At 53.8% G+C, this 230,686-nt stretch carries 209 protein-coding genes and 1 tRNA gene (2 of these 210 running past the window's edge); 41 read left to right on the top strand and 169 right to left on the bottom strand.

What is annotated here, in order from left to right; translation table 11 throughout:
• From FHS19_RS12595 to metH, 21 genes are all read right to left on the bottom strand, one after another.
• A protein-coding gene (locus FHS19_RS12595; protein ID WP_183582153.1) for a thiazole biosynthesis adenylyltransferase ThiF crosses the window boundary here: on the bottom strand, window positions 1-689 show its 5' portion. The gene continues 343 nt to the left of window position 1, outside the view; the window shows 689 of its 1,032 coding nt (coding positions 1-689); the start codon lies at window positions 687-689; its stop codon lies off the left edge, out of view.
• Between the two features lie 103 nt (window positions 690-792).
• Window positions 793-2,346 (bottom strand): ABC-F family ATP-binding cassette domain-containing protein, encoded by a 1,554-nt coding sequence (locus tag FHS19_RS12590; RefSeq protein ID WP_183582152.1) that lies wholly within the window; start codon window positions 2,344-2,346, stop codon window positions 793-795.
• 147 nt (window positions 2,347-2,493) lie between these two features.
• Complete coding sequence (locus tag FHS19_RS12585; protein WP_183582151.1) at window positions 2,494-3,486, bottom strand: hypothetical protein; 993 nt, start codon at window positions 3,484-3,486, stop codon at window positions 2,494-2,496.
• Window positions 3,473-4,027 carry a hypothetical protein gene (locus tag FHS19_RS12580; RefSeq protein WP_183582150.1) on the bottom strand — a complete coding sequence of 185 codons (555 nt, stop codon included), beginning with the start codon at window positions 4,025-4,027 and terminating at the stop codon, window positions 3,473-3,475. The genes FHS19_RS12585 and FHS19_RS12580 overlap by 14 nt, the downstream gene beginning before the upstream one ends.
• Complete coding sequence (locus FHS19_RS12575) at window positions 4,020-4,433, bottom strand: hypothetical protein (RefSeq protein ID WP_183582149.1); 414 nt, start codon at window positions 4,431-4,433, stop codon at window positions 4,020-4,022. The genes FHS19_RS12580 and FHS19_RS12575 overlap by 8 nt, the downstream gene beginning before the upstream one ends.
• Window positions 4,434-4,462: 29 nt before the next feature.
• Window positions 4,463-4,945: an ABC transporter permease gene (locus tag FHS19_RS12570; RefSeq protein ID WP_183582148.1), complete on the bottom strand. Its 483-nt coding sequence runs from the start codon at window positions 4,943-4,945 to the stop codon at window positions 4,463-4,465.
• Window positions 4,946-4,959: 14 nt separating this feature from the next.
• Window positions 4,960-7,041, bottom strand: a complete 2,082-nt coding sequence (locus FHS19_RS12565) for a hypothetical protein (RefSeq protein ID WP_183582147.1) — start codon at window positions 7,039-7,041, stop codon at window positions 4,960-4,962.
• Window positions 7,031-8,938: an ATPase, T2SS/T4P/T4SS family gene (locus tag FHS19_RS12560; RefSeq protein ID WP_183582146.1), complete on the bottom strand. Its 1,908-nt coding sequence runs from the start codon at window positions 8,936-8,938 to the stop codon at window positions 7,031-7,033. The genes FHS19_RS12565 and FHS19_RS12560 overlap by 11 nt, the downstream gene beginning before the upstream one ends.
• Window positions 8,939-9,784, bottom strand: a complete 846-nt coding sequence (locus FHS19_RS12555; RefSeq protein ID WP_183582145.1) for a P-loop NTPase family protein — start codon at window positions 9,782-9,784, stop codon at window positions 8,939-8,941.
• On the bottom strand, window positions 9,781-10,494 hold the full coding sequence (locus tag FHS19_RS12550) for a hypothetical protein (RefSeq protein ID WP_183582144.1): 714 nt from the start codon (window positions 10,492-10,494) through the stop codon (window positions 9,781-9,783). The genes FHS19_RS12555 and FHS19_RS12550 overlap by 4 nt, the downstream gene beginning before the upstream one ends.
• Before the next feature lie 84 nt (window positions 10,495-10,578).
• Complete coding sequence (locus FHS19_RS12545) at window positions 10,579-11,607, bottom strand: SAF domain-containing protein (RefSeq protein WP_183582143.1); 1,029 nt, start codon at window positions 11,605-11,607, stop codon at window positions 10,579-10,581.
• Between the two features lie 34 nt (window positions 11,608-11,641).
• Window positions 11,642-13,126: a serine/threonine-protein kinase gene (locus FHS19_RS12540; protein WP_183582935.1), complete on the bottom strand. Its 1,485-nt coding sequence runs from the start codon at window positions 13,124-13,126 to the stop codon at window positions 11,642-11,644.
• A gap of 215 nt (window positions 13,127-13,341) precedes the next feature.
• A complete protein-coding gene (locus FHS19_RS12535) occupies window positions 13,342-14,394 on the bottom strand; it encodes a 23S rRNA (cytidine(2498)-2'-O)-methyltransferase RlmM (protein ID WP_183582934.1) in 1,053 nt (350 codons plus the stop codon).
• A 24-nt stretch (window positions 14,395-14,418) separates the two neighbouring features.
• Window positions 14,419-15,192 carry an ABC transporter ATP-binding protein gene (locus FHS19_RS12530; RefSeq protein ID WP_183582142.1) on the bottom strand — a complete coding sequence of 258 codons (774 nt, stop codon included), beginning with the start codon at window positions 15,190-15,192 and terminating at the stop codon, window positions 14,419-14,421.
• A complete protein-coding gene (locus FHS19_RS12525) occupies window positions 15,189-15,509 on the bottom strand; it encodes a thioredoxin family protein (RefSeq protein ID WP_183582141.1) in 321 nt (106 codons plus the stop codon). The genes FHS19_RS12530 and FHS19_RS12525 overlap by 4 nt, the downstream gene beginning before the upstream one ends.
• Window positions 15,506-15,847 (bottom strand): cyclic-phosphate processing receiver domain-containing protein, encoded by a 342-nt coding sequence (locus FHS19_RS12520; RefSeq protein WP_183582140.1) that lies wholly within the window; start codon window positions 15,845-15,847, stop codon window positions 15,506-15,508. Before FHS19_RS12520 ends, FHS19_RS12525 begins: the two co-directional genes overlap by 4 nt.
• 38 nt (window positions 15,848-15,885) lie before the next feature.
• On the bottom strand, window positions 15,886-16,743 hold the full coding sequence (locus tag FHS19_RS12515; RefSeq protein WP_183582139.1) for a deoxyribonuclease IV: 858 nt from the start codon (window positions 16,741-16,743) through the stop codon (window positions 15,886-15,888).
• Window positions 16,733-17,548: an Fpg/Nei family DNA glycosylase gene (locus tag FHS19_RS12510; protein WP_183582138.1), complete on the bottom strand. Its 816-nt coding sequence runs from the start codon at window positions 17,546-17,548 to the stop codon at window positions 16,733-16,735. The genes FHS19_RS12515 and FHS19_RS12510 overlap by 11 nt, the downstream gene beginning before the upstream one ends.
• Window positions 17,549-17,619: 71 nt before the next feature.
• Window positions 17,620-18,417, bottom strand: a complete 798-nt coding sequence (locus FHS19_RS12505) for a TIGR01457 family HAD-type hydrolase (protein ID WP_376771866.1) — start codon at window positions 18,415-18,417, stop codon at window positions 17,620-17,622.
• Window positions 18,418-18,758: 341 nt separating this feature from the next.
• On the bottom strand, window positions 18,759-19,691 hold the full coding sequence (gene rnz / locus FHS19_RS12500) for a ribonuclease Z (RefSeq protein WP_183582137.1): 933 nt from the start codon (window positions 19,689-19,691) through the stop codon (window positions 18,759-18,761).
• A 103-nt stretch (window positions 19,692-19,794) separates the two neighbouring features.
• A complete protein-coding gene (metH, locus tag FHS19_RS12495; protein ID WP_221223967.1) occupies window positions 19,795-23,211 on the bottom strand; it encodes a methionine synthase in 3,417 nt (1,138 codons plus the stop codon).
• Between the two features lie 206 nt (window positions 23,212-23,417).
• Here metH and mtnD point away from each other — a divergent pair, with 206 nt between their 5' ends.
• The gene (gene mtnD, locus FHS19_RS12490; RefSeq protein ID WP_183582135.1) at window positions 23,418-23,957 is read left to right on the top strand and encodes an acireductone dioxygenase; all 540 of its coding nucleotides are present in this window, start codon (window positions 23,418-23,420) and stop codon (window positions 23,955-23,957) included.
• A gap of 116 nt (window positions 23,958-24,073) precedes the next feature.
• Here mtnD and FHS19_RS12485 read toward each other — a convergent pair whose 3' ends face one another.
• The 5 genes from FHS19_RS12485 to FHS19_RS12465 all read right to left on the bottom strand — a co-directional run bounded on the left by FHS19_RS12485 (window position 24,074) and on the right by FHS19_RS12465 (window position 26,901).
• Window positions 24,074-24,487, bottom strand: a complete 414-nt coding sequence (locus FHS19_RS12485; protein WP_183582134.1) for a FixH family protein — start codon at window positions 24,485-24,487, stop codon at window positions 24,074-24,076.
• A gap of 196 nt (window positions 24,488-24,683) precedes the next feature.
• The gene (locus FHS19_RS12480) at window positions 24,684-25,478 is read right to left on the bottom strand and encodes an HAD family hydrolase (RefSeq protein WP_183582133.1); all 795 of its coding nucleotides are present in this window, start codon (window positions 25,476-25,478) and stop codon (window positions 24,684-24,686) included.
• Between the two features lie 39 nt (window positions 25,479-25,517).
• On the bottom strand, window positions 25,518-26,033 hold the full coding sequence (locus FHS19_RS12475; protein WP_183582132.1) for a hypothetical protein: 516 nt from the start codon (window positions 26,031-26,033) through the stop codon (window positions 25,518-25,520).
• A gap of 204 nt (window positions 26,034-26,237) precedes the next feature.
• The gene (locus tag FHS19_RS12470; protein WP_183582131.1) at window positions 26,238-26,420 is read right to left on the bottom strand and encodes a DUF896 domain-containing protein; all 183 of its coding nucleotides are present in this window, start codon (window positions 26,418-26,420) and stop codon (window positions 26,238-26,240) included.
• Window positions 26,421-26,520: 100 nt separating this feature from the next.
• Window positions 26,521-26,901: a LysM peptidoglycan-binding domain-containing protein gene (locus FHS19_RS12465; protein ID WP_183582130.1), complete on the bottom strand. Its 381-nt coding sequence runs from the start codon at window positions 26,899-26,901 to the stop codon at window positions 26,521-26,523.
• A 239-nt stretch (window positions 26,902-27,140) separates the two neighbouring features.
• Here FHS19_RS12465 and lexA point away from each other — a divergent pair, with 239 nt between their 5' ends.
• Window positions 27,141-27,767: a transcriptional repressor LexA gene (lexA, locus tag FHS19_RS12460; protein WP_183582129.1), complete on the top strand. Its 627-nt coding sequence runs from the start codon at window positions 27,141-27,143 to the stop codon at window positions 27,765-27,767.
• Between the two features lie 218 nt (window positions 27,768-27,985).
• Here the strand turns inward: lexA and FHS19_RS12455 are convergent, their stop codons facing one another.
• The 6 genes from FHS19_RS12455 to catA form a co-directional block, all read right to left on the bottom strand.
• Window positions 27,986-29,176: a response regulator gene (locus FHS19_RS12455; RefSeq protein WP_183582128.1), complete on the bottom strand. Its 1,191-nt coding sequence runs from the start codon at window positions 29,174-29,176 to the stop codon at window positions 27,986-27,988.
• The gene (locus FHS19_RS12450; protein ID WP_183582127.1) at window positions 29,151-30,977 is read right to left on the bottom strand and encodes a sensor histidine kinase; all 1,827 of its coding nucleotides are present in this window, start codon (window positions 30,975-30,977) and stop codon (window positions 29,151-29,153) included. The genes FHS19_RS12455 and FHS19_RS12450 overlap by 26 nt, the downstream gene beginning before the upstream one ends.
• Before the next feature lie 67 nt (window positions 30,978-31,044).
• Window positions 31,045-31,923 (bottom strand): carbohydrate ABC transporter permease, encoded by an 879-nt coding sequence (locus tag FHS19_RS12445; RefSeq protein ID WP_183582126.1) that lies wholly within the window; start codon window positions 31,921-31,923, stop codon window positions 31,045-31,047.
• Between the two features lie 15 nt (window positions 31,924-31,938).
• Window positions 31,939-32,829 carry a carbohydrate ABC transporter permease gene (locus FHS19_RS12440; protein WP_183582125.1) on the bottom strand — a complete coding sequence of 297 codons (891 nt, stop codon included), beginning with the start codon at window positions 32,827-32,829 and terminating at the stop codon, window positions 31,939-31,941.
• A gap of 135 nt (window positions 32,830-32,964) precedes the next feature.
• The gene (locus tag FHS19_RS12435; RefSeq protein ID WP_183582124.1) at window positions 32,965-34,317 is read right to left on the bottom strand and encodes an extracellular solute-binding protein; all 1,353 of its coding nucleotides are present in this window, start codon (window positions 34,315-34,317) and stop codon (window positions 32,965-32,967) included.
• A gap of 227 nt (window positions 34,318-34,544) precedes the next feature.
• A complete protein-coding gene (gene catA, locus FHS19_RS12430) occupies window positions 34,545-35,195 on the bottom strand; it encodes a type A chloramphenicol O-acetyltransferase (protein WP_183582123.1) in 651 nt (216 codons plus the stop codon).
• A gap of 221 nt (window positions 35,196-35,416) precedes the next feature.
• On the opposite strand from catA, the gene FHS19_RS12425 reads away from it, so the two are divergent.
• Window positions 35,417-35,800 (top strand): DUF1259 domain-containing protein, encoded by a 384-nt coding sequence (locus FHS19_RS12425; RefSeq protein WP_183582122.1) that lies wholly within the window; start codon window positions 35,417-35,419, stop codon window positions 35,798-35,800.
• Between the two features lie 87 nt (window positions 35,801-35,887).
• Here the strand turns inward: FHS19_RS12425 and FHS19_RS12420 are convergent, their stop codons facing one another.
• From FHS19_RS12420 to FHS19_RS12320, 21 genes are all read right to left on the bottom strand, one after another.
• Window positions 35,888-36,013: a sporulation protein YjcZ gene (locus tag FHS19_RS12420; RefSeq protein WP_094596460.1), complete on the bottom strand. Its 126-nt coding sequence runs from the start codon at window positions 36,011-36,013 to the stop codon at window positions 35,888-35,890.
• Between the two features lie 153 nt (window positions 36,014-36,166).
• Complete coding sequence (gene glnA / locus FHS19_RS12415; RefSeq protein WP_183582121.1) at window positions 36,167-37,495, bottom strand: type I glutamate--ammonia ligase; 1,329 nt, start codon at window positions 37,493-37,495, stop codon at window positions 36,167-36,169.
• A 33-nt stretch (window positions 37,496-37,528) separates the two neighbouring features.
• A complete protein-coding gene (locus tag FHS19_RS12410; RefSeq protein WP_076171220.1) occupies window positions 37,529-37,942 on the bottom strand; it encodes a MerR family transcriptional regulator in 414 nt (137 codons plus the stop codon).
• Between the two features lie 87 nt (window positions 37,943-38,029).
• Complete coding sequence (locus FHS19_RS12405; protein ID WP_183582120.1) at window positions 38,030-39,283, bottom strand: methionine gamma-lyase family protein; 1,254 nt, start codon at window positions 39,281-39,283, stop codon at window positions 38,030-38,032.
• A 22-nt stretch (window positions 39,284-39,305) separates the two neighbouring features.
• Window positions 39,306-40,610 (bottom strand): GTPase HflX, encoded by a 1,305-nt coding sequence (gene hflX, locus FHS19_RS12400; RefSeq protein ID WP_183582119.1) that lies wholly within the window; start codon window positions 40,608-40,610, stop codon window positions 39,306-39,308.
• Between the two features lie 48 nt (window positions 40,611-40,658).
• Window positions 40,659-41,657, bottom strand: a complete 999-nt coding sequence (locus FHS19_RS12395; RefSeq protein ID WP_183582118.1) for an AAA family ATPase — start codon at window positions 41,655-41,657, stop codon at window positions 40,659-40,661.
• 84 nt (window positions 41,658-41,741) lie between these two features.
• Window positions 41,742-42,398, bottom strand: a complete 657-nt coding sequence (locus tag FHS19_RS12390) for a YdcF family protein (RefSeq protein WP_183582117.1) — start codon at window positions 42,396-42,398, stop codon at window positions 41,742-41,744.
• Entirely contained in the window at window positions 42,395-42,952 is a 558-nt protein-coding gene (locus FHS19_RS12385; RefSeq protein WP_183582116.1) for a ribonuclease FAU-1 family protein, read from the bottom strand. The genes FHS19_RS12390 and FHS19_RS12385 overlap by 4 nt, the downstream gene beginning before the upstream one ends.
• 134 nt (window positions 42,953-43,086) lie before the next feature.
• Window positions 43,087-45,783 (bottom strand): transglycosylase domain-containing protein, encoded by a 2,697-nt coding sequence (locus FHS19_RS12380; RefSeq protein WP_183582115.1) that lies wholly within the window; start codon window positions 45,781-45,783, stop codon window positions 43,087-43,089.
• Window positions 45,784-45,973: 190 nt separating this feature from the next.
• Window positions 45,974-46,213, bottom strand: coding sequence for an RNA chaperone Hfq (gene hfq, locus FHS19_RS12375; RefSeq protein WP_076171204.1), 240 nt, complete (start codon window positions 46,211-46,213; stop codon window positions 45,974-45,976).
• 19 nt (window positions 46,214-46,232) lie between these two features.
• Window positions 46,233-47,213 (bottom strand): tRNA (adenosine(37)-N6)-dimethylallyltransferase MiaA, encoded by a 981-nt coding sequence (gene miaA, locus FHS19_RS12370; RefSeq protein WP_183582932.1) that lies wholly within the window; start codon window positions 47,211-47,213, stop codon window positions 46,233-46,235.
• On the bottom strand, window positions 47,203-47,994 hold the full coding sequence (locus tag FHS19_RS12365) for a class I SAM-dependent methyltransferase (protein WP_183582114.1): 792 nt from the start codon (window positions 47,992-47,994) through the stop codon (window positions 47,203-47,205). The genes miaA and FHS19_RS12365 overlap by 11 nt, the downstream gene beginning before the upstream one ends.
• A gap of 138 nt (window positions 47,995-48,132) precedes the next feature.
• On the bottom strand, window positions 48,133-50,238 hold the full coding sequence (gene mutL, locus FHS19_RS12360; protein ID WP_183582113.1) for a DNA mismatch repair endonuclease MutL: 2,106 nt from the start codon (window positions 50,236-50,238) through the stop codon (window positions 48,133-48,135).
• Between the two features lie 57 nt (window positions 50,239-50,295).
• Complete coding sequence (mutS, locus tag FHS19_RS12355; RefSeq protein ID WP_183582112.1) at window positions 50,296-53,073, bottom strand: DNA mismatch repair protein MutS; 2,778 nt, start codon at window positions 53,071-53,073, stop codon at window positions 50,296-50,298.
• 63 nt (window positions 53,074-53,136) lie between these two features.
• Complete coding sequence (locus tag FHS19_RS35485) at window positions 53,137-54,396, bottom strand: putative amidoligase domain-containing protein (RefSeq protein WP_312887207.1); 1,260 nt, start codon at window positions 54,394-54,396, stop codon at window positions 53,137-53,139.
• Window positions 54,397-54,508: 112 nt separating this feature from the next.
• The gene (locus tag FHS19_RS12345) at window positions 54,509-55,069 is read right to left on the bottom strand and encodes an outer spore coat protein CotE (RefSeq protein ID WP_183582110.1); all 561 of its coding nucleotides are present in this window, start codon (window positions 55,067-55,069) and stop codon (window positions 54,509-54,511) included.
• A gap of 265 nt (window positions 55,070-55,334) precedes the next feature.
• Window positions 55,335-56,312, bottom strand: a complete 978-nt coding sequence (locus FHS19_RS12340; protein WP_183582109.1) for an aromatic acid exporter family protein — start codon at window positions 56,310-56,312, stop codon at window positions 55,335-55,337.
• Window positions 56,313-56,532: 220 nt separating this feature from the next.
• Window positions 56,533-57,378 (bottom strand): ABC transporter permease, encoded by an 846-nt coding sequence (locus tag FHS19_RS12335; protein WP_183582108.1) that lies wholly within the window; start codon window positions 57,376-57,378, stop codon window positions 56,533-56,535.
• A gap of 26 nt (window positions 57,379-57,404) precedes the next feature.
• Window positions 57,405-58,175, bottom strand: coding sequence for an ABC transporter ATP-binding protein (locus tag FHS19_RS12330; protein ID WP_183582107.1), 771 nt, complete (start codon window positions 58,173-58,175; stop codon window positions 57,405-57,407).
• 25 nt (window positions 58,176-58,200) lie between these two features.
• Window positions 58,201-59,211 carry an ABC transporter substrate-binding protein gene (locus FHS19_RS12325; protein ID WP_183582106.1) on the bottom strand — a complete coding sequence of 337 codons (1,011 nt, stop codon included), beginning with the start codon at window positions 59,209-59,211 and terminating at the stop codon, window positions 58,201-58,203.
• A gap of 208 nt (window positions 59,212-59,419) precedes the next feature.
• Window positions 59,420-60,937, bottom strand: a complete 1,518-nt coding sequence (locus tag FHS19_RS12320) for a carboxypeptidase M32 (protein ID WP_183582105.1) — start codon at window positions 60,935-60,937, stop codon at window positions 59,420-59,422.
• Between the two features lie 123 nt (window positions 60,938-61,060).
• On the opposite strand from FHS19_RS12320, the gene FHS19_RS12315 reads away from it, so the two are divergent.
• The 6 genes from FHS19_RS12315 (at window position 61,061) to FHS19_RS12290 (ending at window position 64,779) form a co-directional block, all read left to right on the top strand.
• On the top strand, window positions 61,061-61,384 hold the full coding sequence (locus tag FHS19_RS12315) for an iron-sulfur cluster biosynthesis family protein (RefSeq protein WP_183582104.1): 324 nt from the start codon (window positions 61,061-61,063) through the stop codon (window positions 61,382-61,384).
• A 48-nt stretch (window positions 61,385-61,432) separates the two neighbouring features.
• A complete protein-coding gene (locus FHS19_RS12310) occupies window positions 61,433-61,996 on the top strand; it encodes a beta-class carbonic anhydrase (RefSeq protein WP_163876217.1) in 564 nt (187 codons plus the stop codon).
• Window positions 61,997-62,234: 238 nt separating this feature from the next.
• Entirely contained in the window at window positions 62,235-62,795 is a 561-nt protein-coding gene (locus FHS19_RS12305) for a PadR family transcriptional regulator (protein WP_183582103.1), read from the top strand.
• A 138-nt stretch (window positions 62,796-62,933) separates the two neighbouring features.
• The gene (locus FHS19_RS12300) at window positions 62,934-63,371 is read left to right on the top strand and encodes a hypothetical protein (protein ID WP_183582102.1); all 438 of its coding nucleotides are present in this window, start codon (window positions 62,934-62,936) and stop codon (window positions 63,369-63,371) included.
• Window positions 63,372-63,376: 5 nt separating this feature from the next.
• The gene (locus FHS19_RS12295) at window positions 63,377-63,673 is read left to right on the top strand and encodes a YxcD family protein (RefSeq protein ID WP_183582931.1); all 297 of its coding nucleotides are present in this window, start codon (window positions 63,377-63,379) and stop codon (window positions 63,671-63,673) included.
• Window positions 63,674-63,834: 161 nt separating this feature from the next.
• Window positions 63,835-64,779, top strand: a complete 945-nt coding sequence (locus tag FHS19_RS12290) for a hypothetical protein (RefSeq protein WP_183582101.1) — start codon at window positions 63,835-63,837, stop codon at window positions 64,777-64,779.
• Window positions 64,780-64,897: 118 nt separating this feature from the next.
• On the opposite strand, the gene pdxK is transcribed toward FHS19_RS12290, so the two are convergent.
• Window positions 64,898-65,710 (bottom strand): pyridoxine/pyridoxal/pyridoxamine kinase, encoded by an 813-nt coding sequence (gene pdxK, locus FHS19_RS12285; protein WP_183582100.1) that lies wholly within the window; start codon window positions 65,708-65,710, stop codon window positions 64,898-64,900.
• A gap of 287 nt (window positions 65,711-65,997) precedes the next feature.
• Between pdxK and FHS19_RS12280 the strand changes: the two genes are divergently transcribed.
• Window positions 65,998-66,261, top strand: a complete 264-nt coding sequence (locus FHS19_RS12280; protein ID WP_183582099.1) for a hypothetical protein — start codon at window positions 65,998-66,000, stop codon at window positions 66,259-66,261.
• Between the two features lie 83 nt (window positions 66,262-66,344).
• Here FHS19_RS12280 and FHS19_RS12275 read toward each other — a convergent pair whose 3' ends face one another.
• From FHS19_RS12275 to FHS19_RS35480, 5 genes are all read right to left on the bottom strand, one after another.
• Complete coding sequence (locus FHS19_RS12275; protein WP_183582098.1) at window positions 66,345-67,313, bottom strand: aminoglycoside phosphotransferase family protein; 969 nt, start codon at window positions 67,311-67,313, stop codon at window positions 66,345-66,347.
• Between the two features lie 45 nt (window positions 67,314-67,358).
• Entirely contained in the window at window positions 67,359-67,763 is a 405-nt protein-coding gene (locus FHS19_RS12270) for a CBS domain-containing protein (protein WP_183582097.1), read from the bottom strand.
• A 307-nt stretch (window positions 67,764-68,070) separates the two neighbouring features.
• A complete protein-coding gene (locus FHS19_RS12265) occupies window positions 68,071-69,255 on the bottom strand; it encodes a hypothetical protein (protein ID WP_183582096.1) in 1,185 nt (394 codons plus the stop codon).
• A gap of 238 nt (window positions 69,256-69,493) precedes the next feature.
• Window positions 69,494-70,648: a serine hydrolase domain-containing protein gene (locus FHS19_RS12260; protein WP_183582095.1), complete on the bottom strand. Its 1,155-nt coding sequence runs from the start codon at window positions 70,646-70,648 to the stop codon at window positions 69,494-69,496.
• Window positions 70,649-70,801: 153 nt separating this feature from the next.
• Window positions 70,802-71,611 carry a helix-turn-helix domain-containing protein gene (locus FHS19_RS35480; RefSeq protein WP_312887206.1) on the bottom strand — a complete coding sequence of 270 codons (810 nt, stop codon included), beginning with the start codon at window positions 71,609-71,611 and terminating at the stop codon, window positions 70,802-70,804.
• 135 nt (window positions 71,612-71,746) lie between these two features.
• Here FHS19_RS35480 and FHS19_RS12250 point away from each other — a divergent pair, with 135 nt between their 5' ends.
• The gene (locus tag FHS19_RS12250; protein ID WP_183582094.1) at window positions 71,747-72,556 is read left to right on the top strand and encodes a phytanoyl-CoA dioxygenase family protein; all 810 of its coding nucleotides are present in this window, start codon (window positions 71,747-71,749) and stop codon (window positions 72,554-72,556) included.
• A gap of 216 nt (window positions 72,557-72,772) precedes the next feature.
• Here FHS19_RS12250 and FHS19_RS12245 read toward each other — a convergent pair whose 3' ends face one another.
• From FHS19_RS12245 to FHS19_RS12230, 4 genes are read right to left on the bottom strand one after another with little or no spacing between them, the layout of a single operon-like run.
• Window positions 72,773-74,278 carry an effector binding domain-containing protein gene (locus tag FHS19_RS12245; protein WP_183582093.1) on the bottom strand — a complete coding sequence of 502 codons (1,506 nt, stop codon included), beginning with the start codon at window positions 74,276-74,278 and terminating at the stop codon, window positions 72,773-72,775.
• Window positions 74,275-75,060 carry a VOC family protein gene (locus tag FHS19_RS12240; protein WP_183582092.1) on the bottom strand — a complete coding sequence of 262 codons (786 nt, stop codon included), beginning with the start codon at window positions 75,058-75,060 and terminating at the stop codon, window positions 74,275-74,277. Before FHS19_RS12240 ends, FHS19_RS12245 begins: the two co-directional genes overlap by 4 nt.
• A 4-nt stretch (window positions 75,061-75,064) precedes the next feature.
• Window positions 75,065-75,880, bottom strand: a complete 816-nt coding sequence (locus tag FHS19_RS12235) for a VOC family protein (protein ID WP_183582091.1) — start codon at window positions 75,878-75,880, stop codon at window positions 75,065-75,067.
• Window positions 75,867-76,373, bottom strand: a complete 507-nt coding sequence (locus tag FHS19_RS12230; RefSeq protein ID WP_183582090.1) for a VOC family protein — start codon at window positions 76,371-76,373, stop codon at window positions 75,867-75,869. Before FHS19_RS12230 ends, FHS19_RS12235 begins: the two co-directional genes overlap by 14 nt.
• A gap of 272 nt (window positions 76,374-76,645) precedes the next feature.
• Between FHS19_RS12230 and hmpA the strand changes: the two genes are divergently transcribed.
• Window positions 76,646-77,866 (top strand): NO-inducible flavohemoprotein, encoded by a 1,221-nt coding sequence (hmpA, locus tag FHS19_RS12225; protein WP_183582089.1) that lies wholly within the window; start codon window positions 76,646-76,648, stop codon window positions 77,864-77,866.
• 120 nt (window positions 77,867-77,986) lie between these two features.
• On the opposite strand, the gene FHS19_RS12220 is transcribed toward hmpA, so the two are convergent.
• The 3 genes from FHS19_RS12220 to FHS19_RS12210 form a co-directional block, all read right to left on the bottom strand.
• Window positions 77,987-78,997 (bottom strand): phytanoyl-CoA dioxygenase family protein, encoded by a 1,011-nt coding sequence (locus FHS19_RS12220; protein WP_183582088.1) that lies wholly within the window; start codon window positions 78,995-78,997, stop codon window positions 77,987-77,989.
• A 104-nt stretch (window positions 78,998-79,101) separates the two neighbouring features.
• Window positions 79,102-79,995 (bottom strand): AraC family transcriptional regulator, encoded by an 894-nt coding sequence (locus FHS19_RS12215; RefSeq protein WP_246426550.1) that lies wholly within the window; start codon window positions 79,993-79,995, stop codon window positions 79,102-79,104.
• A gap of 213 nt (window positions 79,996-80,208) precedes the next feature.
• Window positions 80,209-82,086, bottom strand: coding sequence for a beta-L-arabinofuranosidase domain-containing protein (locus FHS19_RS12210; protein ID WP_183582087.1), 1,878 nt, complete (start codon window positions 82,084-82,086; stop codon window positions 80,209-80,211).
• Between the two features lie 198 nt (window positions 82,087-82,284).
• On the opposite strand from FHS19_RS12210, the gene FHS19_RS12205 reads away from it, so the two are divergent.
• Window positions 82,285-83,139, top strand: coding sequence for a helix-turn-helix transcriptional regulator (locus tag FHS19_RS12205; protein ID WP_183582086.1), 855 nt, complete (start codon window positions 82,285-82,287; stop codon window positions 83,137-83,139).
• Between the two features lie 100 nt (window positions 83,140-83,239).
• On the opposite strand, the gene FHS19_RS12200 is transcribed toward FHS19_RS12205, so the two are convergent.
• The 8 genes from FHS19_RS12200 to FHS19_RS12165 all read right to left on the bottom strand — a co-directional run bounded on the left by FHS19_RS12200 (window position 83,240) and on the right by FHS19_RS12165 (window position 93,633).
• Complete coding sequence (locus FHS19_RS12200) at window positions 83,240-84,064, bottom strand: sugar phosphate isomerase/epimerase family protein (RefSeq protein ID WP_183582085.1); 825 nt, start codon at window positions 84,062-84,064, stop codon at window positions 83,240-83,242.
• Window positions 84,065-84,188: 124 nt separating this feature from the next.
• Window positions 84,189-86,330, bottom strand: a complete 2,142-nt coding sequence (locus FHS19_RS12195) for an ADP-ribosylglycohydrolase family protein (RefSeq protein WP_246426549.1) — start codon at window positions 86,328-86,330, stop codon at window positions 84,189-84,191.
• Between the two features lie 81 nt (window positions 86,331-86,411).
• Complete coding sequence (locus tag FHS19_RS12190; RefSeq protein WP_183582084.1) at window positions 86,412-87,269, bottom strand: carbohydrate ABC transporter permease; 858 nt, start codon at window positions 87,267-87,269, stop codon at window positions 86,412-86,414.
• A gap of 16 nt (window positions 87,270-87,285) precedes the next feature.
• Window positions 87,286-88,155, bottom strand: coding sequence for a carbohydrate ABC transporter permease (locus FHS19_RS12185; RefSeq protein WP_183582083.1), 870 nt, complete (start codon window positions 88,153-88,155; stop codon window positions 87,286-87,288).
• A gap of 93 nt (window positions 88,156-88,248) precedes the next feature.
• Window positions 88,249-89,523 (bottom strand): ABC transporter substrate-binding protein, encoded by a 1,275-nt coding sequence (locus FHS19_RS12180; RefSeq protein WP_183582082.1) that lies wholly within the window; start codon window positions 89,521-89,523, stop codon window positions 88,249-88,251.
• Between the two features lie 153 nt (window positions 89,524-89,676).
• Window positions 89,677-90,378, bottom strand: coding sequence for a response regulator transcription factor (locus tag FHS19_RS12175; RefSeq protein WP_183582081.1), 702 nt, complete (start codon window positions 90,376-90,378; stop codon window positions 89,677-89,679).
• The gene (locus FHS19_RS12170) at window positions 90,356-92,074 is read right to left on the bottom strand and encodes a sensor histidine kinase (protein WP_183582080.1); all 1,719 of its coding nucleotides are present in this window, start codon (window positions 92,072-92,074) and stop codon (window positions 90,356-90,358) included. Before FHS19_RS12170 ends, FHS19_RS12175 begins: the two co-directional genes overlap by 23 nt.
• 251 nt (window positions 92,075-92,325) lie before the next feature.
• Window positions 92,326-93,633 carry an ADP-ribosylglycohydrolase family protein gene (locus FHS19_RS12165; protein WP_183582079.1) on the bottom strand — a complete coding sequence of 436 codons (1,308 nt, stop codon included), beginning with the start codon at window positions 93,631-93,633 and terminating at the stop codon, window positions 92,326-92,328.
• A 56-nt stretch (window positions 93,634-93,689) separates the two neighbouring features.
• Between FHS19_RS12165 and FHS19_RS12160 the strand changes: the two genes are divergently transcribed.
• Window positions 93,690-94,622, top strand: coding sequence for an AraC family transcriptional regulator (locus FHS19_RS12160; RefSeq protein ID WP_221223910.1), 933 nt, complete (start codon window positions 93,690-93,692; stop codon window positions 94,620-94,622).
• A 179-nt stretch (window positions 94,623-94,801) separates the two neighbouring features.
• Here the strand turns inward: FHS19_RS12160 and FHS19_RS12155 are convergent, their stop codons facing one another.
• Entirely contained in the window at window positions 94,802-95,197 is a 396-nt protein-coding gene (locus FHS19_RS12155) for a MarR family winged helix-turn-helix transcriptional regulator (protein ID WP_183582078.1), read from the bottom strand.
• Window positions 95,198-95,301: 104 nt separating this feature from the next.
• On the opposite strand from FHS19_RS12155, the gene FHS19_RS12150 reads away from it, so the two are divergent.
• Window positions 95,302-95,520 (top strand): hypothetical protein, encoded by a 219-nt coding sequence (locus tag FHS19_RS12150; protein WP_183582077.1) that lies wholly within the window; start codon window positions 95,302-95,304, stop codon window positions 95,518-95,520.
• Window positions 95,521-95,605: 85 nt separating this feature from the next.
• Here FHS19_RS12150 and FHS19_RS12145 read toward each other — a convergent pair whose 3' ends face one another.
• Window positions 95,606-95,968 carry a DUF488 domain-containing protein gene (locus FHS19_RS12145; protein ID WP_312887205.1) on the bottom strand — a complete coding sequence of 121 codons (363 nt, stop codon included), beginning with the start codon at window positions 95,966-95,968 and terminating at the stop codon, window positions 95,606-95,608.
• 73 nt (window positions 95,969-96,041) lie between these two features.
• Between FHS19_RS12145 and FHS19_RS12140 the strand changes: the two genes are divergently transcribed.
• From FHS19_RS12140 to FHS19_RS12130, 3 genes are all read left to right on the top strand, one after another.
• The gene (locus FHS19_RS12140) at window positions 96,042-96,845 is read left to right on the top strand and encodes a lipase family protein (RefSeq protein ID WP_183582076.1); all 804 of its coding nucleotides are present in this window, start codon (window positions 96,042-96,044) and stop codon (window positions 96,843-96,845) included.
• A gap of 148 nt (window positions 96,846-96,993) precedes the next feature.
• Complete coding sequence (locus FHS19_RS12135; RefSeq protein WP_183582075.1) at window positions 96,994-97,581, top strand: YjgB family protein; 588 nt, start codon at window positions 96,994-96,996, stop codon at window positions 97,579-97,581.
• A gap of 215 nt (window positions 97,582-97,796) precedes the next feature.
• Window positions 97,797-98,759 carry a serine hydrolase domain-containing protein gene (locus tag FHS19_RS12130; RefSeq protein ID WP_183582074.1) on the top strand — a complete coding sequence of 321 codons (963 nt, stop codon included), beginning with the start codon at window positions 97,797-97,799 and terminating at the stop codon, window positions 98,757-98,759.
• A 114-nt stretch (window positions 98,760-98,873) separates the two neighbouring features.
• Here the strand turns inward: FHS19_RS12130 and FHS19_RS12125 are convergent, their stop codons facing one another.
• Window positions 98,874-100,340, bottom strand: coding sequence for a sulfatase family protein (locus FHS19_RS12125; RefSeq protein ID WP_183582073.1), 1,467 nt, complete (start codon window positions 100,338-100,340; stop codon window positions 98,874-98,876).
• Window positions 100,341-100,546: 206 nt separating this feature from the next.
• Between FHS19_RS12125 and FHS19_RS12120 the strand changes: the two genes are divergently transcribed.
• The 3 genes from FHS19_RS12120 to FHS19_RS12110 all read left to right on the top strand — a co-directional run bounded on the left by FHS19_RS12120 (window position 100,547) and on the right by FHS19_RS12110 (window position 102,825).
• Window positions 100,547-101,359 (top strand): helix-turn-helix domain-containing protein, encoded by an 813-nt coding sequence (locus tag FHS19_RS12120; protein ID WP_183582072.1) that lies wholly within the window; start codon window positions 100,547-100,549, stop codon window positions 101,357-101,359.
• Between the two features lie 119 nt (window positions 101,360-101,478).
• Entirely contained in the window at window positions 101,479-102,549 is a 1,071-nt protein-coding gene (locus FHS19_RS12115) for a YeeE/YedE family protein (protein ID WP_183582071.1), read from the top strand.
• A 48-nt stretch (window positions 102,550-102,597) separates the two neighbouring features.
• Window positions 102,598-102,825 carry a sulfurtransferase TusA family protein gene (locus tag FHS19_RS12110; protein ID WP_183582070.1) on the top strand — a complete coding sequence of 76 codons (228 nt, stop codon included), beginning with the start codon at window positions 102,598-102,600 and terminating at the stop codon, window positions 102,823-102,825.
• A gap of 120 nt (window positions 102,826-102,945) precedes the next feature.
• Here the strand turns inward: FHS19_RS12110 and FHS19_RS12105 are convergent, their stop codons facing one another.
• Window positions 102,946-104,073: a phosphotransferase gene (locus tag FHS19_RS12105; RefSeq protein WP_246426548.1), complete on the bottom strand. Its 1,128-nt coding sequence runs from the start codon at window positions 104,071-104,073 to the stop codon at window positions 102,946-102,948.
• A 293-nt stretch (window positions 104,074-104,366) separates the two neighbouring features.
• Here FHS19_RS12105 and FHS19_RS12100 point away from each other — a divergent pair, with 293 nt between their 5' ends.
• A complete protein-coding gene (locus tag FHS19_RS12100) occupies window positions 104,367-104,570 on the top strand; it encodes a hypothetical protein (protein WP_183582069.1) in 204 nt (67 codons plus the stop codon).
• Between the two features lie 112 nt (window positions 104,571-104,682).
• Here the strand turns inward: FHS19_RS12100 and FHS19_RS12095 are convergent, their stop codons facing one another.
• The gene (locus FHS19_RS12095) at window positions 104,683-105,216 is read right to left on the bottom strand and encodes a pyrophosphohydrolase domain-containing protein (protein ID WP_183582068.1); all 534 of its coding nucleotides are present in this window, start codon (window positions 105,214-105,216) and stop codon (window positions 104,683-104,685) included.
• Between the two features lie 156 nt (window positions 105,217-105,372).
• Here FHS19_RS12095 and FHS19_RS12090 point away from each other — a divergent pair, with 156 nt between their 5' ends.
• On the top strand, window positions 105,373-106,008 hold the full coding sequence (locus FHS19_RS12090; RefSeq protein WP_183582067.1) for a DUF1796 family putative cysteine peptidase: 636 nt from the start codon (window positions 105,373-105,375) through the stop codon (window positions 106,006-106,008).
• On the opposite strand, the gene FHS19_RS12085 is transcribed toward FHS19_RS12090, so the two are convergent.
• From FHS19_RS12085 to FHS19_RS12020, 14 genes are all read right to left on the bottom strand, one after another.
• Window positions 105,996-106,556 carry a DinB family protein gene (locus FHS19_RS12085; protein ID WP_246426547.1) on the bottom strand — a complete coding sequence of 187 codons (561 nt, stop codon included), beginning with the start codon at window positions 106,554-106,556 and terminating at the stop codon, window positions 105,996-105,998. The two genes, FHS19_RS12090 and FHS19_RS12085, sit on opposite strands and share 13 nt — an antisense overlap.
• Before the next feature lie 268 nt (window positions 106,557-106,824).
• Window positions 106,825-107,769, bottom strand: a complete 945-nt coding sequence (locus FHS19_RS12080) for an N-acetylglucosamine kinase (protein WP_183582066.1) — start codon at window positions 107,767-107,769, stop codon at window positions 106,825-106,827.
• A 33-nt stretch (window positions 107,770-107,802) separates the two neighbouring features.
• Window positions 107,803-108,942 (bottom strand): exo-beta-N-acetylmuramidase NamZ family protein, encoded by a 1,140-nt coding sequence (locus FHS19_RS12075; protein WP_183582065.1) that lies wholly within the window; start codon window positions 108,940-108,942, stop codon window positions 107,803-107,805.
• Between the two features lie 135 nt (window positions 108,943-109,077).
• Window positions 109,078-109,782, bottom strand: a complete 705-nt coding sequence (locus tag FHS19_RS12070; protein WP_183582064.1) for a PIG-L deacetylase family protein — start codon at window positions 109,780-109,782, stop codon at window positions 109,078-109,080.
• Between the two features lie 4 nt (window positions 109,783-109,786).
• Window positions 109,787-110,755 carry a GNAT family N-acetyltransferase gene (locus tag FHS19_RS12065; protein WP_312887203.1) on the bottom strand — a complete coding sequence of 323 codons (969 nt, stop codon included), beginning with the start codon at window positions 110,753-110,755 and terminating at the stop codon, window positions 109,787-109,789.
• A gap of 21 nt (window positions 110,756-110,776) precedes the next feature.
• The gene (locus FHS19_RS12060; protein WP_183582063.1) at window positions 110,777-111,979 is read right to left on the bottom strand and encodes an anhydro-N-acetylmuramic acid kinase; all 1,203 of its coding nucleotides are present in this window, start codon (window positions 111,977-111,979) and stop codon (window positions 110,777-110,779) included.
• A gap of 1 nt (window position 111,980) precedes the next feature.
• Window positions 111,981-112,841: a carbohydrate ABC transporter permease gene (locus FHS19_RS12055; protein WP_076171078.1), complete on the bottom strand. Its 861-nt coding sequence runs from the start codon at window positions 112,839-112,841 to the stop codon at window positions 111,981-111,983.
• A 131-nt stretch (window positions 112,842-112,972) separates the two neighbouring features.
• Entirely contained in the window at window positions 112,973-113,875 is a 903-nt protein-coding gene (locus tag FHS19_RS12050) for a carbohydrate ABC transporter permease (RefSeq protein WP_183582062.1), read from the bottom strand.
• A 90-nt stretch (window positions 113,876-113,965) separates the two neighbouring features.
• Window positions 113,966-115,390 (bottom strand): ABC transporter substrate-binding protein, encoded by a 1,425-nt coding sequence (locus FHS19_RS12045; protein WP_183582061.1) that lies wholly within the window; start codon window positions 115,388-115,390, stop codon window positions 113,966-113,968.
• Between the two features lie 34 nt (window positions 115,391-115,424).
• Entirely contained in the window at window positions 115,425-116,339 is a 915-nt protein-coding gene (gene murQ, locus FHS19_RS12040; protein ID WP_183582060.1) for an N-acetylmuramic acid 6-phosphate etherase, read from the bottom strand.
• Between the two features lie 705 nt (window positions 116,340-117,044).
• Window positions 117,045-118,214, bottom strand: a complete 1,170-nt coding sequence (locus FHS19_RS12035; protein ID WP_183582059.1) for a sn-glycerol-1-phosphate dehydrogenase — start codon at window positions 118,212-118,214, stop codon at window positions 117,045-117,047.
• The gene (locus FHS19_RS12030; protein WP_183582058.1) at window positions 118,211-119,017 is read right to left on the bottom strand and encodes an HAD-IIA family hydrolase; all 807 of its coding nucleotides are present in this window, start codon (window positions 119,015-119,017) and stop codon (window positions 118,211-118,213) included. The genes FHS19_RS12035 and FHS19_RS12030 overlap by 4 nt, the downstream gene beginning before the upstream one ends.
• A 178-nt stretch (window positions 119,018-119,195) precedes the next feature.
• Window positions 119,196-119,966: a DeoR/GlpR family DNA-binding transcription regulator gene (locus tag FHS19_RS12025; RefSeq protein ID WP_183582057.1), complete on the bottom strand. Its 771-nt coding sequence runs from the start codon at window positions 119,964-119,966 to the stop codon at window positions 119,196-119,198.
• Window positions 119,967-120,322: 356 nt separating this feature from the next.
• Window positions 120,323-121,177 (bottom strand): DNA-binding protein, encoded by an 855-nt coding sequence (locus tag FHS19_RS12020; protein WP_183582056.1) that lies wholly within the window; start codon window positions 121,175-121,177, stop codon window positions 120,323-120,325.
• A 69-nt stretch (window positions 121,178-121,246) separates the two neighbouring features.
• Here FHS19_RS12020 and FHS19_RS12015 point away from each other — a divergent pair, with 69 nt between their 5' ends.
• Complete coding sequence (locus tag FHS19_RS12015; protein WP_183582055.1) at window positions 121,247-121,423, top strand: hypothetical protein; 177 nt, start codon at window positions 121,247-121,249, stop codon at window positions 121,421-121,423.
• Here the strand turns inward: FHS19_RS12015 and FHS19_RS12010 are convergent.
• From FHS19_RS12010 to FHS19_RS11975, 8 genes are all read right to left on the bottom strand, one after another.
• Complete coding sequence (locus FHS19_RS12010) at window positions 121,414-122,421, bottom strand: zinc-dependent alcohol dehydrogenase family protein (RefSeq protein ID WP_183582054.1); 1,008 nt, start codon at window positions 122,419-122,421, stop codon at window positions 121,414-121,416. The two genes, FHS19_RS12015 and FHS19_RS12010, sit on opposite strands and share 10 nt — an antisense overlap.
• 18 nt (window positions 122,422-122,439) lie before the next feature.
• Window positions 122,440-125,037: a beta-mannosidase gene (locus FHS19_RS12005; protein WP_183582053.1), complete on the bottom strand. Its 2,598-nt coding sequence runs from the start codon at window positions 125,035-125,037 to the stop codon at window positions 122,440-122,442.
• 106 nt (window positions 125,038-125,143) lie between these two features.
• Entirely contained in the window at window positions 125,144-126,217 is a 1,074-nt protein-coding gene (locus FHS19_RS12000; protein WP_183582052.1) for a BtaManbiosPhlase, read from the bottom strand.
• Window positions 126,218-126,244: 27 nt separating this feature from the next.
• Window positions 126,245-127,198 (bottom strand): MTP-1 family protein, encoded by a 954-nt coding sequence (locus FHS19_RS11995; protein WP_376771899.1) that lies wholly within the window; start codon window positions 127,196-127,198, stop codon window positions 126,245-126,247.
• 60 nt (window positions 127,199-127,258) lie between these two features.
• Window positions 127,259-128,920: an alpha-glucosidase gene (locus FHS19_RS11990; RefSeq protein ID WP_246426546.1), complete on the bottom strand. Its 1,662-nt coding sequence runs from the start codon at window positions 128,918-128,920 to the stop codon at window positions 127,259-127,261.
• 33 nt (window positions 128,921-128,953) lie between these two features.
• Window positions 128,954-129,793 carry a carbohydrate ABC transporter permease gene (locus FHS19_RS11985; RefSeq protein ID WP_183582051.1) on the bottom strand — a complete coding sequence of 280 codons (840 nt, stop codon included), beginning with the start codon at window positions 129,791-129,793 and terminating at the stop codon, window positions 128,954-128,956.
• Window positions 129,780-130,655, bottom strand: coding sequence for a carbohydrate ABC transporter permease (locus tag FHS19_RS11980; protein ID WP_183582050.1), 876 nt, complete (start codon window positions 130,653-130,655; stop codon window positions 129,780-129,782). Before FHS19_RS11980 ends, FHS19_RS11985 begins: the two co-directional genes overlap by 14 nt.
• 14 nt (window positions 130,656-130,669) lie before the next feature.
• Window positions 130,670-131,983, bottom strand: a complete 1,314-nt coding sequence (locus FHS19_RS11975) for an ABC transporter substrate-binding protein (protein ID WP_183582049.1) — start codon at window positions 131,981-131,983, stop codon at window positions 130,670-130,672.
• Window positions 131,984-132,304: 321 nt separating this feature from the next.
• Between FHS19_RS11975 and FHS19_RS11970 the strand changes: the two genes are divergently transcribed.
• Entirely contained in the window at window positions 132,305-133,342 is a 1,038-nt protein-coding gene (locus FHS19_RS11970; protein WP_183582048.1) for a LacI family DNA-binding transcriptional regulator, read from the top strand.
• A 235-nt stretch (window positions 133,343-133,577) separates the two neighbouring features.
• On the opposite strand, the gene FHS19_RS11965 is transcribed toward FHS19_RS11970, so the two are convergent.
• The gene (locus FHS19_RS11965; RefSeq protein ID WP_183582047.1) at window positions 133,578-134,417 is read right to left on the bottom strand and encodes a helix-turn-helix transcriptional regulator; all 840 of its coding nucleotides are present in this window, start codon (window positions 134,415-134,417) and stop codon (window positions 133,578-133,580) included.
• 128 nt (window positions 134,418-134,545) lie between these two features.
• On the opposite strand from FHS19_RS11965, the gene FHS19_RS11960 reads away from it, so the two are divergent.
• Both FHS19_RS11960 and FHS19_RS11955 read left to right on the top strand, forming a co-directional pair.
• Complete coding sequence (locus FHS19_RS11960) at window positions 134,546-135,544, top strand: Gfo/Idh/MocA family protein (RefSeq protein WP_183582046.1); 999 nt, start codon at window positions 134,546-134,548, stop codon at window positions 135,542-135,544.
• Window positions 135,545-135,584: 40 nt separating this feature from the next.
• The gene (locus FHS19_RS11955) at window positions 135,585-136,523 is read left to right on the top strand and encodes an aldo/keto reductase (RefSeq protein WP_183582045.1); all 939 of its coding nucleotides are present in this window, start codon (window positions 135,585-135,587) and stop codon (window positions 136,521-136,523) included.
• Between the two features lie 85 nt (window positions 136,524-136,608).
• On the opposite strand, the gene FHS19_RS11950 is transcribed toward FHS19_RS11955, so the two are convergent.
• The 11 genes from FHS19_RS11950 to FHS19_RS11900 form a co-directional block, all read right to left on the bottom strand.
• A complete protein-coding gene (locus FHS19_RS11950) occupies window positions 136,609-136,923 on the bottom strand; it encodes a hypothetical protein (RefSeq protein ID WP_183582044.1) in 315 nt (104 codons plus the stop codon).
• Between the two features lie 245 nt (window positions 136,924-137,168).
• Window positions 137,169-138,920 (bottom strand): glycoside hydrolase family 2 protein, encoded by a 1,752-nt coding sequence (locus FHS19_RS11945; RefSeq protein WP_183582043.1) that lies wholly within the window; start codon window positions 138,918-138,920, stop codon window positions 137,169-137,171.
• 29 nt (window positions 138,921-138,949) lie between these two features.
• On the bottom strand, window positions 138,950-139,969 hold the full coding sequence (locus FHS19_RS11940; protein ID WP_183582042.1) for a hypothetical protein: 1,020 nt from the start codon (window positions 139,967-139,969) through the stop codon (window positions 138,950-138,952).
• Window positions 139,966-140,772 (bottom strand): carbohydrate ABC transporter permease, encoded by an 807-nt coding sequence (locus tag FHS19_RS11935; protein WP_183582041.1) that lies wholly within the window; start codon window positions 140,770-140,772, stop codon window positions 139,966-139,968. The genes FHS19_RS11940 and FHS19_RS11935 overlap by 4 nt, the downstream gene beginning before the upstream one ends.
• Window positions 140,773-140,775: 3 nt before the next feature.
• Complete coding sequence (locus FHS19_RS11930; RefSeq protein WP_076171002.1) at window positions 140,776-141,657, bottom strand: carbohydrate ABC transporter permease; 882 nt, start codon at window positions 141,655-141,657, stop codon at window positions 140,776-140,778.
• 83 nt (window positions 141,658-141,740) lie between these two features.
• Window positions 141,741-143,096, bottom strand: a complete 1,356-nt coding sequence (locus tag FHS19_RS11925; RefSeq protein ID WP_183582040.1) for an ABC transporter substrate-binding protein — start codon at window positions 143,094-143,096, stop codon at window positions 141,741-141,743.
• 296 nt (window positions 143,097-143,392) lie between these two features.
• Window positions 143,393-144,334 carry an ArsR/SmtB family transcription factor gene (locus tag FHS19_RS11920; RefSeq protein ID WP_183582039.1) on the bottom strand — a complete coding sequence of 314 codons (942 nt, stop codon included), beginning with the start codon at window positions 144,332-144,334 and terminating at the stop codon, window positions 143,393-143,395.
• Between the two features lie 434 nt (window positions 144,335-144,768).
• The gene (locus tag FHS19_RS11915; protein ID WP_183582038.1) at window positions 144,769-145,743 is read right to left on the bottom strand and encodes a Gfo/Idh/MocA family protein; all 975 of its coding nucleotides are present in this window, start codon (window positions 145,741-145,743) and stop codon (window positions 144,769-144,771) included.
• Between the two features lie 153 nt (window positions 145,744-145,896).
• Entirely contained in the window at window positions 145,897-147,276 is a 1,380-nt protein-coding gene (locus FHS19_RS11910) for an extracellular solute-binding protein (protein WP_183582037.1), read from the bottom strand.
• Between the two features lie 80 nt (window positions 147,277-147,356).
• Entirely contained in the window at window positions 147,357-148,223 is an 867-nt protein-coding gene (locus FHS19_RS11905) for a carbohydrate ABC transporter permease (protein WP_076170988.1), read from the bottom strand.
• Between the two features lie 64 nt (window positions 148,224-148,287).
• Window positions 148,288-149,217 (bottom strand): carbohydrate ABC transporter permease, encoded by a 930-nt coding sequence (locus tag FHS19_RS11900; protein ID WP_145024618.1) that lies wholly within the window; start codon window positions 149,215-149,217, stop codon window positions 148,288-148,290.
• A 222-nt stretch (window positions 149,218-149,439) separates the two neighbouring features.
• Between FHS19_RS11900 and FHS19_RS11895 the strand changes: the two genes are divergently transcribed.
• Entirely contained in the window at window positions 149,440-150,342 is a 903-nt protein-coding gene (locus tag FHS19_RS11895; RefSeq protein ID WP_183582036.1) for an SDR family oxidoreductase, read from the top strand.
• 346 nt (window positions 150,343-150,688) lie between these two features.
• Here the strand turns inward: FHS19_RS11895 and hpaB are convergent, their stop codons facing one another.
• Window positions 150,689-152,146 carry a 4-hydroxyphenylacetate 3-monooxygenase, oxygenase component gene (hpaB, locus tag FHS19_RS11890; protein WP_183582035.1) on the bottom strand — a complete coding sequence of 486 codons (1,458 nt, stop codon included), beginning with the start codon at window positions 152,144-152,146 and terminating at the stop codon, window positions 150,689-150,691.
• A gap of 284 nt (window positions 152,147-152,430) precedes the next feature.
• Here hpaB and FHS19_RS11885 point away from each other — a divergent pair, with 284 nt between their 5' ends.
• Complete coding sequence (locus FHS19_RS11885) at window positions 152,431-153,180, top strand: GNAT family N-acetyltransferase (RefSeq protein WP_183582034.1); 750 nt, start codon at window positions 152,431-152,433, stop codon at window positions 153,178-153,180.
• An 82-nt stretch (window positions 153,181-153,262) separates the two neighbouring features.
• On the opposite strand, the gene FHS19_RS11880 is transcribed toward FHS19_RS11885, so the two are convergent.
• Window positions 153,263-153,688, bottom strand: a complete 426-nt coding sequence (locus FHS19_RS11880; RefSeq protein WP_183582033.1) for a hypothetical protein — start codon at window positions 153,686-153,688, stop codon at window positions 153,263-153,265.
• 139 nt (window positions 153,689-153,827) lie between these two features.
• On the opposite strand from FHS19_RS11880, the gene FHS19_RS11875 reads away from it, so the two are divergent.
• The gene (locus tag FHS19_RS11875; RefSeq protein ID WP_183582032.1) at window positions 153,828-154,691 is read left to right on the top strand and encodes a class I SAM-dependent methyltransferase; all 864 of its coding nucleotides are present in this window, start codon (window positions 153,828-153,830) and stop codon (window positions 154,689-154,691) included.
• 3 nt (window positions 154,692-154,694) lie between these two features.
• Window positions 154,695-155,417: an RluA family pseudouridine synthase gene (locus FHS19_RS11870; protein WP_183582031.1), complete on the top strand. Its 723-nt coding sequence runs from the start codon at window positions 154,695-154,697 to the stop codon at window positions 155,415-155,417.
• A 179-nt stretch (window positions 155,418-155,596) separates the two neighbouring features.
• Here FHS19_RS11870 and FHS19_RS11865 read toward each other — a convergent pair whose 3' ends face one another.
• From FHS19_RS11865 to FHS19_RS11820, 10 genes are all read right to left on the bottom strand, one after another.
• Entirely contained in the window at window positions 155,597-156,409 is an 813-nt protein-coding gene (locus FHS19_RS11865) for a class I SAM-dependent methyltransferase (RefSeq protein ID WP_246426544.1), read from the bottom strand.
• 249 nt (window positions 156,410-156,658) lie between these two features.
• Window positions 156,659-157,309 (bottom strand): bacillithiol biosynthesis deacetylase BshB2, encoded by a 651-nt coding sequence (gene bshB2 / locus FHS19_RS11860; protein WP_183582030.1) that lies wholly within the window; start codon window positions 157,307-157,309, stop codon window positions 156,659-156,661.
• An 18-nt stretch (window positions 157,310-157,327) separates the two neighbouring features.
• Window positions 157,328-157,672, bottom strand: coding sequence for a YojF family protein (locus FHS19_RS11855; RefSeq protein WP_183582029.1), 345 nt, complete (start codon window positions 157,670-157,672; stop codon window positions 157,328-157,330).
• Between the two features lie 198 nt (window positions 157,673-157,870).
• Complete coding sequence (locus FHS19_RS11850) at window positions 157,871-159,091, bottom strand: niacin permease NiaP (RefSeq protein WP_183582028.1); 1,221 nt, start codon at window positions 159,089-159,091, stop codon at window positions 157,871-157,873.
• A 93-nt stretch (window positions 159,092-159,184) separates the two neighbouring features.
• Window positions 159,185-159,589 carry a MarR family winged helix-turn-helix transcriptional regulator gene (locus tag FHS19_RS11845; RefSeq protein ID WP_183582027.1) on the bottom strand — a complete coding sequence of 135 codons (405 nt, stop codon included), beginning with the start codon at window positions 159,587-159,589 and terminating at the stop codon, window positions 159,185-159,187.
• A 278-nt stretch (window positions 159,590-159,867) separates the two neighbouring features.
• A complete protein-coding gene (gene gyrA / locus FHS19_RS11840; protein WP_183582026.1) occupies window positions 159,868-162,333 on the bottom strand; it encodes a DNA gyrase subunit A in 2,466 nt (821 codons plus the stop codon).
• A gap of 11 nt (window positions 162,334-162,344) precedes the next feature.
• Entirely contained in the window at window positions 162,345-164,327 is a 1,983-nt protein-coding gene (gene parE, locus FHS19_RS11835) for a DNA topoisomerase IV subunit B (protein WP_183582025.1), read from the bottom strand.
• 81 nt (window positions 164,328-164,408) lie between these two features.
• Window positions 164,409-165,398 carry a DUF2705 family protein gene (locus FHS19_RS11830; protein ID WP_183582918.1) on the bottom strand — a complete coding sequence of 330 codons (990 nt, stop codon included), beginning with the start codon at window positions 165,396-165,398 and terminating at the stop codon, window positions 164,409-164,411.
• Window positions 165,391-166,374 carry an ABC transporter ATP-binding protein gene (locus FHS19_RS11825; RefSeq protein ID WP_183582024.1) on the bottom strand — a complete coding sequence of 328 codons (984 nt, stop codon included), beginning with the start codon at window positions 166,372-166,374 and terminating at the stop codon, window positions 165,391-165,393. Before FHS19_RS11825 ends, FHS19_RS11830 begins: the two co-directional genes overlap by 8 nt.
• Before the next feature lie 33 nt (window positions 166,375-166,407).
• Window positions 166,408-167,319, bottom strand: coding sequence for a GDSL-type esterase/lipase family protein (locus FHS19_RS11820; RefSeq protein ID WP_312887201.1), 912 nt, complete (start codon window positions 167,317-167,319; stop codon window positions 166,408-166,410).
• Window positions 167,320-167,450: 131 nt separating this feature from the next.
• On the opposite strand from FHS19_RS11820, the gene FHS19_RS11815 reads away from it, so the two are divergent.
• A tRNA-Lys gene (locus tag FHS19_RS11815) sits at window positions 167,451-167,523 on the top strand.
• 188 nt (window positions 167,524-167,711) lie between these two features.
• Here the strand turns inward: FHS19_RS11815 and FHS19_RS11810 are convergent.
• The 21 genes from FHS19_RS11810 to leuC all read right to left on the bottom strand — a co-directional run bounded on the left by FHS19_RS11810 (window position 167,712) and on the right by leuC (window position 198,681).
• Window positions 167,712-168,458, bottom strand: a complete 747-nt coding sequence (locus FHS19_RS11810; protein ID WP_183582023.1) for a CAP domain-containing protein — start codon at window positions 168,456-168,458, stop codon at window positions 167,712-167,714.
• A 253-nt stretch (window positions 168,459-168,711) separates the two neighbouring features.
• Window positions 168,712-169,740, bottom strand: a complete 1,029-nt coding sequence (gene mglC / locus FHS19_RS11805) for a galactose/methyl galactoside ABC transporter permease MglC (protein ID WP_183582022.1) — start codon at window positions 169,738-169,740, stop codon at window positions 168,712-168,714.
• Window positions 169,741-169,764: 24 nt separating this feature from the next.
• Window positions 169,765-171,276 carry a sugar ABC transporter ATP-binding protein gene (locus FHS19_RS11800; protein WP_183582021.1) on the bottom strand — a complete coding sequence of 504 codons (1,512 nt, stop codon included), beginning with the start codon at window positions 171,274-171,276 and terminating at the stop codon, window positions 169,765-169,767.
• 95 nt (window positions 171,277-171,371) lie between these two features.
• Window positions 171,372-172,421, bottom strand: a complete 1,050-nt coding sequence (locus FHS19_RS11795; protein WP_076170952.1) for a galactose ABC transporter substrate-binding protein — start codon at window positions 172,419-172,421, stop codon at window positions 171,372-171,374.
• 331 nt (window positions 172,422-172,752) lie between these two features.
• The gene (locus tag FHS19_RS11790) at window positions 172,753-173,736 is read right to left on the bottom strand and encodes a substrate-binding domain-containing protein (protein WP_183582020.1); all 984 of its coding nucleotides are present in this window, start codon (window positions 173,734-173,736) and stop codon (window positions 172,753-172,755) included.
• On the bottom strand, window positions 173,733-175,487 hold the full coding sequence (locus FHS19_RS11785) for a sensor histidine kinase (protein WP_183582917.1): 1,755 nt from the start codon (window positions 175,485-175,487) through the stop codon (window positions 173,733-173,735). Before FHS19_RS11785 ends, FHS19_RS11790 begins: the two co-directional genes overlap by 4 nt.
• A 44-nt stretch (window positions 175,488-175,531) precedes the next feature.
• Window positions 175,532-177,202 carry a response regulator gene (locus FHS19_RS11780; RefSeq protein ID WP_312887200.1) on the bottom strand — a complete coding sequence of 557 codons (1,671 nt, stop codon included), beginning with the start codon at window positions 177,200-177,202 and terminating at the stop codon, window positions 175,532-175,534.
• A 248-nt stretch (window positions 177,203-177,450) separates the two neighbouring features.
• On the bottom strand, window positions 177,451-177,912 hold the full coding sequence (locus FHS19_RS11775) for a GNAT family N-acetyltransferase (RefSeq protein ID WP_246426543.1): 462 nt from the start codon (window positions 177,910-177,912) through the stop codon (window positions 177,451-177,453).
• Window positions 177,902-179,092, bottom strand: a complete 1,191-nt coding sequence (gene purT, locus FHS19_RS11770; RefSeq protein WP_183582915.1) for a formate-dependent phosphoribosylglycinamide formyltransferase — start codon at window positions 179,090-179,092, stop codon at window positions 177,902-177,904. The genes FHS19_RS11775 and purT overlap by 11 nt, the downstream gene beginning before the upstream one ends.
• Before the next feature lie 515 nt (window positions 179,093-179,607).
• Entirely contained in the window at window positions 179,608-181,482 is a 1,875-nt protein-coding gene (locus FHS19_RS11765; RefSeq protein ID WP_183582018.1) for an ABC transporter ATP-binding protein, read from the bottom strand.
• A complete protein-coding gene (locus FHS19_RS11760; RefSeq protein WP_183582017.1) occupies window positions 181,479-183,251 on the bottom strand; it encodes an ABC transporter ATP-binding protein in 1,773 nt (590 codons plus the stop codon). Before FHS19_RS11760 ends, FHS19_RS11765 begins: the two co-directional genes overlap by 4 nt.
• A 559-nt stretch (window positions 183,252-183,810) precedes the next feature.
• Entirely contained in the window at window positions 183,811-187,482 is a 3,672-nt protein-coding gene (locus FHS19_RS11755; protein WP_183582016.1) for a dynamin family protein, read from the bottom strand.
• A gap of 189 nt (window positions 187,483-187,671) precedes the next feature.
• Window positions 187,672-187,944: an NAD/NADP transhydrogenase alpha subunit gene (locus tag FHS19_RS11750; protein ID WP_183582015.1), complete on the bottom strand. Its 273-nt coding sequence runs from the start codon at window positions 187,942-187,944 to the stop codon at window positions 187,672-187,674.
• Window positions 187,945-187,976: 32 nt separating this feature from the next.
• Window positions 187,977-188,651, bottom strand: a complete 675-nt coding sequence (nth, locus tag FHS19_RS11745) for an endonuclease III (RefSeq protein WP_183582014.1) — start codon at window positions 188,649-188,651, stop codon at window positions 187,977-187,979.
• A gap of 90 nt (window positions 188,652-188,741) precedes the next feature.
• The gene (locus tag FHS19_RS11740) at window positions 188,742-191,477 is read right to left on the bottom strand and encodes an S-layer homology domain-containing protein (protein WP_183582013.1); all 2,736 of its coding nucleotides are present in this window, start codon (window positions 191,475-191,477) and stop codon (window positions 188,742-188,744) included.
• Between the two features lie 191 nt (window positions 191,478-191,668).
• Window positions 191,669-192,370 carry a GerMN domain-containing protein gene (locus tag FHS19_RS11735; protein ID WP_183582012.1) on the bottom strand — a complete coding sequence of 234 codons (702 nt, stop codon included), beginning with the start codon at window positions 192,368-192,370 and terminating at the stop codon, window positions 191,669-191,671.
• 34 nt (window positions 192,371-192,404) lie between these two features.
• On the bottom strand, window positions 192,405-193,847 hold the full coding sequence (locus tag FHS19_RS11730; protein ID WP_183582011.1) for an N-acetylmuramoyl-L-alanine amidase family protein: 1,443 nt from the start codon (window positions 193,845-193,847) through the stop codon (window positions 192,405-192,407).
• 281 nt (window positions 193,848-194,128) lie between these two features.
• Window positions 194,129-194,809, bottom strand: coding sequence for a GerMN domain-containing protein (locus FHS19_RS11725; RefSeq protein WP_221223908.1), 681 nt, complete (start codon window positions 194,807-194,809; stop codon window positions 194,129-194,131).
• Between the two features lie 28 nt (window positions 194,810-194,837).
• Window positions 194,838-196,340, bottom strand: coding sequence for an N-acetylmuramoyl-L-alanine amidase family protein (locus FHS19_RS11720; protein ID WP_183582010.1), 1,503 nt, complete (start codon window positions 196,338-196,340; stop codon window positions 194,838-194,840).
• Window positions 196,341-196,639: 299 nt separating this feature from the next.
• Complete coding sequence (gene leuD, locus FHS19_RS11715; RefSeq protein ID WP_183582009.1) at window positions 196,640-197,242, bottom strand: 3-isopropylmalate dehydratase small subunit; 603 nt, start codon at window positions 197,240-197,242, stop codon at window positions 196,640-196,642.
• 14 nt (window positions 197,243-197,256) lie between these two features.
• Window positions 197,257-198,681, bottom strand: a complete 1,425-nt coding sequence (gene leuC, locus FHS19_RS11710) for a 3-isopropylmalate dehydratase large subunit (protein WP_183582008.1) — start codon at window positions 198,679-198,681, stop codon at window positions 197,257-197,259.
• Window positions 198,682-198,885: 204 nt separating this feature from the next.
• Between leuC and FHS19_RS11705 the strand changes: the two genes are divergently transcribed.
• Entirely contained in the window at window positions 198,886-199,797 is a 912-nt protein-coding gene (locus tag FHS19_RS11705; protein ID WP_183582007.1) for a LysR family transcriptional regulator, read from the top strand.
• Window positions 199,798-199,874: 77 nt separating this feature from the next.
• Here FHS19_RS11705 and FHS19_RS11700 read toward each other — a convergent pair whose 3' ends face one another.
• Window positions 199,875-200,693 (bottom strand): carbon-nitrogen family hydrolase, encoded by an 819-nt coding sequence (locus FHS19_RS11700; protein ID WP_183582006.1) that lies wholly within the window; start codon window positions 200,691-200,693, stop codon window positions 199,875-199,877.
• A 175-nt stretch (window positions 200,694-200,868) separates the two neighbouring features.
• On the opposite strand from FHS19_RS11700, the gene FHS19_RS11695 reads away from it, so the two are divergent.
• The 7 genes from FHS19_RS11695 (at window position 200,869) to mtnB (ending at window position 208,327) form a co-directional block, all read left to right on the top strand.
• On the top strand, window positions 200,869-202,080 hold the full coding sequence (locus tag FHS19_RS11695) for a pyridoxal phosphate-dependent aminotransferase (protein WP_183582005.1): 1,212 nt from the start codon (window positions 200,869-200,871) through the stop codon (window positions 202,078-202,080).
• Between the two features lie 381 nt (window positions 202,081-202,461).
• Window positions 202,462-203,565, top strand: coding sequence for a glutamate 5-kinase (proB, locus tag FHS19_RS11690; RefSeq protein ID WP_183582004.1), 1,104 nt, complete (start codon window positions 202,462-202,464; stop codon window positions 203,563-203,565).
• Between the two features lie 37 nt (window positions 203,566-203,602).
• Entirely contained in the window at window positions 203,603-204,850 is a 1,248-nt protein-coding gene (locus FHS19_RS11685) for a glutamate-5-semialdehyde dehydrogenase (protein ID WP_183582003.1), read from the top strand.
• Window positions 204,851-204,895: 45 nt separating this feature from the next.
• Window positions 204,896-205,756 carry a pyrroline-5-carboxylate reductase gene (gene proC / locus FHS19_RS11680; RefSeq protein WP_221223907.1) on the top strand — a complete coding sequence of 287 codons (861 nt, stop codon included), beginning with the start codon at window positions 204,896-204,898 and terminating at the stop codon, window positions 205,754-205,756.
• Complete coding sequence (locus FHS19_RS11675) at window positions 205,753-206,976, top strand: 2,3-diketo-5-methylthiopentyl-1-phosphate enolase (protein ID WP_183582002.1); 1,224 nt, start codon at window positions 205,753-205,755, stop codon at window positions 206,974-206,976. Before proC ends, FHS19_RS11675 begins: the two co-directional genes overlap by 4 nt.
• Window positions 206,973-207,647: a 2-hydroxy-3-keto-5-methylthiopentenyl-1-phosphate phosphatase gene (locus FHS19_RS11670; RefSeq protein WP_183582001.1), complete on the top strand. Its 675-nt coding sequence runs from the start codon at window positions 206,973-206,975 to the stop codon at window positions 207,645-207,647. Before FHS19_RS11675 ends, FHS19_RS11670 begins: the two co-directional genes overlap by 4 nt.
• Before the next feature lie 2 nt (window positions 207,648-207,649).
• On the top strand, window positions 207,650-208,327 hold the full coding sequence (gene mtnB / locus FHS19_RS11665; RefSeq protein ID WP_183582000.1) for a methylthioribulose 1-phosphate dehydratase: 678 nt from the start codon (window positions 207,650-207,652) through the stop codon (window positions 208,325-208,327).
• 325 nt (window positions 208,328-208,652) lie between these two features.
• Here mtnB and FHS19_RS11660 read toward each other — a convergent pair whose 3' ends face one another.
• Window positions 208,653-209,168, bottom strand: a complete 516-nt coding sequence (locus FHS19_RS11660) for a hypothetical protein (protein ID WP_183581999.1) — start codon at window positions 209,166-209,168, stop codon at window positions 208,653-208,655.
• A gap of 189 nt (window positions 209,169-209,357) precedes the next feature.
• On the opposite strand from FHS19_RS11660, the gene FHS19_RS11655 reads away from it, so the two are divergent.
• A complete protein-coding gene (locus FHS19_RS11655; protein WP_183581998.1) occupies window positions 209,358-209,738 on the top strand; it encodes a hypothetical protein in 381 nt (126 codons plus the stop codon).
• A gap of 63 nt (window positions 209,739-209,801) precedes the next feature.
• On the opposite strand, the gene FHS19_RS11650 is transcribed toward FHS19_RS11655, so the two are convergent.
• From FHS19_RS11650 to FHS19_RS11550, 21 genes are all read right to left on the bottom strand, one after another.
• The gene (locus tag FHS19_RS11650) at window positions 209,802-210,710 is read right to left on the bottom strand and encodes a phosphotransferase (RefSeq protein WP_183581997.1); all 909 of its coding nucleotides are present in this window, start codon (window positions 210,708-210,710) and stop codon (window positions 209,802-209,804) included.
• On the bottom strand, window positions 210,707-210,907 hold the full coding sequence (locus FHS19_RS11645) for a hypothetical protein (RefSeq protein WP_183581996.1): 201 nt from the start codon (window positions 210,905-210,907) through the stop codon (window positions 210,707-210,709). The genes FHS19_RS11650 and FHS19_RS11645 overlap by 4 nt, the downstream gene beginning before the upstream one ends.
• Window positions 210,908-211,077: 170 nt before the next feature.
• On the bottom strand, window positions 211,078-212,310 hold the full coding sequence (locus tag FHS19_RS11640; protein WP_183581995.1) for a hypothetical protein: 1,233 nt from the start codon (window positions 212,308-212,310) through the stop codon (window positions 211,078-211,080).
• Window positions 212,311-212,351: 41 nt separating this feature from the next.
• The gene (locus FHS19_RS11635; protein WP_183581994.1) at window positions 212,352-212,807 is read right to left on the bottom strand and encodes a hypothetical protein; all 456 of its coding nucleotides are present in this window, start codon (window positions 212,805-212,807) and stop codon (window positions 212,352-212,354) included.
• Complete coding sequence (locus FHS19_RS11630) at window positions 212,804-213,439, bottom strand: RNA polymerase sigma factor (protein ID WP_183581993.1); 636 nt, start codon at window positions 213,437-213,439, stop codon at window positions 212,804-212,806. The genes FHS19_RS11635 and FHS19_RS11630 overlap by 4 nt, the downstream gene beginning before the upstream one ends.
• A 108-nt stretch (window positions 213,440-213,547) precedes the next feature.
• A complete protein-coding gene (locus FHS19_RS11625; protein ID WP_183581992.1) occupies window positions 213,548-214,435 on the bottom strand; it encodes an NAD-dependent epimerase/dehydratase family protein in 888 nt (295 codons plus the stop codon).
• Window positions 214,436-214,722: 287 nt separating this feature from the next.
• Window positions 214,723-215,415 carry a DnaD domain-containing protein gene (locus FHS19_RS11620; protein WP_183581991.1) on the bottom strand — a complete coding sequence of 231 codons (693 nt, stop codon included), beginning with the start codon at window positions 215,413-215,415 and terminating at the stop codon, window positions 214,723-214,725.
• A gap of 20 nt (window positions 215,416-215,435) precedes the next feature.
• Window positions 215,436-216,731, bottom strand: a complete 1,296-nt coding sequence (gene asnS / locus FHS19_RS11615) for an asparagine--tRNA ligase (protein ID WP_183581990.1) — start codon at window positions 216,729-216,731, stop codon at window positions 215,436-215,438.
• Window positions 216,732-216,775: 44 nt separating this feature from the next.
• Window positions 216,776-217,984, bottom strand: a complete 1,209-nt coding sequence (locus tag FHS19_RS11610; RefSeq protein WP_183581989.1) for an acetate/propionate family kinase — start codon at window positions 217,982-217,984, stop codon at window positions 216,776-216,778.
• A complete protein-coding gene (locus tag FHS19_RS11605; protein ID WP_183581988.1) occupies window positions 217,981-218,853 on the bottom strand; it encodes a 3-hydroxyacyl-CoA dehydrogenase family protein in 873 nt (290 codons plus the stop codon). Before FHS19_RS11605 ends, FHS19_RS11610 begins: the two co-directional genes overlap by 4 nt.
• Window positions 218,854-218,976: 123 nt before the next feature.
• A complete protein-coding gene (locus tag FHS19_RS11600; RefSeq protein ID WP_183581987.1) occupies window positions 218,977-220,479 on the bottom strand; it encodes an AAA family ATPase in 1,503 nt (500 codons plus the stop codon).
• Window positions 220,479-221,003: a hypothetical protein gene (locus FHS19_RS11595; RefSeq protein ID WP_183581986.1), complete on the bottom strand. Its 525-nt coding sequence runs from the start codon at window positions 221,001-221,003 to the stop codon at window positions 220,479-220,481. The genes FHS19_RS11600 and FHS19_RS11595 overlap by 1 nt, the downstream gene beginning before the upstream one ends.
• 463 nt (window positions 221,004-221,466) lie before the next feature.
• Window positions 221,467-221,985, bottom strand: coding sequence for a cell wall elongation regulator TseB-like domain-containing protein (locus FHS19_RS11590; RefSeq protein ID WP_183581985.1), 519 nt, complete (start codon window positions 221,983-221,985; stop codon window positions 221,467-221,469).
• A gap of 41 nt (window positions 221,986-222,026) precedes the next feature.
• Entirely contained in the window at window positions 222,027-223,361 is a 1,335-nt protein-coding gene (locus FHS19_RS11585; protein ID WP_183581984.1) for an amidohydrolase, read from the bottom strand.
• Window positions 223,315-224,001: a redox-sensing transcriptional repressor Rex gene (locus FHS19_RS11580; protein ID WP_183581983.1), complete on the bottom strand. Its 687-nt coding sequence runs from the start codon at window positions 223,999-224,001 to the stop codon at window positions 223,315-223,317. Before FHS19_RS11580 ends, FHS19_RS11585 begins: the two co-directional genes overlap by 47 nt.
• Before the next feature lie 52 nt (window positions 224,002-224,053).
• Window positions 224,054-226,915, bottom strand: coding sequence for an ATP-dependent DNA helicase DinG, 3'-5' exoribonuclease type (locus tag FHS19_RS11575; protein WP_183581982.1), 2,862 nt, complete (start codon window positions 226,913-226,915; stop codon window positions 224,054-224,056).
• Between the two features lie 153 nt (window positions 226,916-227,068).
• Window positions 227,069-227,698 (bottom strand): tetratricopeptide repeat protein, encoded by a 630-nt coding sequence (locus FHS19_RS11570; protein ID WP_183581981.1) that lies wholly within the window; start codon window positions 227,696-227,698, stop codon window positions 227,069-227,071.
• A 135-nt stretch (window positions 227,699-227,833) separates the two neighbouring features.
• Window positions 227,834-228,217, bottom strand: coding sequence for an aspartate 1-decarboxylase (panD, locus tag FHS19_RS11565; RefSeq protein WP_183581980.1), 384 nt, complete (start codon window positions 228,215-228,217; stop codon window positions 227,834-227,836).
• Window positions 228,218-228,220: 3 nt separating this feature from the next.
• Complete coding sequence (gene panC, locus FHS19_RS11560; RefSeq protein ID WP_183581979.1) at window positions 228,221-229,108, bottom strand: pantoate--beta-alanine ligase; 888 nt, start codon at window positions 229,106-229,108, stop codon at window positions 228,221-228,223.
• Window positions 229,105-229,977, bottom strand: coding sequence for a 3-methyl-2-oxobutanoate hydroxymethyltransferase (gene panB, locus FHS19_RS11555; RefSeq protein WP_183581978.1), 873 nt, complete (start codon window positions 229,975-229,977; stop codon window positions 229,105-229,107). Before panB ends, panC begins: the two co-directional genes overlap by 4 nt.
• 270 nt (window positions 229,978-230,247) lie before the next feature.
• Window positions 230,248-230,686, bottom strand: the final stretch of a protein-coding gene (locus tag FHS19_RS11550) for a biotin--[acetyl-CoA-carboxylase] ligase (RefSeq protein ID WP_183581977.1). Its footprint extends 536 nt past the window's final position; only the last 439 of its 975 coding nucleotides appear in the window; the start codon falls outside the window, past its right edge; it ends in the stop codon at window positions 230,248-230,250.

Below are 230,686 nucleotides of genomic sequence, written 5' to 3'. Positions count from 1 at the left end.
CACTCATTGCGCCACAGGTCAAAGGAGACCAGTTTGTTCGACAGCGCCTCGGCATGCCCGCTTAATAGCTTCATGGCCTCCGTGGTCTGGTGGGCCGTAACCATCTGCACGGCCTGCGGAATAATGCCGGCTGTATCACAGGTGTCTCCACCGAGCGGAACCGTGCCCAGCAGGCAGTTTAGGCAGGGCGTCTTGCCGGGAACAATGGTGTAGGTGATCCCATAGCTGCCGACGCAGCCACCATATATCCAGGGAAGGTCATGCTTGTGGGCGAGATCGTTGATCAGAAGGCGGGTATCGAAATTATCGGTACCGTCCATGATCAGGTCGACTCCGCGGACCAGCTCCTCCAGCTCATCGACGCGCACGTCCACAATGTGGCTGTCGATGACAATTTCCGAATTAATCGCCTCCAAGCGCTGCTTGGCCGCTACCGCCTTCGGCAGCCGCTGCCGGGCGTCTTCCTCAGAAAACAGCTGCTGCCGCTGGAGATTGCTCCATTCCACATAGTCCCTATCGGCGATCGTGAGATGCCCCACTCCGGAACGTGCCAGCGTCTCGGCGATCGAAGTGCCGAGCGCCCCCGCGCCGATAATCAGGACGTGGCTGCCCGCCAGCCTCTGCTGGCCTTCCCTGCCCAGGGGGGCAAACCGCTCTTGCCGGGAGTAACGGTCTCCTGTATGTTGCATCGCTCATCGTTCCTTTCATAAAAAGCCGCAATCCCGAAGGAAAGCGGCTATCCTATGTTTTTGGTTATTGTTACGCTTCGAGTGCCCAATATTTACAAGGCGGTTACGCCCGCTGAGCGGACCACTCTTCCACGTTCCAAATTTTGGTGACCCAATCCTCGTAAAAATCCGGTTCGTGGGAAACGAGCAGCACCGTCCCTTTAAACTCCTGAAGGGCGCGCTTCAGCTCGGCTTTGGCCACGACATCGAGGTGGTTTGTCGGCTCGTCAAACAAGATCCAGTTCGCTTCGCGCATCATCAGCTTACACAGCCGCACCTTTGCTTGCTCACCACCACTGAGCATATTAAGCGGACGCGTAATGTGCTCGTTCTTCAGACCGCAGCGGGCCAAGTGCGCACGCACTTCGTGCTGGTTCAAAGACGAGAACTCATTCCATACGTCGTCAATCGGCGTGATATTGCCGGGGCGAACCTCCTGCTCAAAGTAGGCAGGATACAGGAAATCGCCGAGGTACGTTTTGCCGCTGATCGGCGGGATTTTACCCATAATGGTCTTCAGGAGCGTCGATTTGCCGACGCCGTTGCAGCCGACGATAGCGATCTTCTCCCCGCGTTCGATCGTCATGCTCATTTTGGGCAGCAGGGCGTGGCTATAACCGATCTCGAAGTCGATTCCTTCAAACACCGTCTTGCCGCTGGCCCGTGCTTCTTTAAAGTTAAACACCGGCTTGGCCGCTTCTTCCGGACGATCGATCCGCTCGATGCGCTCCAGCTGCTTTTCCCGGCTCTTCGCCCGGCCGGAGGTCGAATAACGCGCCTTATTCCGCTGGATAAAGTCTTCCTGCTTTTTGATAAACTCCTGCTGCTTCTCATAGGCGTCGATATGCTGATTCTTCGAAATATCCGCCATCTCCAAAAACTTCTCGTAATTGGCCGAATACCGGGTCAGTTTAGCGAATTCCAGATGGTAAATCACATCGACGACCGGGTTCATAAATTCCGTATCATGGGAGATCAAGATAAAGGCATGCGGATAATCTTTCAGATACTGGGTCAGCCACTCGATATGCTCCACGTCCAAATAGTTGGTAGGCTCGTCGAGAAGAAGAACGTTCGGCTTCTCAAGCAGGAGCTTGGCCAGCAGCACCTTGGTACGCTGACCACCGCTGAGGGCGGCCACGTCCCGGTCCAGCCCGATGGCATTGAGGCCAAGACCGTTGGCCATCTCTTCCACTTTGACGTCAAGCATGTAGAAATCGCCGATATCCAGCTGTTCCTGAATATCGCCCATCTGCTCGAGCAGCAGCTCCAGCTCCTCGGGAGACGCATCGGCCATCTTCTCGGTGATCTCCATCATCTCTTTTTCCAGTTCCAGCAGCGGCAGGAAGGCATCCTTAAGCACATCGCGGATCGTTTTGCCCGGCGTCAGCTTCGTGTGCTGGTCCAAATAGCCATAGCGGACCTTCGGCGTCCATTCCACCTTGCCGCTGTCCTTCAGCAGCTGTCCCGTCAAAATATTCATCAAGGTTGACTTTCCGACACCGTTGGCACCGACTAAACCTACATGCTCGCCGGCCAGGAGGCGGAAGGATACGTTTTTAAACAACGTGCGTTCCCCGAAATTGTGGGAGACGTTTTCGACTGTCAATAAGCTCATAGCTGCTTTTTGCGCTCCTATCTATGATAAAAATTCAATTTTAGTATCCAGTCATTGAAATGACATTCAAGTCATCATTTTATCATAAGAAGGAGCCGGCCGTAAAACAGAAATCCACGAAATCCACGTTTCTTATTGACGAAATCATTACGGCTCGATTGCACGCGAGCATGATTTCTCGAAGTAGCCGTTTGCAGCCGCTTCTTTGGCGCTCGTGAAAGTCTCCACAATGTCCAAATCATCGGTACAGTCACCCCTGGAATAATAACGGATACCTGTTCGACGGTCTACCCCCGCCTTGATAACGGTAGACTTGACCAATCTTCCGCTGCCCAAGGCGTAATTATTCAGAGCTTGCTCGCCGATAGGGATGCCTTGGATAAACGCGATAATGCCGATATCATCGATCGAGTTATTCCACTCCTCCCGCGAAATGAGCGGAAGCGTAAATACGTACGATACTCCGTTTCGGGCAGCTATTTCATTATGCCTATTAATGACGTTGGCGAGGTCGTCCTCAATCGCCTGTACGATGGTCGTTTTTCTTACCTGCTCATACTTTTCCCCATCTTGCATTAATGGAATGGTCGAAGTCGGTCCAATTTCCCTTTGGAGCCCCCTGACCCATGTTCCCGTGCCGGCATGATAAGCCTCCACGACATTATCGAGTGTAAAATGGATCAGATTGCCTGCCCGATCGCTGTAACTGTACGGCTTTTTCGGATGCCAGAGATGCTTGGCGAGCGCCACGCCGTCCGCCCCCTTATATTCCTCCTCCGAATACACCCAGTATCCGTCATAGTCGACCACAACAATGGCCGGAATGTAACTGTTCAGCGCCTGCTGAGCAGCTGCATCGTCTTCGATTCCCAAATTGGCGTACAGAGTACGGTATAACGTTTCGAGGGCCAGCTCCTTATCTGCTTTGAAAAATTTCGCCGAACCGTAGCCCGACTCAAACTCCTGCCGCTCATTGACGTTCAGCATGCTCCCCGCGTCTTGCACGGCTGTTCTCAAGGCTGCAGCGTACTTCAGCTCGGTAAAATGAACATTCCGCTGATCCTGAACATGGTAACCGACGATCAAAAAGACCGGAAAGAATATGACGACGAATACGAGGCAAAAATCAGTAATCTTCATTGATTACCATGCCTCCATACAGAAAAGCGATCACTGCGGTCTCTCCTGTCAAAGCCCCTGTAATGAAATCGAGCATAACCGTTCCCGGCGTCCTATTCACGTTTTTGACCGTTACTTTAAAAAAGTCGCCGGCCGTAAGCTTATAGATCCGGGATACGTCGTCATTAGGAAGAGCGTTTTCCGGAAATATACGATCCATAATATCAGAGGTATAACTCCCCTCATAAACAGTGCTGAACGTGTTTTGAAACGTACCCGGGTTCGCCGCATCGGTATATTCCGGATGATATTTCTTGTGAAGATGTTCCATCTGAACGTCGAACTCGTTTCCCGTCGCCTGCATTTCTTTAAGAAATTGCCGATACATCACCGGACTGATATAGCCCTTGTTCCTTACGGCATCCACGAACTGCGTCACCGCATTATAGACGACGATGCGGGACAGGTCGTCCTGCCGCTGCGAAGCTTCCGCCGCCGGATAAATATACATGACGACCACGGTCAGCAGTACGGCCGCAAACTTCGAGATCGCGTTACTCATGGCTGGTTTGCTCCTTACTATCCGATTTCGCGAAGTTGATGCCGATCAGTTCGCCCGAGACGCTCCACTCATATACGATGGAATACACCGCGCCGGTATCGATCATAGAGAAATCAAACCCATCTTCCCATGGACCTCCTGTTACATTTGCACCGTCTACCGAAATCCGGACATCCGGATCGTTAAGCCCCATCATGCTGAACACCACTTGAGAGCCGCTCACCCAATCCTGATGCGATGATTCCAAAGCGGGCTGTACGCTCCTCAGCTGTCCTTGGGCGACATGCCCTGCTTCCTTCACGGCTCGGTTTAGTTCTCCTGTCAGGCCAAGAGCGAAGATGCAAGCGCTGATGAACAAAATGAAGGCTATGCTGACGGAAATCATGCTTTCTGCATGCTGATTCATGATATAAGCTTCTCCTCCACCGGCCTTGCCTATTGTTCAAATATTAGTCCCCGTACCACATTGGAGCTGTCCTTCACGATGCTTGCCTTAAACTTTCCGCTCGGATTGACATACTCGTTGCTGGACTCGTTGGCGGTTTCCGTCAAGTTTCCTACACGCTGCGCCGTATTGATCACCGAACCGTAATTGTCACTCGCTATATCGGCGCTGATGTTGAGCTGATTACCGTACCACTGGCCCTGCCTGTTTTTGCCCGTTTTCACCAGAATGCCGAACTGGTCCTTATCCTTGAACTTTCGCAGTGCATTCGTCACCTGGGAACCGCTGATGCTCGTTCCGTCATAGACCGTAAACGAAGCCTGGGACAGCTCGGTCTGGATGTCCGAAAAATTGTTCTGCGCGGTTTTTGTGGCTTCCTGCGCCGATATAAACAGAATGACGACAATCGTAATGAGGGCGATCGTCAGAAAAATGCCTGCGGCTACTTTTAATGCACTGGACGCGTTGTTCATAGGTTTACATCTCCTTATATTTTTTGGATTTGCTCATAATAGATGTTCATCTGCATGAAGCTCATGGCAATCAGCGGGATGACCAAATAGATGAAAATTAAGGAGTACATAGGCGCAAAGCCGATCAGCCTGCCAAGACCCGCTTTGGTATCAATGATTCGTTCATAATCTTGTTTTCGCTGTTCAAAGTAAAAGGACATCTCACCTTCCAAGTCGTCGAAGGCCTGGCTGATCGGTATTTTCTCCACGGAAAGCAGCAGCTTGTCCACGATTCTTTGAAACTCGGCGAACCGCACTTCCTCCTTCAATTGCTGGAGAGCCATTTCCGCTCCGTGGTCATAATGGACGAGGCACTTTTGAATCGGAATTTTGAAGATGACGGCAAAACGGTCCATCCACTCCAAAATTTCCTCCACCGAGATCCGGTCCATCTCCCTTAGCATCGAAATGACGGTATGGTACTGATAGACTTCATGCCGCATGTCCATATAGCGGAGCTTCCTCTGGAACAGAAGCAGCAAGAAAGGCCATTCGTAACCAAACATGCCAGCGAAGAGGCACATCAGCAGCTCCCACCATTTAAAATATTCGTTGTGATAAGCCTGAAGCTTGCCCAGGATCCGGTTGGCCGAGTCCACCAGCTGGTCTTTGCCGAGACCTTTGCTTTCCGTCTGCTGCAGCTGTGCGGCAATCTCCGCATATGTCGCATCCGGTGACATGTTCACCCTTCTCATAACCTCCCGGTCGCGGCTGTTGAGACGTTTGCCTTCCTCCTGCTGGGCGATAGTTGTCTGCCCGAAGAAGCTGTCCTGAATCACCGGATCGTGAAGAATGTGATGCCTGGACATCTGATGCAGGTACAATGTCATCGTCAGCGTAACCGTAATCGCAATCAGACTGTAGACGACCCGCCGGATGTAAAACCATTCATAAGTCAGCTCCGTACCGGTTTCCTTCATCAAACGGACTACTTTGGAATAGGCAGCGGTTCCCGGGTGGGGGGCGGCCCATGCGGCCACCATCCGGAATAACGGAATACGGAAGATTACTTCCTCCCATGAACGGCTGTTTCTGCCCGCCCGGTATGTAGTTTCATCATTCTGCTGAAGCTTTTGCAGCAAAACAAACGACAGGATGATCACGATATAAATGAGAATTTTGGCCGCATACCCCAGCTTGCTCATATAAAACTCATCCATCGCCGGAAAGCTGCTTCTGGCCCAACGCTCGATCGGCTTCGTAAAAAACAGAGGAACAAGCGCGATCACGTTGAGGCCTTTTAATAAATAATCGAGCTTGCTTCGCCGCAAAATTTCCAGATGGATTTCCTTCGTCAGCCCGCTAAGTCCCTGCAAATAGATGGAGCCCTGCTCCTTTACCTTGTCGCCAAACTCCATGATCATGAATGAAATGCCGGCAAAAGCTTTTAGAAAACGATTAGGTGCAGCTTCATAGTACTTTTCCAATTCTTCGGAAGGGTTGTTGCTGATCAGCGCTTCGGCAATTTTCCGGGTATGAAGGCCTGCTACGTCATCTGCCGATTCCGCCGCCTCCTGAAGCGCTTCATCCACCATCCCATGCTGGTGATACCGATGGCGGATGTCCGATAACACATCGAGCATTTGGTCGAGCAGCCGCCTCTCCAACCGGTTAACCACCGTGTCGATCAACAGGCTGTTGATCACCACCGCAGTAAGCAGAACCAGCAGAAGGAAGCTTAAGCTGGGGTTCAGCAAAAACAGCACCGCAATCGAGATCCCCAGCGTTCCCAGTATGAAAAGCGCAACCTTCATAACCTCATGACGAAGATAAAATTCCTCATACGCGTGGACGCCGCTTATCCGTTTTCTTATTTTTCGGACATAAGCCGAGAGAAGCGGAACAGAACAACTTACGACATAAGCGGTTTGAAGAAACTGCTGCCATCGTTTGCGCAGCATAAATTCATCTTTTAGCCCCCCAGGCCCAGGTTCACTCAGCGGCTCCAGCCGGTTTCGCTGCGACCTGTTATTCAGCCACCTCATGACGGCATAGAACACCGCAAACAACGCCAGAGAGATAATCAGGATCAGGAACAGCAGCCGCTTAACCCCCATATCCAGTCCCCCAATTCGTCTGAGCAAATTCCTTGAACATGAGTGCATCCTCCACACTCATCTGCTCGGCCATTTCCTTGAAGTTCCTCTCCGAAATGGGCACTGCGGCCACGTATCCTCCATCGCGAAATTCGATGATGTTCCGGGAGGAAAAGGAGCTGTGGTCATGAACGCGGCGGTAATATTCCGCCTGCAGTTCCATGAACTGGCCAAGCATCCGCTTGACGCTCCCTTTGGTTCCACCATCAATCATGCCCAGCGGCTTCTCCTCCCTGGGAACGCATTCGGTAATCCGTTCAATGTACCGTTTGCCGGCAGCATCCCGTTTCAAATGAATGTCAAAGTTGATGACTTGAACCACCTGCTGTTCAGCAACAGCTTCATGGTGAAACACGCCGCTCTTCAGTAGGGAATTTCGCAGGGAGAAGATTAAATCGCGGAACGTCTTGGCGTGATGCGTAAATACGGTAAACAAGCTGGCGACCTGGGACATTTGGATCATCCAGGAGGAGACCCCGTCGCTGGCCACCTCGCCCAAAATATTGACCGTGCCGTCCGTCTTTTTTTGAAGGTCTAGTCCTTCCTGACCGGTTATGCGCTCCGTCTCCCGGAACGATAAAATGTTCCTGCGGCTGTAGATCTTCCGAAGGTGGAGCTCGAACGCCATTTCCTGCACCCGCAGCGTATACGTCGGATAGATATGTTCAATCATCGCCATCAGCAGCGTCGTCTTACCCGAGCCCTGGGCTCCGGTGATGGCCGTAATTCGGCTCCCCTTCATGAGATAGCGCAGCATTTGGATCGGAAGCTGTGCGTTGTCCCCGGTAACCAGCTGATCCAGCGTCGCACTGCGGATGTCAAACTTGCGGACGAAAAAGGCCCATGACTCCGAAAACGGCGGCCTAACCACCACGACGCGCGATCCGTCTTTCATTTCGTTTACTTTGTAGCCGTTTGCTTCCGACAGCTGGCCGGGGTGATTATATTTATATATGTTCTGGCAGACACGCTTCAGTTCAAGCTCTGTCCCGAAGGAAAGGCACGCCATATGAATCGATTTGCCCCTGAAAAATATCCATACGCTTTCGGTCATCTTGGCCTTACGATCCGGCTCATCCGAAGCTTGCAGCATCCAAAGCTGGTCCAGACCGTAGGAGGCCGCGAATGACTCGTCAGCTAAAATGCCGCTCACTCCGCCGCTGACGCCGTCAATCCGCTGATCCCTGAGCTCATCGATGACCGAAAACCCTTTAAACTGCTGGTAAATACGCTGCACGACAATCTCCAGTTTCTCCAAAAACGTCAGGCTTCGGGATTCGTTGGCATACATTTGTTCCACATCGCTGGCGGTTACAGCGTAAACCGGCTCATCTCCATAACCAGGAAGCACGCGCAGGTCGGCTAGACCATGCAGTTCGAGCATCATCGACAGGGCGTCCTGACCATACTGCAGCTTGTATAAATAAAAGATGATTTCGAATTGATCCTGTACGGTCAAAAGCCGCGGGTCCGCAAACGGAATCGCCTGGTCTATGTTGCCCTCCGTCAAGCCATAACTTTTGACCAGCAAATCGGCCATAAACTGCTTCACGTATTGCTTTTCATGAACGTCTCCGGATATGCAGTTCTTAAGCGCTTTGCGCAGCTCGCTGCGCTGATTCAGCCTGCGCTTGTATTCTTCTTCATGCAAGCCCAGGTCGGTTAGTTGATTGTGGGTCAGCTCATGAAGGGTCTGTTTGACGAAGGATGTCATTGCTTCGATCGTAAATTCAACACCGGCTGTCCCGGATACAGGGGGCTGTTTGCGCAGGTCAAGCCACCTTAAGTGAATGAAAAGAGCTGCAAATAATAGAATGATTGCCATGAACAAAATATTGAACAGCGGACCGGAAAACATTCAAGCTCCCCTTCCCACCATCTTCAAAGCGGGTATTTCGAGCATATTCATCAGGTCTTTGGCTAGCTGTCTTATGCTGCCGTAGAATTGCGCCGAGGGATGCCGCTCGTTTAGACTGCGGCTGCGCTGCATATAGTTCATCACGCCATGCATGTTCCATGCATCCATGAAATCCGTATTGTAAGGCACACCGTGAAGAATACCCTTATACCCGAATCTACGTTTGATGTTGTGAAGCGTGCAGTGGGATTCTTTATCGTAGCGCCCAAGGACAAGGATAACCGGCTTATCCTTTAACTGGTCGGGATAGTGTCTCCCGCTGAAAAAGTGTTCCAGTCCCTGAATGCTCTGCGTCAGGCTGACTACAATCAAATCCGCCTGCTCCAGCATCGTCCCATCCGCCGGATCCTCGGCCGCCCCTATCCCGCATCCGGCATCCAGCAGCACCAGATCATAGCATTGGTTGGCGATCGTTACGATGGACTGCACCGATTGCGCGCGATAACCCGGCAGCGTTCCTCCCCGCCGGTCGTTTCCCTGAACGAAGTCGAGACGCTCAGGCAGGACAGGGATTGTATAATCCCGGAAATTGTCCCTGATTAAACGCCGGTTAACCGCCAGCCTCTCCAGCGCGTCCATACCGTGATCGTGAAACGACACGAGGGAATGGTCGAGCACCAGCCTGCTGCTTCGGAACGCGCCTTCTACACGTTCCCCCGCCGTACCGCCGTGACCGAGAAGGACGCGCAGGCGATATTCCAAACCGAGGCAAGCCGCTGACGCCGCTGCGTGCGCCGAACTTCCGCTTCCTCCCTCTAACGGGCTCCAAAATGCTACTGTACTCATGCTTTGCTCCTTTCCGCGCTTCGTAAGGCGCGATGGATTGATTTCAGTTCCATATCTGTCAGATGTCTCATCAGCAGGCATAAATTTTTTTTATAGATTCGGCTTAAGGGTCTGATCCGCACCTTTCGGGTATGATCGTTCCGCAGCTTCAAGGCATAATCCGTCTCGACCCACGGGATGGCGACAGACGCTTCCTTCCATCGGACAGGCAGGCTGCCGAAATATCCTTCTGCGTACCCCTCGTCAAAAAATTCATCCGCTGCCCGAACATACACCTTATAGAACTCCAGCGTCTTACTCCCCAGGTGCTCACTTAGCAGGTCTTCCAACCAACCCCTTCCCCGCTCCAGAGTCCAAATCTCATAGTCGCTGACCCATACCAACGCGGCGGCGCTTTCCCAGGAATCACGGGGACAAAAGTCCGGCTGCTCCATATCAAACACGACCACGTCGTATTGCTCTATTGCTGTCCCGGCTATCGCTAGATGTTCCCGCAGTTCGAATTCATCCGCAAAACCCGAAGCGACATCAAAGCCGGAAAATTCCGTCACCGACAGCGGTTTGTCCAGCTGTCCGATATACAGCGGATATTTGCGCTTCTCGGTCGCATCCACCAGCAATACCTTTTGCCCTGCCGCACGAAGCAGCATGCACACATAGAGCAGAAGCTCACTCTTGTCGCATATTCCGGCAAAGATCCACGTCTTCACATCATCACCCCTCGACTGTCGATTTCTTCAAAAAAAGTTAACGTATCTATGGTTTGGCGTACATACAGCTGCGGATGCCCGTACCTACGGTTGCTCAGTTGAACCCCCACTCTCTTTCACCGCCTGTTCCAGCAGTTTATTCTGCTGCGGTTGATCCAACGTAAATGTATCCTCTGATTTCCCGGCCGGGGTTGAACCGTCCGGCTGGAACGTGCTTGGCGTGCTCGCGGAAGAACCAGCGGCCTCACCATACCCCGAAGAATATTCCGACGCCGAAAATAAGCCGTTCCCTGAAGCCTGTGCATCTGGGCTGGCGAGATCGCTCTCCAAAGCTGTTCGGACTGCCTCAGCCAGCGTCTGCTCCGCTTTGTTTACGATGTTAGGGTCGCTAGCAATCAGTTTCATCACGGCTTTATTAACCGGATAGGTCGGAACCGCCTTGCTCTGCATTTCCGGTTCTACGTAAGTGAGCGCATATAGTGCGGCATCATGTAAATAGGCATCCACCATGGCACTCGACAAAGACAAAATTTCCTGCTCGTTCATCTTGATCCACATCGTTGGCGAAGCGAGCTTATCAATCTTTTTCTTGGACAGCACGATATAGTCCTGACCGGAAGGAAACTGGATCCGTACGTCCACCGTATCCCCTTGCTTAAGATTCGAGGGCAGCGAGACCGCCTTCATCTCCCGGTTTCTTAAATCCGGTGCGGTCGGCTGTCCTTCATACAGCATCGCCTCGGTTAGAGGCGTGCCTTTGCCCAGTTCGATCTTGGCAGACCTTCCGGCAGCTTCGTCCTTGTTCGCGATCAGGTTGCCAGGAGCCGCCTCGAGCGGAAGCTTGATCTGAATCAGATCGCCCTGCTTGATCGTCTCTCCGGGAGCAACATCGCGGGAGAGGGTCCACCCGGAAGCCATCGACTTCTGCGACTGGAGCTGCGCCTGTTCCAAATCGGCGATTTGCCGCTGGTAGTGGCGCTTGATCGCCCCCTCCCGCTCGTTGTGCTCCATCGCGTTCCAGACCGCATAGCCTGCAAACAGCAGTCCCATCGCCGAAGCGCCTGTCAAGCCTGCATAAATCAAATGTTTCGTTCGCTGCCTTAACTTTGACATACTTCCCGATAACTCCCTCCTTCATGATCACGGTTCAGCTTAAGCCAAACCTGAACTTTCGTCTGCGCTCCGCGGCTGGCAGCAGCCCTTGGAATATCCGGACAAATGCCCGGTCCATCTCATCGCATTGGTCAAAAGGATCCACCTGAAGCGGGATGGAAAATACTTGGGACGTGCCCAGCGTACGCCGCAGCCGATGCACAGCGTCCTGCGGTGCAAGCGGAAGAAAGTACAACCATTTATGCTGCGGATGACTGGCCAATTGCTGGACCAGCCCGACTAAATCCTGGTGCTTCCACTCCGCTCCCGAACCGACAATAATGGGAATATCCGCACGCAGAAATTCCTCCAGCCGGTCATTGCCGAAATAAGCTCCCAGATCCATCACCACAAAGCTATAGCTTCCGCCAAGCAGGGTGATCACGTCCGCCCTCCCGGTTTGCCGCCAGTAATCCACGCCCTGCACCTCAAACTTGCGCTCACCCGTTTGCACGCTATCTGTCCTGCCGGCCGCGATTCTCTGAATCCGGCCGAACGCCGGCGATTGCAGATTCATCTCGACAAGGGCCACTTTGCCGTAGCTTCGGGCTAAATAATGCGCGACTGCAATCGCCGTATGGGTTGTCCCGGTGCCGCTCCCCGCCCCCATGACCGCGATCGCCAGCGTTCCCGGAAATCCCCGCTTCCTGCCCCCTTTCAGTTCCACCGGACCTGTACCCAGCATCCCGATGGAACCCAGGACCGAGCGTACCTCCTTGGCCGATTGGTACCTGTCTTCGGGTTCAAAGCTCAGCAGGCGGCGGATAATAGGGATCATGCCTTTCGGAACGTCGGGGCGGATCAGTTCCTGTACTCCTTCCTTCCATTCGCTGCATTTGCCGCCGGTGGACAAATACAGCAACAAGGCGCCTAAGCCGTACAAGTCCGACCTTGCGTCGCTTTGCCCCAATCCGTACTGCTCCGGTGCAGCGAACCCGACCGTACCGAGCTTAACGGTGTCCTGGTATTGATCCTGCTTGTAATTTCGGGCGATCCCAAAATCGATCAACCGGACTTCCAACTGGCGGGCAAGCATGATGTTGGATGGCTTCAGGTCGCGAAAAATGACTGCGGGTTCGTGCTCATGCAGATACTCCAGCACTTCCAGCAATTGATTTGCGATCCCCAAAATGGTTCCGGCCGGGAGCCGGTAATGGTTCTCCTTAAAATGCTTCTCGAGCGTGACCCCCTGAATGAAGTCCATCACCAAATAACCGAACCCTTCTTCATCCGATACGAAAAAATCGACAATCCGCGGGAGTCGGGGATGGCTCAATGAGATGAGAAGCTCAGCCTCATCCTGCAAGCCCTGAAGCAGCTCGGGCCTCGACGCCGTCTCCTTGACGGCCCATTGCTTGCCTGGCAGCTTCAAATCTGCCGCCAGGTATACCCGGCTCATGCCCCCTTCACCAATGTTCGCGATTACTTCATACCTCCCTCCAATCCTTTGTCCGGGACGCAGCCTGGAAGGATGACTCATCGTATACACGACCTTTCTGAACGACAAAAAGGGAAAGCACCCTCTGGATGACGACGTGGTCTCAACCACTGTCGTACTCCGGGATGCTTTCCCTATATTATCGTTTGGTTAATTTTGGTACTAGTATAAAATAAATTGTCGGATTGCGCAAGAAATATTTTCCAATCCAATACACGTCGACAATTCAGGTATTTGGGAACAACGTTTTAACAAGATTAATATTTAATCATATAAAGCGTGATCTCGTCCCGGTTGTGGAACAGCTGCTTGGCTCTCTGGACCTGCATCTCAGCCTGCTCAAACGAGGAGAGGACATCATCGATCAGCGCCATCGGTTTCTTATGCATCAGCTTCACCGTTACAACCGCCGTTCCTCCCGCAGCCAGGCTTGGCAGCAGCTCCTTCACGAGCTTCACCATCTGCTTCGGACTCCAGCTCATGTCACATACAAGAAGATCAAATTCCTCATCCTTGAATTGTACTTCTGAGGCATTTTTCCGGAGGATCCGCAGCGCGGGATGCCCCTGCAGCGACTCATGCATGACCGCAGGGTCCACGGCTGTAACCTGTAAACCGCGCTCCAGCAAAAAGGACGTCCAGCCTCCAGGCGCCGCACCGATATCAAGCGCCTTGTGAAAAGCGGCGAAATCGATGCCAAAGCTGTGCTCAGCTTCCAGCAGCTTGAATTTGGCCCTGGAAATCTGCCCTTCCTCACGCTGAAAACGGATTGCTCCGCCGCTCCAGTCCGACAAGTTGTCGGAGGGCCGCGAAACTCCGGCATACAGTATGCTTCCGGCAGCAAAAATGGAAATGATCCATTCCGGATCCTGCACGACAAAATCCGCCCCTAGATCGCTCAGGATCTCGGCCAGCGTTTCGCGCAGTTTGCCCGCGCTGTCCTGCCACAGACTGTCGTCTGCTTTCCGAACCTGAAGCGATACGGCTGCGCCATGAAGCTCCCTCCGGTTCCGAAGGAAAGCGCTGACCTCACGGACCGCTTGATCCATATCTTCAGCATTTTGCTCCAGCTGCACAGGCTGGATGTGACGCAAAAAGATAGGCGGGCTGCTGACAATCATGTCAACGGCCCGTCCGGCTTCTTCATTTAGCGTTAACAGGAACACTTCTCCCGACACGAGTACGCGGCTTTTCAGGCGGCCGAATTTGCGTCGCAGCTCTTCCTGGGCGTAAGGAGCGAAGCCATGGTTAGCGGTGCATATAAATCTTGAGACGGAACCTGCCGGTTCCTCGCTGTTTTCATTATTCAATAAGTTATGATCAGTCAAATGGGTTTACCCTCCAGAAATCACTTTAATCCATGGACGTCCTTCATCCCATTCCAGTTTGGCGGGAATGTCATAGGTCCGCTCGATCATTTCGTTAGTCAGCACTTCATGCTTTGGACCGGAACCGGCGATTTTGCCGTCACGGATCAGCGCCACATGGGTGAAAAGAGGCACGATCTCTTCCACATGATGGGTAACGTACACCACGGTCATGTTCCGCTGGCGGAGCCGGTCGACCTCGGCCAGCATCTTTTCCCGCTCATATAAGTCCAGGCCCGCGCACGGCTCGTCCATGATCAGCAGCTTTGGTTCGGCCATCAAGCAGCGTGCCAGCAGCACCTTTTTCCGTTCGCCTTGGGAGAGCGTACCGAAGGGATGCTCCGCATGTCCGCCCAAATGCATATCCTCCAGCAAGCGAAATGCCTTCTCTTTCACATCGGCCGGAATCTCCTGATAAAAACGCAAAAAAGCGTATGCTCCGGTCGCCACCACTTCCCATACCGGGTCGCTGAGTGACAGCCTTTCGATCAGGGAAGGGCTGATATAGCCGATGTCCTTGCGCACTTCCCGGACGTCGCACTCGCCGTATACATTGCCCAATACTTCAATTGTACCCGAGCTGGGAAAAAGATAACCCGTCATCATTTCCAGCATCGTTGTTTTACCCGAGCCGTTTCTGCCGAGAATCGCCCAGTGCTCGCCGGACTTAATCTCGAGCGACACGTTATCAAGAATGAGGTTGTCCTCTCTTCTCAGCGTCACGTCCTTCATCGAAATCATGATATCACTCCCCTAATTTCCCTCAGCAGGTCCTCCACGGAGCCCATGCTGTACCGGATGGACGGCTTGGCGCTGCGGTTTGCGTCGGTAACAAGCAGCGCAGGCACGCTGCGGATCTGATACTGCTGAACGACCTGCGGCAGCATGTTCACGTCCGCATCAGCCACGATGCCTTCCGGCAGCAGGTGCTCGGCTACTTCGAGCATCCGTCTGGCCGCTTTACATGTGCCGCAGAAAGGAGTATACAGAAAGACGGCCAGCGGCTGCCCCTTGGTCCAGAGCTCCTTCAGCAGCTCCTGCTCGCTTAGATGCCTCATCGTGCATCGCCTCCTGCAACCCGCTCAAGCACATCCGGAGGCATAGGACCGTTATGGAGCAGAACATGCTCCGGCTTATGATGGTAGAGCAGCTCATACATCTCCTTTTTCCCCCACATACTCGACGTATGCAAATAAATCTCCTGCGGGAATAAGGCGTCCGTAATCATATGCTTGACCACGTCCTTACCCGTCATTTCACCGGGCCCCAGATCAAAATCAAGCGATAATATGCCAACCTCGCACTCCTTCAGCATCAGAAGGCATTCCTCCGCATTGCGAGCGAGGGTAAAACCTTGTGGACAGCGGCGGTAGTCATCCAAAAACAGGTGGATCACGCTCAGGTCCCTCCTTCCCTAAAAACAAACCGAAACGCTTAAACGATGGGCCAGCCTTTAACCTTGGCGATATCGCCGCGGTGTGTGCCGTCTTCGCCTGCGTCCGTCTCCAGCACGAGCGCCTTGCCTTGGAATTCCGGATAAGACAGCAGCACCTGGAAGGCTTCCTCGCCAATATATCCCTGACCGATCCGCTCATGGCGGTCTTTCCCCGAACCGAGCGGGTATTTGGAATCGTTCAGGTGTACCGCGGCCAGATCCGTCCAATATCCGAGCTCTCTGCCCCGCTCAACGAGTACATCCGTCGTACGCGGATCCCACACGCCTGATGCGTATGCATGGCAAGTATCCAGGCAAAAGCCGATTTTCTCCGGGTAATCGCTCAGCCGCCTGATGTTCACCAGCTCATCAAGCGTGATGCCCATCGAGCCCGGGGTGCCGGCCTGATTTTCCAGCAAAATCTTCGCGCTGCCCTGCCAGCCTGACAGCGTCTCGTTTAAACATTGTATTATATTTTTGTAGCCTTGTAATGCATCGCTGCCTTTGAAATGTCCGAAGTGGACCACGATGCCGACCGTGCCGCAAGCTTCGGCGATGATCAGATCGTTTTGCAGCGACTTGACGGTCAGCTCGTACAAGTCCCGGCCCCGGCTTTCGCCGATCGCGATGTTGATCGGATACGGGGTGTGGGCGATGCTTGGCATACCATGCTCCCGGCAAAAGTTACGGCAGTCCGCCGCAGCAGACGCATCCAGCGTTTTGATCGACATGCTGCGGGGATTTTTCGGAAAATATTGAAAAGATCTCGCTCCGATCTCCCATGCCCGCCGGGCAGCTCTCCCGTAACCGCCGCGCGTGCTGACATGACAGCCGATAAGCAGCTGGTTACTGCTCATGCTGGCAGGACGGACAATAAAAGACCTTCCGCCCAATCAATTCGGATTTGTTGATCGTACCGCCGCAGCGGTAGCATGCTTCCCCTTCACGGTCATACACTTTGCACTGGTCGTCGTAGCCGCCGGTTAACTGGTCTCCCACCATAAACGGAGTATCCATATATCCCCCGCCTTCTAGGGCTTCCCGCAGCACTTTCTGCATGGCTTGATACAGCCTCGCAACCGACGCTTCCGTCAAGTCCTGAACCTTCGCCGAAGGCAGCAGACCAGCCTCATACGCGATTTCATCCGCATAGCAGTTCCCGATGCCGGCAATGACATGCTGGTTGACCAGCAGCGATTTTAACGATCCGCGACGCCCTTGCAATATTCCTGCAAACTTTTCCGGGCTCATCCGGCGGTCCAGCGGTTCCGGTCCGAGGGGTGCGAGCAGCTCATCGACTTCTTTCGCCGAATGCAGATGAAGATGTCCGAGCCGAAGGCCGATAAAATACAGCGTCCGGTCCCCAAACGTGATTTCGATCTGGGTAGAACGTTTCGGGCGATCCTCTTCGGTTCCGTAATACATCAAGCCGCCCAGCATCAGATGCAGCAGGAGCCTGCGGCCGTTGTTCAGGTGGAAAATGAGATGCTTGCCGCGCCGCTCCACAAAAATCGTTCTCGTGCCAAGCAGCTCATCCTTGAAACTTTCGACGGGAACATTGATGGATTTTTCCCGGTTCACAACCACATTCGTAATCGGAGCATTGATAATCAGTTCTGACAGCAATCTTCGGTAATTTTCCATTTCCGGCAGTTCCGGCATCTTGTTCATCTATCCTTTCAAAATCCATCACGGATGTTCGTGTAAATGTATATAAAACGGTCCCAAAGGTGTCAAGGACACAACAGCTGAGTCAGCTCGGTCAGATCACGGCAAATGATGTCCGGAGAGATGCCGGCTGCATCGACATGCATCTGCAAGTTGCTCTCCGTCGTCAGCCCCGTCAGGACCAAAATCGTCTGACAGCCTGCGGCAGCACCCGCCGCAATGTCCGTACGCATATTATCACCGATCACAGTGGCATCGGTCGGTGACAGCCGCAGTCGGTCCGTAGCATATTTCATCAAGTGGCTCGAAGGCTTCCCGATAACCACCGGTTTGACGCCGGAAGCCGCTTCAATCGCCGCTCCAAGCGAGCCGGCTCCCGGGACAAGCCCGTGATCGGAAGGAAGCAGAAGGTCCGGATTGGTCAGCACAGAGCGGGCACCTTCACGGATCCAGCGAACAGCTTGGGCGAGCTTATCGTAGGTAAAGGCGCGGTCGATGCCTTGCACAACAAATTCAGGCGCATCGTCGACGAGCTTAAGCCCTTCCTCAATCAAGGCCTGCCGAAGCCCATCTTCCCCTAGCATAGCCACTCTGGCCCCTGGAGATTCTTCAGCGATATACCGCGCGGCGGCCAGCGACGAGGTGCAAACCTTCTCTTTGTCGGCGGGAACCCCCATCTCATTCAATTGGGCAGCCACCATTTCCGGTGTTTTCGAAGAATTGTTCGTCACAAATAAATAAGGAATTTCCCGCAATTGCAGCGTTCGAATCAGAATGTCCGCCCCGGGTATCATATGTTTCCCATGATATAACGTTCCGTCCAGGTCAATCAGCAGACCGCGGGTAGTTCTCAGCGTGTTCAATGGACATACCTCGTTTCATCTAGTAAAACTTATGGCTGCGAAAAGCCTGGCTCCCGCCATAGGCGGTCGATTTCCAGGCTTCCTGTAACCCAGCTTGTTCCATTGTAAAAGAAAACGGAGGAATGTGGCAACCGGAAGCACGACGCCAAGGACGTTTATCTCCATTTTTTCGTCAATCGCTTCCCCTGAAACCTATCACGGGAAGTCCAATCTTGCAAAGTTGTGTCATTTCCTGCGCTTTCCCGGAAAATAATGATTTTCAGCGGCAATGAACCGCCGCAGCAAAGAAAAAAGGCTCGCACGGAGCCTTTTTTCCATAATCGGCCTGCCCGATGTCTTCGCTATTCTTCGTGGCGAGTCACGGGAAACAGCACCAATTCTTCGGCCAGCAGCGTTTTCGGAAATACAGACCTGGCTTCCGCCAAAAGCGGCTGCAGATGCTCGATATCCTTATACCGGGAGCTGAAATGCGTAATAATCAGTTCCTTGGCCCCTGCGTCGCGGGCAGCCTCTGCGGCCTGAACAGCCGTGCTGTGATGATAGTTGTGTGCGGTCTCATGAAGCTCATGCAGAAACGTGGCCTCATGAACGAGAAGATCCGCCTGTTCGGCCAGCGGCAGAACGTTGGCACAAGGGCGGGTATCGCCCAGGATCGTAACGACCCGCCCCTTCTTCGGCGCGCCGAGCACTTCTGCCGGCGTCAGCACCCGGCCGTCTCCCAGGTCGATGCTCTCCCCGCGCTTCAAACGGCCGTAAATCGGCCCAGGCTTTAAACCGTACTCGGCCATCCGTTTCAAGTCCAGACTGCCGGGCTTGTCTTTTTCCATGATCCGGTATCCGTAGCTGTCAATGCGGTGCTCCAGCAGAAGGGATTCCACCCGCACCTCCCCGTCTTCAAAAATAACTCCCCCCGTATGCTCAATCACCTCAAGCTCAAACTCGATTCGTGACTGGCTGAGGGAAAGCGACGTGTCTATGTATTGTTTGATCCCCGGCGGTCCGTACAGCTGCAATGGTGTGGTGCCCCCCTGGTTGGACCTGCTGGACAACAGCCCGGGAAGGCCGAATATATGATCACCGTGCAGGTGGGTAATGAAAATTTTCTCCAGCTTGCTCAGCTTCAATGAAGACCGCAGAATTTGATGCTGTGTGCCTTCGCCGCAATCGAACATCCAGAAGCTGCGCCGCTCCTCGTACATCCGGAGCGCCATCGATGTCACGTTCCGCTGCAGGGAAGGAACCCCTGCATTGGTACCCAAAAACTCCAGTTCCATAACGCCCATACCTTCTTTCCAAGAATGCGCCAGCAAAAAACCCCCGAACAATCGGAGGGTTTTGCTGACATTTGCTTCGATTCGGCTATGAACCGAAAATATATTATTTTACCTTGTCGACATTAAAATACCGTGCTTCCGGATGGGCAAACACCATCGCCGACACCGATGCCTCAGGCTCCATCATAAAGCCTTCGGTCAGATGTACGCCGATATCCTCCGGCTGCATTAGCTTGAAGAGCGGCTCCTGATCCTCCAGATCCGGGCATGCCGGGTATCCGAAGGAAACGCGGATGCCTTGATACCTTGCCCCGTGACGCTGCTTCATCGTCATATCGGCTGGGTCAGGGAAGCCCCACGTATCGCGCATCATATGGTGAACGCGCTCGGCCAGCGCTTCGGCGGTCTCAAGCGCCACCGATTGCAGGACATGGGACTTCAGATAGTCCCCTTTATCCTTCCACTCCGAAGATAGCTTCGAAATGCCTTGTCCTGCGGTGACGACCAGGAAGCCGACATAGTCCATCTTGCCGCTGTCGACCGATTTCAGGAAATCGGCGAGGCAGAGGAACGGTGCCACGTTCTGGCGCGGGAACGTAAACGTATGCAGCACCTTGGCATGATCTTCCGGATCGTAGATGACAATGTCGTTGCCCCTCGACTGCGCAGGGAAGAAGCGGTACATCGCATGCGCCTGGATGATGCCGTCCCGGTTTGCCTGTTCCAGTACTTCGTCGACCGTCGCTTTCAAATCCAGCGCTTTTTCGTCACCTTTCGCCAGCAGCTGCTCGACCTGTCCGCGCAATCCCAAATGATGACCAAGCAGCATCTGCATGTTCATATATGGGATGATATGGCTGATCGGATAGTTGCGGATGATGTGCCGCTCCAAATCGGGCGGGTTAAAGACCGGGGCATCCGTCGACACGTTGGACTTAGCCGCACGGGTCAGTTCCGGCAGCTCAACCGGCTTTTCAGCTTCCGCCAAAAGAGCTTCAAGCTCCGCGTCCATTTCAGCCTGCATCAGACTGCGTTGCTCGGGATCCATCAGCTTGTTCGCGAGGTCAAGCCCGTCCATGGCGTCCTTCGCGTACACGACCATCCCTTCGTACTCCGGCCGAATCCGCGTTTTGGTGAATCTGCGGGTCAATGCCGCTCCGCCAACCATAATCGGCACCTTTACGCCGGCATTTTTCAAGTCCTGCGCGGTCACGACCATTTGCTGTGCGGATTTCACCAGCAGACCGGATAGTCCGATCAAATCGGCCTGCTCCTTCCGGTATGCCTCGATGATCGTCTCCGGTGGTACTTTTATACCCAAATTGACGATTTGGTAACCATTGTTCGAGAGGATAATCTCAACCAGATTTTTACCGATATCATGCACGTCGCCTTTGACGGTCGCCAGCAGCATCTTCCCTTTGACGGACGATTCGTTCTTTTCCATAAAAGGCTCCAGATAGGACACGGACGCTTTCATGACCTCGGCGCTCTGCAGCACCTCCGCCACAATCAGCTCGTTGTTGTTGAACAAACGCCCGACCTCGGACATGCCGTCCATGAGCGGCCCGTTGATGATCTCCAAGGCGCCGTACTTCTGCAGCGCAGCATCCAAGTCGGGAATCAGCCCTTCTTTGGTACCTTCGACGATATAGGTAGCCAGCCGTTCTTCCAGCGACAGGTTCGATATTTTCTCTTTTTTCTCGACCTTTTTATTACGGAACGCCGCCACAAAAGCGGCCAGCGTCTCGTCGTTCGTGTTGTAAATCAGCTCTTCGGCCAGCTTCCGCTCCTCTTCAGGAATCGAGGCATAGCGCTCCAGCTTCTCGGTATTCACGATGGCATAATCCAGACCCGCCTTCGTACACTCGTACAGGAAGACGGAGTTCAATACTTCACGGCCCGCTTCCGGCAAACCGAACGAGACGTTGCTGATGCCGAGGATCGTATGGCACTCCGGCATCGTTTCCTTGATCAAACGGATCCCTTCAATCGTTTCCTTCGCGGAACCGATGTACTGCTCATCTCCGGTACCCACCGGGAACACAAGTGTGTCGAAAATCAGGTCCTCAGCGGGAATGCCGTATTTATGAACGAGCAGATCGTAGGATCGCTTGGCCACATTCAGCTTGTCGTTTCGGTCAATGGCCTGTCCGCTCTCATCGATAGTTCCCACCACGACGGCAGCCCCGTATTTGTGGATGAGCGGAGCCACATGTTCGAATTTTTCTTCACCGTCTTCAAGGTTAATGGAGTTAATAATCGCCTTGCCCTGGGAATATTTGAGCGCCAGGTCGATGACCTTCGGATCGGTGGTGTCGATCATGAGCGGTACTTTGACCTTTTTCACCACGAGTTCCAGGAACAGCTTAATATCTTCCGCTTCATCCCGGTCCGGATCCTGCACGCATACGTCGATGACATGCGCTCCGTTCTTGACCTGGGCACGGGCGATCTCCGATGCCTCCTCGTACTTCCCTTCCACGATCAGGCGCTTAAATTTCCGCGATCCGAGCACGTTGGTCCGCTCTCCCACCATATAAGGCCGGTTGTCGGACTCAATGTACACGGGATCGATCCCGGACAGCGCCGGCGGATGGCTCCCTTCCATTTGACGAGGCTGGTAGCCCTTCATGACCTCGTTCAGCGCCCGGATATGATCCGGGGTCGTGCCGCAGCAGCCGCCGGCCATATTGAGCCAGCCCTGCTCCGCAAAGGCTTCCATCTTCCGGGCCAGCGACTCCGGAGACTCATGGTAATGCCCGTTCTCATCCGGAAGGCCGGCATTCGGATAGCAGCTGACCGCCGTTTTGGCCATTGCGGCGAGCGAACGGATATGGTCGCGCATGAATTCCGGACCTGTCGCACAGTTAAGGCCGACCGAAATCGGGTTCAAGTGCTCAAGCGAAATATAGAACGCTTCAATGTTTTGCCCGGCCAACGTCGTTCCCATCGGTTCGATCGTACCGGAAATCATGATCGGCAGCGTGACGCCGGTGCTTGTAAAGGCATTCCGGATTCCGATGCTGCCCGCCTTGACATTCAGCGTATCCTGGCTCGTTTCGAGCAGAAGCGCGTCGACCTTGCCCTCAATCAGGGCAACCGCCTGCTCCTCATAGCTGCTCACAAGTTCTTCGAAAGTGACTCCTCCGGTAACCGACAGCGTCTTCGTCGTCGGACCGATCGCACCGATCACGTATCTAGGTTTATCCGGTGTGCTGAATTTATCCGCGGCTCTGCGGGCAATTTCCGCAGCAAGAAGATTAATCTCCCGCGCCTTCTCGGGAATGTCGTATTCGGACAACACGACCGAGGTAGCGCCGAACGTATTCGTCTCTATGAGATCCGCCCCGGCTTCCAGATACTTCTCGTGGATCTGTTCGATCACATCGGGACGGGTAATGACCAGCATTTCATTACAGCCTTCCAGCTCTTCTCCACCAAAATCCTCAGGGCCAAGGTCGACCTGCTGGATCATGGTACCCATGGCACCGTCCAATATCAATATTCGTTCTTTCATTAATTCCTTCAAGTCAGGTCTGTTCACTGTATGTCCCCCCTGCCAAACGTTAAATCTTAGTTTATCAGAATAGCCCTTATTAGAAAAGTACAAGAAAATGCCTTAAGGCAGGGTTATGCACCTGATTATCGTTTAATATATAATCGACAAGAAAAGTAGGGTTCGTTATAATATGAATTAATCCAAGTGGAAAAGAGGGTTTAGAGATGGCTGAAATCGTGATTCGCAATACGAACGAACGGATTACCGGTGACGATAATGTTCGTGAGTTCCTCAACAATCAAAACGTTCTTTATGAAAAATGGGATGCTTCCAAGCTGCCTCTGGAGCTTCAAACCAATTTTCAACTGAACGACGAGCAGAAAAAGCAAATCCTGGACACCTACGATGAGGAGATCCGTGATCTGGCTGCCCGCCGCGGTTACAAGATCTGGGACGTCATCACCTTGTCCGACGCTACACCGAACCTGGAAGACCTGCTGAATAAATTCGAAGAGGTTCATACCCACACCGAAGACGAAATCCGGGCGATCGTAGGCGGCAAAGGCATCTTCGTTATCAAGGGTGCAGGCGACATCGGCTACTTCAATGTAGAGCTCGAGGCCGGCGATGTCATCTCCGTTCCGGAAAATACAAACCACTTCTTTACGCTGATGGACAATCGTAAAATTATCGCCGTACGCCTCTTTATCGAGGAAAACGGTTGGGTCGCCAATCCGGTTCAGGACCCAAGCTTCCAGGCCTAGTCTTATGGCATAACGGTATAAGCAGCAACCCCCGCCTTCGCGACGGGGGTTGCTTGTCGTTATCGTCATTTGTCGTTCAATTAAATAACGACCTGCCAAACGAAAACGGATGCTGATCAATCCGTCACAGTCAGCTTTTTCGTCGGCATCGTATGCTGCGGTCCTACCGTAACATGTGAGGTGATGCTGTAAGTGCCCGCCTGCTCAAAGGTTTTATCGAGTGTATATTTCCCGCCGCCGGCATTCTGCGCGGCCACCTTTTCATGGCTGCTGCTGTCGCCTTCCTTCGAGATTTCGATCATAACCTCATCGGCCTTCTCGACCGGTTTATCCTTCTGCGTTACGTTCACCTCAATGGTCACTTGGTTCCCAACTTTGGCTTGCTCCGGCGTCCAAATCAGATCCACCTGCACCGGATCCATCATACTCTCGCTCATGTCCATGCCGGCATGACCGCCGCCTCCGTTGCCGCAGCCTGCTATACTCCATACCGCCAGCAGCAGCAGAGCAACAAAACCGTACTTTCTCAAGCGTAGTCACTCCCTATACATCTATCTATGTATGCTGTTTGTCCATATTCTTCACCATTATACATAATTATCGCCTCACCCAAACATGCCGTCTGTTAACAAAATGGAACAAATTGACCGGTATACGCACCAATTATGATAAAAGCCTGCCGGACGAAGGAATTCCCCTCTTGGCAGGCTAACGTATAAGACCGACTTAAGACCGTTCGGCAATGATGCGATGCAGCTCGGACAGATGCTTGATTTCGTAATCTGGCTCGATGGACGGATCTTTAACCTTTCCGTTCCGGTTGATCCATACCGTGGTCAGTCCGGCGCTGTTACCGCCCTTGATGTCGGTTGTCTGCTTGTCCCCCACCATGAGCGTCTGTTCCGGTGTTAGTCCAAGCAAAGAGAGCGCATGTTCGAAGAGGGTCGGGTCTGGCTTGCCTTTGCCGTATGTGCCGGAAATGACGATCTCGTCAAAATAGGGAGCAAGCTCAGGAACGCCGGCGATCTTCTCCTGCTGAAGCGCAGGACAGCCATTTGTCAGAAGAAGCAGCTTCTTGTTTCCTTTCAATTCGTCCAGCACCTGGAAAGTTTCTTCATATACATGTGGGCGGGAACGACGTTCGGCAGCAAACTGCTCGGCCAATTCTCCGGCCAGCTGTTCATCGTCAACCCCAAGCTTCAGCAGCCCGCGCCGCCATGACTCCTTGCGGTAGCCTGGAGCGAGCTCCTCAAGTCTGCGGAATTCAGGTTGTTCGCCTGCGCTGAAGTTGGCCCACAGTCCTTCAAACGGGTTGATTCCAATCATTTGGGTAAAGGCAAAGGTATCGTAGGATTGATATAACTCCCTTGCCTCATTGCGAACCGCTTCCTCCAGCTCCTTGGCGTCAATGCCCTTGGCTTTGGCGGCCGTCTCGCAAACCGCTTCAAAGGATTCCTTCACGCTGCGCTCATCCCACAACAGCGTATCGTCCAAATCGAAAAAAACAGCTTGTACCGGCATCCTCTTCCATCCTCTCCATCAGCTTTCTCTAATATTTGTTTATTTTTCCAAGGGGATATTGTGGGTCTGCGCAAAACGCTCCAGACGTTCCCCCATGGCATCGGTGTCATAGCGGTTGATCAGGCGCGTGAACACCCAATTGCCGCCTTTGCCCTTCGGCTCAATTACGACGGAGCCTTTGGCCAGCTTGATCTTGGCGATATTGTCTGCGGTCAGGCGCCGATCCCGGTTGAACTTGATCGTCGATACGGCATTTTTCTCCACGCGCAGGAATGGCCTGCGCAAAAAGATCATCAGGCCGAGGAACACGTACATGGCCATAATGATCCAGGTCATGCCGCTGTTTCCCGCCGTACCCTCCTGACCGATCATTCCGAGCAGCAAATAAACCGCGGCCAGAGCGACCATCGTAATGGGAAGCACATAGTTTCTTCCTTTATAAATGTCAGCTGAAGGACCTCCCTGGCTATAGATGGAAGGCTTTCCCTCTTTCTTTCTCTGCTTGTTCAGCTGCGCTGAATTTTTTCTTACCTGTCTTTCCCATGAACGGGCCATTCGCGAACCTCCTCAAAATGCTTTCGGCTGTATAGATTGAACGAAAGTATTGCATTGAACTTCCTATTAAAACGGCCCAATACTGCCTATATCATTTATTTCTTTAGTTCATTCTATATAATAGAACGAATCAAGGAAACCTGATGCGCTTACACGGAAGCTTTCTGTTAAATCGAATGTATGAGTCTAATACAGCCGCTGGGATTATTTCTTCTCTTCATCCACCCATTCAATCGAATCCAACTGCTGTCTGAAATTTCTGCGTACGTTCTGAAGGTACCTCTCACGAAGCTTGGCCCGTTCTTCGACCTCCGCTTCGGTTAAACCGGATTCCTTTTGCTTGCGCGCAAGCTCGTTGATTCTTTCTACAACGCTGTCGATATCCATATACTACTCCTCCATTATTCAAGTCATACCTAACTTTGCCATGATAAAAAGAGCTTGTCAAGGTTCACACCTTTCCAAGCTCTTGATCATTAACTTCCTATTAATATTGGGGAAGTGCCAGTACTTCTCCGGCCTGAATTTCGCTGCTGGTTAGATCGTTATACTTCTTCACCGCCATAATATACGCGCGGATATCCATGTCTTCCGGCTTATGAGCAGAAGCGATTCCCCACAACGTGTCACCTTGTTGAACGATGACATTCTTCTCTAAGCGAACATCATCCGAAGTACCCGCAAATACGCGAACAACGCCTGTGCATCCGACCAAAATAATCAGGGCTGCCAGGATCAGTTTGATCAAGGCAGGGCCGGGCACGATGGACTGGACTTTCTTCAACCAAGGGGATGCTATAGCTTCATTCACGGATGGGTTAACGGATGGGTTATTATAAATACTTTGGTATGTAGTGTGTTTCAGCATAAATATTACGCCTCCAAACGTTTGTTCTTGTTTTATGAGAACAATATAACACGAACATTTGTTTTGTTCAATACTTTTTTCGAACAATTGTTCTTATGTTTTTGAAGGCGGTATTCCTTCATTTAGAAACCGCAATAATCCCGGTACTCCAAGGCAAAATCATTTAGAACTTATGTTTGTACGAACGGTAGTTCTATGTTATAATTTTACCAAACGTTACTAAATGGGGTTGATGGGGAATGTCAAAGATATCTAGCCGGCAGCAAGCGATATTGGAATTTATCAGAAATGAAGTCCGCGCCAAGGGTTATCCTCCGTCCGTCAGAGAGATCGGCGAAGCGGTAGGGTTGGCTTCCAGCTCGACCGTACACGGCCATTTGGACCGACTGGAGAAGAAAGGCTTGATCCGCAGAGACCCTACGAAGCCTCGTGCCATTGAACTGTTGGGACAAGAAGAATCCGAGAGCAGCAACCTGTTCACGCATACGATAGCCAGAGTTCCCGTAGTAGGTAAGGTCACAGCGGGGGTGCCGATCACGGCAACGGAGAACATCGAGGATTACTTCCCTCTCCCGCAGCACTATGTCGGGGATGAGAAGGTGTTTATGCTTTCCGTCGTTGGGGACAGTATGATCGAGGCGGGTATTCATAACGGTGACTACGTCATCGTGAGACAGCAGCAGACAGCTGATAACGGGGACATCGTCGTTGCCATGACGGACGAGGATGAAGCGACCGTGAAGACGTTTTATAAGGAGAAGGACCATATCCGGCTTCAGCCGGAGAACCCTGCTTATGAGCCTTTGCGTCTGAACCATGTCAGTATTCTGGGCAAAGTCGTCGGGCTGTTCCGCGATATTCACTAGGCTGATGGTGCTGGACAAGCAGCAATAGAGCCCTTGCTCTTCCTAACGCAGGAAGGTCAAGGGCTCTTTTTTAGAGATCAGAAAGTATACGTTTCGGAGCTTCTGCTTCCTGATCTCGCAAGAAAAACTTCTTTTAGTCGCGGTCTGTCTTCTTTGAAGGTACGTCGATAGACGTTTTTCTTATGTCCATATACGGCGCCGCGATCAAGGCAGGATATTCAGGTGGGACACGCCTCACGGGAATCCGCCGTTTGCTCCTGGCGGTACTCCGTCGGGGTTTTTCCCGTTTTTTTGCGGAACACCTGGGTAAAATGCTTGACGTCCACATATCCGACCTTCTCCGAAATATCAGCCAGCTTCAAATGCGTTTGCAGCAGCAGCTTGCTGGCTTGTTCGATCCGCAGATTGGTGACGTATTCCTTGAAGCCGCTTCCCGTCTTCTGCTTAAACAGCTGGCTGAAGTAAACCGGATTCAGGAATACGACCGAAGCTACCTTTTCCAGGGACAAATCCGTGTGATAATGCGCTTTGATGTACTGAACGGCGACCTCGATCGCACGGTTACCGCCCGGGTTGTTGTATTCGTACTCCAGCGACGCCGATTCCTGGCGCATCCGCCGCACTTCCTCCGGTACCCGGTGAATGTCTGTGATGAGTCCCGTTGACTGAATCTGGAAAGGCACCTTCACGCACCGTTTCAAGTTTGCGCGCAGCTCATCCGTCAGACGTTTCATTCCTCCCTCTTCCTCCAGCGTGACGAGACCGATCAGGCTCGTTTCGTCCATACTTGTCACAAATCCGCAGCCATGCCCTTCAATCAGCTCACCAAGCACATTTTCGATAATAAAATGCTCCAGATGAACCGGCGCATCGCTCTCCATCTTAACCATCACCAGTTGGAATGTGGGGTAGCTTTCAATAATTGAAGCCACGTCCAGGCGCCCGGTATCGAGACCGCTCGCCCAGCGCTGAAATACAGCCTCACGCAAATACTTCAGGTTAGATCTCAGCAGTTCCGCTTCGCGTACGATTTCATTCTCCCGCTCCATCTCCTGAGCGATTCCGGATATCATGGAGAGCAGCAGATCTTTCCCGATCGGCTTGAGCATATAGTCCTTTGCCCCGAGCTTGACGGCTTCCTGGGCGTAGGTAAACTCGGAATAGGCCGAAATAATCACCCATTTGATATGCGGATAACTGCTTTGGCATAGCTGCATCAATTCAAGGCCTGTCATTCCCGGCATGAGGATATCGGTCAGCACCAGGTCAATCCGGTGTCTGCGCAGCTGCTGAACCGCTTCCTCCGGATTCGCCGCCAGGTGAACATAATGCTGCGGATAAGCGCGGTGGATGGTGCGCTTAATTCCGTCACGGATCACATGCTCATCGTCCACGACTAAAATGTTCATCTTCCATTCCTCCTTGGTGCCGGATCGGTAAACGGATGGTTACCGTCGTCCCTTCCCCTTCTTGACTGTCCAGGTATATACCGTACGGACTGCCGAACATCATTCGGATCCGCTCATGCACATTGCTCAAGCCGATGCCGCGGCGAAGCACGGGGCCGCCTCTGTCTTCCTTCGGCGAAGTGCGGTCCCCGCCCTCCAGCAAGCCTCTGACCCGCATTAACGTGTCTTCGTTCATTCCCTTCCCGTTATCCCGGACAACAACATGCAGATCGTCCATGACCTGCTCCGCCGTGACGAGCAGCATGCCCTGCCGATCCAGCGGCTCCAGACCGTATTTTACAGCGTTTTCAATAATTGGCTGAATCGTCATTTTCGGCAGCGTGACATCCATCCACTGCGGCTCCACCTCGATCTTCGGCACAAGCCTGTCCTCCAGCCGGTTCTCGATGATCGTCAGATAATGCCGGATCTGTTCCAGCTCCTGCCGCAGCGTCGTCCGGGAAGCTTCCTCCCAGTTGCTGCTGTAACGGAACATTTGCGACAACGACAGGATGACCCTGCTCAGACGTTCATTCCCTTTTTCATCCAGCATCCAGTAAATCATATCCAGCGTGTTGTACAAAAAATGCGGATTCACCTGGGACTGCAGCGCCTGCAGCTGCGCGTTCTTCTCGCTGACGGTCGTGACCTTGATCGTCTCGATCAGTTCATCCATCCGGTGCACCATCCGGTTAAAGGAAGACACCAGGCTGTTAATTTCGTCAAACGAATCGACATTAACCGAACCGCTGAAATTGCCCATCTCCACCTTCTTCATTTCACGGATCAGCAGCTTCAGCGGAGAAGCAATGTTGCGCGATACCAGCGTGGCCAGAACCGTCGAGACGATAATAAGCACGATCAGGACGATAACGAGGTATTCGGTCGTCTGGTTCACTTCCGCCTGAATGTCGTGCTTTGGGGTAAATCCGTAAATGGTCCAGCCCGCCATGGGCGTATTGGCAGCGACCACCAGCTGGCTGGAGCTGTCGTCCACCAGAATGCCGTCCTCGGTGCCTGGCTTCGGAATGCGGGCAAAGTCCGGCGCCTCCGTGCCTTTTTTACCGGTCGAAGCGATAATGTTGTTATTCTGGTCGATCAGGTACACACGGCTGCCCGGGCTGATCGTCACATTGGACAGCGCCTCCATGATGGCGGAAGGATTGGCTTCGATGACCATGATGCCAAGCTGCTTGTGCGTATTCAGATCGTACAGCTTCCGGCCGAACACGAATACGTTCTCTTTCTGCTGCAGCGTGTTAATCGGCGATCCCGGCATAATTCCGAGCCAGACCATGTTGCCTGACGACGCATTCAGCTCATTGTACCAGTCCGTCTGGGCGTAATTATTGTCAAAGACCCCAGCGAACTGGCGCTCATAGCTGTACACTTTGCCCTTGTCGGTCAAAATATGAATGCCTGTAATTTCGTTCCTTGAATAATACGCCGCTCCGATAATATTCGTAATCGTTCGTTCGTTTTCGATGGCGACGGTCTCTTTCACATGGGTTTCCTGCAGTAAACGAGTCAGCTCGTAGTTGCTGTTGAGCGACTTGGAGAGACTGTTGTAGCCTTGAAGCAGCGAGTTGAACAGCCCGGCAGTCTGCGAGATGTTCTTCTCCGCGATGTCATTGACCTTGGTATGAATAATCGAAATCGTGCGGTAATAATATACCACGCTGATCAATATCAATATGCCGGTCATGCAGCATAGAAACAGCAAGAAAAGACGGCTGTGAATCGAACGAAAATGTCGCCCCACAGATACATTCCCCTTTCGTATCCGGTCATCCATTTGTCATTCTATCACAGAAACCGTCTTTGCCCTACTAACCTTTTACTGCTCCCGCTACCATACCTTGGGTGATCTTGTCCGCCAGCAGGAAGTAGATGATGATGACCGGTAGCGCGCCCAGCACGAGAAATGCGCCGATGGCCCCATAGTTGACCGAGTATTGGCTGACAAAGCTGTTGACGCCAAACGGCAGTGTTTTCAGCTTTTCCGATGAGATAAACGTCGCAGCCAAAATATATTCGTTCCAAATGTTGATGAAAGTCAGGATACACACCGTCATCACCGGTGGAACCGATATCGGCAGGATGATGCTCGAGAATATGCGTCCGATCCCCGCTCCGTCCACCACCGCGGATTCTTCGATTTCATGCGGAATGGTTTTCATGAACCCGCTCAGGATAAAGATGGCGATCGGCATGGAAAATGCCACATACGGCAAAATGATCGACAGATGCGTATTCAGGATATGCATGTTTTTGAAAATAATCATGAGCGGCAGCAGCGTCGCCTGCATCGGAATCATCATTCCGATCAGGAATACGACCATGACCGCTCCGCCAAAGCGCCACCGGAACCGGCTGATTGCGTAGGCGCACAGGGAGCTGAGAATGATGACGGTAATCATCGTCACGGAAGTGACAAAGATGCTGTTCAATAGATAACGGAAATAGTTGCCCTCCAGCGCAGAGCTGTAATTGCCCCACTGCGGCGACTGCGGCAGGGCAAAGAAGCTGCCCGACAAAATTTCTTCATTGGATTTCAAGGAATACAGGAGCAGCCACAACAGCGGATACACCTGGGTTACAAACAGAATGCCCAGCACCAGAAACACGATGGCCTTCGTAACGGAAAACCGTTTGCGTCTGGTTGCGGCCACCTGCTTGTTCAAAGCGACGGCTGTGCTTGTGTTCATCGGCGGTTTCCTCCTTTACGAGTATCGTTTCTCCAGTTTGTTGAAAATGAAGTTGATGCAGAACGTGGCGGCCAGGCAGAGTACGACCAGGAACGCGGCGATTGAGCTGCCGTAACCGTATTTCATGGATGTAAACGACATATTGTACATGTGCGTGGAAATGACGTCCGTGGCATGCGCCGGTCCGCCTCCCGTCATGACCATGATCATGTCGAAAGCCTGCAGCGAGCCGATGAAGGCCAGCACAATGGAAATTTTGAAAATCGGGACAATCAATGGGAACGTAATGTGCCAATCCGCTTTAAAGCCTTCGGCACCGTCGATTCGAGCCGCTTCGTACACATCGTCCGGGACATTCGAAATGCCCGTAAATTGAATTAAGGTATGGTAACCCAGGTACTGCCACAGGGCGACGAAATACAGCGAGTACATGGCGACCGAAGGATCGGTGAGCCAGGCTCTGCCCCAGGAATGCAGTCCGACCGCATCCAGGATTTGGTTCAGCATACCGCCCATCGAAGCCGGGTTATAGATCGTTTTCCACAGCTGGCCGACGACAACGACGGACAAGATGACCGGTAAAAAGTAGCTGGACACTAAAAAGTTCGGTTTTCGAACGTAACGCTTCAGCAGTATGGCTACGAGCAGTGCGATCGGAATCTCGGCCATGGAGAAAACCGCAAACATCAGCGTTCTCCGTACTGACGGCCAAAATACCGAGTCGTGGAACAGCAGCTTTTTGAAATTGGCCAGACCCACGAACGTCGATTCGCCGATCCCGTTCCAGTCCAGCATGCCGCTGTACATGGATACGAGGATGGGAACAAACACAATACCGATATAGATGATTAAGCAAGGAAGCACAAACGCGGCAATCGTCCAGCGGGAGACCTTCAGCACGTTCACGACTTACCTCTCCTCCTTCTCCTTCTTGGCTGCAATATTCCTCATGGGAATTGAAGGGAACGGCATCTGAAATGCGTCCCCTTCATGTATAAATACTAGTTTCTCTCTATAAGAAGCTGGATTTGTATCCGTTGATTATTGATTGTTATCTTCGAATCCGGCTTGATGCTCTTTAGCCACGTCCGCGGAGTTTTTCTTCTGGGCGAACAGGTTTTGAATGCTGGAGAGGTGGGCCTGAGCCGTTCCCGGATTCATCGTGTTATCAAATGCCAGGTCTCCGCCTTTGACTTCCTTGAACATGTTCAGCACGTCCATCGCCATGTCGGAATATCCTGCTGCCTTGAAGTCGCCTTCCACTTTCTGGCCGATTCCGACCGCACCTTTGGCTTCAAACGCTTCTTTCGGGAAGCTCAGCATGAAGTAGTTGAGGAACTCCTTCGTTTCTGCAAGATGCTTGCTGTCTGCTGCAATCGCGAACGCACTGCCTGGTGCCAGCATGAATTCGTCCGGGTTCCCCTTTCCGTTAATCGTCGGGAATTTGAAGACGCCGACTTTGCCGTTGACGGAAGACGATTCAATGCCGCCCGTTGCCCAAGTTCCCATGTAATACATCGCTGCTTTACCGGTTTTGAACAGGTTCTCGCCGGCGTTGTAGTCGAAGGATGTCGCGCCTTCCTGGAAGGCTCCGGCTTGCACCAGGTTTTGGAACGCGTCTACCGCCTCAACGAAGGCCGGATCTTCAAACGTCTTTTTCTTGTCGAGGACATCTTTCAGAAATCCAGGGCCGTTGTTCGTGCGAAGCAGCATGTTCATGAACAGGAACGAACCGGTCCAAGTGTCTTTTTCGCCGATCGCCATCGGCTGAATGCCTTTGGATTTCAGCGTTTTGACGACATCGATCATTTCCTCAAACGTGCTTGGTACCTTCACGCCGCCCTTTTCGAACAGCTCTTTATTGTAGTAGACTACGCCGATGTTGTTGCCGTCCGGTACCGCATACGTGCTTCCGTCAAAGCTGTACCAATCAAGCAGCCCGTCCTGGAACGTGTCCTTCAGACCGTTCTCGGCCAGCATGTCGTCGAGCGGAGCCAGCAGCTTGGCATCGACAAACGGCTGCATTTGCGCCGCCGGGTTCACGACCGTGATATCCGGGATTTCCTTGGAGGCCGCCTGCGTTTTCAGCTTCAGCTTCTGCTGGTCGGTGTTGAGCGAATCCAGCTCGATTTTGATATTCGGATGATCCTTCTCGTACTGGTCCACGATCTTGTTCATGATCTTGTTCTTCGGATCCGTCGGGTCCGGATAAATGTTTTGGAAAGTAATCGTAATGTTCTTGTCCTTCGTTGTGTCGGATGTGCTGCTGCCGGATCCGGCCGCGCCTGAAGCGCCGCTGCCCGAATCTTCCTTGTTACCGCTTCCACAAGCCGTAAGACTAAGCGCCAAGGTGCCTGTAAGCACGATGCTTAATAATTTCGACATCTTTGCCATCTTGTTATCCCCTTTTTGTTTGGTATGGGTTCATTATGCCGCGATTCGACTCGAAAAGGGAGGTGAGAAATTCAGGAAGTAGGTTTGATTTCTATAGGTCCCTTTCAAACATCATCCCAGGGAGTACTGAATTTTAAACTGCTGCCTCGAAGTGCAGCCGGCAAAAAAGGGACCCTTTTAGGGTCCCCAAAAATTCCTTTCATCCCACATTTGTAGCGTGCGCAGTCTCAATCCAGCCAGTCGGTGCACGTGTCAGCGAGCTGCTGCAGCTCTTGCAGAAACATCCCGGCATGGTATCCGTCACAGACGGCATGATGCACCTGCAGCGATACCGGGAGCAGAACGCGCTTCCCTTCTCGAAAGTACTTGCCCCCTGTTATGATCGGCACCAAGTAGCTTCCGCCGTGATCCAAGTTCAGGTTAAAGCCGGTAAAGCTGACCCATGGAATCATGGAGACGGAGAAGGTATGAGGCGGCATGTCTTTTTTCGTAAACAGTCCCATGCTGTGTCCATAGCGGAGCTGATCCTCTCGGTAATGCTCAAGAAACTGCTCATAACTGCCGCAGTAATCGGTCCAGATCGCAGAAAAGGTGCGGTTTTCCGGGTGAAAAATCGTATAGCACGGACTCATCTGTTCCCAATAGCCAACCTGATCCTCCCGGATATCCATCCGAAACTCCACATGCGCATTTACGATTCTGGACAGCATGTACAAAAAAGCGGGATACAGCTTCATCTCCCTCTTCTTGAGCTCGCCCAGCAGCAGCGTGATTTCCATGTTGGCAGTCAAGCTGAAAGTACACCGGTTCTGATTGAAATAGTGATCAAAATAAGGCTGTCTGTCCCATTGTCCCGTGGGGATCGGAATAAATTTCATGTATAAACCCTCCTAAAATAGTTAATTCGCAATTTTAGGAGGGAAAATCAACGGATTTCACCACGACGCTCACTCCATGCACAGGGTTGGTTACTATGCCATTGTAACCAATATTTCGCTGGACAACAAAACATTTTATAGATTTATAGACTCCTGCTTTTCCTTTCGACTGCTATATTGCATAAGTTAGAGCAACGAGTTAGGAAAGGAGAAATCCCTTTATGAACATTTCCAAATCGCTGTGCGACCGTTTGGCCGCCATACTCGGAGGCAAAGTCACGTCGGACGGAAAAAGCTGCTCCATCACGATCGAGAGAAAGCTGAACGCCAAAATTCTCGGCAGAAACTATGAAACCGAGCACGAGATCACGATTCAATCTTTGAAGAACGGCACTACGCTCAACACAGGGGAAATCACCCTGCTTCAATCGGAAGTTCAGCGATTTACCAGTGCCGCCCGCAAGCAAGGATTTAAAGTGACCGCCATCCACAATCACTGGCTCTTTGAAAAGCCCCGGCTGATGTATCTTCATTTGGAATCGGTTGAGAACCCCATCACGTTTGCGAGAAAATTAAGATCGGCTTTAAATGTGCTGAAAAAGTGATCCGTGTACATGACTGAGAAGATGATGCAGATTTCGGCAAAAAAAGCCTGCCGGCATCTGCCGGCAGGCTTTTCAGAACCCTTTATTTTAGTAAATAAAGGCTCTCGTGATGATGACCAGCAGGATGAAGAGGACCAAGATTGCTCCTACGCCTCCGCCCCACAGACCACCATAACCGTATCCTACTCCAACGCCTCCAACGCCATCGCTCATGTGATAACCTCCTTGATTTATAAGGTACACCATATTCATATGGCGAAATGCGTAATAAGGTATAGGCTATTCGGCAAGAAAGGTGAGATTGGGTATCCGCCAGGCTGCGAAAAAAATCCCCTGCACCTTACCGGTGCAGGGGATTGTCCATCCTTAGTACAGCGTGATGTATTGATCACGTTCCCATTGATGAACTTGTGTTCTATACATATCCCATTCGATTTCCTTCAGCTCGTAGAAGTGAGCCAGGGCATGCTCGCCGAGCGCGTCAATGATGACTTCGTCGCGGATGAGTTCGCCGAGGGCTTCCTTCAGGTCGGCCGGCAGGCTTGGGATGCCTTCTTCAATGCGTTCTTCTTCGGACATCACGTAGATGTTGCGGTCGATCGGCGCCGGCAGCTTCAGCTCGCTGCTGATGCCGTCCAGGCCGGCTCTCAGCATAACGGCAAGTGCCAGGTACGGGTTGGCCGCCGGATCCGGGTTACGGACTTCGACGCGAGTGCTCAGGCCGCGGGAAGCAGGAATCCGGATCATTGGGCTCCGGTTGCTGCCGGACCAAGCCACGTAGCACGGAGCTTCATAGCCCGGAACGAGACGCTTGTAAGAGTTGACCGTCGGGTTCGTGATGGCTGCGATAGCACGCGCATGCTTCAGGACGCCTGCCATGTAGTGGCGTGCAGTTGAGCTCAGGCCCAACTCGTCGGACTCGTCGTAAAAGGCGTTTTCGTTGCCTTTGAACAGTGACTGGTGGCAGTGCATACCGGAACCGTTCACGCCGAACAGCGGCTTCGGCATAAAGGTCGCATGCAGACCATGCTGACGGGCAATCGTTTTAACGACCAGCTTGAATGTTTGGATCTGGTCCGCCGCCTTCACGGCGTTTTCGTATTTAAAGTCGATCTCGTGCTGTCCCGGTGCCACTTCGTGGTGGGAAGCCTCGATTTCAAATCCCATTTCTTCCAGCGTCAATACGATCTCGCGGCGGCAGTTCTCGCCGAGGTCTGTTGGAGCCAGGTCAAAATATCCGCCCTGGTCGTTCAGTTCCGTCGTCGGGTTGCCTTTCTCGTCGGTCTTGAAGAGGAAAAATTCCGGCTCCGGACCAACGTTCATGGACGTATAGCCCATCGCTTCCGCTTCTTTCAGGTTGCGTTTCAGAATACCGCGCGGGTCTCCGGCAAACGGAGTGCCGTCCGGCATATAGATATCACAGATGAGACGCGCAACGCGGTCTTCCGTCACCCAAGGGAAAATGACCCAAGTGTCCAAATCGGGATACAGGTACATATCGGATTCCTCGATACGCACATAACCTTCGATGGAAGATCCATCGAACATCATTTTATTGTCAAGCGCCTTCTTCAGCTGGCTGACGGGAATCTCCACATTCTTGATCGTTCCCAGCAAGTCCGTGAATTGAAGACGGATAAAACGGACGTTCTCTTCCTCCGCAATACGCAGAATATCCTCTTTAGTATAACTCACGATATCCTCTCCCTTTCTCACATGTGATTCCTATTATTTTTTATTAAAAAACCGGGACAGCTCGCCTTGAATCAATGAGACCTGGCCCGGTCTCTTACCAGATACCAGCTGCTGCTTCAGCAATCGGTGCAGCTGAGATTCCGACAGTTCTCTGCGCTTTACCTCGGTGTCGGCATTAAGGACAGTGGCTTCCTCAGACTCTTTGGATACAGGATTCATGACCTGCTTGATTCCCGCGATGTTGACGCCCTTCTCAATGAGCGCCTTGATCTCCAGCAATCTCTCCACGTCGTTAAACGAGAATAACCGCTGGTTGCCGGAGGTGCGCGCAGGCACGATCAAATTGTGCTGTTCGTAATACCGGATCTGCCGCGCGGACAAATCGGTCAGCTTCATGACGATACCTATCGGGAATAATGCCATGTTTCTGCGAATTTCATCACCCATGACTCATCTCAACCTTCCACATGAACTATTTCTCATGTTCCATTGTACATTTCATGATATCACACGTCAATAACGTGTCAGATAAACTTACAATAATTTTCGATCTTTCATCGTCTGTAACGCCATCATTACGCCATATTTGACGTGTGAAGAGGTGAGTCCGCCCTGCATGTATCCGATATAAGGCTCCCGAATCGGCGCGTCTGCAGACAACTCCAGGCTGCCACCCTGGATGAACGTCCCGGCCGCCATAATGACCGGGTGCTCGTATCCGGGCATGTCCCACGGTTCTGGAACGACATGGCTGTCGACCGCAGCTGCGCGCTGGATGCCTTGAACGAAGGCGATCAAATGATCGGGCCCGGTAAAGGCTATGGCCTGGATCAGGTCGGTGCGCCGCTCGTTCCATGCCGGCTTGGTCGCGAAACCGGCCAGCTCAAACATCGCAGCCGCAAAAATGCTGCCCTTGACCGCTTGTCCCACCAACGTTGGCGCCAGAAAGAGCCCCTGGTAAATGCCCCGGGTCGCCCCGAGCATCGCACCCACCTCGCCGCCAATGCCCGGGGCGGTCAACCGATAGGCGGCAAGATCGACGAGAGCTTGTCTGCCGCAAATATAGCCCCCGGTTTCGGCAATGCCGCCGCCAGGGTTTTTGATCAGAGAGCCGGCCATCAGATCCGCTCCGACCTGAGTCGGCTCCATTTCCTCCGTAAATTCGCCGTAGCAGTTGTCCACGAACACGATCACATCCGGCTTGATTTGCTTCACGCGCCGGACCATTTCACCGATCTGCTCCACCGTGAACGAGGAACGCCAGTCATATCCGCGCGACCGCTGGATGCCGATCACCTTCGTTGAACCGGAAATGCCCGCTTCTACGGCAGCCCAGTCTACGTCTCCTGACGCAGTCAAGGCAGCTTCGCGGTATGTAATCCCGAAATCGGCCAGGGAGCCCGTTCCGTCCCCCTTGCGGCCGATTACCTTATGTAATGTATCGTACGGCCGTCCGGTTATATAGAACAGCTCGTCCCCAGGCCGAAGCACACCGAACAAGGCCGTTGAAATCGTATGGGTCCCGGAAGCAAAATGCGGGCGTACCAGAGCGGCTTCGGCTCCGAATACGTCCGCATACACCAGGTCAAGCACTTCTCTTCCTCGGTCGTTATAGGCATAACCGGTTGAGCCGGCGAAATGAAAATCGCTCACCTGATGGCGCTGGAACGCTTCGATGACCTTCCACTGATTATGGTCCACGATTCCGTCTACCGTCCGGAGCTGATCTTCGATCCGCCGCTCGGCTGTATCTTTCCACTGTACAAGTTCGTCTGCAAATGTTACCATGTTCCCGGTTTCTCCTCACTTCTCATTGGTCAGAAGGTCTGACCTGTTCTTTATAGCTCTCTACGATGTAACCGTACTTCTCATAGTCAGGTTTGTGCACCTGTACCGTATAAATCATATCATCATTGTCGGTATCCTGGCCAATCACTTCACCGACCCGGTGCAGCTGGGATAATATATCACCACGTCCGGCAGGTACGCGGAAGGTTAATGTATCTCCCGTCAGCCTCGCCTGTATTGCTTCGCGAACGTCCAGCAGATCTCCTTCCGAAAATGCGCTGATTTTTAAATAACCCGTCCCGGACGGCAGCATCTCCAGTTGCTCCGGGGTGCAGGCGTCTTTCTTGTTAAAAAGGATCAGCTGCGGCTTGTCAGCCGCTCCCAGCTCTTCCAGAATGGAATCCACAACACGCATTTGTTCGTCGCGCATCTCTGACGATGCGTCAACGACGTGCAGCACGAGATCGGCCTCATTCACTTCTTCCAGCGTGGCGCGGAAAGCGGCCACGAGGTCATGCGGGAGGTTCTGAATGAAGCCGACCGTGTCGGTCAGGATGACTTCGCTGCCGCCGGGCAGCTTCATGATGCGTGAAGTCGGATCCAGTGTCGCAAACAGCTGGTTTTCGATATAGACGTCGGCATTGGTCAGCTGTTTGAGCAGCGTCGACTTGCCCGCGTTCGTGTAACCCACCAGCGCGACCTGGACCACCCCGCTCTTCTGCCTGCGACCGCGGTGCAGCTTCCGGTGCTTGGTAACTTCCTCAAGCTGGCGCTTCAGGTCACCGATCCGTCCGCGGATATGCCGGCGGTCGGTTTCCAGCTTGCTTTCCCCCGGTCCCCGCGTCCCGATCCCCCCGCCGAGACGGGAAAGATTTTTGCCGTGTCCGGACAGCCGTGGCAGCAGGTATGTCAGCTGAGCCAACTCCACCTGGATAATCCCCTCACGCGTTTTGGCGCGCTGGGCGAAGATATCCAGGATGAGCTGGGTGCGGTCGATGATTTTGGCATCGAGGGCCTCCTCCAGGTTCCGGACCTGAGCGCCGGAGAGCTCCTGATCAAAGATGGCCGTATTGCCGCCATGCATCTCCAGAATCTGCTTCAGCTCCTCCACCTTGCCCTTGCCGATAAACCATCTCGCATCCGGCACATCCCGGTTCTGCACAAGCACTTCAAGCACTTCCACACCGGCCGTCTCAGCCAGCCGGACGAGCTCTTGAAGCGAGTGCTCTGTGTTCATGCCGGACCTCTTCACCTCGTCGGTCACCAGGCTGACCAGTACGGCCCGGTCCGGAATTTCATGATTCGTGTCATACGTTTGGTTTGCCATGATGATCTGCTCCTTTTCGCTTCAGCGTCCATTGCTGCAAAATAAAGATCAGTTCAAACTGCCGGGTGCGCCTTTGGCTTCCAGCTTGAAATCCTCGGTCCGGAGCGTCATGAGCTCCAGCTTGCCCGGGTTGCTGTGCGCATAGTGATTCAGCAGCCGCACGGCTTGATTCCGTATCGACTTTTCGATCGTGTTCCGCACGTACCTCGCATTGCTGAAAGCGTGCTCGGTTTCGCCCTTTTCCTGAATCAGGTGCTGCCTCAATTTTAGTATCGCCTGCGGCATCAGGATGTAGTCCCGCTCCTTGGCCATCAGCTCAGAGATCTGTATCAGCTGATCGATCGTATAATCGGGGAAATCGACCTGAATCGGAAAACGCGACGGCAGCCCCGGATTCGTCTGCAGAAAAAAGTCAATTTCCTCGGAATATCCGGCAAGGATCAGAATGAACTGATTTTTGTGGTCCTCCATCGCCTTGACCAGCGTATCGATCGCCTCTTTGCCGAAATCCTTCTCGCCGCCTCTGGCCAGGCTGTAGGCTTCATCGATAAAAAGAATGCCGCCAAGCGCCTTCTTGACCAAGTCCCTGGTTTTCTGTGCGGTATGTCCAATATACTCACCGACAAGGTCGGCGCGTTCGACTTCGATCAGGTGGCCTTTGCTCAGCACACCCATTTTTTGAAACAGCTTGGCGATGATTCGTGCTACTGTGGTTTTACCCGTACCGGGGTTTCCTTTAAACACCATATGATATACATGTCCGCCGCTGGCCAGCCCCGCTTCCTGACGCATATGGGCGATTTGGAGCATGGCGTAAATTTCAAACACGAATTCCTTGATGCTGTCCAGCCCTACCAGCTGATCCAGCTCTTTTTGAATTTCCTGATACAGGCTGTGCTGAGCTGTATTCTTCTGGGCAGGGACCGGTTCCTTCTCCGGAACGGCGCTGCTGACGACAGGAGGCTCCTGGTTGCGCAAAATCACATTGATTTGTCTGGATGGCCTGCCTTCCGGCCGGCCGTTCGCGGCCGCTATACGCCCGTTCATGCATCCATCACCTCATTTATCTACAGAGATGTATTCTCTATTCAATGTATTCTACTTGCCCAGGCGTTATTAGCAGTTTCCCATCTATTTCAGGCCCGTCAGCAGCAGAAGCTCATCGAGCTTCCATTTAGTGTAGGCCAGCACTTCCCGCGGCTTGTGGTACTTCATCTGCAGTGTTCTGGACTCCGTTAAACCAAGGGCCGGACGGGTATAGTGCAGATATTCCGCAATGTCCAATGAGCGCATGCCATGGTATTGATGCGTAACGATGACGGCGCTTTGCCATCCCCGCTCTCTCATAATCTCCCGGCTGAACAGCAAATTTTCATAGGTGCTCGTCGCCTTGTTTTCCAGGATAATGGCCGATGCCGGCACGCCGTGGTCCACCAGGTAATTCCGCATGCCTTCGGCTTCGGTATACTTGTAATCCGCCCGGTCCAGACCGCCGGTGACGATAATATATGGAAACTTGCCTTCCTGATAGAGCCGGAGCCCTTCGTCCAATCGTTCCCGGAGCCCGGGGCTCGGCGAGTCCCCCCACATCGATGCGCCGAGGATAATGCCGACATCGCTCGCCGATGCGGGTACGGAGCTGTGAGCCGCGTTCATGAGCCGCCATGCGTACCCGACCCACAACAGTCCGAGCACGATCAGAACGGCGATGATCATCAGCAGCTTCCGGAAGACGGACATTTTCTTGCGCCTGGTTACGGCCACCGGCCCCCCGCTGCGGGCGTTCATGACTTCCTCCGGAATTCACCGTTGTCAAACAGACGCTTCCTGTCCTCAAGGGACATCAGGAAGTACGGAAACTGGTGCGCATCAATGGCTTTCATAACGCTCCGCGCCGTTGAAATCGCCAATTGGTAGTCTTCCTTGGTGATATCTCCCCGGGTCAGCGCATCATCCAATTCGTCCTCATCCAGCAGGAATACCTCTCCGTTTCGAAGGACGACCACATCCAGATACAAATCGTCAAACCAAGGCACGCCTTGTTCCGTGACCCCCTGCGTTTTGCAGGTATCAATATACCACTGGATGATTTCGCTCCGCTCATCGAACATGGCCGTCACGATATAATGGCTGTTGTGGGGAAAGTACTGCAGCCACGAGTATCCTTTATCCGCAATGCGGTAGGTGTGGTTTCCGTAATTTTTCCAGAGCGGCTCTTTCAGGTTATATATCGTGTACAGCGTAATATAGCCTGTGAATGCTTCGCTCTCGACATAACGGCAGGCGAAGCGGCGGCGGGAAATCCGGCGCCAGTTCGCTCGATCTCCAAATTTTCGTTTCATGGAAAATTCCCTCTCCAATATGGTGTCTTCAGCTTATCACATTTGGGAATCACACTCAAAATATTGCCTAATAGACGAACGGACAGCAAAAAAAGACCCCCAAATGAAGGGGGTCTAAAAGTCATTCTGAGCGGTTAAGGAGTGGTCACGGTTCCTGTACTGCCTCCACTGGAATCACCCGGGTTTTGGAAGGTTGTTCCGTCGGTGCTGCCGGTTCCGTCACTGCCGCCGTTGTCGGTCGTTCCGCCGTTCTCAGGCGGCGTTATGGTACCTGTGCCGCTATCGCCGGTTGTATCCCCGCTGGAGCCGCCGCTGCCGCTATTGGCGCCACCGCCTCCGTTGCCGTTGTTGCCATCGGAACCGCCATTGCCGTTGCCATTACCGTTGCCATTGTTGCCCGGGCCGCCGTCATTCCAATTTCCATTATTGCCGTTATTGTTCCCATTGCCGTTACCCATGTCGCCGTTATCACCGCCCTGGCCGTTGTCGGTATTGCCGTTATCCGGATTACCGTTGCCGTCCTGACCGTTATCTCCATTGTTCTGATCAGGCGGGGTTTGTTCGTCAGGCGGTGTATCGATCGTGATCTGCACCGTATTGGACGGATCCGACTCGGTACCCGAATCCGGGAAGTATGCCGTGACATAGTATTCGTACGTCATGCCCGGCAGCGCACCCATATCCTGGGCGGTCGTGCCGGCAACCCCATCGAGAATCAGTGAGTAGTTCGCCTCAGACGATTCTTTACGGTAAATACGATACTGGGCGTCACCGGCATCCACGCCGTTCCAGCCCAGCGTCACCGTCTGCGTGTCGATGTTGTAATCCGCGCTCAAGCCGCTTACGTGGCCCTGGTTCTGATCTTGTTCCGGCTCATCCTGCACCGGCTCCTGTTCCTTAACGTTATCCGGAACCGGGAATTCTTTCGCAGGGAAGTTCTTCTCGACCTGATCCATGACCTTACCCCAGAATGCTGCGGCCAGCGGACTGCTGTTATGCAGCAGATGCGTTTTGTCCGGCTTGTCGTAGCCCATCCAAACCGCAGCGGTCAGCTCCGGCGTATAGCCGACAAACCAGACGTCGCGGTTCGATTTGACGCCGGTATAGCCGCTCTGCGTCGTGCCCGTCTTACCCGCTACCGGGCGGTCGATACTTGCTTTCCGGCCCGTACCGTCTTCAACGACCTTTTTCATCATTTCGGTCATCTGGTATGCGGTATTTTCGCTCATGACTTGCTTGGCGCTGTCTTTATGCTCATAGACCGGTTTTTCGTCACTGTCGACGATCTTCTTGATCGAATACGCTTCGTTCATCTTGCCGCCGTTGGCAAAGGCGCTGTAGGCCTGGGCCATTTCCAACGTATTCGTACCCTTGCTGATGCCGCCGAGCGCCATCGCCAGGTTCTTGTCGTCTTCAGTCAGCTGAATGCCGAGGGATTCCGCGAATTTGAAGCCGGTATTCACCCCGATTTGGTTCAGCAGCCATACAGCCGGAATGTTCTCTGATTTCTGGATCGCCTCGGCCATGCCGATCGTATCCGAGTATCCGTGCAGGTTGCCTGGGCAGTAGCTGCCGAAGCACTGCTTCTTGTTGCTGAGCGACGAGTACATATCGAACTTGCCGCTTTCCAGCGCAGGCGCGTACGAGACGATCGGCTTAAAGGCCGAACCCGGCTGCCTGCGGCTGTTCGTGACCCGGCTGTAGCCGCCGCGCGTATAATCCCGTCCTCCGAGCAGGGCGACGAGCGAGCCCGACTCCTGGTTCATGATGACCATGGAGCCCTGCACCGGCTGGTCATCCGGGCTTTTCTCAAAGTTCGACTCGTCCGCAAACTCTTTCTCCAGCACTTTCTGGGCGTTCGCGTCCATCGTCGTATAAATTTTATAACCGCCAATGTTCAGATCGTCTTCGCTCAGGCCGGTGACTTCTTCCGCCTCATTCATGACGTAGTCCATAAAGTTTTGGTACTGCTGCTGTTTTTTCGGCGGTTTATACGTATATTCGACTTTTTTCGCGGCGTCGGCCTCTTCCTGCGTGATGTACCCTTCCTGGGCCATCAGATTCAGCACGACGGCGCGGCGCTGCATGGACAAGTCCGGATTGCGCACCGGGTTGTATTTGGAAGGCCCCTTCGGCATTGCAGCCAGGGTAGCCATTTCCCAAACTTTCAAATCATTCAAATTGCTTTTGCCGAAATAATACTTGGATGCTTCTTTAATGCCATAAAGCTGGCCGCCGAACGGAATACGGTTCAAATACATCGTAATGATTTCATCTTTGGTCCTGTTCCGTTCCAGCGCCATGGCGATGGACACCTCGGTCGCCTTCCGGAAGAACGTTTTGTCCCGGGTCAGGAAAATGTTCTTGGCGAGCTGCTGCGTAATGGTACTGCCGCCTTCGACCTTGGATCTGGCGATGATGTCTTTCACCGCCGCCCGGCCGATCGACCACAGGTCGACGCCGCTGTGCTCATAGAAGCGTTTGTCCTCTGTCGCTACAAAAGCGTCCTTCAGCAGCTTCGGAATATCCTCACTCTGGACCGGGTCGCTCTTCTGCAGGGACAGCTCGCCCATCAGATTGCCGTTGCGGTCGTAGACCTTGGATGTCTCGTGAACGGTCAGCTTATCCTTGTTCGCCTGCAGCAGGCGCTCCCCGTTGACCGTAATATACAAATATCCGGCAAGCGCACAAAAGATAGCAAATGCACAGGTGAAAAATAATGTCCAAAACACGCGCTTTCCGGATATTTTTTTCTTCTTCTTGGTTGTCTTTTTCATTGTCTTGGGCTGTTCTTTGTTTCTATCAGACCTCGACAGCTTGTTGTTATCCATGGTACCCTCCTGACTCCCTTTTGATTTCTAAGCTCGGAATGAAAAGAACAACCTTTGCAGGTTGCTCCGCTCCATTTCCTATGCTTACAGAATGAGCGTCTGAAACGGTTTTACCCGCATCCCCGCCATCCTATACTCTTTAACGAAAGTCATTTGAAAAAGTTTCAGCTATGAGGCTTGTCCTGTTAAATTATACCTCGTTTTGGGTTTCCTGCATCAGGGATACATTGCGTTGAGGCGTAACCGTTGATATCGCATGCTTGAACAGCATTTGCTGCTTGCCGTCGGTATCCACCACGACAGTAAAGTTGTCAAACGCCTTGATTAAGCCTCTGATTTGAAATCCGTTCACAAGAAAAATGGTGACAGGGATGTTTTCTTTGCGAAGCTGGTTTAAAAATGTATCTTGGATATTGATGGATTTGTTCATTAGCCGTACCCCCAACGATTCAATTAGATTGTTTTGAAGTATATTCAAGATTTAAGAGAAACTTTCCTGCTATTATATCACGGATTGCGGCGAAATTCGCGAGAAAATTTCCCGTGTCCGTGACGTCCACCCATTGGATTTCCTTCATGTGGCGGAACCAGGACAGCTGGCGTTTGGCAAACCTGCGCGTATCTCTCTTCAAAATTCCAACAGCCTCTTCCAGGGTAGCTTCACCCTGCAAATATGAGATGATCTGTTTGTAGCCCAGTCCCTGCATCGAGACCAGATCCGGTCCGTAGCCCTTATCCAGCAGAGAAGAAACCTCTTCTACCAAACCCTGCTCCAGCATCTCATCGATACGGGCTTCAATACGTTTATATAGCATTTGCCTATCCATTGTCAAACCAACCAGGCATAATTGATACGGCGACTCCCGGGTTTGACTCTTCAACTGGGCCGAAAGAGGGATACCCGTCAAATGATAGATCTCAAGCGCACGGATAATGCGCCTTTGGTCATGGGGATGCAGCCTCAGGGCGCTCTCCGGGTCGACTTCCGCCAACCTAGCATGAAGAGCCTCAGCACCGAAATGCTCCGCATAGTCGGCCTGTTCCTGCCTGAACGCCTTGTCCTCTCCCGCATCGGCAAACTGAAAACCGTAGCACACCGATTCCACGTAGAGACCGGTCCCCCCGACGATAAAAGGCAGCTTGCCCCTGCCATGGATATCCGCGATCAGCCGGGAGCATTCCTCCTGGAATTCAGCGACCGAATAGGCTTCGTCCGGCTCGTGAATGTCGATCAGATGATGCGGGATGCCCTGCATCTCTTCTTTGGTAATTTTGGCGGTCCCGATGTCCATCTGGCGGTAGACCTGCATGGAGTCCCCGGAGATGATCTCGCAGCCCAGCGCTTTGGCAATCTCGATGCTCATTTTGGTTTTGCCGACGGCGGTGGGACCAATCAGCACCAGCAGCCGCGGCTTCGTCTCAGTTGTCAAGCGGTCGGTCAACACATATCACTCCATACGAAATTTTTGAATGCGGCCGGTCGAACGGCACGAAGCCGAGACGGGCAAATTCGCCGCTGCCTCTCTTTTCCTTCAGCACAACGGTCTTGCGCGCGACCCGGACGGCTTCGCGGATGCTCTCCAGCTGCAGCGGGTCGCTGTTGGCAAACCCGCGCAGCGGGCTGATGGACGAAGAGTCCATCAGCGGCTCTCGGAACATGGGGTCGAAATAGACGATGTCCACGCTGTTGTCCGGCTGCTTCCGCAGCACGTCCAGATGATGCCCGCAGGCCACCCGGATCCGGCGCATGGCTTCATCCACTTCGGCGAGTCCGGAACGGTAGTGGGCCAGCCCTTCGGCAAGCATCGCCGCCAGGGCCGGCGAGCTTTCGACCGCGATAACATGCGAGCCGGCCCCCCCTTTGACCGCAAATACAAGCGAATCCGATCCGAGGCCGGCCGTACAGTCGAGCACGGTGTCCCCCGCAGTCATCGCCGCTGCGTCCAGCATCGGGTCGCTTTCGCCCTTAATGAGCCGTTTGGCGCGGACAAAGCCCATGCTGGGATGAAACTCCATCGGCGGGCTTCCCGGCCTCACAAGCCTTGCTCCGCCGTCCAGCACGACGATGATTTCGTCATCGCCGTGCATTTTGGCCATTCTTGTTAATGGGGTATGGCTTCTCGGGACATATTTGCCCCCCGTCTCGTTGGCCAGGGCGACCGCCCTGCTAACGATCGATTCACCCGCTTTATCCCCCGTCGTAATAATCATGACAATCTCCAATCCTGTATAAAATCGGGCGCCAGCCAAGTAGATGCGCTGTTGGTTTAGTTATACACCTTAATTCGTTTTATGAACCGTCCTTCTCCGGGACTTTCCGTTACCCATGGTGATGAGCCGCCTGCCGCGCTACATGACACGCTTAAACAGCTTTTCCAGGTCATAGGTCGAAAAGGAAACGACGATCGGCCGCCCGTGAGGGCAAGTATAAGGCTGCCGGCATGCCGCCAAACGGTCCAGCAGCGTCGTTGCTTCCTGCTCTGTCAGCTTCTGGTTCGCCTTGATTGAAGCCTTGCAGGAGCAGAGAATGGACGACGTCTCTCGGAGCTTGGCCAGATCGATGCTGCGCTCGCTGAGGACCCATTCGGCCATCTCTTCGATCAGCGCTTTCTCTTCGCCTTTAGGGAACCAATAAGGATGGGAGACAACACGGAAGGTCTGCCCGCCGAAATGCTCCAGATATACGCCGACTTGCTCAAACCAGTGCAGTTTCTGCGTCAGCTGCTCCGACTCCGACGGCGTAAACTCCAGCGTGATCGGCAGCAGCAGTTCCTGGGAAGCATCGGCCGGACGGCCGAATTTCTCGTAATAGAACTCATAATTGATCCGTTCATGCGCCGCATGCTGGTCGATCAGGAACAGCCCGTCGGCGTTTTGGGCGATCAGGTACGTCCCGTGATGCTGGCCGATCAGCGTCAGCTCCGGAAAAGGCGGAATTTCCGGCGGAGCCTCCGTGCTGGCCAGCAGCCTGCTGGCCAGCGCCGGGTTCGAGCTCTGCGATACCCGCCCGCTCTGCGACAAGTTCAGCCGGTAGCCGGGAACCGTATTTTCGCGAACCGTTTCACGCGCAGAATACGGAAGCTTTCGCTGTTCATAGGCGGCTTCACCGGGCTTGCGCGCGCTTCCCGTATCCGGGCTGTTCTGCCCGGAATACGCTTGCTGCACCGACGCCTGTGCACGCGAGTCAGAGAAGCCCGCACCGGATCCACCTTGTCCGGCAGTCAGCTGCGACTTTAACGGCTGGCTGCCGGGTGCGCTCACCGGCGTGAGTGAGCTGCTAGCGTCCGATACGGCAGTGTGACCGGCTGGGCCGGGATTCTGCGGCAGCGGGGCTTCCCCGCCGTCCACGAGTCCGTCCACCGGTCCGGCCTGCGGGGCCGGGCTTTTGGAGAAATGAAACTGCTCCTGAATAAACGATCCTTTATCCTTATCGCCGATGCTCTGTTTCACCGGCTGCGGAATGAGAACCTCCTGCCGGAGCACCTGGTGGATGCTGCTCTCCACGAACGGGAACAGCTCCTGCTCTTTGCTGAAGCGCACCTCCAGCTTGGCCGGATGGACGTTGACGTCCACCAGGGACGGATGCATCTTGACTTCCAGCACGGCGAGCGGGTAGCGGTTGATCGGCAGCAGCGTATGATATGCGCGCTGAATGGCCTGGTTCAGGCCATAGCTGCGGATGTAGCGGCCGTTGACGATGATCGAGATCCCGTTCCGGTTCGAACGGGTCCAATCCGGGCGGCTGACGTACCCGTCGATCGTAAAATCCAAGTTCTCCGCATGAATCGGCAGCAGCGCCTTGGCGGCCTGCCGGCCGTAAATCGCCGCGACCACCTGCAGCAGATCCCCGTTCCCGACGGTTTGCAGCAGCACGTTCCCGTTATGCCGCAGCGTGATCGCGATCTCCGGATGCGACAGGGCGATGCGGTACATATAATCGGAAATATGCCCCAGCTCCGTCTGGATCGTCTTCATATATTTCAACCGGGCCGGGGTGTTGTAGAAGAGCTCCCGGACCGTCAAGTCGGTTCCCTTCGGCGCAGCCGTGTCTTCTTCGGTCACGAGCCTGCCGCCTTCGATGACGATTCGCCGCCCGAGCCCGTTATCGGCGCTCGCCGTGACCAATTCCACTTTGGCCACGGCGGCGATGCTTGGCAGCGCCTCGCCGCGGAAACCGAGGCTCGTGATGTTGAACAGATCCCTGCTGTTCTCGATTTTGCTCGTCGCATGACGGTAAAAGGCGGTGTTAACGTCCTCCGGCTCGATCCCCGAGCCGTCGTCGGTCACGCGGATGCTTTCAAGCCCGCCTTCCTGAGCTGTGACTTCGATCCGAGAACTCCCGGCATCAATGGCGTTCTCCACCAGTTCTTTCACAACCGAGGCGGGACGTTCCACCACTTCACCAGCCGCGATCTGGTTGGCTATGTGCTCGTCCAAAACGTGAATTTTCGCCATACCGTTCCCCCATTTCAAAAAAAGATATGAACGGACAATCGGCTTTGTCCCACTTGTTTACAGATCCTTTGCCTTCATCTTTAATTCGTTCAGCAGCTGCATGGCCTGCAGCGGCGTCATGTTCATGACGTCGGCGCTTTTCACCGACTCCAAGATTTGCGTTACCGCAGGATGAACCGGCTGCGGTTCGGGTGCGGCAGCGCTCCGCTTCACCGGCTCCAAATCCTCGTCCCCGAATATCGAGAGCTGGACGACTTCCGCAGCGCCCGACACTCCTCGTCCTGCAGCTGGAGCCGGCTCTTGAACGGAAACTCCAGCAGCCGGTTCGGCGTGCCCTGCTTCCATATCCGTCAGCGGACGGGCCCAGACGCCAGCATCCACCCGCTCCCTGAGCTGTATCGGCGGTTCTGCCTTGGTCGCTTCTGCGGCCGCTGCCGTCTGGGCCGCACTTTCCTCCAGGCCCTGCAGCAGTGTGTACGCCCGTCCAATAATGGACGACGGCAGCCCGGCAAGCCGGGCGCAGTAAATGCCGTAGCTGCTGCCGGCTGGCCCGGCGATCAGCTTCCGCAGGAAGTGGACCTTGTCGCCGCTCTCCTGCACCGCCATGGAGTAATTGCGCAGGCTCTGCAGGCTGTCCTCCAAATGCGCCAGCTCGTGAAAATGGGTCGATACGAGTGCCTTGCAGCCGATCGTATCGTGAACATATTCGATCACCGCCTGGGCGATCGCCATGCCTTCGCTGGTAGACGTGCCTCGGCCCAGCTCGTCGATAATGATCAGGCTGCGCGGCGTCGCTTTTTCGGTCATGACCTGGATGTCGGCCATTTCCACCATGAACGTGCTCTGGCCGCCGATCAGGTCATCCGCCGCTCCGATCCGGGTGAAAATCCGGTCCACAAGCGGAATTTCCGCCGCCTTGGCCGGCACGAAACACCCGATCTGCGCCATGATCGAGATCAGCGCCATCTGCCTCATGTACGTGCTTTTTCCGGCCATGTTTGGACCGGTAATGAGCAGAATCGCCGCTTCCTCCCGGGTCAGCCGAGTCCCGTTGGCAATGAAGGAGGCGTCCTTCATCACCGCTTCGACCACCGGATGGCGGCCGCTTTCTACGACCAGGTCATACCCCTCGGTCAGCTTGGGCTTCACAAAGCCCTGCTCCGCGCTGACGGCTGCCAGCGACTGATAGACGTCGGTGACGGCCACTTTTTCGGCTAGTGCCTGCAGCCGCGGGATTTCCGCGCTCAATCTGTCCCTTAGCCCGCTGAAAAGGGAGTATTCGAGGTCCACCATTTTGTCTTGGGCTTCGAGAATGAGCCCCTCTTTTTCCTTCAATTCCGGGGTCACGAACCGCTCGGCATTGGCCAGCGTCTGCTTCCGTTCGTACCGGCCTTCCGGCAGGGTGCCCAGATTCGATTTGGTCACTTCAATGTAATATCCAAATACTTTGTTGAATCCGACCTTCAGCGAGCGGATCCCCGTCGCTTCACGCTCCTTGGCCTCAAGCTCGGCGATCCAGCGTTTGCCGTTCACGCTGGCTTCCCGGAGCTCGTCCAGGTGATCGTGATACCCCGGCTTGATCAAGCCGCCGTCCCGCACGGACACGGGCGGATCGTCAACGATCGCCGCGTCGATCGCTTCATAAAGATCTCGGCATTCGTCCATCTCCGCCGCCAGCTTCCGCAGCGTGGAAGAACCCGACGACGCGCACAGTTCCTTCAAGGAAGGAATTTGCGCCAGCGACAGCTTGAGGGCGTTCAGATCCCGCCCATTCGCGTTGCCGAAAGCAATTCTCGCGACCAGCCGCTCCAGGTCGTAAATATCTTTCAGCGCAGCCCGCAAGTCTTCCCGCAGAATAAACTGGTTGTACAAATGCTCCACGGCTTCCAGGCGGTCTTCAATCGGCCCGCGATGCAGAAGGGGCTTGTCGATCCAGCGGCGCAGCAGCCGGGCCCCCATTGACGTTTCGGTCCGGTCCAGCAGCCAGAGCAGCGAGCCTTTCTTGGATCGGTCGCGCACCGTCTCTACGAGCTCCAGGTTGCGCCGCGTGAACGGATCAAGAATCATGTAATGGCCGGGTTCATAAGGCGAAATTTGCGTTAGCTGGCCGAGCGAACGCCGCTGCGTCTCGCTAAGGTAAGAGATAAGCACGGCCACGCATGCCTGCCTCTCCGGATCGAGCCGGGCCCAGGCCGATTCGCCGAACTGCGAACGGACCGTCTGCTCCTCCCGCTTCTCCCATGGCGTGTAGACGACAGGCCGGCTCCACTGGAGCTGTTCGGCCTTGATCAAATCCAGCATCTTCGGATCACCAATCACTTCCGCCGGTTCGTAGATGCCGATTTCGTCGCGCAGCCACTCCACAGATGCGGGCATGGAAGTCACGTACAGCTCGCCTGTTGATAAATCGCAGGCCGCCAGCGACATCATGCGGTCAGTCTCGGTCACGCATACCAAATAGTTGTTGGACTTGTCGACGATGTTTTTGCCTTCCATAATCGTTCCTGGCGTCACGACGCGGACAATGCCGCGCTTGACCATACCTTTGGTCACCGCAGGGTCTTCCAGCTGCTCACATATGGCTACCTTGTAGCCCTTCTCGATTAGCCGCTGTATGTAACTCTCAGCCGAATGGTAGGGAACCCCGCACATCGGGATTTTTTCGTCCCCACCGCCTTCCCGGCCGGTTAACGTAATTTCCAGTTCCCGGGAGGCCTTTAAGGCGTCCTCGAAGAACATTTCGTAAAAATCGCCCAGGCGAAAAAACAAAAACGCATCCTGGGCTTGCTGCTTGATTTCCAAATATTGTTCAATCATTGGCGTATACTTGGCCATGAGGTACCTCCAGACTTCACTTGTGCTCACGCCCTATTATAACAGAAAGTAAGTGGGCGGGAATCAAGGTTCGACCGGAATGTTCCACAGCGGCCGGATATCCCTGCTCTCGTTCCACGTCGTGCCCCGCTCGATATGGGCCAGAAGCGGTTCGATTGAGCCGGCATAATTGCCGTAATCCGGCAGCTGCCTGATCTCCCCGAGCAGCGGCTGAACGGCCGGCTTCAGCACCTCACGGTCCCCCCGGTAATACGCCCGGTGGATCCGGTCACTCGCGTCCAGCGGCCGCATCCGCAGCTCCCTGTAATGGCTGACGATCAGATAGGAGAGGTACACCACCCCTTTGGCCAGCAGGGGGGACACGAGAAAGCTCGGCAGCGTCCGGTATTCGAAACCGCCGTGCGGCTGGCGGCGAAAGTCGCCCAAATAGCCGTATTTGGGCCGCCGCGCCCGGCTGTTCTCATCTTCGAGCAGCGAGACGGGCAGCGTCAGGTAGTTATCCAGCGCCCGCAGCAGCTCCGGGGTAAGCACGACGCCGCTGAAATGCAGATGCCCGCCGAGCGGCAAACCGGGTCTGGGCATACCCCCCGCCTGCCAGATGAGCGAACGGTCCCCGATCATCCGGCCGGCGGCCTGCATCGTGAACATCAGGCGTTTGAGCAGACCGGTCGGGTCACCGCTTGGATCCGGGCGAAGCTCGGCGATGGGGAAGGTCGTAAAGCCCTCGCCGTGAACAGCATCGCAACCGACCTCCCCCTCCCGGTCCAAAAACCGGGATGCGGGAACCATTTCGTTGCTGCCCGCGTCCACAAGCACAAACTCCGGATCCATGCCCATTACAAGGCGCATCCCTTCCTCTTCTTCCCGCCGCAGCCGGCGGGCAAGCTCCGCCTCTGCCCGGTCAAAGCGCGCTTTGATACGCGGATCTTTCATTCCGGAGGATGGGGTGACGCGCTCAACTCCATACTTTCGCTCGCCGCAGGACGCCAGCACCACTTCGCCCGCGTCCAGGCCAAGCGTATAAAGCGCCCGCACCGCCGCCTTCTCCAGGCGGGCATACAGCCCGATGAGCGGTACCTCACCTCGATAGGCCGAACCGACAGGTGCACGGAAGCCGTCTGCACTTCCCTCGACGCGCTTCAAATCGACGGCCTGCAGGCCAGTGACGTTAACGGCGTATCTCCGCCGGTAACGAGCGGATTCCCCGGCAGACGCACCCTCTTCCGTCAGCAGGAGGGAGCTGATGCCGGAGCGGACCAGACGGGCGTGCTTGACCCGGTCGGGCCAACCGGCATACCGGGCTTCTTTATCCTCCTCTGTCACCCTCATCCCCCCTCTTCACAGAAAATAAAATAAAAAAAGGAGGGCATCCGCCCTCTTCGCCGCCGCTCTCCCGGCATATAGTACATCATACCTCTTTTCCTTGCTCTACGAATTACAGCTCATCATCAAGGGAATCGGGATCGAGATCCTCATAGTCCCCATCGTCGCCGGCGAACTCGAACTCTTTGTCGTCATAGTCGCCATGGCCGCGGCTGCACACCAAAACACGCACCTTGGTCTCGGCTACGAGCTCGACCGCGAATTCCCGCTCCACGCGGATGATGACATTGCCGCCTCCCGAAGAGACACTGGCTTCAACGCAGCTCGGCTCCTGCGTGGCCTCCGCAGAGACTTCGACGGTTGAAGCCCGGTGTTTCGGATCCAGGTAAGACAGCGGAACGAATTCTACATAGGATACCGTTTCTTTGCCGACGTCGGTTTGGGAGTTTTTGTCATAGGAATACCAGATGTTGATATCGTAAGTACCAATAACTTCAATTCCGTCGCCTGCGGCAACCGCTTCGTACTGATGGTTTATAATCCATGCCCCCAAAATACTGGTAGGATTATGAGGCGGAGTCACGGTATGTGTTACGGTAGAGAACTTACGACCCTTGCCGCAGATCGCTTTCGTGATGATCTCTCTACATTGATGTTTATCGCTTAATGACATCTTTGAACCTCCTCCATACAATCATTCACTTAAGTGTATGCAGGACATAGGCATTTGTTGATTAAACGAGCATAAATGAATGAAATATTATTGTGATCGCCCGGCTAGAATAGGAATAATGCTATGACGCGTGCGCCGAAATACCTTGGCTGGCCTGGATTTTACGGCCCTTTTAATCTAGTCTGAAACTTTACGTCACTCTATTTTATGCGGCTTTCATTGTATAAAAACCCCTTGGCAGCTGCCAAGGGGTTACTTTGCGCTTTCAGGACGCGGCAGAGGGTTTACGTAACTTGCCCGATGCCGGCATCTTATTTTTTTTCGCAATTTTCAAATATTGTCCCAGCTCGCGGATCAGCTGCAAAATGGCCGATCTGACTTCAAACTCCTCCCGGGTCGCCGGAAGCTCCATTTCCTTAAACTCCTTCTCGAGGGCGACCAGCAGCTTCTCCGTGCGTCCCGTGTAGTTCTCCTCCGTGACGTCCCGGCTGAGCTGTTCGAACAGCTCGGCTACGTCATCGGCCTGCGGCAGCTTCTGATATACGTGGGAAATGAGCTGCAGCATATTTTGGATTGACTCCAGCTGCTCTTTTCTCATATAAAAATAGATGGTCCACGACTCGTCGGGGTGCAGCACCTGGTTTTCCAACTCCCGGCTCGCGGCTTCCTTGCCGCTCTGAATCGCTTTTCCCGCGGCGATGAGTTCATGCCCGTCCCATACGTAGGAAGGGTCGCGAAGGGTCAGCGCAATCTGTCTGAAGATTTTCGAAAACTGCTCATCCACCCGTCTCCGAATCGACGTCATCTGCTCGGATGCCCGGGGCATGTACACCATATTGACGAGCATGGCGGAGCCAAGCCCGATCACGAGCAGTTCAATTTGCGTCACGATGACATCCGTGCTGACTTCCGCACTGCCAAAGACCCGGAACACCACGACCGAGCTGGTGACGATGCCTTCTTTGAAGTTCGCGCGGGTGATGGCCGGAAAGGCGATCAGAATATATATCGCGAGCACCCAGTAATGGAAACCCAGAAGCTCAAATAATACGCAGGCAAAGAACAGTCCCAGCAGTGAGGCGAAAAAACGCGCGGACACCGTCTTCAGGCTTCTTTTTCGCGTAACATCGACCCCAAGCACGGCCAGAATGCCCGCCGACAGCGGTCCCGTCACGCCGCAGGCATCCGAGATAAGGATCGCCATCAGCGTCGCAATCGCCGTTTTAATAATACGAAAACCCATGAAACCGCCTCTCTCTATACATGTTGACGTATTTCATGGTACTTGATTTTGATGCTTCACACAACGTGACATGGGTGTGAAATTTTCAGAAATACATTCAATGTTAAACCGGTAATGCTGCGGTTCGGGAAAGGGCAAAGGCTCTTTGGCTTAGCGAAAAAAATCGGTTTCCTGCCTTCTCTTTCCCGTCTCCACAGTTCCGGCCTCTCAAGTCCGCTCTCTACTGCCGATGTGCAAGCAGCTTTCTTTCAATATAAACGACTAGCTGGTACATGGCCGTGGCGACGACCGCGATGATAATCAGGCTGGCAAGCACCAGTGTAAAGTTGAACACCTGGAACCCGTAAATGATCAAATAGCCGAGGCCAATTTTTGCAACAAGGAACTCGCCGACGATCACGCCGACCCAGGCCATCCCCACATTGACCTTCAGCGTGGAAATGATCGTCGGAAACGATGCCGGGAGAATGACCTGGTTGAATATCTGCCTCCGGGTGCCGCCAAACGTGCGGACGACCTTGACCAGATTCGGATCCACTTCCTTAAATGCGTTATAAACGACCAGCGTTGTCACAATGACGGTAATCGACAGCGTCGTAATGGTGATGGCCATAAAGCCTGCGCCGAACATCACGATGAAGATCGGTCCAAGCGCCACCTTCGGCATGCTGTTGAACACGACCATATACGGATCCAGCACTTTTGAAAGGAACGGCGACCACCAGATCAGGACAGCCAGCAGCGTCCCCACGATCGTTCCGAGCAAAAATCCGACGACCGTCTCGCCCACCGTCACACCCAAATGTCCCCACAGCTCGCCGCTAACCGCGTCCTTCCAAATCTGCGCGAACACCTTGCTCGGATAGCTGAACAGCAGCACGTCGATCCATTTCAAACGTCCGGCGACTTCCCACAAAGCGAAGAACAGCACCAGAATGGCCATCTGGACGGACAGAACCTGCGCCCGCAGCTTGCGCTGGCGGCGCAAATGAGCTTGATGCAGAGCATCGAGGCTGGAACTCCGGTCCCTCCGGATCACTTCATCCGATCTTAGCACGCTGTTCATACGCGCCGCCTCCCTTCATCCATTTGTCAGTCTTCCTCCGTCTCCATCTCGCGCCAGATTTCGTGAAACAATTCATTGAAACCTTCCTCCTTTCTGGCATAGAAAGGCTGTGTTTCCCGGATGTGCCCGGGTACTTCAAAGGTACGGCGGATTCGGCCGGGATTTTTACCCAGCAGAATGACCCGGTCGCTGACGGCCACGGCCTCGGATAAGTCATGCGTGACCAGAATCGCCGTTTTGTTCTTCTCCCGCAGCGTCCCGGCAATTAAGTCTTCAAGCTGCAGCTTGGTCTGGTAGTCCAGCGCTGAGAAGGGCTCGTCGAGCAGAAGCAGGCCGGGATCGGTCGACAGCGTCCGCACCAGCGCAACCCGCTGTCTCATCCCACCCGACAGCTGCTGCGGGTATAAGCCTCCCGTTCCTTCCAGTCCCATTTCGTCAAGCAGCTGCGTCAAATGATCCATCGATTCCCGCTGCAGGCGCCCCGTCACCTCAAGTCCGATCGCCGCGTTCTGGAGGATCGTGCGCCAAGGGAACAGATAGTCCTGCTGCAGCATATACCCGACATCAGGAGAAGGCCCCCCTACCTTCCGACCATAGACGAGCACCTCGCCGTTCGTCGGATGCAAGAGCCCGGCGATCATGGACAGAATCGTCGTTTTTCCGCATCCGCTCGGCCCAACCAGGCTGATAAACTCTCCGGGATATACCGTCAGATTCAGTCCTTCGACAGCGAGCGAAGCTTCTCTGTCATTGACATATACATGCGTCAAATTTTTAAGTTCGACTACCGGCTCCATGCGCACGATCTCCTCTCCGTAACTATTACTTAACAGACGATTTGGCCTTTTCGGCAAAACTGTTGTCTACGATGGCGGAGGCAGGCACCTTCTCCTTCAGTTCGCCCGCCTGATCCATAACGTCCAGCAGGTTGTTCCACTCCGTCTCATCCACGACGGGATCCGTCGCGTACGTTCCCTGATCCTTATACCGTTTGACCGCCGATACGACGATATCCTTGTCGGTGTCCTTAAAATAAGGAAGAATGACGTCGGCGATCTCCTCGGGAGTATGCTGCTGCACCCAATTTTGCGCTTTCTGGAGCGCGTTCGTAAATTTTTGGACGGTTTCCGCGTTTTTCTTGATATAGCTCTGCTTGCTCATAAACACCGTATAGGGCAGATGTCCGCTTTCCACCCCGAATGAAGCAACGACATGCCCTTTCCCTTCTTTTTCAAAAATCGAGGCCTGCGGCTCAAACAGCTGCACGTATTCTCCCGTTCCGGACAAAAACGCCGAAGCGATATTGGCAAAATCGATATTTTGGATCAGGTTCAGATCCTGATGCGGATCGATGCCATGCTTTCTCAGCGTAAACTCGCCGGCCATCTGCGGCATGCCGCCCTTGCGCTGTCCGAGGAAGGTTTTTCCTTTCAGCTGGTTCCAGTCCATCTCTCCCTCACCCTGCCTCGAGACAAGGAACGTGCCGTCCGTCTGCGTCACCTGACCGAAGTTGATCACCGGATCGTCCGAACCCTGCTGATATACGTATATCGACGTCTCGGATCCGACCAGGGCCACATCGATGGCACCCGAGAGCAGCGCGGTCATCGTCTTATCTCCGCCGGGAATCGTCTGCAGTTCCACATCCAGTCCTTCTTCCTTAAAAAAGCCTTTCCCAAGCGCCACATACTCCGGTGCGTAAAATACCGAGCGCGTCACTTCACCAATTTTGACCTTCACGTCGCCTTTGCTTCCGGAGCAACCGGACAGCACGGCTGCGCAAAAGAGAACCGCCGCGAGCACCAGGGCGAATCCACGTTTTCCCTTTCTCATTGTCATTGTCCTCCATCCTTCTTCGCGTTCCAGCCATACGCCATCTTATGCATGCGCCCAGCAAAGGGTTAAACATGGCCACGGACGAACAAAAAAATACCCCCGCCATTTCCTCAAGTAGCCTCGGGGCTCCTTTACGGAAGTGACAGGGGTGCTTCAACGCTCGCGTTTATAGGATTGGAGTTTCGTTAAATGCTCCTGCGGTGCATTACAATTGATAAATTTCCTTATATTTGGTTTCCAGGTAATCGGCCAAATAGTCCGGGTTCAGCTCTTCGCCGGTCACCTGCAGAATGATCTCGGACGGCTTGCGGCTCTTGCCGTAGCGGTAAATCTTCTCCGTGAGCCATTCGCGGATCGGTGCCAGATTGCCTTCCTTGATATGCTGATCCAGCTCGGGCATTTCCTTGCGCAGCGTGTTCATGATTTGCGCAGCATACATGTTGCCGAGAGAGTAGGAGGCGAAGTAACCGAAATCCCCGCCGGACCAGTGCACATCCTGAAGGACGCCCAGGCTGTCGCTTGGCGGCGTAATGCCGAGATACTGCTCGTACTTCTCGTTCCATACCTTAGGCAGGTCCTTGACCTCAAGCCCTTCATTAAACAGCATCTTCTCGATTTCATAGCGGATAATGATATGCAGGTTATATGTCAGCTCGTCGGATTCGATCCGGATGAGGGAATTTTCTACGCGGTTGACGGCCCGGTAAAAATCATCCAGCTGCACGTCTTTCAGCTGCTGCGGGAAATGCTGCTGCAGGTCGGCATAGTAGCGTTCCCAAAAAGCGTGGCTGCGTCCGATCATGTTTTCCCACAGGCGGGACTGCGATTCGTGAATGCCCATCGATGTTCCCTGGGCGAGGGGCGTTCCGGCCAGCTCCTTGCTCACGTTTTGCTCGTACAGAGCGTGGCCGCCTTCATGAAGGGAGCTGAACAGCGCGCTGGTTACGTCGTCCTGCAAATAATGGGTCGTAATCCGCACATCTCCCGGGTTCAAGCCGGTCGCAAACGGGTGAACGCTCTCATCGAGGCGCCCTGCCTCGAAATCGTACCCCATTTCGCCCAGAATGAAGCGGCTCATCTTTGCCTGCTGCTCCTGCTCGAACAGCTGGTCCAGGAAAGTGGTATCCGGTTTGTTCGGAGATGCCGCAATCGCCTCCACCAGCGGCACCAGCCGGTCACGAAGCTTGCTGAACACCTGGTCCAGCTTCTCAACCGTCATATCCGGCTCATAACGGTCCAGCAGCGTATCATATGGCGTTCCCTTGACGCCCCAATAACCGATGAAATCCTTCAGTATGCCCACCAGCTTCGTCAGGTTCGGCTCAAGCATGGCAAAATCGCTCTTCGCCTTCGCTTCCTCCCAAATCGTCTGGGAGTGGGACGACAGCACCATAAATTCCTGAAACTTTTCCGCCGGGATACTCTTGTTCTCGTCATATTCTTTTTTACACTCGTCAACGATCCTTCTGGAAATATCGTCCAGTTCCTCGTATGTATCAGGACGGGTCAACGCCTCCAGATACGAGCCCATTTCATCCGAAATTCGGAGTTTGAAGTCTTCCGCCGACAGCATGCCGATCACTTCGGAACGCTGCTCCGCTCCTTTACGAGGTGCACCTGTCCGCAAATCCCAATGCATCAAGCCGATGGCTTCGTCATAGCTTCTGATTTTGCGGACCAGTCCGAGAAATGAGTCCAATGTCGCTTTTGCTTCCTTTTCCATAATTAGGTTCACCTCACGCCGAATTTTTTCTTCCTTCTTGATGATACTTTTACTGGAAAGTATAATCAATATTTAATAGACGCTATTATCCTTTTTACATAGGGAAGGAGCCTGAAACCCGCCGTGGATATCCAAGTTACCGAAACCGCCAAAGAGCATATCGAGTCGCTAGCCGGAACGGAGCCGGCCATGATCCGGCTTGCCTACGATTCCGAAGGCTGTGGCTGCGGCGTTAACGGGCTGCCGGCACTCTGGATCGTTTCCGCCAAAGAAGCCGATGATGTGGAAATACAGACTAATCATCTGCATTTTATTATTCACCGCCTGCAGGCGGTTTTTTTCGAAGAGCATTTATACCTTGACTCCGAAAAAAATTATCCATCGTTCCGGCTTACCGGGGACGGCCAGCTGTACGGTCAAAATATCAGGCTAGTGGATAAGCGTTGACGCCTTACATCATGCATCATTACCCAACTATGGAAGGAGCAATTCATTATGACAACCGTTTCGCAAATTTTGGAGTTCAATCAGCAGTTTGTAGAAAGTAAAGAGTACGAAAAATATATTACCGGCAAGTTTCCCGAGAAAAAGCTCGTCATCGTTACCTGCATGGATACACGCCTCGTAGAGCTGCTGCCTAAAGCAATGAACGTCCGCAACGGCGACGTGAAGCTTATCAAAAACGCCGGAGCGATCATCTCGCATCCGTTCGGCAGCGTCATGCGGAGCGTCCTCGTCGCCCTGTATGAACTGAAAGCTGACGAAGTCATCGTCGTCGGGCATCTGGACTGCGGCATGGCGGCGCTCAATGCAGACGTCATGATCGAGCATATGAAGGAGCGCGGCATCACCGATGAGGTGCTGTCGACGCTGGAGAACTCCGGCATTAATCTGAATGAGTGGCTGCGCGGATTCGATAACGTTCAAGAAGGCGTAAAAGGAACCGTCGGCCTGATCAAGAATCACCCGCTTCTCCCGCCGGGCTGCAGCGTTCACGGCATGGTCATCGATCCGAAAACGGGCCACCTCGAGCTGGTTGTCGACGGATATGATAAATAGAATACGCTTGGATTGCAAAACACGGATGATCTTCATCCGTGTTTTTCTATTTTGTGAACAGAAGCAGAGCCCCAGCGCCGAACCCGCTGTTTAAAATTCGATTTACCTGTGTTAGCCGAATCTCATCTTCTTTGTTCGTGCCTTAACGCTTTTTCAGTCATGAGCTCAGGTTGAAAACCATACAGTTTAAGTGTACACTTTGGTTGATAAGATCATCTCACGTATAGGAGATATGCTAATGAATACTCTTTCCTATGGACTACTAGCTTTCCTTGCACGGGAACCCGGATCAGGATATGACGTGATGCTCAAGATTCAGCCGTTCTGGCAAGCCAAGCACAGCCAAATCTATCCGCTGCTGGCGCAAATGGAAGAGAATGAGCTGCTGAGCTCCCATTGGGTGAAACAATGCGACAAACCGGATAAAAAGGTATATTCCATAACGGACAGCGGCATCCGCAAGCTCAAGGAATGGATGTACAAACCGCTTCCCGATCCGGTGACCCGCGACGAATTATCGATGAAAACCTTCTGCATGTGGATGACCGACAGGGACAACGCCATCGACATCGTGGAATCACGCAAATCATACTTCGCCCGACGGCTCGAATCGTTCCAATCGATGCAGGGCAAAGTGACGGAGGATCATAAGAAATTCGGTACCCGGGCATTTTACGATCACCTGCTGATCCAGAAAGGCATCTTTAATGCCGCGGCCGGTTTGGAATGGTGCAACTGGGTTCTGGGCATATTGAAAGAATGCGATTATTCAGAGCCTCCGACATTCGTCCAACCGTAAATTTTATGCAGCTGACATTATTCATCTTTTATCGGCAAAAATTAATTTAATTAATTTTGAAACCTTAAGATATTTGGTACGTAATGTATTATCAGATAGACATGCTTTGACCATTCTCAGGGAGGTATATTTCAAACCATGAAAAAATTTTTACAGAAGTGGATGCTGATTGCATTGGCGTTTACGTTTTTCTTCGCCGTTACCGTACCGGATAACGCGGACGCCAGACGTGCAGGCGGTGGTTTTAAATCCGGCACAAGATCCTACACGAACACGCCGAGCAAGTCGACGCCGAACAGCAACGTTAACAAGTCGACCAACAACACCTCGGGCACGGCCGGCACGACGGCAAAACGCGGCTTTTTCAGCGGCGGCAGCTTCATGAAGGGACTTATGATCGGCGGATTGGCCGGACTTTTGTTCGGCGGCATGTTCAGCAACATGGGATTCCTGGGTGATTTCTTCGGATTGATCATCAACCTGCTGGCCATTTACGTTATCTTCTCGCTCATCCGGGCCGGGTACCGAGCGTTCCGCAACCGGAAACGACCGAATCCAAATGACGGACGGTATTAATCATGTTGATTCTCACCATGGATGAAATCGTGAACGCGATTTGTCTTCATACCGCCGAGCGTAAGCAGATCCGTCCGACGGATGTGCAGGTGGAGCTCAGCTGGGAAGAGGAAACCGGATATAGCGCAGAGGTTTGGGCGCAGGGACGGAGCCAATACTTGGTCGAGTCCAACATGATTGAAGCTATCCTCCGCTACCTCTACAGCGAATATAACATCCGGGCCTACCGTGAGCAGGTGACGCTGGATTTGGATGAAGAGATCACGGCGCACGTTGACGTTGAAGTCGAACAGGCGTATTAATTATACCGAAGGCTGGGTGTCCGTTTTGGATGCCCGGCCTTCTTTTTGATGTCACGATTCTATTCGCAGCTGCCTTGACACCAGTTCCAACTGCTGCTTATAATCCCACTAATTAGGGGCTGCTGTGTTCGGTACAGTTCGCTCACTGGGAGGGATAACGGGTGTCAGATGAAACCAAAAATAGGATTCAAGCGGAACATTCATCAGATCAAGGGCCGTTATGGGAAACGATAAGCAGGCGGCTGTCTGGTTCGGAGCTGAGCACGCTGCTGCTGCAAGTATTCAGGGAACAGACCAAGGCGGCGAATGCTTCCGATTTGTTGAAAAGGTACCGTGACAACCGGTTTGTCAAACCGGCCGAAGTGTCCGCGCTCGATTTAAAACGGCTGGAGCTGGACGTGCTCGAAATCGCCGATGCGCATGCTTTTGAGCCCATTCAGCTCTCTCCTGCCGCGCCGCTCGGGTCGTGCTCGGTCGTCGCCACCGTCGACCAGAACAAGGTCATATCCGCCTTAAGGGGAACCGAGCTTGTGGCGGATGCTACCAACATGCTCGCCCTGCATATCAGCGACGGGTTAAAGAGCGGTGAGCTGAATAACCGGAGCCGCCACATCCGGCTCAGTACGACACATCGTCACGTGCGTGCCCAGCAGTTTCATGCCCCCGGGATGGTCCCCCACTTTCATGTCTTTTGCATGGTTTCTTCCGGCATGGATCAAGGATCATACAGCTTTGAAATCCCTTCCTTTTGGGAGCATATCCGGGTATATCGGGACATTTTCGACCGGTTGTTCCACAGTCCCATTAGCGTTGAAATCCAGGTCCGTCAAGGTTATGCGGATCCCGAAGGACTGGTGCGCCGGGTAGCCGAGGCCGGCAAAGCGGAATCGGTCGACGTAACCGTTTCCCACCATGCCGCCAAACCAAATAACGCTTATTACCAAGGCCTCCAATTCACGTTAGTGACCGAAATTCAAGGAATCGCGTATGCCATCGGCGACGGTGGATTCGTCGACTGGACGCAGCAGCTGATCGGGAATAAAAAGCAGCGGATGCTGATCAGCGCGATCGGACTGGAGCGGCTCGCGCCTCACTATCGGCGGTGAGCGGTCTCTCCCACTACCCATATGTCAAATAAACAAATGAAAAAAGGATGCACATTCCTGGAATGTGCATCCTTTTTCTTCATTGGTTCAAATCAGCCTGCTTCTCATTGCTTCGAAATTAGCGGTTCAGACGATACCCGCCGTGGAACACCGGTCCCACGTATTCGTTGAACTGGTATCCGCTACGGATAGCCTCCGACACAAAATCTTTGGCTTTGGCTACCGCCTCTGCGACAGATAGTCCATTCGCCAGACCTCCCGTGATCGCCGCGGCGAAGGTGCAGCCCGCACCGTGGTTGTATGCCGGTTCAATCTTGTCCGTTTCCAAAACGGTAAAGTCCTTGCCATCGTAGAAGACGTCGATGGCACGGTCGCCACCGAGCGCCTTGCCGCCTTTGACAACGACGTTTTGGGCCCCGAGGCCGTGGATTTTGCGGGCCGCTTCCTTCATCTCCTCGATGCTGGTCAGCTTGCCCAGACCGGACAACACGCCAGCTTCAAACAGATTGGGCGTAACCACCGTGGCAAGTGGAAGAAGCAGGTCGCGAATCGCCTCCGCGCTTTCTGGATTCAGCACTTCGTCTTCGCCTTTGCAGACCATGACCGGGTCAATGACCACGTTTTTCTGCTGATTGCTCTTGATCGCCTGCTCCGCTACACGGACGATATCCACGCTGCCGAGCATGCCCGTCTTCATGGCGTCCACTGGTCCACCGGCAAAAACCGTCTTCAACTGCTCCGCAACCAATGTGGGATCCACCGGATATACGTTATGGTGCCAGCCGTTGTCCGGGTCCATGGTCACGATCGTGGTCAGCGCGCTGAAACCGTAGGTGCCGTACTCTTCGAAAGTTTTCAAATCCGCCTGAATGCCTGCGCCCCCGCTGGAGTCGCTGCCGGCAATGGTTAACGTCTTCATAATCTTCGGCATGTGAATTTCCCCTTTGTTCTGCGTGAATGCTTATTTTCTGAAACTGAGTTGATTATACCAGAAAATTGTCGAATGCGTTATGCCAGCGACCTCCATTTTATGATGTGCCCAAAGCATTCGAATGGCATACCCAACAACTGGCTGCATGCAGCCAAAGGATGGATGATCCTCCTTCTTCCCGCTAAAAGGTGATAGAAATACCGATGTCTTGTGAGGTTCATGTCTAGCACGTTTCCTATCTTCGCTGCATTGAATATAGCGACCTACTAGAAAAGAGGTGAGACGCTATGTCCCGTCGTGCGAAGGCTGTCCGTCAGCCGGACCTTGTACTGATCAGCTGGTCCAGAAACCCGCTGGTTCCCGGTTCTGCACGCAGAATCGTCGCTGCTCGTGTCATCGGCAGCGCCGCTCCCTGCAGACCTGACTTAAGACCTAATGCACTGCTCAGCACTGCGTTGGCTTGCTTACAGGATCATGATGTAGGATTTAAAGTGGTATTCCGTAAAAAGACTTCCGATATCAGCGGGTACCTTCTGCTGCAGCGCCATTAATCTTTAATAAAAGAGGAGGAAGCCAAACGGCTCCCTCCTCTTTTCAGCTAACATATGAGTATTATATACACCCAAGATCAATTTCAATAATCGTATGATGATTTTATTCCCAGCAATTCCTTCTCTAAGCTCTGATGGGTCGATGATCGTTCTGACGGCGATTGACGGTCAAATAACAGCTGTTCAATAAACTCCCATACATCCTCCAGCTTCCGTCTGATTTGGTAGAACAATAACGACTTGCCATTCAGCGTAAAATCGGGATGAAACTGCCGATAAATGTGCATAAATTGTTTGAAGTAGGGCTGGTCTACCACAAACATCAGGTCAGCTTCCACAGGAGCCAGCTTTAGGCCCTCCCAGTCAATCAGCATCAGTTGAGGGCGGCCTTGAGGCTGCATGAAATTCCAAGGATGGATATCCGTATGGCACAGCGCGAGCGGAAGGCTGCTCTGTTTTAGCATGGCTGATAATTCATCGGCTTTGAAGATCATCCGGTTTAACGCTTTATTGTATGGCCCCAGCAGATCCTTCATATCGCCTGGAAGATCGGTTCCCCTAGCCGTCAGGATATCCTTCAGGCTTAATGCAAACGGCAGCTCGAAATTTTCCACGATATTTCCGGATTGAACAGGGATCTCTTTACCGCAGCCATGCAGTTCGGCCACGATTGCCGAGAGCTGGCAAATTTGTTCCGGTGTTAGCGGTTTGTCCCCAATGGTCTCACCATCAATATAGTCATAGAGGAGATAGATGCCATAATCATCCTCACACCGATAATAGCCCTGGGTTGTCATGATCGGAACAGGCATTTTCCCTTGCAGCCCTGTAGATCGCTCAAGCCAACTCGTGACGGGTACATATTGATCGATCCGGGCGGTCCATTTGGGCGTGGATGCCCTGTCTTTTTCATATACCTTCAGGAAGTATGAGCGGCGGCTTTCCGTATCCGTCACCTTATAGGCGAGCGCGGCCCATCCGCCCTTCTGCGGGAAAACTTCTACCTGCTCCAAGCCGTAATACATGCTCAGGACGGTTGTGAATTTGTACATTCGATTCATCTCACCCGGTGTGTCAGTCTTGATCTGACCGTATGATCAATCACTAATATTGCTCGTGTAATACTCTATAATGACCTTCCGGCGGATGATGCCGATAAAGATCTGGTTTTCATCCACAACGGGAACAAAGTTTTGGTCGGCGGCCAATTCCAGCATATCTTCCAGATGCGCTTTGATTGAAACGCATTCATTTTTAATCCGACGCTTAATTTCATGGACCTGGACGGTATCCAAATTTTGAAAGCTCAGCCCGGGGGTACTCTTCATTTTCCATAATAGATCCCCTTCGGCCAGCGTGCCTGCGTACTTTCCCTCGTCATCGATGACGGGGATCGCCGAATACTGGCTTTGCTCCAGCTTGTCCATAGCCTCCTGCATCGTGGAAGAAGAATGGATGTAAGCCACCTTGTCTTTGGGGAACAGAAAATCGGATATTTCCATCGAACAAAAGCTCCCTTCTCATTCAATTTACGCCGCTAGTAGTGCGTCTGTAGTGGACAGGAGCGATTTGCCGCTCGCTCAGTGCCTTTGTTCAAGTGTAGCATACTCGAAAAAAAGAAAAAACTTTCGAGTCATGCGAAAGACACATGGATCCGCTGTCCGTGGACATCTGGATGGGAAGTGAGCGCTCCAACTAAGCAGATGGAGTCCGCATCAGCAAAAAGCCCATTAGGCGTCAATATCGCCTTGGATGGGCAGTTTGTTCGATCATTTTTTTCGTACAATCATCACACTTCAACGGACTTCATTAGTTCTGACCAACGGCGGCGCCAAGCTTTATTAGCTTGTAAGCTCCGTCCGCAGTGCCGATGAGCAGCGTTTGCCCGTTCTGTAAAGGCTGTACGAATTCACCGGCATTGTAGCTGGCACGGTTAATCACTTTCGTCCAAGTCGTATTCCCGTCAGGAGCGATTCCCCATACCGATTGGCGGGATACCGTCCCGTGCCAATCCTCATTTACTTTACCCGTCGCGATAAATCCGCCGTCTGATGCAGGCTGGATATCGTTCACCATGCTGCGGTCAAACGCCGCATCAAGGATGTTTGTCCACTGGAGCTTGCCGCTGCGATCCACCGACAGCGCATAGCCTGTGGTCAAATACCGGATCGGATCGTTCGGGTTCGGATGGTTATAATAGCCGGCGGTTACGATACTGCCGTCATGTGCTTCCGCGAGCGACAAAACGTCAACGTTCTGGGAATCTTCAGCCACTGCGATCGATTGCTTCCACTTGACTTGACCCGAAGGGGCGAATTTGGCCAGCACTACCTGCCCTTTTCCCCCGTCCTGATACTCAATGCCGGATACGACAAACCCTCCATCCGACGTGTGCTGCAAGGAATGAATCCGGTCGAAGGCCACTCCTTCCAGATCCCCTTCATGCAAGGCCTTCCCTGTTTCGGAAAATAGGATCCAATGGAGTACATGGCTATTAGAAGTGCTGCCAGGTGTATTTATTGCAGCCGCATACTTTCCGTTTTTCAGTTGATCCACCGAAACGATGTAACTGTCCGCCTTCGCTAGGGTATAACCCCACTCTTTTTGTCCTTTTTCGTCCACCTTCAAAATCTGTGATCCACCTCCAGCGATATACCCCTGATCCTGGGTGTGATGGAACTCAGCGACATACTCTAGCTCCTGTTTGGGAAAGCTGATCTCCTTCTTGATTTGGCCATAAACGCCGATAGAGTGGACGACAACTTGATCCCCTTGAATTCCGGCATACGATATCCGGTTCGCCCCGTGTTCAAATATGTCACCAGCACTAACATCTAAGTCTGAATAAGAAAGCATTTCCGGAGGTTTCAGGGCGGACGGCTCCGCAAAAACACTGTTGCCGGCGAACATGCCCCATAGGCCAACAGCTGCTCCAAACAGCCATTTTCGGACATTCGACGGTTTATTGGACCGTTTTGTTATCGTCATCATCATATCATCAGCTCCTTGTCAGAATTGGGACCCGTTTCCATTATGGGAGGCGATCTTCCCTCCAACAAGCGGCAAAAGGGCTGGATCGCCCCCTGCCAAACCGACCAATAGGCAAGTACATTTAGACTAATTTGGGGTACCTGCTATGCCATCCCCGGAATTAAAAACGGCTTGCGCCAAGTGGATGACGTAAGCCGTAAATAAAGATATAAAAAAGGCCGAAATCGTTTCTCTGTGTTGTTTAATCCAGCGCTCCGTAGACGACGTTACGGATCCGGTTCGCAATATAAGGCTCGCGGCTCGGCAGCATTTGCTGCATATACACGAGGGTCAGCTCTTCCTGCGGGTCGATCATGACCCAGGAACCGGCCATACCAGCCCAGCCGTATTCCCCGATCGAGCTTCCGGTGCCGCCCGCCGCCGGATCGATCATTACCCGAACGCCAAGCCCGTAACCGTATCCGTTTAAATGTCCCCAGTTGTAATCGTTCTTCTGATGCGGGGTTAAATGATCCCTCGCCATCAATTGAACGGTTTTTGGACTCAGCAGCCGATAGCCGTCCAATTCCCCGCCACGGACGAGAGCCTGGGCGAAACGGGCATAATCGCCGATCGTTGACAACAGCCCGCCCCCACCGCTCTCGTACCTGCATTCCGGTTGATAAGGGGTTTCGAGCGAGTTGTTAGGCGTTAGCGTTCCGTCTTCCGCGAGATTGTACATCACGGCAAGACGATCACGCTTGTCTTCCCCGATCCGGAAAGAGGTACCCTTCATACCCAGTGGGTCGAATATTTCCCGCTTCAAGTATTGCTCGAACGTCTGTCCGGACAGCACTTCAATCAGCGCTCCGAGCACATCATGGCTCAAACCGTACTGCCAGCGCGTCCCGGGATCAAAGGCGAGAGGAACTTCCGCCAACGCGCGCGTAAAGGCACGCACGTCCATCGACGTCGACGCTTTTTGGTATATCGGGCCTGTTAACCGCTCCGTTTCCGATCCGCTGCCGCCATAGGTGAGACCGGACGTCATCGTAAAGAGATCCCTGATGCGGATCGGACCCGCCGCAGGGCTCGCCACGATGTTACCGCTCTCATCTTGACGAAATACCGACGGGTTCCTGAACTCGGGCAAATATTCGTCCAGCGGATCATCAAGCAGGTACAGTCCGCGTTCATACAGCTGGAGAGCTGCTGCGCAGGTGATGACTTTCGTCATGGAATACATGCGGTAAATGGTATCCGATTGAATAAGCTGCTTCGTTTCCACATTCGCATATCCGAATTTTTCATCATAGACCGTTTCACCGCTGCGCATCACCAAACAAGCGCATCCGGCCGGTCCTCCCTGTTCCATATACCTTTTGAACAGCGGTGTCAATCGTTCGAAACTGCTCATAACCATTCCCCTCTCAACAGTTGTCGCGCCCAAATCGGTCATCATGCCGCCTCCCCTGCTGGGTCAAGAACACCGGCTTGCGGGCGCCTATCTCGTTCATATATACTACTATTTCGCTGCCCGGTTCAACCACAGTTCCTCTGCTTAAGGGCTCTATTCTGTAGTAGGAGACTGATTGCGGTACTCACGGGGCGTAACTCCGTAATATTTGCGAAATTGGTCGGCAAAGTGGTTGTAGTTGCCGAAGCCTACCTCCATGGCGGCTTCAGCGGCCAGCCTTCCGGAATGCTTCATCAGCAGAGCCGCTTGGCGGATGCGCATTTGATTAACATGCTGCAAAATGGTGCGGCCCGTCTCTGCCTTAAACAAATGAGCAAGACGGGAAGGGGACAGCCCTACCTCCCGGGCCAGCAGATCAACCCTGATCTCCTCCTTCATCCGGCTGGAGAGGATGCCCAGCGTCTGTTCGATTCTGGGATCAAACCTTTTCCTCGCCCGCTGCGCAAGCAGGAGCAATACTTCACGAATCGCGTTCTCACACAAAGGCTTCCATAAAACGGATCTGTCGCGCGAATCCTGAAGGACGTTGCGAAACGACCGCTCGATCCGGTCTTTGATGCGATCTTCGGACAGCGTTTCAATCAGGAGATCATCTTCGGGCAGATAAGCGTTTTCCGGGAGTCCGGGATAATGGACCCATAAAAAATTCCACCACGAGCCGCGAACCGTCCCGTATTCGTGCGGCACGCCTGAACGGAGCAGGCTAAGCTGCCCGGAGCCGCAACCGGTCTTTCCGCTGGGAGTCAGGAAGTAACCCTCGCCGCTGAGCGTATAGACCAGCAGCCAGTCCCGCATCCCGTTTGGCCGGTGAAGCCTATAGGTGTCATCTTTATCAAAATGATCACCAAATATCGCTGAACCCGTTCCTTCAAGGACGTCTGGTTGATGGACAAACCCTGACACACTAACACCCTCCCCTCATTTCGGACAATAGCAGGATTCCGTGACTTAATAGCAGGTTTCCGTCTTCTCCTTAACATAGAGTTGCCGTATGCTATTGTCAATCAGTATCCATAACGAATCAGGGAGGGACACCCCATGCAGGTGAATCCGCAAGTTTTGACGGAAGAACAGCTGCGAATGTTTGAAACGGAAGGTTATTTGATCGTTAAGGAGCTTTTTCAGCCGGAAGAATTGAAAGACATTGACGCTACCTTCGAAGAGATCGGCAACACCATCGTACCCGGACACTTCGAGCCGATGCTCGATCAGGAATCGGCTGATCCGCTGAAGCGATACCCTCGCGTCATGCATCCCCACCGGTTCAATCCTACCGCAAAAAAGTATATGCTTCATAAGCCCGTGATGGATGTGCTTGCCGATCTGTACGGCGAGGAGGCATTGGCGGCACAAAGCATGTTTTATTACAAACCGCCGGGCTCACGCGGGCAAGCGCTCCATCAGGACAATTTCTACTTGCAGGTCGAACCGGGCAACTGTATTGCGGCCTGGACGGCAATCGACCCGGCGGATGAAGAAAACGGCGGAATGCTCATCGTTCCCAAAACGAGCGATTATGCGCTGGTATGTCCGGAGGAAGCAGATTCCAGTGAGTCGTTTACGACTCATCTGGTCAAGCCGCCCAAAGACAGAAAAGCCGTGCCGGCTATCATGGACCGGGGGGACGTTCTATTCTTCAACGGTAATCTGATCCACGGGTCTTACCGCAACAAGTCGCAGAATCGTTTCCGGCGTGCTTTTATTTGCCATTATGCCAACGCATCCGCTACCCAGATCAGTTCATTTTATCGGCCGTTGTTCCGCAGGGACGGAAGTGAGGTCGATCTCGATATCAACCCCGACGGCGGTCCTTGCGGCATCGAATTCGGCACCGCCTACCCGCATTAATGAATGAATCGATGAAATCCGTGAGAGGCAATCAAATATCCAGGATGAATTACGGTAATCACCTGCCGTTCTGGGCAGGCTGACAGGAGCAGGAAAATTCACAGCGGCTCCCCCAAACAAACGCTTGGGGGAGTCCGCCCCCCTTCTTTTCCGCGAAATCACGATACTTGGTTAAAATAGAGTGACCAGTAATCCTGTCCATTCACCGGATTCGCGTTATACCTCTTCTTTTTGCGGAAGCTGTTGACTCTTGTGCTTTGCATAAGTCTCCAGGAGCAGCTTCACCGGAACACCATCGATGGTCATGCCATCGAGCTGGCAGTCTCTGATGTTCACACCGCATAAATTACAGCCCTCAAACCGGGCCGTGCTGAGGTCGCTATCCCGAAATGTCACCGGTTCCACGTTGATCCAGCCATCGGTTCCAGGTTCCCCTTCCAAGCGGCTTTCGGCCGCATCGGGACGCCGGATATGCTCAAAAATCGTGCCTCCCATTTGGATTTCGTCTACATGAACGTTCGAGAAATAGACATGCTGCCAGTCGGCCCCTACAAAATTCACATGCGTAAGTTTGGCATTGCGCGAATCGATGCCATGCAGCCGTGCATCTTGAAAGCTCACCATCCGGATGCTTTCTCCCCGAAGATCCTGCAGGACATGGCCGCCTTTCTCATCCACGACGATTTTGTCCGTCAAACGCCGATCGGCGAGACGTTTGCGAACGGGAAAGTGCATCTCGAATACGGAATTCGCATCATCCGCGCCAAGGAAGCGTTCATCATGACGCTCAAATTCATAATCATCGACCGCATCATATTCCTTTTGCTGCGGGGACCAAAAACCATGGAAATAATCCCACACCTGACCGAACCCGGCGGCATTCCCGCGATAGGTTATGACCAAGCAGTCATCCCCCGGAACCGTTACCTCTATCATCCCATCGGGAACAACGGCCTGCGATTCCGCTTCGATCTCCACTCCGGCAATATACCGGAAGTTTTGCTGCGGGCCAAACGGCGGCTCATATTGATACAGTCCGATCGTGGCAGACGGCGCCTTCATTTCGGCGATCTCACCGATCCTTGGCATGAAGCCGGCCCAAAACTTCGGAATGGCGTACGCTGCCTTACTCTTTTTCTGGTCTATAAACGTCTCCATCCCGATCACTCGCCGGGGTTGACCCCGTCGTACCTCAACATGGATGACACCGGGGAATCGGTCCGATGCCACAAATGCTGCTTCGTCCTTGATCGGCGCATAAATATCATAATCAAAGTCGTCGATGTCATCGGCTGGAATCTCAAAGGGATTTACCGGTTGAAGCCGGTTCATTTCATAGCCAATTGAGCCATCCCGGACATCCCTCTTATACGGCCCTTGCTCAAACCATCCGAACAACGCGCCGTACGCTTCTTCCATATGTGTCCGATTCCCACGGACGGTTAGCTTGGCAAAGCGTTTCGCCGGAATGCTGATTTGCTCCAGTTCCGCAGGCAGTCCGTCGAAATGGTCTACCACCATGCCAACCCATAACGTGGTCACTTCCGTTGACCACTGCCACTCCGGAATAAATACGTACCCATGCTCACGATCCGCAACCGCAGGGTGATGCTCAAGCCATAGAGCCACTTTGGCCCAGGCATTCCGAACGAGGCGTCCGTCCCTCGGAATTTGCAGCACGGCCGCTTTCATCTCCGGCCTTTCCACGATTTCTACGTTCATGACCCCACCCCTGTATGATCTTGGCAAATCATGATGGTGTTGCCGTCCACGTCCCTGATATTGAAGAAGGATACCTGCGGAAGCCGCTGGATGCCGTATACGATGTCGAATCCGATCTCCTGCGCTTCCTTTGCAGCTTGATCGATGTCATATGTACTCAGTTTAAAAAGAACAGGACCCTTATCGGGAACCGGGGCATCTTCCATACCGTTGGAATCCAGTATCATCTCCGAACCATTGTCGAGACGAAATACATGAAGATGATCGTAACGGTCCTGTCCCCGAACCTCAAGACCCAGCAGCTTCGCATAACGCTCCACCGCGCGGTTAAGGTCCCTCACCCATACAAAAACGGATCGGATATGAGGGTCGATGCTGCAGTGGGCACGGCTGCCGTCCACGCCGCCGAACGCCAGGTGATATCCGTCCGGATCCTCGACCACAAACTCCTTCCACGGGCCGCCATCCGCGTAAATCGTCGGCTCCATGGCGATGACCGCCCCTTTGGACCGGAACTCCTCGTACAGGCTGTCCAGCGCGGCCCAAGTGTCGACATAAGCCGAGACATCGATTCCGAGTTCGGAGCCGGGTTCCGGCGGATTGGGGAAAATCCGGCCCGGATCCGGTGATTGATGGAGCTTTAGCGCAAGCCCGGACAATCCGTCCCGCTGGGCCCACCAATCCGTCACGTCAAAGCCGAGAACGTCACGGTAATAGGCTCTGGATCTGGCCACATCCGATACGGATAGTACGGTTAGCGAACTGCTGATTTGTTTAGGCATGTCCTCATTGTCCTCCCTCGTTCATTTGCGCAATGACGATCCGGTTCCCATCCGGGTCCAGAAGCGCAAATTCGCTCAGGTCAGGGAAGATTTGCGGTTCACCGGCCAGCTCAAAGCCGTATGACCGCACAAATTGGAGTGCCCCGTCAAAATCCTCCGTTTCGAAAAAAAACAGCTCCGAAAACGACTCCCCGTTCAGATGACGGTTTTGGTCAAGCAGAAGCGCGGCCCCGGATGCCGTCGGAACGGAATAAATCCTCTGCTCGGCAGCCGCTTCATCATATTCCGCACCAAGCAGGCCCGAATACCACTTGGCAGCCGCCGGCATATGCTTCACGTCAACAAATACGCCGCCGATTCTCGGGGAAATCGGACTTCGGCTTAATCCTGCCAAAGACGGGTCTTCCTCACGGTTCTGGGTCCAGCACGCCATCTGTACGTTCCCTTCCGGGTCACGGAAGTTGAAGTATGCCATCGGCCCGTGTCTTTCCGGTTCAAAGAGGGGGGTGCCTTGTTCCCGAATCAAAAGATATGCCTCATCAATGTCCATAGCCGGGAACATCATGCGCGGCATCATGTCTTGATTCCAATCCGGATTTTGCCTGTTCACCGAATTGGAATCAAGGATCAGATGCGTTCCTTGAAAATCAAACCAGTACACTGGTCCGCCGTTCAACCGGTCTTCCCTGATCGGGAGACCCAGCAGGCGGCTGTACCACTCAGCGGACTCCCGGAGATTCGTGACATGCACAAACACGCTCGCAATCCGGTTCTCGAGCGGGTTCGCGGTTTTACGGATCATTTCTTCATATTGAGACAACTTGAATCAGCTCCCTTTCCGAAATACGAATGATGAAACCTTCCGGAGAACAAATGTGAAACCTGTTCACTCCATCCTGTTCCCGGCATGACTCGGCTGGGACACCTAATTGGGACAGCTGCCGGTAAGCTTCGTGAATGCTGGACGTTTGCAGCGAATAATATGCCTGGCCGTTCAGCCTCTGCAACGCTTGACGATGCGTCTCTTCGTCCATAACAATCATGGTGACAATCGTTTCTCCCTTGCCGATCTTGAGATCGGCCCCCTGCCCCCAGTGGTTTACCAGCTCAAAACCAAGCGTATTTGTGTACCACCGGATCGAGGATTCCAAATCCCTGACGGGAAGAAATACGGCAAGAATCCGGTGAAACATCGGGGAAACCGGTCCGGGAGCCGGCGTGTAGAAAAGCGAATTGCATTTTTCATGGCAGATCCCCGTCACATTGCCGTATGGATCGGTCATCTCGCAAACGTTCATGTAAGGCGTCTGCATCCGTCATATACCTCACCTCGCTTCCTGGTCCCAACGAGGCATCCGATCTGCCTTTTGGGGATTGTTAATAAAAAACATCACGCAAACAAATGTTCCTATCAAGGATATTCTACCTCAGTTTTGCTTTTTCCTCTTTTTCTCAAAAAAATATCCCGCTCTTGGCCAACTCCCTGTAACGCTGCTCCCATGGTTTGGAAAATTTTCGACTAATGCGAAATGAAATCGGTCAAGATAATGGTTGGTATTGAAATATGGATGGAGGTTCAACAAACATGCTTGACTCAAAAACGATCGAGATCATTCAATCGACAGCGCCGGTTCTTAAGCAGCACAGTGAGCAAATCGGAAAACAGTTCTACGAATTGTTGTTTGCCAAAGCTCCGGACCTTTACAACCTCTTCAACCAAACCAACCAGAAGCGCGGGCTGCAGCAGGAGGCATTGGGTTATGCGGTATACGCCGCAGGTGAACATATTACGAATTTGGATGCCATCATGCCGGTCATTACCAGGGTCACTCAAAAGCACCGGGCGATCGGCGTAAAACCGGAGCAGTACCCGTTGGTGGGAGAGACGCTTCTCGAGGCGGTCAGGGAGGTGCTCGGGAGTGCAGCGACAGATGAAATTATCGAGGCATGGGGGAAAGCATACGAATATATTGCTGATGCCTTTATTCAAATCGAACAGGACCTTTATAAAGAATCAAAGGAACAGACCGGAGGGTGGGAAGGTTTTCGCAGCTTTACGGTTAACCGGAAAGTAGCCGAAAGCGACGATATTACCTCTTTCTACCTCGAGCCTTCGGACAAACAGGCCCTTGCCGGCTTTGAACCCGGTCAATATCTAACGATCAAAGCGCAGGTTCCGGGCGAAAAGTATACGCACATTCGTCATTACAGCCTTTCGGACACCCCCGGCGAAAGCTATTACCGGATCAGCGTGAAGCGCGAGCGCTCAAACGAGGGAAAACCGGCCGGCATCGTATCGAATGATCTGCATGACCGTATTCAAGAAGGGGATTCCCTCCTCTTTTCTGCGCCGGCAGGTGACTTTACCCTGGACCATACCGATGACCACCTGGTCCTCATCGGAGGAGGAATCGGAGTTACTCCCCTGATGAGCATGATCAATACCGTTGCCGATCAATTTCCAGGCCGCGCAGTAACCTTTGTGCAGGCAGCCGCAAACGGAAACAACCATCCCTTCAGGGAGCATCTTGCCGAGCTGGCCAACAGCCGTCCGAATGTCCGCTGTTTCACGGCGTATTCCTCTCCAACCGAGCAAGACCTAGGTTCAGGAAACTTTTCACACAAGGGCTATGTCGATGCGCAGTGGCTGCGCTCCATTCTTCCGTCCGTGCCGGCAGTGTATTATTTCTGCGGATCCGTCTCTTTTATGAAAGCGATCAATCAAGCATTGAAAGAGCTGGAAATCCCCAAGGAGCGCATTCATTATGAAGCCTTCAGTCCGATCGCCATACTGGATGAAGAATAGCAGGTTTGGGGGCAAACGGCTCCAAAACAAAGAAGAGCGCGGCACAGTTGCCGGGCTCTTCTTTGTATGAAAGATGCTGCAGCCTTGATTCATGACTCCAAAAAATCCAGGTAACGGGATTCAGTCCTGTTCGTCCTTCTCCTGAACGACCGGCATCATCATGCCGTCATCCATCCCCATCATCGTCACGCTGGTGGACTCGGGAATCTCTTCATGCTGCGTAATATCAACCGGCGTGTCGAATAGCGGTTCGGCATAAGCCAGATGCGTCCGTCCGCGCGCCAAGATTTGGCGGTAATTCCCGCTGTCGCCCTCGTAGCCGTCATGGTCCCACGGAACGAACGAACGGGCATTGCAGTAGTGGCACACATACGAGCGGCGGTAACGGTCCTTCGTCCGGTTCGGATAGGAGCGGTGAAACAGGTGTGAATGGAAGAACAGTACGTCCCCAGGCTTCAACGGAACCGGAATCGGGTCCGGATAATGGGACACCACCTTGGACAGCGTGTTGACTTCGTCATCCAGGTGACTGACATGCTCGACGGAATGAAGATCGGAAAACGCCCCCCTGGCGTGAACGTTTCCTCCATTGTCTCCCGGCGGCGGATAAATCGGCTCATGGTTGGAGCCGGGAACCACCCACAGGCAGCCGTTCTCTTCATCGGCGTCCTCAAGCGCGATCCATGCTCCGATCAGCGTGTCGGGATGGGTTTTGATGTAGTATGCGTCCTGATGCCATCCCTGCCCCCCTTTTCCCGGAGGATTAAAAAAGATCATGGACTGCAGGGCATACACATCCGGGCCCGTAAGTGCCTCAAGCACATCGAGGATCCGGGGATGAAGCATCAGCTGCTCCCCTTCCGGATAGAGGCGGGAGATCATATGAACCCGCGTTTTCTCGGCGAACTCCGCTTTCAGCGGGTCCGTATCCTCCTCGGATGCCTGCCCCCGCTTTCCTTCATTCTCGATCCGCAGCCGTTCTGCCCACGCGGCGTACTGTTCGATTTCCTTCGGATCCAGCAGCCCCCGGACAATGACGAATCCATCCCTTTGATACTGCTTATACTCTTCCACCGTTACATAATAACGGTCCTCTCTTAATTTGGCTTTTGGCACATAGGTCTGCCCCATTGTTGATCCCCTCCACACACATTGATTACCTTAAGTGTGAAGGATTCCGTAAGCGTTCTCAATGGAGAGGAACCGGAAAACGGTGGACGGATTTGATATCCGCTTTACCGGGAATCCCCGTGATCCAATACGACAAAATGCCGGTTCAAAGGATACGCGGCCTCCTCCTCTTCGATCACAGCCAAATGACGGAACAAAGGATCTGCAAACCGGTCGCGAAACTCCAGGGCTGTCATCCCCCGGGTTCGCTTGAACATGCGGGAGAAGTAATGCTCATCGGTAAACCCGACATCGTAAGCGATCTGCTTGATGGTCCGCTCCGCCTGAATAAGGAGCTGTTCGGCTCTCCGGAGGCGGCGTTCCAGCAGCGCCTTCTGGGGCGGAATGCCCATCCAGCGGACGAACATACGGGTGAAATGCTCATGGGTCCAGCCCGAGCTGGCCGCGATTTCTTCAATGGTCACCTGGCGGTGAAGCTGCTGCTCCATATAATCGACGGCCCGCATGATGGGAGCGGGCAGCGAAGCGGACGACTTCGCCTCGTCTTCCTCGATCGCCTGCCATTCCTCAAGGACGCCCATCAGTAAAACGGACGCCCTTTGTTGCCAGCCGGCTGGCTTGTTATGCGCGATCTTCAGCATCTGCTTAAGCATTGAGGGAATCAGGCTCCCTCCCGCAATGACCGACCAGTCGCGGAAATTTTTCCGGTCATGGTCCGGACTGCAGAAAGCTTCCCGGAACGCCGCAAATTCGAAGTGAACGAATAAATGCCTTGTGGGAAGGCTTGGATCAAACCGGTACCGGTGAGGTTCTCCGGGGCAGGTGAACACGACTCCGGGACGATCCAGCGCAAACGGACCCCGTTCGATGTCGTAAACGGTTCGGGTCCCTGCCGGAAAATACACCAATTCGAAATCGTCGATCGTACGCATCCCGAGAACGGATCCCGGCTTCACGGCGATGTCCCCCATGGCATGGATGGCGGGTAATGTAAGCAACGATGCACAACCTCCCTAGTCTCTGGCCCTCTCGCTGCCGGATCGGAACCGCTCGTTTTAATAGCATGATACACCATTAAACCGCTCCCTGCAGCCAAAAAAAAGAGCGATGTCCGCATGCCCTGCAGCCTCTCTCTTTGGAACGAACCCTGGACGGATTCCACACGCCTTTCCAGGCAGGGATTCCCGCCCTGCCTGCCCCAGCTCATATTATTACTCTTTGAACCGCTTCCGGCTGCCGATGAGCGGAAACTCACCGATCCGCAGCCGCGCGCTTCCGTAAGGGATCAGCTCTAGCTCCGCCACAGGCTGACCGTTACAGTCGGGATGAATGGGCGGTGTGCCAGCATTGTTGCCTTCCATCTTCCAATCTTTGACCAGCTGCCCCGATGCTTTGATCCGAACGGGGGCTCCCTCCGCGGAGAATGGCTGGCTTGGAATATCCGCCTCGGTTATCTCAAAGCCGGTATCGGCCATCAAACCGTATTTCCAAGCCGATCCCGGGTACAGTTCCCAATCGTGGAACATTTCACGCTCCCTCACCATCTGCCATTGCTCCCGGATCGGCAGCACATAGACAAGCGGCCCCCTCTCTACGCTGACCGCATAAAGATTGCGCGACGTCGTGATGACGGTCATCGGCAGCTTCAGTTCGATCCCGTCTCCACTCGCCCACTCCCGGGTGATTTTGGCATAACCGTTCTCGGTCTGAACGTTCACCGGGGTACCATTGATCTTGATGACAGGCTGTGTACACCAGGACGGGATCCGCAAGGAAACACTAAAGGTTTCCGGGCGCTCCAAAGTCACCGAGATGCGGACTTGGTCCCGGAAGGGATATCCCCCGCTGACGGCCAGCTTGGCCAAGGAACCGTTACCAACCGGCGTCTCGACGGTACAAGGCGCATAGGAGACGGCCGCAAGCCCGCCATCAAGGTCCTTCATCCACAAATGCGAGGTCAGCTTGGGCCATCCTTGATGCATATTCGCGGTGCAGCATCCGAAGTGCGGCTCCAGGCCGAAAAGGTTTGCGTCTGGCCCGTTCACCCAGCTGCGGGGAGCGACGTTGCACAAAATCTGGTTCACCTGCTGATCGTACTGATGGGAAGTCCAATCCGGAGAGATTGCCGCAGGCAGCGCATTAAACGCTACTTTTTCAAGAATATCGCCGAACCTGCCGTCGCCGAATATCCGCGTCAGCTGCTCCATTGAAAACATGTATTCCACCACGGCGCACAGCTCGACGCCCTGGCTCGGATGCGTACCGGAGAGCCATTCGTCACCCGAGAACATGCCGTGTGCCTGACCGTGGTACGTCATCAACGAATTAATTCCGCGGTGCACGGCCTCCCTCAGGTCGGCGTCTCCGGTCAGCTCATACATTACGCCCGGCGTCTTGATTCCCATCGCGACATTCACCACATGCGTCGTCCAGTCCCACTCTTCCACCTTGCGCCAGAACGGGAAATCATAAAAAATATCGGACCAGTCCGTCGTCTGCTTGGCCACGATCTCCGCCACTTCCAACAGCAAAGGATCCCGTGTTCTTTTATACAGCCAAATCAGACAGAGCAGCATTTCAGCTCCCCGGGTTTTCGCCCAGCCGCGCAGCGGATTCTCTTCAATGGTACGGCGTACATAACCGAAAAATTTGGTCAGAAAGGGAACGATCCGCTCATCTTTCGTCGCTTCCTCATGCTGCATCATGACCTTCAGCATAATCATGTAATGCCACCAGTCATGCTCTTTGTCGACCTCATGGTTGACGGTTTCGATCCGTTTCGGCCCGAAGTGGCCATCGTCCTGCTGACTGGATAGCGACCATTCAACCCACCGGTTGGCCTTGGCGATCAACCTTTCATCATCCAGCAAATAGGCCAGCGGAAGGAGTCCGTCCAAGTAGTACGGTCCGCGCTCCCAGCTTTCTCCCTTGCCTCCGACCCACCCGTTTTCGGGTCCGACATCTGCCCAATGTTCATCCAAATGTCCGGTAAGACCTTTTGCTTGAATCATCAATTGATCCTTAAGCCAACCTGAAGGTTTAATCGCGCCGAGCGGCAGTTGTTCAAAAGCGGTTTTAACGAATTTCATAGCTCACCACTCCCTTTTCGTCATCGGTTTACAACGGCTAACGCTATGAAATATATCATGTCCCCCACGATTTACCGATACCTGATGACAACATGTTTTTGTCCGATCACAACCTCATCCTCGTGGCAAAAGATATGGCTTCGCCTTGATCAATGCTTTATGATAAAAGCAATTCTACTTAAAGGAAGAATGATCGTTATGTTCCAATTTGCAGCCCCGCCGCTGCCTCATTACGTCACCTGCGGAGAGGACACCTACCCGATTGGCGGAACTCATCCGGACCGCAGCAGCATCGGTGTTTTTGACCTGATCTTCGTCACGAGGGGATGCCTCTTTCTGGAGGAAGAGCTTACGATGCTAACCATCCCGGCGGGACATTACGCCATCCTTCGGCCGGACCGGTCCCACCGGACCGCCAAGCCTTGTCTGGATGAAACACATTTTTACTGGCTGCATTTTCAAACCTTGGGCAGCTGGAACGAGGCATCCGAGCAGGATTCCTCTTTTCCGGCATTTGAAGGTAATCCGCTCTTCCAGATCGAGAAATTCTCGATCTATATCTCTCAGCAGGGAGTCCCGCTTCTACCAAGTCAAGTGGAAGAGCTGCTCCGCAGGCTGATGCTGCTGCATTCGGAACAGACCGTATCCGCCCGCTGGAAGCAGCAGATCTGCTTTCAAGACTTGCTGTCCATGCTGCAGCAGACCGAAGGGGGAGAAATACAGAACCCTCATTTGAAAGTAGCGGAACTGGCGGGCGAATTTCTTCGCCGGCACTACCGGGAGTCCGTCAGCTACAAGCGGATGTCGGAAGCCCTGCACTTTCATTCCAATTACATCGCCATATGTATGAAAAAGACGTTCGGCTGTTCGCCGCTGGAATATTTAACGAGGTACAGGATCGAGCAGGCCAAGCAAACCCTGATCCATACCGACGATCCCATCGGACGTGTCGCCGAGCAGACGGGATTCGGATCCTTTCCTTATTTCATTCGGAGCTTTGCCCGATATACCGGTCATACCCCGAAGTCTTTCCGGCAGCTCTACCGAAAATAATCGCCCTCCCTACCTGCATATACGACAAAAGGCTGCCCGCATGCTGTGGAAGCAATGCGGCAGCCTTTTGTATTCTTTTACTTAAGTGCGGTCGTGTTTGTCAGGTTATTTTCACGGATTGGATTCGTTCGAAGTTTTCACGGTATTGTTCTACCGTCCACCGGCATACCTGCCACAAATCCGTAACCGGCTGATTGGTAAAAGGCAGCGTGTGCAAATAACCCGGCGGACCGTATTCCGGCGTGAAGGTCAGGTCGGAGGCACCGGCTTGCTGCCTCGCTTCGGCGATCCGGTTCCACCATTCAAAATGCCGCGCGACTTCATGAGCGTACTCAGGCGCCCGCGGATCCGGGACTTGAGGTCCCTGCGCATAACCGACACGCCCATGGATATGTACGGTGCGGGCGATAGCCAGGTCTAACTCGCTCTCCAAATGTTCCAGCGTCGATTCGGTAACGCAGCACCAATGGCTAAAGTCGGCCGTCAGCCCGAGCCCCGGGACGGCTTTCAGCACATTTCCCGTATCCCAAGGATTAAACAAAGCCCTGCCCCGGTGGGTTTCATGGCCCACTTTCACGCCGAGCTGCTGCTCAAGCTGTACGGCCTGCCGGAAATAATCGATCTGCTCTTCCAGTGGAACATAGTCCTTTAAGGAATGCGCAGTGACATGGATCGGTCCAAACGACTTGGCCCGTTCCAATTGGGCTTCGAAAGACGCAAAGTGGTCCGGCCCTTCGGTAAAAATCATCCCCACGTAATCAAGCCCATGGCTTGCAAGCAGCTCCTTAAACCGCTGTTCGTTCTCAGGTGCCGGCAGGGGCGCCTCAACGCCATCATAACCGGCGGAAGCGATACGCGCCACCTGCTCTTCCAATGTGCCCGTCCCCTCCATGCCCCACAACGCCTTGATCAATTTGAGTTTCATCCTTTTCCACCTCTCCCGGTTGATTGGACACCGTTTCCCCCATTGTTTCCGATCCTCCGCCGGTTGTCCATGGATCCAAGGGCATAATTCGTGGATGGATTTGATATCATTATGTTTGCGGGTTTTAAGGTTGAGATACCGCAAACCGCTTATAGTAGGTGCGGCTTCCCTTCATGTTGGCGAACCCGATCTGTCCATGAAGGTACGGATGGTCATCATCGGCATACTTGATACGTTTGATTCCGTCTAGCGTGACCGTCAGCTCATTGCCGGCAGCCCTTATTTCCAGTTCATACTCACAATCAAACTCCCACTCACACTCAACAACCGCGAGCTCACGGTATCCATTCTCATTTTTGTACAATACCAATTTACTCTCACCGGAAAAGCCGGCGGCATAGGAATGGATCCCACCCTGAACCCTAACCTGGATCAAATGATGGAGTCCGGTTTTCGGCTGAACGACGGCCTTCATAACATAATCCCGCCACTCCAGACTACCCGTATAACATTCCGCAGGTTCCCCGTTGTAGCTTCCGCTTAGTGCGCCGTTTTCCAGCGTCCAGTACCCTCTTAAGTAAGTGCACTGGCTTACCTCCATGTGAACCGGATTCCAATACTCCATACGTTCCCGGCCGAAATCAATCGAATATTCAGGAGTGCCACCGTAATCCACATCATCCACATAAATTACGAGCGGGGAATTGCGACCTGCCGACGGAACGAACTCTATTCCCGCTTGGCCGATACACGCATTTCCAAGCTTAGGAATATCGAACGCCAAATGCGTCCAGGTGTCTGGTTCTAATTCAACGGTAGGACCATAATGGCGGCGATCCTCGTTTACGTCTTTTACGAACATTCTCGCCTTTACCGGGATACTAATATAACTCGCCAGCTTTATCTGGGACTCAACCCGTTGCCCAGGGTACAGGAGCGGAGAAAATGCGGGATCATAACGGCTGTCGTTAAAATCCTCCGGCCGATAATAAGTCTGGTGAAAGACTCGGTAGCCGTAGCCTCCCTTGACCCGATCAAACGTTACCTTGAGGGAGCGTTCCCCGGAATAGGCTTCTTCTGTGCTGTTACCTACTGTGGCCGTTATATTTCTGGAAGGATCATCAGAATCGGTGCGGAAGGCATGCGTCGATCCGGGTAATTCAAAATGAAATCGGGCGGACGTGCCCTCCAGGATTGATTTCCATCTTTCCGGCGGCTCCAATTCGGCGATCGCATAACCGAACCGGGCGATGTACGCAGTACACCAAGGCAAATCCATCATATTCAACGTACCGATCACGCTAGAACAGCATAAAAAATCATGAAGCGGCTGCCTCCAGCTTTCGTCGATTCCCGATAATCCATTGAGAACGCCAGTAATGGTTCCTACGTTCGCCACATTGCAATCCGTATCCCAGCCGCACATATTGCAAATATTGATCGTTCGTGAAAAGTCGCCTTCTCCATACAATAGCGAGAGGATTATAACGGCCGAGTTCGGAATAATGTGGCAATTGCCAGGATACAGGTGATAACCGTAATTTTCTTTCACGAATTCGAACGCTTCTCTCCACGAGCCCTGATGCAGTTGGTGGAATTCCATGACATGCCTGATCATGCGGCTAAGCTCACAAAATTCGGGTATAACCTGCAAACCGTCGCGTATCACCTCGCCGATCGTCTTTCTGACAAATGCCGAAGCGATACAAGCTGCAATAAACATGCCACCGTATTTGCCGTTGCCGTCGTGGGACACGCTGGCGGCCTTTTCCGCATATTCCGCGGCCAACCGTGGATTACCGGGAGTAATTAATCCCCAGACGTCGATAAAAATTTGCCCTCCGATCTGCTCTGCCACCGCCGCTCCGTTCTGCTCGATCGAACCGGAACGCGGCGCCGTTATACCGCTTTTCAAATTCATATAGGCGGTATGTTCGGTCGAGACACCATACCCTCCCCACCAGTAAAAACCGTGCCCATCCGGGGCATAGTTGAGCCAGGTCAATCCGATCTGCTCCGGCGTAATCCCAGTGGTATGCGTGTAATCCTCCAATGCCCGTAGAAAAAACATCGGTCCATTCGTATCGTCGTCCGCGGCGAAATTAATGAATTGGTGAAGATAGGTCGAAATTTCGCCATATGTTCGCTCGATCTGCTCATAGGTCCATCCCTCGATGTTTCCGCCGTGCCGCACGCCGATGACTTTCCCCAGCCAACCGGCATATACTTTTTCCACATAATTTTCAGGCATCGAATGGTTGGTCATGCCGCATTCCTCCATTGGATCATATTTTCTGCAAAGCGCATGGAAGCGAAATGCATTCTGCATTTCCATTTCTAACCGTGCTTATTCCTTTAACCCGCTCATGACGATTCCCTGGACAAAATACCTTTGTGCAAACATATAGACGATGAGAATAGGGAGCGAGACAATTAGAGCCCCCGCCATCATGTAGTTCCACTGGTTGGTATACACACCCTGAAATGTAGCAAGACCCAGCGTTAAAGTCTTCAAATGATCCGAATTCAAATAAATGAGAGGTCCGAGAAAATCATTCCAGGTTCCCATGAACGTAAAGATCGCAAGCGTAGTCAGCGCCGGCTTCGCATTGGGCAGAATCACATTCAGGAATATCCGGGGATAGCCGCATCCGTCAATCATCGCTGCCTGTTCCAGCTCTCTGGGCAGCGTCATGAAAAATTGCCTTAGCAGGAACACGCCAAATGCAGCAGACAGCGCCGGAACGATCAATGCCTGATGGGTGTCAAGCCAACCCAGCCTCCGTAAAATTTGAAACGTAGGAATCATCGTCACATGATACGGAATCATCATCGTGCCTAACAGCATGAAAAACAGCGCGTCCCTGCCTGGAAACCGCAACCTCGAAAAAGCGAAAGCCGCCATGGAACAAACGACTAATTGCCCTACAACTACAAGTCCGGTGACCTTTACCGTGTTGAAGAAATAAAGGAGCCACGGCGCGGATTCGAACATATACCGATAATTGCTCCACATGACTTCTCGCGGAATCCAGATTGGCGGAATGGCATACATTTCGTTCATATTTTTCAGTGATGTAGACACCATCCATAGAAATGGCGTAATCATCAGGAATGAAAGGATGACCATCACGATATGCAGCAAGACCGCTTTCAGAATTTTTCTTCTCGGTTTCCCCGCACGATTCTCTTGTTTAATATCCATCTCCCTGGGTCTCCTTTCACCCGTCTACATCCTTGTTCTTGGCCAGCCGGGTCTGCAGCAGCGTCACGATAAAAATGATGGCAAAAAGTACATACGCCATGGCTGATGCATAGCCCTGCTGAAAAAATTGAAAAGCGTTCTGATAAATGTAATACACGACAACCGAAGTCGATTTGGCCGGACCGCCTTGTGTCATAACGTATACCTGGTCAAATACCTGAAACGAACTGATGATCGACATTATGACAACAAATACGGTAGTGTGACGAAGCAACGGGAACGTAATGTTCGTGAAGCGCCGGAAAGCTCCGGCTCCGTCGATCTTCGCGGATTCATACAGCGAAGGCGAAATCCCTTGGAGACCAGCTAGAAAGATGACCATATTAAAACCGATCCCTTTCCAAATGCTCATGATCATAATCGAGGGCAGTGCCCATTTTGCGCTGGCCAGCCACGGCGGTTCATATAATCCGAGGGCGGCAAAAATGCTGTTGATTAAGCCATAGTCGGTATTGTAGAGCCATTTCCAAACGGTGGCTATCGCGACCATGGATGTAATGACAGGTAGAAAAAAGGCGGTCCGGTACCAAGTGACGAAGCGCATTTTGATATTGAGCAGCATGGCTGCTAGCAGCGACAACGCCGCACCAACCGGCACCGTTACCAATGTAAAATAAAGCGTTACCCTGAGCGAACGAAGAAACGTTGTATCTTTGAGCAGCTTTGCATAGTTGTCAAAACCGATAAATTTCGGTGCGACAATCCCGTCCGAAGAAGTCAGACTCAGGTAAAAAGAATACACAAACGGATAGAGCATAAACACGGCAAAACCTATCATCATCGGGGCGATGAAAAAATAACCCCATGCCGTCTCTTTTCTCACCATACGATGACTCGCCTCCTGTTCAGGCCAAAAGGAAAGAACCCTTCATCCGATCGATATCGGTAATCGGCAGGATCTGCCCGGGCTCCCGCACAATCATGAAGATTTTTCATTAACTTTAGCGATCAGTTCCTGCCTGGCTTGCTCGGGCGTCAATTGTCCAAGCATCATGCGATCGACAATTTCCTTGACCGCGTCGCTGATTTCGGAGTAACGGCCATTCATAAATTCAGTCATCCGGACGTCAGGAGCACTGTCAACAAACGCTTTAACGTTTTCCGGGAAAGCTGAGTCCAGAATGAGTTGATTCGCCTCGGCGTTGGACGATGCAGGCAGAGCCATGTTATATTTAGCGACAATTTTCATGCCCTCTGCACCGACAAAGAACTTCAGAACTTCCCACGCGGCCTCCGGATGCTTGGTACTCTTTGAAATGGACCAGCTCAAGGCCCCCACCTTGGTCTGCTGATTTTGCTTGGCCGGCATCCTCACCACATCCCATTTAAAGGGCAACGGATCCTTCTTGAAGGTCGGTAGATACCACATTCCAGAAGATATCATGGCCACCTGCTGGTTTCTGAATTGCGCATCGCTACCTTGTCCGGCCGCCTGCTGCTCCGAGGGACTTGGCGATACATGGTCGTCAACCACCATTTTTTTGAGCATCGTCAACGTTTCTAACGCCTCAGGCGAATCCAGATGGGTATTTGCGGGATCAGCATACAACTCTACATTATTGCGGGTCAGAAACCCGTCGAGCGGAGCACCGAAATTTTCGTACAAATATCCGTACCTTTTGTTGGCCGGGTCCGTTAATTTGGACGCCGTTTCCAAAAACTGCTCCTCGGTCCAATTGTCCTTCGGGTATGGCAGGTTAGCCTTATCAAAAAGGTCTTTGTTGTAAAAAATGACATATGGTGAAATCTCCTGAGGTATGCCGTATAGCTTGCCGTCGACCTTATAAGCGTCGATGACGGATGGATAGAACTCACCCAGATTGAAGTCCGGGTCCTTGTTTATATAATCATCCAGCGGCAAAAGTACGTCTCGCTTGGCAAGAGGAACCGTCCATTCGTTGATGTACAATATATCCGGGGCGTTCCCGCCAGAGATTAAGGTCAGCGTTTTCTGATACCGTTCCGTGCCGATATCCACCCATTCGATTTTGATGTCAGGATGCTCCTTCATAAACAGGTTGGCCGTTTCATAACGAAGCTGCTTCTCCTGCTCACTGCCGCTAACGGCCATGCGGATGACGGTCTGTTTCCCGCCTGCGGTATCCGGATTACCGGTCACTTCACCCTTGCTGCACCCGCTCAAAAGCCCGGCCAGCAATACGATGACAGCCAGCCCCACACCAAACTTTTTCATTGTGCTACCCCTCCCGCGATCAACTTCCTCATCTTAAAAAATTCATGTTTAAAAGAAAGGTTTATCCTGCTGCAGCATATAAACTTAAGCGCTTACAAAAAGCTTAACAGACGGAAAACGAGGCCGACAGTATGAAAGATTTGCGATTTCGGTTTAATTTTTTGATTCGCGGAATTGAAGGGGCGTCATATCATAATGCTTTTTAAACAAATTGTAAAAGTAGTGGCAGTCTTGGTATCCGGCCTCACGGCCGACTTCGTAAATTTTGAGCGGAGTATGCTCCAGTAAAAATGCGGCCTGCTTCATGCGAAGGTCGGTTAAATACTGTATAAACGATACTCCTTGATCTTGCTTGAACATCCTGCTGAAGTGTGCCGCACTCAGATCTACTTGCTCCGCCACTTCGGTCAGCGTCAAACCGCTGTCCCGATAGTGCTCATGGATATAGTACACAGCCTTGTCCATTTTGCTTAGGTAGGGACTTCGTGTACATTTACGCTCTATTTCGTCCAAAAGCTCAAGGATGTTCTGGTACTCCAGCGGCTTAAGCAAATATTCAGTAACACCGGAGCGCAAGGCCCTTCTTGCGTAATCAAACTCCGCGTACCCCGTCAATATGATCGATTTCAAATCGGGATACCGCTCCGCGGTAATACTTGTCAGTTCAAGACCGTCCATGACAGGCATACGAATATCGGTCAGCATGATGTCCACTGCATGGTCGGACAAATAGTCGAGAGCCTCGCGGCCATTGCAAAAGATACCTTCCACTGCCCAGTTTGGCCGATATTTGCGTAGTTGCCGTGACAAGCCTTCCCGAACCAGCTCTTCATCATCCACCACAATGATCTTCATGATTCCTATTCTCGCCTCCGTTAATAAAAACGGGTTTGCTGGCTGGAAGCCTGATAATGATTGCAGTCCCGCTTTTAGGTGTACTATCGATGTCCATCGTGCCGGCATCCCCGTAATAGAGCCGGATTCGGCGGTAGATATTCTCAAGGGCAATACTTTCTGCAGGGCGCTTTATCCCCCGTTCAGGCTTTGTCAGCAAGTTTCTTAGCCCCTCAAGCAGATCCGCTTCCATACCTACTCCGTCATCCGTTACCGAAATGACAAGCTTCCCGTCAAAGTCAATATCCGCCCTGATTTCGACTTGTCCCCCCCGACCGGATGGCTCAAGTCCATGTTGAATTGCGTTTTCCACAAGGGGTTGGATCATCAATTTCAGGACGGATAAATCACGGGCTTCGGGAGCGATACAGCTTTTCAGGTGAATGCTTTTGAAACGGATCTGCTGTACACGCATATAATTGGCGATATGTTCGAATTCCTCGCTTATGGTGACCACATCCCTGTGCACTTCGGTGGAATAACGGAACAGGCGCGATAAAGCAACGATGAGCCCTGCAGCCTCCTCCTGGTCCTTCATAACGAGCAGCCAGTATACGGAATCGAGCGTATTGAATAAAAAGTGGGGATTAATTTGCGCTTGCAGTTCGCGAAGTTCTGAAGTCTGACGGGCAATTTCCACTTCGTAAACTTGATGGATCAACGTATCTATTCTTCTGGACATCCGGTTGAAAGAATAGCTCAGCTCATTGATTTCCTTGACCTTGGTTTCTTCAAGATCGAGATTAAACTCGCCGATCTCCACCTTCTTCATCGCTCGCTGCATTCTGCGGATTGGAAGCGTAATTCGGAGGGATAAAATCCAGGAGCATATGAAGATAACCAGCAGAACAATAATAGAGGCCCACAGCCAAGCCGTGTTCATATAGGAAATTTTTTCGGTCAGCGAAGACACAGGCTGGATGACGAGCGTGTGCCATGTGGATTGGTTCAGCGAATGGTGTGCAACGAGATTCTCGCCAAACGGCGAATGGTCCACGAGAGAACCTCCCGAAGGAAGATGCTTTGTCCGTTCAAAATAATATCTGGCGGCTCCCTCGTCCAAAGATCCTTTGCTCGCGATCACGTTACCCAGATCATCGTATAATAGAACATTTTCCTGCAAAGTGTTTTCCTGATATCCGAAATCCCTGAATAAATCTTGGGTTTTAACGAGCACCATCACAAAGCCCAACGGTTCTTGACCAATAAAATTAGTCATCCGTCTAATGCCGTAGATATAGGGACTGCGATTGCCGGATAAGTCGGCACGCTCAGCAAGCCATTGTACATTTTCAAATGGGACACTTCCTTCGTCTGTCAACTGATCAATAACCTTCCGGATCTCATATGGCTGTATCGGGCTATTGTTAAACCCCATATAACCGTATTTGGGCGCAAATATCTGGACCGCCGCCAGGCTGTCGTTTGAACTGGAAGCATCCTTGATAATCGATTGGATTTGCTGGATTTGGGAGTAATACAGAAACGGAGCGGGTTCATTCAATATCGATTGCAATGACCAGTTGCTGATGATCGTATTCACGCTGCTGGCCACCATATCCAGTTGTTTGTCGATCTGTCTGCTTAGCTGCCCGGATGTTCCCTGCATGTATTTGATGGTCGTATCCTGAAGCATGGATTTCGTCTTTTGAAACAAGATTCCCCCGGTAACACATAAACAAACAAGGAACAGAATCGAGAACTGAACGGCCATCTTAGACCGGATCGTGCTGAATATATTGATCCCCCCTTTGGTTGCCTTACCTAGCTGAAGGAGCTGGCCGAATACGCAAAACACCACAGATTCGGAGGACTCCGGATTGTGGTGTTTTGCTAAGCCGTCCTTTGTAAAAAATGGTGATTTACGCTGGATCATTCTAAAATGGACTACCGGCCGACGTCGCCAAGTTACGCCTCGTGATGCGTGCTGCCGGCAAGGATCGTATACCTGTCGACCAGGTCGCTGATCTTAAACTTCTCCGCGTTCGTCATGTACGTTGTAACCGTATCATGAAACGGCTTATACCAATGCTCCGGCACGCCGGATTTCCCGGCGATCGCGCCAACGATACTGCCGGCTGTCGCCGCCGTGCAGTCGTTGTCCAGTCCCATGGCAACCGTCTCGGAGATCACCTTGGACACATCGGTCCCCCCGATCATCAGGCCGAACACCGTCAAGCAGGCATTGTTGTTCGTATGCACGCCCGACATTCCCTTGAAGCGTTCATCAACCGCCGCTCTGGCTTCTTTGTAGTCGTGAATCCCGCTGCTTGCGTCAAGCGCCCATTCCACATCCTTGTAAAGGCTGCAGTCCTTCGGAATTTCGGTCAAGCCGATGCGGAGCGCCTGCTCGGGATGATCGACGGCGAATGCTGCGGATTGCGCTGCACTGAAAAACATCTCTCCGTAGATCCCGTTTCTGCGATGGCTCAAATAAGCGTCCCGATAAGCGTATTCCGCTGCTTTTGCCGGGTAGGCCGGTGCCATATAAGCCCACGGGTCCGAACGAATATCCGCACCGATCCATTGGCAGAACGGATTATTCACATCAGCGGCTTGCAGCGCAGGGATCCCAGCTTTCAGATTGTTGAGCGCAACCTCCTCCGCAGTGCAAGCGACCGGCAGGTACTTGAGCCAGCTTCTTCCTACATCCTCTGTCGTGAAATGGAGACCGTGCTCTTCGGCAATGAGCAGCCCGAGGATCGTATAAGTAATGTCGTCATCGACAGGGACTTGGGTCAAGCCCTCCAAAGTATATTCATAAAAGGTGCTTTTGCCGTAGCGGACGTCATTCGGATTTTTGATTTTGGACCAATAATGCCGCGGAGGAAAGGCATCCCCGATATATGCGGCCCATTTCTCCATGTCGCTCACTCCCCAGAATTCGACCGGCGCCCCCAGCGTGCATCCGGCAAAACGGGCGAGGAGGGCCCCTTCCAGCTTTTCCATGTAGACTTCTTTGTTGAACGATCCCCACAGCCTTCTTGGTCCTTCGGCACGCAGCGCTCGAATGGATGGCAGATCGTCCGGTTCCTGCTCCTTAAGCTTGGCGTCTATTGGTAAGCTCTGCAGCCTCTCCAACGTTTCTTTCATCTTCTCTTCCATGTCGATCCAGGCATCAGCCACGCCCCGTCCTCCGTATTCGTGCACAAGCCGCCCGTACTCGATGATTTTGCCTGCCAGTTCGTGGATCTTCGGTTCCTTAGGATAAGCCATATCAATAAACTCCTTTCCCAAAATCAATGCATTTCGTTCAAGGATAGTTTATTATAATGAAAACCATCACTTCCGCCGAAAAAGGACTGATATCTGTGCAGAATCGACCTTTTGATTATAAAGTCGTCTCCCAGCCTTATATGCTTCCTTCCGATTTCCCAATAGATTGGCTCAGCAATTATATCCAGGGAGACGATGAAATTACGTATTTGCATTTTCACAACTGCCTGGAGATCGGCTACTGCCTGGAAGGCTCCGGCGTCTTTTTCGTTGAAGACAAAATCCTGCCTTATACCCAGGGGGATGTGAGCATCATCCTTCCGAATCAGCTGCATCTCGCCCAAAGCTTAAAAGGAAAAGTAAGCAGGTGGCATTTCTGCTTTATTGATCCAGATGCCCTCTTTTCGTCTGATCAGGTGTCCTCCGGTTTCTGGGACAGGGTCGGACCGGATACGTATTCCCGGTTCAACAATATCGTCACCCCGGATGATCACGCTGAGGTCGTCTGGCTGACGGATCACGCGATGAGGGAGCTGGAGAAGCACAGTCCGGGGTTTGAATCGGCTGTGAAGGGATATATCTGGACGCTCCTGACGCTGATCGGCAGGCAATTGCTGCTTCAAGAGAGCAGCACAGCTGAAGCAGCAGCAGGCGGGACCGACCGGCGGGCGATGCAGCAAATTTCAAAAGCGCTCGAGTACATTTCCCAGCACTATATGGAATCGGTACCAATCCGCCGGTTAGCGGATCTATGCTGCCTCAGCGTCACTCATTTCCGGCGCGTTTTCCATAAGAGCATGGGCATGGCTCCGCTGGACTATATCAATAACGTGCGCATTCAGGTTGCGGCTGCCCTGCTGTGCCATAGCGACAGCAGCATTTTGGCCATTTCCGAGGAGGTTGGCTATGCGACATTATCCAGCTTCAACCGGCACTTCAAACGGCTGATGGGCGAAGCCCCGAGCCAATGGCGGTCCAAAAAAAGATGACAGATGCAGCACACATTTCGTGCTTCAGTGCATTCATTTGTGATTGGCAATGGATTGGAGGCTCGGCTTAACGAACTCAAAAAAAAGCGCCCCCAGCAGCCCTTGGGCTTGAGGAGGCGCCTTTCCGGTTAACCCGTTTCGATTCTTGGGATCGCCGGATGGTTGTTCCAAAAGGGAATTTACAGATTCGGAAACTTGAAATCAAGGCTTTCCAGCTGCATCAGATGCACGGCGGACAGCCTCCTGAGGCAATCCATCCCTTTCTCGGTCAGGGCGATATGGACGCTGCGGGCGTCTTCCGGGTTGGCCCGCCGAACGATAAGGCCTGCCCGGACACAGCGGGAGACGAGGCCGACGCAGGCATGATGGGTGATCTGCAGCTTTTCCGCCGTCTCGGCAATCGTTGCATAATCCCGGCCCGGGTACCCCTGTATCGCAAGCAGCAGTTGGTGCTGCTGTGGGGTCAGGCCGACGTCTCTTGCGGCATTTTCGCTGAAATGGATAAACTTCCGCAGCCGGTACCTGAATTCGGCCAACTGCTCGTACACAGCTTTCGGCAAATGTTCATCAGTCATGAAGAAGGTCTCCTTCACATATTTATATCGCAATACGATATGTTGCGGGATGGTCTTCCCCATATGCGGGCATCCCATTCATGATGAAAGCGAGGCGTTGTAAGTTGATCAAATCCGGATCGATCTGGCAATCCGTCACGTTTGGACTGCTGTTTGCCGTGTTGGCCCTCGGCCTGCTCCCCTTCGTCGTCATTTACAGCCTGACCGAGTTGTACGGAATGTCCGAGGCCTATGAATGGTTGGGAATCGCTCCGCTTCACATTTTCTCACGCCACAAAAAAAGTAGTGATGAAGAGCTCGGCCGCCATGGCGCGGAACCGTAACCGGCCGATAACCGTTCTTCCCCTTTTTTTAAAATATGGGGCATGTCTTCCATCTTAGAACCGAAAAATCCCGTCGCCCTGGTGCTTACGACGATTCGATGATTTCTTTGAGGACAACCGCCTGATTCATCTGGGTATCCTTCGCGGCATATAACAGCGTAACCGTAGAATCCTCTGCCCATTCCCTGATTTGACGCAAAAGTGGGAAAGGCTTGTCCTGCTGCAGTTCCTGCAGGTAGAGCTCTTTGAACCTGTCGTAATGCTCCAGCCGATGAGCGTACCATTTTCTCAGCTCATGACTGGGCGCGATCTCTTTCATCCATTCGTCAATGCCGGCCTGTTCTTTCGTGAGTCCCCTCGGCCAGAGACGGTCGACCAAGATCCGTTTGCCGTCTGATGCTTCAGGCTTTTCATAGACCCGTTTGATATGAATCGAAATCGTGGACACCTCCTTATTAGACTATTCATGCCCAAGCACCCGATCCTTATCCTCTTAATATAGTGTAGGAGGGAAAGGCGGGATGCGTATGAGCAAGGCAGACGATTTGCAGCAGCGTACCATTTTTCTGGCGGCCATCTGCGGTCAGACCTATGCTCAATTTGAGAATGCAGACGGGTCGTTTGTCGTCCCTTCCCCATATACACGGCTTGAGATGATTGAGGCCAGATCCATTACGAACGAGTGGGAACGCTTCGGTTTTATTCTCGATTCGGATCAAGAGGTCATCATCGCCTTCCGGGGAACCAGCACGACGACCAACTGGATCGCGGACCTGATCGCATCTCAGAAGAAATTCAAATACATTAAAGAAGACTGTATGACGCACCGGGGCTTCACGGACATTTATGCCTCCGCAAGGAGCCGCATCATCTCGACACTGGCTAAGGTATCCCGCGGGAAGACGCTGTTCATCACCGGCCACAGCCTGGGTGCGGCCCTCGCGACCTTATGCGCGGTCGATGTTGCTGCCAATAGCGGCTTCCGCTCCCCCTACCTGTTCACATTCGGTTCACCGCGGGTAGGCGATCCGGCCTTCGCCAAAGCATGTGCCAGCTATGTCCCCAACAGCTTTCGCGTTGCTAACCTGTTTGATGTCGTGACCCACGCGCCCCCCGCCGTGTACAAACTGCCGAAACGGTCCAAGAAATTTTATTACAGCCATGTAAAGAACTTGTCACCCCGGCATTTTCAGCTCGGTTCCTTCGGCGGGAACCACGTCATCTCCAGCTATTTCAACGAGTTATCCAAGCTCCAGCCGGAATATACCAAGATGCTGTCTTCCGCCAACCCTGGATTCTGTCCGTTCCCTGAACGTGGTCTTTAACGCCATCCGTGTCAAAATTGACATATTCTTTCACGGAATCGTAACCCAATCTCCTTCGGATTCTACTATGCTGTAGAAGAATTGAATCTTAAGCAGAATGGGTAATAAAAACATAGAGACCCCAGAAGTTACAAGGAGAGGATACAACATGAACATCACAAAACCGGCAAAGAAAGCAATCATGGCCATGACCGTGGCCGGCATGGTAGGCCTGGGAGCCGTAGGCGCAAGCACGTCTTATTCCGTACATCAAGCCAACGCAGCTGCGGCGGCCGATACGGGTTACGCATCCAAGCAGGCACTTCAAACGCTGAACAGTTTCTATAAACCGGCGCTGAAAGGCCAGTTCCCGGGGGCGGTTAGCGGCCTCACCGTTGGTAAGAGCTCCCGGCAGGATGTTGTGCACAAGATCGGGGATCCCGAAAATCCGATGAAGGATGCCGATGGGTTCGATGTATACAGCGCGAATATGGGCAATCCCGGCTACGCCATCAATTATAAGCTCGGCAAAATCCGCGAGTTGCGCTACTTCGGCACCAACGTCGAACGCCAGACCAATATCGGCGGCATTACGATGAAGATGCTGAAGCAGAACTGGTATGCGCCAAGCTCGGTGTCCACCTTCAAAACAGGGAACAAGACGCAGACCAAGCTGACATACAACCGCGGAAACTACAAACTTGAGTTTATTTTCAACAGCAGCACGGAGCTCGATCATATTAACCTAACCAAATAACAGCCTCCGCCAAAGACAGTGGTTCACCTAGAGCCGCTGTCTTTTTGCGTGTTAAGCCGAGGTTCAGGCGGTCATGTCATCATTATACCTGCTTGCCCTTGGAACGAAAATATCCTTAGAGCATCGCCCCTACCTTGTCCGGGAACCGTCAGTTTGCCATAATGGTAGGGCGGCATGTATGCCACAAAAGCCATTCTTAACAAAGGAAGATTCTCATGAATATATCTGAACTTGCTTCAACCATCGCGCCGGTCGACCTGAGGAGCTGCCTGGTCAGCCAAAACGGCAGGCTGGTGTTTGAGCACTACCGTCATCCCCGCATCCCTGACGAGAAGGCGAAGATCAATTCCTGCACCAAAAGCTTTCTGTCGGCCCTGATCTGCATCGCGATGGATCAAGGGATCGTGCCGGGAGCGGAGACGCCGATCACCGAATTTTTCCCGCAGCTTCGATCCGCTTCCGATCCACGCAAGCGGGAGATCACGCTGGAGCATCTGCTGACGATGTCAGCCGGCTTTGAATGGAGCGAATTCGGCGGGATCAAGTCGTTTCCGCGCATGACCAGAACCGGCCATTGGATCGAGTTTGTGCTCGAGCAGCCGATATCCGATACCCCGGGAACCCGGATGGAGTACAGCTCGGGATGCTCCCAGCTTCTGTCCGCGATCCTGGTACAAGCCGCAGGCAAGTCAACGGCTTTGTTTGCCGAGGAAAAACTGTTTGGACCGCTGGGCATCGAAGACTATCGCTGGGAGTCCGACCCCCAGGGCATCCACACCGGAGGCTACGGCTTATGGCTCCGTCCCGGGGATTTGCTGAGGTTCGGGCAGCTGTATTTGCAGCAGGGACGCTGCGGGCAGCGGCAGCTGATTTCCCGGGAGCTTGTGAACCGGTCTGTACAGCCGGCCATCCCCGCCAGTCCGCCAAACCGCGGCTTCTATGGCTGGCATTGGTGGACGGATACGTTTGGAGCCGCGGTTGATGGAAAGTCCGCTGCGGCATCCCCGCTTTCATTCGACTATTTTTACGCCCGCGGGTACGCGGGACAGTTCATCTATATCGTCCCCGTTCTGGAGACGGTAGTGGTTCTGACCGATGACAAGCGTAAAAAAGAGCGGCATCCGGCGAATGTGTTCCGCGACTTCATCGCACCGCTGCTGCTGGAAGATTTGAAATAAGCAGCGGCCGATGTATAAGTAACCGCTGTTGCCAGTATGTTCAACGCCGGGGACCATGAAGAAGGGGCTATCGCCAATCGATAGCCCCTTGTCTTTATTCTCGCCGCATACCGCTTATTTCCGCGCAAACTCTCGCGGATGGCGGCGCTTCAGCTCATCCACGGCGTGCCCTCTCCCGGTTTGCTCCAGCCGCTCGATATACATCGGCAGATGACCCTTCGCATGATACGGCCCGCCTTCCTGAATGACCGTCCACAGCGGATCGACGTCAAACTTCATCGTCATCATCATCTCGTCATGCCACTCGTTCAGCAAGTAGACCGCTTCCTTGCACAGGTCCCTCCGTTCCTGAGCCAGGTTGTTCTGCTCGTGGGCATCCTCTGTAATATTGAACAGCATCTCCTTGTCAAAAAGATGATATCCGTCATGGTACGTCCGGGTGTACAGCCAATCCCCGAACCGTACGCTGCGCTGGCATACATGGGCGCACTGCGAGACGACGAGGAATTCCCTTCCGTCGGCCTCTCCGCTGCGGAGTGTATCGGCGTAGCTGCGGCCGTCCCAGCTTTGCGCAGGCTGTACGCCCAGCAGTTCCGCGATGGTCGGCACCAGGTCGAGATGATAGTGCAGGGATGCATCGGAAATACCCTGCTGCATCCCCGGCCACCGGATGATCATCGGGATCCGGCAGGTGCCCTGGTCGGCGGTGCCGTGCTCGCCGTAGATGCCGAGCTCGCCCATGTTTTCGCCATGGTCAGCGGTTATGATGATCACCAGATCGTCCATAACCCCTTTTTCCGTCAAACGATCCAAAATCATCCCGATGTTATCGTCCATATGCCGGATGCCGCAGTCGTAACCGTCGATCATCCTCCGCAAACCGTCCATGTCTTGGATATCACCGGGGTGGCGCGGGTAATTCGGCGACGTGCTGCTGTTATACATAATGATTTCGTTCGCGCCGTGTGGGCCGATCTTTTGCTTATGACGCTCCAGCACTTCCTCCGTGATCCACTCGGGAAGCGGATCGTCCTGAAACGGATTGCCGAACGACGCCGGCGCCCGGTAAGGGGTGTGCGGATCCCAGTAATTTACGTACAGCAGCCAGTCGTCCAGATCTGCGTTCCGTTCGATCCAATCCAGCACAACGGGAGTAACCTCCTCGGCCGATTCCATGCCGCCCTTGCCCGTGTTGTAAATTTCGTTAAATCCCGCATAAAAGGTCCAGGCGGAGTGCCGCTCCCCAAACGGGCTGACCAATGCCGTCCGCATACCCGCACGGCGGAAGACCGCCGGAAAGCTCTCTGAGGCGAGCTTGTCGTGGAAATCGCGGTCAGGCCCTTCGTAACGGACGTCCGCCGCCGTCCCGCCATGTCCCACGACACCGTTATGAATGCCGAAGCGGCCCGTCATCAGTGCCGTACGCGACGGGAAGCACGGAGCGTCGGAAGTATAGTAGTTGTCAAAGCGTACGCCTTCGGCGGCGACCCGGTCGATTTGCGGCGACGTATTGCGGTGGTAGCCATAGCAGCCCAGGTGGTCCGGTCTCGTTGAATCCAAATCCAGCAATAACACTCTCATCGTTCATCCATCCTCTCCGGATATGATATATTGTCAGCTGAATTATAGGCATGGCGCTCTTATTGCGTCCATGTACATTTCATTGATTCGATGTACATTTCTATCGCAATTTTGATGATTTATGCCGAATGCAAGAATGCATGATTTACGGAGAGTACGCATTATGATAGGGTTTTATTAAGTTTTGGGATAAAGAGGTGCAGTGCATGTTTCATATCATGAGTGTAAATTTCGACAATGACATCCCCCAATGGAGAACCAACCTCGAAACCATTCCGTACAACGTTCTGGTCGTCGTCCGGCAGGGCCAGGTCCGATATGAAATCAATGGCAGGGTTGTCACCGCCGAAGCGGAGGACGTGATCTTCATCCCCCGCGGAGCCCGCCGGGCTGGGGAAAACAAGGACGGCATTCCCCACCAAAAACATACCGTGTTATTTACATGCGAGCCCGGGGCTGAGACGGGTATTCCGTTCGTGGATCAGGGACATTGCGTCAAGTTCAGGCTCTCCCCGATCCAGTACGCCTATCATCGCTGCGACAGGCTGTACGAAGAGATGCGGGGCGGGAAAAGCTACCGCTCCATCGTCTGTTTAGGCATATTGCAGGAGCTTCTGGGCATGATTGCCCGGGAACTGGAACAGCCCGCGCTGACACCCAGCAAGCTAAAATACGCCGAAGCGGTAAAAGCCTACCTGCTGGAGCATTACCGGGAGCAAATCGCGATTGCCCGGCTGGCCGTTTTGATCGGCCGGTCCCCCAATTACGTGACCGCCGTCTTCAAGGAAGTGTACGGCCGGTCCCCGATCCGGTACATGCATCAGCTTCGCATGCAGGAGGCCTGCAGCCTGCTGCTGGGCTCAAATATGACCGTCGCGGGCATATCTCAGTACCTCGGTTACTACGATACTTCGTATTTCCACCGGGTGTTTAAAAAGTACTGCGGCCTCTCGCCTACCGAATACGTCGTGCAGGCGCAGCGATCCGGCACGCCTCCGATCATCAGCACGATCACATGATATGCCTGACACATTTGGAACATTTCTCCATTGACTTCTCCTACACGTTTGTTACAATCATAAATACCGATAAAACAAAGTGAATTACTTGTATATGATCAAAGGAGGAGAAAGACGTCATGTTGATGTTAACAGGCCTGCTGTGCGGCGCCCTGCTGGGCTTCGTCATGCAGCGTGGACGTTTCTGCCTGACAGGCGGATTCAGGGACATGTATCTGACCAAGGACAACCGCATGTTTTATGCGCTGCTGATCGCCATTTCGATTCAGAGCATCGGCGTGTTTGCGCTGATCCAGCTTGGACTCATCGAATTCAGCGCCGGCACGTTCCCTTGGGTGGCTACCGTGGTCGGCTCGTTTATATTTGGGATTGGCATTATTTTGGCCGGGGGATGTGCGACAGGAACATGGTACCGGGCCGGTGAAGGACTGATCGGCAGCTGGATCGCACTGTTCGGTTATATGGCGATGAGCGCCACGATGAAATCGGGTGCTTTGGCGCCGCTCAATAACGGAATCAAGAAAGTAGAGGCTCCGGCCAATTCCATTCCGGACACCTTCGGCATTTCGGTATGGCCTTTTATTGCGCTTCTGGCCATCATTACGATCGTTATGGTGATCCGTACGCTGCGCAAACCGAAGGTTGCCATTCCGGCGATGAAGCCGAAGCGTTCCGGACTGAGCCATCTGCTGTTCGAAAAACGCTGGCATCCGTTCTTTACCGCCATTCTTGTCGGCCTGATCGCCCTGCTGGCCTGGCCGCTGAGCGAGGCGACCGGACGCATGTCGGGTCTTGGAATCACGACGCCTTCCGCTAATATTTTGCAGTACTTGGTTACGGGGGACAGCGATAAGTACGTGAACTGGGGCATGTTTCTGGTGCTTGGTATCCTTGTCGGGTCCTTCATTGCAGCGAAAGGCAGCCGGGAATTCCGCTTCCGCGCCCCGGATGCAAAAACAGCGGTTTCAAGCTTTGCCGGCGGCATCCTAATGGGCTTTGGCGCCAGCTGGGCGGGCGGCTGCTCGATCGGCAACGGTCTTGTCATGACCGCCATGATGACATGGCAGGGCTGGGTATCCCTCGTGTTTATGATTTTGGGCACATGGACGGCTTCTTATTTCGTGTTCGTCCGCCCACGTACCAAAGCCAAGCTGAAGCAGTCCGCTTCGCTGCAAACCACGACGACTTAATTAGGCGCTTTACGTTAGACTAGACATATCTTAAAGGAGGTTACTTTTATGAAACAACAAAAACTTGCCGTTATAGGCATGGTCTGCCCGTTCCCGTTAATCGAAGCCAAGCAGGCGATTGAAGAGCTGAACAGCGGCGACGAGCTGGTCATCGACTTCGACTGCACGCAGGCCACCGAAGCCATACCGCGCTGGGCTGCAGAAGCCGGCCACACCGTCACGAATTTCGAACAGATCGACGATGCTTCGTGGACGATTACGGTGCAAAAGAAATAACGAAATGTATAAGGCGACCTTCCGACATATCGGACAGGTCGTCTTTTTGTATGCATGGGATCGGTCGAACCGACCATCGTCCCTGCTTCTTTTTTGCTATAAACAGGCTCAAAGTCGATGTCATACAAGGCACAGGTATCGTTCAAGCAGAGCTTCGACCGCCGTCCTGTCCCGCTCTAACCGCGCAAGTTCGGCGTAAATGGCCGGAATCTGCTCGCGCAGCACCTCGGGGCCGTCTGTACCTTCATCGTACCGGGTCATAAAGTGCAGGAACACGTCCACGTTCCGCAGCTTCATGAGCACCGGGATCGCCCGGATTTCATCGCGGGTCAGGCGGACACGGCTGCTGAAGCCGCGGCAAAATTGAACGGCCGCCTCCATGCCGTTATCCGGATCGTCCACCAGCAACCCCGGTAGGATGACCGCGGGCTCCATCGCCCGTAGGTCACGGGTGCAGAATTCAAAGTCGAGCAGCGCCGTAACGCCTTCAGGATTGCCTGCGTCCACCAGCAAATTGGAGGCATTCAGGTCCCCGTGCACCAGCTGCTGCGGGAGACGTTCCAGCCCTTCAAGTTCGCGGATGACCTCCCTGTAAACTTCCCCGATCCCGCGAAGCGGTCCCTCCAAGCCGTGAAAGGGCTCTGGCACCGCGCTGCAGAACTGCCCGACTGACTCCGGACTGCACGCCGGGTACGAATGGCTGAGTTCATAGTAGGGCCGGTAGGCGGGAGACGGAGCAACCACGAGCCGGCTGAGCGCAACAGAAAGGCTGCCCGCCGCTTCGCCGAAAGAATAGCCGGCCCGAAAGCCGACGGATTCGGGACGGATGCCGTCAATGTAATTGAAGAGACAAGCGTAACGTCCGCTCCCGTCATCCAGCTGGACGATCGTATCGCCCGTCAGGGCAGGCACGGGCACGGGCGTGCGGAAGTCCAGTTTGTCCCGGGCAAGCGATGCCAGGACAGCGTGCTCAAACCGGATTTTATCGATGTCCCGATGCGTTTCGTAAATTCGCAGGACACCGCGCCCCTCCGCACCCTCGATAAACCGGGTCGTATTGTTCCAGCCGCTTGCCCCCTGTGTAATGTCTCCTCTCCAGGAAGAATCATAATGGTTTAATATCGATGTCAGCATGATCAGTATTCGATTTCCTCCAATTCGGCCAGATTGCGGTTGGACTCCCGCTGCAGGGATGTGAATGAGTCGGCCGTTAAATATGAGATTCAGCAGGTTGATCCTATTCTTCAACGATTCCTCCCCTTTATCCATACTCTATGAACTTATCATAGACCCGGCTGCGGATGCCAGGTAATGACAATATTTTCACCGCCTTTCCGGACAATTTCCGGCTTCTTTTGCAGCTGCCTGCGGCATTCTTCTTGTTATACGAATTATGAACAGAAAAAGTTGATTTTTTTGTCGATAGACCTTTACAGTCTTTTACATTTTCTGATAAAATTGTCGTAGACAAGCTAATCAGAGGTTTGCAGATTTGACTACACCGTTGTCTAATAAAATTACCTATGGGAGTGAATTAAAAGATGAAAAAAACGATTCTCTCGACAGTAATCTTGCTTGGACTTCTTAGCGGACTCTTAGCGGCGGTGGCTTCGGCGGATGCAATCAAGCCGTTCAATCACGGTGCAAACTACGACACAGCAGATGCAATCAAGCCGTTTAATCACGGCGCTAATTACGAAACAGCAGATGCAATCAAGCCATTTAATCACGGCGCAAACTACTGAGTAATGCTTTCATAATTGGTGGTCATACTTAGACAAAGGGAAACGGCTCATGATCGGATATTCCATCCGCCATGAGCCGTTTTGTTGTGGTTCCCGATCATTTCATGCAGCTTTACTTGAATCGTTTCGGACCGAGCTCGATCTGCCGGGTGATCTCCGCCGCGATTTTCGGTTCCGGAGCGAAGTCCTGCTCCCAATTGTCCGGCTTGATCACTTTGCCTACGTCGTTATAGTGCGGCTTTCCGTCCGGAAAAAGCTTGCCCATGTTGGCGGCATGAACATGCTCAAAAATCCGCTCCGGCTCCACGCCGGCTTCGACGAATCCGCCGTTGGCGAAGTAGAGGATGTCGGTGAATGCATCCATTTGGCCGATCAGCTTGTCCCCCGGATAAGCTTTTTGCTGCTGCTTGCGGTATGTATGCTGCGCGCGTTCCATCAGCTCGGCGAAAAATGCCTCGAACCTGTCGTCATTGCCTGCCGTGGCATGCAGCAGTTCAATCACTTCCTCCATAATAAAGGCGGCGCGGTTCATCGCAAGCTTACCGTTCAAGGCCGCCGGCTCCTCCGGAGCGGGGCAGTCAAAGCCCAAATGAAACTCGCGAACCTGCTGAAACTGGGTTTTTCCCAACGTTTTGGATTCCGTCATGTTGATTTCTCTGGCTCCTTTATCGGTGTAATCTCTAGTATTATAGCAAATTTATCGGCACGGACTCTTGGTAGAAAATAGATTCATGCCGTTTCTTATGCTGAGCGCCGCGAATATCATAGGTTCAGTCCTGGTAAAAGAAAGGGGGAATGGACCATGACCATGGCAACATCCTTCGACGCCATATTCAGTCTGGGCAGCAGCTGCCAGGTCGCCTCCCAGCTGCGGAGGAACGGGCTGTGCACGGCCGCCGGTCCTTTCGACTGGTTCAACTTTGCTTCAATCCCGGGCTTCTGCCAGGTGCTTGAATCGCGCTTTGAACGCTTCATGCTGCTGCCGAACCTGGAGGACTACAGCCATTCGGTCAACTGCCACTATGTTCGGGATAAGGCCAGCACCTGCCTGTCCTTTCACGATTTTAAATACGATCCAGAGCAGCCCCCGCTGTTCGATTATCCCGAATTCCGCGACAGGCTGGAACGCCGGATCGGGCGCTTCAGCCACTTCCTCTCATCCGTTCAAGACGTGCTGCTGATCCGGACGGTCAAGCATACCGAAGATGCCGTTCGCATTTTCGATACGATCGAGAACAGCTGCACCAATCCGCATCTCCGATATTTATTTGTCCTGCACAGCAGTGATCCGGATGCGGTCGAGCTCGATTCGGGCCACCCGCGGATCCGCATCGTTCGGATGCCTGCCGGAGCGACCTGGGAAGGGGATGCCGAAGCTTGGAAAAAGACGCTTGCTCCCTATTCGATCCGCAGCCAGCCCAGCAATCATCCTTCTTGAATTTCCCCGGGAACTTCTGGCAGCCGCTGCTCCAGCTCCGCTTGCTGCCGCAAATGGTGGCGGAAGTGCATGCCGATCAGCCGGTACCACTCCTGCGCATTCAGCCAGCCGAAGCCGCCGTGCCGGACTTTGCCGCCTGGATGAACCCCTCCCAGTTTCGGCTCCCACTCCCGCATTCTTGCCAGCACATTCGCCAGCCCCTCGTCCAGTTCTTCGCTGCTTAACGCGTTATTCGGACTGGCAGCCTGCGCTCCTTCCAGCTTGATCTTGATCGGCGGAAATCCGCCGCGCCGGAACACGTCTTCTCCACCCGGCGTTTTGCCCAGCGGCTGCTCCTCCGCGCACTCTGCACAATCTTGGACAAAGTCCAGGTACTCCATAGCAACGGCGATCAGATGATCATACATCTGTCCGATTGACCAGATCTCCGGTCCGGATATGTACCGGAGCTGCCTGGCGGAATACTTTTTCAAATCAAGTCGGTAACCTTCAATCAACGCGAAGTCATCCATATTCATATGCTCCTCTTTCCGATTTTTCTTAAGCATGATACGCCCCTCTGTGCCTCCCTATTTCTTCGATATTGCTGAAATATCCTGCTTCCCGCAGATCGTTCAGATATTCGTCGTGATCACTCAATTTATAAGATTAGTACACAGGAGTACTGCCATGGAACCTGGCCTGACGATTCATTTGTAAGCGACGGTATGAGAAACTTGTCTTAAGGGGATCACGAAAAAACCTCCTTTTATCATGCCGGCAAGTGCCGCAAGGAAAGGAGGTTTGTGGTATTGGCGCCTATTGGGCCGTTTGTGTTTACAATTCGCAGTTGTTCATTCGGTTACTTGGCTCCCGCAGACGATTCAGCGCCATCAGCACCGCGCCGCTTGCCGCGTCTTTTTTGGGAGTAATGGAGTTGATATCCGGATAGCGCTCCTGCAGCCGCTCCAGGAAAGCGTCCCGGATATAAGCGTTGTTGAGCAGCACACTTCCGGCCATGGCCAGTGCCCCTGTCTGCAGCGACAGCTTCTCGGCAACCGGCGCTACCAGCTCGGCAAGCGAAGCCGCGCTGTGCTGCGCGATGCCCAGGGCCGCAGGGTCACCGAGCTCGCATGCCCGGGTCAGCAGCGGCGCCAACGCGGCGATGTCCTTTTTGCTCCGGGCTTCATCATACACGTAGCCAATGATGTCCTGTACCGATTGGAGGCCCAGCTTCCCGTAAACCAGGTCCGTAATGACCGTTTCCGACAGCCGGCCGTCGTGGGCCCGGACCAGAACGGACAGCAGGTCCCGGCCGATCGCGTACCCGCTGCCTTCGTCATCGATCAGGTGACCACAGCCGCCGGTGCGATGGGTCTCGCCGCGTTCATTGCGGCCGTAGCAGATCGACCCCGTTCCCGCAATCAGGATCATGCCGTACTCGCTCTCATGCGCGCCGCTCAAAGCCGTTTCCTGATCGCCGGTGATCAGGAGGCCGCTTGCATAGCCGCATTCCCTGACCTTAGCGGTCAGGCGGGCGCTCACGGCGGGATTGCTGACACCCGCGGCTCCGATGCACAGATAGGCGCAGCGGTCCAGGCCTCCGGTAGCCTCGCCGATCCGGCGCATCATGTCGCGCAGGCTGGCTTCGATGCTGGCCTCGTCCTGCCCGTTGTAATTGATCCCGCCGGATTCGAAGGCGGCGATCACTGCGCCGCTCTCATCGGCGACGGCGACCGCCGTTTTCGTTCCGCCGCCGTCCAGCCCGGCTACATACCGCATTGCCATCCCTTCCTTCGTCTGTCTAATAGATGTCTAATAGATATGATATTGCTGCTTTATGCTGGCAAACGACCGCGCTTCCTCACGGAACTGTTCCAGTAAGGCTTCCAGATCCAGCGGCTCGCTCCGGTACAGATCGTCCCCGCCCAAAAGGTCGATGAACGGCAGCTTGTTACCCTTATGCGGCGGCAAAAATTCGAATGGCTCATAGTTCCGCTTCAGTGTATACATCAGCCGGATTCCCGTTTCGATCGGCTGCAGCGCACGCTGGTCGGTAATATGCAGCTGCACGCCGCCGCACTGCTCGCCCACATGCTTGGAGAACGTCGGCTTGAAATAGACTGGCCGGAAGATGACGCCCGGCAGCTTCATGCCGTTCATCTCGTCCGCCAGCTTCTCCGCCTCGACGAACGGCGCGCCTACGATTTCAAAAGGCGCGGTCGTTCCCCGTCCTTCGGACAGGTTTGTGCCTTCGAACAAACAGGTTCCCGGATAGAGGAGCGCGCTGTCAAAGCGCGGCAGCCCGAGCGACGGCATGACCCAGAGGTTTCCCGTTTCGGGAAACAGCATGCCCCGGTCCCAGCCGCCGCATGGAACGACATGCAGTTCGGCGTTCCAGCCCATTTGCTCGTTCGCCATCGCCGCCACCTCGCCAGCCGTCAAGCCGTAGCGGACGGCGAGCGGGTAATTGCCGACGAATGATTCAAATCCGGGCTTCAGGACGCTGCCTTCCACCGTCACCCCGTCCAGCGGGTTGATCCGGTCGAGGACGATGAATTCTTTTCCCGCCTTGGCGCAATCCTCCAAAGCGTACAGCATCGTGTAAATGAAGGTATAATAGCGTACGCCTACATCCTGGATATCGTATACGACGGCGTCCACTTCGTCCAGCATTTCCGTGCTCAGCCGTTTGGAGTCCTTGCGGTACAGACTGTACACGGGCACACCTGTAATCGGGTCTTTGTAAGTTTCGACCTGGGCGCCCGCCGCCTGGTCCCCCCGGACCCCGTGTTCCGGCGAGAACAGCGCCGTCAGGTGGAACCGCTCATGCAGAATTTGAATCGTGGATTCAAATTTACGGTTTAAGCCCGTGGGCGAGGTAATCAACCCGAGCCGCTTCCCCTGGAGCAGATGGGCATAATCTTCGATCCGGTCAATTCCGTTAGCGATCATAGCGACCTCCTGGTAGTGAGATTGGCACAGCGCCAATAAAGTTATATGAAAGTTATAAGAACATCGATCCCTAAAAAAATGACTGCAACAGAGGAATCGTCACAGTCACAAGCGAGCATAAAATGTTCAGCCCGCTTACAGTTCGCTTTGGCGCAGACGCATCGTTTCCGCCGGAATCATGAACGTTTCCGCGTACTCTTTACGCGCCTCGATTCCGCGCACGCGAGCTAGATGCTTATAGTACTCAAGATAAGGGAAGGACTTGCTGCCCGTGACGAACCAGTGCTGCGATACCGCTTTCACCCACAGGTCAAACGCCTCCTGCGAAAAGTCCACGTACACGTACGGCTTGTAATCCACCGCATCCTCCCAGTTTTCCGCATAGTAGAGCTTGGAAGCGAAAAACGCGGGCAGTTCCCGTTCAAATGAAGCCAAGCCTGCAAAAAAGCGCGCATCGTTCACGATGTTATGCGTCGTCGTGTGGTCCTTGTGCATGCTGTTTTTCCAGTGGGTAATGATGATATTCGGCCGAACGCGCCGGATTTCATCGCATACTCTCAGACGCATCTCCTCGGTATCCTTCAGTTCGCCGTCGGGAATATCGAACACAATAGACTCACCACCCAGCATGTCGGCAAACGCCTTGCCCTCGTTCACCTTTTGCTGACGGTACTCCGCCATATCCTGACCCGCGGGTACGCCGCGTTCCCCTGCCGTCAGTGCCAGCGTCACGATGCGGTCGCCCTTCAAGGAATGGCTGGCAAGCACGCCGCCCGCCGTCAGTTCCGCATCTCCCACATGGCCGCCGATCGCCATAATCGTTAATTTCTGTTCGCTCATCGCTTTAAAACTCCCTTCTCATGATCGAAAATGTCCGGACTGTCTTAAACCCTGCCTTCTCGTAAATCCGGATGGCCGGATTGGTGCTGCCGGTATACAGGGACATATACTCCGTCCCGATCTGCTGAAAGGCTTCGCACAGCTTAAAGAAAAGGATGCTGCCGAGTCCGTGTCCCTCATGCTCGGGGTGAACGCCGATGCCGGCAAAATAACCGCGCCCGCTGTCCTGGCGGATGACCGGCCCGGCAAATCCGACCACTTTACCACGATGCGCCGCCACGACGACTGGCACCCCGTCTTCGGTCGATTGGGCGATTTCCTTTTGCCACAACGGATTATCAAAGCCCTGCAGCATGTCCGAAACGCCGTGATGCTTGCCTTGGTCAAACAACTCCACCGTATATCCCTCGGCCTTGGCCTTCTCTTCTTTTCCGCGAATCTCTTGCGGAATGGAGAACGAAGACAAATTCAGGTACATCGCGCATTCCTGCGCTCTCTCCACATATCCCTGGCCCAGCAAAAACGAATGAAGCCTGCTGCCTGTCGGCACACCGGGCGCGTTGTTATGCTCGTGGCGCGGCGTATCCGGTATGTACCAGGGCAGCATCATCGGATTGAAGAACAGCACGTCGGCCTGGCCCTTGCCCAGCGCCTGAAAGCGCCCTTCCAGATGCTCCAGCATCATCTTGTAATGGTCATCCGTGCGGACTTCATCGGCAAGCACGATGCAGGTAATGTAGCCCGCATGATCTCCAAGCGGCAGATCGCCGCCCGTGCAGCCGCAGGCAAAACCCTTCACTTCGCTATCTTCCACGAGAACAAACGTGTTCTCCGGATCGAAATAGCGGTTTCCGGTAAATATGCCGCTGAAGCTTGCCCCCGTCATCTCTTTGTAGCCGTCCTTCACGGCGACCGTGTTCCACAAGCCGATGACAGAACCAGTGTATTGGTCACTCCAAGTTACAACCCTCACGATATGAGTCCCTCCATCCCTTTAATAGCTGATTTTGCCCATAACGACAGTTCTGGAAGCGCCGGTCACATCCGGAAGATTATTCGGCCGCTTGGCGATCGCGTAATCCGCCAGAACGGCAAACGCCACGGCTTCCTTCGCATCGCTGTTATGGCCGATTGCCTCCTGCGTCAGCACTTGAACGCCTGCCATCGCCATTTCCTGCCCGATCCATTCCATCAGCACCGGATTATAGCTGCCCCCGCCGCCAACGATCATCGCATCGGCGGGGTGGCCTGCCGTCACGTATCTGCGATAGGCGTCACCGATCGACCAGGCGGTCAACATCGTCACTGTGGCGACAATGTCTTCCGCCTGCATGCCGAGCGCTTCGGCATCATGCAGAAGCTTATCTATATAAGAGGAACCGAACAGCTCGCGGCCCGTCGATTTCGGCAGCGGCTGCGAATAGTAAGGCTCCTGCTGCAGCCTGCCAAGCAGACGCGGATCGGCGGTGCCCGACCGAGCGATCGCTCCTCCAATATCCATCGTTAATTGTCCCGGATACAGCCGCTCCACGACCCCGTCGATAATCATGTTACCCGGGCCAGTGTCGAAAGCGTATACTTCGTCGGGGGTGCAGCCGGCCGGAATTACCGTCATGTTCCCAATGCCGCCGATGTTCTGCAGCAGCAATGTCCGGTGTTCCTCCCGGTACAGCAAATATTCCGTAAAGGGAACCAGCGGCGCTCCCTGACCGCCGACAGCCATGTCCGCCGGCCGGAAGTCCGACACACAAGGAATTCCCGTTCTTGCCGCGATGACCGCACCTTCTCCGATCTGCACGGTGTAATGCACGTTACGGCCATGGTACGGCTCCATGCTTGGAGCATGGTAGATCGTCTGGCCGTGCGAACCGATCACTGAAACGTCCTTGGCGGACAGCCCCGCCTTTCCAATCACGGACACAGCCGCCTCGGCGTACAGTTCTCCCAAAAGCACATTCATTTTCCCAACTCGGTCAACGGTTGCGTTGCATGGATCGAATAAAGCAAAAATGTCTTCCCTGACACCCGCAGGATAAGGCGAATTTTCAAAAGCGACCAGACGCACGCCTGGAGGCTCCTCCTGATTGCCGGTGATTTCCACGACTGCCGCATCGATGCCGTCTACCGATGTCCCGGACATCAGACCAACGGCATACCGGGGACGACGGAGCTCCGCATTTTCTCCCCTTGTCCCCATATCAGCCCTTCACGGCTCCCACCGTGACGCCTTCCAGGAAGTACTTTTGGAGGCTGAAGAAAAGGATGAACATCGGCAGCGCGGAGATGGTGGCACCCGCCATCATTGGCGCAAAGTAGGTCGTATTCGCAAACCGGAAGTTTTTCAGACCGACCTGAATCGTCTGCATATCCATCGTGTTTGTTACGAGGAACGGCCAGAAGAACGTGTTCCAGCTGTCCATAAAGGTCAGGATCGCCATGACCGCCAGCACCGTTTTGGACAATGGCAGAATGATCCGGAAATAAATCTGGAACTGGTTGCAGCCTTCGATTTTAGCGCATTCGAGGATTTCCCCCGGGATGCTGCCCATGAACTGTTTGGCCAAGAAAATGTTGTAGACCGTGACGAGGCCCGGCAAAATCAAGGCGCTGTATGTGTTTTGAATATTGAAAATGTTCACGATCAAAATGTAGAGCGGAACCTGGGTCACCTGATAAGGGATCATCATGGCGATCAGCAGGATCGTAAACAGAACCGTTCTGCCCTTGAACTTGATTTTGGAAAAAGCGTAACCCGCCAGGCTGGCGAAAAACACGTTCGATACCATGACCGTTGTCGCCACGATCAGCGAGTTCAGCAGCCAGCGGTACGAGTATTCGCTGTAATCAAAGAAGAATTTATAGGAGTCCAGCGTAAATTTGGTCGGAAACAGGGAATAGTTCGCCGCTCCCGCTTCGATCGGATCGCCAAAGGACGACATGATCATGAAATAAATGGGGAAAATCGTTGCTAATGCAAATAGGATCAATATGATGATGATCACACCGTTTCTGGCGCGCTTTGCCGCCGGCTTTCCGGTATGTTCGCTGTAAAGTGCCATGTTCGGATCTTCCTCCTTACTTAAGAGATCAGAAAGTATAAACTTCTCCCGCTTAAGCATCCTGATCTCGCAAGAAAAACTTCCGCTGTGCGCGGTCTGTCTTCAATGAAATACGTCGATCGACGTATTTCTTAATATTCCACGTCTTTGCCCATAAACTTGAACTGCACCAGCGAGATCAGCGCGATAATCGCCGCGAGCACGAGGGACTGGGCTGCCGCTTTGCCGAATTCAAAGTACTTGAAGGCGTTGTTAAAGATCAGGAGACCGACCATCGTCGTCGAGTTGTCCGGACCGCCGCCTGTCATGAGGTACGCATTCTGGAACACTTGGAAGGAACCGATGACCCCGGTAACCAAAAGAAACAGCGTCGTCGGCTTCAGGCTCGGAATGACGATGTACCACAGCTTCTGAAAAAAGTTGGCGCCATCCAAATCGGCGGCTTCATAATAGCTGGAATCGATGCCGAGCAGCGCGGCCAAATAAATGATGATACTGGTGCCGTGGCTGGACAGCCAGGCCATCAGGACCAGCGAGAACATCGACGTGGCACTGGAGCCGAGCCAGTTCTGGTTGCTGATGCCGAAGAAACCGATCAGCTTGTTGAAAATGCCTTCCGGCATCGGATCGAAGATCCACAGCCATACCACCGACAGCGCAACGCCAGAAGCGACCGCAGGCAGGTAGTAGATCGCCTTGAAGGTCGTCTGCAGCTTTTTCTTGAGCGGCAGTATCAGAATCGCAATGGCAAATGAGATGATTAACGATACGGGGACGGTAAGAATCGTGTACACGACCGTGTTGACCACCGATTTCCAAAACAAGGAATCCTTGAATGTGGCGATATAGTTATCGAACCCCACATACTCCGAGCCGATCGGCTTGTATTTCTGAAAGCTGATAATAAACGCGCTCACGACCGGATAAGCGGTAAACATGGCGAAGACCACCAAAGCAACGGCGATAAAAGCATACGCCCAAGCTCCGTCTCCCCTAATTCTGCGTCTTTTGGCCGGTTTAGCTAGTTGAGCCATCTTATGCGAAACTCCTTTCCTATCCCTTCTTACAGCCAATATACCGGATAGCCGCGTGACCCGCACACGGCTATCCGCTTGATTCAGGGATTAGTCTTTCACTACTCCGTCTTCACCGAACGCGGAAACCGCTGCGGATTTGACGGCATCGTACATCTCTTCCGGCTTGATTTCGCCGGCAATGAGCGCCTGCAGCTTCGGAACGATCACTTCGTCCTCCAGCTTGATGGCTTTGGCTTCCAGCTCAGCCGGGATGTCCGGACGGGCCGGCGCCGCGTTCTTCAGCATCGTTTCAACGGCTGCCTTGTTGTCCGCATCGCGTTCAACCGACATGCTTTCCGCCGCTTTTCTGCCGCTTTCCGTAATTTGAGCGACGAACAGGTCGTTGTTCGTGGTTGCGGCCACTTTGCCGCTGGCCAGGAAGTACAGCGCCTTCAAGATGTTCTGCTTATGGGCTTCGCTTGGTTCCTTTTTGCCGCGGAATGCGACGTAACCGTCAACGGCTACGCTGGAAACGGCTTTTTCGCCCAGGAAGGACGGAACCGGAAGAACCGTGTAAGTCACAGGAATGCTGCCTTTGACCGCGCTGCCGTCGTTGGCCTTGATTTTATCATTGTTCGTGTTTGCGGATTTTTCGAAGGTCGCCATCCCTTTACCGGTGATCATCGTTTGGCCGGTCAGGAACATGTTCCAACGTTTACCCGCGTCGATGGAGCTCAATTCCTTCGGCATGGAGCCGTCGTCGATCAATGCGCGGATATCCTTAAGTACTTCAAGATAGTTTTTGCTGGTGTACGCGTATTTCAAATCTTGCGTAAATGCGGAAGGCATGCCTGCATTTTTGATCAGAATGCCCAAATAGTCTTTCGAAGTGACGCCGGCTGTAGCAAATACGAAGCCGTAACGGGACGTTTTGCCGCCTTCGGAAACGACACCTTTCTTGATCGCTTCGCGGAACTCATCGAAGGTCCATCCTTGCTGCTGTACCTTTTTCCAATCGATGCCCGCCTTCTCGAGAAACTCGCGGTTGCCGCCCAGCGCATGGACTTCCATATAAGCCGGGAAGCCGTACAGGCCGTCGCCCTTCTTCATGTATTCCAGCGGTCCTTTGTCGTAATCGTTGATCATTTCCGGTGTGGCGATGTCCTTGATATCAAGCGCCATGCCTTGGTCAACGTATTTGGAGATGCCGTCGGAACCGATAAACGCGATATCCGGAGGGCTGCCGGCGTTCACCTGGGTATCAAGCTTCTGCGTCATGTCCTCCCAGCTGGCCGGTTCGATTTTCAGCGTCAGGTTCGGGTACTTCTCCGTAAATTCTTTTTGAATGTCCGCGAAGGTGTCCTGGAAATTGCCCGATACCGGCGGCAGCAGTGCCGTAATGGTATCTTTCGCGTTCGGATCGGACGTTTCGGCCGATTTGGAATCGCCGCCTTTGCCGCCGCAGGCCGTCAGTGTGGTCAGTGCCATGCTTACGGCAAATACGGATGCTAATACACGCATTCTTTTTTTCATGAACAACATGCCTCCTCAAGGATATCCATTGGTATTAGACCACTTTCGTAAAATTGCGGATCGCCTTCTTCAGGCTCCCCTCGGCTTGATCCAGCGCATGTGCCGCCGCTTGGGCGTCCAAGCCGGTTTTGATCATCATAATGGCCAGCTTGCAATTCATGGAAGCGCTTTCCAAATAGGAAAGTGCCGTCTTGTCATCGACCCCGGTTGCTGTCTTTATGATACGCACCGATCGGTCCCGCAGCTTGATATTGCTTGCTTTCAAGTCCACCATCAGATTGTTGTAGGTCTTGCCCAGCTTCACCATCGTACAGGTGGTCAGCATGTTCAGGACCATTTTCTGTGCAGTCCCCGCTTTTAATCTGGTTGATCCCATGATCACTTCCGGCCCTACGACAGGTGCAATGCATACATCGCAGACGTGCTCCACCTTGGAATTTTTGTTATTGACGACGCCGATCGTAGCGGCTCCGATCTCCCCTGCCTTCTTCAAGGCAGCGATGACGAATGTCGCGCTTCCGCTGGCGCTGATGCCGATAACCGCATCCTTGTCTGTCACGCCGCACCTTTCAATTAAAGCGACCCCCTCCTCAGCATTGTCTTCATAACCCTCAACAGCAGTTCTCAGTGCTCCGTCTCCTCCGGCAATATGACCTTGTACCAGCAAGGGATCCACGCCGAAGGTGGGAGGACATTCAGATGCGTCCAGCACACCGAGCCTGCCGGAAGATCCAGCCCCAACGTAAAACATTCTTCCACCATTCTTCAGCACATGATGGAGTGTGTCCACCGCCCTTACAATTTGCGGTATCTCTGCAGCGACTGCAGCCGGAACCTTGGAATCCTGTTCATTCATTAGGCGAACCATCTCTTCAGTTGAACATTCATCTATACTCAATGTTTTATCGTTGATCCCTTCTGTCGTTAACCCCGCCAGATACTCATCCATAGCCATCCCCCTATCCGTGTTGACTTCTATTTCTTGATTTCATAATAACGATAAATTTCATTCTGGTCAACGGTTTTTGAAATAATATTTTATTTCGGAAGTAATAATATTATTTTATGGTAATTGTAAAAAAGTGCAGGCTGCTCCTGTTTGGGGGCTGCTCCTGTTTGGCCGGGCTCTCTATCTTGTTTTGTGCTTCGCACAAAGCCAAAGACGTTCGCCCGTCCAAACACTCGCTGCTGTAAGGGGCAATGCTGCTGTACAATCGCTTTGCTCTGTACAGGAGCTGAAAAAACTAAAGGCCGTGAGTGTGACCTCACTGCCCGCTACACTGAATGAATACAAAACATAACGCTCTCGGTCCGTGAAATAATATTTCACTGCAAAAAAGGGGCCTTTCTCCATTAGATAGGACCATTAACCTCTTAGATTAAGGGAAGATTACAAGCCTAGCGAATACACTTCGAGATAAGGAATGAAATATACAGTCATCGGATACGCCGTTCCTCGGCTTCCTTCATTAAAAAACGAAACCACATCTATCGCGCAGGTTGTTCCTCCCTGGCAATGAGCTTACAAACAAACTGTCACAGTCTACGAAAACGCAAAAAAAAGCCGCCATATCGGCGGCCGTCACTTGCGCATAGTCATTATTCACAAAATTTCTTCACCAGAGCGTGATCGCTGCAACGTTTTCCCAACGAATCACTTCCGCCGCTGATCGTTCACCGCCCGCAGCAGGGTATAGCGGTTCGGACGGATCTGGTCTGCCTCCTCGAGGCTTCGCTTCAGGAGCTCCGGATCGATGTCCAGCTCCTGAATGGAAGCAGGACCGCCAACCTTCCGCAACCAGGCCCGCAGCGTATCGGGTGACGGCACCTTGGCCAGCTCTGCGCGGACGCGCTCCAACTGCTCCTCAGCAACCGGCAGGGAATTTTCCGCATCCAGCCGGTGGTACAGCTGCGAAATTTCCGCACAGGCGACGCCGACCTTGGCCCCATGCAGTACGGCCCTTCTGCCTTCACGCAAAAACGACATTTCCCAATAATGGGACAAATGATGCTCCGCTCCGGAAGCCGGGTGCGACTGGCCGAACAGCAGCATGGCAAAACCGGACTCGACCAGGGCCTGTGTCAGCACCCGGATTCCTTCCGGTGTGCGGTCCGCGATCGCGTCGATGTGATCCACGCACTGCTGCAGTGCCTTAGTCGTCATCTCCGCCACAATTTCCGAATAAGGCTCATCCGCTGACAGATGCCCGAATGTCCAATCGAACAGCGACGTGCATTTGCCCAGCATGTCCCCGAAGCCAGCAGCGACCATCGTCCGCGGTGCAGCCGTCAAAATATCCAGGTCGGCAAAGATCGCTGCCGGGCCGATCGATTGAATCGTGATTTTCTCGCCGCGGATAATGAGCGGCGCTCCCTTGGAATTAAATCCGTCCACCGATGGGGCCGTGGGTACGGATACAAACGGGATGCCTGCCGAGTATGCGGCAAATCTGGATACGTCGTGCAGCGTTCCTGATCCGAGCGCAACCACCGCATCCGCCTTGCTGGACTTCACGTCAAGCAGCAGCTGCACAATCGACCGTTCGTCGGCGATGACATCCCCCTGCTCATCAGGGGAAATGAACGTAACGCTTGCGTTTACCCCCGCCCCCGTAATGGATTCCATCAGCTGCTCGCCGGCGGCTGCAAAGGTATTCTTGTCGGCCGTAACGATTACGCGGCGGTAATCCTGATCTTTTAAAAATGCACCCGCCTTCCGGATCGCACCGCTTTCCAGCACGACCGGGCAAATGTCGGCGAGACGCTCATCCGCGTTGTCCATGCGGCCCGCCGCTTCCCTGATATCCTTCAACCAATCCGTCATTTGATTCCTTCCTTTCCCGTCAAGAGGTGCTGAAGCTCCGCCAGCGACTCCCAGACCATGTCCGGACCTTCCGCGGCCGTCTCCGCATCCCGCCTTGTAGCCGATCCGCTCAACACCAGCGCGGTACGGATGCCTGCCCGGCGGCCGAGCTGGATATCCGAGCCCAGGCTATCCCCGATCACCAAGCACTGCTGCGGCGGAAGTCCGAGAACCTGTAAAGCCGCTTCGGCCATCAAGGCCGACGGCTTGCCGATGACCACTTCCACCTCTTGGCCCGCCGTCGCGACGATGGCGGCGATCATGCCGCCGACGTCGATGCACTCCCCGTCATCCCCGGGGAACGATTTATCGTCATTGGTCGCGATGATGCGGGCGCCGTTCCGCACGGCCCTGAACGCCTGATTCAGCTCGGCATAAGTCAGTTCCTCATGCAGCGTAATGACGAGCCAGTCGGCATCCTCGGGTCTCTCAGCCAGCTCGATGCCGGCCAGCACCAGTTCATCCCGCAGGCCTTCCGGCCCGAGCACCCACGCATAGCTTCCGGGGTGGTGCTGCTGAAGGTACCGGGCCGTTACCGTAGAAGTCAGCAGGATCTCTTCCGCAGGCACGTCGATGCCCATGGAAAGAAGCTTCTGATGGCACATCGCCCGGGAAACGTTCCCCCGGTTGCTGAGGAAGACCATCCGTTTACCCTGCGAACGGAGCAGCGCAATGCTCTCCTTGGCCCCGGGAATAGCTTGTGCCCCCCGGTATACCGTCCCGTCCAAATCGATAATAAAACCGCCCACCGTGTCCAAACTCATGGTTAGATCCTCCCGCCGTGTTCTTATATGTTCATTTTCCCTGTGATTGTCTGCGTTTGTCAACGATTGTTTGCTTTTATGAACGTTTTCAAATGGCAATATATGACGATTTGAATTCAGCCGGACGCCATCATTGACTGCCGTTTTATCGATAAGGAGCGACAAAACTTCCGTCGTTTTATAGATAGGGAGCGATCAAAACTTCGGTCGTGTTCAGCTGGCGCAGAAACTCCGGATCTGCCCCTTCATCGGTGATGAGCACGTCGATGTCCTCCATTTTGGCGGATGTGGCGATCGACCGCCGGCCCAGCTTGGTGTGGTCCACCAGCGCAACCGTTTTGCTCGAGCTCGCAATCATCAGCTTCTTCAGCTCCGCCTCGTACAGGCTGAAATCGGTCATGCCCTCCCTGACGCTCAGCCCCTCCGACGAAGTAAAGAACAGGTCGGAATGAATCCCTTCCAAAATGCTTTTCCCCAGAACGCCTTCGATGGTTTTGGAGCCGGAGCGGAGTATCCCTCCGATCAAAATGACGTTGATCCGCGGATTCTGGTTCAGGATGGTGGCAGCCTCCAGTCCGTTCGTCACAACGGTGAGATAATCATGCTCCACCAGCGCCTTTGCCAGTTCCAGTACGCTGGAGCTGGCATCCAGAATAATGCATTGACCGCGTGTTACGAGTTCGGCAGCCTTTGTCCCGATCGCCCGCTTCTCCTCGTAGTTCAGCTCACTGCGGCTCGGATACCGGGGCTCGGCCTGCACCGGTTTGGTCCTGGCCGGAACCGCTCCGCCATGGGTACGCTCTAGGACGCCCTCTTCTTCCAGCATCCGCAAATCCGTCCGCAGGGTCCCCTCAGACACCTGCAGTTCGCGTGCCAGCTGCTTCACCACGATCTGCTTGTCGCGTTGAAGCGCCTCCAGTATTTTTTCTCTTCGCTGGGCTGCAAACATAGAAACCTCCAACCTTTTTTCTTCATTATAAATACAAACAACAGGATATAACAACAAACGACAATTCCATCAGCAGAATTAGACTATCAGGCCTTCAATATTCCCCCTCCATGGTTCAACAGTTCCGAGAATGTATTCGACACAGAAGGCAGAAGGAAACAAAAAAAACAGCCCGACGAGATGTCGGACTGTTCTTCTAAACCGTCTATAAAGTATAAATCTTAACCTCCGCTAGCAAAACCGATTAATAGTTTGCACCGTGGTTCTGGATCGAATAGTTGGCTCCATGGTTGGCCGTATCGTAGTTGGCACCGTGGTTCAGCGTCGTAAAGGCGGATGCCGTCAGCAGACTAACACTAAATAGTCCTAATGCTACTACCGTCGAAAACAATACCTTCTTCATCTTCAATCGCTCCTTTGAGAATGTTTTTTTGGATAGATGAGTACGATTCTAGTTGAGTCAGTGAAGCATGGGATCTGAAAGATTCGAATAAGGCGACGCATTTTTTGAAAATTTTGTCATCTTCAAGTTTATCAGATAATGTCAAAGCTTGTAAAGTCCTATCGAGCGCTTCTACGTGGTTTTCTTTTTTAAATCTATAAACCGCCAGCAAATACAAAAAAGAAATATAATAGGAGAGATCTACGGGATTTTGGTCAATCGGAATGAGCTGCGAATCTTCGACGACAAGAATATCCAGGATATGATCGACGTCATAGTTATGTATATTTGCTGCCTCTAATATCGTGATTAGTCCAGGGAGAGTTTCGGATGGATTTTCCTGTATAAACGCTGAATAATCCTCCAGGCAGTCCAGATTTCCTGAAAGAATATTAAGCGTAAACATATTGGCCTTTGCGAAAAAACGGAAGTTTTCGACAGCCTGGTTGTTGGCAGGAGATCCGTCAGACATGTAGCTTAGATCTTCATAGTTGGCTATGCACTGTTTAGCCTCTTGGTACATTTTCTTCTTTTGGTAGGCAAGCCCCTTCATGAGATGGCTGTATCCGAAATAATAGACGATCGGGCGTTCCGTAACCTGAATCCGGCGATTCCGTTCCTTTTGTTCGACATACATCTCGTAAGCGGACTCATAAAGTTCGGTAGAAATTTTAATCATGTTATCCCAATTCTCAAAGGAGAAGGCCATTTTCAGCATCGTTACCAGCGTATCTATCTCAATCTTTACGGTCATGGATCTGTCTTCCAATCCGATTTCCTCCTTCGCTAATCTTTATATTATTAAGAAGTATATAGTTAAATTAACGGACGGTCAATTATGTTAGTTCGTGAAAAAATGACCAAAAATGCTTGGTCAAAGCTGGTAATCTTGCTTTTTTCAGTCAATGAAAAGATTTTAGATGATGACAAGGATGAATTACCCAAAAATGGAAAAATAGACACCGACTCTATCAGTGTCTATTCCGGTTTACCTGCTTTTACCTTCTATATTTGAACGATGCCCTTGCTCACCCCTAGCTGAGGGTAATTCCGCATCGAATCCGGCAGCTGCTCCAGCGTGAAGCGGTGGCTGATAAGCGGTGCGAGCCGCACCTTGCCGCGGGATACCAGCTGGATCGCATCCGTATGGGTAAACGGGTTGATGAACGAACCCATGATCCGCAGCTCCTTCGAAAAAATGTCGAAAGGACGGATGGGTGCCTCCGCCTCCGGGGCGGCCACGCCAAACAGCAGCACCTGCCCTCCCTTGCGGGCGGCGCGAACGGCCGACTGTACCGAATCCGTCCTTCCGACGCATTCGATGACCACGTCGGCGCTGGAAGCAAGCCCATCCGCGGAACCCGGATCGAGGGGCGATACGACCGCATCCGCACCCAAGCCGCGGAGCGCCTCATGCTTGTAGGACGCCGGTTCGCTGACCGTAATCCGCGAAACTCCGCATTCGCGAACGAGCTGCAGGAAGATCTGCCCGATAAATCCGCCGCCGATGATCAGCACCTGATGCTGCGGCCGGATATCGAGCTTGCGGAAGCCGTGCAGCACGCAGCCGAGCGGTTCAAGCAGCGCCGCTTCATCATAGCTCATCGCGTCCGGGATGATGTAACAATTTTCCGCTGGCACGAGGCAGAATTCGGCCATGCCGCCGTCCCGCGTTACGCCGACCGCCTGCAGCCGCTCGCATAGGTGAAGCCTGCCGCTCCGGCAGTATTCGCAGCTACCGCAGTATATATTCGGATCGACCGAAACCCGGTCCCCTTCCTTTAAGGTGCTTACGTCCTGTCCGACCGCCACCACTTCACCGGACAGCTCATGCCCGAGTACGATCGGCGGATGCACTTCCGCCGAACCCGGATGGCCGTGGTAAATGTGCTGGTCCGTTCCGCAGATGCCGCAGCTGCGCACCCGAATCAGCACCTCGCCGGTACCGGCTTCCGGGGTCTTCCGTTCCTTAACTTCCATCTGTTCCTGCTTCACAAGCACTGCCGCTCTCATCGTCAACTCTCCCCTTCCTCATTTCGTAACCGGCTGCCGTCCATCAACCGTGACCGACAAGCCGTTTAGTGCCGATACTTTCAAGGTATTCCACGGAATCTCCTTGTCTTCCTTCTGTCTGACATGGATTACTCGTTTCTGTCCTGGCAGCAGGTCGAAATAATTATCCTCCCAATCCAGCCAGGCTTCATCCATCTCAAGCCTTACCATTCGGGCGGCATAGTCGGCGGAGGATACCGTAACGCAGCCTTCCTCGGGGTTCACCTGAACGTTCAGTTGAACGGGCCGGAATTTCATATCTTTATGGTCGCAAAAATAATAAAAGTTGTTTTCTCCGCAGCCGTCCATCCAGCGCACGACGCAGACGGCTTCAGCGGCGTCGAGACCTTGAAGCAGGTCGTCCAGCTTCATTACCGCTATGCGCTGCTTCCCGCATGACTCAATCTCTGCAGCGAACGTCCGGGCATATACCTGCCGGCCGTCCATACTGTAGACGATTAGCTCCGCCGTCTTGGTAACGGATTTCCGCTTGTCATTTATGCCCCACAGTACGAGTTCCGTATCCCCGGGCGTATACTCTAGCGTCAACAGCAGCGGATGATAAAATTTGCGGGCGTAATGGTAAGCCGCTTTCGGCAGACCGTAATAGTCGATGACGGACCAGCTGGTGCCGGGCCAGCAGTCGTTGAACTGCCAGAACAACGCCCCGCTCGTTTCCGGTTTGTTTCTTCGGTAATGCTCAATGCCGTATTTGAGGCCTTCGGCCTGCGTCAGCATGGAATATTGGATGTATTCCTCCAAGTTGCCCGGAATTCCGGTGTATCCCTCCATCAGCATAACGCCCTTGAGATGGTTGATATCCTTGTTGCGGTTCATCATTTCTGCACTGCCCAGCACCAGCTCCGTCGGCGGCACGTTCCGCTGCAGCGTGTATAAATTGGCGGAAGCATGCATGCCGAACTCACTGGCGAACTTCGTGCGGTCCTCCTTGAATTTCTTGAACGACAGCCCTTCCACGCTGTAGTCCTGAAGCTGGGGCTCACCGAATACCCTTGGCTCGATGTTGCCGTGCCACACCTGCCAGTTATGCGTGTCCCCTTCCTCACGGGAATTATGGTCGTTCCCTCCGTAAGGAGAGCTCGGCCAGAAGGTCCGGGAAGGATCCAGCTGCTCCAGAAGCGCGGGCATCAGTTCATGATTGATTTTCTCGCCGTAAAAAGGATGCGGAATGTCTCCGCTGGCATGAAGCGCTTCATACAGCCAATCATTTTCGTTATTACCGCACCATAAGGCCAGGCATGTCCGGCTGCGCAGCCGCTTGACGACCTGCTGTACTTCTTCCGCGACATTATCCATAAAATTGCGGTTATAGTCAGGATACAGGGCACAGGCGAACATAAAGTCCTGCCATACCAAAATCCCCAGGCGGTCGCACTCATCATAGAAGATATCCCGCTCGTAAATGCCTCCTCCCCAGACCCGGAGCATATTCATGTTCGCTTCCTTCGCCATGTCAATCAGGCGGGAATATCGCTCATCCGGCACCGCCCCGATAAAGCTGTCGATCGGGATCCAGTTGGCTCCTTTGGCAAATACACGAACGCCGTTCAGCATAAAAGTAAAGGCAGGATTTCCCGCTGTATCCCGCTGCTTCAGCTCCAGCGTGCGAATCCCCAGCTTCTGGCTGCGCCGGTCCAGCGTGATCCCGTCCGCGTGCACTGAAATCCGCAGCTCATATAAATGGGGCGTGCCGAGGTCATGGGTCCACCACAGCTTAGGATTCGACACGCGAAGTTTGGTTTCTCCCGCCAGGCTCATGCCGCCGGCCAATCCGGACAACTCGCTGCCGGAGGTTCCGCTCATTTCAAACGTTTCTACAGCCGCCACTTCCCCGTTCTCCCCGTCGAGAAGCTGAACGAGAACGCTGTATGTTTTGCGGCGGTCCCATGAAGTCATTTCCACCGAAATATCAACCAGCGCTTCCATCTCGCCAACCTCCAACGTCCGAGCATAGATATGCTCTATTCTGGCTGCAGCGTGTTTCTCGAGCCGGACTTCCTTCCAGATTCCCGCGCACAGGAGCCGTGGTCCCCAATCCCAGCCGAAATGGCTTTGATTTTTGCGGGTCCAGACCCGTTCCTTGCTGAAGCCGGACCAGAACGAGGAGACGGCCTTGCCGCCCACTTTCGAATGGACCGGGTCAAACTTGACGGCGATGACGTTTTTGCCCGGGTTCAACTCGCGGCTGACTTCAAACGTATGGCTGATAAACATGTTGTCTGTCGAGCCCAGCTCCACCCCGTTCAAATACACGGTTGCGAAAGTGTCCAATCCCTCAAACACCAGCAGCATGTTGTCGTCCTGCCGCGGTGCTTCGTCCAGCGTAAAAACGGTCCGATACCACCAGATCCGCTCTTCGACCCACCGGCATTTCTGGTCGTTATGCCCATAGAACGGATCGTCGATCAGCCCGTGGCGCATCAGCGTTGTATGAACGTCGCCCGGCACCTGCGCCGACATCCAAAAGTAATCGTCATACAGTGGCGATGCCACTTCAAGGTCCTTCGCTTCCCCCTCCTTGAAATCCCGCAGCTTCCAATGGTCTTTGATGATCATGCTGTTTCCCTCACTTCGCCCTTGCTGCAAACCGATCCGGCTTGTCCGGGCCTGATGTAATAGAACGCCAAAACAAGGGTTTGTTTTGGCGTTCCGTGTCGAGATCCTAAACTTTTGCTTCGAGGTATTCGAGGCTGTCCAATATTTCCTTCACGCTAAGCTCCGCACAGGCCATCGAGGTGTCCGCGACGCCATAGAACATTTTTACCGTGTCACCGTCAACGACGGCGCCGCAGGAAAATACCACGTCCCCGAAAAAGCCCTGCTTTTCATATTCCGCCTCAGGCTCCATCACCGGCTTCCCGGAACGGGCGATCACGCGCGTCGGATCGTTCAGATCGAGAAGCACGGCGCCCATGCAGTAGCGGTGATCCGCCGTCGCTCCGTGATACAGCTCAAGCCAGCCTTTGTCGGTCTTGAACGGCACGGCGCCGCCGCCGATCCGGCCGCTGTCCCACATTCCGTCCCGGAGGCCGAGCAGATGCTTGTGATTGCCCCAGTACAGCAAATTGTCGGATTCCGCGATCCAAATTTCCGGATTCCCGATGCTTTTCATGGTCGGACGATGAAGAGCGTAGTATTTGCCGTTAATCTTTTCCGGGAAAATGAGCACGTCCTTATTGTCCGGTCCGAAGATCATACCGTGATGCCGGGTCGTCACAAAGTCGGTGGTCGATACGAGCGATTCTCCAATCCCCACGGGGGACACGACGGAGAAATAAACGTAATAGGTATCGCCGATCTGCGTCACCCGGGGATCCTCGATGCCGAACGCTTCCTGTTCGTTGGACGGATAAATGAACGGCAGATCGTCCACCGTATAGTGGTGGCCGTCCCTGCTGCGGGCGATTCGGATATAAGACAGCGACGTCAAATACTCAAACGTGCCGTTTTTTGATTTATTGCGGATCACCCGCGGATCGGAAAAATCGTACCGGTCGTCGTCCCTGCGGAAAGGAATAAGTTCGAGATCACCGCTCTCCGCATTGAATACAGGGGCGATGACGACGTTCGGATCGCCGCTGACCGGACGCTCCGCCACACGCAGCAGCATCAGCGTTTCCCCTTGATACTCGGCGATGCCGGCGTTAAAGGCGCCGATTACCTCGAAGCCCTCGCGGTGAGGCTTGACGTCGGCGGGGGTGATTAAAGGATTTTCTGGATATCGATAAATGTTCATTCGGATCAAGCTCCTTCGATGTATAAACTAGGATTCGAATCTCGCAAAAGGATCGGCTATGATCAGACGCTGCGCCTCCGCATCGCTTGTTCCCGCATACAGCACCGCTGTCCCGTCGCCGCGGCGAACGAGGCCGCCGCTGAACACGACGTCCTGAAGGTCTTCACGCTTGGCCGGACCTGGCAGAAAATCAGCCCGCACGGCAATCAGCGTCATATCGGAAAACGCAGCCGTCTGCGGATCGAGAACAAAAATCATGGGATAATAATGACGATCGCCTTCGGCATCGTAACAGGCCGTATGTCCCAGCACGCCGAGAAGGCCATTGCTCAGCACATGGATTTCATTGGCCCCTCCCCATTCCTCGGGGATGAATTGTCCGTCCAGGAGCGGGGCTTCCTCAATCGCCTGTACGGTCAAGTCGTCCAGCGATGCGGCCCGGAAATAACCAATCTGGCCGCGGCCGCCTTTTTCACCCTGCGGGCGGGTGAATACGCCGATTCCGCCGCCTTGCAGTACGGTGAGGCGCAGATCCTTCATTCCGTCGGGACCGGTGAAAAACAGCTTCAAATCGGCGATTCGGCTTCCCCGGTAAAAGGCCGTGCGCCACATGAGCGCTCCCTCCTTCTCCGGATGCGGGTAAATTTGAACTCCCCCCAGAATCAGCTCTCCGCCGATCCGGGTGTGAAAAGGGTCCTGCAGTTCGAGCACCGGCGCTCCTTCAATCGGCACCCAGGTACCGTCGTTTTCCTCGAAGAATACGACCTGGGAACGCTCACTGTCCCGGGATTCGACCCGGCCCGCGATGACGGTTCGCCCTTCATCCACGAATGGGGCGGTGATGTTATACACGTCCCGCTCTCCGACGCCGGCAAAAACCAGCTTCTCCGCCGTATGCGCCGGTGCGGTTCCTTCCCGCCCCTCCATGTACTGTTCAAGCAGCACACGGCATGTTTTAACGTCTGTTTTGTTCACGTTCAGCACGATAATCCCCCTACCTGATCATAGTTAAGTCCTCAAAGTCCGTTCCATTAACATGGTTCAATGTTCGACAACCCAGACCGAAGCCTCGTATGGACCTGCAACCATGGAGTCTCGTTCAATTTTCCCGGATTCGCCTCCGCTTGTCAGCAGCAGCCGGTAAGAGCCAGGGTCGGCACCCATTTCGCTCAGATCGCATGCATGCTTACCGAAATTCAGCGCAACCCACATCTCTTCCTCCTCCGATTGCCGGCCGTACCAAACACACTCCCCTATCAGCCTCAGAAAGTTGTACTTCCCGGTTTGGAGCGCTTTATGCCTGCCGCGCAGCCGGATGAGGGAGCGGTAAAATTCCAGCAGTGATTGCGCGTCCCCCCATTGCTTCTGAACGTGAACTTCCCGGAACGACGGACCGAAGGGTATCCACGACTCGTGCTGTGAAAATCCGGCGTAACGGCTCGCGTCCCACTGCATCGGCGTTCTGGAGTGATCCCGGCTTCGTGATATCGCGGCGGCAAGGGCATCGTCCTCCGGCATCCCCGATTCCACTGCCATCCGGTATGCGGTCAGCCCCTGAATATCGCGCATTTGCCCGATGTCCTCCGGGACGAAGTCCCGCATGCCGATTTCATCACCGTAATAGATGAAGGGAACGCCTTTGGCCGTCAGCATCAATGCCGCCATCAGCTTGGCGGTGCAGATGTCCATTGAATCCTTTCCGGAGGAAAAGCGGGTATAATGGCGCGGCATGTCATGGCTGCTGAAGAAGAGCGTCGGCATCTGTTCCGGCCGGTGATGCTCCTCCATCCGAACAAGTTCAGCAAACAGCTTCTTGACTATCAATTCCTTGCAGCTGCCCAGGTTAAAATTAAATACCACGTCCAGCAGCTCTCCGCCGCTGTACCGGCGCAGCACCTCCATATCCTCGGAACCGACTTCGCCCACCATAAACACTTCTTTGTTCTGAGACCGGGCGAATTCGCAAATATCTCGGATGGCCTCCAAAATGCCTTCCTGGTTTTGGTCGAACCGGTGATCCTGTCCACCGGCCGCCGTAACCGGGTTCCCCTGAAACTGCCCGGATACCTTTAGGAAATTAATGACGTCCAGCCGGAATCCGTCAATCCCCCGGCCGAGCCAAAACGACATCACTTCCTTCATCGCCTCCCTGACCTCGGGATTCGCCCAGTTGAGATCCACCTGCTCTCTGGCGAAAGCATGGTAATAATACTGTCCGGTCGCCTCATCCCATTCCCATGCCGACCCTCCGAAAAAGGACTCCCAATTGTTCGGTGTACCGCCGTCCACGGCATCCTTCCAGATATACCAATCCCGCTTGGGACTCGTCCGCGATGAGCGGGACTCTATGAACCAGGAATGCTCCGCGGACGTATGATTCAGCACCAGATCCGCAATCACGCGAATGCCGCGGCGGTGGGCTTCCTGGACGAAACGGTCAAAGTCAGCCAGCGTCCCGAATACGGGGTCAACCCCGTAATAATCGGAAATGTCATACCCGTTATCTACTCGCGGCGAAGGATAAAACGGCGTCAGCCAGATGCCCCCGATTCCCAGGTCCCGCAAGTAATCCAGCTTGGAGGTCAACCCCTGGAAATCGCCGGTGCCATCTCCGTTTCCGTCACAAAAGCTCGGCATGTAGATCTCATAAAAAACGCTGCTTTTCCACCAGGGCGTTTCTGCAGCTGCCTGGCTCTCTCCCATATCTATCCACTCCTTCCTTCCACGCATCGGGGCTTATTTCAAGCTGACCTGCATGCCCTTCTGGAAGTTCTTGCCGAAGATGATAAACAAGATGATGATCGGCAGGGACAGCAGCACCGATCCCGCGTACAGCGGACCCGGATACGATCCGTACGGACCGAACATCTGCGAGAGCAGGACGTTTAGCGTCAGCATGCCGTCACTGCGGACCATGATCATATCCCACAGCAGCTCGGTCCAGCGCTCCATCAGCAGGAACAGAAAGACGACGCTGGTGATGGACTTGGACATCGGCATCATGATTTTGTACAAAATTTGAAAATCCCTCGCCCCATCCAGCTTGGCCGCTTCAATAAACACGGTCGGAACCGCCTTGAAGAAGTTGGTATACATGAAAATCGCCCACAGGCTGACCCCTTTCGGAATGATCAGCGCCCAGTAGGTGTCGTACCAGCCCAGCTTCTGAATGATCAGAAAGCTCGGAATCAGCAGAATAATGGCCGGAAAAAACATATGGAACAAAATGAAGTTGTTGACGGTATCCCTGCCGCGCCATTTCAGCTTCGAAAGGGCATAAGCGACCATCACCCCGAACATCATCATGAGGAAGGTCGAGAGCAGAGACACGATGATACTGTTAACAAAAGCGCCCAGCCATGGGCGGGTGATTCCCGTCTCCCCGCCTGTAAACAGCCAGGTGTATGACTTCAGCGTATACGAACTCGGAATCAGCTTTCGATCCACCTGCGTCCAGTCGGCAAACGAATTCAGCACCATGTATAAATACGGATACACCATCACGAGCAGCAATATTCCTGCGATGATATACCGGATGGCCAGACTGGACTTGCGGCTGCGTTTAGACCCAACCATTTCGCGCACCCCACTTTTCTAGCAGTTTCCGGATGATAAAGATCGAAATAAAGGTAGCTACCGAGGCGAGCAGCGCCACCGCGGACGCATAACCGGCCTGCAGATTTTTGAACGCCTGGCTGTAAATTTCCATCTGCCACGTGTTGGTGGCGTTGTTCGGACCGCCGCCTGTCAGCTGGTACACCTCGGTGAAGATGCCGAATGTAACGCCGAAAGCGAGAATGAGCGTCGTATAGAGCGCGGGGTACAGCAGCGGAAGCGTAATTTTCCAGAAGCGCTGCCGGCCGGTAACTCCGTCAATGGCAGCTGCCTCGTACACTTCGTGATCTATGCTTTCCAGGCCCGACGTCAGAATGAGCGCGTAGTACCCGGTAAATTTCCAAGCCATAATCATGCCGACGATCAGGAGTGCCGACCAGGAAGTCCCCAGCCAGTCGATGTTAATGCCGATTTTGCGCAGCGCCGTGTTGACCGGGCTGTTGAAAGACAGCAAACCTTTCACAATCAGCGCCGACACGACGCCCGAAGACAGGTACGGCAAAAAAAAGCCGATGAGAAACAAGCTTTTCAAACGCGGAAGACTATGCACCAGAATCGAAACGACAAGCGACAGCACGATCACCAGTGGCACAAACACCATCATGAATTTGTATGTCACCCAGAACGCGGCGTGTACACCGGGCGATTTGAGCGCCTTGGCAAAATTGTCAAAACCGACAAAGTCATATTCGGGAGCGATCAGGTCCCAGTTCGTAAAAGACAAATAAAAAGACCAAATGAGCGGAATCAGGAAAAATACAAGAGAGTAAATCAGGTAGGGGCTGGCGAACAGCCAGCCCAACCGGTTATTGTTTTCTTTCATTTAGAAGACTCCTTTTATTGAAGTTCCCCTTCAATGGCTTTCTTCATGTTCGCCCATCCGGCTGCCGGATCGATTTCCCCGCGGACGACCTTGTTCCAGGCTTCTTGTCCAATAAAGGTCTGCAGGTCGTTATATTTCGGATTATCCATCGGCGGCACCGCATTCGGCACATTTTCGGCATAAGGCTTCAGTTCCGGGTTTTTGTCCAAAATCACCTTGAAGGATTCGTTGGTGGTCAGGTCGTCGCGAGCCGGCGGCAGCTTCGTTTCGTCAAACCACTGGGCGTCGTTTTTCGCATCCGAATAGACCCACTTCACAAAATCCATCGCCGCTTGCTGCTGCTCCTTGGTGGCCGACGCGTAGATCACAAGCCCTTTCGTATCGGCAAACGTTTTGGAATCTTTCGGATCCACGCCGTCAGGTACCGGAGGCATGCTCAGCGTGTAGTTCTGGTTGTATTTCATGTCCGGGAACTTCTCGGCCCAGTTCGTAAAGGTCCAAGGACCGAGATCGATAAACAGGCTTGTTCCGGTTTCGAACGGATCCTGTACGTTTTGCGCCAGAATGCCCTTGTCCTTGCGGAGATCGTCAACAAATTTCAGCGTTTCGACGCCGGCCTTCTCATCCCCGACGAACTTGTCGCCTTCAATGAATTTATTGCCGCCGGAAGCCGCGTTATACAGCATAAAGAAGTCAAACCATCTCTTCCATGCCGTGGGATCGGCGAGGTCCGCTTTGGCCCAGAAGTATTTGTCCGGATATTTCGCCTTCAGCTTTTTGTTCACTTCAAGCGCTTCGCTGTAGGTTTTAGGCGGCTCGCTGTATCCCAGTTCCTTCAGCAGGTCAAGGCGCCAGCCGAACAGCATCGCATTGGAGTAAATCGGAAGCACGTATTGATGCCCGTCGGCGAATTTCCATGGTTCAATCGTATTTTTCATATGACGGGTGGTGACGATATCGTTAAATCCGCTTAGCGTATCCAGCGGCACCAGCGCCTTGCTGTTTGCAAGCTGGGCGGCAAAGCCGCGGTTGATGTTTTCCGAAATGGTCGGAGCGCTTCCCCCGGCAATCGCAGCCTGGATGCTGGCTTCAGAGCTTGGAGATTCCTTGATGACGCTGACGTTGATTTTGACTTTGGAATTGGTCTGTTCGTACGCCTTGGCCATCTTCTCCCAGAAGGCTTGCTGCGTCGGATTGGCCGCCGCCCAAAACTCAATGGTCGTCACGCCATCGGCCGTCGTTGCGCTTTGCTTTTTGGAACCGCAGGCTGCGAGCATGGAGGATAACACCAACACCAAAGCCAGAAGTCCGAGCATTTTTCTTTTCATCGAATCGTTGACCTCCTCAAAAAATTGTCTCGATAGATAGAAACCATCATTTCCAAAAGACTCGAAACATTATTTTGTAACGTTACAAACTAAGATTACATAGTATTTTGTAAGCGTTTGTGTAACCCTATTATTGTGCATTACAAATTCCTTGTCAACACTTTATTAAAGACAGAATAATGTTTTTAAATATAGGCTCTTTACTTATACAACTTGTAACGTTACAATTTATTGTAATGTGATCCATTGAAATGCAGGCTTCTTTCTAGTTTCCTATAAAGAGCTCCAATTATGCAGGCAAAACAAAGATTGAGGTGTCATATGAAGGATAAAGTAACCATGCAGGATATTGCGGAGCAGCTGAATATATCGAAGAATTCCGTGTCCCAGGCGCTGTCGGGAAAAGACGGGGTCAGCGAAGATACACGGAAGCTGATCCTTGAGACGGCACACCGGATGGGATACGTGTATTCCCAAAATCGTAAGCGCCGCTCCGGCGAGTTGGAACAGACCGGAAATATTGCGCTGATCGCTTCTGATTTTGCCTTTTCGATGAAAAGCTTCTTTGGTGAAATTTATTTAAGCATCGAACGGGAAACGGTACACAGAGGGAAAAATCTTCTGATCCAATCGGTCAGCAAGCAGTCGGCAGATAAGCTGGCCCTCCCTTCGTTTCTGCTCAATCAATCCGTAGACGGCATTCTCATTCTGTCTCACATTACAACAGACTATATCAACACCATTACAAACATGGGTATACCGACAGTCCTCATCGACCATCATCATCCCTCTATTCATGCTGACTCCATTTTAACCAATAACCGGTTCAGTGCTTATGAGGCCGTCCGTCACTTGACAGAGCTGGGACATCGGAAGATCGGCCTGATGGCCAACACTTCGTTTTCGCCAAGTTATTACGAGCGCTGGGAAGGATACGTACTGGCGATGAACGATTTCGGGCTGGAGATCCACGAGCCATGGGTGATCAAAGATGCCGTGGAAAACATCGATTACATCTCGCAAAAAATAAAAACGCTGCCACAGCTGCCGACGGCTTGGTTCTGCGTCAATGACGGTCTTGGCTTTTACCTGAATTCGGCCCTGCAGCAATCGGGTTACCGTGTACCGGAGGACGTCTCCGTCGTCAGCTTCGACAACGGTTATTTGTCCCAGGTGTCCACGCCTCAAATGACGACGATGGATGTAGACCTGAAGCTGTATGGACGCAAGGCCGTGGAGCAGCTGTTCTGGCGGATGGATCATCCCGAGCATCCGTATACCGAACTGCTCTTGCCCACCAAACTGCTGAAGCGGGGATCCAGCGGCCCAGCGCCCAGCGCCGGCATGGAGAAGGATTGACAAGCTGGAGGACCCTGAAACAGCGGACAGGAACGGGAAATAATCGTAAATAGACAGACAAAGAACTGAAATGATACAAGCAATAAAGCCGGTCCCTCCATTAGCGAGGGACCGGCTTTATTGCTGTACTTTTTAAAAGTGCAGGAGTAATTGTGCCATTCGATCAGTTGACAGGAAGAATCTTAATAATGGGACAGATGTTATCCACACGGATCGCATCCCGATCCGTCACGTTTTACGCCCCGCCGTATAATCGCCGGTAAGCCGAGGGCGTCATCCCCTCATGCTCCATAAAGCGCTTGTTGAAATAACTCACGCTCGGATAACCTGCGTCCTCGGCGATCTGCCCGATCGTCGCACTCTTTCGCTCGAGCAGCCACTGCTTCGCCATCTGCAGGCGGCAGCGGGTGATGAACTCCATCGGCGTCATCTCGGTCACGCCGCGGAACAGCTTGCAGAAGTAGTAGGTGGAAATGCCGAGCCTGCCCGCCCAATCCTCCAGGATGAACGGCTTGACCGCCTCCTGCTGCATGACCGGCAGCAGCTCCAGGATCCGGCTGCCCGAGTTGTTCGATTTGACCGGAGACAACGGGGTGGCATGCTCGATAAATTCAGCCAGCAGCGCGTAAGTCAGCGTCGAGAGGCGGACCGGGTGGAGCATCCGGTGCTCTTCCGCTTCCTGCAGCAGGTTTTCGTGCGCCTGCTCGAACGAAGCCGATTGGCGGATCGTCCATAACAGGCTGTGATGCAGACCGCGCTCGATCAAATAATCCTGCAGACCGCTCCCGTAGAAGTGAAACCAGCGGATATCCCATGGGTCTTCCTTGCTACTGTAGTACCGCTGGCGCTGCATGGGAAAATACAGCACCGCTTCCCCCGGCCCCAGCTCATGGACCACATCCTCCACTTCCACGTACCCTCTGCCTGCCGCCACATAATGAATGTTGAAATTGTTCAAGGCCCCTGCCTCCCGGATTACACTGTGACCCGGATCGTTCCGGTAAAAGCCGACCGATTCGGGAAAACAGAAAAACGGCATCGACGGAAGGGTCAGCAAATGGCTTTGCCGCTTCACCTGTCCTCACCCCAAATGACAATATTGTTATAACGTATTGCAAAATCGTATTATATTAATTTTAAATACAATCTTCTATAATCGCAATATAATCATAAATAAGCTTCTTAAGGAGATGATACACGAACATGAGCCAGAAATTGAAATGGGGCGTACTGGGCTGCGCGGGCATCGCCAAGCGCTCGGTCATTCCCGGAGTGCAGCAGTCCGAGCTGAATGAAGTCGCCGCCATCGCCAGCCGGAACGAGGAAAAAGCCAAGCAGACGGCGGCGGATCTGAATATCCCGGTCGCTTACGGCAGTTACGAGGCGCTGCTAGAGGATCCGTCCATCGACGTTGTATACATTCCGCTGCCGAATCATCTTCATAAAGAATGGACGATCCGCGCGGCCGCAGCCGGCAAGCATATCCTGTGCGAGAAGCCGCTGGCCCTGACCGAAAGTGAAGCGGCCGAAATGGCTGAAGCTGCGGCCAATGCGGGCGTGTACTTGTCCGAAGCCTTCATGTACCGTTACCACCCGCGCTACGAGAAGATCAAGCAGATTATCGAATCGGGCCAAATCGGCGACATCCGCGGCATCCGCAGCGCCTTTACATTTAACAATGCCCGCGACACCACCAACGTCCGCTATCGCAAGGACTGGGGCGGCGGCTCGATCTACGACGTCGGATGCTATCCGATCAACGCCGCACGGCTGCTGCTCGGCAAAGAACCGACCGCCGTCACGGTGAACGCCTTCTTCTCGCCGGAGCATGACGATGTCGATATGATGGCCTCCGGTCTCATCGAATTCGAAGGCTCCGTCGCGCTGACCTTCGACTGTGCCATGTGGGCCGCATCGCGCAATCCGCTGGAAATCCTCGGCACGGACGGCATCATCGAGGTGCCTTCAGCCTACGTCACGCCGACGCCGGGCAGCGGCAACTTCTACTTGACCGTACGCGGAGAGCGGAGCGAAATCGAGGTTCCTCATGTAAACGCATACAGCCTGCAGGCCGACCATCTCGCCCGCGCCATCATCAACAAGACGTCGCTGCAGTTCCAGCCCGATGATGCGATTCACAATATGAAAGTGATCGACGCATGCTTGCTGTCTGCACGCGAGCATACCCGGGTTGCGCTGTAACGAACCATAAAAACCATCATAGCTTAGGAGGGTATAATCCATGGAATACATTTCGGTCAAAGGTCTGGATAAAAAGGTTTCCCGTTTGATGAAAGGCACAGATTACTTCTACCACAATTCGTACGATAAAGCTGCGGCCAACATGGATGCGTATCTTGCCATCGGCGGCAATTCCGTCGACTCCGCCCACATCTACTGCGGCGGGGAAAGCGAAGAAGTGCTGGGCCGTTACATGAAGGAGCGGGGCAACCGGGATCAGATCGTCATTCTGACCAAGGGCGCCCACCACGATCAAAACGGTCCCCGCGTCAACAAGGAAGCGATCCGGCACGATATTACGACCAGCCTGAAGCGGCTGCAGACCGATTTTATCGATCTGTACGCGCTGCACCGGGACGATCCGAACGTTCCTGCCGGCGAAGTGATCGAAATTTTGAACGAGTATGTCAAGTCAGGCACCGTCGGCGCGATCGGCTGTTCCAACTGGACGTGGGAGCGCATCAAGGAAGCCAACGATTACGCCGCCGAGAAAGGCTTGACCGGCTTTACCTTCAGCAGCCCGAACCTCAGCCTCGCCAAGCCGAACGAGCCGTTCTGGAAAGGCTGCGTCTCGGCCGACGCCGAGACCTGCGCCTGGCACGAAGCCGAGCAGTTCCCGCTCTTCTCCTGGTCTTCGCAGGCGAGAGGGTTCTTCACCGGCCGGTTTACGCCGGAAGTCCGCGACAACGCCGATCTGGTGCGCGTGTTCTACAGTGACGCCAACTGGGAACGCCTGGAGCGGGCGAAGCAGCTCGGCGCGGAGCGCGGCGTCACCGCCATCCAAATCGCCCTCGCTTACGTGCTGAACCAGCCGTTCCCGACCTGCGCCCTGATCGGCGCCCAGTCGGCCGAAGAGCTGCGTTCCTGCGACGAAGGCTCCCGGATTCAGCTGAGCCGTGCGGAGCTCGACTGGCTGGACCTGACTTCGGACGAACGCTAAGCGATAAGCAAGCCGTAAAGTGGATCTGTAAAAAAAAAGGGAGCCCGCCGGCTCCCTTTTCTTCATTATCGATTATTCTAATGCCTTATTTGACCAGCTCCGTCTTAAACACGCCATCCAGCGTCTCGCCGGCGTCCAGCCGTTTCTTTAATGGAACTTTGACATCTCTGGCCAGTTCCTTGAAGAACGTCTGAACATCGCATTTGACATCGGCCAGATGCACGTTGATGGTACCATCGGCCGTAATGTCGCGATTGTCTTCAGACGGAACCGACACAACAAGATCGTACTTTTTCATCAGTGTCTTACTGTACCTCGAGAACACCTCGATCAGCTCATCGTTTTCGAAATTCCCGATGGCATTTTTGCCTTTGTTTGTGAAAATCAGCTTCATTTCCATTTCTCATCCCCCTTTTCCTGTATCACCATGGTTTTATTCGGACTCGGGTTCCATTGGTCACGCGATGGTTCTAAACAAAGAAAGGGCCCACATTATCCTGATCAATCATATCTTTGTCTTATATATTATAACAGTCTTTATACCGATTAACTAGGCGATGCCACCATTTACAAAAAAAGAAAGCCCCGAAACGGGGCCCTCTTCGCTCTCTACTTAAATATAAGCCAGTCCTCTTAAAGGCTTTATCAACGTCCCTGCACAATCTCCCGGATCTTCTCCAGCGGAATCTTCGGCTGCCGGTCGTACGTCAGCAGACCGTTAATTTCCTGTTCGACGTCCGTCAGCTGCGTGTAGCAGAAGCCCTGAAGCACGGGCGAAGCGAGAGCGCCCTGAACCACGTCGGCGAGACGCCGTTCGAAATCTTCCTCATTCGACGCCCCAGAGTAACCCCATCCTTCCTGGTTCCCCTTCTGAAATGAGATTCCTCCGAATTCGGTTAGCAGCAGCGGCTGTCCTTCATAAGGATATCCCGGCACCAGAATCCAGCGGTTGCCCGGCTTTGCCTGAAGCGCCTGCTCCACGGTCGAATAGCGGTCTGCCAGCACTTCTTTGCGCCATTCATAATCATGAATCGTAACCAGATCGGTCCTTACCAGTTCCCAGCCGTCATTGGAGATGACCGGACGTGACATATCCAGCGACTTGGTCATGTGATACAGCGCCAGCGCATGCTGCTGCTCGGCGGGGCTCACCAAAATGTTCGTTACGCCCCAGCTTTCATTGAGCGGAACCCAGGCCACGATGCAGGGATGATTATAATCCCGCTCCACCGCCTGCAGCCATTCCCGGGTGATCTGCCCGGCATAGGTTTCCGTGAACCGGAAAGCGTTGGCCATTTCTCCCCAGACAAGCAGCCCCAAACGGTCCGCCCAGTATAGGTATCGGGGGTCTTCGATCTTTTGATGCTTACGGGCGCCGTTGAATCCCATTTCCTTCGTCAGTTCGATGTCATTTTTCAGTGCTTCATCGGAAGGAGCGGTCAGAAGGCCATCCGGAAAATATCCCTGGTCCAGCACCATTTTCATATAATAAGGGCGGTTATTGAGCAGTACGACGCCGTCCTCAATCGAAATCTTCCGCATGCCGAAGTAACTGGCGACGGTATCCACCGCTATCCCGTCCACCAGGAGTGTGAGCTCCAAGTCATACAGATTCGGACGTTCAGGCGACCACCAGCGTCCCAAGCCATGATCGTTAAAATCGTGCAGGCGGATGCGGCGCATCTCGTCTTTCCCCTTCACCGAAAAGGAATCTTCGGAAACGACCTCCCCCGCGAAAGAGATAACCGACTTTAATTGAAGCTTGGCCCGGCTATCCCCGCCCTGAACGAAAGCTTGCAGGGACACTTCATTCGTATCGATATCCGGGGTCAGACGAATCCTCCGGATATGGAGGTCATGCACGGGTTCGAGCCATACCGTCTGCCAAATCCCCGTAGTCCGCGTATAGAAGATTCCCGCGGATGTTTCTTCCCAGAACTGCTTGCCCCGGGGCAGCGCCGCGTCCCGGCTGTAATCGACGGCTTTTACGACGATTGAGTTGTCCGCTTCTTGAAGAAGGTCCGTAATATCCGCGTCAAACGGCGTATGACCGCCTTCGTGAATGGCGGCGAGCCTGCCGTTCACCCACACCTTGCATTCATAATCCACGGCTCCGAAATGCAGAATCAGCCGCTTGCCTTGGTACGCTGTTGGCACCGTAAAGGTTCGGTGGTACCATACGATATCATGGAACGAAGGATCTCCAATTCCGCTCAGCTTGCTCTGATAGCAAAACGGAACCTGGATGGTCCGCGAGAAGGAAGGATGTTCGTACCATTTTTCCCTCTCGCCGGCCGCTTCGTCATCAAATTCAAAATTCCATACTCCGTTAAGATTGAGCCAATCCGCTCTAACCAGTTGTGGGCGAGGATATTCGCCGCGCAGCATCTCTGTCATTTCTCTCTACTCCTTTGAAGTAATCACGTTTAGCGCGTACGCTTGGTAACGATCCAGCTGCAAAATCCGCATACAGCGAGCCATCCAGCCGCGTACAGCAGGCCCCCGCCGCTTCCGACGAGAAGATCCGGCCGGCTGCTTTTCACCGTAAATATCAGCAAATTGCTGAGCACCAGATACATAAGCACGTTCCGTCCCATCGACTCCAGAAAGCCAAACGCATACGGAACACGCTCCAGCACCCTGGCCAGCAAGTAATAAACATATAAAATTAATGCGGCACCGATAATCCAGAACAGCGAAGGCGGAAACCGTGAGGGAAGCCCCCCGGTATAGCGCCAGTTTGCCGCAAACAGTCCCGTTGCAAGCAACGAACCGGCGAGAACGAGCCAGTCGAAGCGAATCCGGTATTGGGCGAACAAGACCCCCAGCAGGTAATACGGAAAATATTGAACAGGCGGAAACGAGGCGAAATCTCTCGTGCCGATCAATAACCCGAGCTGGGGAACATGAACCGCATCATAAGGAAACAACGTTGCAGCAAGCAGTACGCCGGCTGTCAGAAAACCCAGCCACTTCCGCCCGGAAACCCAGCGCAGCGGGACGAACAGCACCAAGCCGAGGACCATCAAATAAGTAAACGACACCAGAAACTCGGACCAGCCCGGGATATCCTTCAGCAGCATAATCGGCCGAATCGTGTCCCAATGGAGCGGCGCTCCGTCATGAAACACCCTGAACGCCGTTCCGGATATATAAAAGGCCAGCAGCGTTTTCAGCGCAGCGGCCAGCATCCGCGGGCAGGCTTTGCGAAACGGCTTGGAGTAATAAGCAAGCTGCGATACATACCCGAAGCTGAACACAAACCCTGAGAAGGTGATGAGGTTGAAGAAATCGATCCAGCGGTTGATGGACGGATATACGGCCGGATCGCTGAAAAATTGCAGCGTATGGCAGTACACCATCCCGACGATCAGCAGTCCTTTGAACAGATCAATGGCACGCTCGCGCCGCTTCGGCTCAATTCCGGCTATAGCCGCGCCGCTCACCCTTTAATCCCCGACAGGCTGATCCCCTTTATAATTTGCCGCTCAAAGATCACGAACAGAATAATGATCGGAATGGAAGAAAGCGTGTTCACAACCATCGGCTTCACGTAATCCTCCGAGTACTGGCTCATCAAGGTCGGAATTCCCATCGGCAGCGTAAACAGCTTGTCGTTCGTCAGCGACAGGAACGGCCACAGGAAATTGTTCCACGAGCCGATGAAGGTCAGGATCGCCATCGATGCGAGCGCCGGCCGGGTCAGCGGCAGCATGATCACCGCGAATATTTTCCACACCCCGCCCCCATCCATCTGGACGCTCTCAATCAGGTCGTTCGGGATGCCGTCAAAAAATCCTTTAAGCACGATCACCGCCATCGGCGAAGCCAGCGCTGTGACGATCAGTCCCTGATACGAATTCAGCAAATGCATGTCCTTGGCGACCTGATACAGCGGAATGATGGTCGCTTCCCCGGGAACGAGAAGACCCGCCAAAATGAAAAAGAACATGATGGCTTTCAACCGGAAAGGAATTTTAGACAACGCATAAGCCGCCATAGCCGCGACCAGAACGGTGAGAACTGTGACGACGCCTGCGACGAAAAAGCTGTTCCACACCCATTGCATCAGCTTGGTGCCGCTGATAATTTGTGTATACACCTCGAAAGAATACGGCGGCGTAAACCAGTCGAACAAACCGGAAACCTTCATTCCCTCCCGTTTGATCGATACGACCAGCATCCAGACCAGCGGGATCAGAAACACGCACGCCGCGATGACAGACACGATCCGGTATACCCATTTCATGCCTTAAGCCGCCTCCTTCCGGTTGTTAACGACATATTGGATAATCGACAATACGAGCAAAATCGCAAACAGCATATAAGACATCGTAGCCGCGTAACCCAGATCATTTTTTTTGAATCCGCTCTGGTAAATGTACTGGATGATCGGTCTTGTCGAATCCAGCGGTCCGCCGCCCGTAATGATGTAGATTTGCATGAACACTTTATAAGAAGCGATAATTTGCAGCATCAGAATCATCCGCGTGATCGAATTCATCATCGGCAGTGTGATCCGCCAGAACATCTGCCCTTTGGCCGCGCCGTCCAGCGATGCCGCTTCATAAATTTCGTCCGGAATTTCCTGCATGGCGGACAAATACAAAATAAAGTTGAACCCTACCGTCCACCACAGCGTCAGAGCGGCAACCGCAATCCAGGCCAGCGACGGCTCGGTGAGCCAGAAGATCTCTTTCCCTTCCGCCAGGATGCCGAGTCCATGCAGAATCCCGTTAATGAAACCCGTATAAGGCTGGAACATAAACAATCCCAAATACGATGCCACCGAAACCGAAAGAATGCTCGGCAGAAAAAACGCGCTGCGGTACAGCTTCTGCAGCTTGGACTTCCGGTTCGCGATAAGTGCCAGTGCGATGGCCAGCACGATCATGGTCGGCGTTGTCAGAAAGACGAATATCGTAGAATGCCATACCGCAGCCCAGAACTGGTCATCATGAAACATGCGCTGGAAATTGTCCCATCCGACATATTTCATCTTCCGGATCAGGGTCCATTTATAAAAGCTCATCTGTGCGCCCTTAATCATCGGCCAGATCGTAAACAACACATACACGATCAGAAAGGGCAGTAAAAAAATCAATGCCTGCAAGTCGATCCGAAGCTTCTTCATGACTCACCTTCCTCTCCCGCATCGCTCAGGCAGGTTTGGAGCCCATCGCTCCAAACCTGTCTGATAGATCATACCCTTCAAGATTACTCGCTTAAAACTTTGCCGATCTCCGTCTGCATTTTGTCGACGGCATCCGAGCTCGACATCTTGTTGGACCATACTTCATTCAAATATTTAAAGAGCGCGTTATCGCGGATCTGCCAGTTCTTGTCAGAATGCTTGTTGAATTTAACCGTGCTTGCCACCGAGACGTAATCGCTCCGGTACGGCATTTCTTTGAATTCCGGCTTGTCGAATACGGCCGGCTTCGAAGGGATATGGCCCGCTTTCGCCCAAATCTCTCCGTGGTCGGCAATCCAGTTGGCGAAAATCAGCGCGGCTTTGCGCTTCTCCGGATCTTCACTGCTGGTTGCCGGCAGAATGATCGTATGCGAATCGCCCCATGTCGCTTCCTGGTCGAAAACTTTAGGGATCGGCATGGCGCCGAATTCCAGACCTTTGGTGTTCTCCCACGTTCCTGTCGCCCACACGCCGGTCATCATGATCGCCGCATTCCCGCTTTGGAACGTTTTATAGAAGTCCGGGTCGTTCAGCTTGATGAAATTGTATTTATGGTATAAGTCCTTGATATAATCCGCGGCTTTGACGGCCTTGTCCTTGTCGATGTCTGCTGATTTCAGGTCGTCGGATACGACGTCATTGCCGCCCTGCTGCGAATAAAGAGCCCACCAGAAGCGGAATGGATCGTCGTTGGAGCTTGAGAGCGCAAATGGGTATTTGCCTTTCGGAAGCTTCTCCTTCAACGTCGTCAGAAACTTGATGAATCCCTCGCCCGACTGCTCCAGAACCGGCTTGCCGTCTTCGCCGAGCAGCCCTGCGTCTTTAAGCAGCTTTTTATTGTAGTACATTATGAACGGATGCGTATCGATCGGAACGGCATAATGCTTGTCATCGTATATGGAAGCTTCCAGAATGTTCTGGTTAAACGTGCTCCAGTCGATGTTTGCATCCTTCGCCGAATCGTCCAGCTCGGTTGCAACCCCCTGGTTGATCAGGTCGGGAAGACGGGAAATATGGGAGATGCCCACATCCGGACCGTTGCCTGCGCCAACCGCCGTGATCAGCTTCGTATAATACTCGCCCCATACGAGCTTCGTATTTTTCACCTGAATATCCGGATGCTCTTTATTGAACTGGTCCACCATCGCCTGCATGTTGTCACCGTCTCCGCCGTCAAACAGCGTCCAGAAGGAAAGATTCACTTTCTCGCCGCTGCTGCCGCCCGTATCGTTTGAAGCGCTTTCATTCGTACCGCCGGACGCATCCCCGCCTGCGCTGTCCGAACCGCTATTTCCGCTGCTGCCGCCACTGCCGCAGGCGCTGAGCAATAAGGTCAAAGACAGCAATGTGATCCACATGAAGCTGAATTTTCTTCTCATACGTACCCCCCATTTTCGTCACCATAGTCGTTCTAAAGAACAATGTTATTGTTTTATTACAATTTTATTGTTCTTATGGGGCTATATTACGGCTAAACCTCCATTTTGTCAACGCATTCATTTCATTTTTTTGTAATATAATTTTGACCTTTATTTATGAACGAGCTTATAAAGTTGCTATCACCACCTTGTTATCAAAAAGATTTCCTTTATCCATTGCCTTTTCCCGTCTACATCTGCAGTTCCGGTGACAGCCACAAAAAAACCATTGTTACAAATTTATTGTAACAATGGTTTTACGCTTCCTCTGTTATGGGAACATATTGAATCCGCATCTTGATGTCCTGCTCATAATCGCCGAACTGCCGACCGAAGATGTTCACCCCGCCTTTATGGACCGCATTCGGGTCAACACCGATCCGCAGGCGCAAATTCGGCCGCCCTTCAAGCTGAAGATCGCTGATGCCGACATCCGATACTTTTTTCATATCCAGCGTCGTCCGGTCCTCTTCGACCCGCCATGTTTTCAAGAGGCCGTACTGCGTTGTCCAATCGAGCCACCAGGAGGGGTTAAGCCTGCCGCGGCGGTCGCCGAAATCCCCCGGGCTCGTCCACATCCCGATCTCAAGCCCGTTCACCCAGACCGATATATCCGAAGGCCAGTCGTTATCGAAGTTGGGCGCCTCCGAGCAGAGTTCCATGGACAGCTCCAACGATTTGATTCTGACGTTTTGCGGAAGCTCCAGCGGCAAAATGTACTCCAAGTACCCTTTGCGGAACCAGATGATCTGCGCATCGATATGCTTCGGATGATAGAAGCTCGCCGGCTCGTCTTCCCGGATGATCATTTCGCTGCCGCTCGCCATGCCGCAGGTCGGGTACACTTCGCAATCGCTGTACACTCCGATCGGGATCTCGACCTCATACACGCCGTAATTTTCCTTGGTCGATTGGATCGCCGGGTTGAGACTGATATGGATGTCATCATAGCTGCGGGTGCATACCTTCATCGCCCCCCGGGCCGCGGGCAGCAGCTCCGTTGTCAGCAGCTTGGCTGCCTCCAAAATTTTGACGTTGTTCGCGACTGTCGACACCGGCAGCTTGAGTGCTTCCGAAATTTCGATAATATTCATGCTCCGCGTGTAGAGCAGTTTGAGCATATCCACCCTCGCCCGGGTGGACAATGCATGGGCAACCTGAACCAGCTGATCCGGCTCATTCACATTCAGATCCAACATGCTAATCCTTCCTTCTTGTTCCAGCTCTTTTTATGCCTAAGTTTGAGTTTACCTTGTTTGGGACAGCAGAAGCAAGATCTTCACAAGAAAACAAGAACTAGGGAAGATCCGGAATCCCGCTTCATGATCGAGACCGGAGCCCTCGGTCCGGAAATTTTTTTCATTTAGAAGGCGCTGTCGCCATCGTAATAATGATACAAATTGGCTTTACCGTGACCGTTTCCTTCATCGAATTGACGTATACAATCACTGAATCCAAAAAATCCAAATTGATAGACCGAAAGCGCTTTACCAGATTCTATTCTGGAATACTCCGTCATATCCTGATTATGGAAAAGGGCGTGTTTATGCACGGTGTCGTTATGTTTATACACTGCCTACGGCCATCCGGGCACGCAAAAAAGGAGCCCGCAGGCTCCTGGAGGGTATCTACATTATTCCTTCTTGCTTAGAGTCACCGGCAATCCGTTTTGTGCCGATTTGTTGGCAGCCAGCGTTACTTCCAGCGTGTGCATGGCAGCCTCATACGGCGCCAGAATCAAGCTCTGGTCTCCGGTAGCCACAGCCCGAATGAAAGCGTCGTCCTGGACCTTGTAAAAATCGGATTTGCCGCGAAGAATGATCGTCTGCTCCGGTTCCAGAATGGTAAGCGACGTCCCTTCCAGCGTCAATCTGAAATCCCTTCCAATGATCTCCAGGGAGGAACGGCTGTCCGGTTGCGGTAAAAAACCGGTGTCAATGTGACCGATTGCGCCCGAATCGAACACCAGGTTAACCGAAGCGGCATCCGGCGTCGTAATCCCGGGAACGTCCCTGTTCAGCAGCAGGGCCATGTCGGCACTGACCTTGTGGACTGTTCCGGCCAGATACAGCATAAGATCCACATTATGGGTCGTCTGCTCCACCAGCTGCCCGCCCGACTTGGCATGGTCCACCCACCAGGGGGTATCCGGCAACCCGCCGAACCTATGGGCCCGCACCATGGCGATTTCTTTACCGGCCAGGTACTGTTTCGCCTTCTGTACTGGCTCCATGTACCTTAGGCAGTAGCCTGTGGCCGTCATGACGCCCGTTTTCCGGATAAAGTCCGCTTTTTGCCGCACGGTGCCCATATCCAGCCCCAGCGGCTTTTCCACCAGCAGATGAATGCCTCTTCCCGCCGCCTGCTCTTCAATATCGCCATGGGCAAAGGGAGGGACGCACACAAAAAGAGCATCCAGCTGCTCGTTCGCCAGCATCCGCCGGATATCCGTGTAGGCGACGCCTCCATACCGTTTTACGGCTAGCTCCGCCTGCTTCGCGGAAATATCGCACACGGCGACCAGCTCTGCCTGTTCATGATCGTCAATATGCTTCAAATGCTCGGAGGCGATTCCGCCTGCCCCGACCAAACCAACACGAACCATCATGGGACCTCCTTACATACTGTTTTTCAAGGTACACGCAATAGGAGCTTTTGCTCCTGGTGCTAGACAACCACAATTTCGAATATTGTCCTTGCATCTCCGGCGAAAAAGGAAGTGCAAAGGCCCCGTGAAGGGCCCTGCACTCGTTTTAACCTGTCACTTCAAATTGGCGGACCATTTCTCCGCGCGGTCCTGCAGTTCGTCCAGGAACTGCTGGGTATCCGGCGCGTTGCCGGAAGCCGCCTTGCTGATAAAGCCGTTGACAGCCGGGACGATATCGCTCATATAGAACGGATTTGCTTCGTCCATCAGTTCGGAGTGCCCGACATTGGCGATGTCCAGCGCCTTTTTCACATATTTGTCTTCCGGCTTCACAAAATCGGCCTGCTTGATCGTTGGCGTCATCGCAAAGTTCTCATACGTATATTTTTGCGTCATCGGGCTGGTCAGGAACTTGAGAACTTCCCAGGAAGCTTTCACGTCCTTGGCATTCTTCGCCATGACAAACGGATCCACGGCCACCCAGCCTTCGCCTTTGGGGCCCATATTCATCACCGGCTCGAACCGGTCCAGCAGTTCCTTGTTATTGTTTGCGATAAATTCGTTCATCGTCGCGCCGCCGGTGCTGTCCAGCGCAATCGCGATATTGTTTTTCTCAAGCCCGAAGTTCTCCGCTCCCTGCGCGGTAATAAATCCGGCTGGCGGCAGCTTTGCGGCTTCCTTCAGCCACTCCATGACCTTCACCATTTCCGGCGTGTTCAGATGCCATTTGATCGATTTCACGTCTTTCAGCGAGCCTTCGGCCCCTTTCGCTCCGAAAGCCAGGGTCAGCGCCACAAAAGTGGAGCCGTTCAGCGAGTTGCCCGACCAGTATACGCCGTAGTTCTGCTCCCCGGTTTTCGGATTTTTGCCGGTCATCTTTTTGGCTTTTTCCAAAATTTCATCCGGGGTCGCCTTCTCCGTCAAGCCTTCAACGCCCCAGTCGCTGAACAGCTTTTTGTCGTAGATGGTCATACGGCGGCCCAGCACGGCGGGAATCCCGAACTGCTTGGTTCCGTCCGGCGACTTGGTGCTGTACGAATTGTTCATGATGCCGTCCAGATAAATGCCGGGATCAAACGATGTGTCTTCTTTGATCAGGTCGTCCAGATCACGCAGCAGTCCGTCCTGATACCATTGGGAGGCAAAAGCTCCCCCGGTGTACAGCACGTCGGCATCTCCCGACATGAGCATTGCCGTTTGCTTGGCCTTTACGTTCTCCCAAGGAATTTGATACAGCTCTACCTTGATATTCGGGTACATTTTCTTGAACGTCTTATCCATGTACTCGGTCAGCCCGATCGTCGAATTTCCCGTCTGCGCGTTGATGCCGTTGTCGAGCTGCCACCCGGCCAGCGCCACCCGGACGGTTCCTTTCATGTCGGAGACTTGCTTGATTTCCACGCCGCCGGTCACGTCCTTGCCTGAACCTTCAGAGCAGGCTGCCAGCGTGAATACGAGCATGCAGGACAGCAGCAATAGAAGCCATTTTTTCATGCGCGTTCCCCCTTTTCATAATCGGTGTGTTCGCAATCATCCTAGGTGCCTTGCGGCGCCAGGGCCGCGATTCGCCGGGTTTACTGCTTGATCCCGGATAAAGCAATGCTTTCGATGATGTAGCGCTGCAGAAACATATATACGACGACGACAGGAATGAGACTGACCGCCGTTGCAGCCATAATGATCGAGGGCTGTTGATTGATGCCGTTGTTATAGGTAAACATCGCAAGGCCGATCTGGATCGTATATTTGGCAGCGTTCTTCAGCACCAGCAGCGGCCACAGCATTTCGTTCCACACGCCCAGGAACAGGAGGATGATCATGGTGGCGATAATCGGCGTGCAGAGCGGCAAATACACCCGGCCGAACACGGTAAATTCCCCGGCACCATCGAGAATGGCGGCTTCACGCAGACTGGATGGCAGCTGGTCGATGAAGGCTTTGGCCAGAAACGTGCCGAAGGCGTAGTTCAGTGCAGGCAAATAAAAAGCCAGATAATTGTCCAAAAGCCCCAGCTTGCTAAAGAGCAGGTACTGCGGAATCATGGTCATTTCAAACGGAATCATCATCGTGCTCAGCGCCAGCAGAAGCACCAGGCTCGCCCCTTTGAACCGCAGCTTGGATAGGGCATAACCGGACAGCAGCGCGGACAGGGAGCTGACAACGATGACGCCTGCGCTGACGATGATGGAATTGATGATATAGCGGAACATTTTAATGTTCGTAAAAGCTACCTCATACGTGCGTATGGACGGCTCTTCCGGCCAAATTTTCGGCGGAAACGTAATGTTCAGCCGGGCCCCCCAGTCAAAGCTGGTCACGAGCATCCACAGGAATGGCACGATCATGATAAAGGAGCCGAGAAACAGCACAATGGCGAGAATCCATTGACTGACAGGGATCTTTTTGCGGCGCAGCGCCTTGGAATCGGCCGTTTGGATCATGGCGGGACCTCCTTTGCTTAATAATCCGGTCGTTCTGATTATGACGTCGGTTTGGCCTAGTGCGTCAGTCCAGGCTGTCTTTGCGGCGGTTCAGCAGCATCATGACCGCGGTCAGCACCAAAATGATAATGAACAGCAGATACGAAGCGGCTGTGGCCAGACCCATTTGCGATGCCAAAAATGCGTTCCGGTATATGTACAGCACCACTGTCATCAGGCTTCCGCCCGGATTACCCGCCGTGCCGCCAATCAGCCACACGTCGGTGAACCGCTTCATGCCGCCGATCGTGCCCATAATGAGCATAAAGACGAAGATCGGACGTAAATAAGGGATCGTGATATGGAGCCATTTCTTGTACCCGCCCGCCCCATCAACTTCAGCGGCTTCGTACAGGTCGCGCGGCACGCTCTGCAGGCCTGCCAGAAAAATTATCGTGTTGTAGCCCAGCGCCCCCCACAGGCTCATCAGCACAATGCTGTAGCGCGACACCTCCGGATTCGTAAACCAGCCGATAGGATGGTGAACCCCGAACCAGCTCAGCACAAAGTTCAGAAGCCCTTCTTTCGAAGGGAAAAACAGAAATGAGAACAGGAGACTGGTCGCTACCGCCGAGACGACGTTCGGCAGAAAGTAGACGGCCTTAAAAAAGTTTTTGCCGAAGTTCCATTTGAGATTGTTGATCAGGCTCGCCAGCACAAAGGACAATACGATGCCGAGCACAACGGACAAGACGCCCATCAAAAACGTATTTGTAAGCGCTTGCCAGAAAACCGGATCCTCCAAGGCGTACCGGTAATTGCTGAGCCCCACCCACTTTCCGTTCAGCGACAGGCCCGACGTCTGGTGAAAGCTGATAAACAATGCGGCAAACATCGGATAGATGGCAAATGCGAGCACGCCGATAATTAACGGGGCGCTGAACAAATAGCCGGTCCAATCATTGCGCGTGAACCATTTTTTCCGTTTGGGTGTCATTTTCTTGTCAGCATTCATCTCATTGCTTAATATCAATCGGCCCTCCTCCTTCCAAAAGGATCCCTAATGCCAACAACATGCGTCATCATTGGGTGATCATCAGCTTTGGTACATATTTATGTCCGGGACAGCCGTTTATGTTCGTTTGTTATTTCGATGTAAGAGTTAAAAAAAACTGGCACACACGCCCATCCCGTGAATAGACTGTGTACCATCACAAGCTTAGGGAAGGATTGGCCGATGAACTATCCGTTTGCGAACTATGGCGTCATTCACCAGTGCAAGGACATTCCGGTGGCTTTTCCGCCGGACCAGCACCAGCACGGGCAGCCGGGCATTGAATATGTGATGAACCCGCTCCCCGTATTTGAAAATCCGAACTATATCGGGACCGGAAAATTAAAGGACAAGGTGGCGATCATTACCGGAGGAGACAGCGGTATCGGGCGCGCGGTCGCCATCGCTTTTGCCAAAGAAGGCGCCGACCTTGTGATCGTATATCTCAATGAGCACCGGGACGCCCAGGACACGGAGCGGCGAATCCGCCAGCTCGGCAGATCATGCCTTCTGCTTCCCGTAGATGTGCGGTCGCCGGGCTTTGCTTCGTATATTGTGGAGCGCACCCTTCAAACGTATGGAAAGATCGACATTCTTATCAATAATGCCGCAGTCCAGTTCGTCCGGGAATCCTTGCTGGACATATCCGAAGAACAGCTGCGCAATATATTCGAAGTAAATATCCTTTCATTCATTCTGCTGACCAAAGCGGTTCTCCCCCACCTTCGGCCGGGAAGCAGCATCATAAACACCGCTTCCGTAAACGCCTATATCGGCCATGACAAGCTGATGGATTATTCCTCGACGAAAGGAGCGATTGTCAGCTTCAGCCGTGCCCTCGCCCGTAACCTGGCCAGTCAGTCCATTCGAGTGAATACGGTCGCTCCGGGGCCTGTCTGGACGCCGCTTATTCCAGCCACGATGCCGCCGGAGATGGTCGCCACCTTCGGCCGCGGCGTGCCGCTGGGGCGTGCTGCCCAGCCATACGAGCTGGCACCCGCGTACGTGCTCCTCGCTTCGAACGACGGGTCTTATATCACTGGACAGACGATCCACGTCAACGGGGGACAGATGGTTACCGATTAGTGCTGCGGCAGCCCCCCTAGAGGCGGCTCTTTGGCACCAGTGTAAATTCGATCTTTACGAGGACCCTGGTACAGAATCGTTAAACGGTTTGCAGGCAAAAAAAGAGAGCCGGAATACAGCTCTCTTTTTTTGCAGCTTATGATTTTTTTCCGCTGACAAGTCCAATGATCATGACGACAAGTGCCAATAAAGCGATCAGCTGATCGATCGTCATCGCCGCCCGCCTCCTCTTGTTCAAGGATGGCTCTTCCCAGGCGGCTTCTCTCTCCCGTGTTGCCGACGTACGTTTCCCATTACTGATATATGAGCGGACCGGGTAGAATATGACCGCTGCGAAAATCCGCAGCTACAAATCCCGGAGGAACCGCTGAACCCGCTCCTTGTACGTCTCCTTATCCGTATAGCTTTGGAACAGCCTGTTGCTGGCTACCTGCTGCCCCCCGAAGAAAAAGCGCTCGTAAAGCTGCTGCCGCCCGCCGAATCCGCTGCTGCTCAGCTCCCAGGCCAGCCGGAACAGCGCAGTCTTATCCCGGGCATTCATACCGCTGCCTTTGAGATAAGTCGATAAATACGGAGCGATTCCGGAAGAACCGAAGTCCTGCTCGGACGGAATCATAATGACGCTGCTGGATCCAAGCAGCTGGATGATTTCCATCATGCGTGCATACATTTGGGGATAGATGACAGTAGCGGACCAGAGCGGCTTAAGGTCGGGCCGCATGCTTCCCCAGTGGTCCATCTGCGCACCCGCTTCGGAGGCCAGCAGCATCGCCTTGAGCGTCTCCAGATTCACGATCACCTCCGTCACTTGTTCCGTAATGACGCTGCCGTTTTTTTCAAGCGCATCGACAATGGACAGAATGATCCCAAGGACAAATTCCGTCTTCGCCACATAACGGCAGCAGACCTGGTGGGCTGCATGCACGTGAAAGCCGCTCTCTGCAAAAAAGCGTGTGGACAAGCTGTCGTTGCCGAGAATAAATATGCGTTCCCAAGGGACAATGACATGGTCAAAAATGACGAGAGTGTCCATTTCCTCAAATCTCGAGCTGAGCGGATAGTCATAGGCGGATTCGCCGCCGACCAGGCTTTCCCGGCATATCCACTTGATGCCCGGAAGGTTGTTCGGAACGGCAAAAGCAAAGGTTTCGGGATTGTCCTCCGCCTGAAACAGGAATGAGGCCGGCGGATAGACGAGAATTTCATCGGCCGTGACCCCCTGGGTCGCCAGCAAAAACGCGCCCGACACGATGACACCGTTTGTCGTCTGATCAACGATGCGCGCTGCGGTATTGATGATCGTCCCGTCATCAAGCATTTCGGCCGCACGGCTCACCGCCGGCTGAACAAAGGCGTGCGACAGCGTAATGTCATGCTCTCTACAGTACCTGTAGTAGTTCCGCATGTTGTCTGCATACTTCGCGTCGGCTTCGGCCAGCATCTCCGAGGCGGCGGCATAAGCCATGACGGCGGTATTCATGTAATCCGGCGATCTGCCGAGCAGGCCGAAATGGCGCTCACCCCAGAGCGTCATCGCTCTCCTGCGTCTGGCGAGATCTTCCTTGGTCTTCGGCTGTAAGTACGATAAGCCTATCGGCTCCCCGCTTTCATGAGACGTGTATGTCAGAAGCTGCGCATACTCTTCCGCAGCCTGCATATCGTAAAGTGAAGCCTGCGTGCCTATTAAACCGCGGAAAGCCGCATGATCGGACAATTTTCCTTGGATTTGCTTACCCTGAAGCCAAACCTCCGGCTGCGCCTGATCGATCCGTTCCATATACTCTTTACCATTTTTCACCGGCATACGGATGGCTCCCTTCCCTAAGAATGTTACATTTATCCTATTCCGCTCTGCTGTATGAAGTGAGGTATGACCGCCTAATCATGAAGGCTCAATATGAACAAAAACAGTTATCCATAAGCGCATTTCTCTCTCTTTAACACCAAATAGGAACATGATATGATAGCAGAAAACAACGAATATGGGGGAAGCAGACTATTCTTAATCCAAGTCAAACAGGCGATATCTCCACTCTCCAGGAGCTGTGCGAGCGGGCCGATTCCATCACTCTGAAATTAAACTGGGGCATGCTGAAGTCACGTCCTGCGGACGCAAATCTGGACTTCTTTCATTATTCCGGCGATACTCTGACCGGTTTCCTCGCCTTGTATCCGCTCGGCGGCGGTCTCGAGGTATGCGGTATGGTGCATCCGGATTACCGGCGTCAGGGGATATTTACGAATCTATGGAAGGATGCCATCCGTTCGGCTGACGTTTCAGCCTATAAAACCGTTCTTCTGAATACCCCGGCCTCTTCGGCCAGCGGTACCGGCTTTATCCAGTCCCAAGGAGGGGTGTTCTGCCACTCAGAATATCAGATGAAATGGCATGACGACGGCCACATTGTCACGGCAGCGGACCCGTCGGTCCGGCTGCGAAGCGCCGGGCTTGCCGACATGGAGGACATCATCGCCATCGATCAGGAAGGATTCGAGATGAGCCGGGAGGAGTCAGCCGAAATCTACTCATCGCTGCTGCAGGAAACGGGAACCCGACCGCTCATCATTGAACGGGATGGGGTTACCGTCGGCAAGGTATCTCTCGAAGATACAGGCTCCGATACGTGGATATACGGTTTTGCGGTGAAGGCATTGGTTCGGGGCCAAGGGATCGGCCGCAGCACGCTGATGCTCATCGTATCCGAAGCGATAGCCCAGGGGCGGGACGTATGGCTGGAGGTGGCGGTTCAGAACCCCAATGCGCTCAGGCTGTACGAATCCTGCGGCTTTAAAGTGATGAGACAGCAGGACTACTACGAGTACATGGCGTCCAAATAATCGGCACCAGAAAACCGGCTGCGCTCGGCATGTCCAAGGCGCAGCCGGTTTATTGTGTTGGGCGGGCCTGGCTGATAAAGTCCTACACCCGCTCCGCATTCAGCTTGGCTTCCATCGATAGAACATCCTGAAATTCATAGACCAGCGCCCCGTTATCCGCTACCCTTAAATGGACCTGACCCTTGCGGCGCATCGCTTCCAGCGCATCGCCGGCCTGCTCCATGCTGAGCGTCGTATGCAGGGCAACGTCCGCAGCGGTCAGCAGGTTTTCCTGCTCCGCAGCCAGGTGGAGAATGCTCTTCTCCATCTCGGGGGTGATCTCCATCCCTGCTCTCTCTTTTTTCGTTTTCGTTCGCAATATAAGTCCGATTCCAAGCGGAAGCACGGCGAAGACAAGGAAGCCAAACCAATCATCCGTTCCGCCCCGGACCGCCTGATTGACATAGAGAACGCCGCACAACAAGCCAAACAAAGTGAGGATCCACGATATTTTCCGTCTGCTGCTCACCGGCAAGTCCTCCTTTCGCGAGGGTTTATCTTTATTATACCTTTACCCGCACCGAGTATGAAGAAAGTGCATTGTATGTACGAAATGTTGTACAATATAAGCTAAATGAAATTAATGAACAGAAGGATGGAATGCATTCATGTATGTAGCACGCGATTGGCAGGATTATGAATTGATGGATACCGGGGACGGGGAAAAGCTGGAGCGTTGGGGAGACGTCATTCTCCGCAGACCTGACCCGCAGATTATATGGCCGCTCACCAACGAAACAGGGCAGTGGCGCCAAGTTCACGGACATTATCACCGGAGCTCTTCGGGCGGCGGTCAATGGGACATGAAAAAGCCGATCCCCGACCGCTGGACCATTTCCTACGACAAGCTGAAGTTCCATATCCGCCCTACCAACTTTAAGCATACCGGTTTGTTCCCCGAACAAGCGGCCAACTGGCGCTGGATGATGGACAAGATTGCCGGCGCGGGCCGGCCGATCCAGGTGCTGAACCTGTTCGCCTATACCGGTGGAGCCAGCGTGGCGGCGGCTTCCGCAGGCGCCCAAGTCGTCCATGTCGACGCGGCAAAAGGCATGGTTCAATGGGCCAAGGAGAACCTGCAGCTGTCCGGCCTCGGTGACCGTCCGGTCCGATTCATCACGGACGACGTGTTTAAATTTGTGCAGCGCGAGCAGCGCCGCGGCAATAAATACGATGCGATCATCATGGACCCGCCGTCTTACGGGCGCGGACCCAGCGGGGAAATGTGGAAGCTGGAGCAGAGCCTCTATCCCTTCGTCGAGAGCTGCATGAGCATCATGTCGGACAACCCGTTGTTTATGCTCATTAATTCGTATACGACCGGTATTTCACCGACCGTACTGCATAACATCCTGTCCATGACGGCAGCCCGCCGGTTCGGAGGAAGCATTTCCTGCGGCGAGCTCGGACTGCCGATTACCGCCTCCGGACTGAATCTGCCGTGCGGCATTTTGGGTAGATGGGAGTCCTAAACCATGAGCAGAGCCGATGGTCAGGACATCCGCATTAAGATTTTGTATGAGGACAATCATTTACTAGGCATCGTTAAGCCGGTCAACGTGCCGACGCAGGAAGATGCCTCCGGGGACGCCGACCTGGTCAGCCTGCTCAAGGAGGACATCAAGATCCGGTATAACAAGCCCGGCAACGTATTTGTCGGCCTGGTGCACCGGCTGGACCGACCGGTCGGCGGGGCGATGGTGTTTGCCAAGACATCCAAGGCCGCCTCTCGTTTGTCGGAAACGGTGCGCTCCCGCAAGTTCCGCAAAGTCTATGCCGCCGTCGTACACGGGAAGCTGCCCGCACCGACAGGAAGGCTGAAAGACTTCCTGCTCAAGGATGCAAAGACCAATACCGTGTCTGTGGTGAAGCCAGGAACAGCCGGCGCGAAGGAAGCACTGCTGGATTACGAAGTGATCGCGGAGGCGGACCGTTATAGTCTGGTCAAAGTGGAGCTCCATACCGGCCGGTCCCATCAGATTCGGGTTCAGATGAGCCATGCCGGCTGTCCGCTCTACGGCGACCAGAAATACGGCAAAGGGCTGAATAAGCCGGGGCAGCAGATCGCCTTGTGGTCTGTCATCGTCGGCGTTCCACACCCCGTCACAAAGGAAGAAATCGTTCTTGCCTCGCTTCCGCCTGCCGAGCATCCCTGGAATTTGTGGCCGGAAGCGACCCTGAACGCTTTGACAGACTAGAAATCATAATTCATCCCGCCCGTCGGCAGCAACTAGGCCGCAATCAGCACAAAAGCCGGAGAGCCTAGCATGAGCAGGCTCTCCGGCTTTTATATGATAACGGCTGATACGACCCATTCTTGGACATGAAACCGATACCGGCTTCCAATGTCCGTCTCGTTTCGCCATTCTTGTTGCCATCAGTTTCTTGTCAGCACCAGCATAGAGGCAGCACCGCGCTGGAACTCATAGTCCGACGGCCGTTCCTCGGCCGACCATCCGTTTCCGGCGGCAAACGACAGCAGCTTCTCCATGTCCCCATTCCTGCGGCTGCTCTGGTCCACCAGCGGAAAAATCCGGATTTCATCCTTCGTCACCCGCATCAGCTCACCCAGCGTCTGCTCATGAAACGCGTAATCCAGCTTGTCGTTGTACATAAACAAAAAATGCGCCGACAGTGTGATGTCAAACTGCCGGTCTGCAAACGGCAGCACCGGTAAAACGGCCGCAACATATCGCTCTGGATGCAGCTTCATATCCTCAACCGCGGCCGTCAAGGCCCTTGTGCGCTCGCTGCGGAGCCCTTCGGGACCGCCGAATTCGTCCCAGCGGTACTGATCGCCCAGGCTCTCCACATGCTGCACCGCATGCCCGATATCGAGCCTCCCCTTCGCCTCAAGTGCCGCAGGATCAAACTGATAGGCTATATCCGCAGCAATGGCTTCAATGCCGATCTTCCTTGCTTTTGCCGTAAACGAGCATGCCCCGCCAGGGCAATCCAGGACGGTTCGTCCCTTCAAGTCCACGGGCTTCACGTTAAACATCCGCAAATATTCGTCATAGGTCCTTCCTATGAAGACGATCCGCTCCAGCCGGATGTCCTCCGGATCTCCTTCGGAAGGGCTTACCTGATCGCGGCCTGTCTCCTCACCAGCCGGCCCTATACGTGTCGGCTCTGCTCCCGTACCTTGTTCTGCGGTACGCTCCTTCTCGTCAAATTCTGCTCTTCTCAACTCTTCTCTTCTCAACTGTTCTCGGCTCATCTTCAGGGCCACACACCTTTCCGTTCTCATGTAAAATCCCAAATAGGATTTCACAAATTGTATCCGCCGGAGCCCTCAGTTGTCAATATCCCCCTTTGATACCAAGTTGCCTGAGTTATTTTCGCAATTTTGGCCGACTTACCGCCTATGACGTATAAAAAAAGACGGGCGCTGTAATGATGGCAGCAGCCCGTCCGGCTTGTCTTCGAATCCATACGATTATTCAAAATGATAAGTCCAGAACCGCTCCTGGCCAAAGCGCTCCAGCACGGCTTTATCCAGCTCCGACTGTCCGCTCGTTTCCCAGCGGAACTGCGACTGATGGGCGCGGATCGAGGCAAACTTCTGCGGCAAATAATCGCGAACATCCACAAGGACGTCCGGTTTGCCAAGAATCTTCTCGCACCCGTTGGAGAACGCCAGGCAGTACACTTTCGGCCGTTCATTCTTCGGCATGGCCGTTACGGTCCGAATGACCGCGGCTCCGGTTGCATCATGATCCGGATGAACCGCGTAACCCGGGTAGAAGGTGATGATCAGCGATGGCTTCACGTCGTCAATCAGCGCGCGCAAGCGGCTGGTCAGCATCTCCTGATCCTCAAATTCCACCGTCTTGTCATGCAGACCCATGAGGCGAAGATCCTGGATGCCGATCGCCCGGCAGGACGCCTCCAGCTCCTTCCGGCGCAGTTCAGGAAGCGTCACGCGGTTCGCCAAGATGGGGTTACCCATGTTGCGGGCCATTTCCCCCAGGGTTAAACAGGCGTACGTCACCTGGGTTCCAGCCTGGATATGCTTAGCCAATGTACCCGATGTGCCGAACGACTCATCATCGGGATGGGGAAACACCACAAGAATATGTTTTTCCATATGTCTAACCTTCTCTCGTTAAAATGGTTGGCGGCTCAACTGAAGCGCTACGACGAGTTTACCGTCGCTGTCATGTCCAGCCATGATCAGCCGCTCCGTTTCCGTTTCTTCAAAATGGGTCAAGCCTTGGGAATAAACCCAGCCCTGCTCCATTTTCAGGCCGATCCGGTAAGGGCCGAAACCGGCGATGGAGCCCTGCGAATATCGGACGACGCCGTTATGGATAAACGTCGATGCGGTAAATTTGGATGAATCGTTATGTGAAGCGTAAGCACCCGTTGTCATTTCGAGGTGTATATAAAGGTCCTGGTTCTTCAGTGAATCTAGCATCTCCTGGACCATGCCGGGATTGATCAGCTGCATATTCCTTCCCCCATTCTGATAGCGTCTAACTGCAACAATATTTATTATAATTCAAAACAACAGGAAATCACAATCAAACCTGTAGATTTAGTCATCTTGGACGGAAGAACGGGCTTGGATAAGTCCAAAGTTACGCATGCCGAAAAAGGAAAGAAGCTGCCCTGGACAGCTTCTTTTTACATGACGAAATATAGCGGTTTAATCGGCCAGTTCCCTGCCTTTGGTTTCCTTACCGAGAAGGAGAACGCCGATTGCACCGATCAGCACAATGACAAAAAACATGCCGAAAATAGTATCGATGCTGATGCCCTTACCAACCATCACGCCTACGAGCAGCGGCGCAATCACCCCTCCGACCCGGCCGACCGAGGTTGCCAGCCCCACGCCGGTGGACCGCACCCGGGTCGGGTACAGCTCGGGCGTATAGGCATACATGCCGCCCCAGGCGCCGAGGTTAAAGAAGGACAAGCAGATCCCCGCGGCGATCAACATGCCTTCCGTATCCGCATAACCGAACCAAAGCGCGCTCAGCGCCGTCAGCGTCAAATAAGTGACCATGACGAACTTGCGTCCGAACTTCTCGATGAAGTAAGCCGCGGTAAAATATCCGGGCAGCTGGGCGATCGTCATGATCAGCACGTATTCAAAACTTTTGACCAAACTGAAGCCTTTGAGAACCATGACCGACGGCAGCCACAGAAACATGCCGTAATAGGAAAATACGACGGTAAACCACAGAATCCAAAGCATCAGCGTGGAGCGGCTGTGCTCTTTAGCCCAGATCGACTTGAATTTGGTCCCGAAGGACAGCTTGGCGACGCTTGCCTGCTGTTCCTTGAAACGAGGCGCATCTTCGATGGATTTGCGCAAATAAATCGCATACAGCGCCGGAATGGCCCCGATAACAAATGCAATCTGCCACCCGTACTTCGGAATAACGAAGTACGACACCAGCGCAGCGACCAGCCAGCCTCCCGCCCAGAAGCTCTCCAGCAGGACGACGGCTCTGCCGCGGTCGCGTGCAGGCATCGACTCCGACACGAGCGTCGAAGCCACCGGAAGCTCGCCGCCAAGGCCAATGCCGGTAATAAACCGCAGCAGGCACAGCACGGCAAAGCTTGCGGCTAACGCGGACAAGCCGCTCGCCACCGAAAAAATGAGCAGCGTCCACAGCAGGATCGTCTTGCGGCCGAACCGGTCGGCCATATAACCGGCGGCGGCCGCTCCGATCACCATGCCGACGGAGTTCATGCTGGTCAGAACCCCGACCTGCTGCGGCGACAGCTTCCACTCGACCGTTAACGCCGTTACGATAAACGATATGATGCCGACATCCATAGCGTCGAACAACCAGCTGAAGCCGGCGCTAAAGAGCAGCTTTCTTTGCTTGGGGTGCCGCAATAGCTCTAACTTACTCATCCATGATGACTCCTCTTGAAGAAATAATAGGGGTATTAGCATCGTTATCCATACGATGCCCTAAACGGCGCTTTCAAACACGCCGGGCCCGGTTTAGGCCGTGATTTTGCCCAAAAGATACACCAGCAGCTGCTGGTTGTGAAGCGAGATTCGGCTCAGCACGCCGGACAGGAACGCATCGCGGATCTGCAGACCACGGGACACTTCGTTCTTGCCCTTTTCCGATATGGACACCCATACGATCCGCCGATCGTTCAAATCCCGCTCACGCTGGATCAGCCCGTTCTTCTCCATGCGGTCCAGCAGCATGGTGACCGCGGCAGGGCTTGTCGCCAGCAGCGGGGTCAAATCCGAAGGCTTCATCCGTTCCTGACCGCTCAGCACTTCAAGCACGGTTAACTGGGACTCCGTCAGGGCCGGGGCGAGCTCGTTTTCCATATGTAATTTGTAATCTTTGCTTAGTTTAGACCACATTTTCGCAAATTCGGAAGTCTGCACTGTATATCCTTCCTTTCGCTCAGTATCTTGTAATCGTCATGATTTACATGATTAAGTTTCGCGCAAATCAAAGCAATTCCTTCTTCACCGTGAAAATTTTCTTTGCTTGGTTCGTGAAAACCGTGCAAATTTACAGGAAAAACCTCCCCTACATCGCGGTTCCGATGGCCTTCCAGCGCCCATTCGGAACCTTTTCGGGGAGCCACAAAATTCTTTAAATTTCCAGGTAAAACGAAAGGGCATCCCGCAGCCCGGGATACCCTATTCAGCCATTGATTTTATGATTTGGACTCCGTCCGGCTCGGCTCAGAGCCGGTCACGAGCAAATCGACAATTTCGTCCTTCTTCTCTACGTGCACGAGCAGCTTGCCGATCGATTTCCGCTCGGCGAGCGGCGCCTGCTCCGAATTGAAGGTGAAGCTTTGGCCGGCCTGGGTCATGGCCGTGATCTCGAGCGGCTCGCGGCAATAAAACGCTCCCGCGATTCGGGTTCCGTTCGGCTTCACCCGCTTGCCTTCCTTGAACTCGAATGTAGCCAGTCCCTTGCCGCCGCGGCTTTGCGGCAGGTAGTCCGCCAGCAGCGTCCGTTTGCCGTAGCCCAGCTCCGTCAGGGTGAGGATTTCGCCCTCGTCCTCTTCCACCCACAGGGCGGATACGACCTCATCGCCTTCCTTGAGCTGAATTCCCCGCACCCCGGCAGATACGCGGCCCATCGCATTAACCTCCTGCTCCTTGAAGCGGATGCTCATGCCTTCCTTGCTGACCAGCAAAATGTCTTTGTCGTTATTGCTCATCGTTACCGACAAAACCGCATCGTCGCTGCCGACCTTGCAAGCGGCAACCGCGCTGGAGCGGTTTGTCATGTACTCTTTCAGCTCCGTCCGCTTCACTTGGCCCTTGCGGGTCACGAAGACGAGCGATTTATCCGGCTGATCAAAATGGTTGACAGGAATGGCCCCTACGATCTCGTCTTCCTTCGCCAGGTTGATGACGTTGACGATCGCCGTCCCCGGGTCCTTCCACTTGAACTCCGGCACCTGATGCACCGGCAGTAGGAAGAATTGGCCGCGCTGCGTGAAGATCAGCAGATTATCCAGCGTGTTGACATCCAGCACCTTGTTGACATAATCGCCTTCCTTCACCCCGGAGCTGTCCAGCTCTCCGCCGGAACGCGTAAACGACAGCATGCTCGTCCGCTTGATGTATCCGTCGCGTGACAGGGTTACGAGCACATCCTCCGAGCTGACCATGACTTCCAGGTTGACCTTGATTTCCTCAACCTCGCCCTGGATGGAAGAGCGCCGGTCCACGCCGTACTTGTCGCGGATTTCGAGCAGCTCCTTGCGGATCAGCGCGATCAGCTTCTTGTCGCTCTCCAGAATCGCCTGGTACTGGGCGATCTTCTTCTGCAGCTCGTCCAGCTCCTTCTGCAGCGTCGTGATCTCCAGGTTGGTCAAACGGTACAGCTGCAGGGTCAGAATCGCATCCGCCTGACGCTCCGTAAACCCAAACATCCATTGCAGGTTGTTCTGTGCATCCTGGCGGTTGCTGGAAGCCTTGATGGCCGCGATGACTTCGTCCAGAATGTTCAGCGCTTTGACAAGACCTTCGAGCACATGGGCTCTGGCTTCCGCCTTCTCGAGATCAAACTGCGTCCGGTACGTCACAACCTCGCGCTGGTGCTCGATGTAGGCCTGCAGCATCGCTTTCAGTCCAAGCTGCTGCGGCGCCTTGTTAACGATGGAGACCATGTTGAAGTTGTACGTGACCTGCAAATCGGTCTTCTTAAGGAGGTACGCCAGAATGCCCTGGGCATCGGCCTCCTTCTTGATTTCGACAACGATGCGCAATCCTTCGCGGCCGCTTTCGTCACGAACCTCCGAAATTCCCTCGATTTTTTTCTCGAGTCGAATATTCTCCATTTGTGTCACCAGACGCGATTTGACGACCTGGTACGGAATTTCGGTAATGACGATTTGCTGTTTGCCGCCGCGCAGAAACTCGATGTCTGCTTTGGAGCGGAGGTAAATCCGGCCCTTGCCCGACTGGTACGCTTCCTTGATGCCGTCTCCGCCCATGATCAGGCCGCCCGTCGGAAAGTCCGGACCTTTGATAAAGGTCATGATCTCGTCCAGTTCGATTTCCGGCTTCTGCATGACGGCGATGCAGGCGTCGATGACCTCGCGCAGGTTGTGCGGCGGAATCTCGGTTGCAAAACCTGCGGAAATGCCGCTGACCCCATTGACCAGCAAATTCGGATACCTGGAAGGAAGAACGACAGGTTCCTTGGCGGTATTATCAAAGTTGTCCTTGAACTGTACGGTACGCTTCTCAATATCCCGCAGCAGCTCCATGGCGATCGGCGACAGGCGCGCTTCCGTGTAACGCATCGCTGCGGCCGGGTCATCGTCGATCGAACCCCAGTTGCCGTGACCGTCCACCAGCACATGCCCCATTTTCCAAGGCTGGGCCATCCGGACCATGCCGTCATAGATGGATGCATCCCCGTGGGGATGATAGTTACCCATGACATCCCCGACGGTTTTGGCGGATTTGCGGTAAGATTTATCCGGTGTATTGCCCGAATCGTACATCGCGTACAGAATCCGGCGCTGAACAGGCTTCAGGCCGTCCCGCACGTCGGGAATAGCCCGGTCCTGAATAATATATTTGGAGTACCGGCCAAAGCGGTCGCCGACGACCTCCTCCAGAAAGGCCGGCAAAAATTGTTCCGATAAGCTCATCCATTCACCTTCTATTCCTCGAACTCTCTAAAGTCCACGTTTTCCACGATCCAGCGCTTGCGCGGATCAATCTTGTCGCCCATGAGCGTGGAGACGCGCCGTTCGGCCTTGGCGGCGTCCTCGATCTGCACCTGCAGCAGCGTTCTGGTGTCCGGGTTCATCGTCGTTTCCCACAGCTGTTCGGGGTTCATCTCGCCGAGTCCCTTGTAGCGCTGAAGCTCGTAATTTTTACCGAATTCTTTTAAATAGTTTTGCAGCTGCTCGTCGTTATATGCATAACGGACCGTCTCCAGCTTGCCGGATTTCCGTGTAATTTTGTACAGCGGAGGCTGAGCGATATACACTCTTCCGGCATCGATCAGCGGCTTCATGTAACGGTAGAAAAAGGTCAGCAGCAGCACTTGAATGTGCGCTCCGTCCGTATCTGCGTCGGTCATAATAATAATTTTGGAGTAATTGCTGTCTTCGATCTCAAACTCGTTGCCGATGCCGGCCCCGATGGCCGAAATAATCATCCGGTATTCTTCGTTCTTCATAATGTCGGCGAGCTTCGCCTTCTCCGGATTCATCGGCTTCCCCTTCAGCGGAAGGATCGCCTGAATTTTGGAATCCCGGCCCTGCTTGGCCGATCCGCCTGCGGAGTTTCCTTCCACGACAAACAGCTCTGTACGGGTAAAATCCTTCGACTGCGCCGGCGCCAGCTTGCCGCCAAGATTAGAGCTCTCGCTGCGCTTCTTGCCGCTGCGCATGTCGTCGCGGGCTTTACGCGCGGCTTCCCTCGCTTTGGAGGCCTGAATCGCCTTTTTGATCAGCGTCTGGGCCACCTGCGGATTTTCTTCGAGGAAAATCTGCATTTTCTCCGACACGACCGCATCGACGGTGCTCCGCGCGGAAGCGCTGCCGAGCTGGTCTTTGGTCTGACCCACGAATTCGACCTCGGCCATCTTAACGCTGATGACCGCCATCATGCCTTCGCGCAGATCGTTGCCCTCCAGGTTTTTGTCCTTTTCCTTCAGCATGTGATTTTTGCGGGCGTAATCGTTCATCACGCGCGTGTAGGCGGTTTTAAAGCCCGTTTCATGCGTACCCCCGCCGCGCGTCGGAATCGAGTTCACGAAGGAAGCGATCGTTTCGGTATAACCGGCGTTGTACTGCAGCGCTACCTCAACTTCGACGTCTTCCTTTTCCCCATAGAAGTGAATAACATCATGCATGACGTCTTTGCCTTCGTTCAGAAATTCGACGAACTGGCTGGCGCCGCCTTCATAGAAAAACTCGTCCTGGCGGTCCGCACGCTCGTCCTTCAGGACGATCCGCAGCCCGGAGTTCAGAAACGCAATTTCCTGAAGCCGTTCGGCAAGAGTATCGTAACTCACGTTGATACCGCTCTGGAACACCCGCGCGTCAGGCTTAAACGTCACCTTGGTGCCGGTCTTGTTCGTATTGCCCAGCACTTCCAGACCGGTCACCGGCTCGCCGACATGCTCCTTACCGTTCTTATCCTGCCAATATTCAAAACGCATCCGGTGGATCTTGCCTCCCAGGTAAATTTCCACCTCAAGCCATTCCGACAGCGCGTTGGTCACCGAAGCGCCCACGCCGTGAAGACCGCCCGACTTCTTGTATCCCGATCCGCCGAATTTGCCGCCGGCATGCAGGATGGTAAATACGACCTGCGGCGTAGGAATGCCCGTCTTGTGCATTCCGGTCGGTATCCCACGCCCGTTATCCAAAACGGTAATGGATCCGTCTTTGTGTACCGTAATATCGATTCTCGTGCAGTATTTGGCTAAATGCTCGTCTACAGCATTATCAACAATCTCCCATACCAGATGATGAAGTCCGGATGAGCTGGTGCTGCCAATATACATACCTGGCCGTTTGCGAACCGCAACCAGGCCTTCGAGCACTTGAATGTCGTCAGCATCGTATCCGGTATGGCCGTTCGGGCCGCCCTTTGATGACTCTGCAAACATATCGATCTGCTCGACCATTCATGCTCCCCCTTTGTGTATCTTTATGTAGGATGAATTTCATCCAAAATGCAAACAGATGTTTTGTTATCCTTGTCCATTTTAATTCAAGATATCCCTTTTCGTAAAGACAAGGAAAGAGATTGCGATCGCAGCAGCCCCCCAAACCGTCAGCACGATGAGGGAAAACGTCAAGCTCATACCCTCGATCGGCGCCGGCGTGCCCGACAGGTAATTGGTCAGCTGCAGGTTGACCATAAATAAATATTTGGCGCTGTTCCATGCGGACGCCATGTTCGTCAATATAGAGCCGGCAATCAGAGCCGCCATCATGACGACGATACTTGCGGCGGTACTGCGGACAAGCACGGACACCATGAATGCGAGCACTCCGACGACAAGGCTGACGAACCAGGCAAGACCCGCCTGCATCAGCAGGTATTCCCACTGCGGAACGGCATGAACGGCGGACATATCCACCTCCGAGCCGCGGATGAGAAAGCCGGTGAACACCGGAATCGTAAAGCCTTTGTAGCCAAATACCGCGCCCGAAATCAAATACGTGATGATGACCGTCGACACGACGATTAACGAGTTGTACATGACCAGCGCGATCAATTTGCTCAGCAGCACCTTCCACCTTTTGACCGGTCGGGTCAGCAGCATTTTGATCGTTCCCGACGTTCTCTCGCCTGATACGATATCCGAGGCGATCGCCATCACCAGCAGCGGAATGAACAAAGCAATGGAATTGTCCAAAAACTCGCGGGTAAAGGTGACGCCGTTCGGCTCGTTCGGGTTCACGTCATGGTCCAAGTAATACTGCAGCTGCTGGATAAAAATTTTCCGGAACTTTTTCCATTCGTCCGGAACGCGGTCGCTGCTGAGTGAATTTTCATTATCGGTGATCTGCTGCTGAACTTCAAGCCGCCAATCGTCGTGAAACTTCTCACGCGTCCGTTCGGCCGAGCGCATCTGGGCGTAGGTGAACATGGGCACCAGGACGATCAGGATCAGCAAAACGACATAAAACCGTTTCTTTTTGATAATTTTGATCGTTTCGTTTTTGACCAGCGGAAGCAGGTTAATCAATGCTCTCACCTTCCGTCATCTTGAGGAACAGCTGTTCCAAAGTCGGATTAATTTTGTGCACGCCCTTGACTTCAATCCCTGCTGAAACGAGCTGTCTGATGATGGAGGCGACATGCTCTTCGTCCATCCGGGTCACGATCGCTTCCTGCCCCATACCGGCGATGATGGCGTCATCAAGCACCTCTTCAGCGTCCGAAATCACCTCTACGCCTGCCTGCCGGCTTAGGATGGACCTGCCTTCTCCCACAGGAGAGAGATCCCATATGACATATTGGGCATTTTCCGATACCAGCTCCTCAACAGGACCCACTGCCAATACGCGCCCCTTGCTGATGATGGCCACCCGGTCGCACAGCAGTTGGATCTCGCTCAGCAGGTGGCTGGACACAAACACGGCGAGCCCTTCATCGGCCAGCTGGCGGATAAACTGTCTCAACTCCTTGATTCCTTTCGGATCGAGCCCATTGGTAGGCTCATCCAAGATCAGCAGCTTGGGCCGTCCCAGAAGGGCTTGGGCGATGCCGAGCCGCTGCCTCATCCCGAGCGAGTACGTGCTCACTTTGTCGTGAATGCGCTGGTCGAGCCTGACGATATCAACCACTTCCTGAATGCGCTGACGGTCTATGCCGCGCTGCATCCGGGCAAAATGCTCGAGGTTCTCCCATCCTGTCAAATAAGTATACGCCTCCGGGTTTTCGACGATCGAGCCTACAAACCGGAGCGCCTGCTCCTGATTCTTGTTCACGTCGTATCCGCACACACGGATGACGCCGTTGGTCGGCTTGATCAAATCCACCAGCATGCGGATGGTCGTCGTTTTGCCGGCCCCGTTCGGGCCCAGAAAGCCGAACACTTCGCCCTCCCGAACGTCGAAGGTGACATCGTGAATGATCCACTTCCGTCCGATCTTCTTCTTCACATGCTCCACCGACAGAACGACGTCATCCTGCGATTTCAAGATGCTTCCTTCAGCCATATGCGCGCCTGACGCCCCTTTCCCGCTTCTTTCTCACAACATTCCCTGCACGATCCGCTCGGCAATCCGCTCATATCCTTGATCGTTCGGATGAAAATGATCCGTCGACAAATACTTGTTCAAATTGTGCTGAAAAAGGTCGAACGTCGGAACAAGCGTCATGTTGTCATATTTATTAATGACCGTGAGCGCCGCGCTGTTCCACTCCGAAACGGCCTGATTACCGACCACTTTAAGATCCTGTACGTCTTCAAACGGATTGTAGAGCCCGACGTAAATAATAAGCGCACCGGGGTTGATTTTCCGGATTTGCTCCAAAATATGCTGCAGCTGTTTCTTCGCCTCGGGCAGCGCTTCCAGCAGCTCATCAGGATCCAGATCCGCAGCCTCTCCGTCGTTGACTGCGGTACCGGTCTGGCTGCCTGACAGCAGATCCGCCCCCTGGAACAAATCATTGCCCCCGATGGACAACAGGATGATGTCCGCCTCGCCGAGCACGTATCGGGTTCCTTGTTCCTTCAGCTTCGGAAGCAGTCCGGATGTGGTCAGCCCGTTAATGCCGAGATTGTTCAGCAGAGTCACCTTCTTGCCTGTAGCCTCCGCCAGCTTGGTCACACTTCGCCGCGCGAAGCCGCTTCCGGTGCTGTCGCCGGTTCCTTTGGCCAGAGAGTCGCCGATCACCGCTGCCTTCAGCTCTTTTTTCTGTTCGATATTGCCCGGTGCCGTCCCTTCTGGTTTGGCGGAAGGAGCCGACAGGTTTAGCTTGCTGCCTTGGGGATGGTTGATATCCTGTACCGCATAAGCGAAGCCGGCGATGAGGAGGAGCGTTGCCGCGATGGACAGAATGCCGATAATCCGCCAAATCCACTTCGATGAACTCAAGACATAATCCCTCCACAGATCAATCTGAACGGTCGTTTCCGTAAACGTTATGTACATAAACATAAAACTTCTCCAGTCAATTTGCAAATCATGCCATATTCCCTGTTTTAGCGCCAGTCCTTTTTGTCAATTTTGTGAACATAATAGATATTTAAGAAGAACGGAGTTATAATAATCACATTGTTAGATGACGCGGGTTATTAGCTTAGCTGGTAGAGCAGCCGACTCTTAATCGGCAGGTCGCAGGTTCGACCCCTGCATAACCCATCAAAGCAGAAGTCGTATGCTGAAGCATGCGGTTTCTGCTTTTTTCAATCTGGATGCCTCATAGGACTCACCGGCCAAAACCGGTTTTCCATCTTTACGAAGGATTGACCGGACCATAAAAAGTTAAAGGGGTACCCCTGGCCGAAAGGCCATTGGGGCACCCCTTTTGTTTATGATGATATGAATGATTAGTTCGCAATAAATTCTTGAACCCAAACTCCGTTATAGTAGGCCACGCCGATCGTGGTGTAATGGCTGTTCAAAATGTTTGCGCGGTGTCCTTCGCTGTTCATCCACGCATTCATGACGTCAGCCGGATCCTTTTGGCCTTTGGCGATATTCTCGCCGGCATAGCTGTAAGAAATGCCGTACTTCTTCATCATGTCAAACGGAGATCCGTACGTTGGAGAATTGTGGTCAAAGTAATTGTTGCTGTACATGTCTTTTGCTTTGTCCATCGCCATGCCCGACAGCTTCGTATTTTCCTTCAGCGCACCGAGGCCGGCTTTCGCACGTTCCTGGTTAACCAGCTTGATGACCTCTGCGGCATAGCCGGACTTGTCCGCCGTGTTGCTTCCGCTGTTATTGGACGGAGTCGAAGGCGTCGTAGTCGTTGGCGTCGACGGCTTGCTCGTCTGTGGAGTCGAAGGCTTGCTTGTTTGCGGTGTGGACGGTTTGCTCGTCGTCGGCTTGTCCGTTCCCGTCGGTACGTTTGCTTGCCCATTGGAAGGCAGCTCGTACACGAAATTCCAGTTAAATGAACCGCCGTTATTTTGCAGCAGCTGCTCCAGGTAAGCCTGCAGGCTGCCAAGATCTTGTTTTTGAGGGGCGGAGGTGGCAGAAGCGGCTGATGCAGATCCGGACCCGATCAGTCCTGCAGCCAGTACGGCAGCGAAAGCTCCTCCGGCAATGGTCTTCATCATTCTGTTTTTCATCTTGCAAACATCTCCTTTTCGCAGTGAAATATCGTAAGTTGGTTTCGTTTACACAGGTTACAAAGTTGTAAACAATCTACCCTCACATTGTAACATGTTTGTTTCTTTTGGCTACGCCTCAAATATTGGCAAACCGCCTTTAATAAACCAACCGTTCTTTCCTCCGCCGAACCCGGCCAGCACAAACAAGCCGCAGCATAAGGTGCCGCAGCTTGTTCGCATAACGATAAAGGTCTATTACTTTATCGCAATATTACTTTTTGGCAGCATACTTCCGCATATCGAAAGCCACGGCCGCTACGATGATCAATCCCTTAATGATGAGCTGCCAGTAAGGGCTGATGCCGATAAAGGTCAGGCCATAGTTGATGATCGTGAAGATCAGCACGCCCACCATGACGCCGGGCACCGTACCGATACCCCCGGTGGTGGATACCCCGCCGACGACGCAAGCCGCAATGGCGTCGAGTTCGTACATATTCCCGTAGTTGTTCGTTGCGCCGCCCGTTCTGGAGGCTTCGAGCACTCCCGCCAGCCCGTACAGGGCGCCTGCGATGGCATAGATATAAATCAAGTACTTGGCGACGTTGATGCCCGATACCTTAGCGGCCTGGATATTGCCGCCGATCGCGTACATGTATTTTCCAAGCTTCGTTTTCGTAAATATGACCCAGACGATGAACGCCACGAAAATGGCGATCAGCACGATATAAGGCACGGAATACTGCCCTTCGCCGATATATCCCGTTCCAATCGCGGTGAAGTCTTTGCGCAGACCCCCGATCGGCTGGGAATTGTTCGGCTCCATATCGAAATACAGCGAGTTCAGGCCGTAGACCGCAACCATTGTACCGAGCGTGGCGATAAACGGCGGAACGTTTAGCTTCGAGACGACGAGACCGTTAACCAACCCGCACAGCAGGCCGGCGAGGATGGCCAAGGCAATGGGCAGCAATACATGAAGATGCGGCAGGTTCGGAAAAAATCGTGCCGCGTAGTCCGAGCTCTGCAGCATGGATGCCGAAATAACCGCGGTCAAGCCGACGATCCGGCCTGCCGACAAGTCGGTTCCGGCCGTAATCAATATGAACGCAACGCCCAGCGCAATGATCGCGCGCGTCGATGACTGAATCAGAATGTCCCGCAGCGAATTAACGGACAGGAAAGAAGGATTGTAGATCGTGATCCCGATGATGAGCAGCACCAGTACGATGTAAATCGCATACTGCGAGGCAAATCCCTGAAATCTCCTGCCTGTGTTGATTTTATTGGTGTTCAGCATGTTTGTTCCTCCTTCGGCGTTCCCTTAATGCTGGGCGGCCAGACGCATGATTTCTTCTTCCGTGGCGCTGCTTCCGTCCACGATGCCGGTCAGCCTTCCTTCAGACATCACCATGATCCGGTCCGACATGCCGAGCAGCTCAGGCATTTCCGAGGAGATCATAATGATGCTTTTCCCCTGTTTCGCCAGGTCCTTGATGATCGTATAAATTTCAAACTTCGCCCCGACGTCGATTCCCCTTGTCGGCTCATCCAGCAGCAGAATTTCCGGTTCGGTCAACAGCCATCTGGCCAGCAGCACCTTCTGCTGGTTGCCGCCGGACAGGTTCATGATCAGAGCCCGGGTGGTCGGCGTTTTGGTGCGCAGCTTTTCCACCATGTGATCGGCTTCCTGCTTTTTGCGTTTGCCGTCGAGCAGGAATAGTGCTTTGCGGTATTTGCCCAAATTGGCGATCGCCGCGTTTTCGTGCACGGGCAGAACGGAGAAGATGCCGGTGACCCTCCGTTCTTCCGTCAGCAGCGCCATTCCGAGCCTTTTCGCATCCTCCGGCGACTTGATCTTCACCGGCCTGCCGTTCAGGGAAATGGAGCCCGATACGATATCCCTCAACCCGAACAGCGCTTCGATCAGCTCGGTTCGCTGGGCGCCTACCAGGCCCCCGATGCCGAGAATTTCACCTTTGCGCAGCTCAAAGGAAATGTCTTTAAACGATTTCGGAATGGGCGAAGTCACTCCTTCTACCTTCAAAATCACATCGCCCGGCACGTTTTCTTTCTCCGGAAACCGGTGTGTCAGGTCCCGTCCGACCATCTTCGCGATAATCATGTCTGTGGTCAGCTCGCTGGCCGGCCACGTGCCGATTTTGCTGCCGTCGCGCATAATCGTGACATCGTCGGAAATTCGCAAAATTTCCTCCATTTTGTGCGAGATGTAGATGATGGCCACCCCGCGTTTCTTCAGGTCGCGGATGATGCGGAATAAATGCTCCACTTCCACGCCGGTTAAGGACGACGTCGGTTCGTCCATGATGATGACCCGCGCATGGAAGGACACCGCCTTGGCGATTTCAATGGACTGGATCTTGGATACCGACAGTTTGCCGACCATCACGTCCGGCTCGATGTCGATATCCAGCTGCTTGAACAGCTCTTTCGTATCCCGGTACATTTTTTTATGGTCAATGAACCGGATGAATCCCGCGCCCTTTGTCGGAAAACGCCCCAGCCAAATATTTTCCATCACATTGCGAAAAGGAACCGGATGCAGCTCCTGATGAATCATCGAAATCCCCAGGTTCAGCGCATCCTTGGAATTGTTGATCTGGACCTTGTTGCCGTCCAGCACAATATCGCCCGCGTCCGTCGAATAAATGCCGTACAGGCATTTCATTAAAGTGGACTTGCCGGCACCGTTCTCCCCCATCAGGGCATGAACCGTACCGGGCCTCACCTGCAGCGTAACCCCATCCAGCGCTTTAACACCGGGAAACTCTTTGCTGATCCGGTTCATTTCCAGTAAAAATTCACGCTCAGCCATAACTTCCGCTCCCTGCCCTCATCCAGAGGAAAGGACGGACCGCGCTTCTCGTCCGCCCTTTCCGGGGATGGTTAGTTTAAGTCCAGCCAATCGGCTTATTTCGCATCGTCGATGTTGTCTTTAGTAATTTTTTTGTAAGGAATCCACACGTATTGATTATCCGTAATGTCGAATCCGACGTTCTCCTTGGTCGGCGTTTCGCCTTTGGCCAGCAGCGTGGCCAGCGTAACGGAAGCTTTGCCCTGATTGTTCGCATCGTTCAGCACCGTGCCGAGCAGCGTGCCGTCCTGCAATGCTTGAAGCGCCGGCGCCGTAGCGTCCACGCCGACCACCGGCATTGTTTTTCCGCCCGTGAAGTAGCCGGCTGCTTTCAGCGCCTCGATCGCTCCAAGCGCCATGTCGTCGTTGTTCGCGAGAACGGCTTCGATTTTATCGCCATGGGAGCCCAGGAAGGCGGCCATTTTCTCCTGCCCTTTTACACGGTCCCACATCGCGGTGTCTTCGGCCAGCTTCTCGACCTTGATGCCTGCGTCTTCGATCGCCTGGATCGAATACTTGGTGCGCAGCTCCGCATCCTGGTGTCCCGGTTCCCCTTTCAACATGACGTATTGCAGCACGCCATCCTTGTTTTTATCCGCTTCCGGATGGGCCTTCCAATAGTCCGCGATCAGTTCCCCGGACATCGTGCCGGATTCTTCGGCTTTGGCGCCGACATAATACACTTTGTCCCATTTCTTCATGTCTTCGGGAAGCGGCTCACGGTTCAGGAAGACGACCGGGATGCTGGCCGTTTTGGCTTTGTCGATAATCACGCCGGCTGCCGTGCGGTCCACCGGGTTGATCAGCAGCGCATCGGTCTTTTTGGTGATGAACAGATCGACCTTGTCGTTTTGGGTCGGCTGGGAGTTCTGGCTGTCCACAATATCCACCTTCGCCTTGCCTTCCGCATTGGTCTTGATGGCATTGCGGACACCCGTCATGAACGTATCGTCGAATTTATAAATGGCTACCCCGATGGACGGCTCCTTGCCGCTGTCCGCGCTGCCGCCCGAAGCCCCCGAGGATTTGTCGCCGGAGTTCGAGCAGCCGGCCATGACGGTACCCAGCAGCGCACCGGCTAGGATGACGGAAGTGATTTTTTTCATCGTTCACAGACCTCCTGATATTCTCTTCTAATGAACCTTTCGTATCTCGTATCTCTCTTGGATACGTTTACATTATGCTGTATCCGCGGGCGGATTCGAATATAAAATTCTCATGTGTTCTATGAAAATTCTCATGCCTTTAAGGCATAATATTTGGAAAATTCAGCAGGATAAGGGGTAACTAACTTTCGGAGATATCGCCAACCTGGGCTTAGACAGGTGATGAGTTCAACGCAAAGAAGTGCCGTTTGAGGAGGTACGGCACTTCCAATACGCTGATCGTTCCCGCGACTTATTTTTTTCTTTATGAATCGGTTGAGAATGATGTCACTTATCGGACAAACGGAAACAGCTGCTTCTGATTTTCCGGCCAGAGCATATTGTCGAGATCGATGATTTTGGACTTGGTATCGACGCGCTCGGGAACGTCCAGCCCCTCCATCGCTTCAACGGCGTGCTGCACGGCCAAATAACCGTTGTTAAACGGGTTCTGGATGACCGTGGCCTGAACGATCCCCTCCTGCAGCAGCTCCATCACTTTCGCCGGGCTGTCGAACGTGATCAGCTTCACGCGTCCGCCGGCCCCGAGCTTCTGCATCTCTTCTCCTGTGCCGATCGACGCCACTTCGTTAAGCGCCACGATCCCGCTTATATCGGGATGCTCGTTCAGCATTTTGCGGGTGAGCTCGCGCGCCAGCTGTTCATTGGACTGACAGTATTCCACGGCCACGACATGAACCCCGGGGAACCGGGCGATATAATCCATAAAGCCTTCTTCGCGTTCGTCGCCGTTTTTGGAGCCCTGCACAAAATTCATCACGCCGATGCGGCTGTTCGTTCCGGTCAGAGCGACCATCCGTTCCGCCGCCTTCTGACCTGCTTCGTAGTTGTTCGTGCCCACGAACGCTTTGACCCGGGCCGATGCAACCTCGGAGTCCATCGAGATGACCGGGATTTTGTAATAGGCTGCGCGGTCGGTCACCTGGGCCAGCTTCATGTAATCACTCGCAGACAGAATAATGGCATCCGCCTTGTTTTGGATAGACTGATCCATCAGCCGAATTTGCCCATCAATATCGCTTTCGTTGTCAGGAGCCTTAAACGTAAGTTGTACGTTAAATTCTTTGGCCGCCACCTCGGCGCCCATTTTTACCGTGTTCCAGTAGTCGCCGTGATTCATCTTGACGATCATGTCGATGGTCCGCGGCTTGCCGGAAGAAGTACGGAGATTCGGTGGCGACGAGGAACAAGAGCCTGTGAGGAGCACGACCGCAAGCAGCAGCGCCATTCGGGCGATTCCTTTGCTTAAGCTCATGATATCCCCCTCTCCAGTTCCTCCGCATGGTCCGATTCGGCCGGCAGTGTGATGGTAACGCTTGTCCCTTCTTCCAGTTCGCTCGCAAAATGCAGACCGTAAGGCTTGCCGTAGCACAGCCGGATCCGCTCGTTCACATTCTTCACGCCGACGCCCGATCCGCTGCCGCTGCGGTGGCTTCCGCTAAGGATCTGATCCATCACCTGCGGGGTCATGCCAAGTCCGTTGTCCGTGACGGTCAAGACGAGCCGCTCTCCCTGAACTGCTGCCGAGATGGAGATCCATCCTTCGTCCGGCATTTTCTCGATTCCATGGTAAATGGCGTTCTCTACAATCGGCTGCAGGATCAGCTTCAGCGTCTTGCAGGAGCGTGCGGCTTCATCGCACTGAATCTCATAATTGAATTTATGCTTGTAGCGGATCTTCTGGATGATCAAATAATGGCGCACATGCTCCAGTTCTTCTTCCACGGTGATGATCGTTTTCCCTTTGCTCAGACTGATCCGGAAAAACTTGGACAGCGAAGAGATCGTCGTCACGACCTCCTCCTTTTTCCCCTTTTCCGCCAGCCGGATCACCGAATTCAGCGTATTGTAGAGAAAATGGGGATTAATTTGCGACTGCAGCACATCCAGCTCGCTTTTCCGTTTCGCCTCCTGTTCGTGAATGATCTGGTCCATCAGCTGGCGGATCCGGTGCAGCATAAAGTTAAACCGCTTGGACAGCTGCACTACTTCATAAGCGCCGCTGACGTAAATCGGCGTGCTGAAGTCCCCCTGCCCGACGCTTTGGACCGACCGCTCCAAGTGGCGAAGCGGCTGGGATATTTTCGCGGAGATAAAGACGGCAAGGAGCACCACGGCCGTGATCACGACGACGAGAAACCAGAAAATAAACTGATTCAGGTCCTGCTTGGTCGTCACAATTTCGTCCGGAAAGGCGACCCCCACAATTTTCCATCCAATGGGCTGTACCGTTCGAATCGTGATATACCGCGGCACGCCGGTCGATTTATCGATATAGCTGCCATAGGCATAGTCAAACACAGGCTCCAGATTTTCGTACTTCAGACCGGCATAGATCAGCTGCTGCTGCGGATGGTAGACGATGTTGCCCAGCTCGTCGATGATGTAAGCATAACCCTGCTTGCCGAGGCTCACCTTACGGCTCAGCTCATCAATCGTCCGGAAGTTGACGTCGACGAGCAGAATACCCCGCTTTACTTTTCCCTGGTCCCGGTATTCGATCATGCGGCTTAACGATACGACCCACTTGTACTGGCCCTTGTATAAATTTTGGATGTGCGGCGGGGAAAAAGACAGCTTTTGCGGCTCCTCCCGGGCCGATTCGTACCAGCTCTGTTCGGTCAGCTTGGTGTTCCGGCGCATTTCGGCGTTCGGAATGTCCAGCACCAGCCGGCCTTCCGGCGTAAACAGCGCCACGGACACAAGGTCTTCCCGGGTATGCAGCAGGGTGGTCAGCTGTTCGCGGAGCACTCCGCTGCCTACGTCGGGCGTTTGATCGATCTGCTGCTCGACTACGGCATAAATGTCCTGCATCCCTTTGACATACAGCTCCAAATGGTAATTGACCTGCTCGATGATTTGCTGAATGTTGAGGTAGGCATTCTCCTCCGCCGTCTTGGAAAATTTGTTGTACAGCATGATGCTGACCAGAATGACGACGAGCACCGTCATGCCGGCAAAGGTTGCGGTAATGATCGTCTGAATACTCCGCAGCCGGAAGGACATGGGCAGCCGGGGAGCCCGGGGCTTCAGACGCTGATGCGGAATCTTCAAGCCGATTCGCCTCCTCCATGGCCGTTGCGGTATTCTTTGGGTGTAATGCCGAATTTCTTGCGGAAGCAGAAGCTGAAATAGTTCGGATCCGCGAAGCCGAGCGTTTCGGCAATTTCGAACGCTTTCAGCGACGTCGATCGCAGCATCTCCTTGGCCGCTTCCATGCGGACATGCAGCAAATAAGCCACGAAGGTCATCTTCATTTCCTTTTTAAAAATGCTGCTGAAATACCCGGTGCTGATATGCAGATGCCGGCATACTTTGTTGATGGAAATGTCGCTTTCCCGGTAATGCGCATGAATATACGCTTTGGCATCCTCTACAAGCTGGTTATATCCGGACTGCCTCCCCTGCGCGATCGTTAACATCAGCCTTGAGGATACGCGGTGTATCCACTCCCGAAGCTCCTGCAAATTGTTGTAATGATACATGTCGGCGAACGGCAGGGATCCCCGGCCAAACACCTCTTCGAGCTCGACGCCAAACTCCTTCGCCACCCGGATGACGGCGGTCAATACGCCGATGATATACACCTGGCAGTCCTGCACGCTGACCTTGGACGACTCCAGGCCGTCAAACATCCGCCTTACCGTCTCCGCCAGCTCTTCCGCCGTGCCTACGCGGATGCTCCGGACGAGCTCCTGCTCCTTCTGGTTGTCGAATACGAGCGGATCCGCCTTCCGCTGTTCCACGTCATCGATCCAAATGACCCGGTTGTTGCCGAGAATAGGACGATAGTCCAGCGCCTGCGACGCCTCTCCGTAAGAATCGAACACGTCGCCCGGCGACCGGTATACGGAGCCTGCCCCGGCCGTTACGGTCAACTTCAAATATTTGTTCACATTCAAGCGGATTTCCTCCAGCAGTTCCAGCGTCCGCTGCGCAGCCGCGCTTTCGTCCACTTCCGGCAGCATCGACAGGAGAACGCAGTCGTTATGGTGAATAAACGCCTTGAATCCTTGCCGCAATTGGCAAATCTCCGCCGCCACGTTATACACGGCAAACAGCAGCAGATACCGGTCCTCCGAATACTTCAGCGACAGCGCTGCCGCCGGATCTTCTTCTTCCTCGCGGACTTCCCGTTCTCCCTGCACAGGATCGGGACGGATGATCGAAGCCATAAAGGTTTGGCCGTCCAGGCTGATGCCGTAACTGGCTCCTTTCTCCCGGTATTCCTCAGGCGTAAGCCTCCGGGTCACCAGCGAAGACAAAAAAAGCTCCCTGAGTACAGGTATGCTTTTCCGGTAATGCTCCATCAGCAGCTGGACGTTTTCTTTTTCAGCCCGCTCGGCATCCATATGTGTCTTCACTTTCAGCAGCACATCCATGAGCTCCCGGGAAGAAAACGGCTTAAGCACATATTCGTCAATCTGCAGCTTAATCGCTTTTTGGGCGTATTCAAACTCATCGTATCCGGTCAAAATAATGATTTTGGTGGACGGGGCATGATCCCGAATCCACGCGGCCAGCTCCAAGCCGTTCATAAAGGGCATTTGGATGTCGGTTACGACGATGTCCGGCATCTCCTTCTCCATCCATTCCAGTGCTTCGCGTCCGTTTTCGGCTGTACCCGTCACCTGAAAGCCGTGAAGCTCCCAGCTGATTTCCTCAACCAGCCCATCCCGAACGTCCTCTTCATCTTCCACAAGCAGAAGTTTATACATCATTCATCCCTCGGCTGTTCCAAATTTGTACTCACGCTCATCAGAACATTAACAATCGGCTTCTCCGACCGCAAACCCAATTGATGTTGTCGAAAAATGTAACCGCTTTCGCAATATCACTCACGTATTGTATATCAATTCGTATGTATTGTAAATATTGAACATTTTTATAGAATAGCACGGTGTTCAGGCATACTGGAAATAGAAAAAAGCCCTCCTCTGCAGGGGGGCTGGTATGTTGGAAATCGGTATTAATTCAGCTTTCTGATGAAGCGGTAGCCGACTTTATCAAAACCGATATGTTCATAAAAGGCATGGGCCGGGGCACGTTCCACACGGTTGCCGCTCGTCAAAAACAGAACCTGGCTGCCGTGGGCTCTTCCCCATTCTTCGCTGCTGCGGATCAGGCGCTTGCCGATCCCCTGGCCGCGGTGTTTCTCGGATACGATCAAGGCGGATACCTGAGTCGCCGTCTCGCCTGTGGCATAGGAATGAACCTGATTCAACGCCACCATGCCGACAACTTCTCCGTCCAGCTCAGCCACCATCGTGCACAGTTTCGGATTGTCTTCCGAGGCTTCCATCCGTTCGCGCATAACGTTGATCGTCGTTGGATAGTTAAGCTCGCGCATTAACGCCGTTACAGACTCCAGATCGCAATTGCATTTCGATTTGCGGATTTGCAAAGTAGGAGCCGACAAATTACTGTTCATGATCATATTCCTCCACTTTTAAAAGACTGGCGGCTTGCTTAGCCGTGTTCCGTGCTTTCTGAATATCCGGGTCAGTGCTTAACGCTACCGCCATCCTCCGGCCGATCTTCGTTTCAGGCTTGCCGAAAATCCGAACCTGTGTCCGGGGAAGGCTCAGTGCTTCCTCTACACCGCTGACGGCAAAATTCGTACTTGCATTCACCGCTTTCAAAGTTGCCGAAGCTCCCGGTGTCAGCAGTTCAACTGAGGGTACCGGAAGTCCGAGAATCGCTCTGACATGCAGGGCGAACTCCGATAAATCCTGCGTCACCATGGTCACCATGCCGGTGTCATGCGGACGCGGGGATACTTCACTGAATATGATGCCTTGCTTTGTAACAAACAGCTCCACTCCGAAAATGCCATATCCCCCGAGCTCGTCTGTAATGGCTTTGGCAATGGACTCTGCCTCCTGCAGCTGCTCTTCACTAATAACATGGGGCTGCCAGGATTCTACATAATCCCCGTCCTTTTGAATATGTCCAATCGGCGGGCAGAATGTGGTTCCGCTCACAGAGCGGACGGTCAAGAGCGTAATTTCGCTCTCAAACGTAACAAATGCTTCAACGATCACGCAGGTGCTCTTCGCTCGTCCGCCTTCCAGGGCTGCATTCCAGCATTCTTCCACATCTTCTGGCGTGCGGCAAACACTCTGCCCTTTACCGGATGAGCTCATGATCGGCTTAACCACGCATGGCGTGCCGAGCACGGCTACCGCTTCTTGCAGCTCCTCAAGGCTGTCGGCGAAACGATAGTCCGCCGTAGGAAGTCCGAGATCTTCCGCAGCCAGGCGGCGAATCCCTTCGCGGTCCATCGTCAGCCGGGCGGCGCGAGCCGTCGGAATGACGCGGTACCCTTCCTCTTCCAGCTCCAGGAGAGCCTGTGTAGCTATAGCTTCAATTTCCGGGACGATGATGTCCGGATGTTCCTGATGAATAATCCGCTTCAGCGATTCGGGATCGAGCATATCAATGACATGGCTTCGATGGGCCACCTGCATCGCAGGGGCATGTTCATATCGGTCCACGGCAATGGTTTCTACGCCCAAACGCTGAGCCTCGAGAACTACTTCTTTTCCCAGTTCGCCGCTGCCTAGAAGCAGCAGTTTTGTAGCATGTGCAGAAAAAGGAGCACCCCACACCACTTCCCAATTCCCCCCTACTAATGTATACCACAAATGTATACTTCTCTATCATTTTCGGGGTTCCGAAGGAAGAATGCAAGAGTGCTCCGACATTTTCCTGCAAAATTCACAATCTCTCCTTATTTGAATGGCGATCATTGGAGAAGCTTGCTTCATTTTACAATTTTGGTTGTTTGTTAATGGGCTGTAAACGCACCGTTAACTGTCGGCGGCCAAGGATAAGAAATAGATCCAACGATGTACCTACGGAAGACAATCCATTTTTAGCAGAAGTATTTCGGCCAGAATATTTCGGCTCAGCTGAAAGCCTATATAAGTGATACCAATGAATGATGATGGTGGCAAGTACGTAAAATGTCCCTACGATCTCTCTTGTTTTCGGATTTCTTGATTTGATGGAACCCACATGAGGCAGAAATCCGAAAGCCAAATGAGACCGCTTCGCTTCTTCGGAATCATTTTACTCCCTTGCTCACATCGTATTCTTTAGGTCAACTTATATTATATCATCCTCAGACAAACCGGAACTGCGCTTCGATCAGACCGTGGTACGTTCCCTGCTTCTGCATCAGTTCCTGGTGGTTGCCTTCCTCCTTGATTTCGCCGTGATCCAGCACGACGATTTTGTCCGCATGGCGGATCGTCGATAGACGGTGAGCAACGATAAAGGAAGTCCGGCCTTTCAGGAGCACCTTCAGCGCTTCCTGAATTTTCAGCTCGGTCTCTGTATCGATGCTGGCCGTCGCCTCATCCAGGATAAGGATGCGGGGATCGGCAAGAAGCGCCCGGGCGAAGGACAGCAGCTGACGCTGCCCCATGGAGAGCATGTTCCCCCGCTCCTCGACCTCCGTATCGTAGCCGTTCGGCAGCTTCATAATAAATTCGTGTGCGTCGACGGCCTTGGCTACTTCTTCGATCTCCTCATCGGTCGCATCCAACCGTCCAAAGCGAATGTTATCTCGGATCGTTCCCGAGAAGATAAACGTGTCCTGCAGCACGATTCCGATTTGGCTGCGGAGCGTATCCAGCTTCACGTCCCGGATATCCAGTCCGTCAATCGTAATTTTGCCCCCAGTTATATCATAGAACCGGCTGAGCAAATTAATGATTGTACTTTTTCCTGAACCGGTATGCCCCACGAGGGCGATCGTCTGACCGGCCTTGACGTCGAGGTTGATGCCCTTGAGTGCCGGGCGGCCCTTCTCGTACTCGAACACGACGTTCTCCAGCTTGATGTCGCCGTTAATTTTCGGCATCGGCTGGGCATTCGGCTTGTCATCGATATGCGGCTTCTCATCGATAAATTCGAAGATCCGCTCCGAGGAAGCCATCGCCACCAGCAGCTGATTGTACATTTGTCCAAGCCGGTTGATCGGCTCCCAGAAGTTGCCGACGTAGCTGGAGAAGGCGACCAGAAGGCCGACGGTCAGCTGGCCCTCCTGTATCAGATAAGACCCCAACCAGAACAGGATCAAGGTGCCGATGCCCCCGGTGATTTCGATCAGCGGGCCGAACCCTTGGTTCAGCGTGGACGCGCGGTCCCACGACTTTTTGCTGTCCATGTTCATTTTATCAAAAAATTTGATGTTCTCCTGCTCCTGCGTGTAGGCCTGTGTGACACGGATCCCCTGGATGGATTCGTTCAAATGCGAGTTGATCCGGGAGTTCTTCATTCGCACTTCCTGCCAGGCGCGGCGGATCTTGACCCGCAGCTTCGTGGAAATGAAAAACATGATCGGGACGGTCAGAACGACCGCAAGCCCGAGCTTCCAGTTGATCAGCATCAAAATGACCACGATTCCGACCAGCTGAACGCAGTCGATCATCAGGTTGACGACGCCGTTGGTGAACAGCTCCTGCAGGGAGTTGACGTCGTTGGTGATACGCACGAGCACGGAACCTGCCGGCCGCTTGTCAAAGAAGTTGAAGGACAGCTTCTGGATGTGCTGGAACAAATGCGAACGCAGGTCGTAGATGACGCGCTGTCCGATAATGTTGGTCAGGCGGATGCGGTACGTACTCGCGACCCACTGAATAATGTAAAGAACAAGTGCCGCTGCCGTAAGCAGATACAAAAGCGTCAGACTCGAATCGCCGTCTTTCGGAGCGATCGCCTTGTCGATCGCCTGACTGGTCAGGAACGGAACGGTCAGTTTCGTAATCGTCCCGAGGACCATCATCAGCAGGACGAGCGGCAGCATTTGCTTGGCGTAAGGCTTCATATAAGCGAACAGCCGGGTCAGCTGGGACCAGTTAAACGGCTTTTCGATGACTTCGTCATCCTGATACACGAAGCGTTCGCCGGTTACACCCGGCGTCTTGCCCTTCGGGTTATTCGTATTTGCGGCTCCCGGCCGCTGTTTATTCGTTTCCGCTGCGGGATTCATGAGCTCACCTGCTCTCCTGCATTCCCATTCATCCGGGCAATGTGGTCTGCATATTGAATATGGTATACATCCTGGTAAGGGCCAGGCACCGTGATCAAATCTTCATGCTTGCCGCGCTGCACGATTTTGCCCTCGTTCAGCACCAGAATCTGGTCCGCGTGCCGCAGGGAAGAGATCCGGTGGGCGATGATAAACGTCGTCCGGCCCTTCATCACTTCCTGGAAGCCCGACTGGATTTCATGCTCGGTTTCCATGTCGACGGCGCTTGTCGCGTCATCGAGGATGAGGATCTTCGGATTCTTCAGCAGCGCGCGTGCAATCGCGATCCGCTGCTTCTGCCCTCCGGAGAGACCCATGCCCCGCTCGCCGACCACCGTATCGTAGCCGTCCGGCATTTCCATAATGAAGTCGTGAGCTTTCGCCAGCTTGGCAGCCCGGATGATCTCGTCCATCGTCACGTCCTTCAGGCCGTACGCGATGTTATTGCGGATGCTGGACGAGAACAGGAACGTCTCCTGGAACACCGACGCGATTTGGCTGCGCAGGCTCCGGACTTGAATGTCATTGATGTTCTTGCCGTCCAGCTTGATGCTGCCGCTGTTGACGTTATACGCATGCATCAGCAGCTGAATGATCGTCGATTTCCCTGATCCGGTTCCGCCGAGCAGGCCGATGACCGATCCTGGAGGCGCATCCAAATTGATGTCCTGGATAGCGGCCAGCTTGTTGCCATAGGCAAAGGTAACATGCTCAAAAGTGACATGCCCTTTCACTTCGTCGGAAGACAAAGGGACGGCATTGTCTTTATCCTTGACGTCAATCGGCTGGTTCAGGAGCTCGATCACCCGCTCTCCCGAAGCTTCCGACTGCGTGTAGTTGTTGATGAGATAACCGATATTCCACATCGGGCCGATAATGTACCAGATCAAGCTGAAGAAAGCAACGAGTTCGCCCAGAGACAGCGATTGATGGATGACCAGCGTGCCTCCGACGCCGAGGAGCAGCACGACGCAGATGGACGCGAGAAGCTCCATGACCGGAAAGTAGCGGCTCCATAAACCCGAAGCGAAGATCTGGTTGTTTTTGTAGCGTTCGTTCCGCAAGGAAAACTTGTCGACTTCGTGAGGCTCACGCGCAAATGATTTGACCGTACGAACTCCTGTAATGTTCTCCTGCACCGAAGTCGTCAGCGCACTCAGCGCCAGGCGCATTTCCTGGAATGCCGGGTGAATCTTGCCTTCGAACTTCAGGGCGACAAACACCAGGAACGGGATGCTGATCATGGTAGCCAAGGTCAGCTGCCAGCTGATGGACAGCATCATGATCGCCCCGAACACAACCATCAGAATCGTGTTCAGGATTTGCGGGATGCCGAAGGCGATAAATTGACGGATCGCTTCGAGATCCCCGGTCAGACGGGACATCAGGTCACCGGTTCTGGCCGTGTCGTAATAGCGGAAAGACAATACTTGCAGCTTCTCATAGCAGCCGTTACGCAAACGGTATGCCAGATAGTTCCCCAGTCTTCCGCCGAGCATGCCGCTTAAAAACTGCATTACGGCTTTGAGGGTGACGACACCGATAACGGTGAGCGCCAGAGCGGGAACGAGCTCAAAATGCCGCGGAACGATCGCATCGTCGATCAGCTTCCGCAGCAAATTCGGGGTAACAAGCCCCAGCGCAGTAGCTATGGCGAGGCAGAGTATAGATAAATAAAGAAAACTGCGCTTCGCCCAAAAAAAGCCCTGCATTTGCCTGAGAACATTCATGGTTCTCCTCCTTCGAGTCATGTGAATGCTTGAAAATCATTCGCGTAAGTTGTGAACATTTATGAAGTTTAACACCGTCTCTCAGAGGCGGCAAAGAGGATAACAGCGCATATTTTCGCCGCTTTGTCAATGGTTCGGCATTAACTGTATATAATCCGGGTTTACTTATCAAATCATGCCAAATCCTCTCAATCTCTGCACTTCCCGATAAAAAGCCATCTGGTGTTGTAAAAGCGCTTCCTGACTTGGGGGAAAGCTTCCATTTTTCGGTGTCCGAAACGGCCGTCGCGGGGTCAGCGGACCGGTCAATACCTGGACTTGCCGGCCCAACATATTGAAAATAAAAAAGCCCCTGCAGCAGGGGCTTCGGCATTGAAATTACCGGCTTTGCCGGTGATGGAGTATTTAGTTAACGTCATTCATTCCTGTTTTGCATGAGGTTTCCGATGAGAACGGCCCTTATCGACTGCTCCCTGGCCATCGGACCGAAGATCTCGGTATCGAAACGGCTATCGGCCAAATGCGAATCAGTGTCTCGCGTCCGTGACCGTGCGGTTTCCTAAGATGTCATTCGCTGTTCAATATGAAGGAGTTCGGATGCGAGGGTATCCCACGTCTCCGGCCGTTCGCCCTGTTCCAGCGAGGCGGTCAGCGCATCGACCGTTTCCTCCAGCTGCTCCTGCAGCCTGCCGGCCTGCCTATGCTGAGCATCCGCCATCCGCTGTGCGTAAAAATCCGACAGCAGCCCCTCCTGAGCGGAAACTTCGCGGCTCAGTGCTTCTTTGATCTGTTCTTCAACAGCCGCGCGCATTTTTTCGCGTCCTCCGCCTTCAAAAAAAGCCTTCGGCGATTTGAAATATCCCCAGCCCGCGTTCCAGTCGACGATGCCTTCCAGCTGAACTTCCTTAAGCTCCGGCGTTTCCCACTCTTTTTCCTCCGGCGGATTCAGCACCAACCCGGCATCTAGAGCGGATATATCCTCTGTCGTCTGTACGGCAGCCGCATACACGATTTGTTTGCCTTTGTTCTCCAAACGAAGCGTCGTGGCAAGCAGCTCCTGTTCCAGCTCACGAACGAGCGTCCGTTCCAGCTCGCGTCCGCACCCGGTAAACACCCGCTTCAGCTGTCCCGCATCCTCACGCAGAACGGAAGGATGGAACGTTTCGTTAAAAAAGTCACCCATTCCGAAACCGATCCGCTGTCTCACGTGGAACAGCAGCTCTTTCGTTTCCTGTGCAATCAGGTTCCCCTGCTGCATTGAGGCAAACTGCCCGACAAGCCCCTTGGCCTGCTCGGCTGTCCGGACCAGCTCCTGCTTGCGCTGCTGCCTGCTGCCTGCATCCTGACGGGACAGACGCGCCCATTCCTCCGCCCTTTTCCGCGCAGCCGACACCTCGGATGCGGCGGCTTGAAGGGACAGCTTGGGCAGTTCTTCCCCGGCGAAGGCCCCGAGCGCATCCTCGAATGCGCCGAGCCCCGAATGTGCCAGCATCGCTTCATCTCCGCCCAGCTTCGCCTCGAGCGCGGTCATGCTGGAGAGGGGGTAAATATGCGGCAGCCGGATGCCCCGGGCTTTCAGGTTGCCGTCCACATGCTTGACGACCTGCTCCAGTTCATCCGGGGAAGAGGCCAGATCGGCCGCGTTGACGATGAAAAACATTTTATCGAGGGCAAAGCTGTCCTTCACCCGGCCGAGCTGGGCCAGGAACTGCCTATCGCCTTTGGAAAACGCATGGTTATAATACGTCACAAAAACGATGGCGTCCGCCTGCTTCATGTATTGGAACGTCACGCCGGTATGGCGGGCGTGCAGTGAATCGGCCCCCGGCGTATCCACAAGCACGATCCCCTGCTCCGTCAGCGGAGAGCTGTAATACAGATCAATCCGGTCGACATAGCAAGATTTGGTCTCATCCGCCACAAAAGAGCGGTACTCGGCCATGTCAACGGTCTGATCGCTGCCCAGCAGCGGCTTTGCCAGTTCCCAACCCGCGGCGGCCGCCTTGAGAAATCCGTAATGCGGCAGGCCGGCCGGATGAACGCCTTCCGGCTTCATGGAACGTACCGCTTCGAGCCAACCGTCGCCTTCAGGCTTACCGAGCTGGAGGATCGAGAAGGAATACGCCAAATCGTCCTGGAAGGCCTCGGCCGACTTCATCTGCACCCTGGCCGTCCCGTGCGCATACTCGCCCTCGGGGGCCAGAATGCGGTTGATCGCCGCTGTCGTCGGATGCGGCGAGACGGGCAGCACGCTGTCGCCGAGCAGAGCGTTGGCGAACGAAGACTTGCCGGCACTGAACGCGCCGAACAGTGCCATCGTGAACGAGCCGCCGGCCAGCGCCTCGGCTCGGCCCTCCAGCCCCCGCGCGGCGGAAGCGAGCGCGGGATGGCGCCCCAGCAGCGCAGCCGCTTCGCGCAGCTGCGCCGCGGCCGCGTCAAGCCGCTGGCGGCGGCCCTTGGCCGCGCCGCCCTGCGGCCCCGCCCCTGCATGCGGGGCGGGCTTCACAGCGGGCGCCGCCATCGGCGCGCCCGCTTCTTCCCCGGCCGGCGGCGCAGCCGGCCGGGCTGGGGCGCTCACCCGCGGCAGGGTGCCGGGGGTGAGCGCCTGGTGCGGCGGCAGCAGGCGCGCCGCCGCTTCCTTGCGCGCCGCGATGGCCGCTGCCAGCTCCGTGTAGCGGGCCATTGCGGCGGACTGCTCCTGCAGCGCGGCCAGCTCCTGCTGTGCGCGCTGCTTGGCGGGCGCGGCGGATGCCTCGACATCCGCCAGCATCTCTTCCGCCGCGTCCAGCGCAGCGCGGCGGTACAGCGCCTTGATCTCTGCCGACAGCTTGCGGCAGTAGTTCAGCAAATATTCGCCGGACAGCACCGCGCCCGGCTCCACCGTGCTCTCCAACAGCTCCGGCCCGATGACCGGCATCAGATCGGCAAGCTGCTTATCGCGTGCCTCGTTCCAAATCCGGTGGGATTGTCCCCAGCGTCGCAGCAGCTCCTGAAGATGCCACCCGATCTGGGAGGCGCACTGCTCCCGCAGGGACGACAGTAAGCCTTCTAATCGTTCCTGTTTCTCCTGCTCCGTCTTTGCCCCGGAGAACAGAAAGCCCTTCTTGAAGCCCGGCTTGCGGCTTTCGAGAAACAACTGCACCCGGTCGCGCAGATCGGCCGGCGTCAGGTTGGCATTCTCCAGCAGCCCTTCCACCTCATGGCGGACCGTTTCGCGCTCAAGCTGCTTGATGTTTTCAAGCCGGCCGATCTCCTCCCTGAGCGCGCCCATCTCCCGTTCCAGCTCCGCCGCCTTCTCCGCGCCACCCATCTCCTGCAGCAGCTGCTCCATCTCTTCCTGCAGCGAATCGGCGAATTGCGCCGTATGCTGCTCGGCGATATGACGCGCGGAGCAGTCGATGCTGTAAGACAAGAGCGGCGCCCGCTGGGCGATCAGCTCCTGCACCAGGCCATCCAGCTGAGCCCGCTGGTTATACGGATGCTCAGGGTTTTTCAGCGAGAGAAACAGCAAATTTTCGTAATGAACCTGCCACCGCTTGAAAGCAGCCTCCACTTCCTCGCGGTAGGTATCAAAGGATAGCTCACGCTCCCTGTGCTTATCGATTTGGTTGACGATCAAGTACAGCGGTTTGCCCCAATCCGACAGGCTCTTGGCAAACACCAAATTGTTTTCGGACTGGACATGGTTATAGTCCATCACATACAGAACGACATCCGCCAAATGAAGCGCGGAGTGGGTTGCTTTTTGATGGCCGTCGTCCGTCGAATCCACCCCGGGCGTATCCATGAACACGCCGTGCTCCCCAAGCAGAGGGACTTGATCCCACACTTCCACCGATGAATAGTCTCCGCCGTTGGTACAGTATTCGTACAGTTCCTCCAATGAGACCTGCAGCGGGTCTGCGGTCTCCCTGAAGGCTTCGTCACCCGCGCCTGCGGCTGGATAGATCAGGGCGCGCGGCTCGCCATTGCGGATAGAGACGACGTTGGCGCTGGTCGGCACTGGACCGGAAGGAAGCACCTTTCGGCCGCATAAGGAATTGATCATGCTGGATTTCCCCGCCGAGAAATGGCCGCAAAAGGCAATGGTCATTTCCCCGGCGTCTGCTTTATGTATTAAATCCTCGATTAGACTCGCAGATCTCGCATCGCCCCAAGCGGCAAGCTGCTCCTTCAGAGGCTGCAGCGCAAGAGATCCTTGGCTAGCTGTGGTTTGGACAGTGAACGACATGCTGACTACTCTCCCTTGTGTCAATTGACCGAATGAGGCGGCTCGTGACGCTTTTTGCCTGAAAACCCATTCAAATAGTTTTATTTTAACATTCCACGGATGGGTTGGAAATCATTTTGCCGGACAAAAAAAATAAAACCGAATCACCATTCGGTTTTATCCTGGGCCTTGCTATGCATATACAGGCCGTTAAATCGACGCGCTTTCGAGTTCCGGAATCAAAATCTCAAAGACTTTGCCGTGCTGCAGAATCGTCAATCCCCGGGACTTGTCCTTCATGACGACGACTTCAGGCTTGACGGACATCCGGTCCAGGTAATGCTCGGGCACGTCGCCCGAATGGCTCACCGTGATTCCTTCGACTTCCTTCTCTTCGTTTTCGTTCAGTTTGCTTTCCACGACCGTGTCGAAAATATCGGAAAACATTTCAAAATTGTCTGTGTACACCGAAATGCATTTCATCTAAATCCCATCCTTCTCCATCTTTGTTCTTCCTATCCTGTATGTTCCTTATCTTTTCTGATTTGGGACGTCTTCATACGTTTTTTTCCTTCACGGCACACATCGAGCAGCGGACATACCTGACATTTCGGATTCTGCGCCTTGCAGTGATACCGGCCGAAGAAGATGAGCCTGTGGTGCGTGATCGTCCACTCATCCTTGGGCACCCGCTTCATCAGCTTTTTCTCCACTTCAAGCACCGAATCTTTCCAGCCCGCCAGCGCAAGCCGTTTGGATACCCGTTCAACATGTGTATCCACCGCAATCGCCGGAACGTCAAACGCATTCGACACCACCACATTGGCCGTCTTGCGTCCTACGCCGGGAAGCTGTACCAGCTTGTCATGCTCATGCGGAACCTCGCCGCCGTACTGTTCGATCAGAATTCGGCACAGGTTATGGATATGCTTTGCTTTGTTCCGGTACAGACCGATCCGGCGGATATCCTGTTCGAGCTCCTCCAAGGGAACCGAAACATAATCCTCAGGCGTTTTATACTTTTGAAAAAGATCCTTGGTTACCTTGTTTACCGTTTCGTCCGTACACTGGGCGGACAACAGGACCGCGATCGTCAGCTCGAACGCATTGCTGTGGTTTAATTCACAATGCGCATCGGGAAACATCGCTCCGATCGTGTCCAAAATATAGCGAACGGTTTCAGCCTTCATGCGAAGTACCTCCTGCACAAAAAAAACGTCCTGACGCGGGTAAGAACCCCGCATCAAGACGGTGTATCTTATGACCATTCCCAAAGCATACTATTGTTTCTGTATTTCTACAATCGTTCCATTGTTTAAATACAATACAATAGTATCATTTTCTTTCAGGGATTGCACGGTCAATATCGTGTCACCTTGGTGAATATATGCGCCCGGCGAAAGCGTGTATTGGTTGGCATCATTGACATTTTGCCGTTTCACATATATTTCCTTCGCATAACTGTCATATTTCCAGTAGGTCTGGGTCGTTACGTTCAGCACCTTGACCACGGCATTGCCGCTTTCGTCCTTGCGGACTTCGATGCGGTTGCCCGCAGCCAGATTCCCCAGGCTCAGAGCGCTGCCGGCGTCATTGACGATTTTCGACCCGGTTCCGAGCTTGAACGTTTCCGTCGTTCCGGCATAATCCTTCACCGTAATGCTTGGCGATGCCGCAGAAGAATCCACCGCGGTGATTTGGCCCGTCGTCAGCTTGACGATTTGTGCGGCCGCCGCGTTCGTGCCGTTAATGGTCACGTTGAGGATTTGTCCGGCGCGAATATCCGCCAGCTCCACAGCCTGACCGTTATCTCCTGTCAGGGCGGCTTTATCCAGATAGAATTGGCTCGTTACGCCATCCTTTTTCACCGTAATCCGGCTGCTTGTATAGTTCATGTCCACGACTTCAAACTGAACCGTCGATTTCAGCAAAATGGACGAAACCGCATCCTGCGCCGCATTCAGCACGAGGGCAACCTCGCTTCCGACCTTCACGTCGGACAGGGACGCGTTACTTTTGCCGTATGCTTGAACGGCCGGATTACTGTACGGCAGCACGAGTGATTCCCCGCCCGGCGTGACCACGGTAATTTTCTTGGCAGCCGTATCGATCGCGGTTACCTTGCCGTCGTACTGGTAGATGACCTCCAGCGACAGCGCCCGGTTCGTCAAGTAGCTGACGTTCACCTTACGGCCGGTCGTCAGCAGCGATTCGATGCCGGACAGCGTCGGATTTGCCGTGTTGTACACCAGCTTGGTTTTGTCGTCGAGCGTCACGACGAACGGCTTTTTGTTGGCGTCCATCAGCGTGAGCAGCTTCGTCTTCGGTTCATAGGATACGACCGAGGCTCCGCGTTTTTGCTCCATTTGACGGTTCAGCACCTCGATTTTGGTTACCTGCTCGTCAGGGTTCAGCGTAATTTGCACCTGGTCGCCGGCGGTGGAATCCGCGATCAGATCGCTCAGAAGCGGTGCGCTGATGCCGCTGATGACGATTTCCGGCTTGCTGGCGAGAAGCTTCACTTCGAGAGCTCCGCCGTCCCGCTTGTAGGTAATAGTCGAGCCGTTTGCTCCAATCTCATACAAGGATCCGCGGATCGTCCGCTCCACTCCCTGTTTTAATTCAATCGACTGAATGATGTTGTTCTTGATCGTGTAATTAATGGTGGAACCCGCTTTCAGCTCGGACGGAGACAGAATCTCATTCTGGTAACTGAAGAACGAGCTGGCATCCCAAGTGTAGCTCTCAAGATTGCCCGCGTCATTTTTGATGACGAGCGATTTGGTGGCCGTATCGATGCTCTGCAGCGTTCCGGTGCCCGTCTTGTTCACGATCCCGGACTTCACTTGAACGATGACTGTTTTCTTGGCAGAGCTGAACGTCTCACGGGATACCGACACCTTGCTGCCGACCGCGATGGCGGAAGGATCGATCTTCGCTCCGTTCTGGTCCAGGAACGTCGTGCCCGCATCATATGTAAACTGCTGGAACGTGCTGTTCGTTTCGATCCAGAGAATGTTCCCCGGAGACAGCTTCTGGAACGTTCCTTCCGTGCTTTCCAGCTGAACGGTTGGATCCGTCACTTCCACGTATCCCGCCTTCGTCCCGCTGCCGATGACCATCACTTTCGTGTACGGCTTCAGATCCGCAAAGGCAATCTTTGTTTCCGAATCGCTTGTAAAATAACCGGTTGACGCATCAATCGTGTAGCTCCGCACACTGCCGTCTACATACAAATCTAGCTTGTTATCGCTCAGCCCGGTGATGATGCCTTCGGCGGAGTTGTCGTACTTAATGTTGTTGTGGGCTTCGGCCCGGCTGAAAAAGGTCGCCAGCTGGGCGCGCGTAACCGATCCTTGCGGATCAAAGCGGTTCCCATCCACACCGTTCGTCAAGCCCAGCTCCAGCGCAACGTTCACAAAGCCGCGTTTTGAAGCAGAAATCTTGCTGTTATCGGCAAACGTCGTGGCCTTTGAGGCCGCGGCGGAAGCTTCGCTTTCCTTGCCCAGGGCGCGTACCAGCACTTCGGTGATCCATTCCCGGCTCGCCTTCCGCTCGCCCCAGGTTCCCTTTTGACCGGTGGCCGCGCTTTCGGACGTCTTGTTCAGCAGGCTTTGCTGGAAAGCCAGTGCAACGTATGGCTTGAAGTAATTATTTACGACCACATTCTCAGGCAGCGCAACGGCCGTGTCCGTGCTCAGCTTGTTCTGAAGCCCGGCAAAGCGGATCGCCATCGTTACGGCTTCCTGCTGGGTCACATAATCGTTTGGACGGAACAGGCCTTTATCGCCGAGGATAATGCCTTGGGCAGCAAGCTTGTATATATGCTTCTCAGCCCAAAATCCGCTCTTGACATCACTGAATTGGCCAACGGAGGCTGCTGTTACGCTCGCTCCAGTCGTCGTCTGGGTATCCGCGAATACCGCTGTTCCCGAGCTCAATGCCATCATACCGACCAGTACGGCGGAGACGACTTTTTTAGAAGGTAAGGAATGATTGCTGCGTTTATGAACCATGATAGTGCCCCTCTCTGAAATAAATAGAAAGAACTAAAGCGGATGCGCCCGTTCCCCGGGAATAATAGCTCCCGCAAAGGATGCGCGGCGCTCCGACTTTAGTTCGTTACTATCAGCCATTCTCTAGCTGTATATAATTCGACATCCAGGAGCCGAGCTCCTGCTTTTTTTCCTGAATTTCCCCAAAAAAATCAGTGTCTTGTCATTGGATGCTCCAAATCGACATGCCCCATCAGGCTTTCCACCTTGGCGCCGTCAACCAGCAGCTCGATCGACTTTACTTCGTCAAACTGGAACAGGGTGTTGCCGAGCGCATCCAGGGCGAACTGCTCGCCCCCTGCACCAAGACGGGCCTCATCCGGCAGATGAATGTCCATTGTAAGCTGGCCGTCCTTCATGCTCAGCGATTTGAGTTCCACCTTGCCCCACAGAGGAACGAGGTCGGATTTGTCGCTGGCCTGCAGCGCTTCGAATGCCTTCTTATACTTTTCATCGTCGCTGCTGAAGCTGATTTCCTTCTGGGCTTTGTGCAAATCCAGTTCCTCAGGGTCTGTATAATAGACGTCGATATTCAGGCTTTTTTGGGTCGAATCGGTCGTTTGCGAGGACGTGGATTGGCCCTGGCCAGCCGCCTCTTGACCCTGCCCTTGCGAACCGGATGGGGCTTGTCCTTGGTCTGAACTTTGGTCCTGCCCGCTGCCGGAACTCACGGCACTATCGGTGCCTTCAGTTCCTGTTTCTCCGGCTGCCGCATCTCCGCCGCTGCCAGTCACCTGCTGATCGGAGGCCGTCTCCTGCTGCTGATCTGGTGCGGCGGTCGGCTTCTGGCCGCAGCCTGCCAAAGCAACCAACGCCAGAGCCAGAACTCCTGCACACCAAACTTTTTTATTCATTGACTTCCCGCCTCCTTTTTCCTGCGACTCATCATTAGTTCACACCCAAATACTCTTTAATCCCGCTGACGATGCCTTTGGCAACCCGCTGCTGGAAGCTCTCCGAGAAGAGCGCGGCCTCATCGTTTTTGTTGCTCAGATAACCGACTTCCAACAGCACGGCCGGCATCTTCGTTTCGCGGATGACGTGGAAATTGCCGTAGCGGACGCCGCGGTCCTTCAGTCCAGTGGCTTGTACCAGGTATTTATGCATCACGTTGGCCAGCGCCTTGCTGGCATCCCGCTGATAATAAGTTTCACTTCCCGTTGCCACGGAGGAACCTGCACTGTTCGCATGGATGGAAATAAACACATCCGCCTTCAAATCGTTAGCGATCTTCACCCGTTCGCTCAGCTCCAGGAACGTATCGTCGCTGCGGGTAAGAACGACATCGATGTTTGGATCATTTTTGAGCAGAGCCCCTACTTTAAGGGCAACCGCCAGGTTAAACGCTTTTTCCTTTTTGCCGGAAACGCCTGATGCGCCTGGATCCTGATCGCCATGGCCCGCATCAATGACGACGATCTTTTTGCCGCCTCCGCCAACTGGTGTGGAAGGAGTGCCGCTGTCTGATGTGTTCAAGTCGATGATATACATCCCGTTTTCATTGGTCAGCTTATAATTTTTCGCATAATTCAGATCAATGACCACGCGTACTGTGGAAGGATTATCGTTATACAGCGAGTAACGGATCTTGGAAACATCCGGATAGCCGCTGACGCTGATTGAGCCGTTATAATTGCTGTCCAGCGGAGAAGAACCGCTGAATTGATCCGAAAACTTCGCGTTCGTCAGATCGATGACGACCCGGTCGGGACCTGTCATTTTAAAACTGCTGGCCTTGACCGATCCGCTGGTTGCGATCAGCAGCCGGTTGTCGCTAAAGCTGAGTCCATTCACCAGCCCGACGCTGCTGTCGTTGTCGCCGCTTCCGCTGCCAGGTACGGTCGAGCCGCCATTGCCTGCACCGGTGCCGGCATTTCCGCTGTTTCCGGAGTTCGAATCCGGGGTAATTAAATATACCGCTTTCTTCACATTATCCCAGCTGACGGTCAGTCCCATTTGCTCACTCACAAAGCGAAGCGGGACGATGACCGTGTCGGTGCGCAGAATCGGCGCGATATGAAGTGCAACCTTACTGCCGTTAACCGTAGCATTCTTTTGATTAACAACAAGCTTTATGACTGTCGAGTCCTTTTGTATGGTTACCGTGCCGGTCTTCTGCTCCCATGTGACATCAAATCCCAGACTCTCTCCGACCACACGAAATGGGATCATCGTATTGCCCTTCACATTTTCAACCACTGCATTACCTGTAAGCTTCAGCTCATTGTCATTCAAAAAAATCTTTGTGCTCCCTGCCGCAGCCTGTCCATTATGAGGAAACGCCAAAATGAAGACAAAAATAAACGCTAACAAAAAACCAAACTTCTTCATTATTCACCCCTACCATTCTCAAATTTTTCAACTACTTTTTGACGTTTCGGCTTAGGCATCTTCGACATCACCAGACATTTATTAGACGCGAGCCCCCTTGAAAAGTTGCGAATATATTCCTCTATATGCAAAAGTTTTACTATGACTTTGGATGGACAAAACCGGGATTTTATGTATCCATGATTCAAACACCCCTGCTGAAAAGCACGGTTTCTCAAAAAAACATGCCGACTCCCGTTAGGAATCGGCATGCTTATTCGTTCATGGATTGAAGTGAGGCCTTATTCGCCTCTCTTGATCGGATGGTCGAGGTCCATATGGCCCATCAGGCTCTCCACGGCTTGGCCGTCGACGAGGAGGTCGATCGCTTTGATTTCGTCGAATTGAAACATCGTTTGCTTGAGCGAGTCGAGGGCAAATTGTTCCCCGCCCGACCCCAGCCGGGCTTCGTCCGGAATATGAATGTCCATATGCAGGAGACCTGCATCCTGCGGGTCCACTGACATTTTGGTCAGTTCGATTTTACCCCACAGCGGAACGAGGTCGCTGCTGCCGCTGTCTTGAAGCGCCTTAAACGCGTGCACGTACTTCTCGATATCCGATTCGAAGCTGATCTCCTTCTGAGCCTTTTTCAGCTCCATTTCCTGCGGGTCGGTGTAAAATACATCAATAGTCAATTTCTGAACGCTGGGTTGATCCTGAACTGCCTGACCGCCCGCTTCTCCCTTTGTTTCCCCAGTATCTCCACCGCTGTCGTTGCCCGAAGCGCTGCCTGTCGTACTGTCATCCGGCGGAGTGCTTTCCGCGTCCGGCGGCGACGTGCTGTCGTCCGCTTGAAACGAGCTCGGTTCGGAAGCGCTCGCCGGCGGAGGCGGAGCCGTCTTCGCTTTCTGACCGCAGCCTGCTCCCACAATCATCACGGCGGACAGAAGAACTGCGCACCATATTTTTTTATTCACCATAACACTCCTTTCAGCCAAGTTCCGGATCCTACAATCCCAAATATTCCTTGATGCCGTTCACGATCCCCTGCGCGACGGCCTGCTGGACGTCTTCGGAGAACAAGGTTGCCTCATCCTTCGGATTGCTTAGATATCCAGCCTCCAAGAGAACAGCCGGCATTTTGGTCTCCCGAATAACGTGGAAGTTTCCGTATTTCACTCCCCGGTCCGCCAGGCCCGTAGCCTGAACCAAATACTTGTGCAGCACGTTTGCCAGTGATTTGCTCGCATCACGCTGATAATACGTTTCGCTGCCGCTCGCCGCGGACGAGCCCGCGCTGTTCGCATGGATGGATACAAACACGTCGGCATTCAGATCGTTGGCTATTTTAACACGGTCCTTCAGCTCGAGGAAAGTGTCATCGCTTCTCGTCAGAACAAAATCGATGTTGGACTCATTCCCGAGAAGCTGTCCGACTTTCAGGGCAACCGCCAAGTTGAAGTCCTTCTCCTTCGTTTTCGAATAACCGATCGTCCCGGGATCCTTGGCCCCATGGCCGGCATCAATCACGACGACCTTCTTCCCGCTGCCTCCGACCGGAACCGACGGCGTCTCCGAAGCTAAATTCAAATCGACGATAAACATTCCGCTTCCGGACGGGTCCGGGTAAGCGGCATAATTTTTGGCATAGTTCAAATCAATCACGATCCGAACGGTAGACGGGCTGCTGCTGAACAACGAATACCGGATTCCGGAAACGTCGGGATACCCGCTGACGTCCAGTTTGCCTTGGGCGTCGGCGTTCAGGTTCAGCGTATCGCCCAGCGCTGACGAGAATTGGGTCTGCGGCAGATCCACGACGATGCGGTCCGGATCCTTCATCGTAAACACTTTCGGCACCACATCGCCGTTGCCGGAGGTAGCGATCATCAACCGGTTGTCGCTAAAGCTGATGCCTGTCAGCTCGGCAATCCCCTCCTGACCGGTCATGCCGGATCCTTCAGAGCTGCCTGCCGGAGCGGTGTTGTTGGAATTGCCGCTCCCCGTATCGGGAACCGGTATCGTGCCTCCGCTGCCTGCACCTGTTCCCGGATCGGATCCCGAAGGATTCGTTGCATCCGTCGCCAGATACACGGTTTTATTAACGCCATCCCAACTGACCGCAAGCCCCATTTGCTCGCTCACGAACCGGATCGGCACAACGACGCTGCCCTTCTGCAGGAGCGGCGGCTGATCCAGGCTCACCTTTTTGCCGTTAACGGTTGCCGATTTCTGCTTCACGACAAGCAGCATCTTGGTGCTGCCTTTCTCAATCGTGACCTTCTGCGACTTCTGCTCCCAATCTACGGCAAATCCAAGATTTTCACCGACCACGCGGAAGGGAACCATGATGCTCCCGTTCACGTTGACAACGCCTGCATCCACTGGCATGTCCAGTTGCTTGCCGTCCAGCACGATCTCCGTGCCGCTTGCCGCCGATACCGACGGCGCCTGGGCGCCGACAATAAAGGCGAACATCAATAAAAACAGTAAAAAGCCGAATTTCTTCATGTTCCACCTCTGACAAACTGATTTTTTGCTGCTGCTCGTGACAAAGCCGGCAGAATTTATGTATAAAAAAAACATTAACGGTGTTTGATGTATAACAATTTCTGTGTGCTAAGCTTATATTCCTGCTTGATTTTACAAGTTTTTACCTGTTTCATTCCCCAATTTATCCAAATATCGACCTCCCATGACTACTTCTACTCCTCTGGGTATACCACTGGTTCCAGCAAAAAAAGCCCCCATACTCCTTATCGGAGCATGGGAGCTTATAATGAAGGGCAGGGCCCATCCGGCTGGCTAAGTTACGCGAACAAGCGAGCCCCGCGCTTTTGCTCATAGGCGGCGATGGCGTCTTCATGTTGAAGGGTCAGGCCGATATCGTCCAGGCCTTGCAGCAGGAACTGACGGCGGTGCTCATCCAGTTCGAAATCGATATGCAGACCTTGGGCATCCGTGATCGTTTTGTTTTCCAAATCAACGTTCAGCTCGTAGCCTTCATTCGCTGCCGTACGCTGGAACAGATCTTCCACCTGCTCTTCAGACAGCTTGATCGGCAGAATGCCGTTCTTAAAGCAGTTGTTGTAGAAAATGTCTGCGAACGACGGAGCAATGATGCATTTGAACCCGTAGTCCATGATCGCCCATGGCGCATGCTCACGGGAAGATCCGCAGCCGAAGTTGGCTCTGGAAATCAGGACCGAAGCGCCTTTATAGCGCGGCTGGTTCAGCGAAAATTGCGGGATGTCGTTGCCCTGCTCATCGAATCTCCATTCATAGAACAGAAATTGTCCGAAACCGGTGCGCTCGATCCGCTTCAAAAATTGTTTAGGAATAATGGCATCCGTATCCACGTTCACCCGGTCTACCGGAGCGACGAGACCTGTTAATTTCGTAAAAGCTTCCATGTTTATTCTCCTCCTTAGCTGCTGACCGCTTCCGTTTTGAAGTTCCAATCACGGACATCCGTGAACCGACCCTTGATCGCTGCTGCCGCAGCCATTGCCGGGGATACGAGATGCGTGCGTCCGCCGCGGCCCTGACGACCTTCGAAGTTACGGTTGGACGTCGATGCGCAGCGCTGTCCCGGTTGGAGAACGTCCGGGTTCATCGCCAGGCACATGCTGCATCCGGCATCGCGCCATTCGAAGCCCGCTTCGGTGAAAATTTGGTCCAGTCCTTCCTTCTCCGCCTGGATCTTGACGCGTCCCGAGCCCGGAACAACGATCGCCGTTACCCGTTCGGATACCTTGTGGCCCTTGGCAACCTGGGCGGCGGCACGCAGGTCCTCGATCCGGCCGTTGGTGCAGGAACCGATAAATACGTAGTCGATTTCGATTTCCGACATCGGTGTCCCTGGAGTCAAGCCCATATATTCAATCGCTTTCTCAGCCGCTTTGCGTTCGTTTTCGGTCGGCAGTTCCGCCGGCACCGGCACACGAGACGTAATGTCCGTGCCCATACCCGGGCTCGTTCCCCAGGTCACTTGCGGGATCAGTGTTTCCACGTCGAACTCCACCACACGGTCGTAAGCTGCGCCTTCGTCAGTGACGAGCTGCTTCCACTGCTCCACCGTTTGGTCAAAATCGCTGCCTTGCGGCACGTATTGGCGTCCGCGCAAATATTCGAACGTCGTTTCATCCGGAGCGATCATGCCCGCTCTCGCACCGCCTTCGATCGACATGTTGCAGACGGTCATCCGCTCTTCCATCGACAGCTCGCGAATCGCTTCGCCCGTGTACTCAATGACATAGCCTGTAGCAAAATCCGTGCCGTACTTGGCGATGACGCCGAGGATCATGTCTTTCGCCGTTACGCCGGGATTGCGCTTGCCGACGAAGCGCACTTCCATCGTCTTTGCTTTGGCCTGCTGCAAGCATTGGGTAGCCAGCACGTGTTCCACTTCGCTTGTGCCGATCCCAAACGCCAGAGCGCCGAATGCGCCGTGAGTCGAGGTGTGGCTGTCGCCGCAGACAATCGTTTTGCCCGGATGGGTCAACCCGAGTTCCGGTCCCATAACGTGCACGACCCCTTGATCAATCGTATCCAGATCAAAGAGGGTGACGCCAAAGTCGCGGCAGTTCTGCGACAGCGTATCGATCTGCTGCTTGGAGATCGGGTCCTTAATGTTAAAGCGGTCCTTTGTCGGTACGTTATGGTCCATCGTTGCGAACGTCAGCTCCGGACGGCGTACCTTGCGGCCGCTCAGGCGCAGGCCCTCGAAGGCTTGCGGGGACGTTACCTCGTGGACGAGGTGCAAATCGATGTACAAAATGCTCGGCTTGCCTTCTTCCTGATGAATCACGTGGTTATCCCAGATTTTCTCAAACATCGTTCTTTTACTCATCACTGTCACCTCTTCATGGTTTCGATCCTTGGAAGAGACGCCGGACACAAGGCAATCCGGCCCGGCAGCCTCTTGAATTACAATAAATATAGCATTTGCAGCTTAATTGATCCAAGATATAATATCTATAAAAGTAATAGGAATTAACTATCAAGCAAAGCGCGTTTCATCCGCTAATTTATAGAAAGCAAAGGAAGGTGTCTCATGGAATTTAGACAGCTACAATACGCACTCCAAATCGCCCAGGAGCGGAATTTCTCCCGAGCCGCCGAGAAGCTGCACATCGCCCAGCCCTCCTTGAGCCAACAGCTGTCCAAGCTGGAGAAAGAGCTCGGGGTGCTGCTGTTCCAGCGCAATACCAGCACAGTGGAACTGACCCATGCCGGGGCTTCCTTCATGGAGCAGGCCCAAAAAATTATGGACGCCGTAGAGCTGCTGCGCCAGGAAATGGCTGATATCTCCCAGCTGAAGAGCGGAAAGGTGGTCATCGGCAGCATGCCGATTACAGGCGCGCACTTGCTGCCGCATGTGCTTCCCACATTCAAACGCCAGTACCCTGACATCGAAATCACCCTGCTGGAGGACTCTTCCATGAACCTGGAGAAGCTGACGGCCGGAGGCAAATCGGACCTCAGCTTGCTCTCCCTGCCGCTGCAGGAGCCTTCGCTGACATACGAGGTGATCGGCGAAGAAAAGATCGATCTTGCCGTACCGGAATCGCATGCGCTTGCGGCCAGAGCCAAAGGCGGGAAGCCGGTTCCCGTACGGATCGATGAGCTGAGCGAAGAATCGTTTATCGTGCTCAAAAAGGGGCAGGGTTTCCGCAAAATAACCTTTGATCTGTGCCAGCAGGCCGGCTTCGAGCCCAAGGTCGTCTTTGAGAGCAACAACATGGAGACGATCCAGTCGCTCGTTGCCACGGGCATGGGCATCACGCTGGTGCCGCGGTTTATCGCGCGCGCGCCGCGAAGCGAATTCGTGCCGGTATACCTTCCCCTTGCCGAGCCGGTGCCGAGCCGGACGCTTGTGGTCGCATACCGGCGCGGACGGTATTTGTCCAAAGCGGCCGAGGCTTTTATTGAAACGTTCAAGGATACGCTGAATGATCTGGTTTAAAAAAACGTGTAAAAGTCCGGGCGGAGAGCCCGGACTTTTTTGTGTGCGTTGTGCGTTGTGCTTTAGCGGTGTGCGGTTTACAATTTACGGTAAATATCGGGGCGCCGGTCCTCGAACACCGGAATCCGGCCCCTCACTTCATCGACCAGCCCAAGATCCAGTTCACCGGTCACGATCTCTTCGCCATCGCCGCCTTCGGCCACAATCTCGCCCCAGGGGTCGATGATGAGCGAATGGCCGAAGAACTCGGTGGTTCCGCTCACGCCAACGCGATTGCAAGCGATGACATACATCTGGTTTTCGATCGCCCGGGCCATCAGCAGTGTGCGCCAGTGGTGCAGTCGCGGATGCGGCCATTCGGCCGGCACGATCAGTACTTTTACGCCATTCAGGGCCTGGGTGCGGGCCAGCTCCGGAAAACGGATGTCGTAGCAGATCGAAGCCCCGGCTTGAAAGCCCTCACGCAGGGCAAAGCTGACGATTTCGCCGCCCGCCTCAAGATGCTTCTCCTCGTCCATCAACCGGAACAGGTGAATCTTGGAATATTGGGCCGTAGTGTCACCTTGTTCGTTAAAAACGTACATCGTGTTGTAGATGCCGCCGTCCTTTTTCTCCGCGATGGAGCCGCCAACGATCGTCACTCCGTGCCGCTTGGCAAAAGCTGATAACCATTCCCGGCTCTCCCTGCCATCCGGATCCGCGAGCTCCTGGATCTGCTCCAGCGCGTATCCTGTATTCCACATTTCCGGCAGCACCAGCAGGTCCGGCTTCGGATCGGCAGACACCGCCCGCTCCATCAGATCTTCCATATGGCTGCGGTTCGCCTCCGGCCGGCCGATTTGAATATCGGCCTGTATCAAAGCGGCCCGCAGCGCCGCGTGCTCAGTTAAAGGCATGATTGGTTCCTCCCCTGGATCAAGACGCGAACGATTTGATCCGCAAATCTCATTTGTATACCATAATAGTCCCTGCCCATTCCGCGTGCAAGCTGTCATTTCCCTCTATACAGCCCGGATAAATCGTGATAGATTTAAACATATTATTCTCAAGTCTAGACCGGAGTGATTTGATATGCATTCATCAGAGGACAACGCACGTCTGACATCCGCTTTTCCCATCGTACCCGCCGAGGTGATGACTCAGCTGCCGACCCAGTTTTTCGCCACCCTCGTCCAGAAGGTGAACCGGGAAATCGCGGCGGGGCATGACGTCATCAATCTGGGGCAAGGCAATCCGGATACACCGACGCCGGGACACATCGTGTCCGCGCTGCAGGAAGCGGCAGCCAACCCGCTCTATCATAAATATTCGCCGTTCACAGGCTATGCCTTTTTAAAGGAAGCAATCGCGAAGCGCTATCTCGAAGACTATGGCGTGGAGCTTGACCCCGAGCAAGAGGTTGCCATTTTGTTCGGCGGAAAAACAGGACTGGTGCAGCTCCCGCAGATTTTGCTCAATCCGGGTGATCTGTGCCTCGTTCCGGATCCGGGATACCCCGATTACTGGTCCGGCGTTGCGCTGGCCAAAGCCGAAATGGCATTTATGCCGCTGCTGCCGGACAATGCCTTCCTGCCGGATTACAGCCGAATCAGCCCGGCGGACCGGGCACGCGCCAAGCTGATGTTCCTGAACTATCCGAACAATCCGACATCAGCCGTCGCCCCGCTAACCTTCTACGAGGATACGGTCCGCTTCGCCAGAGAGAACGGGATCGTCGTCGCGAGCGATTTTGCTTACGGCGCCATCGGCTTTGACGGCGAACGCCCCGTCAGCTTCCTGCAGGCACCGGGGGCCAAGGAGGTCGGCATCGAATTCTACACCTTGTCCAAAACGTACAACATGGCCGGTTGGCGCGTCGGATTTGCGCTGGGCAACCGGGACGTGATTTCGCTCATCAACAACCTGCAGGATCATATCTATGTCAGCCTGTTCGGCGGCATCCAAGCCGCGGCGGCTGCGGCGCTCACCTCCTCCCAGGACTGCGTACAGGAGCTCGTGCAGCGGTATGAATCGCGGCGCAACGCCTTTTTCGATGTTCTCGGCCGCATCGGCTGGGCGGCGGAGAAACCGGGCGGTTCCTTCTTCAGCTGGCTGCCCGTGCCCAAAGGCTTTACGTCGGAGTCGTTTGCCGACCTCCTGCTGAATGAAGCCAAGGTGGCCGTTGCTCCCGGCATCGGTTTCGGCCGGCATGGCGAAGGTTACGTCCGCGTCGGGCTGCTGACGTCCGAGGAGAGGCTGCAGGAAGCAGCCGAGCGGATCGGACGGCTGAATCTGTTCGTATAACCTTTTGCAAAGACCGCCGCTTCGTGGTATTCTAGGTGAAAATAAAGCGGATGAACCAGAGAAAGCATGCAGTAACATAATGAAACGCGTTGACGGGACCAGTAAGAACGACCACTCGCGCCCAGAGAGTAAATTCCACCGGCTGAAAGAATTTACCGCGAGCCCTTCCGAAACCTACCCCTGAGCGGCCTGCCTATGTGCGGGACAGTGCCTTCTGTTACAGGGCCCAAAGCCGGATGATTCATTCATCAATAAAGGTGGTACCGCGGAAGTATAAACTTTCGTCCTTTGCTCCAAAGGACGAAAGTTTTTTTGTTGTTTCAAGATGTTTTTATGAGGAAAATAGCGCAGTCTTATATTAGAAAAGGAATGTGATATCATATGCCATCTCGAGTCGTCGTCAAAATCGGCAGCAGCTCGCTCACAAGCGTTGAAGGCGGACTGAACCGCGATGCGGTCGCCTTCTTTGCAGGCGAAATTTCAGCCCTCAAAAAAGCAGGATGCGAAGTGCTGCTCGTGACCTCCGGAGCCGTTGCGGCCGGGTTCCGGACGATCGGCTACAGCTTCCGGCCCAAGCTTCTGCACGAAAAGCAGGCCGCAGCCTCCGTCGGCCAGGCGCTGCTCATGCAGGCGTACCAGGAAGCATTCGCCTCGCACGGCATCACCGCCGCGCAAATCCTGCTTACCCGTACCGACTTTTGCAGCCGAAAGCGTATGAACAATGCCAGCATGACCGTCGAGGAGCTGCTGAAGCAGGGGGCGGTCCCCATATTCAATGAGAACGATACCGTTTCTGTCGATGAGCTGAAATTCGGCGACAACGACACGCTGTCAGCGCTTGTCGCCAACTTGGTCAAGGCCCAGCACCTGCTGATCCTGACCGATACGGACGGTCTTTATACGGCCGATCCAAGGAATAACCCGAATGCGATCCGGTTTGACCACGTCGGGGAAATTACCGAGGAGATTTACTCCATTGCCGGCGGCGCCGGTTCATCCGTCGGTACGGGCGGTATGCGTTCCAAGGTAGACGCCGCCAAAATCGCTACCCGCGGCGGCGTGCCGGTCTTTGTGGGCCGCGTGACCGAGAACGGCGATCTTCGAAGTGCCATGGAAGGCCGCGGCAAAGGAACCTACTTTGACACCGAGCTGCATTCCCTGCCAATGAAAAAACAGTGGCTCGGGTTCATGTCCACCCCTCTCGGCACCTTGTATGTGGACCGGGGGGCGGAAGAAGCGCTCGTTCATGGCGGCCACAGTCTCCTCCCCGTTGGCGTGAAGCAGGTCGAAGGCCAGTTTCATGCCGGCGACGTCGTCGAAGTGCTGAACCTGGAAGGGACGGTCTGCGGCCGCGGCATCGTCAATTATGACGATGAGCAGCTCAGACGGATCCAGGGCAAGGGCAGCGCTGATGTGATCCGGACGCTGGATACCGTTCACCGGCTGGAAGTGATTCATAGGGATGAGTGGATTACCTTAAAATAGGTTACTCACATAATAAGAACAAGGAGGCCTTTATGATATGAGTGAAGTAAGATCAAAAGCAGAACGCGCCGGCGCTGCCGCCGCCGTATTAAACCGGCTGAGCAGCGACGACAAAAATCAGGCGCTGCTTCGCATGGCCGAGGCGCTGCGCCAGAAGCAGGATGAAATTATCGTGGCCAACGCCGAGGATCTGGAGCGCGGCCGTCAGCAGGGAACCTCATCCTCGCTGCTTGACCGCCTGGCGCTTAATGCGCAGCGGATCGACGCCATCGCCGCCGGGCTCGAGCAAATCGTCCAGCTCCCCGATCCGGTCGGCGACGAGCTGGAGAATATCGAGCGGCCGAACGGGCTCCGCATCCGTAAATTGCGCGTACCGCTTGGCGTTATCGGCATCATTTACGAAGCGCGTCCGAACGTGACCGTCGACGCCGCCGGCCTGTGCCTGAAGACGGGCAACGCCGTGGTGCTGCGGGGCGGTTCCTCCGCCCTCTCCTCCAACCGCAAAATCGTCGAGGTACTCCACGGCGCCCTGGCCACCACCGCCATTCCGCCGGAGGCCCTGCAGCTGATCGAGGATCCGAACCGTTCCTCGGTCGACGAGATGCTCAAGCTAAACGGCCTGCTCGACGTTGTCATTCCGCGCGGAGGCAGCTCGCTGATACGCACTGTAGTGGAAAACGCCACGGTGCCGGTCATCGAAACGGGCGCCGGCATCTGCCATACGTATCTGGATGAGACGGCTGATCTCGATATGGCCGAGGCGATTTCGATCAACGCCAAGGTGCAGCGTCCCTCAGTCTGCAATTCGATGGAGACGCTGATCGTGCACCAGGCGTTTGCCCGGGAACATCTCGTGGCGCTGGCCGGTAAATTGAAGGAAGCCGGCGTGGAACTGCGCGGCGACGAAGAAACCCGCAGAATCGTGGACTGGGCTCTCCCGGTCACAGAGGAAGATTATGCAACAGAGTACAATGATTACATTTTGAACGTAAAAATTGTAGAATCGATAGATGAGGCCATGCAGCACATTGCTGCTTACGGTACCAAGCATTCCGAATGCATCGTTACCGCTGATCAGCGCCATGCCGAACGTTTCCTGCAGGAAGTGGACGCTGCCGCCGTTTACCATAACGCATCCACCCGCTTTACGGACGGCTTCGAATTCGGATTCGGTGCGGAGATCGGCATCAGCACGCAAAAGCTGCACGCCCGCGGCCCGATGGGCCTGCCGGCTCTGACTTCCACGAAATACATCATCCATGGAAATGGACAAATTCGCGGGTAATACCGGGGCTCTAACCCCCGGTCTGCCGCGCAAGGAGGAATTATAATGAGTCAACAACAGGCCATGATTGCCCAGCCCATTACATTTTACGGTGCCGGAGCGATGGCGGAAGCCATTGTCAGAGGATTGATCGGAAGATCGGTCGTCAATGCCGGAAGCCTGACCATGCTGAACCGCTCCAACTCGGGGCGGCTTGAAGAGCTTAAGCACCGTTACAATGTCAAAACAAACAACGCCCCGGCGGAAACCGAGGAAATTTTGCGTGAATCTCCGATTATTGTGCTCGCCATCAAACCGAAGGATGCGGCTAACGTGCTGCGCAAACTCGGTCCGCTGCTCTCCGATAACACGCTGATCATATCCGTTATCGCAGGTCTGACAATCCGCACGATCCAGGATCTGCTCGGACGCAAGCAGCCCGTCGCCCGGACGATGCCGAACACTTCCAGTTCCATCGGCCTCGGCGCGACCGGCGTCTCCTTCTCCAAGGAAATCAACGACCAGGACCGCCAGACGGTCATGACGCTGTTCCAGGCCGTCGGTACGGTAACGGTTGTGGAGGAAGACAAGCTGGAAATTCTGACCGGCATCTCCGGCAGCGGCCCCGCTTATATCTATTACATGATGGAAGCGATGATGGCTGCCGGCATCCGCGGCGGACTGACGCCGCAGCAGTGCAAGGAGCTTACCGTGCAGACGGTTCTCGGCGCGGCACGGATGGTGCAGCAGACCGGCGAGGAGCCTGCCGCCCTCCGGGCGAAGGTGACTTCGCCGAACGGCTCCACGCAGGCGGCACTGGAGACGCTTGATAAAGGCGATTTCTTCGAGACGGTCATTGCGGCCGTGAACCGCTGCGCGGAACGATCCCGCGAAATGGGGGCCGCGCTGAAGGAGGGAATTTCATGAGCCGCTGCACGGCCACGTACCGGCTGTATGACGACAAGGCTGATTTTCGTAAAAAGGCCGAATCGATCGCCGTCGGCATGACCGTCGGCAGCTGGACCGAGCTTCCCCAAGCGAAGCGGGAATCGATGCAGAAGCATCTTGGCGAAGTGCTCCAGGTGGATGTTCACGAGCCGGAGGGTGCCGCACCCGGCGAACGGTACGCCGACGTGACCATCGCATACCCCGACATTAACTTCAGCCGGGATATTCCGGCCCTGCTCGTCACCGTTTTCGGCAAAATTTCGATGGACGGCAAAATCAAGCTGAGCCGCCTCGGCTTTTCAGATCATTTCTTGCAGGGATTCCCCGGCCCCAAATTCGGTATCACCGGCATTCGGGACATTCTCGGCGTCCATGACCGTCCGCTCCTGATGAGCATTTTCAAGTCCGTCATCGGCCTGAATGTGGACGAGCTGCGCGAGCAGTTTCTGAAACAGGCCCTCGGGGGCGTCGACCTGATTAAAGACGACGAGATCCTGTTCGAGAACGAGCTGACGCCGATCGAAAAGCGCGTCGAAGTATGCCTGAAGGCGGCGGAAGCGGCGCAAAAGGAAACAGGCAAGAAGCTGCTGTATGCGGCCAACTTGACCGGACCGACGTCCAGTCTGAAGAGCCAGGCGAAGAAGGCGATCGGCGCCGGCGCGAACGCGCTGCTGTTCAACGTCTTGTCCTACGGCTTCGACGTGCTGCATGAACTCAGCAGCGATCCGGAGATTACCGTTCCGATCGCCGCGCATCCGGCCTTGGCGGGTGCCGTCTACCCGTCACCGCATTACGGCATCTCAGCCTCGGTGCTGCTCGGCCAGCTTATGCGGCTCGCCGGCGCAGATCTGGTGCTCTTCCCTTCCCCTTACGGATCCGTGACGATGCCTAAGGCGGAAAACATGGCGATCCGTGACGAGCTGATCAGCCGGGAACTGCCAATGAAGGCCAGCATGCCGGTGCCTTCAGCGGGGATTCACCCGGGACTCGTGCCGCTCATCCTGCGGGATTTCGGAACCGACGTTGTCGTGAACGCAGGCGGCGGCATTCATGGCCACCCGATGGGTACAGAAGCCGGCGGACGCGCGTTTGTGCAGGCGATTGCTGCGGCGCAGCAATCCATTCCGCTCGCCCGGTATGCCGAAGACCGCCATCCTGAGCTGAAGGCCGCCCTAGACGCCTGGGGAGGCGAACGATGACAGCCAAGAAACGCGTAATCTTTTGCGATTTTGACGGGACAATCACGCTGTCGGATAACATTGTGGCGATCATGAAGCATTTTGACCCCGCCGGGTACAAGCCGCTCATGGAAGATACGGTCAGCCAGAAGATCACCCTGCGCGAAGGCGTCGGCGCTATGTTCGCCCTGCTGCCTTCCTCGATGAAGGATGAAATTGTCGGTTATGTCTTGAACCGGGCGGGCATTCGCGACGGCTTCCGTGAATTTCTGGACTATGCCAAAGAGGAAAATATCGACTTTTACGTGACCAGCGGCGGCATGGACTTTTTTATCGACCCGCTCCTCGAGCCGTTCGGAATTCCGTCCGACCATATTTTCTGCAACAGCGCCGATTTCAGCGGAGAGCGGATGGAGATTCTCTGGCCGCACCCTTGCCAGGACCCCTGCCATAACGGCTGCGGGATGTGTAAAACGACGGTCATGCGCCGGTTCCCGGAAGACGAGTATGAGCGGATTCTGATCGGCGACAGTCTGACCGATTTTGAAGGCGCCAAAATCGCCGACCTCGTCTACTCCCGCTCCATCTTGACGGACAAATGCGCGGAGCTTGGCGTGAACCATGTCCCTTTTGAAACTTTTTTTGATATTATCGAGGACATGAAGAAGAAACAACGACAAGGAGTGCTGTAGACATGACCTTTGCCGGCATAAGCCTGGAGCATAAGCAGCAGGTTCTCGGAGAGTTGAGCCTGATCAAACAGCAGTTTGCCGCCAAGAACTGGTTCCCGGGAACCAGCGGCAATCTTTCGATGCGGGTTGGCGAATTTGACCCGGAGGCCTTTTATTTTGCCATTACGGCGAGCGGAAAAGACAAGTCGCTGACGACGCCAGAAGACTTTCTGTTCGTGGACAAGAGCGGCCGGGCGGTGGAAACAACCTCGTTGAAACCCAGCGCGGAGACGCAAATCCACTGCGAAATATACCGTCTCACCGGCTGCGGTGCCGTATTCCATGTGCATACGATCTTCAACAACCTGATCAGCGAATGGTTTGGTGAGGCCGGCGCCGTGCCTGCACAGGGCATCGAGTTGATCAAAGCGTTCAACATTTGGGAGGAGAATGCGCCGATTTCCATCCCTGTGCTTCCGAACTATGCGGATATTCCCCGCATTGCCGAACTCGTGGAAGGCGTGCTGAACCCAGCCGTACCGGGAATCCTGCTCCGTAACCACGGCATTTATGCCTGGGGCAAAAACGCGTTTGAAGCGAAAAAGCATCTGGAGGCGTTTGAATTTATTTTCGAATATTTATACCGCAGCATGCTTCTTCAGAGCAGCGCCGCCCCGCTTACGCTGGATGGCCGTCGTTAAGCAACCGCGGAAGCAGCCTTGCCGCTGGTCCCTATAGGAAATGAGCAAAAAATCCTTATTCCGTACCGGAACTTCCCGGCCGCGGCGTAAGGATTTTTTTTGATTTATATCCCCGATTCGACTGTTTTAAATAGGATCGTATAGGCGTTCTCCAGGTTAGCGAAAGGGTCATTGTGTTCGTCCAAGACCAAGGAAAATGTTTTATTCTGCTCTCCCTTCTTCACATAACCTAACGCAAATTTATAGGACTGGGAAGTATTCTTCCGGAGCAAACCCTCTCCGCTCAAAAGAGGTTGCTCCTCTTTAATCAATACTTAATATCCGGCTAAAGCCCGGTTTCAATCCGCCTAAAAATATCAGAGTAGGCACTACGGATATTCGTTTCGTTTTTTGTGTCGTTGTACAAACCCGAGCCAAATTGATGCTCTGTCCCTCCATCATATCCAAGTACGAAGAAACCAGATAATGTGTCCGGGAAATCTTGATAAGAAATCGTAGCGTCTATATAGGCGGCAAGGATTTTGGAAGATTCGAAGAAAAAGAACGGAATTCCAGCGAGTTTATAGATCTTAGCATGCTGCGGCGATGCAGCAACTGGCAGCTGCTCTTTCATGATAAACACAGCGTCATATCCGGATAATTCCGGCGTGCCTTTTTCCAAATCATCAAACGTCATTTGCTTCAATGTAACGTTACTCTCCCGCACCACCGGAACATCGCCGATCACCCCAATCATCAAGCTTCGGCCTTGATACAGCGGAGAACTGAATGCATTCCTCTCCTGGCTGCAGCCCGCTAAGATGAACACACTCAGTAGAAAAGCGGTGATTATACTTTTCAATAGAGCACCCCCTTCAAACGTTCTGTAAAGTCATACTCTTGGTATAGAACGCTTCAGAAGCGCATTGGTAACGCCTGATTGGTTTATGTAGGCCTAGCTAGGCATCGGGAAGCCGGGCTATAATGAAATCAAAGATAGAGAAAGTTTTAGCATACTAGCTTCATCTGATAAACAAAGGGGAAAAATGAAGTGTTGAAAAAATGGTTCATTGGTTCGTCGGGGGCTCTGGTTCTGCTATCCGTTATACTGTGGCTCATGCTTCAAACCCACCTTTTGTACCCGGCTCTCCCACTTCAAGGGATCGACAAAAAGACGGCCTGGAATCAGGGGATGCGGTCCGGCGATACGCCTGCGATCCTGCTGTCGGATGGGAAAAATACATGGTATATCAGCCGGCTCAATTCGCAGCAGAATGGTCAGCTCATCATTTCCATGCTGGAGAAGCAGGGGTGGAACTATGAGCAGCATGAAGGGAACGGCTATTTTTTTTCAAATGGAGACCGTACCCTCATCGCCACTACCCAAAGATGGGGCAGCCGGTTTGAGCTGACCAAAATCCCCGGCGGTTAAGCGGATGTTTACTGCCTTGGCATTTTCGTTTGAATGTTCCAAATCGTTTGCTAAGCGGCCTCTTCAATCACCCGACAGAGCCCGGCATATACTGGCCCGCGCCTCTTCCGCCACTCCGACATCCTGGATTTGAACGGCCTGAGCCAAAAGGAGCATCGGAATAAACACGCCGATCAGCCTGGCCAGCAGCCGCGATTCCTCATTCACTTCGCCGTACTGTTCGAAGAACAGCCGCCTCTCTGCCGGCCCCAAAAAGCTGTATGCGATATTGAGATCGCAGCCCGGATGGCCGACATTCAGATCTCCCCAGTCGATCACGCCGCGGATTTGTCCACGCTCGTCCGCCAGCATATTTTTAAAGTGCAGATCGCCGTGAAGCATCACTTCCTGCCTGGTAATCCGTTTCACGGTAACACGTTTTAAATATTCCTGGACGGTATCATACTCCTCCATCGGCAGATGAGGCTTCAGGCCGGACAGAACGCCAACCATTTTCTCCTTGCGTGCAGCCACGTCCGTCAAGTTCCGGTGGTCTTCCGAAGCTCCCGCTTCCCTGGCCGTTCCAACCGGGAACGAATGAAGTTTACGCAGAAAGCGCGCTAAAGATGCGGCCGATAAACGCCGCTGTTCATCGCCCAGTCCAACGGGAAAGGTTCCGGGAATATAGGTATAGCCCAGAAACGGAACTGGATATGCTTCACTTTCCTGTCCGTAAAATAAAGGTTTTGGATAGGGAAGCGTGATGTATTCGTCCAGGAGCGGCAGCAGCCTCCCTTCGGTTCGAAGCAGTTCAACCGCGATGCTTCTTCTTGGAAAACGGAACGTATAGCTGTCTCCCACCCGATATACGGCGTTGTCCCAGCCTTCACCAATCCGCCTGATCCGAAGACCGGATAGCTCCGGGAACTGGCTTTCGATCAGTAAACGGACCATAGCGTCCGTGATATGCATATCGGCATCCCACTGGTTCATGAGTACGGCTGCACCTCCACTACAGGCATGTCCGGGGCTGGCATCGGACCTTCCACGGGAATCATCGTCATGCCCAATTGCGGACAGGATTCATGCTCGCTCATCAGGTTTTTGGACATCACCAGATCGCGGCTTCCAAGCACAGCAATTTCTTTTCTGACCACTTGGTCAAAGCGGCAAACCTTCATCCATTCCACTCCTTTCCCTCTCGCAGGACAACAATCGAGCATGGGCTATCATACCATTTCCTGATTCCCGGACGCAATTCAATTCAGCAAGGTCAGTCTTCTCAGCCCCATAAAAAAACAGCCTGACTCAAGTCAGGCTGCATTGTAGGGCAAACCGTTTCTTAGAGTGAAACCCCGTTTTAAAACTCCCCGTGGCTTCTCCCTCTGCCCGCTCCACTTGCTTTGGACCCGGCCAGCAGCCGGATTCCTACGCCGATCAGCAGCAGGGCCACGAGGGCTGTTTTCAAATAATGCGAAATCCGGTAATCGATATGGAACTCGGGAAACCGTGCTTCAAGTTCGGGAATGATCAGGCTCGTGGCGATATAATACACGCCGAGTACCATCAGACCGATGCCAAGCCACTTCTGGTGAAGCCTGATGCCTTCAATGACAGGCCGGTCGATGAGGATCTCCCTCCCGTATCTGCTCGTCTGCTGCAGGCCGTCAAAGAAGGCGTAAAACCAGATGAGTGGAATGAGGAACATGAACAGGGACAGGCGCAGCAAATCCAGAATGTAGACGCTCCCGAGGAAAATCACCATTAGCTGCAGACCTCTTTTTTGCAGGCCGAGGTACATATGTCCAGCCCCGGGAAAAGCAGACAGCAGCGTGGCGAGCACTTTGCTGCGGCGTCCTTCCGCACGGCCGGCCTCCATCTCGTCGAACAAGGTGCGGTCCTCGATCCGCTCGCCGGCCTGCTTGCGGTGGATCAGCTGCACGGCGTCAAACATGCAGTACAGCCAAATGATCGGCAAGATACCGAGGAACAGCATAAAGAACGTATGGTTGGTCAGGCCGGTCAGGAAGAACATGACGGTCCCCAGGCCGAAAAAGGCGATCAGGAACGACAAGCCCCGCTGCATGAATCCCATATGAAGATGTCCAAGCCCTGGAATAAAGGAGAGCAGAATCGTAAAGAAACGCTCGTTTTCCAGGCTGGGCTGTGGATACGGAGGGTACGGCTGCTGCGGATACACGCCTTCCTGGGCAAAACCAGGTCCGTTCTCCGGAAAACCAGGCTGCCCCTGTCCGCCATATCCTCCCGGGTAAGGGCCCGCCGCCGGTTCCCAATGCGGAGGATAAGGCTGCTGCGGATACCCGGGCTGCTGGGCAGGAATGCGCACCAGATACACGATCAGGTCCAGCATGCAGATTCCCCATAGAATGGCCGCACACAGCAGGGTAAAAGCAAAAAACATGCCGCCTTCCCCCAGTGCGATCGACACCATAACCCCAAACAAAATACCTCCAAAAAACAGCATAGGGTAAATCACCCCTCTCAGCTTCCGTCCCATGTAAAAGTGGCCGAGGCCCGGGATGAAATTGAGAATAAAAGCAGCCATCTTACTGCGTTGTGGATACAAAGTCATCGTTCCTTCCTTTATTCTGATTGGTTATCTATTCCCGTTATTTATGGCTTCAGCCGGTCCAGCCAGCCTGTCGTCACGTTAACGAGCTTTTCACCATACGTCGGCTGGCCGCTTGGCTCCGCCTTTTGCAGCGTTCCCGGGCCCAGCTTGTCGAACCATCCAGCCGACAGGAAAATAAGCGTAATGCAGGCCGCCACCGCGTAATGGAACATGCGATGCTCGTACCACCGGCGGCGCCCATTTTCGTTTGCTCCGAGCTCCGCTTCCTTATCATCGGAAGGAAGAGCATCCATGACGTTATCGATGAACCGCTGCTTAGATTCGAGACCGGGCAGGTTCGGTCCCATATCATTCATGACCTGCATGTATGCCGCCAGGGCCGAATCGTCCTCCAGCAGCAGCGACTCCAGCGAAGCCGCTTTTTCCGGGGAACAAGACCCCTGAATGTACTCCACCCAGTCCTGCGTCACCGGCTTGGAGCGCCCTTTGTGACTCATTTCCACTCCTCCTCCTTCCAATGGGTGCGAACCCAGCTTCGCGCCCGGTAGAGCCTGGATTCCACCGTTTTAACGGCAATTCCCTGCTCCTTGGCGATCTGCTCGTAATTTTTTTCCTGAATATAAAAATGAATTAAAATTTCGCGGTGCTGCTGCGGCAGGTGATGCAATCTCCGCTCCAGCGTCTCTTTCTTCTCCTTCTTGACCAGCTGGGCCAGCAGATCCGCTTCGCCGGAAGGCCACTGGTTCAGCTGCTCTGTATCCGCAAGCTGGTCTTCCCTGCGCCTGCCCAGCTTTCTTTTGGCATCGATGGCTTTATGTAAAGCAATGCGGGTCAACCACGTCTTGAATCCTTGGGAACGGTATTCGGAGAGAGATTTATACACTTGTATAAAGGCTTCCTGGGCCGCGTCCTCGGCTTCCTTGGCATCTTTCAGCACCGAGTAGGCCGTATGGAACACATGCTGTCCGTAACGCTCCACGAGCGTGCGGAACGCGCTTTGGTCGCCCTCACGAATTTGCTCGATCAATGCTTCCTCGTCAATAACTCTCTCCTCCTTCCCGTATCTATAGACGCCGGTCCTCCCGGTTAACCCTGCATGTTTTTCAAAAAAAATGCGTGCCAATATCATCCAAAAGAAAAACAGCCCCTCCCCGAAGGAAGAAGCCGTCCTCAAATGGCCTGTTGAATGAAGCCGCACATGGCAGCCCCAGTTCAGCTGAAGCGCCGCAAATTCGTTTTAAACATTCTCCTGCTGCGATAGCTGCTTGATTAAAGCCGGAACCCACGAGCGGATCGGTTTGAACGCGTACCCCAGCCGTTCCGCCTTGGAGGTATCCATCGTCCAGGACTCCGGAACGCCAAAAGGGGAAGCATTTTCTTTCGCCGACTCCCGCTGGATGATGGCTTTGCGCCCCGTCTCCTTTTCGATCCAACCGACGATCTCCGACAGTTTGACATCCCCTTGCGAGCAGGCATTGATCGGCCCTTCGACGCGCTGGGTTCTCAGCCAGTTCAAGAAAGAGGCGGCCTCTTCAGAATCGATAAACGACAGCTTGGCGCTCAGATTCGGGATGCCGATCGGCGTACCGCTTTGGACCCGCCGGATATGGAATTCAAGCCGCTCCGTGTAATCATCCTCCCCTAGGACGATCGGGAAGCGGACGGCACATACCGGAAAGTCTGCCTTTTGGAAAAAAACAGCCTCGGAGAGCCGCTTACCTTCTGCATAGGAGAAGTCATCCTTGCCTCCCATCGTGATCGGATAAATGTACGGGTTGACGTCCTTCTCCTGATTCCGGTGCGAAGAAGGCTCGTACACCGACAGGGACGAGGTAAGTATGTATCGCTTGACTTTCCCCTGAAATACGTCGCAGGCATCCTGGGCCGCTTGAGGGGAGTAGCAGATGTTGTCATATACGACCTCCCACATCCTGCCGTCCGCCACGGCCTGAGCCAGAGATTCCTTGTTCTCGCGATCCAGTACCAGCCGCTCCACCCGGTCGCCAAAGGGATCCGGCGTATTTCCTCTTGTTGCGATGGTCACTTCATGCCCATCCTCCAGCAGCCGCTCAACCAGCCGTTTGCCGAAGAAACGGGTACCGCCAAGAATCAGTATGTTCTTCATGGATATCCTCCTTTATCGTATAAAAAAGCTGACAGCCCAGCTTCTTGAACATTATGAGATATTGTACCATACTCCTGCCTGATGAACATGTCCCCGCTGCCCGCTCAATTCACTATTTTCATATGGAAACGTCCATCGAATCGGATCATGTACTCGGAAAACAAACTGCTTCCAAGCAGCAGCTGTCCTCATCCAATCGCACGGCGGCCTAACCGTTTTTATTCAGACGCAAAAAAAAGCGTACCCTTCCGAGTAACCGGAAAGGCACGCTTCCAACGGCTTTGATGTCAGGCTCTGCCGCCGCCGCGGAACTTCTGTGTGTAGGCTCTGGCGTCCTCGGCACTGCGCACCCGGTTGCGGCTCCATTCCAGCAGGATCCGGTCTATGTACCGAAAATGGACTTTACCGGCAAAGACCGCCTCCTTCAGCGCCATGCGGATGAGCTCTTCAGGGTAACGGTCCTGGTCCATCCAACCCGATATCGTTTCGCATTCCATCGGTGAGAGAGGACGGCCGAATTCCTTTTCAAACACGGTAAACATATTGCTGCTGTCCGTCTCCGGCTTGCCCGCCTTCTTCGTCCGTCGGTTCGCAGCCTGGGTACGCTGCTTCTCCTCGCTCGCCAGGCACAGGCTCAGCTGATGATACAGGCCGGACAAGTTGTACCGTTCATATTGAATGCCGCGCAGCTCGTCCAGCTCCTCATCGATGGCGATAAACCCTGCCCTCATCAGCTTCTGCAGCGACTCCGCAATCGATTGGGCGCCAGATCCCGTAACCTCTTCCAGCTCCTCCATCGTCGGAAAGTCCTTCTGCTCAACCTGCTTGAACGCAATCAGGTGAACGAGCAGCATCGCTTCGCTATCCGTCAGCTTCAGCTTGCGGTAATGGCGAAGCAGCACATACGGAATGACCGCCATGCCTGCCCCGAGTCCGGATGATGCTCCCTCGGCCCATGTCTTCCAACCTGCATTGTCCATGAGCTCCACCTCTTCCGGCATTATGGGTACAAGCGGTACAGCGTCCGCGGGAACGGAATCGTCTCGCGCACATGATCCAGACCGCAAATCCAGGCTACCGTCCGTTCGAGTCCAAGGCCAAATCCGGAATGCGGCACAGTTCCGTATTTACGCAGGTCCAAGTACCATTGGTAGGCGTCCGTGGACAGCTCATGCTCCTTGAAGCGTTCTTCCAGCAGCTGCGGATCGTCGATCCGCTGCGAGCCGCCGATAATTTCGCCGTATCCCTCGGGAGCGATCATATCGGCGCACAGCACTACGTCCGGACGGTTCGGATCCGGCTTCATATAGAACGCCTTGATGCCGACCGGATAGTGCGTAATGAACACCGGCTTGTCATAGTTTTCGGCAATCGCCGTTTCATGCGGAGCGCCGAAATCCTCGCCCCAAGGAATATCGAAGCCTTTTCCATGCAAAAATTCGATCGCTTCATCGTACGTGATGCGCGGGAATGGCGCCTTGATGTTCTCCAGCTTGGACACATCGCGTCCCACCGCTTCCAGCTCTGCGCGGCAGTTTTTGACGACGGACTGCACCACATGCGCAATGAACTCCTCCTGCACATGGAGACTCTCTTCGTGATCGGTAAATGCCATTTCCGGCTCGATCATCCAGAACTCGATCAGATGGCGGCGGGTTTTGGACTTCTCGGCACGGAAGGTAGGTCCGAAGGAGTACACCTTTCCGAGGGCCATTGCCGCGGCTTCCATGTACAGCTGACCGCTTTGCGTAAGATAGGCGTCCTCCTCGAAATATTTCGTATGGAACAGGTTCGTGGTTCCTTCTGCGGACGTCGGCGTCAAGATCGGCGGGTCCACCAGGGTAAAGCCGTTCTGGTCAAAGAACTCCTGCACGGCGCGGATAATTTCGGCGCGGATTACCAGAATCGCCCGCTGCTTGGACGATCTGAGCCACAGGTGGCGGTGATCCATCAGAAAGTCGACGCCATGCTCTTTCGGTGTAATCGGATAATTCTCCGTCAGATGAATGATTTCGACATCTGTGACGGTCATTTCATAGCCGGACGGGCTGCGCGGTTCCTCGCGCACAACGCCTGTGACGTACAGGGAGCTCTCCTGCGTCAAGCTTTTGGCGTCCTCCCACACTTTATCGGTGACTTCGCTCTTGACGACGACGCCCTGGATGTATCCGGTGCCGTCGCGCAGCTGCAAAAATTGAATTTTACCGCTGGAACGCTTGTTGTTGATCCAGCTGCCAATCGTGACGGTTTCACCCACGTGCTTGCTTACGTCACGAATTACACTTTTGGTGGCCATGCCTCAATCTCTCCCTTAACTTTACTTGCCTGTATCCCTTGAGCCTAGGCGTTCAAGGATTGAACGATCCGGTTGGTATCGCGCGCGATCACCAGCTCCTCGTTCGTCGGAACGACCAGCACTTCCACCTTGGAGTTCTTGGAAGAAATGCGGCGCGGTTCGCCGGAACGGACGGCGTTCAGTTCTTCGTCCAATTCCACGCCCAGGTAAGTCAAATTTTCGCATACTTTTTTGCGCAAAACAACCGAATTCTCACCGACGCCTGCCGTAAAGACAATCACGTCCACGCCGTTCAGCGCGGCTGCGTATGAACCGATGTACTTGCGCAGACGGTATTCGTACATGTCAAAGGCCAGCTTGGAATGGGCATCGCCCTTCTCCATCCCTTCAGTAATTTCGCGCATGTCGCTGCTGATGCCGGAAATGGCCAATAGACCGCTGTGCTTGTTCAGCATAGAGTTCACTTCGTTGACCGTCAGCTCTTCCTTGTTTATCACGTAAGGAACGATCGCTGGATCCAGGTCACCGCTGCGCGTACCCATCATCAGGCCTTCGAGCGGCGTCATGCCCATGGAGGTGTCAACCGATTTTCCGCCATCCACGGCGGTCAGGCTGGCCCCGTTGCCAATGTGGCAGGTGATCATTTTCAGCTCTTCCAGCGGCCGGCCCAGGAAGTCTGCTGCAGCTTTGCTGACAAAATCATGGGAAGTGCCATGCATACCGTAACGTCTGACTTTGTATTTGTTGTACAGCACTCTCGGAATGGCATACAGATAAGCCGTCTCCGGCATGGTCTGATGGAATGCGGTATCGAACACGACGACCTGCGGAACTTCAGGCATATTCGCCTCTGTCGCTTTGATCCCCAGCATGGAAGCCGGATTATGAAGCGGCGCCAGATCGAACAGCTGGCGGATTTTAGACTTGGCTTCAGCATCCACCAGAGCGGATTCCTTGAAGAATTCTCCCCCGTGCACGACCCGGTGGCCGACCGCCTGGATTTCATCCACGGATTCGATCACGCCGTTCTCTTTGTCCGTCAACAGCGCAAGCACCTTGCGGATCGCCGTCGTATGCTCCAGAATTTCGCTGACTTCGGTCACATCCGGACGGCCGGTAGGTTTATGGGTAACGATAGATGAGTCCATGCCGATCCGTTCAACGAGTCCTTTGGCAAGCACGCTTTCGTCTGTCATATCATACAGCTGGTATTTCAGCGAAGAGCTGCCAGCATTGATTACCAAAATTTTCACACGCGGTCACCATCCTTGTCATACTTGAAGAAGCCTACGCCCGTTTTCACGCCCAAATGCCCGGCACGAACATTTTTCTTCAGCACGATGGACGGGCGGTACTTCAGTTCGCCGAACTCGCGGAACATGCGCTCCAGTGCAGCCAGAACCGAATCCAGACCGAAACGGTCCGCCATTTCAAGCGGTCCGTGCTGGAACGAATAGCCGATCCGCATCGCATCGTCAATATCTTCCGCGGAAGCGACGCCTTCCTGCAGGATGTGCAGCGCTTCGTTAATCATCAGGCAGATCATGCGGCTCGTCACAAAGCCTGGGGACTCATAGACCATGATCCCTTTCTTGTCCACGACTTCCTCCACAAAACGCTTCGTTTCCCCGAACGTGGAATCGGACGTCTTCAGGCCGCGGATAATTTCCACGAGATCAACCTTGCTCACGGGATGGATAAAGTGCAGACCGATGACACGCTCCGGATACATCGTCGTGCTCGCAAGCTCCGTTAAGCTGAGCGTGGAAGTATTGCTGGCGAGAATAATATGATTAGGACACACTTGATCCAGCTGGGCAAATACTTCCTTTTTCGCTTCGAGGTCTTCGGAAATGGTCTCAATGACCATATCGCAGCTTCCCAGCTCGGCAAAATGGACCACCTTCTGGATCCGGCCCAAAATGAGCTTTTTCTCCGCCTGGGTGATCGCCCATTTCTCAAGCTGCTTATCGAGACTCGTTTCGATCATGCTGTACGAATAATCGAGTTTCTCCGGCGTTTTCTCGACCAGCAGAACGTCCAGACCTCTGGCGGCCAGCATTTCGGCTATGCCTTGGCCCATCGTCCCCCCGCCGATAACACCAATTTTTTTAAAGTACATGTTTCTGCTCCACCTTCCATGGTCTTCTATATTTATTGTACCCTTCTTGTCGAAAAATACATTTACGACCCAACTTATAATAATAACGCAGCATTAAAAAAAAGTAAAAAAAGAGCCAGCGCATTAGGCTGGCAGCAGTGAAAACTCATGAAACAGCTTGCGGAATTGTTCGCCGGACAGCGTTTCTTCTGCCAGCAAAATATCCAGAGATTTGTCGAAAATAATCCGGTGGTTCTCCAGAAGGCTGCGGGTTCTGCCCATCAGGTCTTCCAGAATCTCATTGTTCACCTTCATCAGCTCTTCGGTCGTCACCATATCCATGTTCACGATGCCCAGTGACGTAAGGCCGGATCTCATCATCGTCTTGACGATGTCCAGCGCCTGTTCAAAGTCGTTGCTCGAACCGGTGCTGCGCCCGCCGTAGAAAATTTCCTCCGACGCCGCGCCGCCGAGAGCGATCATGATCTGCTCTTCCAGGAACGATTTCGTGTACAGGTACTGCTCCGATTGCGGATTGTGGCGAACATAACCGAGCGCCTTGCCGCGTGGGCTGAGGGCCACCTGGCTGACACTGCCCGGACGCACCAGCTCTGCCATGATGGCATGTCCAAGCTCATGGATGGCGACGCGTTTCTTCTCCTCGATCGTCGATTCGCGGTCGGTGCGTTCACCCATCATCACCTTGTCGATGGACATGGACAGATGGCGCTGCTCGATCTCTTTCAGACCTTCGCGCATCGTGTAGATCGCAGCTTCGTTCATGACGCTCTCGAGCTGGGCGCCGGAGAAGCCGTAAGATTCCTCGGCGATTTTATCGAGGTTGACATCCTCGTGCAGCGGCTTGTTCTTCGCATGCAGCTCCAGGATGTGCTTGCGCCCCTTCTTGTCAGGCAGGTCCACCTGAATATGGCGGTCGAAGCGTCCCGGACGAAGCAGTGCACTGTCCAGCATCTCCTTGCGGTTGGTCGCCGCAATCAAAAGGATTCTCGGGCTGTCCGACGAATAGATGCCGTCCATCTCGGTCAGCAGCTGGTTCAGCGTCTGGTCGTATTCGCGCTGCTGCCCGCCTTCGCGCTTGCCGCCGATGACGTCGATCTCATCGATGAAAATGATCGCGCTCTGCTTGTTCTCCTTGGCTGCCCGGTTTCTCGCATCGCGGAACAGATCCCGGACACGGCCCGCGCCGACACCGACGTACATTTCCACGAATTCACTGCCGGACGCGGCAACGAATATCGAATCCGTGTAATGAGCGGCCGCTTTGGCCATCAGCGTCTTCCCTGTTCCGGGAGGGCCCGTCAGCAGAATCCCTTTTAACGGGCGAATGCCGAGCTTCTGGATTTCATCGTGACGGATCAGGAAGTCCAGTGCCTCGCGCAGCTCCTGCTTGGCATTATCCTGGCCCCCGATTTCTTCAAAAGTCAGCTTCTTCGGCCCGCCCTTTTTACGCTTGCGTTCCGAAGCTGCACCGACCGTCAGTCCGCCTCTCATGTTGGTCATAAACAGCAGTCCGCCGATCATCAGGCTGGCGATAATGAGAGGGATGATATTGACCCCTACAAAAGCAAGAAAAATGAATAATACCGGCACAAATCCGATTAAAACTTCCTTCAGCAATTTAGGCATTATTCCCACACTCCCATCTTGCCGGGATCACGGGGCAGAACTAGAAACTTGCTTGAGCTGCCGTCCGTCAGCGTAATATATACATTTTTCGTATCCATTTCGGCTTTAGTCTGAATCCCGGTACCCTTGGCCAAATCCTCCAGCTTGACCGGAATTTCCGTATAACGCTTGTTTTCCATCGCTTCGGCGACGGAGAACATCGCTTTATCCCAATACTGGTTCAGCTTGTCCGATGAATGATCCACAAAATCAAATTTCAGCGTGCGGCTGCCGACAACGGATTTGCCTTCGGTGGAGATTTTGCCCGCCAAATCAGCCAAATTAACATTCGGCTTCAAATCGAGTTTCAAATCCACCTGATCGCGGGTAATATTAAAATGTGCGTTATTCACGCCCTGATAATTGCTGACGATTTTTTGCAGCGGACCCTGCAGGGTCGTTTGCCGATAGAAGAACCAGCCGCCAAACAGCACAGCAGCCGATACCACAACAGTTATAATAATAGGCAATGGACGCAATTTCACTTGTTGTCCCCCTTTCGAAATGGTAAAGCAAAAAAAAAGCAAACAATAGATGACAAAATAAAATTTTCGTTAGCGGTTCAAGTCCATTGGTCGGTCACCATGCTTCAATTCTGACCAAATCGATGGATGTTTTTGCGTTTCGCGCAAAACAAACATATCTCCCTCGTTCAAAACACGCATCTGACCGCATTTCTATATACCATGTTTTTCAATAAAGAGCAGAAATCTCCTTCCAAACTGAAGCGGGCTTCTGAATTTTAGAGAAAAACGCTATCCTCTAATTATAGTACAATCCAAGCTGTTCGTCATATATATATCTCTTCAATACAAATAAGAGTATATCACATTGTATATACTAAATCGAAGGAAAAGTGTGAATATATTTTAAATATTATCCTTTGTAAGCCAAAGAACCCCATTTGAGGATGGGGTTCTTTCTGCATGTTATGGCCGCTAAATATAATCATCGATTGGGCAGCGTGAACGGACTGCCGATTTCCGCACCGTCGCTGAACCGGTAAAACTGATAGTAATAGTGATCTTTCACTTTGTAGAACAGCTGCCATACGTATTCTCCGTTATAGACACCCGGTACGAGGCGCATGTCTTTAATACCGGGAATGGAGCTTTTGATCTTGGCCTTCATCTTCTCTCTGGACATACCGCTGTTTAAAAGCTCTTGATGTACGGTATTCTGACCATCCTTGGGTTTGCCCTGATCGGTATACTGCACCCAGACCATGACCTCCTGGCCGGTCTTGTTCGTTCCTTGCACGACCCAGTAGATGCTGTTCTGGTCCCATACGGATTTTTGGGCATCGGTGACCGACACGATTCCGGCTTCCTGCTTCGCTTTGGCAATAGCGGTGTCCTTTTCGCTCCATTGATCCTGCAGCACGTAAATAAAATAACGGTAAGCGCCGAAAATGATCAGCAGCAGGGCGACAATGCCGAGAAAGATCCATCTTTTCTTGTTCTTCAACCTGAACTTCCTTTCTGAAAGGTGAGGTCATCATCCCGGTATTACCGGGAGAGAAGACCTTCAAAAGCCGCTTGGGCTTCCCTGCGAATCCGTTCCTCATCCAGGGTGAGACAGCTGCCGTGCTTCACGACCTGCTTCCCGTCCACCCAGACGTGCTCGACGTCCTTGGCGCTGGCCGAATAAATGACGTGGGAAATGAAGTCCGTACGCGGCAGGAAATGAGCCTGATCGGTATTTACCGCGATAAAATCCGCCTTCATCCCGGCTTCAAGCGCACCGACTCCCTCAAGGAACAAGGATTGGGCTCCGTAGATCGTGCCCATTCGCAGCGCTTCCGACGCGGGAACCGCCGTCGGATCTCCCGAGACGCCTTTATGTATCAAAGCGGCCAGGCGCATTTCTTCAAACATGTCCAAATTGTTGTTGCTCGCCGCACTGTCGGTTCCCAGGGAAACCGTAATGCCTGCCTGCATCATGTCGGTAACGCGGGCCACGCCGCTCGCCAGCTTCAGGTTGCTGCCCGGGTTGTGCGATACCGTCACGTGATGCTTCGCCAAAATGTCGATTTCCTCGTCCGTCAAATGGACCGCGTGCGCCAGAATCGTCGGCCGTGAGAACATGCCGAGCTTCTCTAAATGAACCGCCGGACGTGTTCCGTAATCGCGCACGTTCTGCTCCACTTCCGCCTTGGTCTCCGACATATGCGTATGCATCGGCAGATCCAAGTCATGCGCCGCCTGAACGAACTTCTCGATAAAATCGGGAGGGCATGTGTACGGCGCATGCGGAGAAATCATCGCCGTAATCCGGCCGTCCGCCTGCCCGTGCCAGTCCTTGGCGAACTGAATGGCTTCGTTCAGTTTGTGCCGCTGCACATCCTCCGGGCACAGACCGATGACCCCACGGGTCAGGGCAGCGCGCATGCCGGATTCGGCCACCACTTTGCCCACCTGATCCATGTGATCGTACATATCGAGGAACGTCGTCGTACCGCCCTTCAGCATTTCAAGCACCGACAGCGAAGTCCCCCAGTACACGTCACTGGACGTAAACTTCGCTTCCATCGGCCACATTTTTTCCTGCAGCCATTCCTGGAGCACCATGTCGTCTCCGTAACCGCGCAGCAGCGACATGGCGGTATGTCCATGGGTATTAATCAGTCCCGGCATAAAAAATAAATGTGTGCCGTCGACGACCTGTACACCCTCCTCCATCTGCGGCTCCTCTTCACCGATATAGGTGATGCGGTCGCCCTCAATCACCATCCAGCCGTGCAATACCGGCTGTTCCGGCCGCAAAACGGCAAAGCTGCCGTTCTTGATGGCCCATTTAGGATTGGCGTTCCGGCTGCTGGAGCTCTTCAAATTGTCCGTCATCTTCCGTGTCGTCCTTTCCGTTGTTCAAATAATAAGCCAGGCTGAGCAAATCCGTCGTAAAATCGGCGGCATGAATCCGGATGCTTGCCGGCGCCTTCAGAATCGTCGGCGCAAAATTCAGTATCGCCTCGATCCCGGCTGCGATCAGCTGGTCGGCGACATTTTGCGCTTCGAAATCCGGGACGGTAATGATCCCGATCCGGATATTTTTGCTTTGTACCGTTTCTTTCAGCTCATCCATGGCCTGTACCGTCAAGGTGTTGATGCGCGTGCCGATTTTGGACGGATTGGCGTCGAACACGGCCACGATCTTCATATTTTCCTTCAGGTAAAAGTTATAGTTGGACAAAGCTTGACCAAGATTCCCCGCTCCGACCAGCACCGCGTTGATCTGCTGGTCCAAATTCAGAATTTGACGGATCTTCTCGATGAGATAGGACACGTCATATCCTATCCCCTTACGGCCAAAATCCCCGAAATACGCCAAATCCTTGCGGATCTGCGCCGGGTTGAGATCCAGCTTCTGCCCGAGCTCCTGGGAGGAGACCGTGGCCACCTCCCGCTTGTTTAGCTCATTTAGATATCTAAGATATATAGGCAATCTGCGGACAACCGCCTCGGATATTTTCTCCGATTTCATGCATGTTCCCCCTATTGAACGGCTTGAATATTTATTTGATAAATGGACTCATTTAAGACACACCGTCCTGATGAAGCCATTCAGAGATGCGCGGAACCATCTGGTCTGTCTGCATATGCTCCATTTTCGGTCCAGGCAGTGAATACAGGAAGTATTTCCCGTAATACGATTCAATAACGCGCGTATCGTATACGATGACAATGCCCCGGTCATGGGCGGTGCGGACCAGCCGCCCGAAGCCCTGCTTGAAGCGGATAACGGCCTGCGGGACCGACAGCTTCATGAACGGGTTCTTCTTCTGGCGCTGCAGCAGCTCGCTCTTCGCTTCCACCAGCGGATGGTTCGGCGGCTGGAACGGGAGGCGCACGATGGCCAGACACGTCAGCGCTTCACCCGGGATGTCCACGCCTTCCCAGAAGCTGCTCGTGCCGAGCAGCACCGAGGCGCTGCTGTCCGTAAACCGCCGGATCAGCTTCGTGCGGCTGCCGCTGTCCACACCCTGCCCGAGCACGGCGATGTCACTGTGCGACAGGGCTTCTTTCAGCGGTTCGTATACCTGGCGCAGCATCCGGTACGAGGTGAACAGCACCAGCATCCTGCCGTGGGTCACGATCGCGGCGTCCGCCAGCGAGCGGGCCAGCGTTTCGACGAACCGGGCGTCCCCCACACTTCCCTTCACGCTTGGAAAATCCCGCGGAATGACGAGCAGCGCCTGATCCCTGTACCGGAACGGGGACGGAAGCTGGACCGTCACGAGGCGCCCGCTGTCCTGGTCCTCCTGCAGCCCCAGGTTATCGATCATATACTGGAACGATTTGTCTACGGATAAGGTAGCGGACGTCAGAATGACGCTCTTCTTCTTGTCAAAAAACAGCTCCTTGAGCTGCTTGCTGACGTCGACGGGAACGGCGTACAGCTGGAGCGACTTGCTGCGGAAATGGCCGCTCGCCTCCATCCAGTACACGACGGTTTCGTCGTTCAGCGTCATAAAGAACCGGAGATTCTCCCGCTCCGAGCTGAGGTCCTTGAGCAATCCGCCGATATCGGTGATCAAGCTGTCGGAACCGTATTCATCCTGCTCCTCTTTGTAATCGGCCAGCATCTTTTCGCCTTTGCGGACGATTTCCCCCACGGTGACAAAGATCTGATTTTCGAGCGCCGCCAGCGTCTCCCACTCTTTCGGCTTTTTCCCCGGCTGAAGGCGGAGCGTGTACTGGCCGCCGTCTCCCGGAGCAGCGTCGCTGCGTTCCGGGAGGAGGCCGAAGAGCAATTCGCTCAGCTTGTCCCAGTGCTCTTTGACATCGACCAAATCCTCGCTCATCCGGTCGATCACGGCGATCCATTCACCGGCCTGCTCATAGGCCGACGATTGAAGCAGCTGGCGAAGCACCGGCAGCTGCCCGCTCCGGGCATCCTTATAGAGCCGGGTCAGCGTATGGACAACGGTAAAATATTTCAAATGAAGTCCGAGATGCTTGCCGGCAACGTCTTCCAGGTGATGGGCCTCGTCGATCACGAGCCGCTCGTAGGAAGGCAGCAGCTGATGGCCTGCCTTGACGTCCGTAAACAGCTTGGAATGGTTCGTTATGACGACATCCGCAATTCCGGCTTCATGCTTGGCCCGGTGGTAATAGCACTTGCGGAACCAAGGGCAGGCACGGCCCTGACAGGAGTCCGAGTCGCTGCTTACGGTCTCCCAGAAGTCTCCCGCACGGCCGCCGAGGCTCAGCTCCTCGTCATCCCCCGATTCGGTCTGGGCGAGCCAGACGATCATCTGGGCGGCTGTAATGGTGTCTTCCTTCGGATTGATAAAGTCTCTTCTGTTTATTTTATGTTCAAATTTTCTCAAACACAAATAATGCTGTCTGCCCTTAAAGACGGCAGCCTTGAACGGGAACGGCACGACCTGCGTCAGCAGCGGGATATCCCGCTCCCGGAGCTGCTCCTGCAGGTTGATCGTATGGGTGCTGACCATCACTTTCTGGTCCTGTTTCACGCTCTGATAAATCGAGGGGATCAAGTAGCCGAGCGACTTGCCCGTTCCGGTCCCGGCTTCGATCAGCAGATGCTTGTCCTGATCCAGCGCATTCATGACCTCATCGAACATGATCGTCTGCGGCTCGCGCTCCTCGTAATGAGGCATAATATCGCGCAGCCGTTTTTCGATCTCGGCCAAATATTCCTTGAACTCGACGCCCTTGAGCGGATTGTCGTCAACGTCGTCGCGCGGAGGTGCCATTTCGGTCCAGTCATCGACCTTAAGCGCCAGCTGGCGGTAAAAGGTGTGGCTGTTTAAATCCTGGGCGGGTTCCCGCTCCTTTTCTTGGCACAGACCGTCGAAATACCAGCCAAGGTCACTGTCCTCATCGGCAAACAGCTCGGCCAGCCGCTGCAGCGTAATCAAAGGCAGGCTGTTCAGCTCATCCAGGCACTTTAGCAGCACGTATGCCGTGGCCAAAGCGTCGCTGTCGGCCTGATGCGGACGGTCATGTTGAAGACCGAAGTGCCCGGTCACCATGCCCAGCTGGTAGGAGGTCAGCGAAGGAAAGCATATTTTGAGCAAATCGAGCGTGTCCAGAATTCGCCCCGAGAACGGCAAATAACCGCACCGGTCGAGTGCGTTTTGCAAAAAATTAAAATCGAATGCTACGTTATGCCCCACCAGGACCACGTCATCGAGCAGCGGCACTAGCTCCATCATCATTTCTTCCAGGGCAGGAGCTGCGGCCACATCCTCATTCGTAATGCCGGTAAGCCCAGTAATAAACGGAGGAATTTCGACACCCGGGTTGACATAAGATCCATACACCCTTGAAATCGTCCCATCCTCTTCTATAATGGCAAGTCCAACTTGAATAATTTCATCTGCGGACTGGTTGCCTGTCGTTTCGAAGTCAAGTACGGCAAATTTCATGATTCCTAAATCCTTTCGTCCAGTCTCCTTAACAGCATAACAGAAGATTTCACATTTGAAAATTCAAGGAAGGAAAAACTTGAACTTCCGGTTCTATAGAAAAAGACGACACCCGGCGCTATCCGTGCAGCGGGCATCGTCTTCTCACAAGCATTACATCAGCGATATTAACTGGCTTCCATACTGAAGCTGACCGCACTGTTGCTGGCAAACCTGCAGATTCATTAGCGGATCCGGGGACGACGGATCATGCGAAAGCGCCAGGGTAAAATAATCCTGGGCCTTGCCAAGCTCCCCTTGCATCGCCTCGACACAGCCAAGCGCATTCAGCACCATCGCCTTCAGCTTGGGATGCTGGGCAAGCGGCAGAATCCACTGGAAATGATGGCGGGCTTCCGCCGCCTCCTCCAGGTGCAAATACGCCATGGCCAGGTACATCCGGGCCACAAAGCTGTCGGGGAATTCGAGGATCACCTGGGCAAACTGCTGTGCCGCCTGCCTGTACATCAGCAGTTTGAAGTATCCCTGTCCCCGGATAAAGGAATCCATCTCGACCTCGGGCGTTTCATGCTGCGGAAATACAGGCGAGATCTTGGCCTGCTCCCGGAAAGCGCCCATTTTCTCTTCAAATGACAACCATTCTTCTATGATGCCGTCGCTCATCGTTTTGAGCAAATTCCACTTTTGGATCAGCTGATGCTTTTGGGCCTCCTGCGCTGTGGGGTAATGTTTCACGATTTCGTCTAACATGTTGTTCATTTCCGCGAATACATGTTGAAACATGGCTGCATCCCACCTTAAACAAAAATGAAATCAGTGCGGTCACCTGAACTCATTTTTTGTTAACCGGAGCTTTTTCATTCCCACTTCGGGCTGCCATTCCTTGTCTCATCTTCCCCTCGCGCACCGACGGAGTCCTTAAATAATCGTGGCGTGAACCTCTTTGCTCATCGTGTTCATCGGCTTGTTGGATTCATTCACAAAAACTACCGTCGGCTTGTGGCTTTTGATTTCCTCATCGGACATGACGGCGTAGGATATAATAATGACGGTATCGCCGGGCTGAACCATGCGGGCTGCCGCCCCGTTCAAACAGATCACACCGCTCCCGCGGGGACCGGGAATGACGTAGGTTTCCAGACGCGCTCCGTTATTGTTATCCACCACTTGAACCTTTTCGTTCTCCAGCAGGTCGGCGGCTTCCATCAAATCTTCATCTATCGTAATGCTTCCCACATAATTCAAATTCGCTTCGGTAACGATCGCACGGTGGATTTTGGATTTCATCATCGTTCTGTACATCGGTCAATTCGCCTCCTTAGGATTAAATAAACGGTTATCGATCAGGCGCGTCCGACCGAAACGGACGGCTAAGGCCATCAGAACGGCCTCGTCTTTCCGGCTGATTTCTTCGTCATCGGGATAAGGCTGAAGCCCCGGGAACGACACGACCTCGGCGTATTCGATATCGGCCAGCGGAGACTGGCTGATGACCCGCTGCAAGAGGTTTCGAATGTCTCCGGCGGTTGCCGCCGTCCCCTCGCTCACAGCGGCTGCAGCCTCGCGCAGAGAGTGTGACAGCACGAGTGCCTGCCGGCGTTCCTCTTCGCTCAAGTACACGTTGCGCGAGCTTAGAGCCAAGCCGTCTTCCTCACGTACGATCGGGCAGGGAACAATCTCCACGTTCATGTTGAGATCCTGTACCATCTGCTCAAGCACGGCGACCTGCTGCACATCCTTCATGCCAAAATAGCCTTTATCGGGCTGAACGATGTTGAACAGCTTGCTCACCACCGTCGTCACGCCGTCAAAATGTCCCGGACGGGAGGCGCCGCACAAACGTGTCGTAATGTCCGACACCATGATTTTGGTCTTGGTCGGCTGGGGATACATCGTCTCCACCGACGGAAGGAAGACCAGATCCGCTCCTTCCGCTTCAGCCAGCGCCAAATCTCTTGCTTCATCACGCGGATAGGTTTCGTAGTCCTCGCCAGGCCCGAACTGGATCGGATTGACGAAAATGCTGACGACGACGATACCGTTATCTTCGCGGGCACGGCGGATTAAGCTGGCATGCCCCTCATGCAAATATCCCATCGTTGGAACCAGGCCGACCGTGGCTTCCGGTCCCAAATGGTTTTGTAGCGCTCGTATACTGCTGCGCAGTTCTTCTATCGTTCTTACAGCCTTCATGCGCGTCCCACCTTCTCCTTTCCTTTGCCGTACAGATTCTCGACAACCTGGTCGTCTGCCGTAAATACATGGGTTTCATCCGGAAAAGAGCGGCTCTTCACGTCATGAACGTATTGGCTGATCCCGTCGCGAACGATCGTTCCGATGTCACCATAGGTTTTGACAAAACGCTTGTCGCGATACGGGGATGCGTACTTAAACAAATCATGGAATACGAGCACTTGACCGTCGACATACCGCCCGGCTCCAATCCCGATGGTCGGGATCGTCAGCTGCTCGGAAATATAGCGGGCCACTTCCTCCGTTACCAGTTCAAGCACAACGCCGAATGCCCCTGCTTTTTCGAGGGCCATCGCATCCTCCAGCAATCTGGCGGCATCCGCCTCATCTTTTCCTTGAATCCGGTAACCCCCGATTTGGTTGACCGACTGCGGCGTTAAGCCGATGTGGCCGAGGACGGGAACGCCGGCTTTGACGATCGTTTCCACCGCGGCGCAGATTTCGCGTCCGCCCTCCATTTTTACGGCATGGGCATGACCGTCCTGCATCAGGCGTTTGACGTTGTCCAGCGTGCTGTCGATGCTTCCGTGATACGTCATGAACGGCATATCAGCTACGATAAATGTATGCTCAGCGCCTCTGACAACCGATCTCGTATGGTACACCATGTCGTCGATCGTCACCGGCAGCGTGGAGTCATAACCGAGCACCACGTTCCCGAGGGAGTCTCCGACCAGGATCATATCCACGCCGGCTTCCTCCGCCAAGCTAGCTGAAGGATAGTCATAGGCGGTTACCATGGAGAGCGGAATGCCATCCGCCTTCATCTTTTTCATCTTCACGATATTCAGTGGTTGTTTGTTGGCCATTGTGCTTCTTCCCCTTTCGATGGGTGGTAAAATAGATAAAAACAAAAAAACCTTTTAGTGAGTCACTAAAAAGGTCCGAAAGGGCATAAAGGGTCACTTGCGATCGTCCCTTCTGTCTCGGTCCTTCCGGCTCAGAGCAGAATCCAACGTAACGGCAATATTCCATTTGCAGTTATGAGGGCGTTCTTCAAACAAAAACATGCAGAGTGCAGTTCGATCACTCGCCGATACCGCCTCTACATGTCAGTATACCAAAACTTCATCACATTTTCATCGTCTAAGTTCGACATCTCCGGAAAAAACAGGAATCTGCTCGCCCGATTCGGTTCGAACCCGGAGCGCGCCGCTTGCATCGAGACCGTCGGCCAAACCTTCGATCGGCCCGCGTGCGGTCTGAATCGACACACGCTTGCCCAACGTTACCGAGAGCGCCTCCCACAGCGAGGCGATGGGCTGAAATCCGTCTTTGCGGTACAGCTCGTACAGCATTTCAAACTCTTCCATCACCGAAGCGATGAGCGTCATCCGGTCGATCGGCTCTCCCGCCTCGATCTTCAGGGAAGTTCCGATCCCGGTCAGCTCTTCCGGATAATCGGCACGGTCCAGATTGGCGCTGATCCCGATGCCGGCAATGCAGTACCGGACATGCTCGTCTTCTGCCGCCGACTCCAGCAAGATGCCGCATATTTTCCGTCCGTCGACCAGCAGG

The sequence above is a fragment of the Paenibacillus rhizosphaerae genome (genome assembly GCF_014192015.1).
GTDB lineage: Bacteria > Bacillota > Bacilli > Paenibacillales > Paenibacillaceae > Paenibacillus_AQ > Paenibacillus_AQ rhizosphaerae.
This window is presented reverse-complemented; position numbering and strand designations above follow the sequence as displayed.

Bases quoted from the DNA above. Each gene is read 5' to 3' on its own strand.
- FHS19_RS12435 (WP_183582124.1), bottom strand. From the start codon at position 34,317: ATGGCAAAGATGTCGAAATTATTAAGCATCGTGCTTACAGGCACCTTG.
- proB (WP_183582004.1), top strand. From the start codon at position 202,462: ATGCCATCTCGAGTCGTCGTCAAAATCGGCAGCAGCTCGCTCACAAGC.
- leuC (WP_183582008.1), bottom strand. From the start codon at position 198,681: ATGAGTAAAAGAACGATGTTTGAGAAAATCTGGGATAACCACGTGATT.
- FHS19_RS12590 (WP_183582152.1), bottom strand. From the start codon at position 2,346: ATGAGCTTATTGACAGTCGAAAACGTCTCCCACAATTTCGGGGAACGC.
- FHS19_RS11900 (WP_145024618.1), bottom strand. From the start codon at position 149,217: ATGAATGCTGACAAGAAAATGACACCCAAACGGAAAAAATGGTTCACG.
- FHS19_RS12575 (WP_183582149.1), bottom strand. From the start codon at position 4,433: ATGAATCAGCATGCAGAAAGCATGATTTCCGTCAGCATAGCCTTCATT.
- FHS19_RS12510 (WP_183582138.1), bottom strand. From the start codon at position 17,548: ATGCCGGAACTGCCGGAAATGGAAAATTACCGAAGATTGCTGTCAGAA.
- FHS19_RS11950 (WP_183582044.1), bottom strand. From the start codon at position 136,923: ATGGAAATGAAGCTGATTTTCACAAACAAAGGCAAAAATGCCATCGGG.
- FHS19_RS12135 (WP_183582075.1), top strand. From the start codon at position 96,994: ATGAACATCACAAAACCGGCAAAGAAAGCAATCATGGCCATGACCGTG.
- pdxK (WP_183582100.1), bottom strand. From the start codon at position 65,710: ATGCCGAAGATTATGAAGACGTTAACCATTGCCGGCAGCGACTCCAGC.
- panD (WP_183581980.1), bottom strand. From the start codon at position 228,217: ATGTACAGAACGATGATGAAATCCAAAATCCACCGTGCGATCGTTACC.
- hmpA (WP_183582089.1), top strand. From the start codon at position 76,646: ATGCTTGACTCAAAAACGATCGAGATCATTCAATCGACAGCGCCGGTT.
- FHS19_RS11825 (WP_183582024.1), bottom strand. From the start codon at position 166,374: ATGGCTGAAGGAAGCATCTTGAAATCGCAGGATGACGTCGTTCTGTCG.
- FHS19_RS12220 (WP_183582088.1), bottom strand. From the start codon at position 78,997: ATGGGGCAGACCTATGTGCCAAAAGCCAAATTAAGAGAGGACCGTTAT.
- FHS19_RS12310 (WP_163876217.1), top strand. From the start codon at position 61,433: ATGACAACCGTTTCGCAAATTTTGGAGTTCAATCAGCAGTTTGTAGAA.
- FHS19_RS11605 (WP_183581988.1), bottom strand. From the start codon at position 218,853: ATGTACTTTAAAAAAATTGGTGTTATCGGCGGGGGGACGATGGGCCAA.
- FHS19_RS11930 (WP_076171002.1), bottom strand. From the start codon at position 141,657: ATGAAGAAGCTTCGGATCGACTTGCAGGCATTGATTTTTTTACTGCCC.
- FHS19_RS11790 (WP_183582020.1), bottom strand. From the start codon at position 173,736: ATGAGCTTAAGCAAAGGAATCGCCCGAATGGCGCTGCTGCTTGCGGTC.
- FHS19_RS12555 (WP_183582145.1), bottom strand. From the start codon at position 9,784: ATGAGTACAGTAGCATTTTGGAGCCCGTTAGAGGGAGGAAGCGGAAGT.
- lexA (WP_183582129.1), top strand. From the start codon at position 27,141: ATGTCAAAGATATCTAGCCGGCAGCAAGCGATATTGGAATTTATCAGA.
- FHS19_RS12330 (WP_183582107.1), bottom strand. From the start codon at position 58,175: ATGGAGCCGGTAGTCGAACTTAAAAATTTGACGCATGTATATGTCAAT.
- FHS19_RS11920 (WP_183582039.1), bottom strand. From the start codon at position 144,334: ATGTTGGATCTGAATGTGAATGAGCCGGATCAGCTGGTTCAGGTTGCC.
- FHS19_RS11895 (WP_183582036.1), top strand. From the start codon at position 149,440: ATGAACTATCCGTTTGCGAACTATGGCGTCATTCACCAGTGCAAGGAC.
- FHS19_RS11725 (WP_221223908.1), bottom strand. From the start codon at position 194,809: ATGGTGAATAAAAAAATATGGTGCGCAGTTCTTCTGTCCGCCGTGATG.
- FHS19_RS12030 (WP_183582058.1), bottom strand. From the start codon at position 119,017: ATGAGTTTGGACACGGTGGGCGGTTTTATTATCGATTTGGACGGGACG.
- FHS19_RS12060 (WP_183582063.1), bottom strand. From the start codon at position 111,979: ATGGGGACAAGGGGAGAAAATGCGGAGCTCCGTCGTCCCCGGTATGCC.
- FHS19_RS11755 (WP_183582016.1), bottom strand. From the start codon at position 187,482: ATGTCGTTCACTGTCCAAACCACAGCTAGCCAAGGATCTCTTGCGCTG.
- FHS19_RS12410 (WP_076171220.1), bottom strand. From the start codon at position 37,942: ATGGGTGATGAAATTCGCAGAAACATGGCATTATTCCCGATAGGTATC.
- FHS19_RS12420 (WP_094596460.1), bottom strand. From the start codon at position 36,013: ATGAGCGATGGCGTTGGAGGCGTTGGAGTAGGATACGGTTATGGTGGT.
- FHS19_RS12205 (WP_183582086.1), top strand. From the start codon at position 82,285: ATGTTCCAATTTGCAGCCCCGCCGCTGCCTCATTACGTCACCTGCGGA.
- FHS19_RS12125 (WP_183582073.1), bottom strand. From the start codon at position 100,340: ATGAGAGTGTTATTGCTGGATTTGGATTCAACGAGACCGGACCACCTG.
- leuD (WP_183582009.1), bottom strand. From the start codon at position 197,242: ATGGAAGCTTTTACGAAATTAACAGGTCTCGTCGCTCCGGTAGACCGG.
- FHS19_RS12455 (WP_183582128.1), bottom strand. From the start codon at position 29,176: ATGAACATTTTAGTCGTGGACGATGAGCATGTGATCCGTGACGGAATT.
- FHS19_RS12210 (WP_183582087.1), bottom strand. From the start codon at position 82,086: ATGAAATTCGTTAAAACCGCTTTTGAACAACTGCCGCTCGGCGCGATT.
- FHS19_RS12565 (WP_183582147.1), bottom strand. From the start codon at position 7,041: ATGGGGGTTAAGCGGCTGCTGTTCCTGATCCTGATTATCTCTCTGGCG.
- mutL (WP_183582113.1), bottom strand. From the start codon at position 50,238: ATGGCGAAAATTCACGTTTTGGACGAGCACATAGCCAACCAGATCGCG.
- FHS19_RS12380 (WP_183582115.1), bottom strand. From the start codon at position 45,783: ATGGATAACAACAAGCTGTCGAGGTCTGATAGAAACAAAGAACAGCCC.
- FHS19_RS11625 (WP_183581992.1), bottom strand. From the start codon at position 214,435: ATGAAGAACATACTGATTCTTGGCGGTACCCGTTTCTTCGGCAAACGG.
- mtnB (WP_183582000.1), top strand. From the start codon at position 207,650: ATGACCTTTGCCGGCATAAGCCTGGAGCATAAGCAGCAGGTTCTCGGA.
- FHS19_RS11765 (WP_183582018.1), bottom strand. From the start codon at position 181,482: ATGAATCCCGCAGCGGAAACGAATAAACAGCGGCCGGGAGCCGCAAAT.
- FHS19_RS12245 (WP_183582093.1), bottom strand. From the start codon at position 74,278: ATGAACGTAGAAATCGTGGAAAGGCCGGAGATGAAAGCGGCCGTGCTG.
- FHS19_RS12340 (WP_183582109.1), bottom strand. From the start codon at position 56,312: ATGGGTTTTCGTATTATTAAAACGGCGATTGCGACGCTGATGGCGATC.
- FHS19_RS12570 (WP_183582148.1), bottom strand. From the start codon at position 4,945: ATGAACAACGCGTCCAGTGCATTAAAAGTAGCCGCAGGCATTTTTCTG.
- FHS19_RS12425 (WP_183582122.1), top strand. From the start codon at position 35,417: ATGAACATTTCCAAATCGCTGTGCGACCGTTTGGCCGCCATACTCGGA.
- FHS19_RS12390 (WP_183582117.1), bottom strand. From the start codon at position 42,398: ATGAACGCCCGCAGCGGGGGGCCGGTGGCCGTAACCAGGCGCAAGAAA.
- FHS19_RS11650 (WP_183581997.1), bottom strand. From the start codon at position 210,710: ATGAACCAGTGGGATGCCGATATGCATATCACGGACGCTATGGTCCGT.
- FHS19_RS12115 (WP_183582071.1), top strand. From the start codon at position 101,479: ATGTTGATGTTAACAGGCCTGCTGTGCGGCGCCCTGCTGGGCTTCGTC.
- FHS19_RS11600 (WP_183581987.1), bottom strand. From the start codon at position 220,479: ATGCCTAAATTGCTGAAGGAAGTTTTAATCGGATTTGTGCCGGTATTA.
- FHS19_RS11700 (WP_183582006.1), bottom strand. From the start codon at position 200,693: ATGCCTTTAACTGAGCACGCGGCGCTGCGGGCCGCTTTGATACAGGCC.
- FHS19_RS12560 (WP_183582146.1), bottom strand. From the start codon at position 8,938: ATGTTTTCCGGTCCGCTGTTCAATATTTTGTTCATGGCAATCATTCTA.
- FHS19_RS12080 (WP_183582066.1), bottom strand. From the start codon at position 107,769: ATGCGGTATGTAGCCGGGCTGGACGGCGGCGGAACGAAAACGGCGGTC.
- rnz (WP_183582137.1), bottom strand. From the start codon at position 19,691: ATGGAACTGGAGTTTTTGGGTACCAATGCAGGGGTTCCTTCCCTGCAG.
- FHS19_RS12515 (WP_183582139.1), bottom strand. From the start codon at position 16,743: ATGAGCAGTAACCAGCTGCTTATCGGCTGTCATGTCAGCACGCGCGGC.
- FHS19_RS12480 (WP_183582133.1), bottom strand. From the start codon at position 25,478: ATGCCGGTACAAGCTGTTTTTTTCGATTTGGACGATACGCTGTTGTGG.
- panB (WP_183581978.1), bottom strand. From the start codon at position 229,977: ATGGCCAACAAACAACCACTGAATATCGTGAAGATGAAAAAGATGAAG.
- FHS19_RS12000 (WP_183582052.1), bottom strand. From the start codon at position 126,217: ATGAACATTTATCGATATCCAGAAAATCCTTTAATCACCCCCGCCGAC.
- FHS19_RS12580 (WP_183582150.1), bottom strand. From the start codon at position 4,027: ATGAGTAACGCGATCTCGAAGTTTGCGGCCGTACTGCTGACCGTGGTC.
- FHS19_RS12200 (WP_183582085.1), bottom strand. From the start codon at position 84,064: ATGAAACTCAAATTGATCAAGGCGTTGTGGGGCATGGAGGGGACGGGC.
- FHS19_RS12085 (WP_246426547.1), bottom strand. From the start codon at position 106,556: ATGCTTAAGAAAAATCGGAAAGAGGAGCATATGAATATGGATGACTTC.
- mglC (WP_183582022.1), bottom strand. From the start codon at position 169,740: ATGCTGAACACCAATAAAATCAACACAGGCAGGAGATTTCAGGGATTT.
- FHS19_RS12250 (WP_183582094.1), top strand. From the start codon at position 71,747: ATGCAGGTGAATCCGCAAGTTTTGACGGAAGAACAGCTGCGAATGTTT.
- mtnD (WP_183582135.1), top strand. From the start codon at position 23,418: ATGGCTGAAATCGTGATTCGCAATACGAACGAACGGATTACCGGTGAC.
- FHS19_RS11620 (WP_183581991.1), bottom strand. From the start codon at position 215,415: ATGGACAATGCAGGTTGGAAGACATGGGCCGAGGGAGCATCATCCGGA.
- FHS19_RS11760 (WP_183582017.1), bottom strand. From the start codon at position 183,251: ATGAATGTTCTCAGGCAAATGCAGGGCTTTTTTTGGGCGAAGCGCAGT.
- FHS19_RS11775 (WP_246426543.1), bottom strand. From the start codon at position 177,912: ATGAACAGTAATTTGTCGGCTCCTACTTTGCAAATCCGCAAATCGAAA.
- FHS19_RS12240 (WP_183582092.1), bottom strand. From the start codon at position 75,060: ATGCCTAAACAAATCAGCAGTTCGCTAACCGTACTATCCGTATCGGAT.
- FHS19_RS11850 (WP_183582028.1), bottom strand. From the start codon at position 159,091: ATGAGTAAGTTAGAGCTATTGCGGCACCCCAAGCAAAGAAAGCTGCTC.
- FHS19_RS12175 (WP_183582081.1), bottom strand. From the start codon at position 90,378: ATGAAGATCATTGTGGTGGATGATGAAGAGCTGGTTCGGGAAGGCTTG.
- FHS19_RS12270 (WP_183582097.1), bottom strand. From the start codon at position 67,763: ATGGAAATATCCGATTTTCTGTTCCCCAAAGACAAGGTGGCTTACATC.
- FHS19_RS12545 (WP_183582143.1), bottom strand. From the start codon at position 11,607: ATGTCAAAGTTAAGGCAGCGAACGAAACATTTGATTTATGCAGGCTTG.
- FHS19_RS12095 (WP_183582068.1), bottom strand. From the start codon at position 105,216: ATGACGGAATCCAAAACGTTGGGAAAAACCCAGTTTCAGCAGGTTCGC.
- FHS19_RS12530 (WP_183582142.1), bottom strand. From the start codon at position 15,192: ATGATTTCGATGAAGGACGTGACGCTGAGAAGAGAGGACAACCTCATT.
- FHS19_RS12585 (WP_183582151.1), bottom strand. From the start codon at position 3,486: ATGAAGATTACTGATTTTTGCCTCGTATTCGTCGTCATATTCTTTCCG.
- FHS19_RS12395 (WP_183582118.1), bottom strand. From the start codon at position 41,657: ATGAACGGGCGTATAGCGGCCGCGAACGGCCGGCCGGAAGGCAGGCCA.
- parE (WP_183582025.1), bottom strand. From the start codon at position 164,327: ATGGTCGAGCAGATCGATATGTTTGCAGAGTCATCAAAGGGCGGCCCG.
- murQ (WP_183582060.1), bottom strand. From the start codon at position 116,339: ATGGATGAGTATCTGGCGGGGTTAACGACAGAAGGGATCAACGATAAA.
- FHS19_RS11955 (WP_183582045.1), top strand. From the start codon at position 135,585: ATGGAATACATTTCGGTCAAAGGTCTGGATAAAAAGGTTTCCCGTTTG.
- FHS19_RS12475 (WP_183582132.1), bottom strand. From the start codon at position 26,033: ATGGCCCGTTCATGGGAAAGACAGGTAAGAAAAAATTCAGCGCAGCTG.
- FHS19_RS12345 (WP_183582110.1), bottom strand. From the start codon at position 55,069: ATGTCATTAAGCGATAAACATCAATGTAGAGAGATCATCACGAAAGCG.
- FHS19_RS11740 (WP_183582013.1), bottom strand. From the start codon at position 191,477: ATGGTTCATAAACGCAGCAATCATTCCTTACCTTCTAAAAAAGTCGTC.
- FHS19_RS12190 (WP_183582084.1), bottom strand. From the start codon at position 87,269: ATGGATATTAAACAAGAGAATCGTGCGGGGAAACCGAGAAGAAAAATT.
- FHS19_RS11795 (WP_076170952.1), bottom strand. From the start codon at position 172,421: ATGAAAAAAATCACTTCCGTCATCCTAGCCGGTGCGCTGCTGGGTACC.
- FHS19_RS11635 (WP_183581994.1), bottom strand. From the start codon at position 212,807: ATGAGTCACAAAGGGCGCTCCAAGCCGGTGACGCAGGACTGGGTGGAG.
- catA (WP_183582123.1), bottom strand. From the start codon at position 35,195: ATGAAATTTATTCCGATCCCCACGGGACAATGGGACAGACAGCCTTAT.
- FHS19_RS11925 (WP_183582040.1), bottom strand. From the start codon at position 143,096: ATGAGAAGAAAATTCAGCTTCATGTGGATCACATTGCTGTCTTTGACC.
- FHS19_RS12005 (WP_183582053.1), bottom strand. From the start codon at position 125,037: ATGATCATCAAAGACCATTGGAAGCTGCGGGATTTCAAGGAGGGGGAA.
- FHS19_RS11985 (WP_183582051.1), bottom strand. From the start codon at position 129,793: ATGGTTGGGTCTAAACGCAGCCGCAAGTCCAGTCTGGCCATCCGGTAT.
- asnS (WP_183581990.1), bottom strand. From the start codon at position 216,731: ATGGCCACCAAAAGTGTAATTCGTGACGTAAGCAAGCACGTGGGTGAA.
- FHS19_RS12305 (WP_183582103.1), top strand. From the start codon at position 62,235: ATGAATACTCTTTCCTATGGACTACTAGCTTTCCTTGCACGGGAACCC.
- FHS19_RS11570 (WP_183581981.1), bottom strand. From the start codon at position 227,698: ATGTTTCAACATGTATTCGCGGAAATGAACAACATGTTAGACGAAATC.
- FHS19_RS11800 (WP_183582021.1), bottom strand. From the start codon at position 171,276: ATGGCTGAGCGTGAATTTTTACTGGAAATGAACCGGATCAGCAAAGAG.
- FHS19_RS11975 (WP_183582049.1), bottom strand. From the start codon at position 131,983: ATGAAAAGAAAAATGCTCGGACTTCTGGCTTTGGTGTTGGTGTTATCC.
- FHS19_RS12055 (WP_076171078.1), bottom strand. From the start codon at position 112,841: ATGGCACTTTACAGCGAACATACCGGAAAGCCGGCGGCAAAGCGCGCC.
- FHS19_RS11820 (WP_312887201.1), bottom strand. From the start codon at position 167,319: ATGTTTATGTACATAACGTTTACGGAAACGACCGTTCAGATTGATCTG.
- FHS19_RS11675 (WP_183582002.1), top strand. From the start codon at position 205,753: ATGAGCCGCTGCACGGCCACGTACCGGCTGTATGACGACAAGGCTGAT.
- FHS19_RS12045 (WP_183582061.1), bottom strand. From the start codon at position 115,390: ATGAAAAAAAGAATGCGTGTATTAGCATCCGTATTTGCCGTAAGCATG.
- FHS19_RS11855 (WP_183582029.1), bottom strand. From the start codon at position 157,672: ATGCAGCTGATCAATCCCGGCATGGTCCAGGAGATGCTAGATTCACTG.
- FHS19_RS12335 (WP_183582108.1), bottom strand. From the start codon at position 57,378: ATGAACAGCGTGCTAAGATCGGATGAAGTGATCCGGAGGGACCGGAGT.
- FHS19_RS12265 (WP_183582096.1), bottom strand. From the start codon at position 69,255: ATGATGATGACGATAACAAAACGGTCCAATAAACCGTCGAATGTCCGA.
- gyrA (WP_183582026.1), bottom strand. From the start codon at position 162,333: ATGAGCTTATCGGAACAATTTTTGCCGGCCTTTCTGGAGGAGGTCGTC.
- FHS19_RS12260 (WP_183582095.1), bottom strand. From the start codon at position 70,648: ATGAGCAGTTTCGAACGATTGACACCGCTGTTCAAAAGGTATATGGAA.
- FHS19_RS11885 (WP_183582034.1), top strand. From the start codon at position 152,431: ATGCTGAAGTCACGTCCTGCGGACGCAAATCTGGACTTCTTTCATTAT.
- metH (WP_221223967.1), bottom strand. From the start codon at position 23,211: ATGAAAGAACGAATATTGATATTGGACGGTGCCATGGGTACCATGATC.
- FHS19_RS12385 (WP_183582116.1), bottom strand. From the start codon at position 42,952: ATGAAACGAAAATTTGGAGATCGAGCGAACTGGCGCCGGATTTCCCGC.
- FHS19_RS11695 (WP_183582005.1), top strand. From the start codon at position 200,869: ATGCATTCATCAGAGGACAACGCACGTCTGACATCCGCTTTTCCCATC.
- FHS19_RS12465 (WP_183582130.1), bottom strand. From the start codon at position 26,901: ATGCTGAAACACACTACATACCAAAGTATTTATAATAACCCATCCGTT.
- FHS19_RS11630 (WP_183581993.1), bottom strand. From the start codon at position 213,439: ATGATATTGGCACGCATTTTTTTTGAAAAACATGCAGGGTTAACCGGG.
- FHS19_RS12015 (WP_183582055.1), top strand. From the start codon at position 121,247: ATGTTAGTTCGTGAAAAAATGACCAAAAATGCTTGGTCAAAGCTGGTA.
- FHS19_RS11910 (WP_183582037.1), bottom strand. From the start codon at position 147,276: ATGAAAAAATGGCTTCTATTGCTGCTGTCCTGCATGCTCGTATTCACG.
- FHS19_RS12230 (WP_183582090.1), bottom strand. From the start codon at position 76,373: ATGCAGACGCCTTACATGAACGTTTGCGAGATGACCGATCCATACGGC.
- proC (WP_221223907.1), top strand. From the start codon at position 204,896: ATGAGTCAACAACAGGCCATGATTGCCCAGCCCATTACATTTTACGGT.
- FHS19_RS11970 (WP_183582048.1), top strand. From the start codon at position 132,305: ATGAAGGATAAAGTAACCATGCAGGATATTGCGGAGCAGCTGAATATA.
- FHS19_RS11785 (WP_183582917.1), bottom strand. From the start codon at position 175,487: ATGTCCTTCCGGCTGCGGAGTATTCAGACGATCATTACCGCAACCTTT.
- FHS19_RS12325 (WP_183582106.1), bottom strand. From the start codon at position 59,211: ATGAGAAAGGGAAAACGTGGATTCGCCCTGGTGCTCGCGGCGGTTCTC.
- FHS19_RS12120 (WP_183582072.1), top strand. From the start codon at position 100,547: ATGTTTCATATCATGAGTGTAAATTTCGACAATGACATCCCCCAATGG.
- FHS19_RS12070 (WP_183582064.1), bottom strand. From the start codon at position 109,782: ATGAGCGAACAGAAATTAACGATTATGGCGATCGGCGGCCATGTGGGA.
- FHS19_RS12540 (WP_183582935.1), bottom strand. From the start codon at position 13,126: ATGAGTCATCCTTCCAGGCTGCGTCCCGGACAAAGGATTGGAGGGAGG.
- FHS19_RS12405 (WP_183582120.1), bottom strand. From the start codon at position 39,283: ATGGTAACATTTGCAGACGAACTTGTACAGTGGAAAGATACAGCCGAG.
- FHS19_RS11640 (WP_183581995.1), bottom strand. From the start codon at position 212,310: ATGACTTTGTATCCACAACGCAGTAAGATGGCTGCTTTTATTCTCAAT.
- FHS19_RS12090 (WP_183582067.1), top strand. From the start codon at position 105,373: ATGACCATGGCAACATCCTTCGACGCCATATTCAGTCTGGGCAGCAGC.
- FHS19_RS12130 (WP_183582074.1), top strand. From the start codon at position 97,797: ATGAATATATCTGAACTTGCTTCAACCATCGCGCCGGTCGACCTGAGG.
- FHS19_RS11580 (WP_183581983.1), bottom strand. From the start codon at position 224,001: ATGAAATCGGAGAAAATATCCGAGGCGGTTGTCCGCAGATTGCCTATA.
- hflX (WP_183582119.1), bottom strand. From the start codon at position 40,610: ATGGCAAACCAAACGTATGACACGAATCATGAAATTCCGGACCGGGCC.
- FHS19_RS12185 (WP_183582083.1), bottom strand. From the start codon at position 88,155: ATGGTGAGAAAAGAGACGGCATGGGGTTATTTTTTCATCGCCCCGATG.
- FHS19_RS12320 (WP_183582105.1), bottom strand. From the start codon at position 60,937: ATGGAAAAGGAAGCAAAAGCGACATTGGACTCATTTCTCGGACTGGTC.
- FHS19_RS11905 (WP_076170988.1), bottom strand. From the start codon at position 148,223: ATGATCCAAACGGCCGATTCCAAGGCGCTGCGCCGCAAAAAGATCCCT.
- FHS19_RS11870 (WP_183582031.1), top strand. From the start codon at position 154,695: ATGAGCAGAGCCGATGGTCAGGACATCCGCATTAAGATTTTGTATGAG.
- FHS19_RS11735 (WP_183582012.1), bottom strand. From the start codon at position 192,370: ATGAATAAAAAAGTTTGGTGTGCAGGAGTTCTGGCTCTGGCGTTGGTT.
- FHS19_RS12155 (WP_183582078.1), bottom strand. From the start codon at position 95,197: ATGACTGATGAACATTTGCCGAAAGCTGTGTACGAGCAGTTGGCCGAA.
- FHS19_RS11945 (WP_183582043.1), bottom strand. From the start codon at position 138,920: ATGACAGAGATGCTGCGCGGCGAATATCCTCGCCCACAACTGGTTAGA.
- FHS19_RS12445 (WP_183582126.1), bottom strand. From the start codon at position 31,923: ATGAACACAAGCACAGCCGTCGCTTTGAACAAGCAGGTGGCCGCAACC.
- FHS19_RS12365 (WP_183582114.1), bottom strand. From the start codon at position 47,994: ATGATTATTACGACGGGGGATAAAGCGGGTGAATCGATCGTTAGCAGG.
- mutS (WP_183582112.1), bottom strand. From the start codon at position 53,073: ATGGCCAAGTATACGCCAATGATTGAACAATATTTGGAAATCAAGCAG.
- FHS19_RS11875 (WP_183582032.1), top strand. From the start codon at position 153,828: ATGTATGTAGCACGCGATTGGCAGGATTATGAATTGATGGATACCGGG.
- FHS19_RS11990 (WP_246426546.1), bottom strand. From the start codon at position 128,920: ATGGGAGAGAGCCAGGCAGCTGCAGAAACGCCCTGGTGGAAAAGCAGC.
- nth (WP_183582014.1), bottom strand. From the start codon at position 188,651: ATGAAGGCTGAAACCGTTCGCTATATTTTGGACACGATCGGAGCGATG.
- FHS19_RS11935 (WP_183582041.1), bottom strand. From the start codon at position 140,772: ATGAAATGGGTATACCGGATCGTGTCTGTCATCGCGGCGTGCGTGTTT.
- FHS19_RS11780 (WP_312887200.1), bottom strand. From the start codon at position 177,202: ATGATGTATAAACTTCTGCTTGTGGAAGATGAAGAGGACGTTCGGGAT.
- FHS19_RS12470 (WP_183582131.1), bottom strand. From the start codon at position 26,420: ATGGATATCGACAGCGTTGTAGAAAGAATCAACGAGCTTGCGCGCAAG.
- FHS19_RS12180 (WP_183582082.1), bottom strand. From the start codon at position 89,523: ATGAAAAAGTTTGGTGTGGGGCTGGCTGTCATCGTATTGCTGGCCGGG.
- FHS19_RS12275 (WP_183582098.1), bottom strand. From the start codon at position 67,313: ATGTACAAATTCACAACCGTCCTGAGCATGTATTACGGCTTGGAGCAG.
- FHS19_RS11720 (WP_183582010.1), bottom strand. From the start codon at position 196,340: ATGAAGAAATTCGGCTTTTTACTGTTTTTATTGATGTTCGCCTTTATT.
- FHS19_RS11750 (WP_183582015.1), bottom strand. From the start codon at position 187,944: ATGAAATGCATTTCGGTGTACACAGACAATTTTGAAATGTTTTCCGAT.
- FHS19_RS11585 (WP_183581984.1), bottom strand. From the start codon at position 223,361: ATGACGGACAATTTGAAGAGCTCCAGCAGCCGGAACGCCAATCCTAAA.
- hfq (WP_076171204.1), bottom strand. From the start codon at position 46,213: ATGAACAAATCCATCAATATCCAAGATACATTTTTAAACCAGCTTCGC.
- FHS19_RS12525 (WP_183582141.1), bottom strand. From the start codon at position 15,509: ATGAGGCATCTAAGCGAGCAGGAGCTGCTGAAGGAGCTCTGGACCAAG.
- FHS19_RS12165 (WP_183582079.1), bottom strand. From the start codon at position 93,633: ATGGCTTATCCTAAGGAACCGAAGATCCACGAACTGGCAGGCAAAATC.
- FHS19_RS11980 (WP_183582050.1), bottom strand. From the start codon at position 130,655: ATGAAAGAAAACAATAACCGGTTGGGCTGGCTGTTCGCCAGCCCCTAC.
- FHS19_RS12140 (WP_183582076.1), top strand. From the start codon at position 96,042: ATGCGTATGAGCAAGGCAGACGATTTGCAGCAGCGTACCATTTTTCTG.
- FHS19_RS11730 (WP_183582011.1), bottom strand. From the start codon at position 193,847: ATGAAGAAGTTTGGTTTTTTGTTAGCGTTTATTTTTGTCTTCATTTTG.
- FHS19_RS12110 (WP_183582070.1), top strand. From the start codon at position 102,598: ATGAAACAACAAAAACTTGCCGTTATAGGCATGGTCTGCCCGTTCCCG.
- FHS19_RS12280 (WP_183582099.1), top strand. From the start codon at position 65,998: ATGTCCCGTCGTGCGAAGGCTGTCCGTCAGCCGGACCTTGTACTGATC.
- FHS19_RS11670 (WP_183582001.1), top strand. From the start codon at position 206,973: ATGACAGCCAAGAAACGCGTAATCTTTTGCGATTTTGACGGGACAATC.
- FHS19_RS12300 (WP_183582102.1), top strand. From the start codon at position 62,934: ATGAAAAAATTTTTACAGAAGTGGATGCTGATTGCATTGGCGTTTACG.
- FHS19_RS12035 (WP_183582059.1), bottom strand. From the start codon at position 118,214: ATGACGGATTGGTTGAAGGATATCAGGGAAGCGGCGGGCCGCATGGAC.
- FHS19_RS12100 (WP_183582069.1), top strand. From the start codon at position 104,367: ATGAAAAAAACGATTCTCTCGACAGTAATCTTGCTTGGACTTCTTAGC.
- FHS19_RS12050 (WP_183582062.1), bottom strand. From the start codon at position 113,875: ATGGCTCAACTAGCTAAACCGGCCAAAAGACGCAGAATTAGGGGAGAC.
- FHS19_RS11685 (WP_183582003.1), top strand. From the start codon at position 203,603: ATGAGTGAAGTAAGATCAAAAGCAGAACGCGCCGGCGCTGCCGCCGCC.
- FHS19_RS12195 (WP_246426549.1), bottom strand. From the start codon at position 86,330: ATGACCAACCATTCGATGCCTGAAAATTATGTGGAAAAAGTATATGCC.
- FHS19_RS12075 (WP_183582065.1), bottom strand. From the start codon at position 108,942: ATGATCGCTAACGGAATTGACCGGATCGAAGATTATGCCCATCTGCTC.
- bshB2 (WP_183582030.1), bottom strand. From the start codon at position 157,309: ATGGAAAAACATATTCTTGTGGTGTTTCCCCATCCCGATGATGAGTCG.
- FHS19_RS11705 (WP_183582007.1), top strand. From the start codon at position 198,886: ATGGAATTTAGACAGCTACAATACGCACTCCAAATCGCCCAGGAGCGG.
- FHS19_RS11810 (WP_183582023.1), bottom strand. From the start codon at position 168,458: ATGAAAAACAGAATGATGAAGACCATTGCCGGAGGAGCTTTCGCTGCC.
- hpaB (WP_183582035.1), bottom strand. From the start codon at position 152,146: ATGCCGGTGAAAAATGGTAAAGAGTATATGGAACGGATCGATCAGGCG.
- FHS19_RS12025 (WP_183582057.1), bottom strand. From the start codon at position 119,966: ATGTTTGCAGCCCAGCGAAGAGAAAAAATACTGGAGGCGCTTCAACGC.
- FHS19_RS11575 (WP_183581982.1), bottom strand. From the start codon at position 226,915: ATGAAATTTGCCGTACTTGACTTCGAAACGACAGGCAACCAGTCCGCA.
- panC (WP_183581979.1), bottom strand. From the start codon at position 229,108: ATGAAGGCTGTAAGAACGATAGAAGAACTGCGCAGCAGTATACGAGCG.
- FHS19_RS12010 (WP_183582054.1), bottom strand. From the start codon at position 122,421: ATGAGAGCGGCAGTGCTTGTGAAGCAGGAACAGATGGAAGTTAAGGAA.
- FHS19_RS12160 (WP_221223910.1), top strand. From the start codon at position 93,690: ATGAAAACCATCACTTCCGCCGAAAAAGGACTGATATCTGTGCAGAAT.
- FHS19_RS11915 (WP_183582038.1), bottom strand. From the start codon at position 145,743: ATGATGGTTCGTGTTGGTTTGGTCGGGGCAGGCGGAATCGCCTCCGAG.
- FHS19_RS11960 (WP_183582046.1), top strand. From the start codon at position 134,546: ATGAGCCAGAAATTGAAATGGGGCGTACTGGGCTGCGCGGGCATCGCC.